Source organism: Rhodanobacteraceae bacterium (genome assembly GCA_016713135.1).
In the GTDB taxonomy this organism is placed as follows: Bacteria; Pseudomonadota; Gammaproteobacteria; order Xanthomonadales; family SZUA-5; genus JADKFD01.
This window is the reverse complement of sequence record JADJPR010000001.1, coordinates 115344-346029: the sequence shown is the minus strand read 5'-3', so window position 1 is coordinate 346029 and position 230686 is coordinate 115344. Positions and strand designations below refer to the sequence as shown.

The following is a 230686-nucleotide window of genomic DNA, read 5'->3' as shown; positions in this document are numbered from 1 at the left end:
CGGCTGCGAGCTGCGCGACCTCCGCCGGCAGCGCCTGTTGCAGCGCTTCGCGACCCTGGCCGAGCAGCGCGCCGCCGGCCTGCCAGGCGCCGCCGACCACCGCGAACAGCAGCCACAGCAGCAGCGCCGGGATCAGCAGGAGCGCGAAACCGGCTGCGATCCATACCTTGGCGGGCAGTCGACTGACCCGCTGCCACAGGAGTTCCTTCACGCCGATGCGGTTCATGCCAACTGCTCCTGTGCAGGACGACGCAATCGCAGGATCTCGCGTGCCTGCGGCCGCGGCGCAGCGGCCCCGGCCTTCGCCCGGTGCAATCGCCCGATCCGGCGCACGATCGCCGCCGCGGCGCGGTCCACCGCGCGGGTCATCGCGACGTACAGATCGCGCTGCACGTCGGCGACCACCACATCGCGGGTGTCCGCCAGTTGCACCTGCAGCTGGCAGCGCTTGTCGATGCCGCCGCGGCGACCGTTGGTGTCGGACAGGCGCACCCGGACGCTGCGCACCTGGCCACGCAAACGATCGAGGGCGAACTCGATGCGCCGCTGCACATGGCTCTGGATGGACTGGGTCAGGGCGAAACCCTGGGCGCGGATGTCGATACGCATGTCGCTGGCCTCCGTCGTTGGGATGGAACCAGATTGAGGCTGGATGGTTTTCCGGAAAAGCAGTAAGTTCCGATCTGGAACTGCGCTTTTTTCGAAGGATCAGCGGATGCAGCGCTCGCTCAACTACAAGCACCTGCACTACTTCTGGGCGGTGGTGCGCGCCGGCGGCATCACGCGCGCGGCGGAGAAGCTGCACCTGACGCCGCAGACCCTGAGCGGCCAGGTCAAGCAACTGGAGGACAGCGTCGGCGTGGCGCTGTTCACCCAGGTGGGCAAACGCCTGGAGCTGACCGAAGCCGGGCGCGTGGCCTATTCCTACGCGGACGAAATGTTCTCGCTGGCGGCGGAACTCGGCGAGGCGCTGAAGACGCTGCCCGCCGGGCGCGCGCAGAGCTTTCGTGTCGGCGTGGCCGATGCGGTGCCCAAGTCGCTGGCGCACCGGCTGCTCGCGCCTTCGCAGCATGCGGCCGAAGCGGTGCGCCTGGTCTGCCGCGAGGGCAAGCTGGAGAACCTGCTCGCGGAGCTGGCGCTGCACCGGCTGGACTGCGTGCTGTCGATCCGCCCGGCACCAGCGGGCCTGAGCCTGCGCACCTGGAACCACAAGCTCGGCGGCAGCGGCATCGGCCTGTACGCGCCGCGCGCGCTGAAGCTGTCGCCCAAGGCCTTCCCGCGCTGCCTGCACGGCCAGCCGCTGCTGCTGCCGACCGACGACTCGCCGGTACGCGCGCAGCTGATGGACTGGTTCGAGAAGCAGCGGGTGGTGCCGCGGGTAGTCGCCGAGTTCGACGACACCGCGCTGATGAAGACCTTCGGCCGTGCCGGCGCCGGGGTGTTCCCGGCGCCGCTGGTGATTGCCGACGAGATCGTCCACGCCTACGACGCCCGCCTGCTCGGCGCGGCCGGCGAGATCGACGAGACCTATTACGCGATCTCGACCGAGCGACGCGTCAGCCACCCCGGCGTGCGCGCCGTCATCGACGGTGCCTCGAGCGCGCTGGGAAATGCCTGATCCTTCGTCTTTTCCGAAGACAGGGTTCGACTAATTCCGATTTATCTGGCGTCTGGCGTACCTTTAGGCTGCGCCCCGCGACGGGCCCCTCTGGCAGCGTGGTGCTGCGATGTCGTCGCTCAATCGAGCCCTTGGAGGGGCCTTGCATGGACACGATCCTGAGTTTGCTGCTGCACGATTTTCTCGGCCAGGATGTCTGGCTGTGGTTGCTGTTCATCGCCATCGTCATCGCATTGCTGGTGTTCGACCTCGGCGTGCTGAACAAGCAGGACCATGAGATCGAGGTCAAGGAGAGCCTGTGGCTGTCGGCGGGCTACATCAGCGTGGCGCTGCTGTTCGGCGCGTGGGTGTGGTGGTACCTCGGCGCCACCAGCGGCATGCAGTTCTACACCGGCTTCTTGATCGAGAAGTCGCTGGCGATGGATAACGTCTTCGTCATCGCGCTGATCTTCAGCTACTTCGCGGTCCCGCGGATCTACCAGCACCGGGTGCTGTTCTGGGGCATCCTGGGCGTGATCGTGCTGCGCGCGATCATGATCGGCGTGGGCGCCGCGCTGGTCAGCGAGTTCAGCTGGGTGCTCTACCTGTTCGGCGCCTTCCTGATCGCCACCGGCATCAAGATGCTGTGGGTGATCGACAACATGCCGGACATCGGCAACAACCCGCTGCTCGGGTTCCTGCGCCGGCGCATGCGGGTGACCGACCAGGTGCATGGCAACCAGTTCTTCGTGCGCCTGCCGGCCAGCGATATGCCGGGTGCCAGGCCGGTGCTGTGGGCCACCCCGCTGTTCTTCGCGCTGGTGCTGGTTGAATTCGCCGATGTGATCTTCGCGGTCGACTCGGTCCCGGCGATCTTCGCGATCACCACCGACCCGTTCATCGTCTACACCTCGAACATCTTCGCCATCCTTGGCCTGCGTGCGCTGTACTTCGCGCTGGCCGCAGTGATCCACCGCTTCAAGTACCTCAAGTACGCGCTGGCGGTGATCCTGATCTTCATCGGTGCGAAGATCTTCTGGAACCAGATCTACAGCAAGCTGGACCCGTGGATCTCGCTGTCGGTGACCTTCAGCCTGCTCGCGATTGGTATCGTCTACTCGCTGTACAAGACCCGCGGCGAGGCGACGCCGGCAGCGCAGGCCTGAAGCCAGCCAGCCCGGAGCACCGCAATGCGGTGCTCCGGGCATGAGAAGCGGGGCAAGGGGCAGGGGGAAAGGGGTGCGGCCCGCGGCTCGGCCCGACAATGACGCGGTCCTGGTCCCCTGCCCCCTGACCCCCGACCCGCTCTTGTCGCATACAGGATTGATCCCCAGCCCATGATCGACGTCGTGATCCTGTTCTTCCTGCTCGGCCTCGCAGCCGGGCTCGCGCGATCCGACCTGAAGTTGCCATCCGCGCTGTACGACTCGCTGTCGCTGTTCCTGCTGCTGGCGATCGGCCTCAAGGGCGGCGAGGGCCTGGCCAGGCAGCCGCTCGGGCCGCTGCTGCCGCAACTGCTGGCGGTGATCGTGCTTGGGGTGGCGCTGGCGCTGATCGCCTACGCCATCCTCTACTGGGTGGGCCGGCTGAGCCGCGCGGATGCGGCCGCCACCGCGGCGCACTACGGTTCGGTCAGCGTGGCCACCTTCGCGGTCGGCGTGAACTGGCTCACGGCGCGCGGGATCCCCTTCGAGCCGCAGTCGACGGTCTTCCTTGCGGTGATGGAAGTGCCGGCGATCGTGGTCGGCATCCTGCTGGCGCGCGGGGTCGGGCGCGGCACCGACTGGGGCGTGGTGCTGCACGAGGCCTTCCTCGGCAAGGGCGTGGCGCTGCTGCTCGGCGGCATGGCGATCGGCTGGATCGCCGGGCCCGAGGGCCTGGCGCCGATCAAGAGCCTCTACTACGACTTGTTCAAGGGCGTGCTGACGCTGTTCCTGCTGGAGATGGGCCTGATCGTCAGCCGCCAACTCGGCGAGCTCAAGCGCAACGGGCTGTTCCTGCTGGCCTTCGGCATCCTGATGCCGCTGGGCTCGGCGGCGCTCGGGCTCGCCTGCGCCATGCTGCTCGGGCTCTCGGTGGGCGGGGCGACGCTGCTCGCGCTGCTGGCGGCGAGTGCCTCCTACATCGCCGTGCCGGCGGCGATGCGTGTAGCGGTACCCCAGGCGAATCCGGCACTCTCGCTCGGCGTGGTGCTCGGCGTGACCTTCCCCTTCAACATCCTGGTCGGCATCGCGATCTACCATCGCTGGGCCGCCCAACTCCTCGGAGCGGCCGCATGACCAGCCCCACCGAAAAGCGCACGCTGCTGACGCTGATCACCGAGGCGACCATCGAAGCCTCGCTGCTGCGCGATCTCGACCGCCTCGGCGTTCGCGGCTACACCGTGTCCGACGCCCGCGGGCGCGGCAGTCGCGGCGTGCGCGACGCCGCCTGGCGCGAATCCTCCAACATCCGCATCGAGGTCATCTGCCCGCGTGCGCTCGCCGACACCGTCCTGGCGCATGTGCAGGCACGCTACTACGCGGATTACGCGATGGTGGCCTTCCTCAGCGAGGTCGAGATCCTGCGGCCGGGGAAGTTCTGAGGCTTTACCCGATCCGTCGTCACCCCTGCTTGACCGGAGTCAAGGGTAGCCCTGCGGCGCCCACGCTACGTTGCGGGCTGCTGGTCGGCCCGGGGCAGGATGATGCGCAGGTGCGTGCTGTTGTCGCTGTTGTTGCTGTTGCCCGTACCCGCCCAGGCGGTGTTGCGGACCTGGCCCTCGCCGGCATGCTCCAGCACGCTGCAGGCGTGCATCGACGGTTCGGTCTCGGGCGACGAACTGCTCATCGATACGCTGGCGACGATCAACGAAGACCTGACGCTGACGAAGACCCTGGATCTGCACGCCGCAGGCTACTCGGCGACCCTCGGCAGCGGACGCAGCCTGACCATCAATGCGCTCAACAACGGCGTGGCGATCAAGGTCCGCCACCTGCGCCTCAGCGGGCCGGTGGTGGTCACGATCGGCAGTGCGAATGCGGCGCACACGCAGAGCGTCGAGCTGCGCGGCCTGCAGCTGCGACCGGTGGCCGGCACCGCCAACCCTTTGCGCTTCGTTGCCGCGGCCGGTACCCAGTCCAGTTACACCGTCACGCTGGCCCAGAGCCGGATCTTCGAGATGGCCGATCCGGGATCGCCCTCCTCCGTGGCCGTCCGTTTCGAACATGCGCTGGCCAGTGGGCAGCCGACGCTGAACCTGCTCGACAACCAGATCATGGCCTGGCACGACGGCGTGCACTTCAGCATCTACGCGCCGGATGGCAGCGCGCTGGCGCATGGCAACCGCATCGGCCGTTATCGCCGTCCGCACAGCGCGGCGCCGGACACCATCGGCCTGCAGATGCTGAGCGGCGTGGCCAGCGGTGCGCCCGCGCGGATGCGCGCCCAGCGCAACCAGATCTTCCACTTCGGCACGGGGCTGCGCCTGTGGGCCCAAGGCGGGCTCGATGCCAGCGCGGTCAACAACACCATCGCCTGGAACCGCAACGATGGGATTCGCGCCGAACGCGTCGCACCGGCCACCTTCGGCGGGCGCATCGCCAACAACATCCTCACCGGCATCGAGAGCTGCGCACTGTTCTTCAGCGGCGCGCCCGGCGCCACGGCCGACTACAACCTGTACCACGGCAATGCGCTGAACCATTGCGGCAGCGCATCCGCCGGCGCCAATGACCGCGCCGGCAACCCGCGCTTCGTCGGCGCATACGATTTCCGCCTGCAGGAGTCCTCGCCGGCGATCGACGTCGGCAGCAACAGCGACCAGCCGCAGGTGCCGGTCGTGCTGGTGCTGGTGCCGACACCCGACTACGACCAGCGCGCCGGGCGCGTCGGCGGCACGGTGGACATCGGCGCGCACGAGTTCTCCTACGACGGCAGCTTCGCCCACGACACCCGGCCGATCAATGTCAGCGGCAACCTGACGCAGCTGTTCCCGGCGCCGATCCCCTTGCTGTCCAGCGACTTGCTGCAGGTAACCGGGTTCAACAACGCCAACCTCAAGGGCATGCCGCCTGCGGCCGAGTCGCACCTTGGCACCTGGTGGGACGGTAGCGCCTGGACCATCTTCCACCAGGCCGGCGCGGCGGTGCCGATGCCGGTCGAGCGCCGCTTCCACGTGCTCCTGAACCTGGACGCCAATCCCAACCTGCTGCACATCGCGCAGGCGGGCAACACCAGCGGCCAGCTGAGCACGCTCGATCACCCGTCGTTGAACAACAGCCCATCCGCGCTGCCGATCGTGACCCAGCGCTTCAACCCCAACAGCGTCTACAACAACTCCAGCCTGGGCGTGTGGTACGACGGTTCGCGCTGGCGCATCTTCAACCAGTTCGACGGCGGATCGGCGCCCCCGATTCCGCTGGGAGCTGCATTCTCGGTGCTGATTCCCAACCCGCTGTTCGCCCTCGGCAACCATGCCTTCCGCGCCACCGCGGCGGCCAGCGACCGCGCGATCGTGCTCGACCATCCGTGGCTGATCGACACGCCCTGCGCGCTGCCGCAGGCCAGCGCCAGCTACAACCCGAACAGCGTGTATGTGGCCTCGAGCGTGCTGGTTGCGCTCGGCAACGGCGGAGTCAATGGCGACCAGTCGTCGTGGTCGCTGATGCGCGGGGACGGACTCGACTTTCCCGCGGGCGCCAGCTACCACGTGCTGGTGGATCCGCAGCAGAGCCGCCGCTGCACCGAGGACCTGCTGTTCGTCAGCGATCTGGAGTGACCCTGCGGGCCAGCCGCCGGGAGTCCTCGGCAAGGTCCGTGCCCGGCGGCGCTGCGCACATCTCCCGAGTCGCCGCGGCCAGCGGCGCCAGACCTGCATTCCGGGTGATGCAGGTCAAGGCGCGGGCGAAGTCGCGCGGGACAAGATTCACCGTCCCCACTGACCATGAGTCCTTCGCGATGAGCCAGGAAGTCCTCGAACGCGCCCGCCAGGCCATCCAGCAGCACGATCCGTCTGCCACCGTCGAATTGAGCAACGGCGCTCTGCAGGTCGATTCGGTGCTACCCGCCGGCACCCTGGTGAGCATCCTGCGCGCCAACCGGATCCAGACGGCGGAGTCCGAACGCAGCGACTGCTGCGGCGGCTGCTGCGGACGCTGACCCCGACGAATCAGGAATCGCCATGAAGGCTCTCGCAGTCGCGCTGTTGACCGCACTCGCCCTCGCTGCCTGCAAGCCGCAGGATCCGGCCCCCTTGCCACCGCAGGTGGGTACCCGGACCACGCCTGCCCCGCAGCCGGCAGCACCGGCTGACGCCACGACACCTGTTGCGAGCGGCGATGCGGCCACCGCGCCCGCCGATGCGACCGCCGCGTCTGCCGATGCTGCCGCCACGCCAGCACCCGCGGTCGCCGCTGTGGACGGCGAGGCGGTCTACCAGAAGGCCTGCATCGCTTGCCACGGCACCGGCGTGGCAGGCGCACCCAAACTCGGCGATGCCGCCGACTGGGGCCCGCGTGTAGCCCAGGGCGAGGCGCTGCTGTTCGAACATGCGACCAAGGGCTTCACCGGCAAGAAAGGCATGATGCCGCCGAAGGGTGGTTTCATGGCCCTGAGCGACGACGAGATCCACGCCGCGATCGCCTACATGACCGCGGCTCCGGCGCCATGAGCCCGGCTGCGCTGCCGCTGGTGTATGCCTGTTCTGGCTGCTCCAGCGCGGCGCAGATGGCCAATCACCTCGCGCTTCGGCTGGATCGCGAGGGTGCGGCCGAGATGAGCTGCATTTCCGGTGTCGGTGGCGGGGTACCGGCACTGGTGCGCACTGCACAGAGCGGCCGCCGGATCCTCGCGCTGGATGGCTGCGCGATGCACTGCGTCGCGCACTGCCTCAGGCGCGCCGGCGTGCAGGCGGACCAGCACCTGGTGCTCGGCGAACTGGGCGTGCGCAAGCGGAAGCATGCCGACTTCGATCCGGCCGAAGCCGCAGCGGTGTACGCGCAAGCCGTGCTGCCTGCAGCGCGCGAACTGAAGGATGCTGCGAACCGCTGAAGCGCGCGGCGGGCTTGCGGGAATCAGGCGCGCGGCAGCAGGCGGGCAGGGGCCCGGTGTGCGCTGCGCCAGGCCGCGCGCGCTTCTTCGCTTAAGCGCGCGCCGCGGTCGAGCAGGATCCGGGTCGCCAGCGGGAAGCGTTCCCACGGCAGCTGGTCCAACAGGTTGCGCACCCGCAGGCCGAGTTCCACATCGCCGATCAGCGTCAGTCGCCGCTGGAAGAACAGGGTGTCAGCGTCTTCGCGACGGCTGACCAGTTGCAGCAGATCGGTCAGCGTCCCGCGCACCAGCGCCTCGGGCGCTGCGACCGGGTCCAGCACCACGAGCTGGTGGGTGTGCACCTCGACGATCCAGCGCAGCCCCAGGTCGGACACCTCCACCCCGATGCGCCGGCCGCGGAGATCGGCCAATCCACCCGAGGCGAAGGTGTCCGCCAGCGTCGTCCGCGCGATGCTATCGAAAGCCTTGCCGTGCCAGCGCGGCGGAAGCAGCCGCAGCAAGGGCGCCCACCGTGACGGCGGCGGGAGCCAGCGCAACCAGGGCTTCGGAGTCGTGTGCGGATCGGTCACCATGACCGCGAGGATGGCGCCCGGCGCAGCGCCGGGCCTTGACCTCGGTCAGGTCGCCGCGACTCCGGCCGTGCCCGCTGGCGCCGGCCGGAGAGATCGGTCCCGGTGCCCGCCGCAGCGGGCGTGCCGGGTTGACCCGCGAGCGATCATTCGAAGCCGTTGGCGAACAGCGGGTCGCCGACGATGGTGTCGGTATCCGTCGCGCTGTCGTTGGCCGGGTTGTTGTCGTTCGCGTAACTCACGGTCGCGGTGTTCGCCAGCGATCCGGACGCTCCGGCGGACAGGGTGCAGGTAGCGCTGAAGGTCAGCGTGCCATTGTTCGCGGCGATGCTGTTCGCCGTGGTCGCGAAGCTGCCGCTGCCATTGGTGCTCTGGCAGGTGCCGCCGGCGCTCGCGGTGCAGGTCCAGGTGCACCCGGTCAACACGGCGACAAAGGTATCGCTTACCGACACACCACTGACGGTCGTGGTCGCCGGATTGGTCACGACGATGGTGTAAGCAACATTGCTGCCCGGCGAAATCGTATTGACACCATTGGTCTTGGTGATCGACAGATCGGCGCGCGGGACGATGGTGTCGGTGTCGGTGGCGGAGTTGTTCGCGGCGTTGTTGTCGTTTGCGTAGCTGACGGTCGCGGTGTTCGCCAGCGAACCAGTCGCCGTGGTCGACAGCGTGCAGGTTGCGCTGAAGGTCAGCGTGCCGCTGGCTGCAATCGAGTTCGTCGTGGTCGCGACATTGCCGCTGCCATTGGCGGTCTGGCAGGTCCCGCCGGCGCTCGCGGTGCAGGTCCAGGTGCAGGCCGACAGGCTCGCCGGGAAGGTGTCGGCCACGGCGACATTGCTGATCGCCGCAGCCACCGGGTTGGTGGCGACAATCGTGTAAGTCACGTTGGCACCCGCATTGACCGTCGTCGCGCCATCGGTCTTGGTGATCGACACATCGGCGCGCGGAACGATGGTGTCGATGTCGGTCGCCGAGTTGTTCGTCGCGTTGTTGTCGTTGGCGTAAGTCACCGTGGCGGTGTTGGCCAGTGAGCCGGTGGCCGTCGTCGACAGCGTGCAGGTGGCGCTGAAAGTCAGCGTGCCGTTGTTCGCGGCAATGCTGTTGGTGGTGGTCGCGAAATTCCCGCTGCCATTGGCGCTCTGGCAGGCCCCGCCGGCGCTCGCGGTGCACGTCCAGGTGCAGGCCGACAGGCTTGCCGGGAAGGTGTCGGCCACGGCGACGTTGCTCACGGCTGAGGTGGCAGGGTTGGTCGCGACGATGGTGTAGGTGACGTTGGCACCGGCGTTGATGCTGGTCGCACCGTCGGTCTTGGTGATCGCCACATCGGCGCGCGGGACGATGGTGTCGGTGTCGGTCGCCGAGTTGTTCGCCGCGTTGTTGTCGTTGGCGTAGCTGACCGTCGCCGTGTTCGCCAGCGAGCCGGTCGCGGTGTTGGAGAGCGTGCAGGTTGCGCTGAAGGTCAGCGTGCCGCTGGCTGCAATCGAGTTCGTCGTGGTCGCGACATTGCCGCTGCCATTGGCGGTCTGGCAGGTCCCGCCGGCGCTCGCAGTGCAGGTCCAGGTGCAGGCCGACAGGCTTGCCGGGAAGGTGTCGGCCACGGCGACACTGCTGATCGCGGCTGCGGCCGGGTTGGTTGCAACGATGGTGTAGGTCACATTGGCACCAGCGTTGACGGTGGTTGCACCATCGGTCTTGGTGATCGACACATCGGCGCGCGGGACGATGGTGTCGGTGTCGGTCGCCGAGTTGTTCGCCGCGTTGTTGTCGTTGGCGTAGCTGACGGTCGCGGTGTTGGCCAGCGAGCCGGTGGCCGTCGTCGACAGCGTGCAGGTGGCGCTGAAAGTGAGCGTGCCGTTGTTCGCGGCGATGCTGTTGGTGGTGGTCGCGAAATTCCCGCTGCCACTGGCGCTCTGGCAGCTGCCGCCGGCGCTCGCGGTGCAGGTCCAGGTGCAGCCCAATAGGCTCGCCGGGAAGTTGTCGGCGACGGCGACGTTGCTGATCGCGGCTGCGGCCGGGTTGGTGGCTACGATGGTGTAGGTCACGTTCGCGCCAGCATCGACGGTCGTCGCACCGTCGGTCTTGGTGATCGCCACATCCGCCCGCGGGACGATGGTGTCGGTGTCGGTGGCCGAGTTGTTCGCGGCGTTGTTGTCGTTGGCGTAGCTGACGGTCGCGGTGTTCGCCAGCGAACCAGTCGCCGTGGTCGACAGCGTGCAGGTGGCGCTGAAGGTCAGCGTGCCGCTGGCTGCAATCGAGTTCGTCGTGGTCGCGACATTGCCGCTGCCATTGGCGTTCTCGCAGGTCCCGCCGGCGCTCGCGGTGCAAGTCCAGGTGCAGGCCGACAGGCTCGCCGGGAATGTGTCGGCCACGGCAACATTGCTGATCGCCGCGGCGGCCGGGTTGGTGGCCACGATGGTGTAGGTGACATTCGCGCCGGCATTGATGCTGGTTGCGCCATCGGTCTTGGTGATCGACACATCGGCGCGCGGAACGATGGTGTCGGTGTCGGTCGCCGAGTTGTTCGCCGCGTTGTTGTCGTTTGCGTAACTCACCGTTGCGGTGTTGGCCAGCGAGCCGGTGGCCGTGGTCGACAACGTGCAGGTGGCGCTGAAGGTCAGCGTGCCGTTGTTCGCGGCAATGCTGTTGGTCGTGGTCGCGAAATTGCCGCTGCCATTGGCGCTCTGGCAGCTGCCGCCGGCGCTCGCCGTGCAGGTCCAGGTGCAGGCCGACAGGCTTGCCGGGAAGGTATCGGCCACGGCGACACTGCTGATCGCCGCGGCGGCCGGGTTGGTTGCAACGATGGTGTAGGTCACATTGGCACCAGCGTTGACGGTGGTTGCACCATCGGTCTTGGTGATCGACACATCCGCCCGCGGGACGATGGTGTCGGTGTCGGTCGCCGAGTTGTTCACCGCGTTGTTGTCGTTTGCGTAAGTCACCGTTGCGGTGTTGGCCAGTGAGCCGGTGGCCGTCGTCGACAGCGTGCAGGTGGCGCTGAAGGTCAGCGTGCCGCCGGCTGCAATCGAGTTCGTCGTGGTCGCGACATTGCCGCTGCCATTGGCGCTCTGGCAGGCCCCGCCGGCGCTCGCGGTGCAGGTCCAGGTGCAGGCCGACAGGCTCGCAGGGAAGGTGTCGGCCACGGCGACATTGCTGATCGCCGCAGCCGCCGGGTTGGTGGCGACAATCGTGTAAGTCACGTTGGCACCCGCATTGACCGTCGTCGCGCCATCGGTCTTTGAGATCGACACATCGGCGCGCGGAACGATGGTGTCGGTGTCGGTCGCCGAGTTGTTCGCCGCGTTGTTGTCGTTGGCGTAAGTCACCGTGGCGGTGTTGGCCAGCGAGCCGGTGGCCGTCGTCGACAGCGTGCAGGTGGCGATGAAAGTCAGCGTGCCGCCGGCTGCAATCGAGTTCGTCGTGGTCGCGAAATTCCCGCTGCCATTGGCGCTCTGGCAGGCCCCGCCGGCGCTCGCGGTGCAGGTCCAGGTGCAGGCCGACAGGCTTGCCGGGAAGGTGTCGGCGACAGAGACGTTGCTGATCGCCGCGGCCGCCGGGTTGGTGGCGACAATCGTGTACGTGACGTTGGCACCGGCGTTGACGCTGGTTGCACCGTCGGTCTTGGTGATCGCCACATCGGCGCGCGGGACGATGGTGTCGGTGTCGGTCGCCGAGTTGTTCGCCGCGTTGTTGTCGTTGGTGTAGCTGACGGTGGCGGTGTTCGCCAGCGAACCGGTCGCGGTGCTCGACAGCGTGCAGGTGGCGCTGAAAGTGAGCGTGCCGTTGTTCGCGGCGATGCTGTTGGTCGTCGTTGCGATGTTGCCGCTGCCGTTGGCGGTCTGGCAGGTCCCGCCGGCGCTCGCGGTGCACGTCCAGGTGCAGGCCGACAGGCTCGCAGGGAAGGTGTCGGCCACGGCGACATTGCTGATCGCCGCAGCCGCCGGGTTGGTGGCGACAATCGTGTAAGTCACGTTGGCACCCGCATTGACCGTCGTCGCGCCATCGGTCTTTGTGATCGACACATCGGCGCGCGGGACGATGGTGTCGGTGTCGGTGGCCGAGTTGTTCGCCGCGTTGTTGTCGTTGGCGTAAGTCACCGTGGCGGTGTTGGCCAGTGAGCCGGTGGCCGTCGTCGACAGCGTGCAGGTGGCGCTGAAAGTCAGCGTGCCGTTGTTCGCGGCAATGCTGTTGGTGGTGGTCGCGAAATTCCCGCTGCCATTGGCGCTCTGGCAGGCCCCGCCGGCGCTCGCGGTGCAGGTCCAGGTGCAGGCCGACAGGCTTGCCGGGAAGGTATCGGCCACGGCGACGTTGCTCACGGCTGAGGTGGCAGGGTTGGTCGCGACGATGGTGTAGGTGACGTTGGCACCGGCATTGATGCTGGTTGCGCCATCGGTCTTGGTGATCGACACATCCGCCCGCGGGACGATGGTGTCGGTGTCGGTGGCCGAGTTGTTCGCGGCGTTGTTGTCGTTGGCGTAGCTGACGGTCGCGGTGTTCGCCAGCGAACCAGTCGCCGTCGTCGACAGCGTGCAGGTGGCGCTGAAGGTCAGCGTGCCGCTGGCTGCAATCGAGTTCGTCGTGGTCGCGACATTGCCGCTGCCGTTGGCGCTCTGGCAGGTCCCGCCGGCGCTCGCGGTGCACGTCCAGGTGCAGGCCGACAGGCTCGCAGGGAAGGTGTCGGCCACGGCGACATTGCTGATCGCCGCAGCCGCCGGGTTGGTGGCGACAATCGTGTAAGTCACGTTGGCACCCGCATTGACCGTCGTCGCGCCATCGGTCTTTGTGATCGACACATCGGCGCGCGGGACGATGGTGTCGGTGTCGGTGGCCGAGTTGTTCGCCGCGTTGTTGTCGTTGGCGTAAGTCACCGTGGCGGTGTTGGCCAGTGAGCCGGTGGCCGTCGTCGACAGCGTGCAGGTGGCGCTGAAAGTGAGCGTGCCGTTGTTCGCGGCGATGCTGTTGGTGGTGGTCGCGAAATTCCCGCTGCCATTGGCGCTCTGGCAGGCCCCGCCGGCGCTCGCGGTGCACGTCCAGGTGCAGGCCGACAGGCTTGCCGGGAAGGTGTCGGCCACGGCGACGTTGCTCACGGCTGAGGTGGCAGGGTTGGTCGCGACGATGGTGTAGGTGACGTTGGCACCGGCGTTGATGCTGGTCGCACCGTCGGTCTTGGTGATCGACAGGTCGGCCGTCGGGCCCAGGCCGTCGGTGTCGGTCGCGCTGTTGTTGCCGCTGGCCGGATCGTTCGCGTAGCTGACGCTCGCGGTATTGACCACCGATCCGCTCGCGGTGCTGAACACGGTGCAGGTGGCGCTGAAGGTGACCGTGCCGCCAGCGGCGATGACCACGCTCTGGCTGATGTTGCCGCTGCCGAAGGCCACCGGGCAACTGCCGGTTCCCGAGGCCGCGCAGGTCCAGGTGCAGCCGGCAAGCGAGGCGGGGAAGGAGTCGCTGACGGTGACGTTGCTGACCGCATTCGCGCTCGGGTTGCTGACCGTGATGGTGTAGGTCGTCGCGGCGCCTGGAGAGAGCCCGTTCACGCCGTTGGTCTTGCTGATCGACAGGTCGGCGCTGGGTGCCGTGCAGCCCACCGTTGCATTGCCGGGACAGGCATCGCAGGCGTCGCCAAAGGCATCGCCATCCGCATTCTGCTGGCCGAAATTGGCGTTGTTGTCGCAGTTGTCGAGGTTGTCGCAGATGCCATCGAGGTCGGTGTCGGCCACCTCGTCGCCCTGGCAGACGCAGGCGCGCCCGACAGTGGTGGCCCAGCGACCATCCTCACCGCCGAAGACGGTGCCGCGAGTCATCGCATACTGGTTGTAGATCCAGAAACACTGATTGGCGGGATCGGTGGAGACGCCGCTGTAGTCTCCCCAGCGGTTGCTGCCGCCGCCAAAGGTGCGCAGGTAGAAATCGGTGCCCGCGCGCAGGGTCTGCGCCGCCGAGACCACGCCGCTGGCATCGGTGGCACGCCGGCTGACGGCATAGGCGCCAGGGAAAATCGATTCGTCGGCGGCGGAAAAGCCGATCACGGCTGCGCCACGGTCATTCACCGAGACCGCGGGGAAGAAGGCGAACGCGCCGGCAGCGACATCCTCGGCGCCGATATCGCCGGTTTCGGCGATTGCCGGGGTGGCGCCCGCGGCGGCGCTGAAGCGCACATAACGTGCCGAAGGCTGGCCGCTGTTGGTGCCGGAATTCGGCACATAGGTGAACACTGTCCAAAGGCTGTCGTTCTGCCACACCGCATCCAGCGCGCGCGAATCGTTGGTCTCGATGGTGTTGGCGGAGCCGGACTGCGGCCCATCGGGAAAGGCGCCATTGTTCGAGATGTTGCCCATCGACAACTGCGAGATCGTGAACGTGGGGGTTGCGAGCGGGTTGGTGATGCGCACCACTTGGACAAATTCGTTGCCGCCGCCGGACAAGCTGCTGTAGACGGCCATCCAGGTGCCGGCCGTCCCGCTCGGCGGTGCGCCGATGATCCGCGCGGGCTGGGTGGTGGTGGCGACACCGCCACCGGCGTAGGGATTGTGGCGGACTGCGGTGGCGGTGCCGCCGTCGTAGAACCCGCCGGTGCCCAGGCCCTTGGGCACGATGAACAGCCGGGTGGCGAGGAAACTGCCGGGAAAGGAGAACATGTTCCCGGTGATGTAGACCGCCTCTTCGTCGTAGGCGAACCCGGGATAATCCAGCCAGCCAGGCGTGCCGCCGATGGTTTCCAGCGAGGTGATCCGGGTGCGCGTCCAGCTCCCGGTCGGGTCGCTGGTGTTGGACACGGCGAGGAAGATGAAGGAGGCCTGCGGCGCTTCGGTGAACTCCAGCGTGACCAGCAACCAGCGCTGCGCCAGCGGATCGTAGAGCACCTTGGGGTCAAAGGTCCCGGTGGTCGGCGGCGTGGCGAAGCCGCCCGCAGAGAAGAAGTTCTGCAGCGAGATCGCGCTCCCCTGCAGCGCGCCGGCCTTGTTGTAGACCCGCAGGGTGGTATTGGTGACAACCACGATGTGATTGGGGCCCGCGGCGGCATGGCTGTCCGGGGGGATGTGGTAGAAACCACTCGCCGATGCATCGTTGTCGAAGGTGATCGTGTCGAACACCGGGGAAATGCTGCCGACGATTTCCGGCTGCGCGACCTGCTCTACCCGCAGCCCGGCCCCACCAGCTCCGGCCGGGTAGAGGTCGGGGTTGTAGGGCATGGGCGCGCGGACGCCGCGCTTTTTCGGGGCCGGCACCTCCCAGTGGGTGATGCGCGCCTGCGGCGTGTCGTTTTCGTAGACCGCGATGCCTTCGAGCACACGGGTCTCGACCCCGCGGCCCTGGAACATCGGCCGGCCCTGGTTGTCGTAGACCACCGGGCTGCTGTCAGGCGTGCGCCCGGTGGGCACCGAGACCGGGCCGCTGGGCGCTACCACGAGCGCTTCATCCCTGACCGCCACCGGCGCACAGGCCGCCAGGGCGAAAAGCCACAGACCTAGCCCGTACCGCGCCCTGACTCGCTGACGCATGGCGTAACTCCCGTTTCGACCGCGCGATCCGGGCCGGCGATCGCCGGCCGGGCGCCTACTGTCGCAGGAAGCCGGGAACCGCGCAATTGCCATCCAGCGCCCGCGTGGCTGATTCAGGTCATTGCGCGCGCCCCGGCAGGCCGCCACGATGCACCGACTCTTATCCGAGGAGCGTGCATGCGCCTGGTATGCCCTGCCGGCAGCCCGCCGGCCTTTCGCGCGGCGATCGACGCCGGCGCCGATGCGGTCTATGTGGGCTTCCGCGACGAGACCAATGCGCGCGCCTTTCCCGGGCTGAACTTCGGCGAGCAGGACCTGGTCGCCGCGGTGGACTACGCGCATGCCCGCGGCCGCGAGCTGTACATCGCGCTCAACACCTACCCGACACCCTCGCGAATCCCGCAGTGGCGCGGCGCAGTCGACCGCGCCGCGCGCCTGGGCGCCGACGCGATCATCGCCGCCGATCCGGACCTGCTGGACTACGCCGCGAGTGCGCACCCATCGCTGGCGCGGCATTTGTCGGTGCAGGGCTCGGCGACCACCCACGTGGCGCTGCGCTGGTACCGCGAGCGTTTCGGCATCGCGCGGGCGGTGCTGCCGCGGGTGCTGTCGGTGGAGCAGGTCGAACGCGTCTGCGCCGCCCAGGTGGTGCCGATCGAGGTGTTCGCCTTCGGCAGCCTGTGCATCATGGTCGAGGGCCGCTGCCAGCTGTCCAGCTTTGTCACCGGCGCCTCGCCGAACCGCCACGGCGTGTGCTCGCCGGCGCGCGCGGTGCGCTGGGAAGAGCACCCCGACGGCAGCCGCAGCGTGCGCCTCTCCGGCGTGCTGATCGACCAGTTCAGACCCGACGAGCCGGCCGGTTACCCGACCGTGTGCAAGGGCCGCTACGCGGTGGGCGACGCGCTGTTCCATGCACTCGAGGAACCCACCAGCCTGAACACCCTGGAGTTGCTGCCGCGCCTGGCCGCCGCCGGCGTGTGCGCGCTGAAGATCGAGGGTCGCCAGCGCGGCGCCGCCTACGTCGGCGCGGTGGCCAGGGTCTGGCGCCAGGCTATCGACCAGCTCGCGCGCGCACCGGACAGGTTCAGCGCCCGGCCCGAATGGCAGCAGGCGCTGGCGCAGCACGCCGAAGGCCGCCAGACCACGCTCGGGGCGTATCAGCGCGGCTGGCAGTGAGGGTCGAGCGGTTGTGGGTTGTGGGTTCTGGGTTGTGGGCGGCGACTGCGGGGAGGCCGCCACACCTGGCCATGAGACGCACGCTTGACCCACAACCCACAACCCACAACCCGCTTCTTGACTCGCGTCATCGCCGCGTAGCCGCAGGGCTGCGGACAATGGCCGCAACCCATCGCAGCCCGCCGCAATGCACATCGTCCTGCAACCACCGGCCCGGCCGCCGAGCCTGAGTCCCGCCGAGCTGGCGCGCATCGTCGCCGCGGCGCCGCACCGGCTGTTGTTCCTCGGCGGGGCCACTGCGGTGCTGCTGGCGATGACCTGGTGGGCGCTGTGGCTGGTCGCCGCGTCTTCCGGCGCCTTTGCGATGCCGCAGCCGGCGATTCCGGCGGGTTGGGCGCATTCGTTGGGGATGCAGTACCAGGCGCTGCCGATGTTCATGTTCGGCTTCCTGCTGACGGTGTTCCCGCGCTGGATGGGGCAGCCGGCCTACACCCGCTGGCATTACCTGCCGGTCGGCGGCAGCCTGTTTGCGGGCTACCTGGCCTTCCACTCCGGGTTGTTCGGCGCGCCGGCGATGGTGCACATCGGCTGGGTCATGACCATCGCAGGCTGGCTGACCGGCCTGGTCCTGCTATTCCGCCTGCTGTGGCTGGATGGCGGACGCACCTGGCACGCGATCGCCTGCTGGGTGGCGCTGGCGCTGGGCTTCGTCGGCATGGTCCTTACCGCGCGCTACCTGCACGGCGGCGATGCCCGCCTGCTGTTCGGCGCGATCAAGCTCGGCACGTTTGGCCTGCTGCTGCCGATCTACCTGACGGTGTGCCACCGCATGCTGCCGTTCTTCTCGCAGGGCGTGATTCCCGGCTACAAGGTGTGGCGGCCGGGCTGGATCCTGGCAGCGATGCTCGCGCTGGTGTTCGGTCATCTGCTGCTGGAACTGGCGCATGCCTATGCCTGGCTGTGGCTGGTCGATTTTCCGCTGGCGGCGCTGGCGGCGCTGCTGGTGGTGCGCTGGCGCTTCCTCGATGCGCGCCGCGTGCGCCTGCTGTTCGTGCTCCACTGGGGCTTCGCCTGGCTGCCGCTGGCGATGCTGATGTACGCGGCGCAGAGCGCGTGGTTCGCCTGGAGCGGCGAGTTCGTCTTCGGCCGCGCGCCGGTGCACGCCTTGACGGTGGGCTTCTTCGGCAGCCTGCTGGTGGCGATGGTCACCCGCGTCACCCAGGGCCATTCGGGGCGGCCACTGGAGATGGGCCGCATCCCCTGGCTGTGTTTCTGGCTGCTGCAAGGCGTGGTGCTGCTGCGCATCGCCAGCGAAATCCTGCCGGATGCGCCCCTGTGGCTGGCGCTGTCCGCCGCCGGCTGGGTGCTCGCTTTCCTGCCATGGGTGCTGCGCTCGGCGTGGATCTACCTGACGCCGCGGGTCGATGGAGCGCCGGGCTAATGGCCTACTCCGACCTCCGCCAGTTCCTGCGCAGCCTGGAGCACGACGGGCAGCTCAAGCGCATCGCCGAACCAGTCGCCCCCGAGCTCGAGTCGACCTCCTTCTGCCTGCGCACGCTCAAGGCGAACGGACCGGCGCTGCTGTTCGAGCAGCCGCGCGGCTCCCGGATCCCGCTGCTCGGCAATTTGTTCGGCAGCCGCGCGCGGATCGAGGCGGCGCTCGCCGGGCGGCCGCTGACCTCGCTCAACGAACTGGGCGAGCTGCTCGCGGCACTCAAGGAGCCGCGCTGGCCTGCGAGCCTGCGCCAGGCGCTCGAGAGCTGGCCGGAGCTGGCGCAACTGGCGCACGTGGCGCCGCGACGGGTGCACGAGGCGCCGTTCCAGCACCAGGTGCTGGAAGGCGAGGAACTGGACCTCGGACGGCTGCCGATCCAGCGCTGCTGGCCGGAAGACGCCGGGCGCCTGGTCACCTTCGGCCTGGTGGTCACCCGCGGGCCGCGGCAGAAACGCCAGAACGTGGCGGTGTATCGCCAGCAGCTGATCGGGCCGTCCTCGCTGATCATGCGCTGGCTGCCGCACCGCGGTGGCGCGCTGGACTACGCCGATCACTGCGCCGCGACGCCGGACCAGCCCTTCCCGGTGCTGGTGGCGATCGGCGCCGACCCGGCCACCCTGCTGGCCGCCGTGGCGCCGGTGCCGGACACGCTGTCCGAACACGAGTTCGCCGGCCTGCTGCGCGGCCAGCGCAGCCAGCTCTGGCACAGTGAGCTGACCGGCCTCGATGCGCCCGCGGGCGCCGAGATCCTGCTCGAAGGCTTCATCCACCCGAAGGACCGCGCCATCGAAGGCCCGTTCGGCGATCACACCGGCTACTACAACGCGCAGGCGCGCTTCCCGGTGCTCAGCGTCCAGCGCATGTCGCTGCGCCAGGGCGCGATCTACCACGGCAGCTACATGGGCCGCGCACCCTTCGACGAGCCCTCGGTGCTGGCGATGGCACTGAACGACCTCTACGTACCGATCCTGCGCCGGGTATTCCCCGAGATCGTCGATTTCCATCTGCCGCCGGAGGCTTGCTCCTACCGCGTCGCGGTGGTGTCGATCCGCAAACAGTATCCCGGCCACGCGCGCCGCGTGATGATGGGCGTGTGGTCCTACCTGCGGCAGTTCACCTACACCAAGTTCGTGGTGGTGGTCGACGCCGACATCGACGCGCGCGACTGGCGCCAGGTGCTGTGGGCGATCGCCACCCGCGTAGACCCCGCGCGCGATTCGCTGCTGATCGAGAACACCCCGATCGACTACCTCGACTTCGCCAGCCCGGTCGCTGGGCTTGGCTCCAAACTCGGATTGGATGCCACCAACAAGCTGCCCGGCGAGACCACCCGCGAGTGGGGCCGGCCCATCGTGCTCGATCCCGCCGTGGAGCGGCGGGTGGATGGGTTTGGATCTGGCTGAGTTGTGGGTTGTGGGTTCTGGGTTGTGGGCATCCAGAGCTTGCACGAAGCAGCACAGTCGCGGTCCGCGAGCTTCGCTGCCCACAACCCACAACCCAGAACCCACAACCCGAACCCCGCAAGGAACCCGATCCATGCGACTCAGCCTCGCCCCACCGCAGTACTTCTGGCCGCGCGAGCAGACGCTGGCGTGGTATCTCGCGGCGCTGGATTGGCCGCTGGACATCGTGCACCTCGGCGAGAGCGTGTGCTCCAAGCGGCGCGAGCTGCGCTTGGCGGACTGGCTGGCGCTCGGCGACGAGTTCGCGGCGCGCGGGGTCGAGGTGGTGTTGTCCTCGCTGGCGCTGCTGGAAGCCGAGTCCGAGCTGTCGCAGCTGCGCCGGCTGGTCGAGAACGGGCGCTTCAAGGTCGAGGCGAACGATGTCACCGCGGTGCAGCTATGCCGCGAGCGGGGCGTGGCCTTCGTCGGCGGACCGACGCTGAACGTCTACAATCTCGGCACGCTGAAGCTGCTTATGGACGATGGCCTGGTGCGGCTGGTCCTGCCAGTGGAACTCGGGCGCGACTGGCTGGGCGAGCTGCGCGAGGCGGCGCATGCCGACGGCCTGGCGCTGCCCGAGTTCGAGACCATCGCCTGGGGTCGCACGCCGCTGGCCTACTCGGCGCGCTGTTTCACCGCGCGCGCGCTCGGTCTGGGAAAGGACGACTGCGGCTTTCGCTGCATCGACTATCCAGACGGCCTGAAACTCGCCACCCGCGAGGGGAGCGAGTTCCTCAACATCAACGGCATCCAGGTGCAGAGCTACGAGTGCTGCGATTTGGCGTCCGTGCTCGGCGAGCTGCGCGAGGCCAGGATCGATGTGATCCGCCTGTATCCGCAGCTGGACGGCATGCGCGAGGTGGTGCAGCGTTTCCGCGATGCAATCGGCGGCGCTACCGTCGCGCAGCTGCCCGCGCATGGACTGGGTTACTGGCATGCGCGCGAACCGATGGCGCCGGCGGCCTGATGGTGGAGCGACTTCAGGCGCGATCTTTTCGGGCACTCCGTTGAAGAGTCAAGATCGCGGCTGAAGCCGCTCTCACCGAACCTGTCGTAAGGCATTGATTTAGCGATGATAAATTCGGAGGGCAAGAAGGCACGAGGGCACGCATTGGCGCGCCTTCGCACCGAACCGGCTTTTGCGTGCCCTCGGGCCCTCGTGGCCTCGCGCCCTCCGGTTCGATGCGCGAATAAGCGCACCGCCAGGGGCGACCGGAACTCCCACCGAACATTGTTCAAGTTTATGAAATAAAAGACATTTATCCGCAAAAGGACGCAAAGTAGATCCAAATCCATTGCCGGATCTGCGCGGGAGTTGGGAATGCTGCGCGAACCGAGGCTCCTGCTCTCTTTGCGTTCTTTGCGTCCTTTGCGGACAAAAAACAGGGTACGCAACAGTCCGATGCACGAATAGGCGCACCGGCAGGGGCGAACGGGGCTCCCACAATCAATCGAAACCCCAACGGATGGATGATCGACGATGAAACCAGACAAACCAATGTTGCTGGGCGCCCTGCTGTGCGGCCTGGGGGCCCACGGCGTCCCGGCGCAGGAGCACGCGCACGAACACGCGGGTGCCGCGCATGTCGCGGCCACCGCGGACGGCTTGCTGCACGCCACCGATGCGCCGCTGCGAGCGGGCATGCTGAAGATCCGCGACCTGCTGGCGGCTCCGCGCCCGGGCGATGGCGTCGCCGCCACGGCGCTGGCCGACAACATCGACGGCGAGGTGCAGCAGTTGTTCGCGCAATGCAAGCTGGAGCCCGATGCCGATGCCGCGCTGCACGGTGTGCTCGCGCTGCTCCTCGAAGGCGCCGCCGGGCTACGCGCCGACACCGGCGACGACGACGCCTGGGCCAAGCTGCAGCAGGCGCTGAAGCTGTACCCGCAGCGCTTCGACGACGCGACCTTCCGCGCCGGACAGTGAACATCCCGGACACCATCGTCGGCTGGCAGTGCGCCGGCTGTGCCCGGGCAGATGCTCCGCAACCGTGTGCCAGGGCCGCAAGCTGGTTCTGGTCGCCGCCGCGGACTGCCTGCAGCTCTGGGAGCGGCACGCGGCGGCGCTGGCACTGCTGCGCCTCGTCGCGCATGCGCAGCCGCGCGAGGGTCAGTTCCAAGCCGCCTGTAAGGCCGCGCAGGCCGACGCGCGCGTGCTCGTGGCAGAAAGCTGATCGGCCTCGCATGAACCCGCCCGAGGCTTCGCGGACCGAACAGCTTCAGCGCAGCGACTCCTCCACGCGCATCAACTCCGCGTCGATGCGCGCACGCAGATAGGCGCTGCGGGTCTCCGCCGCGCTGATCGCAGCCGCATCGACCGCCACCGCTGGCGCGAACGCGCGCAGGGCGGCGGCCAGCCGCTGTGCTGGCCGTCCCTGCGCTGCCAGCAGCGCCAGGCCGATGCGTGCGTAGTCGGCGGCGCGTTCGCCGTCGCCGCGCGCGTGCGCCCGCTGCGCCAGCCACAGGGCGCTCTGCGGCGCGGCGAGGTCCAGGCGCGCGCGCTGGCGCCCGAGGATCTGCGCCAGGCGCGGGTCGGCGTCGGCCGCCGGATCCGCCGCCGCATCCAGCGCGGCAGCCGCAAGCGCCGGAGGCGCGTCGTCGCCGCCATAGCCGGCGAACACCGTGTGCGCGTCGGCGGCCGCGCTGCGCGCCTGCGCCGGCTCACCCAGCGCGAGCGCCGCCAAGCCCTGCAGGTAGCGCGCCTCCGCCCAGTCGCGCGCGCTGCGATCCTCGCCGTCGCCGCCGGCGTAGTGCGCCGCAGCCTGAGCCGCATACGCGGCCGCGACGTCCAGGCGACCGGCGGCGTGCAGGGCGCGCGCCAGCGTCAGCAGCGACTGCGCGTGGTAGCCGCTGTCGTCGCCGAACAGCCGCGCGCGCTGGGCGCGGTTGCGATCGGCGCGTTCGAGGTCCGCCGCCTCCGGCCCCAGCGCCAGCAGCACCTGCAGGCAACGGTCGAGCACATGCGCGCGCCACTGCGGCGTGACGCCGGACAGCGCGTCCAGGCGCACGAGAGCCTCCAGCGCGTCGTCCGCGGCGGCGCCGATCTCACCGCTGCGCACCCGGGTCAGCACACGGTAGTAAGCGAGGCTGGCGCGCATCCGCGGCGGGTCGTCGACGCTGTCGACCACCGCGAGCGCGGCCGCGTTGTGGCGCTGGGACTCGGCGTAGTGACCGCGTTCGCGCGCCAGGTCCATGCGCAGCGTGTGCAGGTGGAAACCCTGGCCGATGGCGTCCAGCTCCGCCGCGGAATAGTCGCGCGCCAGCTGTTCCAGCCGCGCCTGGGCAGCATCGTAGTCGCCACTGTAGAACAGCACGCCGGCGTGCCGCAGGCGGGTGTCGATGCGCCGCACGCGGTCGATCTCGGGCAGGCGCTCGTGCAGTTCGACCGCGCGCGCAAAGGCGCGCACTGCATCGCGCCGGCTGCCGGCCACGGTGAACACGCGGCCGAGGCGCAGGTAGAGGTCGGCCTGCACGCGCGGCTGGTCGGCGAGTTCGGCGTCGATCCGCTCGAGCCCACGGCGCGCCAGGTCGAGCGCGGTCGGCACGCTGCCCGGCGGGTCGCTGCGCCAGGGATCGGCGGAGACGAACACGTCTTCGAGGAAGCGCTGCACCGCCTGCGCGGCGCGGTTCGCCGCGAGCGCGCGCTCGGCCTGCTGCCAGGCGAGCGCGCTGCCACCGAGCAGGCCGGCGACCGCAATCGCGCCAGCCGCCAGGCGCCCGCGGTAGCGCCATGCGAGGCGGCGCCAGCGATAGCCGCGCTGGCGCCCGCGCGCCGCCACCGGCAGCCCGGCGCGGTAGCGGCGCAGGTCCTCGGTCAGCGCCGCGACGCTGGCATAGCGCGCGCCGGGCTCCGGGCGCATCGCCAGCGCGAGGATCGCATCCAGGTCGCCGCGCAACTGCGCCGGCGCGAAGCCCGGCAGGCCGCCGCGGCGCGCCAGCGCGACGCTCGCCGGCTCGGCGCCCTGCTGGGCGATGCGCAGGGCCTGGCGCGCCCCGATCGCTTGCTCGCGCAGCGCCGGCAGGCCGCCGGTCAGCAATCGATAGCCGAGCAGCGCCAGCGCATGCACATCGGTGGCGGTGCTGATCTCGTCGCCCAGCAACTGCTCCGGCGCCGCGTAGGCCGGCGTCATCGGCGCGAGGCCGGTGTCGGTGGCACCATCGCCGGTGTCCTCCAGCAGTCGCGCGATGCCGAAGTCGAGCAGGCGCGGCGAACCGCTGTGGTCGACCAGCACATTCGCCGGCTTGAGGTCGCGGTGCACCACCAGCTGCCGGTGCGCGTGCGCTAGCGCCTCGCCGATCCCGATCAGCAGATCGACCCGCGCCGCGAGCGATGCCTGGGTGCGCTCGCACCAGTGGTCGATGGGCTCGCCGTCGACGTATTCCATGACCAGGTAGGGCGCGCCATGCTCGTCGACACCGGCATCCAGGAAGCGTGCGATGTGCGGATGCGCCAAGCGCGCCAGCGCGCGTCGTTCGCGCTGCATGCGCCGCACCAGCGTAGCGCCGCGTGCATGCACGCGCTTGATCGCCACCTGCTGCTCGACCTGGCCGTCGCAGCGCTCCGCCAGCCAGACCTCGCCCATGCCGCCGCGACCGAGCGGACGCAGCAAGCGCCAGGCGCCGAGGACTTCGCCAACCGCCGACCCCGCGGGCGCCGTCTCGCCCGCGGTCGCGCTCGCGACCGCCGCCAGCATGCGCGCGAGGCGTCCCACGCGGCGCGCGGCCGCCGAGCGCGTGTCGGTGTCGCCGACTGGCGGGCGGCCTTCCGTCAGGTCCGCGATCAGCGCGTCGAATTCGGCGTCATCGCTCATCGTCGTCGTCGAGCATCTGCGCCATGCGCCGGAGCGCGCGGTTGAGCTTCATACGCACGCCGTCCGCGCTCTCACCCAGCTCGCTGGCGATCTCGCCGAAAGACAGGCCGAACTCGAAGCGCATCAGCACCAGCTCGCGGTGCGCGGGCTCGAGGCCGGCGAGCGCCTGTTCGTAGGCGAGCAGGCCATCGCGCCCAAGCGCAGCCTCCAGCGCCGAACCTGGCGGCTGCGGCAGATCGGCGAGCGCAGCGACCGGCTCGCGCCCGGCCTGCGGATGCGCGCGCCAGGCATCGCGGATCACATTCAGCAGGGCGGTCCGCACATAGCCATACAGCGCGCCGCCATGAGTGGACTCGAACTGGTCGAGGCGCCCGATCACACGCAGCAGCGCGGTCTGCACCAGGTCGCCGGTGTCGGCCTGGTCGCGCAGGCCCGGCGGCATGCGCCCGTGCGCCCAGCGCCGCAGCAAGGGATCCAGACGCGCATACAGGTCCTCGCGCGCCCGGCGGTCGCCGTCGCGCCAGCGCCGCAGCAACAGCGCGGTGGTGTGCTCCTCGCCCATGCGCCCGCGTTCGCCACACTCCTGGACCGGTCCCGCACCATTCTGTCCGCTTCGGGCGCGCCGGGATAGCCAGCCTGACCAGCGGGGATGGGGATGCCTTGACCGGGATCAGCACGGGTGCGGGCAAACCTGGCGCGCGGCTCAATCGAAACCATCGGCGAACATGAAATCGACCTCGTAGGAACCCTGGTCCACGGCGGGCCCGATCTGCCGCGGGCGACCGTCCAGGTCGCGGCTGCCGACGCTGTTGTTGACCCCGGCATCGATCGCCGGCGAAGTCCTGCGCAGGCGCTGGTCGCTGGCGCTGACGAACTGCGGGTCTGCCGTGCTGTTGCCCTGGCTGCCCCCGTCAGCCATGCAGCAGAAGCTGCCCAGATTGTTTTGCGTCAGCAGCGCGAAGAAGGCTCCCAGGTCCATGCCGCCACCCAGGTTGCCGCTGAGGATGTTATTCCACGCAGAGACCGGGCTGACGTTGCTGAGGTCCACCGCATAGGTGCCGGCACCTGCACTGATGTTTGCGGTCACGGTGTTGTTGCTGAGGACAACCGCGCCACCAGCAGGCGCGTAGACCGCACTGCCGGTGACGGCCTGGTTGTCGACGAACAGGTTGTTGCGCAGCGTGCGCTCGCCACCGCCGAGGTACACCGCGCCGCCATTCACATTGGCGCGGTTGCTCCGGAACACCAGATTTTCCAGCCTGACCGGGCCGCTGCCGAAGATCGCCAGGCCGCCACCATTACCGTAGAACAGGGAGCTCATCATCTGGCGCCCGCCGCGGATGGTCAGCCAGCTCAAATTGGTCTCGCCGCTGCCGCTGCCGCTGCGATGGATCACCAGGCCCGCGCGCTGTCCTTCGCCATCGATGACGCTCGCGCTCGGGTCGTAACCCGGCAAGTCGCAGGGGCCGATCAAAGGCAGCCAGCCGCCGGAAATGGCGATGTTGTCGTCGGGGGCAAACACCGCGCGGCCGAACCCGTTCGGTGGCGACGGATAGATGCCCGGGCGCATCCGGATCTGGTCGTTGGTGTCCGAATTGCTGGCTGCGGTTTCGATGGCCTCCTGCAGTGCGGCCGAGTTGGAAACACAGAAATTCGCCGCCGCAAGCGGCAGCGCCAACGCAGCCAACGGCGGCAGCGCAAGGCAGACGATCCAACGCATGGTTGCTTCCCAGATCCGGGGCGGAATGCCCGGTTCGCGGGATCCAACGCAAGGCAGCGGGAAAAGCGAACGCAGCCGGCCGAATCCGCCGCCACGGCGCCACCAGCGCGCGCGCCCCAAGCCGCGAACCCGCACACACAGACCGCACCCTGGCCAGCCACGGCGGTTGCGCAATCGGGCCCCGCCCGGCATCGGCCTTTGCCATTCGTATGCGCAGACCATCGAGCGCTACCAGAGCGCCGGCGAGATCGGCGCGGCGAAGGCCGCAAGGCGGGCGCCGCCTACCGCATGCGCGATGGCAGCATGGTCTACGTGCCCGCGGGCGCCGACTGAGCGGCGCTCGCCGCGGGCGCGGCCGGTCAGTACAGCCAGCCGGTGCGGAATGACACGCCGATCACGACAAAACCCACCGAAAGCACGGTGACGAAGACGATATGCGCCGCCAGCCATGGCAGCGTGGCGACGCTCAGGCGCGGGATCAGGCGCAGACGCGCATGCACCGCCACCGGCAGCAGCAGGGCGAGCAGCAACAGCTTGAGGCCGATCGGCCTGGCCAGCGGCTGGGAGGGATCGAACCAGTGCCAGGGATCCGGCAGATGGGCGTGCGCCAGCGCGATGCCGGTCGCGACTTGCAGCAACAGCGCCGGCAGGCCGAGGCGCTCGTAGCGGCGTTCGAACTGCAGCAACTCATCGATGCGCCGCTCGCGCAGCGCCTGCGGCAGGATCGCCAACGCCAGCACCAGATGCCCGCCGGTCCACACCGTCGCACCGAGCAGGTGCAACAGCAGGACCAGGCTCATCGCGCCCGGTCCGGTTGCGCCGCGCTGGATTCGAAGCCGTCGGCATGCAGCGCATCGCCCAGCGCAAGCACCGTGCGTGCCATCTGGATCGGGGCGCCGCGGCCGGTCTGCTGCCACAGGCTGTGCAGGGTGTTGCCCCAGTGGTCGCTGGTGTTGCCGTCGCGCAAATGCTCGATGTACCCGCGCGGCAGGCTTTGGTAGTAGAGCGTGGCGACGATGCGATCGCTGCCGCCCGGCAGCGGCGTGCGCCGCTCGTGCCAATACTGGCCGTCGGCGTAGGCGATGCCGACCGCCGGCGCGCCGCCGGCCTCGAAGCTCGCGTTGGCGTAGCCGCGCGGCGGGATTCGGGTGTCCTTGACGATGCTGTCGGCGAGCGCCATGTGCGAGGTCTGGCCGGCGGGCAGTCCGGTCACACCGGCCGCACTGCTGCTCAGCCCGACCAGCATCTCGTAGACCACGGTGCTGGCTTCGTCCAGCGTCGCCGTGTCCAGGTCGTAGCCGCCGTGCTCGGCCAGCAGCGCGCCGGTGGCGTCGAGGAAGCGCAGGTTCAGCCACACCCGGCGGCCTTCGATGTGTCCGGTCGGCAGCTTGTGCCCGCTGTGGTTGACCACTCGCGCGACCAGCTCGCCCGCGTCCAACCCAAGTTCCACGTCGGCGGCGCGCTGCAGCATCGACAGCGCCCGCGCGCGGCCGGCGGCGATCGCGCCCTGGTCTACCGATGGGTCGCCGGCGGTGTGCGCCGCGATCAGGTCCAGCGAGGGCACCGCGGCGCCGGCGAATTCGTGGCTGGGCAGATCGCTGCGCAGCGCGCCCCAGCTGCAGGCGCTGCCGCTCCGGGTGGGCATGTGGCAATCCTGGCAGCTGGCCACCACCGGGCCACGCGCGCCGCCGAAACGACCGCCGAGGTCGACGCCGCCCGCGGCGAAGGCGGACAGCTTCCATTCGGTGTAGGTGCGTTCCAGCGGGAACTGGGTCCATGGGTCGCCGCTCGGCGCGGGCGTGTCGACCGCGTTGTAGCGGTAGCTGCCGTCGGGCTGGCGCGTGGTGGCGACATTGCCGACATCGTGGCAGGTGCCGCACATCCGGCTCTCGCGATGGAATGGCGAAACCAGCATCGCGTGCGGCGGCGCGGCGTCCGCGCGCGGCCCGCGCCGGCGGTCCTGCGGGTCGAGCACGAACATCGCATTGGCAAAGTGCTGCGGCACCGATGCCAGTCCGGCCAGGATCGCGGCGTCTTCCGCGGGACTGATCCCCGGCCGATAGACCGGGTCGACCATCTGGTGGCAGAAGTGGCAGCTCACGCCTTCCTGGTCGTGCGCGTCGAGCGTGCTGCCGGTGGGTTGCTGCACATGGCCGCTGGCGACTGATACTGGCACGTGGCAGCGCAGGCAGTAGCTGCCGACATTGGACACGTCCTGATTCGCAGTCGCCATCTGCGCATAGAACAGCGGATCGCGGCCACCCAGCGCCATCAGGCTGCCGGCCCAGGTCGCCCAGGGTTCGGTCTGCGCGTCGTATCCGCCATGGCAGACCTTGCAGACGTTCGCCGACTGCAGCAGCGTGGGCGCGATATCGCCCACCTGGGTGCCGGGCACGCGGAAATCCTGTTGTGTCAGCGGTAGCGGCAACTGCGCCAGTGCGGGGGCTGCGGACAGCAGCGCGAACAAAATCCAGGCTGCGAATCGCATCGACCGTCCTCGGACCCGTGGGATGCACCGACGGTAGGCGCTTGGGCCGGACGGGCGCACTGACTCCGGTCAAGTGCGATCCGGTCCGAGTCCCGCGCTTGGGCGTTCCGTCGCAGCTCTGGTCGGGTAGATGCCGCAACCGCACGCTGGCGAGATTGCTCCGTTTCCACGGGGCGCTGGCTGCCTACCTGCAGATCCTGCGCCGCTGGCCCGAGGACCGGCCGCGCGATCCACGCCGGCATCGGCGACAACGCCTACTGGGGCTTGCTGCGCCCGCACCTCGACCACGACCGCAGCGCGCGACTGGTCGCACGCCTGAGCGGCAGTTCAGGGAGCGCCGGGCTGACGCCAATCCCAGACCATCACTTCCCAGCGCTCGCCGCTGACCGGGTCCAGATACTGGTGCAGGGTCTCGAAACCGACGCGGCGGTGCGCGCGCAGCGAGCGCGGATTGCGCTGCGAGACTTCGGTCACGGTGAAGTCGAACTCGCCCGAGTAAGCGCGGCGCAGTTCACGGTAGAGGCCGTCGAAGACGCCCATGCCGCGGAAATCGCGGGCTACGCAGACCTGGCCCATGACGAACCAGCGCGGATTTCCCGCGAGCGCCTCGCCGCGCCAGCGCAGTCCGTCGAGCAACGCGAACATCGGCTGCAGCACCGGCACGCGGTCGCGAAACGCCTGCGCCATCATCAGGCAGTAGCCGGCCAGGCGATCGCCCGACCACGCCACCGCCGAGGGATGGGCCCGGTTCATCGATTGCAGCACCGACGGGTCGTGGCGCACGCTCGTGAAGCCCTCGCTCGCGGCGGTGGCGGCGTCGACGTGGTCGCGGTGGTTTTCGGCCTGAAGCGCGAGGATCTGTTCGACCTCCCGCGCTTCGGCGACCGTGGTGAACCGGAAGTCCATGTGGGTGCCTGGCGACGAGCGAGCCGGGAAGTGTGCCTTGCGGAGCGCGGGGAAGGAAGGTCATAGGCGGCGAGGCGGGCCTGCCGAGGGGACCGAGGCTCCGCGAGCGCCGCCGAGCAACTAGTGTGGTGTTCCGTAATTAAGTTGAAGAAATTTCCGATGAATTTTGCGGCGAGGCAAGGCGAGAGGAGGGTGAAAGCCGGCGGCTTGCGCGGCATGCCGCGCGCCGGCTTGAACGCCCGCAACTGGTTGCGGGCCGGAACCGGAGGTCATAGCAGGGCTATGGCGACGACGAGCAACGCCCCATCGGCGCAAAAGGCGCGGAAATAATTCAAGGTAATTACGGAACACCACACTAGACTGAGGAGTAGAGGGCCATGCGGAGTGCGTGCGGGACGCTTGACGGCATCCGGCCGCAGCCACACCGCGCCACACCATGCACAAGAGGTGGCTTTGGATTTCCTATCCTTTGGCGACGGTCGATCCCTCTTGCACACCGGAAACCCGACTTGAACATCCGCACCGCCCTGTTGCTCACCGTGTTCACCGCACCACTGGCCGCCGCCGAGCTGCGCCTCGCCGATCCTGCGTACCTCGCGACGATCCGCGACGACGAGGCGACGCTGCCGCGTGGATTCGCACCGGAAGAACGTGTGCGCTGGCGCCTGCCGGATCTCTCGCAGATGCCGCTGGCGCCGCCGGGCGGCAGTGTCGACACGCCCGCCGAATACGAACGCAACGCCGGCCTGCTGATCCGCTGGGGTTCGCAGAACGCGCTGCTGACGGAAATGGCGGTGGCGATGACCAACAACGAACCCGACATGATCCTGTACGTGGTCGTGTCCAGCGCGCTGCAGTCTTCGGCGACGACCACGCTCGCGAACGCCGGTGCCAATTTGTCGCGCGTGCAGTTCATCGTCGGCCCCAGCGACAGCGTGTGGATGCGCGACTACGGCCCGCGCTACATCGCCGAGAACGGCCGGCGCTCGATGGTCGATCACGTCTACAACCGCCCGCGCCCGCTCGATGACGCGGTGCCCGGGCTCGTGGCGCAGCAGACGGGCGAGACCAAGTTCGACATTCCATTGACGCACGGTGGCGGCAATTTCCACCTGTTCGCCGACGGCAGCGCCTACATGACGCGGCTGATCGTCAACGAGAATCCGGGCCTGAGCGAACAGCAGATCCGCGACTACTACATGGCCTACCAGGGCCTCGACGTCACCCTGACCGATCCGCTGCCGGCCAGCTTCGATTCCACCCAGCACATCGACATGTGGATGCTGCCGGCCGACGGCGACCGCGTGATCGTCAACGAGTACCCGAACACCGGCGGCGTCTACAGCGTGCCGCGCCAGGTGACCGAGGCCACCGCCACGTTGCTGGCCAATCGTAGCAAGACCGTGCTGCGCCTGCCCGGCTGGCGCGCCAGCAACAGCCACTACACCTATGCGAACGCGGTGATCCTCAACAACACCGTGCTGATGTGCAATTTCAACGGCTACACGGCGGAAAACGCCAACGCACTCGCGGTCTTCCAGCAGGCCTTCCCGGCGCGCACCATCGTGCCGGTCAACTGCTCGACCATCATCAGCCTGGCCGGCGCGATCCACTGCATCGTCATGCACATGCCGGAAGTGCTCACGGATGTGCTGCTGCGCACCGGTTTCGAGTGAAGTCTCACCGGGCCTCCCTACCCGCGAGGGATGAATCGTGCTCGCTCCGTCCGCGGGCGAAGAGTCCGGGAAGCGAAGGGTGAAGCGGCACGAGCGCCCTGGCGGCTTCCCGCGAGCGCGCGCGCACCGCGGACGCGCGACCGGAAGCCGCGCCGCTGACTCTGCTCAGGGGCAGCTGCTCGCCAGGAATCCCGAGGTGTGCGCATTGCCACGACAGGTACGGCTGCCGGCACCGGAGACGCTGCCGCCGATCAGGTCGTTCTGCAGCAGGAACAAGCTCGTGCCGCTGGCGACGCTGGCGAGCGCATCCGCGCCCGCGTGGACCGTGCTGGCGACGACTCTCACCGATGCGAGCGAACCACCCGGCGGCGTCAGCGTCTGCAGCGTGGTCGCCACCGCATACAGCTCGCTGTGGCGCAGTTGCACCGATCCCTTCGCGAGTTGCAGCCCGATGCAGTTGCTGCTGCTGCCATCGCAGGTGAGCGTGGCGTTACGGATATCGAGATTGTGGCGCGCGCCGGTCGCGGACGGATCGGCATTGACGATCAGCAGCGAATCGGCGCCCGGGGCATTGCTGTAGCGGCTGGCGATGCGGGTGCCATCGAGCTCGGCGGAACTGCTGCCGAGCAGCACCAGCATCACGCACGATGCGCAGCCGCCGCCGCCGATCAGCTCGCTGGCGCGGTCCTGCCAATGGGCCGTGCCGGACAGTTCCACCACGGTGAACGAGCCGCTGGCAATCTCGCGAGCCTCGACGCGCAGCCCGTCGCTGCGCAGCGAGCCGCCGAAAAGGCGCATCCCGTAAATGGCTTCCCCGTAGGCGCGCAGTTCGCTGCGCGATATCCGCGCCGGCAGCGCCGTCAGATCGAGCGCGCGGCTGCCCTTGCCATCGGCGAGCACGTCGGAATCGAACAGTGCGAGGCTGCCGCCATTGGCGAGCAGCCCGTAGTTGGCACTGCTGCCACCAGCGACCGCGACGTCGACCCGCCGCAAGTCCAGGTGCGCCGCGCTCGCGCTGATCGCGGTCGCGGTCGCGCCGCTGCCGGTCAGGCGCAGGCCGAGGTCGGCCACCACGCACGGCGCTGCGCTGGCGCAGGCGCTGCCGGCGCTCAGCAACGGCGAGTTGCTGGCGGCGCCGCTGCGTACCAGCACGGTGGCCGCAGCGCCGAAGCCGTGCAGTTCCACGTGGGAGCGCAGCACGATCGGACTGCTGACCGGGTACTCCCCGGGCATGATCCAGACCCGGCAGGGTTCCGCAGCGCTGGGATTTGTGCACCAACTGGCGAGCGCCGCCAGGGCGGCTTGCGGCGTCGGGTAGCTTCCGCCGGCGAGAGCCACGATGGCAACGTTGCGGAACTGTGGCACGCGCGCGCCGGGAAGCACCGACAGTCGGTTGCCGGCGTCGATGCCGATCGTACTGTTGTCGACGCGCGCAGCGATCTGGTTGCTGCCGACGACGATACCGGCGCCTTCGCCGATGTTGAGCACACCGCTGTCGAGCATCAGCCCGGCGCCCTCCGCTACCACCAGCGCGCCGCCCTGGAAGGCCAGCCCGGCGCCGGCATTGACCGCCACCGAGTCGGCGGAGACCGTGATGCCGTTGCCGCCACCGATGTCCAGTTGCACGCTGGCGCCATCGCCGAGCGCATTGTTGCTGGTCCCGCCGCCGAGGCCGGCTCCGGCGGTCACCGTCAAGGCCTGGTTTCCGGCCACCGCCTGTCCCGCCCCGACGCCGAAATCGACGGCGATACTGCGCGCGGTGCTGCCATCGTAGCTGCCGCCGGTCAGGCCGGCACCTGGCGCGAGCACGGCGTGAACATGGCTGGCGGCGGCAAAGTCGTCCGGCATGAAGCCGAGCATGGTCTGCGCCTGCAGCGCATACAGCGACTGCGGCGCGGGAGCGACCGCGATCAGCGGCAGGAGATCGGTGTAAGCCCCGCTGCTGGCACCCGGACGCACCGACACCTGCACCCAGCGACGTTCGCCGACGAACTCCACATCCGGCGGATCGACGCTCAAGTGGAACACGCCGGTCTCGACCGGCACGTCGGCGATGTCGAGCGCCGGCCCGGTGGGATTGCCGCTGCCGAGGTCCGGACCATCGTAGAAGCGCACGCGGAAGTCGTAGACACCCTGTGCCGGCGCGCCGGCGTCGCGCAAACTGCCCTGCAGGGAAATCGGATCGCCGAGCGGAATCTGCGCCGCGGTCGGACCGACCCACGCCGCGAAGAGCAGCAAAAGCGGGAACAGGCGGGTCGACATGGCAGGTGCTCCGGATTCGGTCGTTGTCGCCCCCTCTGCACGCGGCGTGCCAGCTCGACGGGGGCGCGCAAGCCCTGACTGTACGTGCCGCGCGCCTGTTGTCGTCTCAACAGCGCGACGCCGGCGTCGCAGACCTGCGACGGGCCGGGCGTGCTCGACCGCCGTGGTGCAGTTTGCGCGCCGTCGTCGAGCTGGCACGCCGCGTGCAGAGGAGGCGACAACGACCGGATGCGACCACCATGAGCCTTCTGACCTGTCCCGTGTTGCTGTTCGCACTGACTGCCGGCGATTCCGGCCCATACCGGATCGAGCGCCTGTCGGTCGACCCCGGTGGCCGTGCCTCGGCCGCTGCATTCGAACTCGAGCTGGCGACCGCCAGCAGTGGCCGCACAACTGGAGGCCCCTACGAGCTGGTGCTGGGACCGATCGGCGGAACCGAAGCGACAACGCCGGCGCCCTTGCTGTACGCGAACGGCTTCGAATAGGGTGCGCCGGCGAAACCGGCCAGACGCACCGGGCCCTCAGAGCGCCTGCTCGAAGCCGTCGGCGTGCACGCGATCGCAGCGCAGCTCCGCCTGGGCCGCAACCACCAGATCGGTTCCGTTCGACAACTCGAGCGTGAACACCAGCTGCGACTGGTCGTTGAACACGGCCACGCCGCCGTCGTCCAGGCTCGCGCGCTCGGCCGTGTTCCCGTCGTCGAGGAAGTGAACCGCGGACACGCTGTGCGGAGCGTGTCCGAACGCGGCCGCCGACTGCCCTTCGCGCACGATCAGTTCGCCGTTGCCGAGCGCGTCGTAGACCCAGATGCCGGCATCGTTCGCGCTGGTGATGCCACCGCCCGGGTTGAGCAAACCGAAAAAGGCCACCTGGCCGCAGGCGTTGACCAGCGCCTGCGTGCGGAACTGGCTGAACACGCCAGCCACATTGGGCGCGACATTGGGTGCAGCGTCGCCCTCGCGCACCAGGACGGAAAGCGCCTGGGTGTCGGTCTCGAGCAGGATCGCGTCGTGCGTGAAAGCCTGCAGTTCGGCCTTGAATGCGATGGCGTGTCCGGCCATCGCCGGGTGCTGCAACTGGCTGAAGCTGTCGCCGCCGGGCGCCGGGCCGAAGCGCCGCGCGAGCACCCGGAAGCCGATCGCCGCGCTGACGTACAGCCCGTTGTTGTCGCGGAATGCGACGGTTCCGTGGCGATCGATGCTCGGCGCCTGCAGGCCGCTCAACGTGCCCCCTCCCGGCACCGCATCGCCTTCCTTGGCCACCAGTTGCGGCGCTGCGCCAGGCACGCTCCGGTAGATGGCTTTGGTGCTGCCCAGGCCGACCGTGTCGAGCACGTCGGCGATGAACGCGACGCTGCTGCCCGCGACCGGAGCGAAATTGTTGCCGCTGTCGGAAAAGCGGTGCAGCACATGGTTGACGCCGAAGCCCGGGGCGGCGTCTCCGGCGCGTGCGCGCAGAAACAGGCTGCCTGCGTCGCCGTACCAGATGCCTTCGCAGTTGTAGCCCGGCGCCGCCGGATTGCACTGGGTGTTCCCGCCCGCCAGGCCGGCGAGCAGCGAGACATTCCCGAGCGACAGGCGCAGGCTGTTGAGGAAGGCGCCATTGAAGGTCACACCGGCCCCGGCGCCAGGTGCAGGCGTGACCGTCGACTGGCCGATCACCAGGTGCCCGCCAGCAGCGGCCAGCATGTCGAACTGGCGATTGCTCGTGGTGATACCCGGCCCACTGACGTTGGCCCGGTAAAGCAGACCGCCGTGGCGACCTGCCGCCGGCTGCAGGAAGGTGACGTTCAAGGCCGGATTCCAGGGGGCGGGCGATCCCACCCGCAGCAATTCGACCTGTTCGGTGTAGAGCGCCCAGACGCTGCCGGTGCGCATGTAGTGCACCGCTCCGTCCTCGGCGAGGCGTGGATCGCGCAGCACGTCGCCGGCCTGCGCCGCGACCACGCGGAAACTCGCGGCGTGGGCCGGGAGCAGGGTCGACAGGAGAAGGCATGGCACGACCCAGGCCATTCCGGCGCGCGCGCGACCCAAGCCCGTCACAACCGTCGGAGCCAGGCATGGCGCCGGTCGAGAACTGAAGGCGGATCCAGTCATGGTCGTCACCTCGACGACGATGATACCGCCGACGTCCTGGTCTTCGGCACCCTGTCCGGCGCAAGCAAAAGAATCACTCGAAGCCGTTCTGGAAGATCAGCGGTGTCTGCGCCGGTGGTGCGTCGATGGTCTGGCTGGCCGAGTTGTTCGCCGGGAGCGGGTCGCTGGCGGTGCCATCGGCGCTGACCTGCGCCTGCATGGCGCCGGGCGAGACGCTCTGCGCCCACTGCGCGCTGACCACGAAGGTCATCGGCGTGCGGTTCGGCAGCAGTCCGGCGTTGGTCAGCCGGACCACGTTGCCGGCCTCGATGGCGAGGAAGCCGCCGCAGGGCAATGGCGAGCGGTCGCAGGACGCTGCCTGCACGACGAGTCCATCCGGCAGGTCGAGCGCAAAGCTGAACCCGCTGGCCTGGCTCGGGCCGCTGTTGCCGACCACCGCGGTGACCGTGAGGGTCTGCCCGGACCAGGCGTGGCTCAGCGAGCTGACGGCGAGATCGGTGCTGCGCACGATCGGCGCCTGGTACTGCACCGTGTCGTTGAGCGGATTCGGGTCGCGCGTGCCGCCAACCGCCAGCGGCGTCCAGACGCGGCCGTTGACGGTCAGCAGGCCGTCGCCGGCGAGTTCGGTCAGCGTGCCCGTGGCGAAGAAGGTGGCGGTGCCGCCGAGCGGCAGGCTCAGCGCGGCGTCGATTTCGGAACCGATGCAGGCACCGAAGCAGGGGATCAACGGCGTGCAACTGCCGCCGGCGGAAGCGCTGCAACCCCAGGCCGGATTGTCCAGGCTGTCGGTCAGGCCAGTCGGCAGAGCCGCCTGGAAACGCCCGTTGCCGGTCGCCACCGGACCGAGGTTGGTGATCGTCCAGCTGAGGTTGACGGTACTGCCGGCCACCGGCATCGACGGGCCGCTGACGCTGGCCGACAGGTCCGACAGCGCCGGTGCGCTGGCGCCGCAGCCGAGGTCCAGCGACCAGTCGTGCAACTGGCCGGTGTCGCCGCCCGCCTGGTCCTGCACCAGGAGTTTCCATGCGCCGCTGCTGGAGGCGCCGTTGTTGCCGGTGGTGCGTCGGCCGATCAGTTGCGACAGCGCCTGTGCCGGGCGCAGGTCGCCCGACAGCGCCGGCTGGTTCAGCGGCTGGCCGCACGCGTTCTGGCCCTCGCGCAATGCGTCGTCGGCGTACACCGCGAGCACGTCGCGGCGGCCGCAGCTACCCGGGCTGCCGCCGGCACTGCCGGGCACGCGGTCGACCAGGTCGACGATGCCCTCGCTTCCACCGATGAATACGCGGCCATTCGGATCGGTGAGGGTGATGCGCAAATCGCCGACGAAAGCGTGTTCGAGGTCGATGCCGACGCGCACGCCGGTGATGAAGTTGCAACTGCCCGGATTGACCAGGTTCAGGGTGCTCTCGACACTGCCGTTGTCCGGGATCGCCGCATTACAGTTGCTGCCGCCGCCACTGCTGCAGCGCACGCCGGGCAGCGCCGGCTGGTCGGCGGTGACCACGAAGTTGGCCTGCACCTGGTTGCCGAGGCCCACCCAGCTGTTGTGCGCACGGATGCCGCCGACGTACAGGCGCGCGCTGCTGCTCTGGCCGGAGACAGCCGGCGCCAGCGTGCGTACGCGCAACTGGTCGCCGTTGCGCACCATCGTGGGCAGCCGGGTATAGCCGCCGCCATTGCGCGACAGTTCCCCGCCGAGGACATAGGCCGGCACATCGACGCCGTTGTCGAGGCCGCCGACCGTCACCACTTCGGAACGCACCTGCGTCGACGGCCGCGTCGAGACCCCGACGAAACTCATCGCACTGGGCGTCAGGTCCCATGCTGGCGCCGCGAAGGCCGAGCCGAACTGGCGGGTCAGCAGTGGGCGACGCACCACCGGCGTGGCGCTCGCAGCGTTGGGATAGCCGTGCACGATGGTGCTGGCGGAGAGGATGCGGCCGGCGCGGTCGAGCAGCACATCGCCTACCCTGTCCACGCCGTGCTGGCAATCGCTCGGGTGGAACACCGGCGTCAGCGGAAAGCGGCTGTGCTGGCCGTTGCTGCCGAAGCTGGTGTCGGGATCGCCGTTGGCCATTCGGCGCGCGAGGTGCAGGAACGCGTGCTGGCGACGGCAGTTGCCCGGTGCGATGTTGTGACGGCCGAGGATCACCATGCGTCCATCCGGCGCCGCCACCATGCCGTTGCTGAACAGTCCATCGCTTGCGCCGGGAGCTTGGAGGATGAAGGGGGCGATGGGTCCGGTACCGCCGTTGAACAGCCAGTGATGCACATTGGTCTCCAGTTGCGTGGCCTGCAGCCCGTCCGGCCACATCACGCGCATGCCGCGATCCGGCAGCAAAGCGAGCGCATTGCTGGAGAGCCAGGTCTCGCTGTACGAACGGAACAGCCCGGACTGGAGAATGAATGATTCGTCAAGGCTGCCGTCGGTGCGCAAACGGATCAGCCTCCACCGCAGGTTGAAGCGGTCGACCACAAAGGCGAGCAAGCCGATGCCGGGTTGCTCGACCAGCGCCTCGACCGCGCTGCGGTCGCTGTCGACGTTGAAACGTACGTAGCCACCGAAGGCAAGACTGCTGTCGAGTTCGCCAGTCGAAGTCAACCGCAACAAGGCAGGCTGAGTACGCTGTTGCGCTGCAACCAATGTCGCGCCAGCAACCGCCACTCGGCCGTCGCCCATCACCTCCAACCCAGCGCAACTGAAGTCGTCGAATCCAGCCGGCTCTGCGAAGTAGATCCCCGGGTTGCCCGAAGCACTTGCAAAGCTCGGATCGAGCTGGCCGTTGCTGAGGAAGCGCGCGACGAAAACCCAGGTGCGACTGGCGGTGGTACCAGCGTAGTTGCCGCAGACCAGCGCGCCCCCGTCCGGCAGCGCAACCAGGTCGGCCACGTCCATGTCGGTCCGTTGGTCAAGCACGCTGAAGCCGCTGCCGGCCCAGGCCGGATCGGCGCTGCCATTGGCCAGCAGGCGTCCGACGATGCCGCGGCGGCTGCCGATTGCGCCATCGGTGCCGGCGATCAGGATGCGCTCGTCGTGGTCCAGGCCGAGTCGGTCGAGGTACACGTCGTTGCTGCCGGGCGTGAGTCCGGGGAAGGGAATCAGGAGCTCACCATCGCCATCGAAGCTGGGGTCGAGGCCGGTCGGCTGCGCCTGCAATGGCGGCGACGACAGCCCGAACAGCAGCGCGAGCGTGGCAAGGAAGCGGGACATCGGGATCTCCGGACGAACGGGTCTGGGCCCCTGTTAGCAGGCTCCGTGCCACCTCGTCCGCAAGCGCTTCCGGGCACATCCGCGGTTGCCGGGGTGCGCAGACGCGAACCAGAGTGGCCGCACCGGCAGCCTGTCGTTCGCGAGCGCGAACGCGCTGCGGCACTAGTGTGGTGTTCCGTAATTACCTTGAATTATTTCCGCGCCTTTTGCGCCGATGCGGCGTTGCTCGTCGTCGCCATAGCCCTGCTATGACCTCCGGTTCCGGCCCGCAACCAGTTGCGGGCGTTCAAGCCGGCGCGCGGCATGCCGCGCAAGCCGCCGGCTTTCACCCTCCTCTCGCCTTGCCTCGCCGCAAAATTCATCGGAAATTTCTTCAACTTAATTACGGAACACCACACTAGCGGGGCTTCAACCCGGACATGCGTCCGCTGGCTCGTCGCCGGCCGGGGCGTCGCCCGGCGCCCGCGCTTCCGCGCATGCCCGCGCCGCCACCAGCGCGCGTTGCAGCAGTTCCTGCGCGCGGCGTGCTTCGCGGCTGTGGGCGCCGAAGGCGTCTGCCAGCGCCGGCGCGGTTTCGCGCAGGATCGCCAGGGCGGCGGCGGTATCGCCCCGCGCGAGGCGCCATTCGGCCTCGCTGGTGCGCCACACCTGCCAGCGCGGGTGTTCGCGGCCAAGCGCGGGCTCGAGGATCGCCGCGCTGCGGTCGAGCAGTTCGCGGGCGCGGACGAGGTCGCCGCTGGCGATGCGCGCGCGGGCGTGGTTGTGCAGGGTCACGCCGACGCGGAAGTGCTCGCCGCCGACCGCCGCGGTAAGCGCGGCCTCGGCGCGTTCAAACCAGGGCAGCGCCTCGTTGGCACGGCCCTGCGCCTCGATCGCCGCCGCCAGGTTGTTGTACTCGGTACCGGTGTGCACCGATTCGCGCCCGAGCCGCTGCTCGAAGATCGCCACCGCGCGGCGGTGCTCGGCCTCGGCGCCGGCGGCATCGCCGGCGCGCAATCGATTGACGCCAAGGTTGCCGTAGACGGTAGCGAGCCCGGCGCTGTCACTGCCCCAGGCCGCGGCGGTCAACGCCGCGACGCGCTCCAGTTGCGCGATCGCTTCGGCGTGCTCGCCGGCCTGGCCGGCGTAGATTGCGAGGTCGTTGTGCAGGTCGAGGGTGCGCAAGTCGTCCGCCGCCCACAGTCCGGCGGCCTGCGCCAGCGCCTCGCGCTGGTGACGCATCGCTGCCTGCACCTCGCCCTGCGCGCCGGCGATCCGCGCACGCAGCACCGCCAGCTGGCGCAAACGATCGTGGTCGCGCGGCGCAACCAGGGTCGCTGCCTCGTCGACGAAGCCGGCGGCGGTTGCAGCCTCGTCGCGCAGCAGCGCGTTGTCGGCGCGCAGCAGCAGGCTGTCGGCGGCGAGTGCGGGGTCGCGCGTGCGCTGGCGCTGCGCGATCCCTGCCGCTGCCGCATCGGCCGCGGCGTAGTCCTCGGCGTCGCTGTCGATGCGCGCCAGCAACAGCGCGATGCGGTCGCGGCCGGCGTCATCGTCCACAGCCAATGCCGCCTGCGCCAGTTGGTAGCTGCGGCGCGCATCGGGGTAGAGCTCCAGGTTGTGCTGGACCTCGCCGAGCGCCTGCAGCAGGCGCAGGCGCACCGCTGTCGGCAAGGCCTCGCGCTGCACCCGGCCGGCCGCTGCTGCCAGCAGATCGCGCGCGCTCGCGCTGCCGCCGGGGAACTGCACCGGGTCGGCGGCGGCGAAGGTGTCCACCAGCAGTTGCACCACCTGCTCGGCGGTATCGCGCTGCAACTGGGTCTGCCGGTACTGCTGCCACAACTGCAGGCTGAAGACCATCGCCAGCAGGCCGAAGGCGCCCGCCGCCAATGCCGGCCAGCGGTGACGCCGCAGCCAGCAAAGCCAGCGGTAGCCGCGGCGATCGGCGAGCGCGGCCAGTGGACGCTGTTGCAACCAGCGTTCGAGTTCATCGGCGAACGCATGCGCGTCTTCGTAGCGCAGCGCCGGATCCTCGGCGGTGGCGCGCGCCAGCAGCGCCGCCAGTTCCTCGCGCCGTACGCGCGACAGCCGCGCCGCCGGTATGGCGTCGCCGGCTGGCGCGCCCAGGCCCAGCGCGGCGCGCAGGCACACGCCGAGCGCATGCACGTCGGCGCGCGCGTCGAGGGCGCCGGCGCTGTTCTGCTCGGGGGCCATGTAGCCGGGCGTGCCACCATTGGGCTGCGCCTCATCACCGCCGATCGCGCGCGCGATGCCGAAATCGATCACCTTGGGCCGTGCCTGGCCGTGGTCGTCGACCACCAGCACATTGGCCGGTTTCAAGTCGCAGTGGACGATGCCGCGGCGATGCGCGTGCCCGACCGCGCGGCATACGGCGACCATCAGTTCGATGCGCGCCGGCAGCGACGAAGCCTCGCGCCACCAGTCGTCGAGACGGCGGCCGTCGACCCGCTCCATCGCGAACCAGGCGGTGCCATCCGGCTGGCTGCCGGCATCCAGGATCTGCGCGATGCCCGGATGCGCCAGCAGGGCCAGCGCCTGCCGCTCGAGCTCGAAACGCGCGCGCGCGCTGCGGTCCAGGCGCGCCTGCTGCACCAGCTTGAGCGCCACCTGGCGCCGGATCGGTTCGCTCTGTTCGGCCAGCCAGACCACGCCCATGCCGCCCTGCCCGAGCTTGCGCAGCAAACGGTAGCGACCGAAACGGGTACCTGGCGCGTAGTCGGCGGCGGCGGCCACGCTGGGTATCGGCTGGGTCGCGGGCTCGTCGCGGGTGCGCTCGTCGCTCATCGTCCGGCGCCCACGATCTCAGCTGTCCTCGCCGCCGCGGCCAAGGCCGTGCTCGCGCAGTTTCTTGTAGAAGCTGGTCTTGCCGATGCCAAGCAGGGTCCAGGCGCGCTCGTGCTCGCCGCCGGCCACCGCCAGCGCGGCGACCAGCGCGGCGCGCTCGGCGCGCAGCAATGCCGGCTCCAGCCGCAGCGCGTCGGCGTCGGGCGCCGGTTCCGCGCGCAACGCTGGCGGCAGGTGGTTGCGGTCCAGTGCTTCGCCGTCGTCGAGCAGGACCGCCGCGCGCTCGATCGCCTGGCGCAGCTCGCGCACATTGCCTGGCCAGTGCCAGCGCTGCAGCGCCAGCAGCGCCGCCGCGGTGATCCCGGCGCTGCGGCGGCCGGCGCGCGCGAGGGCCTGGCGGAAGAAGTGCAGCGCCAGCGGCGCGATGTCTTCGGCGCGGTCGCGCAGCGGCGGAACCTGCGCGGCGTGGCCGGCGAGGCGGTGGTAGAGGTCGAGGCGGAAGCGACCGGCGGCGATCTCGCCATCCAGGTCGCGATTGGTGGCGGCAATCACGCGCACGTCCACCTGCACCGGCCTGCGTCCGCCGACCCGCGTCAGGCGGCCGTCCTCGAGCGCGCGCAGCAGGCGCACCTGGGTCTCCGCCGCGGTGTCGCCGACTTCGTCGAGGAACAGGCTGCCGCCGTGTGCCTGCTCGAACAGGCCGGGGCGCGCCTCGACGCCGGTAGCGGCGCCGCGCTCGACCCCGAACAGCTCGGCTTCCAGCAGCTCGCGCGGCAGCGCGGCGCAGTTGAGCGCCAGGAAGGGCCCTGCGCGGCGCGGCGAGCGGCGATGGATCCAGTGCGCGATCAACTCCTTGCCGACGCCGGTTTCGCCCAGCAGCAGCACCGGCAGCGCGACCCCGGCGACCCGCTCCAGCGGCGCCAGCAGCGCGCGCATGGCTGGCGCCTGGCTGGGTAGCCCCGGCCAGTCGCGCGGCGCCGCGAGCGCGTGCGCCAGTGGCGGCGGTTCGGCCGGTGGCAGCGCCCAGCGCAGCAATTCCGCGCCGGCCTCGGCGAGCGCGCGCAGCGCGCCGGCCGGGGCATCGCCGGCGAGCTGCCAGCCGGCGTGTTCGGCCAGCACACCGGGTGCGCTGTCCGGCGTGCCGCCCGCCTGCGCCAGCACCGCGCCGCTGGCGATCGACTGCAGGCGCAGCAGGCTCGCCTCGCTGCGTTCGCACCAGGCCTCGAGCAATCCGCACAATGCTTCCGGCGGCCACGCGGCGGGTGCCGGCGGGCGCAGCGCGTCGCAGGCCTGGCGCAGCTCGCGCAGCAGACTGCGCGCAGCCGTCGGTGCCGCGGTGGCGGATTCGCCTGCCGCCGCAGGCGCGGGCGTCGACGGATCCGCAGCCAGCGCCAGTGCATCCAGCCCGATGCGTTCGCGCAAGCGCAGGCGCACGCTGCCCAGGCTGAGGTCGATGTCACCGCTCCGCGCACCCTCGGCGATGCGTTCCCCATCCACACGAGTGCCGTTGGTCGAGCCGAGATCGCGCACCAGCAGGCCGCGGTCGGCGCAGACGATCAGCTCGGCGTGTTCGCGCGAGACGCCGGGCACATCGAACTTCAGGTCGCTGCCGCCGCCACGGCCGAGCAGATAGCGGCCCGGCGCCAGTTCGCGGCGTGGTTGCCCGGAGTCCAGCCATTCGAGTTGGTAGCGCAGGCGCATGCGGGATGAACCCTGGCAGGACGATCTGACCTTGGCCCGAGGATATATCCATGCGCAATCGCCCGCCGCTGACCGGGGTCAGGCCGCAGGCGGCCCGTTCGCACTGGCGGAACACTGCCCGCGGCCGGGCGGGCTGCCAGTTCAGGTTCGCGAACGCTCACGCGGCAGGCGAGCGCGCGCCGGCCATTCCGCCTGCGCCAGGCGGCAGCTGGCAAGCTGCTTGCAGGCGGGACTTCCACAAGTCGGCCTGGTGAATTCCGAATGTCGCTGTCCCTGCCCCGCCCTGATTCGCCCGCGTCCGATGGCGGCTACCGGGTGCGTCACCCCGATCGCCCGGACCTGCAATGGACGCTCGCCGCCGGGCGATACCGGATCGGTCGTGCGCAGGACGCCGAGCTGCGCCTCAGCCATCCGACGGTGTCGCGCTGGCACGCGGAGATCGAGGTGCTCGAAAGCGGCGTGGTGGTCACTGACCTCGGCTCGACCAACGGCGTCTGGCTAGGCAACCGGCGCATCCGGCGAATCGCCAACGCGGGCGACTTCGACTTGCGCGTCGGCGCCTTGTCGCTGGAGTTCTTCGCCACTGGCCAGTCGCAGCGCAGCGGCGGCGGGATCTGATCGGGCGCGCCTGCCCCCTGCAAGGCGCTTGATGAACGATGCCGTCCGCCCGGCGCCCTTCTCCTTCCTCGCTGCCGATGACGTTTCAAGCAGCGCCAATACCTGGCCACGCTGCCGTATTCGCTACTTCCCACGCCCCTTCCCCAACGCCCGCACCGCCTGGTAGCGCTCGATGTAGCGCTGCGCCGGCAGGCGGCGGAAGGCCTCGCCGAGGACGTCGAGGGCAAGGTCGTCGACCTTCTTGAAGCGCAGGCAGGCCTTGCCGAGGTCGAGCTTCTTGCCGGTGGCGGCCCAGGCCTGCCGGAACCAGCGGGTCTCCGGGTTCTCGCCTTCCGCGTCGGTCTCGGGGCTGATGTAAAGGCCCATCAGGTGCAGGCTGAGGTGGTTCTTCTGCGAGGCCAGCGCGGCGTACGGGAGCGGCTGTCTCGGGTCGCAGTGATAGCCGGCCGGGAACACCCGGTGCGGCACGTAGTAGCCGATCATCCCGTACTGCAGGCCTTCCTCGAACCCGCTGTCGAGGTTGGCGAGAATCACCTTGCGTACCGCCTCGGCCACCTGCCGGCGGTCTTCCGGCAGGGAGGCGAGATACTCATCGACGCTGGCGGGCTTCGCGGCCATCGGCACTCTCCGGAGATGTCGGAGCCAGCATAGCGCCGCTCAGGCAGGCACGAAGCGCCGCGCCAGCCAGTGCATCGGCAATGCCACCGCCAGCGCCGCCGCGAAGGCCAGCGCGATGCCCTGCCCGGCCAGCAACTGCGCCAGCACCGCGCAGAAGCAGGCAAAGGCGTAGTAGCCGGCGACCATGCCACGCAGCAGTCTCACCGCGAAGGCACCGCCGGACTGGCGGTGGCTGAAGCCGACCAGCACGGTGCTCATCACCGGGAACATCGCCAGCAGGCCGGCCAGGCGCGGACCGACCGCCGCCGCAACCGCGCTGACCAGCAAGACGAGCGCCGCCGCCGCAGCCATGCGCCAGGGCAGGTCGTTGCGCTGGCTGCGCCCGGTCACCCAGCGCGGTACCGCCGGGAACGCCAGCGGCGCCAGCAGCAGCGCTGCGATCACCGCGCCAAAGGACACCGGCAGGCTGCTCGGCATCTCGCGCAACCCAAGCACCGCCAGGCCGTAGCAGGACAGCGCGATCAGCATGCAGTCCGGCCAGGGCCGGCGTTGCGCGGTCCATGCGTAGGCGAGGCTGAACACCAGGATCGCCAGCACCGCCAGCAAGGTGCCGTGCGCGGCATCGGCGGCAAAAGCCGGGCCCTGTTCCAGCGCCAGGATCAAGAGGATCGGTCCCGACAGGATCGGGAAGGCCGACAGCCAGCCGGCCACGCCCGGGCCCCAGCGACGCCCAGCGAGGGTCACCAGCGCGATCAGCGTCGGCACCAGCAGCAGTTTCAGCGCGAGCAGCATCATGCGCGCTGCTCCAGCAGGTCCCAGCGGTTGCCGCAGAGATCGCGGAACACCACCACCCAGCCGTAGTCCTCGTGGCGCGGCTCCTCGCAGAAGTCCACTCCGAAGGCGCGCATGCGCTGGTAGTCGCCATGGAAGTCGCGGGTCTGCGCAAAGAAGGCCACCCGCCCGCCGGTCTGGTCGCCGACACGCGCCCGCTGCGCATCGCCCACCGCGCGCGCCAGCAGCAAGCCGCCGCCACCGCCGTCAGGCCCCACCACCACCCAGCGCTTGCCCTCGCCGCGCGGCTCATCGGCGCGCAGCACGAAGCCCAGCGCGCCGCAGAACCAGGCGATCGCCGCGTCGTAGTCGGCCACCACCAGGGTGGTCAGGGCAAGTTGCATCGGCGGCGATCCAGGGGGTGCGGGGGGCGGAAGGCTGACATGAAGGTGTGGGCCGGGGCACGGGGCGGGGGCAGGAGGGGCTCGCAACCCAGCTTCGGGATGGCTGAGCCGCTGATCCCTCCGGCGTTCCTGCTGGGAGCAAGCTGTTGGCCCCAGGCGTTTGGCCATGCGGGCCTCTCCTGCCCCCTGCCCCACAGCCCCCCGTGCCCCGTGCCCCGTGCCGGCTCGCTCCGCGCGCCCATTCCTGCCAGCATCCACCCATGGCCGAATTCCCTTCGACCCAATGGAGCCTGATCCGCGGCAGCGCGCTGTCGCAGGTGGACCGGCGCGGGGCGTTTGCGGCGCTGGCGCGGGCCTACCAGCCGGCGATGCGCGCCTACCTGCGCGCGCGCCTGGGGGCGGATGAGGCCGAAGATGCGCTGCAGGCATTCCTCACCCAAAGCTGGGAGCACGCGTGGTTTTCGCGCGCGGATCCCGAGTTCGGCAGCTTCCGTGGCTTCCTGCTGGTGATGCTCAAGCGCCATGTCGGGCACTGGCGCGACAAGCGGCGGCTGGCCACGGATGAAATCGATGTGGATGCTCCGCTGGAAGACGCCGATCCGGCCAGCGATCCCCAGCGCGCCTTCGATTCGCGCTTCCTGGTCGCGCTGACGCAGCAGGGCCTGGACCGCCTGCGCGCCGCCTACGCTGCGCGCGGGCGCCGCGAGATCTGCGACGCACTGCTGCCACTGCTGGCCTCGCCACCGGCCAAGGGCGATTTGGCGGAGTTGTCGCAGCGGCTGGGGGTGCCGGCGAACACCCTGGCGGTGGAGCTCAAGCGCCTGCGCGAGCGCCTCGCGGGCGCGATGCGCGAGGCGCTCGCCGAGCTCTGCGTGGACGCCGCCACCGCCGAGCGCGAGTGGCAGCAGCTGCGGCGCTAGCCCGGTGGCGAGCGAGGCTAGTGTGGTGTTCCGTAATTAAGTTGAAGAAATTTCCGATGAATTTTGCGGCGAGGCAAGGCGAGAGGAGGGTGAAAGCCGGCGGCTTGCGCGGCATGCCGCGCGCCGCTGAACGCCCGCAACTGGTTGCGGGCCGGAACCGGAGGTCATAGCAGGGCTATGGCGACGACGAGCAACGCCGCATCGGCGCAAAAGGCGCGGAAATAATTCAAGGTAATTACGGAACACCACACCAGCCCGAGCTTGCCTGGCGCCGCCGTCCCGAACACCCTGGCCGCCCCGGGTCCGTTCGCCCGAGCCCACGCCGGACCATCACGTGCAACTCACGTCACCCCCCGCTTTGCGCTATCGTCCGCTCCGCTCTGAAGGTGTCCGTCGTCCGCAATCTGGGGACGGCGGGTGAAACGGGAAGCCGGTCGAACACCGGCGCTGCCCCCGCAACGGTAGGTCTGCCCGCGCGTCCGCGCGTGGGTCCGCAGCGAAAGCCACTGCATCGACATCGGATGTGGGAAGGCGCTGCGGTCGCGAAGCTCTCGCGACGACGAGCCCGGAGACCGGCCTTCACGAGGACCCGCAGCTTCCCGCCGCGGGTCGTCGATCGGCGTCGCGGAGGGCGGCGGTGGTTCGTCCGCCGCCGGTCCGCCGTCGTCGCCGCGAATCTCCTCATCTCTCCGCGCCGCCCTGCAGCAACCGCGGGTGTGCGTTTTCAACTGGAGAGTCCTGATGAGTGTGTCCCTGACGGTGGCCCTGCTGGCCGCCCTGCCTTTGTCCAACCCTGAAGCCGAAGCCCTCGACGCGGTCACCGTGACCGCCAGCCGCCGGCCGCAGGCCGCCGCCGATGTGCTCGCCGAGGTCAGCGTGATCGACCGCGCGCAGATCGACGCCAGCGGCGCGCCGGACCTGCTGGAACTGCTGCGCCGCCAGCCCGGCGTCGACCTCGCCCGCACCGGCGGTTCCGGCCAGCAGACCAGCCTGTTCCTGCGCGGCGGCAATTCCAACCATGTGCTGTTCCTGGTCGACGGCGTGCGCGTGGCCAGCGCCAACACCGGCGCGGCTGCCTTCGAACACCTGCCGCTGGACCAGATCGAGCGCATCGAGATCATCCGCGGTCCGCGCGCCACCTACTTCGGTTCCGATGCGATCAGCGGCGTGATCGCGATCACCACCCGCGAGCGCAGCGGCCCGGCCGGCCTGCTGCGCGTGGGCAGCCACGGCCGCACCGCAGCGGCCGCCGCATACGGTGCCGGCGACGAGCGCGGCGCTTTCAGCGTGCAACTCGGCGGCGAGGAGTACGCCGGTTTCTCTGCCTCGCTGCCCGGCGCCTTCGGCTACGATCCCGACGACGACGGCTACAGCCACCGCAACCTCGGCTTGCGCGGGCGCATCGAACTCGGCACCCAGCGCCTCGGTTTCAGCGGCCTCGTCACGCGCCAGGACGTGGAGTTCGACCAGGGCGAGACGGCGGTCGACCAGCACGCCATCGCCGCCACCCTGGAAGGCCCCCTGGCGAGCGGCTGGATGCACCGCCTGACCCTCGGCGGCGCGCGCGACGACCTCGACACGCCGGCCTACTTCGCGCGCTTCCTGACCCGCCGCGAGAACCTCGACTGGGTCCACGACGTGGCCGTCGGCGGCGCCGAGCACCTGGTGTTCGGCGTCAACCTGCAGCGCGAGCACGGCAGCAATGTCGACACCTTCGCCGGCCCGGTGGCGGTGTTCGACGAGTCGCTCGCCCACCACGCCGCATTCGTCGGCTGGCAGGGCAGCCGCGGCGCGTTCGAATACGAAGGCGCGCTGCGCTACGACGATCATGAAACCTTCGGCGGCGAAACCACCGCGCAGGCGGCGCTCGGCTGGCGTTTCGACGGCGGCCGCGTCTATGCCAACTGGGGCGAGGGCTTCCGCGCGCCGAACCTGAACGAGCTGTATTCGCCCGGTTTCGGTGAGCTGTTCGCCGGCAATCCGGAGCTCGACCCGGAGCGTTCGCGCGCGCTGGAACTGGGACTCGACCTGCGCTTCGGCGAGCGCCACCGTCGGCATCAACGCCTATCGCAACGACATCGACGACCTGATCGCCTACCAGGGCGGCGAGACCTTCCAGGCGATCAATGTCGCACGCGCCCGGGTCGACGGCGTCGAGCTGAGCTTCGAGCAGCGGATCGACGCATGGACGTTCGCAGCCAACACCACCTGGCAGGACGCGCGCAACGCCGACACCGGCAGCGATCTGTTGCGGCGGCCCGCGCGCAAGGCGAATGTCGACCTCGACTACGCGCTCAGCGAATCGCTGCGCCTGGGTGGGGGCGTGGTCTATGCCTCCGATCGCCTCGATTTCGATGGCGAGCTGCCCTCGTACACGCTGCTGGACCTGCGCGCCGACTGGGCCTTTGCCGACGCGTGGCACCTCACCGCAAGACTGGGCAACGCCTTCGACCGCGAGTACAGCCTGGCCAGCGGATTTGCGACGGCGGGACGCGAGTTGACTCTCACGTTGAGGTGGGAGCAGTAAGCAGCGGCGCAAGCTCGGCTCAAGGCGCCGGGCCGCGAAGCGGAGCTTGCTCGAGCTTGCTCCGCTTTCGACGCGCGCCCGGAGCCGAGCAAGCTCGGCTCTACGCGGGGCATCCGTAGAGCGGAGCTTGCTCCGCTAACGCCCCGCCACGTTCCAAGCCGAGCAAGCTCGGCTCTACGCGAAGCATCCAGCCGTAGAGCGGAGCTTGCTCCGCTCTTGCCGTGCACCCGAGCCGAGCAAGCTCGGCTACGTGCGGCGCCTCAAGGCTGGTACTCCACCCGCAGCGTGGCGCTGGCGCCGCTGGCGATCCACAGGTAGTTCGCCGCGGTCTGGTTCTGGCTGAAGCGCAGCCGCGCCTGGGTGCGGGCGGTCTTGCTGATCGCGGCCAGACCAGCCGCGCTGAAGGCCGCGGAGCTCTGTGTGCCGGCGGTGAAGCGCACGATGTTCGCCACCGCGCTGGCGCTGGCAGCAGACAACCAGTCGCCGGTCTCCAGGGTGCAGGCGCCGAAGCAGCCGGACTTCAGGTCGATCACCAGCGTGTTGCCGGCCGGGTTGGTCCAGGGGTCGCCGGAGGCGCTGTTGAAGCTCACGATCAGGGTGGCGCCGGTGATGGTGGCGGTGTCCGGGATGCTGCTGGTGTCGAAGGACAGCAGCGCGCGGTTGTACTTGGCATCGGTGCCGCGGCCGATGGCCAGGCCCAGCGAGGATTCCAGCGTGCCGAGCGCCGGGCTGCTGCCATTCGCATTGGCCTTGACGTAGCCGTCGTTGGCGGCCTCGGAAGCGAAGTTGACGATCACCGGCGCGCCGCCGCCGCCACCGTTCGACACGTTCACCGTGGTGTCCGCATCGCTGCCCACGTTGCCGGCCGCGTCGAAGGCCTTGGCCATCAGCGCGTAGCTGCCGTTGGCCACGTCCGCGGTGTTCCAGGTGAAGGCGTACGGCGCCGCAAGGTCCACGCCAATCAGACTGCCGTTGGCGTGGAACTCCACCTTGACCACGCCCACCGCGTCGCTGGCGCTGGCGGTCAGGTCGACGTTGCCGCTGACGCTGGCGCCATTCGCCGGCGCGGTGAGGTTCACCGTGGGCGCGATTGCGTCGGTGGGTTCGCTGGCATTGCCGACGCGCAGGTCGTCGATGCGCGCCTTGGCCCAGGCCTCGATGCACACGTTGGAGTTGGCCGCCGCTTCGAAGCGCAGCGTCACCGTCTGCCCGGCCCAGGCGGACAGGTCGAGGTTGTCGAAGCGCTGCCAGGCGCTGTCGCTGTAGTTGGCGTTGGTCACCGCCTTCTCGTGGAACACCGTGCCGTTGACCAGCACGCGGAAACGCGCGGCGGTGGTCGAGTTGATCGCGGACTTGAGGTCCAGCTTGCGCGCATACGAGAGCCGCGGCGCGCTGCCGAGCACCGCGCTGCGTTGCAGGAACTTGGTCTTCCACCCCGCTGCGCAGGACACCCCGGAAGAGGCGTAGCCATAGGCCGACTGGCTCGGGCCCGCGCCCGCGGTGGCGTTGTCGCCGTCGGCCGCAAAGTCCCCGCTCCAGCCGGTCTGGTCGTAGTAGTCGCCGTCGGCATTGCGGTTGGAGAAGGACTCGTCGACCGCCAGCACCACCTGGTTCACCGTCACGCTGGTGTCGTTGTCCAGCGTCTGGTTGCCGCGCGCGTCGCGCGCCACCACGCTCAGGGCATGCGCGCCGGCGCTCGTCGCGGTGGTGTTCCAGTCCAGCGTCCATGGCCCGGCCTGCGCGCTCTGGTTGCCGCTGCCGAGCGATGCGCCGTCGAGGAAGAACTCGACACTCGCCACGCCGGTGTCGTCGCTCGCGGTGGCGGTCAGTTGCACCGTGCCGGAAACGGTCGCGCCGTTGGCCGGGAAGGTCAGGTTGACGGATGGTGGCGTGGTGTCCTCGATACCGCCGGAAACGGTCACCGATACCGGCGCGGAGCTGCCCACATTGCCCGCGGCGTCCACCGCGCGCGCCACCAGCGTGCGCGTGCCGTTCGGCCCGCTCGCGCTGTCCCAGGTGTGCGCGTAGGGCGCACTCGCGTCGCTGGCGACCAGCGCGCCGTCGATCAGGAACTCCACCCGCGCCACGCCCACGTTGTCGCTGGCCGCTGCGCTGATCGTGACCTGGCCACTGACGCCGGCGCCGTTGGCCGGCGCGGTGATCGCCGCGGTCGGCGGCGTCGAGTCGCTGTTGTCGAGGCCGAAGTACTTGCCGATGTACCAGGATGAGCAGATGTTCACGTCGAGGATGTAGGCGCCGGCGGTGCCGCACTGGCGTTCGCCGGTGCCCGGGTCCACCGGCGTGCCGTGGCCCATGCCGGTGATCGACCAGCTCTCCACCACCGCGGTGCCGGCCGCGTTGAGGTAGACCTTGTGCGGGTAGCCGCCGATGGTGTCCTCGACATCGGCGGTCTGGTCGACGCCGTGGACGTTGGTCCATTGCTCCATCAGTTCATTGGCGTTCGCCGGGCGCACCGTGGTGTCGGCATCGCCATGCCAGATCGAGACCAGCGGCCACGGCCCGGTATGCGACGAGGCCGCGCGCACCTTGTTGCCCCACTGTGCCGGGCTCAGGTCGCTGCCCGGATTCATGCACGAGAAGGCGTTGGTCAGGCCGGTGCCGCAGTTGTAGGGCACGCCGGCGACGATCGCGCCGCCGGCGAAGACCTCCGGATAGGTGGCCAGCATCACCGCGGTCATCGCCGCGCCGGCCGACAGCCCGGTCACGTAGACCCGCGCCGGATCGATGGCATGGTCGCCGCGGACCTTGTCCACCGCCTGCTTGATCGACAGCGCCTCGCCCGCGCCACGCGCGATGTCGCCGGCCTCGAACCAGTTGAAGCAGCGCGAGGAGTTGTTGGACGTCGTCTGCTCCGGCAACAGCAGGGCGAACTTCCAGCGATCCGCCAGCAGCACCCAGCCGGTCTCGGCATCGTAGTTGGACGCGCTCTGCGCGCAGCCATGCAGCGCCACCACCAGCGGCGCATTCGCCGGCAGCCCCGCCGGCACGTACTTGTACATCGTCAGGGCGCCGGGGTTGCTGCCGAACCCGGTCACCGCCGTCAGCGACTGCGCCTGCGCCGCGCCCGCCACCATCGCCCACACCAGCAATCCGCCCCGCACTGCGTGCCGCATCGCCATCATTCCCTCCCCCAGGGCTTCGAGCAGGGTGAGGAGTGGACGCCTGCCACGGCGCGCGCGCCATCGTACGAAAGGGCGGGCTCAAGCCGGTGTTGGTGTGGGTGGTTGGTGTTGGTCTTGGGGACAGGTGCAGGCCGGGGCGGGCAGCGGCTCCCCGGCGGTCCGCGCGGCTCGGCTATCGCTGGCCTCAAGAGAAAGGTCGCGTACTCCGCCAGCGGCAATCGCTGGATATCCGGCACCGTGCAAGCCGCGTCCGGATAGCCGACCACCAGCAACAGGTAGGCCATCTCGTTGGCCGGCCGGCCGAGGATCTGGTTGAGGAAGCCCATCGGGCTCGGAGTGTGCGTCAGGGTGCACAGGCCCGCGTGATGCAGCGCGGCGATCAGCAAACCGGTGGCGATGCCGACCGACTCGTGCGGGTAGTAGCGCTTGGCCTTTTGGCCGTCCGCGTCATAACCGAAGCGCTCGTAGAAGATGCCGATCAACCACGGCGCCGTCTCCAGGAAGGGCTTGTGCGCATCGGTGCCCAGCGGGCGCAGCGCTTCCTTCCATTCCTCCGGCGCGCGGTGGGCGTAGAACGCCTGCTCCTCGGCTTCGGCGGCTTCACGGATGCGCCGCTTGATGTCTCCGTCGGCCACGGCGACGAAGCGCCACGGCTGCTGGTTGGCGCCGCTCGGCGCGCTGCCGGCCGCGCGCAGCGCATGCTCGATCAGTGCGCGCGGCACCGCGCGCTCGCTGAAATCGCGCACGGTGCGTCGGCGCGACATCTCGTCGGCGAACGCCCGGGCGCGCGCCAGCATCGCGTCTGGCGGGTACTCGGTCCAGCCGGGCAGCGGAATGCGGGAAGCGTCGTGGGACATGGTGGAGGCCGGAAAGGTGGGATCGACCGCAGCGGCGGATGCTGCCAGCAAGGCACCCGCACCGCCATGGTCTGGGCTGCACGCAAACCGTCGGCCGTCGTTGGCGACGCTTGCGCGCATCGATTACCCATGTAATCATCACTATCAATTACACATGTAAGCGACGACCAATGAGCGCCATGGTGGACATCAGCGAAGCGGAATCCGTGGTCATGGAGGTGCTCTGGCAGCGCCATCCGCTGGCGGCCGAGGAGGTGGTCGCGGCACTGGCCGGCCGCCAGGACTGGCAGGAGCCGACGATCAAGACCCTGCTCAACCGCCTGCTCGGCAAGGGCGCGCTGCGCGCGGAGCGTGAGGGCCGCCGGTACCTGTACTCGCCGGTGCTGGAGCGCGAGGCCTGGTTGTCGCGCCAGAGCGAAAGCCTGCTCACGCGGCTGTTCGACGGCCGCGTGGCACCGCTGGTGGCGCACTTCAGCCGCCAGCGCAAGCTCAGCGCGCAGGACATCGCCGAACTGAAACAACTGATCGAGGGACTCGACGATGGCCAGCCCTGAATGGTTGCTGCGGTGTGGTCTGGTGCTCTCGCTGGCGCTGTTGCTGGTGTGGTCGTTGCGGCATCCGCTGCGGCGCTGGTGCGGCGCGCGAGTCGCCTACGGGCTCTGGCTGCTGCCGCCAGCCGCGCTGGTGGCGGCGCTGCTGCCGGCGCCGGTGCGCGTGGTGAGCTGGGCGCCGCTGGCCTCCATCGGGGAATTCGCCGCGCCAGGTGCTGCCGCCGCGGAAGCAGGCTGGCGCTTTGCGGACCTTGCGCCTGCGCTGTGGGCGGCGGGCGTGCTGGTCGCGCTCGCCTGGCACTGGCTGGCGCAGCGGCGTTTCCTCGCCGCACTGCGCTTGCGCAACTGCGAAGGCGTGGCACGCAGCGCAGCAGTCGCGGCGCCGATGGCGATCGGCCTGTTACGCCCGCGGATCGTGCTGCCCGAGGACTTCGAGGCGCGCTACCCGCCCGAGGCCCAGGCCCTGATGTTGGCGCACGAACGCGCTCACCTGGCTGCGGGAGACCTGCCGGCCCAGGCCCTGGCCACGCTGGTCGCCTGCGCCTGCTGGCCCAATCCGCTGGCCTGGTGGGCGCTGCGCGCATTCCGCCATGACCAGGAACTGGCCTGCGACGCGCGCCTGCTGGAGTCCCGCCCGGCGCAGCGCCGTCCCTACGCCGATGCCCTGCTGCAAGCCCAACTGGCCGGAGAGCGCCTGCCGGCGCCGCTCGGCTGCCACTGGCCTACCGGCCACCCGCTGAAGGAGCGTATCGCCATGCTGAAACACCTGCCTCACACTCGCCTGCGTCGCCGCGGCCAGGCCGCCATGCTGGTCCTGGCGCTGGCCTTCGGGGGCGGCGTCTGGGCTACCCAGGCACCAGTCACGGTGAGCGCCGAGGCGCCCACCTACGCCGTGCGCCTGCTGCTCAGCCGCCCCGGCCACGCGCCGCTGATGCCCAGCCTGCTGGTGCGTGCCGGCGAGCGTGCCGGCATCCGCAGCGACGACGCGGAACTGGAATTGCAGGTCTCCGACGGCGGCGACGGAATGGTCTACCTGCAGACCGAGCTGCGCCTGGACGGACGCCTGGCCGGCACACCGGCCATCGCGATGAAGACCGGCGAGCCCGGAACCGTGCGCATCGGATCCGGCGTGTCCGATGGCATCGAGCTGACGTTCTGGGTCTCGCCGCAGAAACGCGCGCCGACCGCGAGTTCTCCCGCTGGCGCCCTGGCCGACGTGCGCCCGCCGCCACGCTATCCGGCGCAGGCGATGCGCGATGGCATCGAGGGCGAGGTGCGGGTCGAGTTCGACGTGGATGCCACCGGCGTGGTGCGCAACCCGCGCATCCTCAGCGCGCAGCCGGTCGGCGTGTTCGAGGAAGCGGTGCTGACCGCGGTGCGCGGTTGGTGGCTGAATCCGCAGAACCAGGCGCAGCCGCTGCCCGCCAGCATGCAGATGCCGATCCACTTCAGGCTCGATGAGGATGACCTCGCGCCGGCTGGTTGAGCCGGCGGCGGCCCCCGAAAGAGCTGAGGTCTACCCCGCCCGCAGCGCCAGCGCCGGATCCACCCGCGCGGCGCGGCGGGCGGGGAGCCAACTGGCGAGTGCCGCGGTGGCGGCGAGCAGCAGAGCGGCGCCGGCCAGCGTCAGCGGATCGTGGGCCGTGACCTCGAAAAGGAAGGCACGCAAAAGCGGCGCAGCCAGTGCGTGCAGCAACAATCCCGCCAGGATCCCGCCAGCCGCCAGCACCAACCCGTGGCCGAGCACCGCGCGGGCGATGCGCCGCGGGTCCGCGCCGAGCGCCAGGCGTACGCCGAATTCACGGGTGCGCAGCGCCACCAGGTAGGCCATCACGCCATACAGCCCGATCATGCCGAGCAACAGCGCGACGGCCGCCGCAGCGCTCATCATCGCGGCGGTTAGCCGCAGCCGGGCGGTGGAGGCGTGCATCACCTCGTCCATCGACTGCACCTGATAGAGCGGCACCGTGGGGTCCAGCTCGCGCAGCTGCTGGCGGATGGCCGGCAGCGCGTCGGATGGCGAGCGCACCACCAGCGCCATGCCGGGCCGTGGGCCGGGCAGCGTCTGCGGCAGGTAGACCAGCGGCGGCGGCACGCTGGCCAGGTCCGCCTGGCGCACATCGCCGGCCACGCCGACGACGGTGCAGGTCGGTCCGCCTGCGTCGGCCAGCGCCAGCGTCCGGCCCACCGCAGTCGCGACATGCGCGTCGCCAAACAGTTCGGCGGCTGCGCGCCGGCTGAGGATGATGTCGCCTGCCTGCGCTGTCCCCAGCGTGCGGAAGTCGCGCCCCGCCAGCAGGGGGATGCGCAGCGCCGCAAAATAGCCGTCACCGATCACATTGACCGGCAGCGCGCGCGGCTGCGCCTCGCCCGGCAGGCGGAAGCGTTGCTCCGGCGCCTGTTTCCAGGCGAGCGGCAATTGCAAGGCCAGGCCGGCGCCCTGCACCGACGGCAGCCGCCGCACGCGCTCGACCAGCTCGGCCTGGAAGGCCAGCCGGGCGGCGTCGCCGTAGCGGGCGTAGGGCAGCAGGATGCGCAGTGTGCTCACCTCGCGCGCGTCGAAGCCCGGATCGACCGCCTGCAGGCGCTGCGCGGTGCGCAGCAGCAGGGCCGAGCCGATCAGCACCACCAGCGCCAGTGCGATCTGCAGCGTGGCGATGGCCGCGCGCATGCGTTGCCGCGGCTTGCCGCTGGTCTGTCCGCGTGCGCCGTCGTGCAGCGCGCGGCCCAGGTCGACTCGCTGGGTACGCAGCACCGGCAGCGCCGCGCTCAAGCCCACGCCAGCCACGCTCAGCAGCGCGATGAAAGCCGCGGTCTCCCAACCGACTCCCAACTCCCCGAGGCGCGGGAACCCTTCCGGCCCGAAGGCCACCAGCGCGCGCACGGCCGCGCGCGCCGCGAGCAGCGCCAACAGGCCCGCAGCGATTCCAAGCAGAGCTGCCTCGGCGAGAAAGCCCGCAGCCGCGCGCCAGCGGCCGGCGCCGAGTGCCGTGCGCACCGCGATGCCGGCCTGGCCGGCGTCTGCGCGCACCCACGCCAGGTTCGCCACATTCGCCCAGGCCACCAGCAGCACCAGTCCCGCCGCCGCGGCCAGCATCCACAAGATCCGCGCGACATCGTCGGTCATCGCCTCGCGCAGCGGCGTCAGCAGCGGACGCGCGCAGCGTGGACAGCCAGTCCGCGGTCGATCCGCCGGTGGACAGCCGCGGGTACAGCTCGGCGATACGCGGCAGCACGCTGGCCAGCTCGCCCTGCGCCTGTTGCACGCCGATGCCCGGCGCCAGGCGCGCCACGCCGGTGTAGGAAAAGTCCTCCAGCAGGCCGCTGTCGGTGTGCTTGACCGGGAGCCAGAACCGGGTGGCCGCCGTCGGAAAGGCAAAACCCGCCGGCATCACGCCGACCACCGTGCGCGGCGCGTCGTTGACGATCAGCGTCCGCCCGATCACATCCGGCGCTGCGCCGAAGCGCGCGCGCCATTCGGCCTCGCTGAGGATCACCGCATTCGGCCCGCCGCGCAGTTCCTCCTCCGGCGTGAACCCGCGGCCGAGCAGCGGCGTCACCCGCAGCAGCGGCAGCATCGAGGCCGTGACCCAGGTCGCCGCCACGCTGTCGGCGTCCACGCCCGCATCGGGCAGGCGCACATTGCTGCTGCCGCTGCGGTACAGCGCCACCGATTGCAGCGAGCGGGCATGGCGCTCGTAGACCGCCTGGATTCCCAGCGGCTGGTTCACCCAAGACTGCTCCGGCGACTGCAGCCCCACACTGACCAGTTGCTCTGGCTGCGCATACGGCAGCGGCGCCAGCAGCACTCCGTGCACGATGGCGAACATCGCGCCCATCGCCGCCAGGCCCAGGGTCAGCGTCAGCACCACGGCCAGGGCATAGCCCGGCGCGCGCAGCAGCGATCGCAGCGCGAGACGCAACGTCATCGTCGGTCACCGCAGTTGAAGAGGGCGACCAGCTTCGCAGAATGCAGATAGCGAATCCGGGCAATCGGCTGACGCCGGGAACGTAGGCCGGGGTGCCGCGCAGCGGTTCCCCGGCGCTTTTGCCGGTGAAGCGCGGCGCGCTACACCGGCCTACGCCGGTTCATCGCCCGGCAGCTCCCAGGCACCCGCGAGCGCCTCGCGCGCGAGCAGCCACTCGTGGATCTGGGTGCTGCCCTCGATGATCTCGAGCACCTTCGCATCGCGGTAATGGCGCTCGACCGGATGGCCGCTGGCGCAGCCGCGCGCGCCGAAGGACCTGCACCGCATCCGCCGCCACCGCGCTGAGCGCGCGGGTCGCCTGGTACTTCGCCAGCAGGGTCTCGGCGCCGGCGCGCGGATCGCCGGCCTGGCGCAGCGCGCCGGCGCGGGCGCACTGCAGGCGCGCGCCCTGGGTGGCGGCGAGCATGCGCGCGAGCAGGCCCTGGACCGCGCCGTGCTCGCCGATGGGGCGACCGAACTGCTGGCGCTCGCGCGCATGCGCCAACGCCCGCGACAGGCAATCCGCGGCGGCGCCGGCCGCGCCGCAGGCCACGCTGTAGCGGCCGTAGTCGAGCGCCCCGGCCGCCACCGCGGCGTAGCCCAAGCCGCGCCCGCCCAGGCGCGCCTCGCTGCCGATGCGGCAATCGGCCAGGTGCAGGTCGGCGCCCATCACCGCGCGCAGGCCGAGTCCCGGCGGCAGCGCCTCCAGCGTCAGTCCGGGCGCATCGCGTTCGACCAGGAAGGCGATCAGGTCCGACTCGATCCGCGCGATCACCAGGAACACGTCGGCGATCTGCCCGAAGCTGGTCCAGGCCTTGCGCCCGGCCAGGCGCCAGCCGCTGTCGACGGCCCGCGCGGTGCACTGCAGCGCCAGCGCATCGCTGCCGGCCTCGGGCTCGCTCAGCGCGAAGCCAGCCACGCATTCGCCGCGCGCCAGCGGCGCCAGCCAGCGCGCCCGCTGCGCCGCGCTGCCCCAGCGCGCGATCGCGCCCGCGACCATGCCCTGCACGGTCATCAGGCTGCGCGTGGAGGCGCAGGCGGCGCCGATTTCCGCGTGCAGCAGGCCAAGCTCGACCGCATCCAGCCCGTCGCCGATCAGCAGCCCGGCCGCGCCGAGCCGCCGCGGCAGGTCCGCCGGCAGCCGGCCATCGGCATCGGCGCGCGCCGCGTCCGGGCGGATTTCGGCGTCCACCCAGGCGCGGAAGCGCGCCTGCGCGGCGCGCCGGGACGCTTCCGTGGCGGGATCGATGCTCACCCGGCCTCTCCATCGTCGATCGCAAACCACGCCGGCAGTGGCGGCGCGGCGCGCGCTGGCGCGTACACCACCAGCCCGTCCTCGTCGCGCACCGCTTTGAGCCCGCCGAAGCCGTAGGCGATCTGCATCGCGCGGTTGCGCCCGGTGTCGCGGAAATCGCATTCCAGGCGCACGCCGGCGGCCTGCGCCCGCTGCACCAGCCAGCCCAGCAGCACGCCGCCGACCCCGCGAGCGAGCACGCGGCAGGAGGTCAGCAGCAGGCGCAGCCGCCAGCCGTCTGCGCCGGTGTCCACCAGCAGCAGGCCGATGTCGCCGTGCTCGCCGAAGCGGTCGCGCAAATCCGCCAGCCACACGCGGTGCTCCTCGCGCTGGCAGCGCGCGGCGAGGTCCTCGGCCGCGTAGGGCTCGCCGGTGCTGTTGAGCTGGTGCGTGCGCAGGGTCAGTTCCTCGGCGCGCGCCAGGTCCGCGGGCTGCGCGCGGCGGATCCGCAGGCGCAGGTCCAGGCCGTGCAGGAAGTCCGCCCGCGAGGGCGCCGCGATCTCCGCCGCGTGCCTGCGCCGCTCGTCCTGGTACCAGCGCCGGCGCTGGCCGGGCACCGTGCCGAGGGGCACGCTGAACTCCGGCAAGGCCGGCAACTGTCCGCGCAGCGCGGCGTCGTAGCAACGCACCTGCGGCAGCGCATGCGCCACCTCGGCGCGCTCGTAGGGATCGTCGTCGACCAGCGCCAGGCTGTCGCTGCCGATCCCCAGCGCCTGTGCGATCGCCAGCAGGGCCTGCGACTTGGGTTGCGCGCCGAACTGCGGGAACAGGAAGTAGTCCGCCAGGCCCAACTCCGCCAGGCGCGCCAGCGCCAGATCGGGAGGTGCGCGGCTGGCGAGCGATTGCAGCACTCCGCGGCGGTCGAGTTCGATCACACTGGCGCGTGCCGCAGGACAGGGCCGCACCTGCGCGTCCTCGCCCAGCGTGCCCTCCCACAGCGTGCCGTCCAGGTCCCAGACCACGCATTTGGGCATCCCCGGCTGCGCAGGCGTGCTCCCCTTCCGGCATGTCAACGGCGCGGGCTGCGCTGGACCGTCGCCACCATCGCATCAATGCTGCGGAAGTTGTCCAGCTCGAGCGTGTCCCCCTCGATTTCGATGCCGAATTTCTGCTCGCAGAAGTTGACCAGTTTCAATGCGAACAGGGAATTGACGAAGCCCATCGAGAAGATGTCGTCGGAATCCGTGAATTTTTCCCGGACGTCGAGGTTTGATGCGACGAAATTGCGCAGGTCCGACCGGATGCTGGCTGCGTCTCCCGGCGCGGCCGGCGGCGCTGGGGCGCTGGCCACGGGCGGCGAAGCGGGCGCGGCAGGGGTGGTCGGCTGCGGCGCCGGGGCCGGCGGCGCAGTCGGCTGGGGTGCCGGGGTGGGTGGGTCCGCGGCCGGCGGTGCCTCGCTGTCGGCGTTGTCGGCAAACGACTCTGCGTCGTCCGACTCCGTGTCCTCGGACTCTTCCTCCTCCTCGCTGTCGCCCGCCGGCGCCTCGTCGGTCAGCGCGAATTCCGCATCGGCTTCCGGCGCCTCACCCTCGGCGCTTTCGTCCCAGGATGGCGCCTCGTCGTCGGCGAAGGCGGTGTCTTCGGATGCCTCCTCTTCTGCCGGCGCGGCGTCTTCCACGTCCCCGGACTCGTCGACCGGCTCAGTCTCGTCGGCCGGCGCGGATTCCGACGCTTCCTCGTCCTGCGCCCATTCGTCCTCGGCGGATGCACAGTCCGAATCGACGCAATCGGCCTCGTCCTGTGCCTGCGCCACCGCGGCGCGATCCACGAAAGGAGAGCCCACCAGCGCGAGCAAACCCGCCAGGCTGGATGCCAGCAATCGACGTTGGGGCATGGCAACCTCCGGCGGGGAATGACGCCGACAATGTACGGCGGTGCTGCCACCGGCGCAACGCGCTCAGCGAGCCGGCAGCGCCGCCAGCACCAGCGCCATGTCCTGCCACTCGCTCGCGTGCAGCTGCAGCACGGCGGCGCCTGTGGCCGACACCAGCGCAAGGTTCCCGCGGGCGGGCGAGTCCCAAGCCGCCACCAGCTCATGCAGCCGCGGCGCCGGGCCGAGCGCGCTGGCGCACTTCCACGCCGCCTCCTTGGCCGCCCAGGCCCGCGCCCAGACCCAGGGATCCGGCGAGGCCTGGCAGGCCTGCCACTCCCCCGGCGCAAACGCACGCCGCAGGGTCGGGACCACGTCGTCGGGCGGCGCCGGTTCCAGGTCCACCCCCAGCGCCCGCCAGTCCCGTGCCGATCCGGCCACCGCCACCGCCACCCCGTTCGCATGGCTGATCGACCCGCAGCAACCGTCCGGCCACACCGGCGCATGCCCCCGGCGCCCGACCAGCCCGCGCTCGGCGATCTGCGCCAGCGCCGCCTGCGCCGCCAGCCGCCCGGCCAGGAACTCCCGCCGGCGCGGCAGCGGATAAACCTCGTCCAACGGCACGATCCCCGCCGCGCCCGCGAGCGCCTGGAGGTCAGGCGCGTCGATTGCCTGCGCGGCGAAAAAGACGCCCGCTGGAAATCCGTCTGGAAAGATGGGAGCCCCCGGCATGGATGCGCGCAGTGCGGGCCAGTGTAGGGTGCGGGTGGGTCCGGTCAAGTCGGGCACACGCAGCCCGGATTCCGCCCACAAAAAAACCGCCTTGCGGCGGCTTCTTCGTTTCCAACTTGAAGCAGGCAGCCCTATGCCGCCTTCTTCTCCTCCGGCGGGGTACGCCGGGACTTCATGAAGCGGGCACCCAGCTCACGCTTCACCGATTCCAGGCCATCGCGGCCACCGATCGCTTTCAGCAGCGTGTAGCCGTGCATGGCCGTGGACATCGCATCGCTGCCCAGGGCAAAGTCGGTGTCGTCACCACGCTCCAGCAAACGACGCAGCCGCATCAGCCGCGGACGCAGCGCATCCCGCGCAGCCAGGTCAGCCACCGCACTCGCCAGGTCAAGCTTGGGCGGGATCAGCTGCGGGTTCTCACCGAGCATCCGCAGGGTCTGACGGCAGAAGTTCTCGGACTTGTCGCCGAGCTTCGTCGCCCGGCGCTTTTCCTCCGGAGACAAGGCAATCAGGCCCGACAGCTGGCGCTCCAGCTCGGCAATGGCGGAATCGATGGCGACCAGCTGGCCATCGGTGAGGTTCAACGTAGCAAGGTTCTTCATGTTGCATCACTCCTAGTCATCAACGGATACCCGCACCGACGCCCTCGCCGGTCAGGTGTGCCACTCGGCACGGGAGGCATTTGACCCCTCGTCCGTCTCAGATCCTGAGACGCAAACGACAACAATGTAACGATGTGTGCTGTCCAGGACATGCCACGCCGATCACCCCGCAGCAAGCCGCCATCCGCGACAAGCACTCGTGCAGAACCCGGACGCTCCCGACCTGCGAAACGCATGACCACCCATGCATCGGCATTGTCCCGACCATCACCGACACCCCACGCTTGAATGGCGCACACCCCATCGATGCCCGGTTCCAGTTCACCCGCGCAGCCGGCGCAATCAGGCCGCCCATCCCGCAGAACCACCGTGCACTCGGCGGTACTGACGCATGCGATGCAAACCATGGACGCGTGGCGTGTGATGAATGGACAGGACAGTGGGCACTCAGCACTGCCGATGAGAAGTGACTGGCCGCGCATGTTCCGGCGCCGAGAAGAGCATCGCCGGCAGCGATGACTGCGTCGCATTGATGAAAGCCCGCATCGCCGTCAACTGACCGGAGCCCGTCGGCGCTTCCCGTTTCCATTGGTTCGGCAGCGGGCCCTGACGCGCTGGCTCATTCGTCCGTGGACGCGCTGCCCGCGCCCAGGTCCGCTGCGATCAACCGGAACTGCTCCAGCGCCGCCTGCAGATCCTCGACAATCTCCTGCGCGATCACATCCGGCGGCGGCAGGTTGTCGCTGTCGGCCAGCGACTCGTCGCGCAGCCAGAAGATGTCCAGGCTGGCCTTGTCGCGCGCCCCTTGACGCCCTGCGCATAGAACAGGCCAGTCGGCAGGCGCAGCAGCGTGTGCACATCGCACTCGTGCAGCAGCTTGCGGCGGATGGTCTCGCCAGCGCCGCCTTCAAACAGCACGTTGTCGGGCACCACCACCGCGGCGCGGCCGTGGATCTTCAGCAGCGTCTTGATGTGCTGCACGAAGTTCAGCTGCTTGTTGCTGGTGGTGGCCCAGAAATCGTCGCGCTCGACGATGTCCTTCTCGCTGCCGGCGCGGCCGTCTTCGCCGACGATCACCGTGCTGCTCTTCTTGCCGAAAGGCGGATTGGCCAGCACCACGTCGAAGCGCTCGCCGGGATCCGCCGCCAGCGCGTCGGCCACGCGCACCGGCACGCTCTTCTCGGAGCCGATGCCATGCAGCATCAGGTTCATGGCGCAGACGCGCGCAGTGGCCTGTACCAGCTCCCAGCCGCGGAAGGCGCCTTCCTTGAGGTGGCGCTTCTCCTCGCGGGTGAGGTTGGGGTTGTGCTGCGTCAGGTACTGGTGCGCGGTGAACAGGAAGCCGCCGGTGCCGCAGGCCGGATCGCAGATCAGCTCGCCGGGCCTGGGCGCGATGCAGTCCACCATCGCCTGGATCAGCGCGCGCGGCGTGAAGTACTGGCCGGCGCCGGACTTGATGTCCTGCGCGTTGCGCTCCAGCAGGCCCTCGTAGGCATCGCCCTTCACGTCGGCGCCCATCGCCGACCAGTCCTCGGCGTCGATCAGGTCCACGATCACGCGCCGTAGCTTGGCCGGATCCTGGAACTTGTTCTGCGCCTTGCCGAAAATCAGCCCCAGCGTGCCCTTCTCGCCACCCAGCTGCTCCAGGGTGTGGCGGTAGTGGTCAAACAGCTCATCGCCATCGCGCACCCGCAAGGAGGGCCAGGCGTATACCTCCGGCACCGGGCTCGGCTGGTTGTACGGCGGCCGCGAGCGCTCGTCAGCCATCTTCAGGAACAACAGGTAAGTGAGCTGCTCGACGTAATCGCCGTAGCTCATCCCGTCATCGCGCAGGACGTTGCAGTAGTTCCAGAGTTTCTGGACGAGCGGACCAGTCGCTGACATAGATGTTCACCGCTTCCTGATGACCTGCATGGTCGATGCATCGACCTCGTACTTGTGGAGATGCTCCGAGACTCCGAGTTCAGCGCACTTCGAAGAAAGCCCTTTGGTCCATAGCGGCCGCGCCATCGTCTCGAAAGCACTCTGAGGAACTATCCAGAATCCTATAAACGCCACCACCACCGCTACCGCGACCCTGTAGATGGGGTCGCCCGGAGCCAACCAAGCTGCGACCCCAACCACAACCAGATACCCAACGACCAGAGCCACCTTGAGCGTCACGGTCTGGCGGCGCGCATGGTCTGCCGCCCGCTGCATGCGCGAATCGATGTCGGCGTCGATCGACGACGCCAGCGCATGAACGTGTTCTTTGAGTTGAGATATCTCTCCCTGATGTTCGCTGAGCTTCTCTTCTGACTCCTTCTTGTGATGGCGCAATTCTCTCCGGGCCGAAAGGAGATCGGCGTCGCGACGAAGCACCTCTTCCTGATGCTGTCTCGCAAGGTCTGCAACGGCGTTGTCGTGTTCCGCCTTAAGCACTGCCTCGCGACGCGCCGCTTCCTCGCGAACCTCCCCGGCGACACTGAGCCGGACCTCCTCAAGAAGCTGCTCGGCGTTGTGAGAGGTGACAGCGCTCGGAAAGCCGAGGGTGGCATGAACCAGACAACGCTGGGCACGTTGATCCCGCATCAGCGCGACGAACAAGTTGGCCTTCTCGCTGTCTAGCTCTGTCAGGTATTGCCGCACCTTGCTGACGACGTCGGTGCGAGGAGTCATGACGTTCGAACAGTTGGCGACGAGCTTCTTTCGTGAGAGTGTGCCCAAGTTACCGCCGACGGCGAACCACAGATACCCAGCCAGCTGTCTATCGGTGATCGCCGGTGGCACATGGTCACGGTCTATCAACTTGCGACCGAGGAGAAAGCTCTGTGATCGTTTGGCCACAGCCTCATTTCTGGTCACAAGTATCCAGTGCGTGTCAGCGACGGACTTCGCATTCCCGGCGTCCGCTCGTAAGCGAAGCACCGTGGCGATGGAGCGGGCGTCTCGGATTCGACGCTCAAGGTTCTCCATCAAAGGGCCGACGTTGTTCCGCAGTCCCTCCTCAGCCGCGTCGTCGCAGTATTTGAGCTGCTCGGGGGTTGCGAAGGCGTCTGCGTCAAGAATATCGAATCCCAGTTTTTCAACTCGACCTTGTAGATCTGCCAACGTCTCCCTCGCGTAAGCCGCATGACTTGTGTCGACGCGGATTCGATTTCCCAATGACCCGAATGGCTGGTCACCGCGTTGAAGCGCATCAAGAGGGCCGCGCAGTGTCCCTTCATCTCTTCTAACGTGTGCTTGAAGACCGCTTTGCGAACTCCCGCTTTGCCGAGAAGTTCGAACAGGTCATTGGCGAAGTCGCGCAACTCGGGCGTGCTGAGGTCAAGGTAGTCCAGAATGAGTGGGCCATCTGAGACCACAGTCAACTTCGAAAGGGCGTCTGACGAGCTCCGGGGCCTGAAGGGTTAAAACGACCTCCGCGATGATTGCCCCGCACATCAGGCGGGCGAGAATCTCGGCGGCGGCCCCGCCAAGTTCGAGATTCTTCCATGCGAACTCGGCGCTGAGAACGTCGAGCGCTTGAGCCAGCTGAAAGTTATCTTGCGAGTCGTCTTCAACCTTTTTGAGAGTGAGGGTTCTCCCTCGGTAGTAGTTCTTCTCGCGTCGGTCAGTAAAGCTTAGGAACTGCGCGCTTGTAAGGCGTTGCAAGAACGCCGTTGCGAGAGTATCCGGGTCTTGCTGCATGCCAGATCGGGCGAGTGACTCATTGGCGAACTGGGAGAATGCTTCCAGCAGTGCGTCGATTTCGGACTCATCAGACACCGTACTCGTCGAGTGGGTTGGTGCGATCCGGTAAGTGTGGGGCTCGCCTTCCGCTTGCGTCAGTAGCTTGGCCTCAGTGAGTTTCTCTACAAGCCCCGCTGCTACCAAAGGACTCATCGGAATGTCATAGGCCCGCTGCACATCGGCCGCGAAATCTGCCGGGTCGAACCGCCTGTTCGGCTTCTTGGCGAGTACCGGCGCGAACAGCGGGACTAGGCCTGAAACCAAGTCGCCGGTCTTCGAGTACGCTTCTTCGACAAACGCAAAGGCGATCAGCCCCCTTGCGCTGGAGCCCTCCTTTTTCTGAATTGACTTCGGCTCACTCATAAGGTCCTCGGCAGGCATGAGGTTCAGGTGCCCCTGATCAGGTCAAGCCGAGGCCGCAGAATGCTGGCCATCGCGCTCAGTTCATTACCGCCACCGCTGCTAGGAGCTCCTTATCGGACTCTTCGGCCGGGATGCGGCCCAAGATGCGGCGGTAGGGCGAAGTCTCGCCAGCCTTCAGGCGCAGTGGGACTTCTGGGGGTCTGCGTTCGATGGGTATTCACGGCGCCTCTCCCGCGGTGTGCTCCAACAGCCCGCAAGTCTAGCGCCTGCCCGCCACTGCCGAACGCCTTGGCCAGCACCGCCTGGCGCAGCGCCTGCGCGCGCTTCAGGTTGGCATCGACCTCTGACTCGACCTCCCGGACGATGGAGAGGCGGCGGTCGACTTCGGCGACGATGCGCTCTTGTTCGGCGCGCGGCGGGACCACAACAGGCATCGCTCGGAAGAGGGGAAGTGTCAAGCGTGTCCTCGTTGTGCCGAAAGCGGCACCCGTGGCAAATCGCTTCGCTACCTGGCTGTTGAAGTAATACATAAGGTAAGCGGGCACCACGATGCCCTCGTTCACTCGCATCTTGATTACGTCAGGAGTAACCATCGCTGGGCCAACATCCGCTGGGTAAATTGCACAGACGCCCGGCGGTTCGCCCAACTTTGTGATTAGCAATTCACCGCCAAAAACCGAGTAAGGCCGAAACAACTCTTCCCACTTTTCCGTGTCCATGAAGCCCGGCTTGTCCCGCAAGTACTTCATTGGTGCGACATGTCGAAGGAAGATGATCGGCACTCCTTCAGGCCTAAAGTCTTTCGCCTTGAAGATCGTTCCGAAAGGCCCCGCCCCGATGCTTCCCTGTTCAGTAGCAGCTAGCACTTCTGCAGGGAGCCAGCGCCAACCATCAGGCAAAGGATCATTGGCGTTTAGGGTCCGCGCCGATGTCGAAGTGGACTTTCCTGTTAGATGCCCAGTGACTGCGGGAGTTTAGAACGGCCGCTTGCTCTCGCTTCAGGTTGGCCCTTACGCGCTTGAGGTTGGCGACGGCTTGGTCGAGGCGGGAAAACTGCTTTTCGAGTTCGGCGACGATGCGGCGCTGCTCGTCCAGCGAGGGCAAGTGAATCTTGCAGTTCTCGAGAAACGCAGTCGGAACCCGCTTCTGACCGACCGCTCCAGTCATGTGGTGCGCGGCTTCGGCTCGAAAATGACTACTCGATACGAAATGGTAGACGTAGTGCGCATCGACGCCTGGCAGCGGCCGCAGCACATGAAACTCAGTGGACCCGACACCGACGCAATTTCGCAGCCCAAGAGCAACAGCCATCTTGCCGTTTTCCATGCACGGCGTGATCTTGGCAAACAGCACGTCTCCCTCGCGGAAGATCGTGTAGCCCTTTTTCACCTCAGCAAACCGCCGCACTGAGGTTGCGTCCATACGGCCCGTGGCAGCTTCAACGGACGACATTGGCACGAAGGACACTTCGAGGTCATCGGGTAGAGCATTTCGGTCTGGACGAGGATTCAGTTCGACCACCTCGCCGAGCCGAACGCTGCGAGCGGTCCACGGGAAGGACTCAGCAACCGCGCTCACGCTGCCAACTCCCGATTCAACTCATCCATCATTTTAGGCAGCTCCGCGCCAAACAATTGGTGCACCCGACCCAGCCCGCCGCGCTGCTCGAAGGGGGCGTAGCTGAAGTCCTCGGTCTCGATGCCGAGGTTGCTGGCGATGTGCTCCGCCATTTTCTCCAGCCACCAGCGCTGTTCGTCCGTGAAGCGGCCCCTCACCCCAACCCTCTCCCCGCCCGCGGGGGGAGGGGGCAGGTTTTCCTGCTGCGCCAGCCATGCGCGGAAGTTGGCCATGACCTTCTCGGGGTACGGCACCAGCTCGTTCTCCTGGTGCATGGCATAGCGCACCAGCGACACCAGGTCGGTGAGGATGCGCCGGCGGCTGGCGCCCTTGACCTTCGATTGGTCGAGCGCGGCGTAGGCCTGCCAGAGCTGGCTTTCGGTCCATAGCTGCGGCGGCGCCTGCAGCGTGTCGGCGAGCGCCTGCAGGTCTTCGAAGCGCAGCGGCGCGCGGGTGGGACGGTTGTAGAGGATCTGCAGTGCGGTCAGCTCGTCGCGGTGCTCGGCGATGAAGGCCTCGAAGCTCTGCACGATGCCCTGCGCGCGCTCGCGGGCGGCCTCGGAGAACCCGGCTTCGAGCACGCGGTCCCGGGTGACCGAGTCGATCACCAGTTCCTTCTGCCGCTTGAGTCCCAGGATCAGCTGGCGCAACTCCGGTTTGGACAGCGGCGCCACCGAATCGCGCATGGCCGCCTCGGCCTGCTGCGGCGTGCGGTCCTCGCGCGGATCCAGCGCGTCGATGATCCGGCGCGACAGATCCTTGAGCTCAAGTCCGCCGGCGGTGCGCAGGACCGTTTCGCGTTCCGGCCCGCTCAGTTGCGCGTCGAGGCGCGCGAGGCGCACGGCCACAGTCGACAGCACCTCGGGCTCGATGTTGCCCAGCGCCACGGCCTGCAGCAGCGCGTCCAGCGGAACGCTCTTCTTCTGGTCCAGCGGCCGGCTGTCGGTCTTGTCGCGCTCGCACACGCCCACGCAGTCGACGATGACGAAATGGTCCTTGTGCACATGCTCGCCGGGGTTCACCTGGCGCAGATCGTCATCCTTGATCACGCGCACGCCGCGGCCCTTCATCTGCTCGAAGAAGCTGCGGCTCTGCACGCTGCGCATGAAGACCACGATCTCCACCGGCTTGATGTCGGTCCCCGTCGCGATCATGTCCACGGTCACCGCGATGCGCGGGTAGTAGCTGGTGCGGAAGGCCTTGATCAGGTTCTCCGGCGATTCGCCGGTGGTGCGGTAGGTGATCTTCTGCGCGAACTCGTTGCCGCGGCCCCACTCCTCGCGCAGGATGGAGACGATGGCCTCGGCGTGGTTGTCGTCCTTGGCGAAGACCAGCGTCTTGGGCAGTTCCTCGCGCTGCGGGAAAAGATCGAGTTTCCACTGGTCACGCAAGGTGCGCGCAATGGTGCGGATCTGGTCCGGCGTCTGCACGCTGCGGTCCAGTTCCTCCGGCGCGTATTCGAAATCGTCGTCCAGTTGCCAGTCCCGCCGCGCGCGGGTGGGCTTGTCCAGCACCTGCAGCCAGTAGCCGGCTTTCACCTTGCTGCCCGCCTCGGTCACTTCGGTCTTGATGCTGTAGACGTCGTAGTTCACGTTCACGCCGTCCGCCACGGCCTGCGGGTGGCCGTATTCCATCACCAGGTTCTGGTTGAAAAAGCCCAGGGTCTGCTTGTTCGGCGTGGCGGTCAGGCCGATCAGGTAGGCATCGAAATACTCCAGCACCTGGCGCCAGAGGTTGTAGATGCTGCGGTGCGCCTCGTCGGTGACGATGATGTCGAAGGTGTCGATAGGGAAGGCGGGGTTGTAGTCGATCGGTTCCGGTTCCCGGAACAGGCTCTCCACCCGCGCGGTCGATTCGTCGTCCACCTCGCCCGGCAGCTCGCGCCCCTTGAGCATCGCGTAAATGCGCTGGATGGTGCAGATGCACACGCGCGCGGTGCGGTCGAGCTGGTTGCTGGCGAGGTGCTGGACGATGTACTCCTCGCCGAACTTGAAGTTGTTGACCGGTGAGACGTACTGGTCGAACTCCTTCTTCGCCTGCCGGCCGAGGTTGCCGCGGTCCACCAGGAACAGCACCCGCCGCGCGCCGGCGTATTTGAGCAATCGGTAGATGAAGCTGATCGCGGTGAACGTCTTGCCGCTGCCGGTGGCCATCTGGATCAGCGCGCGCGGCTTGTCCCGCGCCAGGCTGGCTTCCAAGTTGCGGATGGCGGTGATCTGCGCCGGCCAGAGCCGGCACTCGCCCCAGGCGGTGACCAGCTCGGGCATCTGCTGCAAGCGCTGGAGGAATCCCCGTGCGACGGTGTATGCGGGTACCGCGTCACGCATCGTGCCCATGTCGGGCGTAAGCCCGCGCAGCAGCAACGCCAGGTGCTCGGGCGTGTGGAAGGCAAACACATTGCGCGCCCGCGGCGACGGATCCAGCCCGTTGGTGAAGTGGGTTTCGATACCTGTCGATTCGTAGAGGAAAGGCAGCGGCCGGCGCCAGGCCGGCAGGCTGGCGGGCAGCCCCTGTGCATAGCGGCCGGACTGGATCTCGACGCCGGTCAGCGGCGCCCTGCTTCTTGGCCTCGATGACCCCAGCGGCGCTACCGTCGATGTACAACAGGTAGTCGGCATGACCGTGCCCCGGATCCAGCGGGAACTCGCGGATTGCCACGCCGCGCGCAGCATGGCGGTCAATGGCCCTGAGATCCTGCACCACCCAGCCCGCCGCGGTGAGCAGGCGGTCGATCTCCTGGCGGGCACGTTCCTCGGCTTTCATCGGGGCCGCCGTCGCGTCGAGGCCGGATTAGAGGACCTCACCATGCGCACGCTGGTGAACGGGCATCTCATGTCAGATCGAGAGTGCGGCAGGTCCAGGGCGAGAGGCCAGATACTGCAACAATGGGTACCGCTGCGGCGACCCCGGAAACTTGCCACCAGAGCGCGTGATCTCCAAGATCCCCTCAGCGCCCCACTCTAAAAACGTCCCCTGCGCCTTGGCGTCGTCGAGGGCGACGTGGGTGTGCGGCAGTGGGTCATGCCATTCGGGCGGCATGGTGCGCTTGCTGATGTGGCGGTAGGGCTGTTGCAGCAGGGCCATCGCGTAGCTCTTGATGTCGAGCGCGGAGTGGCTGAAAGGGGCACCCGCGGGAGCGGGAACATCGAGGCCTTGACCCAGGTCGCCGCAACGCTGCACGACGGCGAACATCGATCCCACCGCCGCCGGACCCAGGGTCAGCGCCACGACCAAGGCATACGCAGCGCGCGCACAAGTGAGCGCAACGAGAGGTGCATCTGCATCCGATCCATCGTCGGCTGGCGGGTGAGGCGAGCAGCTTGGCAGAAATCCCAAGGAGGAATCAGGCCGATCGGGTGGCGCTCGATGGTGGCGAGTCAAGGGCTCGGGCGACCACCAGCCCGGATCGCGCCGCTCCAGACAGGAAGCGGCGCGATCAGCTGAGCAACGCCCTCACACCGTCTCCGGATTCGCCCTTTCCGTATCGATGCCGTACTTTGCGATGGCCTGCGCGACGAGCTTGCGGTCCACGCTGCCCTCGTCGGCCAGCGCGGACAGCGCGGCGACCGCGATGTGGAAGCGGTCGACCTCGAAGAAGCGGCGCAGGTTGGCGCGGGTGTCGGAGCGGCCGAAGCCGTCGGTGCCGAGCACGTTGTAGCGCATGCCGTGCGGCAGGTAGGGCCGGATCTGCTCGGCGTAGGCGCGCACATAGTCGGTGGCGGCGACCGCCGGGCCGCCCTGGCCGGCCAGCAACTGGGCGACATAGGGCATGCGCTGCTCTCCGAGCGGATGCAGGCGGTTGTGGCGCTCGGCATCGACGCCATCGCGGCGCAGCTCGTTGAAGCTCGGGCAGGACCAGATCGTCGAGGCCACGCCGAAGTCGTTCGCCAGCAGCTCCGCCGCCGCCATCGCCTCGCGCAGGATCGTCCCCGACCCCAGCAAATTCACGTGCAACGCCGGCTTCTTGCTCTTCCCCTTGCCCCCTGACCCTTGCCCCGCTTCACTCAGCTTGTACATCCCGCGGATCACGCCCTCCGCCGCGCCCTCCGGCATCTCCGGGTGCGGGTAGTTCTCGTTCATCAGGGTGATGTAGTAGTACTCGTCGTGCTGCTCGGTGAGCATGCGCTGCATGCCGTGCTGCAGGATCACCGCAACCTCGAAGGCGAAGGTCGGGTCGTAGCTCTTGCAGTTCGGGATCGCGCCGGCGAGCAGGTGCGAGTGGCCGTCCTCATGCTGCAGGCCTTCGCCGTTCAGCGTGGTGCGGCCGGCGGTAGCGCCGAGCAGGAAGCCGCGCGCGCGCATGTCGCCGGCCAGCCAGGCGAGGTCGCCCACGCGCTGCATGCCGAACATCGAGTAGAAGATGAAGAACGGCAGCATCTGCAGGTTGTTGGTGCTGTAGCTGGTCGCCGCCGCCAGCCAGGAGCTGAACGCGCCGGCCTCGGTGATGCCTTCCTGCAGCACCTGGCCCGCGGTGTCCTCGCGGTAGTACATCAGCTGGTCGGCGTCCATCGGCTTGTACTTCTGGCCGAAGGGCGCGTAGATGCCGATCTGGCGGAACAGGCCTTCCATGCCGAAGGTGCGCGCCTCGTCGGCGACGATCGGCACCGTGCGCGGTCCCACCGCGGCATCGCGCAGGATCAGGTTGAGCGCCTGCACGAAGGCCATCGTGGTGCTGATCTCGCGCTCGCCGGAAGACTTCAGCAGGCGCTCGAAGACCTCCAGCTTGGGCGCGGGCAGGGCCTCGTCGGCCTTGCGCCGGCGCTGCGGCAGCGAGCCGCCGAGCGCCGCGCGGCGCTCCAGCATGTACTTCACTTCCACCGAGTCCGGGCCCGGGTGGTAGTACGGCACTTCCTCCAGCTTGTCGTCCGGGATCGGGATGTTGAAGCGGTCGCGGAAGGCCTTGACCGCGGCGCTGTCCATCTTCTTCTGCTGGTGCGTGATGTTCTGCGCCTCGCCGGCCTTGCCCATGCCGTAACCCTTGACCGTCTTGGCCAGGATCACGGTGGGCTCGCCCGCGTGGTTCACGGCCGAGTGATAGGCGGCGTAGACCTTGTGCGGATCGTGGCCGCCGCGGTTGAGGTGCCAGATGTCGTAGTCGGACATGTTGGCGACCATCGCCGCGGTCTCCGGCGTCTTGCCGAAGAACTGCTCGCGGGTGTACGCGCCGCCCTTGGCCTTGTAGTTCTGGTACTCGCCGTCGACGGTGTCCATCATGATCTTGCGCAGGGCGCCCTTGCTGTCGCGCGCGAACAGCGGATCCCAGTGGCCGCCCCAGAGCACCTTGAGCACGTTCCAGCCGGCACCGCGGAACACGCCTTCCAGTTCCTGCACGATCTTGGCGTTGCCGCGCACCGGGCCGTCCAGGCGCTGCAGATTGCAGTTGATGACGAAGACCAGGTTGTCCAGGCCCTCGCGACCGGCGAGCGCGATCGCGCCCAGCGATTCGGGTTCATCCGACTCGCCGTCGCCCATGAAGCACCAGACCTTGCGCTTGCTCGGCGCGATCAGCCCGCGGTGCTCCAGGTACTTGAAGAAGCGCGCCTGGTAGATGGCGGTGATCGGACCCAGGCCCATCGACACCGTTGGCGTCTGCCAGAAATCCGGCATCAGCCAGGGGTGCGGATAGGAGCTGATGCCCTTGCCGTCGACTTCCATGCGGAAGTGGTCGAGCTGGTCGGACGACAGGCGCCCTTCGAGGAAGGCGCGTGCGTAGACGCCGGGCGAGGAATGGCCCTGGATGTAGAGCAGGTCGCCCGGGTGGGTGGCCGTCGGCGCATGCCAGAAATGGTTGAAGCCGACGTCGTAGAGCGTCGCCGCGATGCGAAGCTCGCGATGTGGCCGCCGAGTTCGCCCGGCTTGCGGTTGGCGCGCACCACCATCGCCATCGCGTTCCAGCGCAGGATGGTGCGGATGCGCCATTCCAGCGCGTGGTCGCCCGGGCTCTTGGCCTCCAGGTGCGGCGGGATGGTGTTGATGTACTCGGTGGTCGGGTCGAAGGGCATCAGGGCCCCGGCGCGGCGGCTCAGCTCGACCAGGTGGTTGAGCAGGAAATGCGCGCGCTCCGGCCCGTCGCGTTCGAGCACCGCCTCCAGCGCGTCCAGCCACTCCTGGGTCTCGGCCGCGTCGATATCGGTCCTGGTCACGTCGATCTTCTGGTCCATGCGCCCTCCCGCGGCGAGTCGTCGATTGCGTAGTCGGGGGATTATGGACTGGAGAAGAGGGGCACGGGGCACGGGGCACGGGGCACGGGAAAACCTCGGGCCAGATTCAGTTTCGAGCGCTGAGTTGGGAATTCGAGGGAACAGTTACTTGCGGGGTCGCTGCCGCATGCGAGCCTCTCCCGTGCCCCGTGCCCCGTGCCCCGCTACAGATCGAACTTCTGCACCTCGAACCCGCGTTTGCGGTACTCCGCCCAGCGCTTGCGCGAGCCATCGCGTTCGGCGGGGTCGGCGGCGACGACTTCCTTGACCGTCTCGTAGCTGCCGGGTGCGCATTCCTCGCGCAAATTGATCACCAGCGGGCGGTCGGCCACCTGCGCGCCCGGCGGCGCGATCAGCACCGCGGTGTAGTCGTCTTCCTCATCCCCGGCGATCTGGTGCGGGATGAAGGCGTCGGGTTCGAAGGACCAGAGCAGATCGTCCAGTGCCTCGGCCTCGTCCAGCGTGCGCGCCAGGATCAGCGTCGGGATCTCCGCCGCGTACGCGCGCTTGGCCAGAACGCAGACCACCCGCAGCGGCTGCTCGCGGTACTTGGGCTTGTCGATCAGGTAGAAGTCGGCGCGAGGCACTGGGTAGAGCTGTGAGAAGTGAAAGGTGAAAAGTGAAAGAGAGGCGCGCGAGATTGGGAACGTGCGGCGGCGGAGTGGGGTGAAACGTGAAGAGGAGACGCGATCGCGCGCGTGCTCCCCCTTTCACTTTTCACCTTTCACTTTTTACTGCTGTCCCAACAACCACTCCACCAGCATCCCCACCGGGCGGCCGGTCGCGGTGCCCTTGCGCCCGGCGTCCCAGGCGGTGCCGGCGATGTCCAGGTGGGCCCAGCGCTGGCCTTCGGTGAAGCGCGACAGGAAGCAGCCGGCGGTGATCGCGCCGCCGTACTTGCCGCCGATGTTGGCGAAGTCGGCGAAACCGGTGTCGAGCTGGCTCTGGTAGTCCTCCCACAACGGCAGGCGCCAGGCGCGGTCCATGCTGGCCTCGCCGGCGGCGAGCAGCGAGTCGGCCAGTTCGTCGTCGCGGCTCATCAGGCCGGTGGCGTGGGTGCCGAGCGCGACCACGCAGGCGCCGGTCAGGGTGGCGATGTCGATCAGCGTATGCGGCTCATAGCGCTGCGCCCAGGTCAGCGCATCGCACAGGATCAGGCGGCCTTCGGCGTCGGTGTTGAGGATCTCCACCTGGTGCCCGGCCATGGTCTTGACCACGTCGGACGGGCGGTAGCTGCGGCCATCCGGCATGTTCTCCACCGCCGGGGTGATGCCGACGACGCGCAGCGGCAGCTTGAGCCGCGCGACCGCTTCCATCAGGCCGAACACCGCGGCGGCGCCGCACATGTCGAACTTCATTTCCTCCATGCCGGCGGCCGGCTTGATGTCGATGCCGCCGGTGTCGAAGGTGATGCCCTTGCCGACGAACACGAAGGGTTTGCCGCCGCCCTGGCCCTTGTAGTCCATCGCGATCAGCTTGGGCGCGTTCTCGCTGCCGGCGGACACCGCCAGCAGCGCGCCCATGCCGAGGGTCTCCATCTCCGCGCGCTCGAGCACCTGCACCGAGATCTCGGGGTGGCGGCGCGACAATTCGTGCGCCTGCTCGGCGAGATAGGCCGGGTTGCAGATGTTCGGCGGCAGGTTGCCGAGCTCCCGCGCCAGGCGCACGCCGGCGGCCACCCCGCTGGCGCGCTCCAGCGCGTCGCCGGTGTAGGCGCCGCTGCTGAACTGCACCTCGCGCAACTCGATGCGCTCCGGGCGCGCCTTGAGCGTCGCGGTGTACTTGTAGGCGGCGTAATCGGCGGCCAGCGCCGACTGGCTGAGCTTCCACGCCATGTCCTGCTTCGGCACCTCGACCTCGGTCAGGTAGGAGGCGACGGTGTCCACCGGCAGGCCCTTCAGCGCCTTGTGCGCCTCGCGCGTGGCGCGCAGGAAGCGCGCGGCGTCGAACTTGCGCTGCTCGCCCAGGCCGACCACCAGCACGCGCGGCGCCGACAGCCCGGTCAGCTGGTGCAGCAGCGCGGTGGTGCCGACGCGCCCGGTCACGTCGCCGCTTTCCATCAGGCGCTTGAGCGCACCACCGCCGGCGGCATCCAGCTCCGCCGCGGCGCTGGTCAGCATGCGCTCCTCGTAAACACCGACGATCACCAGCGAGGCGGCCACGTCCTTGGGACGCACAGTGAGGGGCTTGAACTCCAGCATGAACGGTCTCCGGAAGCGAATTGGCCAAGCCTGCCCGGCGGCGGGCAGAATGCGCGACCGATGGGCCGGGCAGACCCGAGAGTCTAGCCCGACCCGGCGGGTATGGCCCAGTTGTTGCCGGTTGTGGGTTGTGAGTTGTGGGTTGTGGGCAGCCAGAGCCCGTGACTCGCGACCTGATCGCGAACATGCCGGCCGTTTCTGCCCACAACCCAGAACCCACAACCCACAACCCGCAATGACCTCCCGCGCCGACCGCTACCTCGAACGCGAAGTCTGGTACGCCCTGGCCGGCGTGCTCGCGATCCTGTTGCTGGTGGTGCTCGGCGGCCTGCTGACGGACGTGCTGAACAAGATCGCGCGCGGCAAGGTGCCGCCGGTGCTGCTGCTCAGCCAGATCGGCCTGCGGATCCCGGAGGCGCTGACGCTGCTGCTGCCGCTCGGCAGCCTGCTCGCGGTGCTGCTGGCCTACGGGCGGCTGTATCGCGACAGCGAGATGGCGGTGCTCGCCGCCTCCGGCTACGGGCCGCTGCGCACGCTGCGGCCGCTGCTGCGCACCACGCTGCTATTGGTGCTGCTGCAGGCGGCGCTGGCCTTCTACATCGCGCCGCTGGGGCGCGAGATCGCGGCGAAGATGATCGTGGAGACGCAACGCTCGGTCGCGGTAGCCGGATTGTCCTCGGGGCGTTTCGTCGAGCTGCCCGGCGATGCCGGCGTGCTCTATGTGTCGAATGTCAGCGCCGACCAGCGCAGCGTCGACGAGATCATGCTGGTGCGCGAGCGCGACGGCCACCGCGTGGTGCTGACTGCGCGGCGCGGCTCGATCGAGATCGACGAGACGGCCGATGAGGTGGTGCTGCGGCTGGATGCCGGCGAGCGGGTCGACGGCAAGCCGGGCGAGCCCGGCTACCGGCGCATCCGCTTCGAACGCGCCGACATCACTTTCCCGCGCCAGACCAGCGAGACCGGAGAGGACCCGCGCCAGGCGCGCAGCACGCTCTCGCTGTGGCTGGCCGACGACCTCGAATCGGATGCCGAACTGACCCGTCGGCTGGCGCAGCCGCTGGTGCTGATGCTGCTGCTGATGCTGGCACCGGTGATGGCGCAGAGTGCGCCGCGCCAGCCGCGCTACGACAAGGTGGTGGTGGCGATCCTGCTGTACGTGACCTACTCGAACCTGGTCGAGCTGGCGCGCGTGTGGGCGCTGACCGGCACGCTGCCGGCCTGGCTCGGCACCTGGTGGGTGCACGTCGGCTTCCTCGCGGTGGTGGCGATCGCCTGGGGCCGCGAGCTCGCGGCCTGGAACCGCGGCCGGCGCGCACTGGCGGCGCTGGGGGTCAAATGAGCCGCCTCGACCTGCTGGTGCTGAAGGCGGTGATCCCGGCGGTGCTGCTGGCCTGGGTGGTGTTCGTCGGCTTCGACACCCTGCTCGCCTTGCTCAACGAACTCGACGAGATCGGCATCGGCAGTTATGACCTGACCCGGGTGCTCGAGTACATCGCGCTGACGGTGCCGCGCCGGCTGTACCAGATGTTTTCCACCGCCGCGGTGGTCGGCTGCATGCTTGGCCTGGGCGCGCTGGCCGCGCGCAGCGAGCTGATCGCGCTGCAGGCGGCCGGGGCCAGCCGCTTGCGCATCGGCGTGGCCGGCGTCTACGCAGTAGGACTGCTGCTGGTGGTCGCGCTGGTGCTGGGCGAATGGATCGGCCCACGTGCGGACCGCATGGCCGCCGACCTGTCGGCGCAGTCGAAATCGCAGGGCATCGCCTTCTCCGGCTCCGGCCTGTGGCTGCGCGATGGGCAGGCGGTGTGGAATGCCAAGCGCATCGTCGTCGGCGGGCCGGGCCAGGTGGATTTGTGGGAAGTCTGGCGCTACCAGTTCGGCGCCGATGCGCGGATGCAGGAGGTGCTCAAGGCCGAGCGCGCGCGCTACACCGGCGGCAGCTTCGAGCTTTCCGGCATCGTGCGCGACCAGCTGAGCGACGCCGAGGTGAAAAGCGGCAAGGAGGAGAGCGCAAGCGTGACCACGCTGCTGGATCCCGGCCTGATCGAATCGCACACGGTGCGCCCGCGCCAGCAGGGCACGGCCGACCTGTACGAAACGATCCGCTACGCGCGGGTCAACCAGCTCGACGCGCTCGCCTTCGAAAGCGCCTTCTGGTACCGCGTGTTCTACCCGCTGGTGGCGCTCGCGCTGGCCTTCGCCGCCACCCCCTTCGCCTTCGGCAATCTGCGCAGCGGCGGCCTCGGCCAGCGCCTGCTGCTCGGCATGGCGCTCGGCATCGGCTTCTACTTCGGCCAGCGCACCCTGATCAACCTGGCCGAGACCAACCGCGACGGCCTGATCCTGGTGAACCTCGGTCCGCCGCTGGCCTTGATCGCGCTGACTGTGTGGGCGCTGCGACGGCCGGCGAAGTAGCGAGCGAGCGGGGCAGGTGACACGGGGGGAGGTGAAGCGGGGCGAGGGGCAGGAGACCCCCTTCGGGCTTCGTGAATGCCGAAGTGCGGGTCGTGCATCTGGAGGCATTCCACCGGACGAGCCGGCAAGCACGAGCCGCGAGCATTTCCCCTGCCCCCTGCCCCGCTTCACCTCCCCCGCTTCACCTCCCCCCGCTGTCGAACAACAGCTCCCCGCTCTGGCCTTCGGTCAGGCGCAGGCGCAGGTCGCCGGCGCCGTCTGCACCGCGGCTGCTGCGCGCCTCGGTGCGCACACGCACGGCACGCGCATCGTCGGTGCACAGGCCGGCGAATCCGGTCTGCTCGGCCTGCAACCAGCCGCCGACGACCGCGCCGGCATCGAAGGCTGCCGGGCTGCCATCCGGCTGCGTGGTGCCGATGGCAGCAAGGAACAGGCGGCTGCCGGCCGTTGGCTGCAGCACCACGATGTGGAAGCCGTTGGCGAGCATGAGCGTGCGCCGCTGGGTTGCGCTGCCGAGCACGAGGGTCTCGCGCAGGACTTCGCGGCGGGCGGTCGCCGGCGGCAGCGTGCTTTCGACGGTCAACACGAACTCGCCGCCGTCTCCCGCCAGGTCCAGGGTGACACGCTGGCCGCTGCCGGAGGGGTTCTGGATCGAAAATGCCGCATAGCCCGGAACGCCAACGCCTGCTGCGCTGCCGAAACCGCCGAAGTTGAGCCCGCCATTGAGTTGGCGCCGACCGTCGGCCAGCAGCAGTTCCTGGCCCCAGGCGCCGGCCGATCCGGCACCCAGAGGATCGAGCAGGCTGACCGACGAGACCACGTACGCCGGGCAGGCGCGCGCCGGATCTCGCGCTACATCGACCACTGGCGCGGGCTCGAGCGCACCCGCACGGTACACCGGCGCATGCGCCCAGCTTGCGAGGGGCGGTGCATATGGCCGGCCGCGACCCCAACACCAGACTTGGCGTCCGATCACACCGCAGGCATAGTGATCGCCGGCGGTGAGCATGCCGGGACGGGCGGGCAGCCCGATCACGCCCAACCAGCCGCGCTCCGCCGGGGTCAGGGCCGCTTCCTGGGGCAGGCAGGAAAAAGGCCAGCCCGGTCGCGTCGAGAGTCCAGCGAGCACGTCGAAGGCGCAGACGGTGTTGGTGAGCGCGGAGCAGCGCAGGTTGGTGCCGGCTCCCTGGATGCAGGCGAGCGTGCCGCCGAGGGAGAAGCCGGTGGTCCCCGCCTCCAGCTGCAGCGGTTGCTGCGCCCGCAGCACACCGCGGTCCGGAGGCACGTTGCCAAGTCCGCTGCAGCGATCGCCGATGCATGTGGTGAATGCGCTGCTGCGCAACCTGGGATACGCGTCGCCCACCACCGTATTGCCGGCCGGGAACACCCGCGGCAAGGTATCGATGGGTGCGCCCGCCGCTTCCTCCTCGGTCAAAGGCAAACGACCCCAACAGCGGGTTTCGCGGGCATCCCCGGCCAGCGCGACGGTCGCGCAGCTGTGTCGCCAGCCGACCGCGAGTTCGAGTACGCGCGCATCACCGAGCGGCGTCGCGCCATCGGGCAGGCTGGCCCCGGGCAGGCCGCTGACCTGTCCCGACTCGTTGCGTCCCCAGCAGCGCAGGCCGGACGCGGCCGACCAGGCGCAGCCATGGCCGTCGCCTGCGGCGGCAAGCGTGGCCGCGAATCGGGCGCGCACCGGGCTCGGCCGGTCCTGGGTACCGCCGTCGCCGAGCTGGCCGTTCCAGTTCGCGCCCCAGCACCAGAGCCCGTCGCCGGTCACCGCGCAGGCATGCGCCCGGCCCACCGTCAGTCCGCTGGCGGCCGGCAGCGGCACCCGTCCCGGCGTCTCTGCGACACCGAGATGGCCCTGGCCGAGCTGGCCGCGATCATTCGCACCCCAGCACCAGACCGCGCCATCGACCAGCCGGGCGCAGCCAAAACCCGAGCCGAGCGCAAGCTCCGCGACGTCCTCGGAAAAAGGCGGCAGCGGGCGCGCATCGACCGATTGGTAGGGATGACGCCACATCTCGCCGGGGCAGCGCAGCTCGCTGGCCGCCTGGAAACACCCGCCGAGCCAGTCGGGCGGTGCGCCTTCCGGTCGCGCCGGGACGCTCGGCGTGGGACTGGCCGGGTAGACGTCGCCAGAACCCCAGCACCAGCGCCCCGCGTCGAGCCGCGCGCAGCTTTGCGACAACTCCGCGAGGATCGCGCTGGCGGGACCGGGCAGCCCGGCCACCCGCAGCGGCTGGCTCTGGACCGGAACATCGAGCGGCGCGCCAGTCTGGCCGGAGGAATTCCTCCCCCAACACCAGACCTCGCCGTTGGCCGCCAGGGCGCAGACATGCGCCTGCCCGGCCGAGATCGCACGGATTCCGGGTGGCAACTCGACGCGCCGGGGCGTGCTGCTGGACACGGTATCGCCGCTGCCGAGCTGGCCTTCGGCGTTGTCTCCCCAGCATCGGACCTCGCCCGCCGCGAGTGCGCAGCTCATGCGGATGCCGAGCGCCAGCGCCTCGGTGGCTCCCAGCGCGGGCACCTGCAGAGCGTTCGGTTGCGGCGGCGGCTGAGTGATGCCGAGCTGCGGATCGTAGACCGCAGGTCCGGGCGCCTGGCCGGTTTCGCCGGCGAGATTCGCGCCCCAACACCAGACGCCTGTCGCTGCACGCGCGCAGGTGTGGCCTGGTCCCTGCACCACCTCCAGGATGCCGGCAGGCAATCCCGGCACGCGCGTCGGCACCACACGCGCGACGCGATCGCCCGTCCCCAGCTGGCCGAAGTCGTTCTGGCCCCAGCACCAGACACCCGCCGCGTCGCTGGTGCAGGTGCGATCGCTCACCGCCAGGCTGGAAGGTGCCTGGAAATCGCCGGTCGGCGAGTCGGGCCTGCGCACCCACTCGGCAAGCGAGCTGACTCCAGGAGCGCCAACTCCCAGCTCGCCCCGCAGGTTCTTGCCCCAGCAGTACAGGCGCGCGCCGACAAAGGCGCAGCCCTGGCCGCTGTACACGCCGACTTCGGAAACACTGGCGAGACCGGTGTTGCGCAGCGGGACCACGGGCGAGGCGACCAGCGCCAGAGGAAGGCCGACCAGGCCGGCGAAGACGAGACGTTTCATGCGCATGCAGGATTCCCGGGCTGCTGATGCCGCCAGCATCGGCTGATCCGCCTTGGCCCGCATGCCGGCGGGCTCCGGATTTCCTCCGTTTTTCCTGAATGGGCCGGGGCGATCAGCCCCAACCCGGCTTCGCCTTGATCCCGTGCTCCTTGGCGACCAGGTCGATCTCCATGTGCAGGTTGGGGCGCAGGATCGAGAAGCGGTTCTCCAGGAAGCGTGTGATCGGGCCTGGTGACGGGCCGAACTGGCGCTCGTGGAAGGCGTGGCGGTGCAGCGCCTTGGTGGTCACGAAATCCGGCGAAACGCGATAGAAGTACTCGATCAGCTCTTTCGCCGAGAACTCCTTCCAGTGATGACCATAGGTGTGGTAGTCCATGATCTCGCGCACGCTGATGCCGCCGCCATTGCCGCTGCGGAAGCGCTTCCAGTCCCACAAGCGGCCACGCGCGGCGTAGTAGTTCGGCGTGGTGACGACGATCCGCCCCTTCGGCGCGAGCAGGCGGTAGAGCGTGCTCCACATCGCCACCGGGTTGAAGGTGATGTGCTCGATGATCTCGCTGAACAGGATCAGGTCGAAGCTGTTCTCCGGCAATTGCGAGAGCACCTGCGGATGCTCCAGGTTGGTCTCGATATGCAGTTCGATGCCGAGCGCACGCGCCTGATCCTGCACATGCGGCAACTCGAAGGTGGCGGCCAGGTCCACCGAGGTGACCTTGAATCCGTCCACCGCATACAGCGCCGCCTGGTGCAGCCAGTGACCGCCGACATCGAGCAATCGGTTGCCGCGCGCCTGCGGCCAGGTGGTCATCAGCTCCTTCTTGGTCTCGACGAAGCGCAGCCAGTGCGCGCGCAGATAGCTGCGATCGGTCAAGTCGCCGAGGAATCCTTCCAACTGCTCGATAGTCGGATGGGTTGGGAGGTTATGGCTCATGAATTTCTCGGGGTCTGACGATCGCCGCTGTCGCGGATCGCGGAGGATAGCGGGATCGGATCACGGCCTGCGAATGCCGGGCCCGGACTCAATCCGGATGGCGCACGCAGAATTCCGGCGTCAGCCCCTGCCACAGGTGGGGAGTGCCTGAATGCTCCCGGCGCAGCACGCCGATCATGTGGGTCGGTTTCCAGCGACCGTCGAGGATGCCCTGGTCGTCGCAGGTGTGGATCCTGTCGATGAAGGCGCAATCCGCGGGGTCATGGATGCTCTGGTGATGGCCGAAGGCGCGGTCGATGAAAATGTCGACGACGTTGCTCCACGGGATGAAAACTTCGAACTCGAAGCGCTCGATGAGCAGCGGCAGGATGTCCTGCGCGCGCACGCCCTCGAAACCTTCGGTCGAGCAATCCCAGTCCTGGAACTCGGTTTCCAGGCGCTTGAGCTGCATGTTGTAGCGCTTGTGCTCGGGCAGTTCCTTCCAGAACTCACGCACCTGCGCAAGCGCCTCGGGCCAGCGCAGATGCCCGTTGCGGCCGATGGTGTCGCTGATCAGGAACACGCCCTGCGCGCCGATGGCGCCGGAAACCGCGTCGAACAGCTTCTCGAGTTCGACGACATGGTGCAAGGACTGGCTGGCAAGCACGGCGTCGTAGCTGCCATCGGGCGCCCAGCGATTGAAATCGCCAACCACCGGGACGACGACGTCCTGCAGGCCCTGCGCGAGCGCCATCTCGCGACAGCGGGCAAGCATTGTCGGGTTGATGTCGAGGCATTCGATACGCACACCGTCGACCCCGCGTTCGCGCAACAGGCGGGCGATATCGATCTCGATGTCGCCATTGCCGGCACCTACGCTGATGGCGCGGATCGGGCGGCCGAGTGCCTCGCGCTGACGGGCCAGTTCCTTGGCGAAGAAGTCCTGCGGGTGCGAATAGCCGAAGTGCTCCAGGCGTGGTGCAAGGTACTTGCATGACCAGTAGTGGAAGATCTCCGGCAGGTCGTGCACGTTGACCATGTCGCTGAAAGTGGCCAGTTCGGCGGCGACACGCTCCTCGTAGGTGGGCGCTCCCTGGCTCGCAGCAGGAGACTCCGGCGCGCTCGTCGGACCCGGCGCTGGCGCCACAGCCACTGCGGCCGCGGCCGCTGGTGCCGCGGTTGCCGCAATTGCCGGCGACCCGACCTGGACCGGCGCATCGCTGCCGAACTCCTGCTGCCATCGTTCGGCCAGGCGGTGCGGCTGCAGCGCAGCGGCCACCCGGCGCAGGTAACGCACCGCCGGCTTGCGCCGGAAACGCGCGAGGGCATCGCGCGCATCATCCTGGAAGCGGTGCCAGCGCGTCTCCGGAGGGGCACCCTCGGGCGCCATCGACAGCGGCAATTCGCCCCGCTTGCGCGCGACGAAAAACGACTGGAAACTGTCGTAGTAGCCGAAGTTCGGCGCCCAGCAGGTGATCAGCTGGACATCGATGAACCCGGCTTCGCGCAGGGCATCGGCCAGGTCCCAGCCGAATTCCTGGTAGCAGAGCACGCCGCCGCCATTGATCGGATCGCCGTGGTAGATCGGCGGCATCAGGTGGCACACATTGCCGCTCTCGTCGACGCGTGCGCGGATCCGCGTACGCGCCTCGTTGAGCATGAAAGGCGCGGTCAGCAGGAGCATTCCGCCTCGCGCGAGCACTCGCGAGAACTCGCTGAGGGCGCGCAGGTAGTTCGGGATGTGTTCAAGCACATCGAAGCTGGCCACCGCTGCCAGCGAAGCGTCAGCGAATGACAGTGCAGTCGCGTCCTCGTGGCGCACCCGGCGACTGTGCCAGCTGACGACCGAACCCGGAGCGGCCGAGGGCGAGACGAATTCACTGCCGATCACATTGCGATAGCGCTCGCTGAACGCCCGGTAAAGCGGCGTCACCTCTTCGGTCAGGTAGATCGGGGCCTGCCGGTTGCCGCGAAAGCTCAGTTCGAACAGATGCAGGGATGCGCGCCAGCGATTGATCAGACCGCAACCCGGGCAACGCAGGGTCTCGCGCCAGTTCGGCTGCGCGCCGGGCGGCAGGCCGCCAACCGGACCGATCTCGAAGTGGGTATTGGACCCGCAAGCCACGCAGAACCCAGCCGGGCCACCGGACGCCGCAAGGCCCAGCAGCGAATCCTGGAACGCCTGCTGCCCGCGCCACTCGGCAGCCAGGGCATCTGCCGCAGCCTGGATCCCCGCAAGCGAAGACCAGCGTTTGAAACCGTGCGGCAACTCAGGTGGCATCGACGAAGTTCCGTGGCAAACCCGCGATGATCCGGTGTGGCGCTGAACCTAGGCAAGCCGCAAGGCCACCGTTCCAGGCACCCGGCGTCACCGTGCGACTTTCATTGCCATGCCTGCACGCCGGTCTGCAGCAGACCACTGCGGTGCCCGCGGCTCGGCCGGAGCGCAGTCCATGCGCTGGGGCGGCTTCCTCGCTGGAGGTCGATTCAGCCCCGTCCCGAAGGGTTGCGGGCAGGATCGTCCGCCGCGTCGTTGCGGTCCTCGGCTTCCCAGATCAGGCTACGACCTTCGGACTGCGCCTGGCGGCAGACGATTCTGACTCGCAACGCGGCTCGCGATACTGTTTCAGAGGTTCCCTAGGGATTCCAGCTCGCGCGGATGGTGTAGTTCTGCAGTCCGGTCGCGAAACCGTAAACCCGCACGTAGTAGGTGCCGGCGCTGGGCGTCGCCAAGGTGCAGGTCTCGTTGCCGCCGGTCAGGAACGGCCGGCAGTCGTAGCTGGACAGGCTCGGCGCCTGGCCAAAGCGCAGATACAGGTCGAGGTCGGCATTGGCATTGGTGGTGGCGATGCTCAGGTTGCTTGCCCCGGGGGGAATCACCACGGTGTACTCGTCGAAGTCGCTGTTCGGACTGGTCGAGTTGGTCGAAGCATTGACCGCCACGCCGTTCGTCAGCTGGCCCGGCACGCTGCCGCCGCCACCTGTCGGGTGGGTGATGATCACGTTCTGCTGCGCGTCGAGGATCTGCAGGCGCAGGTCGCGCGCGCCGGTCGCGCCATAGGTCGGGGCCGAGAATACGCGGACGCTAGCGCTGTGCTGGGTACCGAGGCAGAAGGCCGCGAAGCCGGAGACGCCGCCAAAAGGATGCGTGTTGTGGTAGCCGCCGACCACCGCACCGCCCTGGAAAGCACCGCCCGGGCGATCGACGAAGCTGGTTCCCAGACCGAAGTAGAACTGCCCTTCCGGTGGCCCGCCGATCTGCCCCGCCGTGGTGCCTTCGACCGCGACCGTGGCGACATAGAAGCCCGGAGACACGGTCACGTTGGCCACGGTGGCGACGGTCATGCTGAGGTTGCCGGTGCTATCGAACACCGTTTCGCTGGTGGTGGCCGAGGTCTGGCGGAGCACCTTGACGCGCACCGGCAAGGTGGCCGAGGCATTGCTGGCGGGACTGCCGAGCAGGCTCAGGGTGAAGCGCTGGTTCTCGTTCGCCGTGTTGGCAAAGTTGAACCCGGCGAAGCCGACCTGGCCGGCGTCGATGAGCCCGCCAAAGTTGAGGCCGCCTGCGAGCATCCGTGTACCCGGTTCATCCAGCAACAGCTCGACGCCGAAGATGCCCGGGGTGAGGCCGGCGACCGGGCCATCGGTGATGGTGGTGGTGAAGAATCCGGCCGGGCAGCTTGCATTGGCCAAGGCCGGCACCGGCAAGGGCACGCGGCTGACGCTGGGCTCGTCCGCGGTGCCCCCGACCGTGCCGCCGCCGCCGCTCGATGCGCGGTTGCCGGGCTGGCTGGTGACGCCGCTGCTGGTCGGATCCAGCCAGTCGCGCAGGCGCGTGGTGGATGTGCCACCCCCGTTCCATGACACCGACAGGCGCCCGTAGTAGTCCTGCAGGTTGTTGCCGCAGGCGGCGCTGCCGCCGTGCAACTGGCCGATCAGCAGCTTGTTCTGGTTCCACAGGCCGGAACCCGAGGAACCGCCTTCGGTGGTCCCGTTGTCCCAGTCGGGGATGCGCCAGTGCGTGCTGCCACTGCCGGGCGCGCCGGAGTAGGCGGAAACGGCCACCGGCTGCGCGGAATCGCTGATGCGTTTCTCGTCACCCGCCGGATGATGGATGGTCACGACATAGCTGGGCGTGTTGCCGCTGACGTCCCAGCCGGACCAATAGGGATCCGCCGCCACCGGCACGTTTGAATCCAGCCGCAGCAGGGTGAAGTCGCTTGCTGCACTGGTTGCCACCAGATTGGAGCCGGACTGGTTGTGGGTGGCGATGGTGTTCGGCAGCGGCGTACCGCTGGCCGCCGATCCCGGCGTGCGGCAGGTGGCCGACTGGAAATTCCAGTAGACCACCACGGTATCGGCGACCGCTTCACTGCTGAGGCAATGGTTGGCGGTCAGGAAGTACGGCGTGGTGTCGCCGCGTGTGTTGGCGATCAGTTGCCCGCTGCAGACGAAGGCCGACCCGCCCGACCGCGCCGTGTAGTGACCCACCGAGTCGATCTGGTCGCCCCACTGGCTGCCGAGCGAACAGACGACGTCGACATTGCAACTGCCGGACTTCTGGCCACTCGCGGCCGCGTGGATGCTGCGATAGGCGTGCGCGACGTTGGCCACGCGGATGTCGGTGCCGGCCAGCGCAGCCGGCGTCATGGCCACTTCGATGATGGCGCTGTCGCCCGGCACGAAGGCGGAATAGTAACGCCCGTCGGGCTGCACGTCGCCGGCGCGGACCGGGCCACGCGTGACCATGCCGTCCTTCGAGGTGATGAACAGTTCGGCACCGGCGGGCAGCCGGAGCCTGGCAAAAGCGACATCCAGCGACAGCGCGCCGGGCGAGACCAGTTCCACGCGCCAGACCTTGCGGCCGTCGGCGAGGGTTTCCAGCACACCGTGGCTGGCCTTGCCGTCGCGCAGCGACAGGCCCGGCGTGGCCACCTCGACGCCGTAGCGGGCCGGAGCGCCGGCCGCCTTGGCATCCTCGGCGATGAACTTCGTCAGGTCCGGCGGTGGCGCGAGGAAGGCGCGGTCGACTGGGAGCGCAGCGAGTTTGAAATCGCCACTGGGCAAGCGCCCGCTCAGGTAGTCGTCGGCGCGCTTGCAGCCGCCCTTGGTGCGGCTGGCAGCCACCGGCTTGAAGTCGGACTGCTCGATGGTCACGTCGGCACTGGCAACTGCGCCGCTGCAATCGGAAAGCGCGAGCGAATCCGGTCCCGCCGCCACGCGGCCGGCAAACTCGGCCCAGCCTGGCGAGGCGGCCAGCGACGGCATGGCACAACCCAGCAGCAGTGCGATCAGCGCGCCACGCGCGACATCAGGTGCATGCGGCTGCCGCGGCAGGAATGTCAGGCGCATGGTCGGCTTCGCACGTCGGGGGAGTTGCGACCAATCTACACCCGCGCCGCGGCACAGACGCTGTGGCTTCCTGAATAGCTTGCGACGGTTCGCAAATTCCACAGCCGAATCGACGCGGCGTAAACTGCAAGTGCGTCCATTCCCGGAGCCGCCCGATGAAGCCCTGCCGAATTCTCGTTGCCTGCATCCTCGCACTGTCGCTCGCGCTGCCGCTGCATGCGCAGGACCAGACGCCACCACCGGCGGACGCGCAGGCGCCCGCACCGCACCTGATCGACCGCTTCAAGGCGCTGGCCGGCGAATGGTCAGCCGAGGGCCTGGAGGGCAATAGCGACCCCAAGCTGACGATCCGCTATGAAGTCACCGGCGGTGGCAGCGCGGTGGTGGAAACCCTGTGGCCCGGCAGCCCGCACGAGATGCGGACGGTCTACTTCCGCGACGGCGAGGATCTGGTGCTCACCCATTACTGCGCCAGCGGCAACCACCCGACCATGCGTGCCAAGGCCAGCGACGGCAAGACCCTGGTATTCGCCTTCGACCGCGCCAACAACTTCGATCCGGCGAAGGATGGCCACATGCACGATGCCCGCTTCGTGTTCGAAGGCGCCGACGAGATCCGCTCCACGTGGAATTTCTGGAAGGACGGCAAGCCCGGCGATCACGTCGCGGACATGCACGTGAAACGCGTACGGTAACTGGCGCACGGCCGCAAGATTCTGGTTCTTGAGTAGCCCGTTGTGCCGCGCAGCGGCTCAGCGGGTACTTGTCGCAAGCATCCGAGGAAGGCGCTGCGCGCGTACGGCCGGGCTACGCCTGCGCGACCGGCCTGCCGCGATCAGAAACTCTTGCGGGTGCTGATCAGGAACTGCAGCTGGTCGATGTCGCCGCTGCCGTCCAGCGGGTGCGCGAGGTCGATGTGGATCACGTGCGCGCGGCCGGAGCGGGTGTTGGCCAGGCGCAGCCCGATGCCGATATCGCGCAGGGTGCCGAGGTGCTCCGGCCCTTCGGGCAGATCGCCCCAGCTGCGGCCGATATCGACGAACGCTGCCGCGCCAACCCGGAACAAGCGGCCGGGGTACCAGTCGGTGTAGACGCGCTGCTCCAGCGTCAGCACCGCACTGCGCTCGCCATTGGCGTAGCGGTAGGGATAACCGCGCAAGCCGTTGTCGCCGCCCAGCGAAACCAGCTGGTCCAGGTCCAGCGACTGGCCGAGCTGGGCGCCGAGCCGCGCGTGGGTGGTAGTGCGTTCGTTCCAGCGGTAGTCGTAGCGCGCGTCGACCTGCGCCAGCATCGCGGTGAACTCGCCACGCTCGCGGCGGCCGGAGAACTCGGCGGACACCAGCCAGGCATTCGCGTCGTCCGGCCGGTCACCATAGGACAGCGCGCCGCTGTAGACCCAGGCGCGGCGGTCGGAGCCGAAGGCCTCGGTGGCCAGACCCAGGCGCGCGTAGGCGTGCCAGCCGAGCAGCACATCCTCGGCGCGCCCGATCTGGTCGCGGTTGTGTTCGACGATGAAATGGTCCTGCACCAGCTCGTAGCCGATCCACGGGTACACCAGTGTGCGATCTTCCGGCAGCACCCTGGTGCCGACGCCGTCGATCGGCGCGACGCTGGAAAAGCGGTGCTCGTCGAAGCTGGTGCCGACGCTGAAGCGCTGGGTCCAGCCATTCACCAGCCCGCTGGACCAGCCGTACAGCAGGTTCAGGCCGCGCTGCTCATGCTGGTAGCGGTCGACGACCTCGCCGGCGCGATAGCGCTGCTCGCGCTGGATCTGGTCGAGGCCGTCGATACCCGCGCTCCAGCGCGTGTCGAGGGCGAAGAAGGGCCGCGTCAGGCCGAGCCGCCAGGCGTGCCCGTCGCTGTTGTCGGCGGCCAGCACATCGGCCTGCCAGCGCGAGGCGCCGACCTGCGGCTGGCGCAGCGCGAGGTAGCTGGATTCGCGTTCCACGTCGTTGGCATAGCCGAGGGTCAGCTCGGTCCCGAGACCCAGGAAGTTCAGCTCCTCGACGCCGAACTCGCTGCGGTTCTCGCCGCCGCTGCGGCCGAATTCCACGGTGGGCCGCAGGCTCCAGATGTCGCGGGTGCGCACCTCCACCACCACCCTGCCGTCGACCATCCGCCGCGGGCGGATGCGCGCATCGTAGAAGGCGTGGCGCTGGCGCAGCAGGCGCTCGGACTCGCGCAGCTTCTGATCGTCGTAGGGCTCGCCGACCTTGAACAGCAGCAGCCTCGCGACCGTGCCCTCGCGGGTCTCCGCGTGCAGCCGGTTGGCCAGGCGATAGACGAAGCGGTTCTCCTCGGGGCGTTCGAGGTCGAACACATCGTCGGCGTGGATGCGGATCTCGCCGATGATCACGCCATCGGCCTGCAGTTGGGCCCGATCGAGCTTCTCGGCGGCAGCGTTCCCGCCGATGGCCAGCAGCAGCAGCCAGCAGCAGCCTAGGAATTCAGTGCGCATGGTCGCTGCCCACGCTGCCCTGGCGCGGCCCATCCAGGCGCAGCGCGCCGCTGCCGAAGGACTCGCTGGCGATCTGGTAGAAGCTGATGGCCTCGCGCGTCATCGCCTCGCTGCGGGCGTCGGGTACGCGCTCCAGACCGGTGCGCGCGTCGACCACGCGGGTGCGCGCGTTGGGCTTGAGTTCCACGACCATTCCGTCCTGGTACCAGCCTACCGTCTGGTAGTTCGCCAGCAGCGCACGGGGGCGCGCGCCGGGGGCGAGAATGTCGTTGCCGAAGAAGCGCGACTGGTAGTGGAAATCGAGCAAGCCGAGCAAGGTCGGCGCGACATCGATCTGCGAGGCCAGTTGCTCCACCCGGCCCGGGGCGACCTTCCCCGGCGCCCAGACCACCATCGGAATCTGGTAGTTGCGCGGCGGCAGGTCCATCTTGCCGCGCCCGCGGTGGGTGTGGTCGGCCACGAACACGAACAGGGTGTCGTTGAACCAGGGCGCTCGCGCGCGCGGCGGATGAAGTCGCCGATCGCCCAGTCGGTGTACTTGACGCCGCCGTCGCGGCCATCGCCGCTGGGGATGTCGATGCGGCCTTCCGGATAGGTGTACGGGCGGTGGTTGGACACCGTCATCACATGCGCGAAGAAGCGCTCGCCGGCGGCGGCCTCGCGGTCGATCTCGCGCAGCGCCAGGGTGTAAAGGTCCTCGTCGCACACGCCCCAGATGTTCTGGAAGTGGATCTCGTCGTCCGCCAGCGCGGTGCGATCGGCCACGCGGTATCCATTGCCCTCGTAGAAGGCCTGCATGTTGTCGAAATAGGCGTAGCCGCCGTAGACATACAGCGGCTTGTAGCCCTTCTGCGCGAACACCGATCCGAGCGTGTACAGGTGGTCGTTGTGCGGGCGCTTGACGATCGAGTGGCCGGGCGTAGGCGGCACCGACAGCGTCAGCGCTTCCAGCCCGCGCACGGTGCGCGTACCGGTGGCGTAGAGCTGGGTGAACAGCAGGCCCTCGTCGGCCATGCGGTCCAGGTTGGGCGTGATGCCCAGGCGGTTGCCGAAGTGGCCGAGGTAGCTGGCGCTGAGGCTCTCGATCGACACCAGCACGACGTTCCAGCGCTGCTCCGGTTCCGCCGGGGCGACCTGGCGCCGGATGTCGAAGCTCTGCTGCGGACTGCCTCCAATGTGCAGGGACTGGCGCACCTGCGCCAGCGCTGTGCTGTCCGGCAGGGTACGGTAGTAGCGCTCGTAGTCGATCTCGTTGGTCTGGTAGGCGTGGAAGAAGTCGAACACGCCGTTGCCAGCCAGTTCATTGGCCTGCGCGTCCTGCGAAAACTCCTTGGTGCTGGCATCCAGCAGCGAGATCCCGGCCACCGGCAATGCCAGCCACAGCACGGTGCGCAGGGCGCGCCCGGCAAACGCCGGCGCCGGCGCCAGCAGCGCCGGGCGCAGCCAACGGCGCATCAGCCAGGCCAGCGCCAGCGAGGCCAGCGCGACCGCCGACAGCAGCAGCGGCATCGGGTAGCTCTCGCGGATGTTGCCGATCACCTCGTTGGTGTAGACCAGATAGTCCACCGCGATGAAGTTGAAGCGCGAGGCGAACTCGTTCCAGAACACGAACTCTGCCGCGGCGACGAACACCAGCAGTCCGGCGAAGGGCAGCAGCGCGGCCTGGATCAGGCGCCGGCCGAAGCCACCGCTGGGCGGCACAGGGCCCGCGCGCAGTGCGAGCAGCAGGAGCGCCAGTGGCACCAGGAAGCAGCCGGCGACCGCGAGGTCGAACAGCAGGCCGATCCCCAGCGCACCGAGGATCCGCCCGGACCAGAAGATCCCGACATCGCCGTTGAATGCGCCCAGCGCCAGGCGGATTGCGGCGCTGAAAACGAGGTAGGCCAGCAGCAACCGCGGCAGCGCGCGGTAGGGGCCGGCATGGAACCATGCAAGGAATCGGGGCATGCGGATGATTCGCGCTTCACAGCGCACATCTCACCACCCGCAGCTTGCGTCTTCCTTAGTGGCTTGTTCAGAAATCGTCAGGCCGCCCGCAGGAGCAACCGGCTGCGCAGCAAGCCGGTACGGCTGGCGGGTTCGCCTGCCGGGGAACGCCGCCGCTTGCGCTATTTCGATTCCTGCAGCAACTGCGTCCCGGAGAGACGGTCATGCGCGCTCTGGCCCTCGCGGTCGATCAGGCACCAGAGCAGGCCGAGGCCGGCCAGGCCGATCGACGGGACGGCGAGGGCCGCGCGCAGGCTGGCGCGCGCCAGGCTGGGGAAGCGGCCGCCCAGGTCGCGGATCTCCAGCTTCCACGCGCGCGCGCCGACGGTGCGGCCGCCGCGCCACCAGGACAGCGCGAAATAGGCCCACAGCACCGCCAGCAGCCAGGCCTGGTACCACCAAGTGTGCGCCGGCACCGCCTTGCCGCCGGTGAACGGCAGCACCGCGAAACTGGCCACCATCAGCAGGCCGACGACGATCAGGCAGTCGTATACGATCGCCATCAGGCGCTTCCACCACTTCGCAGATTCCAGGGTCCGCATCGAATTCATGACATCCACCGAACCCGGCAACGATAGCGCGCCCGAGCCGACGCCGGCCGACACGCGCCTGATCGCGCGTTTCCTCGAACAGGCCTGGGCCGAGCGCGGGCTGGCCAAGGCCTCGCTCGCCAGCTACGGCGCGGACCTGCGCGGCCTGGCCGGCTGGCTGGCCGGGCGCGGGCGCAGCCTGCCGGATGCCGACCGCGGCGTGCTGTTCGACTACCTTGCCGCGCGCCACGCCGCCGGCATGAAACCGCGCTCCGGCGCGCGGCTGGTGTCGACCCTGAAGCAGTTCGGTGCGTGGATGGTCGAGCAGGGCCTGCGCAGCGACGATCCGGCGCTCGATTTGTCCACCCCCAAGCTGCCGCGTGCGCTGCCCAAGGCACTCACCGAGAGCGAGGTCGAGGCGCTGCTCAAGTCGCCGGACCTCGACACCCCGCTCGGCCTGCGCGACAAGGCGATGCTGGAACTGCTGTACGCCACCGGCCTGCGCGTCAGCGAGCTGGTCTCGCTGCGCGGCGAGCAGATCAGCCTGGCGCAGGGCGTGCTGCGCGTGCGCGGCAAGGGCAGCAAGGAGCGCCTGGTGCCGCTCGGCGACGAGGCGCAGCACTGGATCGTGCGCTACCTGCAGGAGGCGCGCCCCGCCATCCACCCGCGCCCGCAGCCGGCGCTGTTCATCACCCAGCGCGGCGAGGCGATGACCCGCCAGGGCTTCTGGCTGCTGATCAAGCGCTACGCCGTGCTCGCCGGCGTGCGCGGCAGCCTGTCGCCGCACACCCTGCGCCACAGCTTCGCCACCCATCTGCTGAACCACGGCGCCGACCTGCGCGTGGTCCAGCTGCTGCTCGGCCACAGCGATCTGTCGACCACCCAGATCTACACCCACATCGCCCGCGAGGGGCTGAAGGCGATGCACCGCAAGCACCATCCGCGGGCTTGAGACGAGGGCACGAGGGCACGAGGGCACGAGGGCACGAGGGCACGAGGGCACGTAAAGGCTCGCATTCCGGCACGTTGTCGTGACATTGCCTGCTCTCTTCAACACGCCAAACCGTGTTTCCGCGCGCTCTACGTGCCCTCGTGCCCTGGGCATTCGTGCCCTCGTCGCCGCCTCCATCCCCAGCGCCGCGATCACCGGCACCATGCGCCCGGTCGCATCCGCCTGGGCGCTCGACGCGTTGCCCTGGACCGCGCGCTTGGCCACGCCCTGGGCGATCGCGGCGAGGCGGAAGAAGTTGAAGGCGAGGATGAAGGGCCAGTCGCTGAAGGCGTCGCGCGCGGTCAGCGCGACATAGCGCTCGACGATCTGGCGCTCGCTGGGCAGGCCTTCCGCGGCGCGGTCGATGCCTTTCAGCCCCGGGATCACCGGATTGCGCGGCAGCCGCAGCGCCATGCAGAAGTAGCCGAGGTCGCTCAGCGGGTGGCCGAGGGTGGACAGTTCCCAGTCGACGATCGCGCGCACGCGCGGCTCGTTGGCATCGAAGATCAGGTTGTCGATGCGCCAGTCGCCATGCACCAGCGCGGTTTGTCCGTCGTCCTCCGGCACGTGCGCGGCGAGCCACTCGATCAGTTGCTCCATCGGCTCGATGCGCGCCAGTTCGCTGGCGCGGTACTGCTCGCTCCAACGCTTGAGCTGGCGCGCGAAGTAGTTGCCGGGCTTGCCGTAGTCGGCCAGGCCCACCGCGCCGACGTCCACCGCGTGCAGCGCGGCCAGCGTGCGCAGGATCGCATCAAAGTGATCGCCGCGCGCCTCGCGCGCCAGTTCCGGCAGCGCCGGATCCCAGAAGATCCGGCCCGGCACATGGCTCATCAGGTAGAACATCGAGCCGATCACCGAGTCGTCGGTGCACAGGTGCAGCGGCGCGGCCACCGGCACCGCGGTGCGCGACAGCGCTTCGAGCACGCGGAACTCGCGGTCCACCGCGTGCGCCGAGGCCAGCAGCAGGCCCGGCGGCTTGCGCCTGAGCACATAGTTCCCCGAGGCCGCCTCGATCAGGTAGGTGGGGTTCGACTGCCCGCCCTTGAACTTGGTCGCGGTCAGCGGCCCGGCGAAACCGGCCACCTGGCGTTCGAGGTAGGCCGCGAGCGCGGCTTCGGGCAGGGCGAAGGGGTCGGTCATGGGGCGGCGCGGTCTGACGGGTTCGCCGAGCATAGGGCCGTGAATGGCAGGTTGTGAGCCGCAATGCGGTGAAGGTTGTGGGTTGTGGGTTCTGGGTTGCGGGCAGCGAAGCCCGGGGGCCGCGGGTCTGTGGGAGCCGACTCTGTCGGCGATCTTTCCTGCGGCCGCCAGAAGCAGATCGCGGCTGAAGCCGCTCCCACTGGCGGTCGGAATACAGGGCTTTGCTGCCCACAACCCACAACTCACAACCCACAACCCACAACCTTCAACGCCGTACGGCCCACAACCTTCATCGCATTTGTTAACCCGCCCGCACCGCCCATACGCCTGCGTTTGCGCGGCAATCGGGCGCGGGATAGAGTGCGCCCCCGCCACGGGCCCGTCGTCTTCACGACCACTCGTCCGCACAGCAGCGCACCCGGGCGCCTGCCGGCGCCCAGCCCGATATCGAATCCGAAGGAGTATCACCATGTCGTTCCGTCATTCGCTGATCGCCGTGGCCCTGGCCAGCGCGCTGCTCGTGGGCTGTGGCAAGGACGAGGCCACCCAGAACGCCGCGCCGGCCGAGAAGGCCGCGATGCAGGCAGTCGCACCGGCGGCGACCGCCTCTGCCGCGATGGATGCGCAAATCAAGGCCTTCCGTTCCAATGACCTGAAGGGCCTGCTCGAAGCCGCACTGCCGGCGGCAGAGATCGAGCGCATGCGCAGCGAGTGGGACAAGAACCGCGCCGAGCCGATCACCGACGAAGACCGCGCCGAGTTCGCCGACAGCTGGGGCAAGATCACCGCCGCCGACGGCGTCGACAAGATCATGGCCGAGATGGAGCCGCAGCTGGCGCAGCTGAAGCCGCAGCTGGCCGGCATGATCGCGATGGGCCAGGGCATGGCGACCATGACCATCGCCGAGAGCACCGACCTGACCGACGCGCAGAAGGCCCAGGCCACGGCGTTCATGAACGGCCTGTCGGGCTGGCTGGGCAAGACCGATTTCGCCGATCCGGCGCTGATGCGCAAGTCGCTGACGGCGCTGGCCGACGGCCTGCGCGCCACCGGCATCACCAAGCTGGACGACATCAAGGCGCTGAGCTTCGACGAGATGCTGGCCAAGGTCGGCCCGGCCGTCGGCGGCGTCAAGAACGCGCTGGCCGCCTACGGCTTCTCGCTGGATGCGATCGCCGACAGCGTCAAGACCGAGATCGTCAGCGAAGCCGGCGACACTGCCAAGCTCAAGGTCAGCTACGCGCTGTTCGATGCGCCGATGAGCTTCGAGAGCGAGATGCAGAAGGTCGACGGCAAGTGGTACGGCAAGGACATGCTGGCGCAGCTGGAGAAGGCCAAGGCCGAGGAAGCCGCGCAGGTGGCCGAAGGCGATGACGCCGCGGCCGACGAAGAGTCCGAAGAAGAAGCCGCGGGCGAATAAGTCCGTCGCTGCCGGCTGCCGCGGGCGCACTGCGCCCGCGGCGGCGGCATACCGCCATGACTGAAACCGCCCCGAGTACGACGCTCAAGGCGCCCTGGTTCCGGCGTGCACTGCTGGCCCTGGTCGATACCTTGCTGCACCCATTCCTGCGCCTGAAGCGGATCACCCCCGAATCCGATCGCGCGCCCTTCGATCCCGCCAGGCCGGTCTGCTACGTGCTGGACCGCCACGGGCTGTCGAACCTGGCCATCCTCGACCGCGCCTGCCGCGAAGCCGGCTGGCCGCGCCCGATCGATCCGCTGCCGCTGGTGACCTTGAGCCGCCCGCCGCGCGCTTTCATCGCGGTGGAAAAACGCAGTGGCTGGCTGCTCAACCATCGCCGGCTGCGCGACCGCACCGAGCGCCTGGAGCGCCTGCTGGCGGCGATCCGGCGCGACCCGGAAGCGCAGGTCCAGCTGATCCCGGTGTCGATCATCGTCGGCCGCGCGCCGGACCGCACCGATGGCTGGTTCAAGGTGCTGTTCAGCGAGAACTGGGTGGTGGTCGGCCGCTTCCGCCGCCTGCTCGCGATCCTGTTCAACGGCCGCAACACCCTGGTGCAGTTCAGCCCGCCGGTGCTGGTCGGCAAGAACGCCCCCGAGGCGGAAGACCTCCGGCGCGCGGCGCACAAGCTGTCCTTGCTGCTGCGCGTGCACTTCCGCCGGATCCGCGGCGCCGTCATCGGCCCGGATCTGTCGCACCGGCGTACCCTGGTGGACAATTTGCTGCGCACCGATGCCGTGCGCGCGGCGATTGCGGCGCAGGCGGCGAAAGAGAAGGGCGGCCAGCGCGCCGCGCAGAGAAAGGCCGAGGCCTACGCGCGCGAGATCGCCGCGGACTACTCGCACCCGGTGGTGCGCTCGCTGTCGTTCATCCTGCAGGGCTTCTGGAACCGCATCTACGACGGCATCCGGATGAACCACTTCGACGCCTTCCGCCAGCAGGCGCCGGGCTATGAAGTGGTCTACGTGCCCAGCCACCGCAGCCACATCGACTACCTGATCCTGTCGTACATGCTGTACCGCAACGGGCTGGTGCCGCCGCACATCGCGGCCGGCGTCAACCTCAACCTGCCGCTGGTGGGTTCGATCCTGCGCCGCGGCGGTGCCTTCTTCCTGCGCCGCAGCTTCAAGTCCAACGCGCTGTACTCGACCGTGTTCAGCGAGTACGTCACCCAGCTGGTGCGCCAGGGCGTGGCGCTCGAGTACTTCATCGAAGGCGGGCGCAGCCGCACCGGGCGCTTGCTGCCGCCGCGCGCCGGGATGCTGGCGATGACCGTGCGCGCCTACCTGCGCGAACGCGCCAAGCCGGTGCTGTTCCAGCCGGTGTTCTTTGGCTACGAAAAACTGATCGAGGGCAAGAGCTACCTCGGCGAGTTGTCCGGCCAGCCCAAGGCCAAGGAATCGATGGTCGGTCTGGTGCGTTCGTTGTCCGTGCTGCGCCACCGCTACGGGCGGGTCGCCGTCAATTTCGGCGAGCCGATCCTGCTCGACGACATCCTCTCCGCGAACGCACCTACTGGCGCGAGCAGACCACCGGGGAGAACGACCGTCCGGGCTGGTTCTCCGGCGCGGTGGACGACCTGGCGCACAAGATCCTCGAGAACATCAACGCCGCCGCCGACGTCAATCCGGTCGCGTTGCTGGCGCTGGTGATCCTGGGCACGCCCAAGCACGCCATCGGCGAGGCCGACCTCAAGGCGCACTTGCAGATCTACCTCGACCTGCTGGCCGAGCTGCCCTACAGCGCGCGGATCACGCGCACGCCGATGACGCCGGCCGAGATCGTGGCCTACGGCGAGCAGATGGGCTGGATCCGCCGCCTGAAGCACCCGCTAGGCGACGTGCTGAGCGCCGAGGGCGACCAGGGCGTGCTCCTCAGCTACTACCGCAACAACGTCATGCACGTGTTCGCCGCGGTCAGCTGGGTGGCCTGCTGCCTGCTCAACACGCGGCGGTTGTCGCGCGCCGGCCTGGCGCGGTTGGGAAGGATGGTCTACCCCTTCCTGCAGACCGAGCTGTTCCTGCCGTGGACCACCGACGAGTTCTCCGAGCGCATCGACGCCGCGACGGATTTCCTCGGCCGCCATGGCCTGATCAATGTCGATGCGGACGGCCGCTGGGTCAGCCGCCCCGCCGACGGCGGCGACGCCTTCTTCGGCCTGCGCGTGCTCGCGCACAGCCTGCTGCAGACCTTCCAGCGCTACTACGTGGTGATCGCGCTGCTCGGCAAGAATGGCCCGGGCACGCTGTCTTCCGGCGAGCTCGAGACCCTGTGCCACGTCACCGCCCAGCGCATGGCCCTGCTGCACGAACTCTCCGGCCCCGAATTCGGCGACCGCGCGCTGTTCAAGAGCTTCATCCAGATGCTCAAGTCGCAGGGCATCGTCAGCGTGGACGACAACGGCAAGCTGACCTTCGGCCAGGAGCTGAACCAGCTCGGCTCCGACGCCCGCATCATCCTCTCGCGCGAACTGCGCCAGGGCATCGTCGCGATCACCCCCGAGGCGCGCGCGGCGCTCAGCGGGCCGACGGAGAAGCCGGAGGCGACGAAGGGCGAGGCGTAGGCCGGGGAGCGCGCAGCGCTTCCCCGGCTCGATTGGCTGCCGGCGCGGCCGGAACCCGGTCATTCGAACCCGTTGGCGAACAGCACCGGCGGCAGCTCGGTGTTACTGGTGAAGCGGTAGATCTTCCCGTTGAAGGCGGCGACGTAGATCCGCCCGTCCTCATCCTCACCGAAACTGGCGACGCCACTCGGGGCTTGTCCCCAGCGGTTCGCCGTGGTCGGCTGCGGGCCAAAGGTTCCGGGCGCGGTCTCTTCCGCGAACCACACATTGCGTGATCCGTAATCGGCGTAGACGTACAGGCCATTGAGCAGCGGGATGGTTCCGCGGATGCGATAGCCGCCTGTCACCGCGAATCCGGCCGATCGGCCGTAGGCCAGGATCGGGCCAGTGAGGGTATCGCCGACGCGACAGGTGCCGCCAGCGGAGCCCGTGCCTTCGCGGCAGTCCCAGCCGAAGTTGATCGGCGCGCCGATCGGCCCGGCAGGCCGATAGCTGATCTCCTCCTGGGCGCTCTGCCCGACATCGCCGATGAACAACGCCCCGGTCTCCCGGTCGAAACTGAAGCGCCAGGGGTTGCGCAGTCCGTAGTCCAGGACCTCGTCGCAGGCGCCAGTGAGGCGCGCGGTACCGAGGAAGGGATTGTCCCCAGGGATGGCGTAATTTGCCGAGCCGTCGGCGTTGCTGGCGCACAGTTCGTTCGCGCCCGCAGCCGTCGTGGTATCGACATTGAGCCTGAGCATCTTGCCCAGCAGCGTGCGCGAATCGGCATTGCCGCCCGAATTCACGAAGGCGCTGTCCGCGGGACAACCCGAGGTTCCTTCGTTCGGGACCAGGTCGGCCGGCGTCAGGCTCTGCGCACGATTGCACGGGTCGTTGCCGCTGCCGCCATCGCCCATGCCGATGTAGAGGTAGCCATCGGGTCCGAACAGAATGTTGCCGCCGTTGTGGTTGCTGAAGTCCTGGTCGACGCGCAGGATCACCAATCGCGTGGCGGTATCCACGACATTCGGGTTGGACTGACTCACGGTGTAGCGGGCAACGACCGTGTCGCCGCTGCTGTCGTTGTAGTTGATGTAGAGATAGCCGTTCTGCGCGAAGTCCGGATGGAAGGCCAGCCCGAGCAGGCCGCGCTCGTCGCCGGTGCCGCCCACCGCGACGAAGCCGCCCGGTGGTGCATTGCCGGGCCCGACGAAGGTCAGGAATGGCGTGGTCAGGTAGGCGCCATTGACGAATATCCGGATGTTGCCGATCTGCTCGACCACGAACAGCCGACCGCTGCCGTCGCCGGCATGGCGCACGATCAGGGGGCGGTCGAAGGCCGTGCAGGCCGGACAGATGTCGGTCAGCGCGAGATCCGGCGGCAGGGTCTGGGCGAATGCAGGGGCGCTCGCGAGAACCAGGGCGGCGGTCAGGGATCGGCGGATCATCGGATATTCCCGAATGCTTGGAAGCGCGCAGCATAACGGCTGCTGTCGGTGGTGGATGTGATGCACGGCCGGCGGCGCAGCAAACGGGACCATGGACAGCCGCGCTACACTGTCGTGAATCACGACCACCGGTCGATGCCATGTCCAGCCCCGCACCCCATGCCAAACCCGTCACCTACGGCGACTACCTCGGCTGGCAGGATGACAAGCGCTGGGAGCTGATCGACGGCACTGCCTACCCGATGGCGCCCGCGCCGAACTGGCGGCACCAGGAGCTGGCGGGCGAGATTTTCCGCCAGGTTGCCAACCAGCTCACCGGCAAGCCCTGCCGCCCGGCGATCGCCCCGCTGGACGTACGCCTGCCCAAAGGCAATGAGGCGGATGAGCGGGTGGACACGGTGGTCCAGCCGGATGTGCTGATCGTCTGCGACACGAGCCGCATCGATCGCCGCGGCGTGCGCGGGGCGCCGACCTTCGTGCTGGAGGTCCTGAGCCCGTCCAGCGCCAGCCACGACCAGATTCGCAAGCGCGCCGTCTACGAGCGCGCCGGCGTGGCGGAATTCTGGATCCTGCATCCGGTGGATGGCGTGCTGACGATCTATCGCCGGAGCCCCGCCGGTGCCTTCGCGCCGCCGGAGATCGTCGAGGCCAGCGGGCGCATCGAACTTTCCTCGGTGCCCGGCGTGGGCATCGACTTCACCGGGCTGTATCCCGCGCTGGACGCGGATTGATCGAACTGGTTGAACGCGGAGACGCGCACACCAACCCGATCAAACGCAGAGACGCAGAGAACGCGGAGAAGAGCATCCCTGCCTTCCTCCGCTTCTCTCCGCGTTCCTCTGCGTCCTCCGCGTCTCCGCGTTGAACTGGCCCGGCAACGCGGTCGATCAGGCCTGCAGCAGCGCCCCCGCGCCGGCGTCGAGCAGGGCCTGGGCGACGGCGTTGCCGAGTGCCTCAGGCGTATCGACGGACCCCCACGCTTCGGCGCGCACCAGGCGGCCACTGGCGACGTGGCCGACCAGGCCTTCGAGGTGCAGCTCATTGCCTTGGCGCAGCGCCAGCGCCGCGATCGGCACCTGGCAGCTGCCGCCGAGGCGCTGGTTCATCGCGCGCTCGGCGCGGATGCGCGCGGCGGTGTCGGCATCGTGCAGCGCGCGCACGCGTTCGATCACCGCGTGGTCGCCGGCGCGGGTCTCGATGCAGATCGCGCCCTGCGCCGCGGCTGGCAGCCACTCGGGCGCGGTCAGGCGGGCGCGGATGCGCGCGTCGAAACCCAGGCGCTTGAGGCCAGCGACGGCGAGGATGATCGCGTCGTACTGGCCGGCGTCGAGCTTGGCCAGGCGCGTGTTGACGTTGCCGCGCAAATCGCGCACCTGCAGGTCCGGGCGGCGTGCCTTGAGCTGCGCGTGACGGCGCAGCGATGAGGTGCCGACCACCGCGCCCGGCGGCAGCGCGTCCAGGCCATCGTGGTGGTTGCTGACGAAGGCATCGGCCGGATCCTCGCGCGCCAGGATCGCCGCCAGCTCGAAACCAGGTTCCAGCTCCACCGGCACGTCCTTCAGCGAATGCACCGCGATGTCCGCCTCGCCGCGTTCCAGCGCGAGTTCCAGCTCCTTGAGGAACAGCCCCTTGCCGCCGATCGCCGCGAGCGAGCGGTCCAGCACCTCGTCGCCACGGGTGGACAGCGGCACCAGCTCCACCACCAGCGTCGGATCCAGCGCCTTGAGGCGCGCGGCGACGTGCTCCGTCTGCCAGAGGGCGAGCTGGGACTTGCGGGTGGCGATGCGGAGGAGCATGGGTTGCTTGCGACGTGGCGGCTTCGAGCAGTCCAGTAGAACAGGAAAAGGGAAAAAGGAAAAAGGGAAAGGGAAGAGCGACCAGCGATGCCGCAGGTTGGTGGACTTTGCACCCACGGAGACACCAGAACAGCCAAACGCAACCCGTCGGGTTCGCGCCCTACCTTTTTCCCTTTTCCTTTTCCCTTTTTCCAAAAGAGAAACCCGCGCCGGCGGGAGGTGCCGGCGCGGGTTGGTTCAACGCAAACCGCGATCAGTGGGAAACCGCGCCCTCGGCGTGGATGCCGGTGTTCTGGCGCACGTAGAGTTCTTCCCACATCTCCTCGGAGCGCTTCTCGCGGCCGAGCAACGAGCCGAGCAGCACGCACAGGAAGCCCAGCGGGATCGAGATGATGCCGGGGTTCTTCAGCGTGATCAGCGGTTCCTTCAGGCCGACGATGCTGGTGTCGCTGCCGGCGACCGAGGCGATCTTGGCCTGCGCGCCCGCGAGCGCGGCCTTGGCGCCGTCGACGGCCTTCTGCGCGGCAGCGCGGGAGGCATCGTCGGTCGCGGCGGCCAGGGTCGCCTCGGCCGCGGCGATCTTGGCCGGCGCGGCGTCGACGATCGGCTGGTTGGCGGCGCGCAGGGCGATCGGGTAGGTCATGTTCGGGCTGACCATCACCAGGCCGATGGCGGTGAGCGCGCCGACGGTCATGCCGAGCACCACGCCCTTGGTGTTGCAGCCCTTCCAGTACAGGGTCAGCAGCACGGCCGGCAGGTTGGACGAGGCCGCCACGGCGAAGGCCAGCGCCACCAGGTGCGCCACGTTCTGGCCCTTGGCGAGGATGCCGATGACGATCGCCACGATGCCGACGATGATCGAGGAGATGCGCGCGGCGCGGACTTCCTCTTCCTGCGTCGCATGCTCGCCCTTGACCACGCCCACCCAGATGTCATGGCTCATGGCCGAGGCGGAGGCCAACACCAGACCGGCGACCACCGCGACGATGGTGGCGAAGGCCACCGCGGCGACGAAGGCCAGGAACAGATTGCCGAGGATCGAGTTCTCGCCGCCGCCGATGTACTGCGCCAGCAGCGGGCCGGCCATGTTGCCGCCTGCGTCGATCGAACTGATCTTGGCCGCACCCACGTTCATCGCCGCGCCGAGGCCGAGGAACAGCGTCAGCACGTAGAAGCCGCCGATGATCGCCATCGCCCAGATCACCGAAGTGCGCGCATCCTTGGCGGTCGGCACGGTGAAGAAGCGCATCAGGATGTGCGGCATGCCGGCGGTGCCGAGCACCAGAGCCATGCCCAGCGAGATCTGGTCGATCGGGTTCTTCAGGTACAGGCCGGGTTCGAGGAAGCGCTGGCCGAGTTCGGTCGCGCTCATCGCGGTGGCCGGGTCGCCCAGCAGCTTGGCCACCTGCGCCTGGATCTTCGGATCGGACACGGCGGCTTCGAGGAAGCCCGGCAGACTGAAGCCGTAGGGCATCCAGGTGAAGAACACCAGGATCAGCGAGGCCGCCACCAGCAGTACCGCCTTGATGATCTGCACCCAGGTGGTGGCGACCATGCCGCCGAACACCACATAGGCCAGCATCAGCACGCCGACCGCGATCACCGACACTTCGTAGTCGATGCCGATCAGGGTCTTGACCAGCACGCCGCCGCCGACCATCTGCGCGGTGAGGTAGAAGATCGACACCACGATGGTGCTGATCGCGGCGACGGTCTTGGACTTCTTCGGGTCGTTGCGGAAAGCGAGGATGTCGCCGAGGGTGTACTTGCCGATGTTGCGGCAGGGCTCGGCAATCACCAGCAACACGGTGATGTAGGCCACCAGCCAGCCCACCGAGTACATGAAGCGGTCGTAGCCGTACAGCGAGATCAGGCCGGCGATGCCGAGGAAGGAGGCGGCCGACAGGTAGTCGCCGGCGATCGCCCAGCCGTTCTGGATACCGGAGACCGAGCGGCCCGCGGCGTAGAACTGCGACGCGCTCTTGACCCGGCGCGCGGCCAGGTAGGTCACGAACATGGTCAGCGCGATGATGCAGCCGAAGACCAGGAAGGTCAGCCACTTGTACTCGGGCGCCACGGCGCCTTGAGCCAGGGCCGGCAGCGGCAGCGAGAGCGCTGCGCCGGTGAGGAGTCGTTGGATGTTCATCAGTTGCCTCCGTTCTTCATCGCGTCGCGATTGATCTCGGCGGCCAGCGCATCGAATTCGGCGTTGGCGCGTCGGGCGTAGATCCAGGCCAGGCCCCAGGCCACGATGAATTCCGACCAGGCGAACACCAGGCCGAAATTGATCACACCCCAGACCTTGGTCTTGAACAGGTCCGTGAAGTACGCCGCGCCGATCGGCAGCAGGAAGTAATAGACAACCGAAAACGCCATCAGGCCCCACAGGAACCGGGTTTTCTTCCGGTGCAGTGCCTGGAACCGCGGGTCCGCGTTCACCGCGGCCCAATTCATCGTTGCAGCCATGTGGATCCCCTCCCTAGAACTCGGATCGGCCCCCGCACGGGTGTGCAGAAGCCGTGATGCCATCGTCGATTCGAGGGGCTCTGGCGACAATTAGCTATTGGTCGAGGGAAAGCTCTAAAAAAGGCGGGGGTGAAGAGCGGGGAAGGGGGCGCTGGGGGCAGCGGCGCGGGCGACCATCCCTGTCGCAAGAAGAGCGGGGCAGGGGGCAGGGGGCGGGGGACGTGACTTGCGGCAAGCCCATGACTTGTCCGGGGGCGAAACCGGGCGGACTCGCCCCCGCCCGCCCCCCGAAACCCCCCCCCCCCCGCCTTCTTGTCGACCGGCCCCCAGCCACTTGCCCCGGTTCAGGTCCCCTGCCCCCTGCCCCGCATTTCCACCCCGCTTCTCGCCCCCGCTTCGCCGTCCCGGATTCCCCCATGCTCCACGCCCTGACCCGAATGCTCGACCGCCGCCGGCTGCGCGATGTGCGCTTCGCGCCGCTGTTCGAGCGTTATCGCGGGGAAGAGGTGGTGTCGCTGGACCTGGAGACCACTTCGCTGGATCCGGTGACGGCGGAGGTGCTGTCGATTGCCGCGGTGCCGGTCGATGCGCATGGCGTGCGCCTGTCGCAGCGCTTCGTCCGCTTGCTGCGCAGCGCGCGCGACTTCGGGATCGAATCGATCCGGGTGCACCGGATCCTGCCCGGCGAATCGGCGGCCGGCGGAAGCCTGGACGAGGCGGTCGACGCGCTGCTGCTGTGGCTCGCCAACCGTCCGCTGCTCGGTTACAACCTGGCCTTCGACGCCGCGATCCTCGATCGCCTGGCGCGCGCGCGGCATGGATTCCGCCTGCCAAACCGGCGGATCGAACTGGCCGGGCGCTACATGCGCAGCCTGCCGGTGCGCGAAGGGAACGCCGAGCCGGACTTGCGCCTGGAGACGATCGCCGCCGCAGTCGGCGTGCCGCTGATGGGCCGCCACACCGCGCTCGGCGACGCGGTCAGCGTGGGGTTGGTGTATGCAGCGTTGCAGGCGCGGGCCTTCGGGCGGCGACCAGAGCAAGGAGCGGGGCAGGGGGCAGGGGGCAGTGGGCCAAGCCCCTCGCCCTGAACGGTCCTGGCGTCACCCTGGGGGCTTCCAGTCGTTTCAGGCGCCGAAAGTTCCGCCGAGCAGGTCCCCTGCCCCCCGCCCCCTGCCCCGCTTCTCCTCCAAGGCAGCGCCTCACCCACCCTCGCGATGCACGCACCCCACCACCTCACCGGCGCTGGCGATGGCCCAGGTGGCATCGTCGCGGCGCCCGCCGGCGAGGTGCAGTTGCGCGCGCCGGAGCGGGACCCGGGCGATGCGCCCCTGGCGCAGGAAATGGATGTTGCCCAGGCCGGACCACAATCGCCAGTCGAGTGCCTTGACCACCGCCTCGATGGCGCAGAAGCGTTCGCGCAGTTGCTGCGCCTGCTGCGCCGGGTCCAGCGCTTCCCACAGCGCAAGTTCGTGCGCGGGGTACAACCGCCGCGCGAGGCGGCGGACCGATGCGAAGGGACGCTCGCCGATCACGTCCACCCCGAGTTGCCCGACGGCGCCGGTGGCCAGCAGCGCGACCTCGTCGTCGTGCGCCAGGCTGAAGGCGTCGGCGAGATCCGGTGACTGCGGCTTGCCATTCGCGGAGCGGCTGATCCGCAACAAGGCTGGATCGATGTCCGCCAGCGATGCAAGTTGTGCGCGCACCCGGCCCCACACCCAGCGTGAGCGCGCGCCGGAATCTGCGGCGCGCAGTTCCGGCGGCAACGTCCACCACCACAAGTGGACCGTGGCAGGCGGAAGTGCTGCGGGACGGACGTCGGTCGGCATGGGCAAGGGGGCGGCATCGCGGTGACGGCCGCGCGGGTTCGGGCGCATGATCGCAGGCGTCCCGCTCGTGGAACACCCCATGAAGACTGCCGTGCTGGTGCTGCTCGCGCTGATTCTCGCCGTGGTGCTGCTGTTCGCCTGGCGCAGCTACGCTTCGCGCCAGTCGCCACCGACCCTGGACCTGGTCGAAGGCCGGCTGCGGCCCTGCGAGGCCCGGCCCAATTGCGTTGCCAGCGAGGGTTCCGACGGTGAGCACAGCATCTCCCCGTTTCCCTACCGCGGCGATCGCGCCGCCAGCGAGCGCGCCTTGAACGCGGCGCTGGCCACGCTGCCGCGCACCCAGATCCACCGGCGCCAGGGCGACTATTGGCACGCCACCCAGCAGAGCGGGCTGTTCCGCTTCATCGACGACATCGAGCTGCGCTTCGACGATGCCTCGGCGACCGTGCACCTGCGCTCCGGCTCGCGTGTCGGCTACTCGGACCTCGGGGTCAACCGCAAGCGCATGGAGTCGCTGCGCGCGGCTTACCTGGCCCAGCCCTGAGCTGCGATGGCGACCTCGCTGTGCAGCCGCCTGCAGCTGCCGCCCACTGCCGAGTGGCTGCCGCAGTTCTGCCAGCCTGCGACGGTGTATTCGGCGATGCTGCTGGCTGAGATCGTGGTCGTCATCGCCACGCTTTCGCCCGGTGTTGGCGAAGACAGCTGGCTGCGCGCGCTGACCATCGGCACGGTGCTGGCCCAGTGGATCGCACTGAGCTCGGTCACCGTGCTATGCCTGTTGCGTCCACGGCTGGTGGTGCTGTCGGGCGCTGGCGCGCTGGTCGCGGTGACCCTGGTGCTGGCATTGACCGCGTGGACGATGGCGTGGATCGGCTACACCGTCGACCGCGAGCTGGGCTGGGGGCTGACTGCGGAACTGCAGCAACGAGAGACGTTCGTCCACGGCATCGTCGCCATCGTGCTGTTGATGGCGGCTCTCGGATTGCGCTACGGCTATGTGCACGTGCAGTGGAAGCGTCAGGTGGAGGCGCAGGCGCGCGCCGAGGTCGAGGCGCTGACCGCGCGCATCCGTCCGCATTTCCTGTTCAACAGCATGAACACCGTGGCGGGGCTGATCCACGTGGATGCCGATCTCGCCGAGCGCGTGATCGAGGATCTGGCCGAATTGTTTCGCGCCGCGCTGGCCGCTGGCGAGCGCGCGCACCCGCTGGAGCGCGAACTGGAGCTGTGCCGGCGCTATCTGGACATCGAGCAGCTGCGCATCGGCGATCGCCTGCGGGTGGAATGGGACATCGACGCAGCGCCACTGCACCTGGCAGTGCCACCGCTGCTGCTGCAACCGCTGGTGGAGAATGCGGTCTATCACGGTGTGCAGCCGTTGCCCGAAGGTGGCGTGGTGCGGATCTCGGCCAGCGTGACCGGCAATGAACTTGCCATCGCCATCGACAACCCGATGCCGCTGGAGCGCGCACCGCGCGCCGGACACGGCGTGGCTCAGGGCAACGTGCGCCAGCGGCTGCGCCTGGCCTATGACGGACGCGCATCGCTGGAAGTGCGCGAGCGGCGTGGATACTATGGTGTCACGGTGCGTTTACCCCTGCCGGGTCACGCGAGAACCGATCATGAAAGTGCTGATCGTCGATGACGAACCCCTGGCACGCAGGCGACTGGCTTCGCTGTTGTCCGGCGTTGTGGGCGTCGAGGTGGTGGGCGAGGCTGCGGATGGCCAGCTGGCCTTGGCGGCCGTGGACCGCCACGACCCGGATCTTGTACTTCTCGACATCCGCATGCCCGGGATCGACGGCCTGGAAGTTGCGCGTCGGCTGACCTTGCGCAGCGATCCGCCGGCGGTGGTGTTCTGCACCGCCTACGATGACCATGCGCTGGCGGCATTCGATGCCGAAGCGGTCGATTACCTGTTGAAGCCGGTGCGCCGCGAGCGCCTGCTCGCCGCGCTGGAGCGCGTGCGCAGGTTCAACGGCGAGGCCGCCGCCGAGCCGCGCGGCGAGGGCGGCGAGGCGCGCAAGCAGCGCAGCCACATCTGCGCCCGCGTGCGCGGCGAGATGAAACTGGTGGCGATCAGCGCGATCAGCCACTTCCTCGCCGATGCCAAGTACGTCGAGGTGCATTACGACGGCGGCGAGGTGCTGATCGAGGACTCGCTGATCTCGCTGGAGGAGGAGTTCGGCGACCGCTTCGTGCGCGTGCACCGCAACTGCCTGGTCTCGCGCGAGCGCATCGAGGGCCTGGGCAAGAACGCCGCGGGCGAGACCGTGGTTCGCCTGCGCGGCGGCCATGAAACCCTTGAAGTCAGCCGGCGCAACCTGCCGCAGCTGCGCAAGCTGCTGCGCGAGCTGTAGCGGCGCGTCGACGGAAACGTTCAACGCAAAGACGCCAAGGACGCAAAGGGACGCAGAGAAAAGCCCCTGAAGCTTTCCTCCGCGTTCTCCGCGTCTGTGAGTTTAACTGGGTCGTTGGAGCGGCGTTCTCCGCGGGTCGCGGGTTGCTGGAGGACACCCGTCGGTGGCGCTGCGGTGGACTGCCGGGTGCCGTCGGGACAGGCGGCGCCGCGGGAGCGGCGCCCTCCACGAGCGCGGGCTGCGGGCTGTTGGAGGGCGCCGCTCTTCGCTGGCTTCCCGGTTGAAGCAGACGCTGAGACGGAGAGAAGAGCTTCACACGCTTTTCTCCGCGTCCTCTGCGTCTCCGCGTTGAATGGGGCCTGGTCACCCTGCGAGGCGGAAGCGCTCGGCGACGAGGTCCTTGAACTGGTTGACCACGCGCAGCGCGTCGCGCAGCAGTTCGCGGTCCAGCCGGCGCAGCGCGGCGACATCGATGTGGTTGTCGATCGCCTCGCCCTGCTTGAGCTTGCGCAGCTGGTCGGTCAGGCGCAGGCGCAGGAACACGCTGAGCGCCTGCTGCGCATCGCGCGCGTCGCGCTCGTGCAGCGCGCCCGCCTCGACCAGCAGGTCGGCACGGCGGAAGCTGTTGGTCTCCGTGATGCGATGTTTCAGCGCCAGCGCGCGCAGGCCCTGCACGATCGGGAAGATGCCGCCTTTCTTGATGTCCAGGCCGTGTTCGTCGGTGCGCACCTTGCCGAAAAAGGTCAGCGGCGTGTGGAAGGCCAGCGCCGGGGCTGCGAACTGGCGCATCAGGCCATCGTTGCCACCGAGCGCGGCGATCTGCCGCTGCAGCGGTTCGAACAGCGCGGCATTGCCGGCGATCGGGCGCGCATCGACCGCGATGGCGAGATCCAGCATCGCCGCCGGCTCGTAGTTGCCGCTCCATTGCAGCAGGCGCTCGCGCCACTCGGACTGGGTCAGGCGCCAGGCCGGGTTGTTGACCATCACCTTGCCGGGGCAGGGCGGGTATCCCAGCTGCGCCAGCGCCTCCGAGAACTGCGCGCAGACCTCGCCGGCCTGCGGCCAGTCGGGCCCGTCGGCGAGGATCAGCGCATTGTCCTGGTCGGTCTTCAGGATCTGCTCGCTGCGGCCCTCGCTGCCGAGCACCAGCAGGCACACGCGCTCGCGGATGTCCGGCGGCACCAGCGACTCGAAGAGCTTGCCCATCAGGCGCGAGTTGAGCGCGCTGACCAACTCCATCAGGTAGCTCATCTTGGCGCCCTGCGCGTGCAGGCTGGCGACCAGGTCAGTCAGCCCGCGCGCGGCGGCGGCGATCTCCTCGATGCTCTCGGCGCGTTCGAGGCGCAGGCCGATCAGGTGCGACTGGCTGGAGTAGTGGCTGAGCACCTCGGTCAGGCCCAGGGTGCCGAGGATCCGCGCGCCCTCGCGCACCACCACGCGCTCGACGCGATGTCGCGTCATCCGCACCAGCGCCTGGAACAGCACCGCATGCGCCTCCACCGCGATCAGCGGGCGCCTGGCGAGCGGCGCCACCGGTGCTTCCGGCGCGGTGCCGGACAGCGCCAGCGCGTAGAGAATGTCGGTGCGGGTGGCGATCGCCGGGTCGGCCGGGTCGCCCACCAGCAGGCAGGTCACATGGCGCGAACGCATCATGCGCACGCATTCGGCCAGGGTGGTGGCGCCATCGACGAACAGTGCCGGCGCGAGCTGCGCCTCGCCTGCACGCGTCAGCATCAGGCGGCCCATCTCGGCCGGCGCCTCGCTCTCGGCGAGCAGCTTGCGCTTGGCCGACAGCCCGGCGTGGAACCACGCGGCGAAGCGCGGGAACTCATTGACCAGCTGCTGGAAGCGCTCGGCCGGGATCACGTGGCAGAGCGTGTCTTCGAGCGCCCGGTAGCTGTAGCGCGCCTTGCCCATGATCACGGCGAAGGCACCGAGCACATCGCCCGGGCCGTAGTCGGCAAACTGCTGCTCGCCGCCCTCGCGCGCCTCGAAGGCCTGCACGTGGCCCTTGAGGATCACGTAGACACGAGTCGAAGGCTGGCCCGCTTCCAGCAGGCGTTCGCTCTTGCGCAGGTAGTGCAGGTCGACCGCGGCGCGCAGGGACGCGCGCACCGATTCGGGCAGCAGGTCGAACGGCGCCTGGCGGGTGTCGAGTTCGACCTGCACTGCGCTGTCTGTCATCGGGGGCGCCCGCTGGATGTCGGCACATATTGCGGCAAGCCAGTCGCATCGACATCGGCCGATGGTCGAAGGCCTTCACGCCGTCGTGACACAGCGCGCATGTTTCGTTTACATTTGCCCCGTCTGCGGGATTGGTCCGGCAGATTCCCTGCCTGACCCGGAGACGCCGCGATGCGCCTGTTGCCCCTGATGTTCGCCCTGTTCCTGCCGCTGTCGCTGCTGGCCCAGGAGGCCGCGCCGCCAGCGGATGCCGCCGCCGAGGCCCCCGCGGACCAGGGCGACAGCGTGCAGGCCTTCGTCGATTCGCTGAAGTTCCAGGACGGCCAGGTGACGCTGACGGCCGCGCGCGCCACCCTCAACCTGCCGCAGGGCCTGCGCTACCTCGACGGCGCCGACGCCGAGCGCGTGCTGACGGACCTGTGGGGCAACCCGCCGGGCAGCGAGGCGATCGGCATGCTGGTGCCGGCCGACATCAGCCTGGCCGACGGCGAGCGTTCCTGGGCCATCGTGCTGCAGTACGAGGAAGAGGGCTACGTCTCCGACGAGGACGCGCAGGAGATCGACTACACCGAGCTGCTCGGGGAGATGCAGTCCTCCGCGGCGGAAAGCAACGAGGCGCGCAAGGCGCAGGGCTACGGCGCGGTGGAGATCGTCGGCTGGGCCGAGCCGCCGCGCTACGACGCGGCCAGCCACAAGCTGCACTGGGCCAAGGAACTGGCCTTCGAAGGCCAGGGCGAGCACACCCTGAACTATGACGTCCGCGTGCTCGGCCGCCACGGTGTGCTGGTGATGCAGGCGGTCGCCGGCATGGGCCAGCTGGCGCAGATCAAGCCCGGCATGGGCGAGGCGCTGGCTGCGGTAGACTTCAACCAGGGCGCGCGCTACGCCGACTTCAACCCGGCCACTGACAAGGCGGCCGAATACGGCCTGGCGGCGCTGGTCGCCGGTGGCATCGCGGCAAAGACCGGGCTGTGGGCCAAGCTGCTGGCGCTCTTGATCGCCGGCAAGAAGCTGGTGATCGCCGCCGTGGTCCTGCTGTTCGCCGGTATCGGCAAGCTGTTCGGCAAGAAGAAGGAAGGCGCAGCCTGAGCGCCGGCCAAACGGATCGCGGCGCCCTCTTGTGCACTGCGGCGTGTTTGGCTATAAAGCACGGCTCTTTCGGCCCCAGCCGGGGCATAGCTCACAAGGACGAGGTGAACCATGGCGCGCGTATGTGCAGTAACCGGGAAGCGCCCCCTGGCTGGCAACAATGTGTCGCACGCGAACAACAAGACGCGTCGTCGCTACCTGCCGAATCTGAAGTGGCACCGTTTCTGGGTCGCTTCCGAGAAGCGCTTCGTGCGCCTGCGCCTGTCGATGGCGGCGCTGCGTACGATCGACAAGAACGGCATCGAGGCGGTCATCGCCGACATGCGCGCCCGCGGCGAAAAGGTCTGAGGGAGTAGATGAGCCATGCGTGACAAGATCAAGCTGGTGTCGACGGCCAACACGGGCCACTTCTACACCACCACCAAGAACAAGAAGACCACGCCCAACAAGCTGGAATTCAAGAAGTACGATCCGGTCGCCCGCAAGCACGTGGCGTACAAGGAATACAAGATCAAGTAAGTCGTCGCGCCCTGCAGAACGACAAGCACAGACCCGCCGCGAGGCGGGTTTTGTGTTTCCGGGGGTCGGGTCTTGCCGCGCCTTCGGACGGTGCGGCAAGTGGTGAACCGTGAAACGTGAAACGTCAATCGAAGCGCGCACTGATTGACGTTTTACGTTTTACGTTTGACCCATCGCCCCAGGGCCGGGCCGCCCAGCGCAGCCATTGACGTTTTACATTTCACGTTTGACCCATCGCCCCGAGGCCGGGCCGCCCCGCGCAGCCATCGACGCTCGCCGTCAATGGCTCCCCTTGTCCCGGTTCCAGCCGCGGTGCTTGATGTCGAGGTACAGGCTGTAGAGCGCGGTGAAGCTGGGGAACAGGTTCTGCAGCACGCCCACCGAGTCCTGCTTGGCGGAAAACAGGAAGTAGCTCAGCGTCATCAGGCTGCCGACCACGCTCATGTACCAGAACAGGCGCGGGATCACCGGTTTGCCGGCGCGCTTGCTGGCGATGAACTGGACCACCCAGCGGGCGCCGAACATCAGCGCGCCGGTGTAGCCGATGATCTTCCACCAGGTGACGTGCAGGCCGGTCCATTCCAGCCAGAGCAGTTCCTCGTTCACCGCCCTACTCCGCCAGTTCGTCGACGTCGGTCAGCTTGCTGCGCTGGATCAGCCAGGCCACGCCGCGCAAATCCTTCAGGCCCACCCAGGCGCGCTGCAGGTTGTTGTACTTGCTCTGCCCGGCGGTGCGCTCACGGTGGTTCACCGGCACGCTCAAGCTCTGCCAGCCAGCGCGCTTGACCAGTGCGGGCAGGTAGCGGTGCATGTGGTCGAAGTACGGCAGGTCCAGGTACACGGCGCGCTCGAACAACTTGATGCCGCAGCCGGTGTCCGGGGTTTCGTCCTGCAACAGGCGCGAGCGGATCGCGTTGGCGAGCTTGCTTGCCCAGCGCTTGCTGCCGCTGTCGCGCCGATGTACCCGCCAGCCGGCGTAGAGCCGCGTCCTCGGGTCGCCCGCATCGCGCGCGGCGAGCAGCTTCGGGATGTCGGCCGGGTCATTCTGGCCATCGCCGTCCAGGGTGGCGATCCAGCGCCCGCGCGCGGCCTTGATGCCGGTGCGCAGCGCCGTGCTCTGGCCACTCTGGGTCCGGTGGTGCAGCACGCGCAGCCGTGGGTGCGCCGCTTTCAGCGCACGCAACTGCGCCAGGGTGTCGTCGCGGCTGTGGTCGTCGACATAGACCATTTCCCAGGCCAGCGACAACGACCCCAGCGCAGCCTCGATCTCGCGCACCAGCGGCGCCACGTTGTCGCGCTCGTTGTGCACTGGCACCACCACGGACAGATCGATCGTGGGGTTCAGGTCCATCTGTATTCCCGGCACCATTCGACCAGCGGCGGCACACCGTCCTCGATCGACATCTGCGGCTGGTAGCCGAAGGCCGCGCGCGCGGCACCGATGTCGGCAAAGGTCTCGAGCATGTCGCCGCTCTGCATGCCTTTGTACTCGCGCTCGGCCTTGCGCCCGGCGGCGATCTCGATCAGCTCGATGAAGCGCAGCAAATCGACCGGCTCGCCGCGGCCGAGGTTGTAGACGCGGTAGGGCGCACCGCCATCGACCGCCACCGGCGGCAGGTCGAGCGCGCCGAGCACGCCGCGGACGATGTCGCTGACGTGGGTGAAGTCGCGCTTCATCTGGCCGTGGTTGAACACCTGAATCGGGCGGCCAGCGAGGATCGCACGGGTGAACAGCAGCGGCGCCATGTCCGGCCGGCCCCAGGGCCCGTAGACGGTGAAGAAGCGCAGTGCCGTGATGGGCATGCGGAACAGGTGCGCGTAGGAATGCGCCATCAGCTCGTTGGCGCCCTTGGTCGCCGCGTACAGCGACAGCGGGCGGTCGATGCGCGCGTCTTCGCGGAAGGGCTGGACTGGCGACTGGCCGTACAGGCTGGAGGTGCTGGCGCAGACCAGGTGCTCGACACCGCCGTGGCGGCAGGCTTCGAGGATTTCGGCGAAGCCCACCAAATTGCTGTGCACGTAGACCCGCGGCGCCTCGATCGAGTAGCGCACGCCGGCCTGCGCGGCCAGGTGCACCACGCGCCGCGGCGAGTGTTCGCGCCAGATGCGCGCGAGCACGTCGGGATCTGCGATGTCGCCCTCGACCAGCTCGAAATCGCGCCCGGCGCCGAGCGCACGCGCGCGGTCGCGCTTGAGCTGCGGCGAGTAATAGTCGTTGAGGTTGTCGAGTCCGAGGACGCGCTCGCCGCGGGCGACGAGCGCCTGGGCGACAAAGGCGCCGATGAAGCCGGCGGCGCCGGTGACCAGCACAGTCATGGGAGGATGCGCGGCGCGCGGCGGACGGGGGCGCGAAGCGTAACGGAAAGGCCGGGAGGCATCCACCGGGCGCGCCGGTCCCGGTCAGGCGCTGTTATCCTCTGCGGTTGCCTGATTGCGCCTGACGCCCCGTTCCGCGGCCGTGTGCACGCCGAAGGCGCCCTTTCCGAACATTCCTGGCCGCGCCAGCGGCCCCGCAAGGCATCCATGCAACGCATCCGTGAGCTGATCCAGAAAGGCCAGATCGACGAGGCCGAATACCGTCTGCGCGACCGCCTGAACGAGGCGCCGAATGATCCTGAAGCCCTCAACATGTACGGCGTGGTGCTCGCACGGAAAGGCGACGCGCTCGGTGCGCGCAGCCACTTCAAGCGCGCCATCGAGGCCGGCCCGGACGAACCCAGCTACCTGGTCAACTACGGATTGCTGCTGGCGCAGCAGGGCGATTCCCTGCGCGCGGCCGAGTTCCTTGAGCGCGCCGCCGCGCTCGATCCGAACTGGTCGCGCGGGCATGCGCAGCTGGGCGAACTGGCGCTCGCCTCGGGCCAGCTGGAATCCGCCGAGCAGCGCTTCCGCACCGCGCTGCGCGCCGACGAAAACGATGCCCAGGCCCAGGTCGGACTGGCCCAGATCCTGCTGCTGCGCGGCGACGCCGACCAGGCGCTGACCCTGGCCCAGAGCGCGATCGCGCAGACCCCGGAAGACCCGCGCGCGCAGGCAGTGCTCGGCGCCGTGCTGCTGGCCAAGGGCCACTACGCCTTTGCGCGCCAGGCGCTCGAGAATGCGCTCAAGCTGGATCCGGGGAGCATGCGCGTGCGCCGCATGACGGCGCGCGCGCAAGCGGCCGACAACGATGCCACGGCCGCACTCGCTACGCTGCAAAAGATCAAGGAATTCAACGAAGAAGACGTGCCGATGCTGGTCCAGGTCAGCGATCTCGGCATCCGTTCCGGCCATGCCGCGCGGGTCGCCGACCTGCTCGACCGGGTGCTCGGCCGGGTCGACAACGAACCGCGGCTGGTGCACGCCGCCGCCGAGGCGCGCGTGCGCGCCGGGCGCATCGACGATGCGATCTCGTTGTTGGGCGCGTACGCGAAGCCCGAATCGCACCCGTCGATCTGGGTCCACCAGCTCGGGTTGCTGGCGCGCCAGAATCGGGTCGATGAAGCCTTCCAGCTGGCGCAGGCCTGGGCCGAGGCGCAGCCGCACCAGGCCGAGGCGCACGCGGTTATGGCCACCGGCGCGGAACTGCGCGGCGAAGCTGCGCTGGCGCGGGCTGCGGCGGAAAAGGCGCTGACGCTGGACGCGCAGCATCCCAAGGCCTTGGCGATCGCCGCCGCCTACGAGCTCAAGACCGGCAAGCCGGGGTCGCATTGCTCCGCGCTGGCGGCGCTCGACCCGACGCCGCTCGCGCCGGCCTCGCGCGCGACGCGCGGCTTCCTGCTCGGCTACGCGGCCGACCGCGTAGGCGACTCCGACGTCGCAGTGGCGCATTGGCTGGAAGTGCATGCGTCGCTGCCAAAACAGAAGATGCCTGCGCTGTCCGATCCGCTCGGCGCGCCGCGCGAACTGCCGATGCCGCTGGCCAGCAGCGACGCGCGCCCGCTGGTGCTGGTGCCGTGCATCCCGGGCGGCGGCGCCGAAGCGCTGCTGCGCGCGCTGGCGCGCGGCGAAAGCGTTGCGGTGCTGACCGACCGCATGGGCCCGCAGGCGCGTCATGACGGGCTGTCCGCAGACCAGCGCCCGCAGATCGAGAATGGCCTTGCCGAAGCCACCCTGCAGGTGTTCCGCCGGCGCTACCAGCGAGCGCTGGAACGCCTCAGGCTGCCCGCCGGGCGGGTGGTGCTGGACGTGCTTCCCGCGCTCGAATGGGTGCAGTACGCCGCACTCTCCGGCGCGCTACCGCAGGCGCGCGTGCTCGCCTTCGTGCGCGATCCGCGCGACACCCTGCTGCACTGGCTGGCCTACGGCACCACCCCGGCGCGCGCCATCGGCAGACTGGAGCTGGCGGCCAACTACCTGCTGCGCCAGTATCAGCACCTGGACCGCATGCGTTCCTCTGCCGGCCTGCCGGTCAGCGTGATCCGCGCCGAGGAGTTTGACGCCGACCGCAACGCGCTGCGCGAACGCCTGGGCCAGGCGCTCGGCGTGCCCGCCGACTCCTTGGTACTGGACGCGCCGCAGCGCCAGGTGCTCGCCAACCTGCCCGAGCGCCTGGAAAGCGGCCGCTGGCGGCGCTACGCGGCACCGATGGGCAAGGCCTTCCGCCTGCTGGCGCCGGCGGCGAAGAGCTTCGGGTACGAGTGAGGCGGGGGCGAAGTGCGAAGGGCGGGGCGATGGGAAGGGGGCGAAGTACGAAAGGCGGGGCAGGGGTCAGGGGACAGGGGGACCTGCTCCGCGCCCTGAACATGCCGTGCAGCGGCCGACAGGCGCCCCTGCACCTCGACCCATGACACGAGGCCGGCGCGGAGTGCGAGAGGCGCGGGCGAAGTGCGAAGGGCGGGGCGATGGGAAGGGGGCGAAGTACGAAAGGCGGGGCAGGGGTCAGGGGGCAGGGGGACCTGCTCCGCGCCCTGAACATGCCGTGCAGCGGCCGACAGGCGCCCGTGCACCCCGACCCACGACACAGCCCATTCATGCGAGCAGGCGTGTCCCCCGCCCCCTGACCCCTGCCCCGCTTTTGTCCGCCCGATATTCCGCACGCGCCAGCGGCCGAAAAATCCCGACTAGCGGATATTAAAAACCGCTTGACTTTCGATTTTGCCTGTCGATAATGCGCAGCCATTGCACCGGGCAGCCCCGGTTGCGCTCACGCAAGGAACTCCGATGAATCAGTTCAACCGCCACGGACAGGATTCGATGCCCAGCATCGCCCTGCGTCCGTGCCTGACACTGGAAATCCGCATCCGCGCGTAGCCTCTCGATCAACCGGGGGCTGCGCATGCAGCCCCCGAGTCGCTTCAGACGAAGCCCTCGGTGGGTCTCCACCGGGGGCTTCGTGCATTCGCGGCATGCGATTTGCGTAAATCCGTCGCGCCGGATATCGGCGCAATCAATATCAGCCCGGGCGCGGGAAGGGATTATCACGCCCGGAATCAATATCGACCATCCGGATTATATGGATGGTCGGAAGGGTCCGCCCGTTCCGGGCGTGTCGACAACGATAGCGGGTTGGCCGGAAACGGCGCCCGCCTGGTCGGGCGGCCACTGGCTGGCCCGGTACCGACGGCACGCGCGGCAGGTGGAGCATGGGATTGTTCGCTCAGGGGTCGAGCGCCCGCGCAAGCGGGAGACGATGGTTCGAATCCATCACAGTCCGCCGTGGAACGTAGCTCAATTGGTAGAGCAACTGATTGGTAATCAGTGGGTAGCGGGTTCGAATCCCGCCGATCCGACCGCAAGGTCTCAGGCTGTACCCCGCCGGGAGGGCTTCCCGGCAAGCGTGGCCCCGCGAGGAGCCACCACCGGAGGCTCCAGCGCCTGCGGGATCGCCAGGGTGGCCGTGCCGGACAGGGCGGCCGCGCCGGGTGGACCGCCGGCGCAAGCGCAGGGCCGGCCCGCGTGGCCGGCAGCGCGTGACGGACGCCCACGGCCAGCGTGACGGTCCTCTCCCGCCGGATTGCCGGCGCCCCCGGACCGCGACGCCCGCCGCGGAACCGCCGCCACGCAGCCGGCTTCCCGCCGGCCCTGCGTGGGGCTGAAGGTGCCTATCTGCCGGATCGCGGCGCGTGCCGCGACCGGGTCAACGGCCATCGCCCGGGCCGCTGTCACGGGCGAACCAGGAACCAGGACGCGGCAGGACGCCGCAAGGAGTGTGTGCGATGTGGATCCAGCGAGTGGTGATTGGCGACAACCAGCGCGCCGTGGTGCTGCGCGACGGCCGTTTCGAGCGCGTGCTCGGCCCGGGCCGCTACTGGCTGACCGGGATCGGCGGCCGGCGCGAACTGCGCGTGGGCAACCTGGACCGTGCCGAGGTGCAGATGCCCGGCATCGAGGCACTGATGCGCACGCATGGCGCCGAGCTGGCCGGCGAGATCGCCGAGGTCGACCTGGGCAAGCGCGAGCTGGGCCTGGTCTACCAGCGCGGCAAGCTGGCGCGGGTGCTGGCGCCCGGCGCACGGCAGTTCTACTGGCGTGCGGCGGACCCGGTGACCGTCGAGCGCATCGACCTCGAGCGTGAGCTGGCGATCGATGCGGTCAAGCTGGCGGAGCTGCGCGCGCCGGCGGCGCCGGATCTGGTCCGTGAGATCCAGGCCGCGGCGCTGGTGGCCGAGGTCGGTGCCGAGCAGGTCGGCCTGTTGTGGGTGGACGGTGCGCTGCGCAACCCGCTGGCGCCGGGCGTCTACGGCTGGTGGCGCTATGGCCGCAACGTGCGCGTCGAGATCGTCGACACGCGGCTCGCGGAGATCGAAGTGGCGGGCCAGGAAATCCTGACCCGTGACAAGGTCAGCCTGCGCGTCAACCTGGTCGCGGTCTACCGCATCGCCGACGCGGTGCTGGCCAAGACCCGCGTGGCCGACGTGCGTGCCTACGCCTACCGCGAGCTGCAGTTCGGCTTGCGTCAGGCGATCGGTACCCGCCCGCTCGACGCCCTGCTGCAGGACAAGGGCGCGATCGACCAGAGCGTGGCCGAGTACGCCAAGGCGAAGCTGGCCGAGGTCGGCGTCAGCCTGAACACCGTGGGTGTGAAGGACCTGATCCTGCCGGGCGAGATGAAGGCGATCCTGAACCAGGTGGTCGAGGCGGAGAAGCAGGCGCAAGCCAACCTGATCCGCCGGCGCGAGGAGACTGCGGCCACTCGCAGCCTGCTCAACACCGCGAAGATCCTGGAGGAGAGCCCGGTGCTGATGCGCCTGAAGGAGCTGGAGGCGCTGGAGAAGATCACCGACAAGGTCGGCCAGCTGACCGTGATCGGTGGCCTCGAAGGCGTGATGAAGGGACTGTTGCCGGCGGCGCGGTGACAGTCGGATGAGGATGGCCCGCCTGCGAATGGGCGCAGGCGGGCTGCGACGGAGACAGACGACGCTCGGCGTGCATGATGACGAGCCGTTTTGTCCGCAAAGGACGCAAAGGAAAGCGAAAGCAACGGTCGGTCTGAAGCGTGCAATGACCTGCCAGGCTACGGTCATCTCTTGCGTCTGTTGCGTCCTTTGGGGACAAGAGTGCTGGGGCAGAACCGGCCGACAGTCCGATGCCGCGAACGAGCGCATCACCCCGCCGCGGATTCCTGTTCCACCCAGCGGTCCAGCAGCTCCTGGTCCTGCGGCGAGATCGAAATGAACTGGCAGCCGCTCCAGTGATTGTGCTCACCGGTCGCCGGTACGCTCCACAGACACTGGATGCCGACCTCGATGCGGTGCTCGCCGTGGCCCGGCAGAGGAAAGCGGACCTGCCAGACATGCTGCTCGGGCAGCGTGCGCTGGCCCACCAGCAGCATGCCGTCCCCGGAGAGGTCGCCGATGCGGCCCAGCGGCTGGCCGGTGATGCTGTCGACCACCTGCAGCGAATCCGCCACCTGTCGGCGGGCGGACCGTCGATGGTTCATGTTGCCTCCCGCGGGGTCAGGCCGACGCCACGCAGCATCGACACGATGCCCTTCCAGGCGCGGTCGATCAGGCCCTCCTTCGCCTCCTCGACCACCTTGGCGTTGCCGCGCACGAGATCGCGCGCGAGCTCTTCCAGGCTGCGCTCCTGGGCTTTCTGGCCGCGCACATTGACGAACAGGCAGCGCCCGGTGACGGTGCTGAACCAGCACAGCTTGCGGCGCGCGGTGTCCCCTTGCTGGTTCAGGGTGAACTCGAACCAGGTGCCGAACGGCAGGTGGCGGATGCGCTCGATCATCTCCAGTTCGCGCGGCCCCACGGGCAGCGGCGGCGCCGGGCGCGCCGCCGCGTCGCCGGCCGCATCGCCGGCGGGAGATGCTTCGCGGCGGTCACCACCCAGGCGCGGACGCTGTTCGACGAGTTCGCGCACGGTGGCCACCGCGGCCTCGGCCGCAGCTTCTTCCGGGTCGTCGACCAGCCGCGCGATATCGCGCCAGGCCCGCTCGATCGCGTTGTCGTGGTAGCCGATCGATGCCAACCCTTCCTCGAACTCCTCATGCAGTTTCTGCAGCTCGAAGCGACGCTCCGCCAGCGGCCGTCCGAAGCCGAACAGGTCGATCAGGCGCTCGATGAACTCCAGCCGGTCGCGCGTGCGCGGGTGCTCGTAGCCCAGGCGCAGGAAAGACAGTGCGAGCACGTCGACCCAGGCGCTTTCCAGCAGCGTGCGGACCGCCTCCGGGGGCGTTGCCGTGGCCAGGCGCTGCTGCACGTTCTCTGCCGCGGTAGCGCGCGCCATCTGCAGCCGCTCGCGCCCCTTGGCGGCTTCGACCTGGTGCCGCTCGGCCACCTCGGCCTTGCGCCGCAGGCCGCCGACATGTTTGTCCAGGTCCTCGTTGAGGCGTGCGAACACCGTCGCGTCGCCGTCGTAGTCGTGGGCAACGCGCTCGGTCAGCCAGCCCAGCTTCTCGAGCAGCGCGCGATCCTGGCTGTCGTCGTCGATCCAGGTCTCACTGGTTTGCAGCAGGGCTTCCAGCAAGCGCCGCGCTGGATGCGCGCGCTCGGAAAAGAACGCCTTGTCGCGCAACGCCACCTTCAGCAGCGGCACCTGCATCTGGGTGAGCAGGCCATGCGTCGGGCTGGTCGGACGCTGGTCGGCGCGCAGCGCGTCGAACAGATGACCGACCAGGTCGATCGCATCGGAGTCCTCCTGGCGCAGACGCGCCGGCGCGTTGTCGCCGCGTCCGCGCAAATGCGCGAGCAGGTCGCGCTTGACGTCGGCGACGCTGCGATGGACCAGGCGCCCGTCGCGCTGGGTGGCCGGCGCCGGGCGCGCGGCCAGCTGCGAAAGCACGGCATCCAGATCGGCGGTGCTTGGCGTGTGCGCGCCCTCGATGGCGAGATCCTGGGCCGGCCGCCGTGCGGCCATCAGTCGCCGCAGCGAGTCGAAGTCGACGCGCTCCAGCACCGGGTGCGCGGGCGCGATCTCTGGCGCGGACGGCTGCTCCTCGCCCGCTGCCGTTGCCGGAGCTTCCGGCGCAGCGGCGCCGACCAGACGGCGGAAGGCCTGCATCGCCGGGCCTTCGCCGCGCAGCGCCGGGCGTGCGGGTGCTGGCGCCAGGGCGGGCGCGGCCGCGACGGAGGCAGGTTGGGCGGTGGGGTGCGCCGGCTGGGCCGGCTGCGGCACGCTGGCCGGGGCGCCGCCGCTGGCGACAGGCCCTGCCGGAGCGATCGGCTGCGCCGGCGGCACCTCCACGGCTGCAGGTGCGGCTGCGGCCCCGGGCGAGGCCTCGGGCGCAGCCGTGCGCCGTGGGGTTCCACGCCGCGGCACCAGACGCAGATGCGGCAGCACGCCTGCGTTGGCGAGTTGCCGGTTGAGCGCTTCGTAGAGACCGACGCCCTGGGCGAACAGCTGCTTGTCGATACGGCGATACAGCGCGGTCCGATGTGCGGTCGAAATGTCGAAGCAGTGGCTGGCGACATGCAGTGCGCCGCACAGCGACTGCGGCCCGAGTGCGAGCGTCTCGCTCTCGGCGGGCGCGCCACCGGCAATCACCGCCTGGCGATAGGCCAGCGCGTGCAATTCCTCGGCCGCGCGCATTTCGGCGCGGGTGCCGATCTGGGTCAGGACCAGGATCTCCTCGAAGCGCACCGGATCGACCAGGCTCAGTTCCGACCGGCGTCCGTCGTTGCTCTCACCGGGATTGAGCTGGTCGAGCGCAACGCTCTTGTCGATCAGGTGCAGCAGCGAGCGCTGCATGCCGTCGCAGCTGCGCTCGATGAACTCCGCCTGCTTCTGGCGCACCTCTCGCAATGCGTCGAAGCAATGATTCTGCGCGTTGACATTGGGTGCCCGCTCGGCGTGACCAAACAGGTCAGATTGCAGCTCATCCAGGCCACGCTGCAGGGCCGCGCCGATCAGCGGCCAGGCCGCGCGCCAGGTGCCATCGAGCAGCTCCCGCACGCGCGGCGGCGCGGTCGACTGGCCGAGTTGGGCAAAGGACAGGGTTTCCTGTTCGGGACGGGGCACAGCATTCATCGGGGCGAGGAGCTCTGACCAAGCATAAAGCCGGAACACGATGCAAATTGTGTGCCGTATTTCTCAGTTCAGCAAATCCGCCAATGGTAGGGGCGCACCCAGATGGTAACCCTGGGCGAGGTCGAAGCCGGCCACGCGTACCGCGTCGAGGGTTGCCTCATCGGCGACCTGCTCGGCCACCGTGCGCTTGCCGAGCAGGTGGGCGATGGCATTCATCGATCGCACCAGGCGCAGGCCGGTGCGATCCCCGGCGGGGCCGCGCAGCAGCGCCGCCGGCACCTTGACCACATCGAAGGGCAGGTGCTCCAGCCCGCCGCGCCACGACCAGTTGGCGTCAAAGCCCTCCAGCGCCAGCGCCAGGCCGGCCGCCGCCAGCCGACGCATCCCGGGCAGCGCTTCGTCGAGCTGCTGCCGCAACGCCAGGGCCGACACCTCGACGCACAGCCGCTCCAGCGGAACCGGCTGCTGCCGCAGGGTCTGGACGATCTCGTCTACGAACTCCGGATCGACCAGGTTGCGTACCGATATGTTGAAGGCGATGCGCGCACGGTTGCCCGGTGCCAGTCGCCGCAGCGCCGGGATCAGCTCCTGCAGGATGTGGCGGTCCATCGCCGCGATCTGTCCGTAACGCTCGACCGCGACCGCAAACTCGCCGGGCGCCACCACCCCGTCGGCGGTGCGCATGCGCAGCAGGACCTCGATGTAGTCCGCCTCGCCGGCGCTGAGCGCACAAGCGCGCTGGCCGTAGAGGACCAGTCCGCCGGTGGGCAGGGCCTCGTCGATGCGGCGGACCCAGAGCGCCGCATCGCGCATGCGCGAGAGCACCGTGGTGTCGGCCTGGTGCTGCTGCCATTGGCCGCGACCGAGGGTCTGCGCCGCGGCGCAGGCCTGTTGCGCATCGCCAAGCAGGCGCTCGACCGACGCGGTCGCGACGTCGGCCCCCGCGAGGCCCATGTTCAGCGCCACGGGCAGCGGCCCATCGTCCAGTTCGAAGGGCAGTGCAAGCGCCTTCTCGAAACAAGCATGCGCGCGTCGCTCCGCCTGCGCCGGCGGCAGGCCCTGGAGCACCAGCACGAAGGCATCCGCAGCCGCCCGCGCAGCATAGCCACAGCCCTCGGCATGCTGGAGCAGCAGCGCCGAGAAGTCGCCGAGCAGTTCCGCCTCGACGCCGCTGCCGGGGGCCGGAAGGCCATCGACCTGGATCCACGCGAGCAGCAATGGCGTGCGCTGCGGCGCCACCAGCCAGGCAAGCAGGCGGCGCTGCAGCTCGCGGCGATCGACCAGCCCGGTGACTGGATCGAGGGTGGCCTGAGCGGCGAGGGCGGCGTGGCGCTCGGCGAGCACCCGCATCCAGGCGCGTGCGCAGGCATCGCTGTCCGCATCTGGCACGGCGCGCAAGCTGCCCTCGACCAGCGCCGCGCCAAAGGCAATCGCGTCCAGCTCGTCGATCTTCTGTCCGAGGCGATTGACGAACACGCAACGGCTGCCATCCGCCGCCCGCCAGGCCAGTTTCACCACGCGCGGCTCCTCCGCGGCAGCTTGCTGCAGCAACCAGTCGCCCACCCGCACCGCAGCTGCAAGTTCCGCGGCGCGCGGGTCCGACGCCGTCGCCGCGGCCTCTTGCGGGCCGCGCGCCATGGTGTCGTCGAATGCCACCCATGGCACCGGTGCGCCAGTCAGCGCGCTGTCGATGCGGGTCAGGCAACGCGCCAGGATCGGCTCGTCGGGCGGACCGGCGCAGGCCTCGCGCAGCCAACCGAGATGGCGCTCGGGGTCGCTGGCCGGGTGCCCGGCGGCGGCTTGGCGCAGCGCGTCGTGGAGCAGCTTCACGCGTCCGATCGCCACCCGCCACTCCGGGCCCTCCGGTCCGGCGCGCAGCAGGATCGGCAGCAAGGTCGTGGCCAGGCGCCGTTCGAGCACCAGCGCCAGTACCTGGGGCAACTGCTGCCCGGCAAACAGCCGCGCGAACGCCTGCTGCACCTGGTCACGCGCATCCGCCATCCGCTGCTGCCCGGCGCAAGCGTCCAGCACGCGCTTCTCGGCGGCCAGGCTGGCGGCACGCGCACGCTGCAGCAGGGGATCGATCCGTTCGCAGGCGGCGTCCAGCTCGGGCGCGCTCCAGGCGGCCGCGTGGGCCAGGGATTCGATCTCGGCATCGAGCGCGCTGCGGATGCGCTGGGTCGCCGGGTCGCCGCGGCTGGCACACAACTCGCTGGCGAATTCGACCAGCGCGAGCAAGCGCCGGAACGGCACCACGCAGGCATCGAAGGCCTCGCCCTGCAGCTCCATCGCCAGCAGCGGCTTGAGCAGCAGGCGGCAGCGCTCGCGAAAGCCGGCCGGCACCAGTGGATCGTCCTCGATGGCGCCATGCAGGCGCACGCAGAGGTCGATCGCCTCGTGCTGGCGCCATTCCAGCGCGGCGCGCCGATTGCCCGACAGCTGGCGCGCGCGCTGCTCCAGGCGCGTGCGGAAATCGGCGGCGCCGCCCGGGGCCGCGAGGACCTCGCCGGCTGCGCGCAACAGCATGCTGTCGGCAATCGCGCCGCCGCCGGCGAGCAGTTTCGGATCCACGCCGGCGACCGGGGTCGCGCCGAGGCCGCGCAAGGCCGCCCACGCCTGGGTCGGGTCGATCTGGCTGGGCACACACGGCGCGACCGCCACGACCGCGCCGGCGGCGGGCGCCGCTGCCTCGGCCGGCGAGCGGTCGTCGCGAATCCCGGCGCGCTGCATCGATTGCGCCAGGCGGTCGTAGCAACGCGACAACTCGAAGCCGCCAGCGCTGCCCGCCAGTTGCAACATGCGGTCCTGCAACGCGGGGTCCAGCTCCGCAGCGTTCAGCGACTGCGCCAGCGCATCGATCACCGCCACCACCGAGAGCGCGTCCGCCGCCGGCCCGGGGCGACCGTCCAGCAGCGAGCGCAACCACTGGCGCAACGGTTTCCAGGTCGGCTCGCAGCGGCGCTCGAGCGCGCGCGCAGCGACTCGCCCGGCGAGCCAGGCGCGCATCTCGCCATCGTTGGCCAGTGGCTGCGCTGGCGTCTCGCGGCCGGTCGCCGGCTGGCGCCATGGAAGCGTCAGCCGGCGGCGAAAGTCCTGCTCGACCGCCTCGCGGCATGCGCGCAGCTGCCGCGCAGATTCGGCGGCGCCGGCGGCGGAACTCAGCGCCGGTGCGTCGGCGCGTTCGAGTGCGTCCGCGGTGGCATCCACCAGCGCGCGGCAGGCGGTCACGAAATCGCTGCGGATCGCATCGACCACCAGCACCACCGCGCGCTCGGCCGGATCCGGGCCGGCGCCGTCGGCCAGGGTCTTGCGCGGGACCAACGCCAGCACCTGTTCGATCAGCGCAGGCGGCTGCCCGGCCTCGAACTGCACGCGCACGCCCACCCGGTCGCAGTGACGCACGCGCGCCGGCACCTGCAGCTGCATGCGTCCGGCGGGGTCGCTCCAGACCAGCCAGACCGCCTCGTTGTCGGCGTAATGGCTGGCCGAGCCCGGCAGCCGGCGCAGATAGACGCCGAGCGAACTGCCGCTGTCCAGCTCGAAGCCCACATCGGCGCCGTAGCGACCGTGCACCGTCAGCCTGGGCGCGGGCCCGGTCGGCGCCGGGTTTGCCACCTCCGTCATGCAACCGGCTCCACCGCAGGCGCCGCGCGCAAACGCCGCAGACGCATCCAGCCAGTCCCCGCAGTCAACGCCCTCCACGCCAGTTTCAGCCAGCCGACCAGCGCCCACGCCAGCCACAGCGCGAATGCCAGCATCAGCGCCTTGTACGCCCACAGCGGCAGGCTGAGGGCATGCGCCTGTGGCAGCGCGCCGCTGGTGCGGTCGGCGAGCCAGGCGAAGTCGCCATAGCCGTAGCCAGCGCCGCCGGCGATGTGCATCTCGGGCGACCCGAGCAAGCCGGCCGGAATCGCCAGCACCAGGGCAACGAAGCTGGCCAGGGTCAGCGCGGCGAGCGCCAGCTGGATCAGGTCGAAGCGCCATTTGCCGAGCCTGCCCGGCAGGTAGCGCTGGCGCGCATCCAGCGCGAGGAAACCGAGCGCGACGAGGATCAGCGGCCCATAGCTCAGGGTGGAGAAACCGAGCACCAGCAGCATCCAGGCGCGTGGCGGCAGCAGGGCACGGCCGCTGCGCCCCAGGCCCCAGCCGATCGCCAGCAAGACCAGCAGGCCGGACCAGTAAAGCACCGCCGGCCCGACCACCGGGCCCCACAGGCGCAGCACCCGCGGTCCTGCGGCAGCGCCAGCGAGGGTGACGTTGGCGGCATCCAGCCCGAGGGCGAGCGCCGGCGTCGCCACGTGCAGGCCCACCCCGGCATCGTCGCGCCAGCTGAGCTGCACCTGCTGGGTACCCGGCTTGACCGGCAGGGTCAGCACGCCCTGCTCCGGCTTCAGGTTCAGCGCGCGCCCGTCGATCGCCAGCGACAGCAACTCGGCGTCGGCCGGCAGCTTGAGCGCCTGGCTGCCGCCCTGGGTGGCGCGCAGGGCCAGTTCCAGCGTATGCGTGCGGCTGCGCGCACCGATTTCGCTGGCGAGCTGCACGCTGTCGGCGACCACCGTGGCACCCGGCACCGCGGCTGGCCGGCCGATGCTCAGGGTCAGGGTCTCGCCTGGCAGCGGGCGGAACTCATGGACCCAGACATCGTCCTCGTCGATGCCGTCCTGCGGCTCGCTGAGCGGCACGCCGGCGGTCTTCAGCGACAGGCTGGGACCGACGATCACGCGCCAGACCTCGGCGCGGTCGGCCAGGTCGGGTGCGGTGAGGGTCAGCGTCTCGCCGCGCGTCAGCCGCGAATGGATCCAGGCCGCGCCGTGCCCGGTTGCAGGGTGATCTCGGCCACGCCGTTCTCCACCCGCAGCGCGGGATCCTGCGGCTGCTCGCCCGCCAGCAACGGCACGCGCACGCTGAAGCCGCCGTCGGCCGGGGCGATCCGCGCGACTCGGTGACCACCCAGTCCAGGTCCAGCGACAGGGTGCGGGTCACGCGCACGAAAGGCTTGACCGGCACCCGCGCCGGCGCGTCGGCATCCGCCGCCGCGCTCGGCGCTTCGCGCACCAGTTCCAGGCGCTCGGCGAGCAGGCGGCCGTCGCGCAGCCCGGCGGTGGTCCAGCCCGGGGCCGAGACCGTCAGGCGTGTCGGGCGCATGCGGAAGTCCAGCGCGACGCGGTCGCCGCGCACCCGCGCCTCCAGCGACAGGCGGTGCACGCCGCGCTCGCTGGCCACCCACGGCGGGGCTGTCGCCATTGCCGCGGAGCGCGGCTGCGGCGCCGTCGATGCGCACCTGCACCTCGGCGAGGCTGCTGTCGTCCAGCGGCATTGGCAGCAACACGCGTTCGGCGGCGTGCACTTCCAGCGCCAGACTCAGGCGCTCACCGTCGATGCGCAATTCGGCCACCCCCAGGCCAGCGCACGCGGCGCGCAGGGCGGATCCTCGGTCAGGTGCGCGCGCAGGCTGCCAGCAGCGCCGGGATCCGGCGTGTCGGCGGCGCCGGCCGGACCCGTGCAGGCCAGCAGCACCAGCAGCGCGAGCGCCCCGGCCGGCCGCGCGGGGCCGCGGCGCACCTGCTGCACCAGCAGCCAGGCGATCAGCGCCAGCGCGGCCACCAGCAGCAGGCGCCAGAGCGCCGTCGCCAGCGGCGGCGAGAGCCACAGGTCGAGCTGCTGCTCGCGGTCCACCGGGCCGTCGAAGCCCAGCTCCACCTGGGTCCAGCGCCAGCTCGGGCGGCCGACGCCCGCCTGCACGATGGCGTCCTTGGCGTAGCGCTCCATCAGGTCGGCGCGCTTGATCCGGCTGCCGGTGACCTCCACCATTTCCATCGACTGGACCTGGTTGCGCGCCATGTCGGCCTTGCTCGGTGGCGGTGGCGGGGGTGGCGGTGCCATCGGCGCGGGCGGCGGGGGCGAACGTCCCCGGGGGCGGCGCGGGCGCCTGGATCGCGATGCCCTCGGGTGCATCGGTGATGACCTTGTCCATCTCCTGCGCCATGTAGGCGTTGCCGAGATCGGCTTCCAGGACGTTGCCCCAGCTGCTGGGCAATGCGCCCTCCGCCAGTTGCGGGTGCAGCGCGAAGCGCGCCTGGGCGATCGCAAACGGCAACGCGGCCCAGGCAAAGGCGAGCGCCGCGACCAGGCTGGCCAGCGCCAGCGCGCGCCGCAGCCGGCCGGCGCCGAGCGAGCGCCAGCCGAGCACCAGCAGCAGCAGCGCGATCAGGCTGTAGCGCGGGGCGTCGGACTCGTGCACGCCGAGCACCGCCAGCAGCGCCACCGCGCCAGCCAGCGGCAGTCCGCCGAGGCGCCAGCCGATCACCACCGCAAAGGCGGCGATGAATACCTCGAAGATGTCCCAGCGTTCGATCCACGCCTGCGCCGCGCGATCGACGCCGCCGGCGTACAGCAAGCGATAGCCGGGTGGCAGGTGCAGCGTGGCCGACAGCGAATCCAGGCGCTCGTCCCAGCCGTGCGCCGGCAGCGTCGAGGTCCACGGCAGGCGCGCGGTGGCTTCCACAGCGAGTGCCGGGTAGCGCACCTCGATTCCGCGCCCGCCGTCCGCGCCGCTGGTCACCAGCAGCGGCTCGCCGCGCTCGCTGGCCGACAACAGCGTGTATGGCGGGTCCAGGTCCAGGCGGAAACCCTGGCGCATGCGCCCGCTGATGCGGTCCTGCACGGTGTAGCCGCTGCCATCGAAGTCCAGCCACAGCTCGCGGCGCAGGTTCAGGCGGTTGGCATCGTCGCCGAGGCCGCGGCTGCGCTCGGCCAAGGTCAGCGCGCCGCCGGAGGCCATCGCGAACGCCGGGTACTCGCGCCATTCGCCGGGTACATCGGCCTGCGCCGGATCGATCGGCGCCTCGCCAGCGACATCCACCACCCGCAGCGGGTGATCGGCGGCGAAGCTCCAGATTTCCTGTTGCGGCCAGTCGCTCGCCGGGAATTCGAAGGACAGCCGGTCCGCCCGGGTCGTGGCGCGGGCGTGCAACTGCAGCTCGAAGCTGCCCGCCGTCACCTGTAGCCGCAGCATGCGGCCGGGCTCGATCACCGCCGGCAGGTCGCCCTCCACGTGGGTCAGTTCATAACCGTCCGGCCAGGCCGGACCGAGGCGGATCTCGCGCGCCTTGCCCGCCACGTCCAGCGCGAGCCGGGTCTCCAGCAGCTGCGGCAGCTGGTCCTGCCACAGCCGGTGCACCGTCAGCTCCAGCGCATCGCTCTCGGTGGTGGTCTCGGCGCGCTGCAGCCAGAGCTCGCTGCCATCGCGGTTGAGCGGGAACACCGGCTTGCCGTCCACGCTCAGGCTGAGCACCCGCAGCGATTCCGGCACCACCAGGGACTCCGGCTGCGCCGCCAGGTCCAGCGCATAGCGCAGCTTGCGTTCGCCCGGTTGCAGCCACACCTGCGGCTGGCCATCGCGCTGCTCGATCACCGCCTCCCGGCCGTCCACGTCCAGCCCCTCGGGCACGGCCTCCTGCGCGTGCACCAGCGGCACGTGGCCCTCGGCGTAGACCCGGTAGTCCACCGCGATCTCGGCGCGACCCGCCGGCGATGCGGATGCTCACCGGCCCGGCCAGCGCGCAGGCATGCGCGCCGCGCTCGCCCGGCGAGGCGGTCGCGAAGAACGGACACTCGCGCCACTCCTCGCCGTGCAGCACCCAGGCCTCCCAGCCCTTCAGCGCTTCCGGCACCACCGGCGCGGCGGCGCGGGCGACGGTGCCGGCCAGCAGCAGGAACAGCAGCGACAGCAGGCGCGCGAACATCGGCAGACTCCCCGGCGAGGTCCATCGACTATAGGACGATTCGCCGTCGCTGCCGGTGGCGGGAGCTGAACTGCCGCTGGGCTGAGCGACGCCCTGGACCAGGCGCGGTCATGCATGGCAGGCCGGAGAAAGGACGGCGCCGCCGTAGCGACGCCGTCCAGAAGACGGGGCGCCCATCCCGTGGGCGCCGCTGTCTGGCCGGTCAGGTGCCGATGATCCCGCCGTCCTCCTTGCGGATCACCACGGTGGCCGAGCGCGGGCGGGTGCCGAAGGGCCAGGACGAGATCGCGGTGGGGTTGGCCGGGTCGTTGCGCTCGCTCGCCGGCTCGCCCGGATGCTGCACGTTGACGAACAGGGTGCGCAGGTCCGGGGTGCTGATGACGCCGGTGATCTCGCAGCCGCGCGGGCCGGTCAGGAAGCGCTTGAACTCGCCATCCACCGGATCCCAGGCCAGCATCTGGTTGTTGCCGATGTTGCGGTAGTCGCCGCGCTCGGCCGCCGGGCGCGAGACGATCGAGGTCGAGATGTCGGTCTGCACCCACAGGATGCCGCGATCGTCGAACCACAGGCCATCCGGGCTGCCGAAGGCGTCTCCGGAGAGATTGCCCTGGCGCGCCGGGTTCTCCAGCGTGGGATCGCCGCACTGCGCGAACAGCTCCCAGCGGAAGCGCCGCGCACCGGCATCCTGGCGGTCCTCCACCCAGCGGATGATGTGGCCGAACACATTCTGCGCGCGCGGATTCGCGGCGTCGGTCGCCGGCTGGCCGCTGCTACCGCGGCGGTCGTTGTTGGTCAGGGTGCAGTAGACGTCGCGGGTCAGCGGGTTGACCGCGATCCACTCCGGGCGGTCCATCCGCGTGGCGCCGACGCGATCGGCCGCCTGGCGCGTCTTGACCAGCACCTCGCCCTGGTCGGCGAAGCCGTTCTCGGGGGTCAGGCCGTTCTCGCCCCAGACCAGCGGCAGCCACTCGCCGACCTGGTTGTCGTTGAAGCGCGCCACGTAGAGCACACCGTCGTCGAGCAGGTTCTGCTCGCTGCCGCGGACGCCGGGCTGATAGGGTCGGCGCGACACATACTTGTAGATGTACTCGAAGCGCTCGTCGTCGCCCATGTAGACCACCACGCGGTTGTCGGCGGCCAGCGTGACCCAGGCGCCCTCGTGTTTGAGGCGCCCGAGCGCGGTGCGCTTCACCGGCACCGACCGCGGGTCGAAGGGGTCGATCTCGACCACCCAGCCGAAGCGGTTGGGCTCGTTCGGGTGGCGTGCGGCGTCGAAGCGCTCGTCGTGTTCGTGCCAGCGGTAGCCGGCGCCAGGGCCGACGCCGTAGCGGCGCTGCTCGGCGCTGACGCTGCCGGCGTTGACGAAGTAGCCGTTGAAGTTTTCCTCGCAGGCCAGGTAGGTGCCCCAGGGCGTGTAGCCGTGGGCGCAGTTGTTGAACGTGCCGAGGATGCGCGCGCCGTCCGGATCTGCCGCCGTGCGCAGCAAGCGGTGGCCGGCCGCTGGGCCGGATACCGCCATCGGCGTGTAGGCAGTGATGCGGCGGGCATAGCGCGAGGCCCGCAGCACGCGCCAGGCGCTGCCGTCGAACGACACCTCGATCACCGACACGCCGTGCGCCGCCTGCGACTTGCGCACCTTCTCCGCGGTCCAGGTGCGCATGCCGTCCGGATGCAGCAGGCCATCGTCGGTGTACTCGTGGTTGGACACCAGCAGGCCGCGGCGCGAGGAGGGCGTGGTCCCGCCCGAAAGGCTGAAGCGCGGCTCGTCAAAGGGGAAGAAGTGCATGCCGTCGTTGTGCATGCCCCATTGCAGCGCCTGCTCGTCGGCGGTGTTGCCGGCGTCGTAGCGGAATTCCGGTGCTGCCGTGGTGATCGGATCACCCCAGGCGATCAGCACCTCGGCGCGGTAGCCGCGCGGCACGACCAGGGCGTCGGCTTCGCTGACAGGCACCGGTTCGAAGCCAACGCGAGGCGTCCGGGTGTAGGCCGGCGAGATGGTCTGCGCCAGCGAACGCGACGACAGCAGCGGGACGCCCGCGAGGGCGACGCCTGCAGCCAGGCTGCCGCGCAGGAACTCGCGACGGCGGGCGCGGGCCAGCACCTCGTCGAAGCTCGGGTTGTCGCCAGGATTGGAGATGCCGTCGTCGTGGAATGTGGACATGGTCGGACCCTCGTCGGAAATCGGAACGCCAGCGCGGCGCAGCGGGAAGCCGCACGCTAGTTCCATTGCGTGACAGTCCTGTGCGATCGCCATTGCGCGCTGGTGACGCCCTCATGAAGTCGCCGCAGGAAGCCCGCGAAGCCGCAACGCCGTCGCCATCTGGCGGTCACCGGCGCTGGTCAGACTGCCCGCAACTTTCGTTGGAGTTGCCTGTATGGCTCGCAAGATCAAGCACTTGTCCTCACTCGCCTGCCTGTTCCTCGGCAGCACGTTGAACCTGCACGCGGAGACCCTGAGCCTGCGCCTGCACGGCTCGAACACCCTCGGCGCGAAGCTCGCGCCGGCGCTGCTGGAGGCCTATGCGCGGCAGCAGGGCTATGCCGAGGTGCAGCGCAGCGAAACCGCGCCGATGGAGTTCCAGGTCAGCGCGACGCGTCCGGATGGCAGCCGTTTCGAGGGTACGGTCCGGGCGCACGGCACCGGCACCGGGCATGCCGCCCTGGTCTCGGGCGAGGCCGATGTCTGGATGGCCTCGCGCGCCGCCACCCCGGCCGACGTGCAGGTAGCGCGCAGCATCGGCGCCCTGCACTCCCCGGCGCAGGAGCATGTGGTCGCGCTCGACGGCCTTGCGATCATCGTGCACCCGGACAATCCACTTCGCGAACTGCGCATCGACCAGGTGCGCGATGCCTTCGCCGGCCGCTTGAGCGACTGGGCGCAGCTCGGTGGCAAGCCGGGTCCGATCCACCTGTATGGTCGCGACGACCGGTCGGGCACCTTCGACACCTTCAAGGCGATGGTGCTCGATGGCAGCACGCCGCTGGCCGCACAGACCCGCCGCTACGAATCGTCGAGCGAGCTGGAGCGCGGCGTCGCCGCGGACCGCGGTGCCTTGGGCTTCGTCGGTTTCTCCTACGTGGCGGCGACCCGCGCGCTGGCGGTGCATGCCGCCGGAACGCTGCCGCTCAAACCAGATGCGCTGAGCATCTCCACCGAGGACTACGCGCTGGCGCGCCGGCTGTACTTCTACACCGCGCGCGACGCCCGCCCCGGAGTGCGCGAGTTCGTCGAGTTCGTCCAGGGCACGGCAGGCCAGGCGGTGGTGGCCGATGCCGGCTTCGTCGCGCAGCAGATTTTCGCCGCCAACGCCGAACCGCTGCCAGGCAACCCGGATGGCTACTACGAGGTGGTCGGCGAGGCCGCGCGGGTCTCGCTGAACTTCCGCTTCAGTCCGGCCAGCTCGACCCTCGACAGCCGCGCGCTGCGCGATATCGAGCGTTTGCGCGAATTCATGCAGCGGCCGGAGAACCAGCACAAGGAGATCCGCCTGGCGGCGTTCTCGCCCGGCACCGCGCGCTCGCCGATGATGACCCTGCTGACGCTCAACGACCGCGTCGACCACATCTCGCAACTGCTCGCCGTGCGCGGCGTGCCGATCGGCGCCAGTCGCGGCTTCATCCACGGCGCCCTGCTGGCGCCCAGCGGTCGCAGCGACAGCCGGGTGCGCAACGAGCGTGTCGAAGTCTGGCTGGTCGACCCGCCCGCCCAGTACAGCGGCGATGGCGCGATGTAGCGCGCGTAGCCCGGAGTGCGCGCGCAGCGCGTTCTCCGGGTACTTGCGGCAAGCACCCGGGGAGCCGCTGCGCGACACCCCGGCTACGCGAACCTCAGGCCCCGATCCAGCTGAACCAGCGCCAGGCGCCGGCGTAGGCGCGCTGGCTGACGCTCTGCAACGGTGCCGCATCCACCGCCAGCCGCTGCGGCAGCGTCGAGTCGAAGCGCACATGGTTCAGCGCCATCCAGCGGGCAAAGGCCGGGATCGGCGTCGACAGGAAATCGACCACCCCCAACAACCCGCCGGGCGCCAGCTCGGCACGCGCGGCGGCGATGCAGCGGTCCTGCGCCTCGCCGGTCATGCTCAGCATGTAGGAGGCGACCACCAGGTCGAAGGGGCCGTCCAGGCGCACCTGGCCAAGCGCGCCGTGCACCAGCTCCGCGCGCTCTCCCAGGCGGCGCCGGGCCAGGTCCAGCATCGGCGCGGCCAGGTCCACGCCCACCAGCCGCGAGCGTGGGAATTCGCGCGCCAGCAGCGCCAGGTTGCTGCCGGTGCCGCAGCCGATCTCCAGGATCGACGGCGAGCGCAGACCGCGTTCGCGGGCGCAGCGCGCAAGGTCCGCCACCAGGCGCCGTCGGCCGAACAGAAAGGCCGGTCGGGTCAGGTCGTAGATCGGTGCGTGCAGCCGGTAGTAGCCGCCGAGGTCGCCACCGATCGGCGCGCTCACGCGGCCACCTCGGCCAGCAGCATCGAGCCATAGGTGCCGACGCGGTCGCGCTGGTGCCAGCGCTCGCTGTCCACCTGCGGATGCAAGGACTGGCGTGCAAAGGCCGGCAGGAAGTCGACCGCCAGCGCCGCCGAGCGCAGGAGCACGCGCGCGCCCGGCGCGCTCCGGGCCAGGATCATGCGCCACTCCTGCTCCAGCGCCGCCTGGTCGTGCGCCCACAGCCAGTCCTGGTGGTCCAGCAGCACGAAATGGGTCAATCGATCCTCGTGCGCGGCGAGGAAATCGGCGAATCCGCGGGTGTGCAGGCGCACCCGCCAGGCGCGCTCGCGCAGGGTGGCGAGGTGCTCCTGGCGCAGATAATTCGGGCAGCACTGGCGGGTGTAGCTGCCGTGCAAGTAAAGGCGCCAGAAATAGTTCTCGCTGGCCGGGACCTCGGTCATCAGCCAGCGCAGCTTGTCCTGCACGAAGGCGCTGACGCCGCCGGGATACTGCTGCGCGATCAGGTCGCGCTGCGCGCGCGGAACCCCGAGCAGGCTCAGCGTGGCCGGCTGGCGCACCACCAGGCGCAGCAGCGGCCCGAACAGGCGCGGCTCGATCCGCGCCCAGCGTTCGCGCTGGATCGCGAGATCGGGCGACTCGAACAGTTCCAGCAGTTCGCGGCGCAGGCGCGGCCGCAGCGCCTTGAGCCAGGCGCGCACCCACCAGGCGACGTCGCCCGCGGCACCGCGGAAATAGAAGGAACCGCGCCCGCGGCCGTCGAACCAGTGCTGGTGGCGGTCCCAGAAAGCCGCCGATTCAGGCGCCAGGCGCCGACGCAGGGCATGTCGGTAGATTTCGGCGAAATCGCTGTGCGCACCTTCGCCGAACAGGGCGAACAGATCGCCATGGTCCAGTGCCACGAGCGCCGCGAGCTTGAGGTCGAGCAGCGCGTTCTGGCGCGGATTGAGGTCCACGCAATGGATCTCGGCGGGATCGTCCAGCAGGTAGTCGAGCGCATTGCAGCCGGCGCTGGTGATCATCGCGATGCGCGCGCCGCGGCCCACGCCGAGCAGCGCGCGATCCGCGCGCGGATCTTCCCAGCAGGTGTTGTAGATCAGGCGCGAGCCATGCACATGGCGGAACCAGGCGTCGTAGGCGCGTTGCTTCAGGCTGGACATGGCGGGCCTCAGGGCAGCAGTCGGAACGAGGTTTCGGCGAAGCCCCAGCCCAGGCCGATCGCGGCCAGCACATCGCTGGGGTAGTGCAGGCCGAGCACCACCCGCGACAGCGCGATTGCCGCGCACAGCGGCCACAGCAGCAGCCCCGATTCCGGGTAGTGCTGCACCAGCACCAGGGTGAAGCCCACCGCATGCAGGGTGTGCCCGGAGGGGAAGCTGAACTCGTCGAGCGGTGCCACCGCGGTGGCCAGGGTGCGCTCGCGCGTAAGCGGCCGCGGGCGCCGGCTGAGCCGCTTGAGCCCCTTGTAGGCGAGCAGGCTGGCGATGCCGAGCAGCGCCATCTGCAGCACCACGCGCTGATCTGCTTCGCCACCGAACAGCAGCAGCGCGAGCATCAGCAGGTACCAGATCAGCCCGTCGCCCAGGCGCGAGACCGCGGCGAATCCGGCCAGCACCCACGGTGTGTCCGACAGCCGGCGCAGGCGCCGGGTCAGCGCCAGGTCGGTCGCGCTGACCTGGTCAGAGAAGCGGCGGATCGAAAGCAGCATGGCGGTTCTCCGTTGAACGGACAGCGGCATGGGGGCGCAGCGCGCCGAGCAGTTGCGCAAAATCCTCGGCGACCCGCTGCGGGCTGAGCTGCTCGACCGATGCGCGGCCGGCGCGGCCCAGGCGCACGCCGCGCAGCCAGTCGCGCGCGGCCTGTTCCACCCGGCGGATGAAGGCGCCGGACTGGTCGAAGGGCGCCAGCGCGCCGCTGACCCCATCGACGATGTGCTCGCGCGCCGCCGCGTAGTCGAACGCGCACACGGTCAGCCCGCTGGCGAGCGCCTCCAGGGTGACGTTGCCGAAGGTCTCGCTGACCGAGGGGAACAGGAACATGTCGGCGCTGGCGTAGTGGCGCGCCAGCTCGGCGCCGCGCAGCACGCCGGCGAACAGATGCTTGGGATGCTCGCGCTCCAGTTGCGCGCGCGCCGGCCCGTCGCCCACCCACAGCATGCGCGCCGCCGGGTTCAGCGCGCGGATGCGCTCGAAGCCGGCGACCACCAAGTCCAGGTTCTTCTCCGGCGCCAGCCGGCCCACGTGCAGCACCAGCGGCGTGCACTCGGACACGCCGAGGCGGCGGCGCAGCTCCGGGTCGCGGTGCTGCGGATGGAAGCGCTGGGTATCGACCGCGCGGCGCAGCAGTTGCACCCGCGCGAAGCCACGCGCCAGCAGCCAGTCGCGCAGTTCGGTGGTCGGCACCAGGGTGGTGTCGGCGCGGTTGTGGAAACGGCGCATCCAGGCGAAGGCCGCGCGCTCCAGGAAAGGCGCGCCGTAGTGGCGGAAGTAGTCGTCGAAGCGGGTGTGGAAGCCGCTCGCAACCGGCACGCAGCAGGCTTTCGCCGCGCGCACCGCCGACCAGCCGAGCGGCCCCTCGGTAGCCACGTACACCGCGTCCACTCGCTCGGTACGCAGCATCCGGCGCAACAAGCGCCCCGCCGGCAGGCCGAAGCGCAGCCCCGGGTAGCGCGGGATCGGCAAGCTGCGCACGTGCACCTCATCCGGCGCCGGCGCGTGGTCGCAGGCTTGGCGCGGGCGCACCAGCGAGACCCGGTGCCCGGCGGCGAGCAATTGCTGCCGCAGGCACTGCACGGTCAGGGCCACGCCGTTGACCTCGGGTGGGTAGGTCTCCGTCACCATCAACACATGCATGCGCGCGGCACCTTAGTGGTTCGGCGCAGCCTGCGCGCGCTGCGCTACGGTGCGGTAACGGGGCGATGACAATGCAATGAATGGCGACCAAGCCGCCGTCAGGCCTCCGCCGGCGCGGAACTCCATGGCATCCCCGGCGGCCACTGGAGCCGCGCCATGCCGAATCCGAGCAAGACCCCGGACAGCCCGCGCTCCACAGGACCCATTTTTCCTTCGACCTGGCTTCCTGCCTGGTCTTCGAGGCGAGCCATCAGTTCGTGGTGCTCGGCCAGCATCGAGAGCAAAGCGTCAGGGGCTTCTGCTGTGGCTTTGCTTCTGGCTGTGGCTTTGCTTCTGGCTGTGGCTTCCTTCCCTAACCCGCCCGCAAGCCGACAGGCCCGCCTCCCCCTCGAAATCCAGGCAGGAAGCCGGGTCGAAGGAACCCGGGGCCCCTCGGGAGCGCCGAGGAGCGGAGCTGGATCAAGGGGAAAGCGAGCATGTCCGAGCACATGGATGTGCGAGTTGCGCAGCGGCCTTGATCCGGCGAGCACCGCAGGGGACCCCGTGTGCACGACGCACACGGGGCGCGGACGCGGGGTGGCCTTTCTCTTGGTTACTTCTCTTTGGCCACTCAAAGAGAAGTGACTCGGCCGCCAGGCCGAAACGCTCTCGCTCTTGAAGTGAAGAGCGAAGAGTGAAAAGCGAAGAGCGAAAAGCGAAAAGCGAAAAGCGAAAAGCGAAAGGCGAAAAGCGAAAGGCGAAAAGCGACAGCAAAGATCGCGGGCAAAGCCCGCTCCCACAAATGCCAAAGCCAAGACGGCAAGCGACAGGGACAGCGAAAGCCAAAGATCGCGGGCGCGGCCGGTTCCCGCGGAAAACAAGACGGCAACCGCGAGACCACGGGCGAAGTCCGGTCACCCCAGGTCCAGCTCCCGCTGCAGGAACGCCTTCGCCGTCCGCGTGTCGCGCACGATCGTCGGCACCGACACCTGCAGCAGCGCCGCAAGCTCCTCCACTTCCATGCCCACGAAGAAGCGCATCTCGATCACCGTCGCGAGACGCGGATCGAGCGCCGCCAACCGAGCGAGGGCCGCGTCGATGGCAACCAGGCGCTCGGCCTGCTCGGCAACCGGCAGCGCGCCCGCGTCCAGGTCGTCGAGCGACACATGCTCGGCACCCGCGCCGCGGCAGTCGGCCAGGCGTGCGCGGGCGTAGTCGATCACCACCTGGCGCATTGCGCGCGCTGCGGTGGCGAAGAAGTGCTGGCGGTTCTGGTAGTCGGCCTCGCCGCCGGCGAACAGCTTGAGGTAGGCCTCGTTGACCAGCGCACGGGTGTTGAGCGTGCCGCCGTGCCGATGGCGCGCCAGCTCGGCGTGTGCCAGTCGCGCGAGGTCCGCGTAGACCTGCTCGAGCACGTGTGCACGCGCCGCCGGGTCGTCCGCGGCCTGCGCCATCTGCTGGGTCAGGTCGGATCCGCTCATACCACCAACCGCAGGCGTTCGGGCGCCAGACTGATCTCGCAGCGCTGGCCAGCCAGGAACTCGAGCCGGTCGCTCTCGATGCCATCGGCGAAGATCACGCCGCCGTCGTCCATCTCCGACTCCAGCTCCAGTACGCGCTCGGCGTCCACATAACCGAAGTTGACCGAAGTGCCGGTGGCGACGCTCGGAAACGGCTCGCGCACGAACCAGGCCAGACGCTGGTCGACCGCACTCGGCAATTGCTCGGGAAGTTGCCGCTGGCTGGCGATCGAGCGCGCCCAGCCGGTGGCGCCGGTGCCGGTGGCGGCGATCACGCCGGACGAGGAATGGCGCTCGCGCAGGGCGCCGAAGCGGATCCGGTAGCGCGCCGACTGGTGGCTCTGGTGGCCGATGAAGACCTCATTCAACGAGCGCAGCTCCTGCCCATCCTCGCGCAGCGCCCTCGCCATGCAGCGCTCCTCGATGCGAAAGCCGGCGTCCTCGCGCACGGCACCGGGCCGGCAGGCGAAATTCAGCAGCGGCAGCGCGAACAGCGTCGGGTGGCGGCAGAGCACGCCGTCGTATTCGGCCGGGTTGGGATTGAAGCCGACCACGGTCTGGCCACGCAGGTACTTGGCGACATTCGGCACCAGCCCGTCCTGGCCGACGATCACCACCACATCGTCAGGCGCGAACAGGAAGCGGTCGAGGTCGTCGCGGTCCACCCGCACGCTGCGCTGCCAGGACGGAATCGCGCCCTGCACCGCGCGCAGCGCCTGCTGCAGTTTGTCGTGCACGCCTTGCGCCCAACCGAGGTTCTGGCCCCGCGTGCGCAAGTAGAACTCGGCCTGCCCGCGCGTGCCGAAGCGCTCCAGCAGCGCCTCCAGCGGCGTGCGCCGGGTGACCAGCACGATGCGTGGGAGGGCGGGGGTCATGGGTGGGGAGAGGCGGGGTGGATGAAGCGGGGCAGGGGGCAGGGGACCCGATTGGCGGCGGTTGTCGGGCACCCTCGCGGGTTGCAGGCCAATCGGATGCGGCGCGGTTCGACCGGAGCACAAGGCAGGTCCTCTGCCCCCTCCCCCGCTTCACCCACCCCGCTTCCCTGCCTCACGGTGCCGCCTGGTCCCTGAGCAACTGGGTGAAGCTCTGGCCGAGCAGATCGGGAGTGATGTTGAGGTGGCCGATGCTCTGCAGCTTGGTCGCCAGCTGGCCCAAGGCCATCGCGGTGGCGGCGGCGGGCGGGGTGTCGCGCCAGATTCCGTGTTGCTCGCGCATCGCGGCGGCGGCCTGCGCGGCGAGCAGTTGCTGCGCCTCGGCCTGCGCCTGCGCGTTGATTTTCGTCTGCTGCGCGGCGGCCTCGGTCTGCAGGCGCTGGCGTTCGATGGCGGCCTCGACCTGGGTGCGTTGGCTGGCGGCTTCCTGCTGCGCCTGCAGCAAGGCGTTTTCGCCGCGCTTGCGGATCAGTTCCTGCTGGCGCCGCTCCAGTTCCAGCTCGGTGGCGAGTTCGTTTTCCTTGATCGCGCGCTCTTTTTCGACCGCCTGCGCGCGGCGCTGGAACTGCGCTTCGTCGGCGCGCGCCTGGACCGCCTCGCGCATCGGCGTGCCGAGCGCCTTCTCCAGTTCCGCACTGGGCACGATCTGGTCGATCACCAGATTGACCAGTTGCAGACCCATCGCGAGGATCTCCGGGTCGCTGCCGAGCGCCTGCACCAGCGCGGCGCGCACTTGCTCGGATCCCTGCCGCAGCACCGCCTCCAGCGGCTGCGCCGAGATCAGCTTGCGCACCACCGGCAGCGCGCGCTGCGCGAGCACGCTGGCGAGGCGGTCCAGCGGCTGTTCCAGCCACACGCCCTTGTCGATCGACAACGAGAAATTGAAACGGCCGGCCGCCTTTTCCGGATCAGCGATGCGGTAGGTGATGGTCGACTGCACCTTGATCGGCTGGAAATCCGCCGAGTGCTCGTTGAGCACGAAAGTGCTCTGGCAGTCCTCGATCGGCAGCATCGCGATCGCCGCCGACAGCGGCGAGAACCAGTAGGCGATGCCGGCGCCCTTGGTGACCAGGCGCCCGCCACGGTAGTGCAGGATCAGCTGGTTGGGCTCGGCGCGCAGGCGGCGCAACGGCAGCAAGGGCAGGCGCGTGATCGTCGGCATGGCGGGCAGCTCGGGAACCTAAGCGTGGAGCTGATGTTAACGCAGGGCCCCGGGATCGCGGGCCGCAAACCGCTCGCCTCAACCCACCGCGCGCGTGAGGCGGTCGACCAGCAAGTCTTCGATCCAGCTCTTCAGCCGCCAGTCCTCGATGAAGCCGCAATGGCCGCCGTGGTCGGTCAGGATCATCTCGGCGCAGGATGGCAGCGCCAGCCCGTGGTAGTCGCCGACCGGGATCACCGGATCGTCGTTGGAGGTGACGATGGTCGCAGGTACCGACAGCCCGCCGAGGCGGTCGCCGGCGATCGAGTAGCCGTTGAAGTAGTCCTCCAGCGATGGGTAGTCGGTGTAGCCGGCCACCATCCGCGCGGTCAGGTCGCGCAGGGTCGGCCGCTTCGGCCATTCGGCGAAGTCGTAGCGCTGCGGGAACAGCGCCTGCTTGCGCCGCAGCGACTCGGTCCATTTGGCGATGAAATAGCGCTCGTACATCCACGGCGCGATCTCGATCTGGCGCAGGCTGGCGGCTGGATCGAGCGGTGGGCAGACGGCAAAGGCGTGCGCCACCTCGATGCCGGCCGCCGGCGCGCGCAGCGCCACGCGCAGGGCGAAATTGCCGCCAAGCGAGAATCCGGCCACCACCAGGCGCCGCGGGGTGTAACGCTGCTGCACCGCGCGCACGGCACCGACCACCTCGTCGATGCGGCAGGAGTGGAACAGCCCTTCGTTGAGGTGGTGGGTGTCGCCGTGGTCGCGGAAATGCAGGCGGAAGACGTCGAAACCGGCCGCCAGCAGGCGCCCGGCGCTGACCAGCAGGTAGCTCGATTGCACGCAGCCTTCCCAGCCATGCAGCAGCACCGCCAGGCCGCGCGCCTGCGGCAGCGCGCTCTGCACCGAGTGGAAGCCTTGCAGGCGCACGCCATCGCCGCAATCGAGGATCGCCTCGCTGCTGGCAGCGTGCAGGTCCGGGAAGCGCATCCGCGCGGCGGCGCGGCGCAGGCCGCTGGACGCCAGCAAGGACTGCACATGCGCGTTGGCCAGCGGCCCGCGGCGGCGGAACACGCCGTGTCCCGGCAATGGCAGGGCCTCGCGTGGGTTCATTCGGCGTGACCCAAGGCCTGCACGATGCGGGCGCGTGCGCCCTCGGCGAGGCGGCGGCGGCCATCGCCCGCATGCTGCAAGGGTTCGAGGAAATGCACCTCGGCAGTCATCGACGGCTCGCCCAGCAGGCGCACGAAGTTGACGAAGAAACTCTCGCCGTCGGTGAACGGGACGGTGGGATTGGGCTGGCCGTTCAGCAGGTAGCGCAACGCCACTGGCTGCACCGGCACGCCGGCCTCCACCGCGGTCTGGAAGATGCGCGCGTGGAACACCCGCACCCGGCTGCCGTCGGTGGTGCCGCCTTCGGGGAACACGCCCACCTGGGCCCCCTGCTGCAGGCGTTCGACCATCATCTGGGCCACACTGGCGAGCGACTCGGTGCTGCCGCGGCGGTGGTAGATGGTGCCGGCGCGGCGCGCCAGCCAGCCGACCAGCGGCCAGCGGCTGATCTCGGCCTTGGCCACGAACTCGACCGCGCGCGCGCTGTGGATCAACTCGATGTCCAGCCACGACAGGTGGTTGGCGACCACCAGCGCGGCGCCGCTGTGCGGCTGGCCGTGGCGCACCAGGCGGAAACCGAAGATCCGCATCAGGCCCGCCGACCACCAGCGGATCGCGCGGTGGCGCAGGTGCTCGTCGCCCCAGCGCACGCGCTCGCCGAGCGGGGTGACCAGCACCAGGGTCAGCGGCAGGTGGATCACGATGTGCCACAGCAGCAGCGGCACGCGGACACCGTAACGCAGCCAGCGCCCGCGCGCCGCGCGGGCGTCGGGCAGGTCTTCCTTGTTGAGGCTGGTGACGCTCTCGCTCATCGACGGCTCCGGCAGGCTGGGACCACGGCGGACGCGGTTGGTTCGCGTTCCGTTCCGGGCCGAGCGTTGCCGATGGTAACAGCCTGCCGCTGAAGTGCCAGCTCAGGCTGTGGAGTCGACCGCGCGAGCCCGGCCGGGCGCTGCAGCGATCAACCAGGTAGTAACCGGTTGCACGGGTACGCAGGCCGTAGTGCCGCGCAGCGGCTGGGCGGCGCCCGGCTTTCTTCCTCGCGCGTCGGACGCCACGGTGGCTGAGTCATTCGAAGCCGTTGGCGAAGATGTTGTTGCCGGCTGCGATCGGCGCGAAGCAGCCGTTGGTCACGTTGTTGGCTACCCGCGGGCTCAGGAAGGTGCGATGTGCAGTCGCGAAGACCTCGCTGGAATCGCAGTTCTGCAAGCCGTTCAGGTGGCAATAGCTCATCAGCGTGCCGGTGACGTTGGCCACGCCGTTGACAGTCTGCGGCGCCGGACAGGCTTCGGTGCCGCCGAAGCAGCCGAATCCGGCCTCGCTGTTGTAGCACTGGTCGATGGTGTTGGTGTTGACGGTCCCGGCCCCGGTGGTGGCGCTGGAGCAGTGGGTGTGCTCGGCGCCGAGGTTGTGCCCGATCTCGTGCGCGACCACCAACACGTCGTCGGCCGCGGTCGCCTGGGGGAACTTGAACACCTGCGACACACTGTAGTGGCCGCCGTTCGCGTTGGTGCTGGTGCAGTAGTTGTTGCCGCCGAGCACCCATGCAATGCCGGCGGAGCTGAACTGACTGGATGCCTTGCCCGAGATGAACATCGCGAATGCACGCTGCACGGCGCCCTGGTTGTTCTGCCAGAAAGTGCCGAATTCGGTGAGCTGCGCCGAGGTGCTGGTCGCCGAGTAGGGGTCCGGATTGCTCGAGGGGCGCAGGATCGTGGTGCCCTGCAACAGCCGGAGGTCGAGGTCCCGCTCGTAGACCACATTCATGCCGACGAACAGCTGCGCCAGGTAATTGGTCGCGCTGGTGGTGTTGTCGCTGAACTTCTGCTGCAGCAGTTCGTTGTCGGTGTCCACCGCGACGGTCGCGCTGCGGGTGGCCACCTGCGGCGTGCGCCCGGGCGCAAGCACCGCCATCCCCGCGTACCGCGGCTGGCTCTGCAGCTGCCAGGACATGGTGTGGTTGTCGCAGGCAAAGCGGCCCGGGTTTCCCCTGGCGTCAGTCTGGGGCTCGCGCAAGTCCAGCACCAGCCCGCTGCCGTCGCTGCGTCCTTCGATGCCCATCGAACGGCCGTCGTCGGCCAACAACAGGCCTGCGGCGCGCTTGCCATCGGCCGAGATCGACAGCCCGATCCGCGGCGCACCCGGCACCGATGGGTCGGCGACGAAATGCAGCCAGTCGCTGCGCGGCAGCTGGCGCAGGCCATCCGCAGTGGCCTCGTAGATCCTGGCGTCTGCCGCGTAGATGTCGATGCGCTGCATGCGCACCGCGCCACTGCGCGCGGCGCCGAGCGGCAGGCTGGCGAAGGTGCTGGCAGCGCCGACCGGCAAGCCGCGCGCCGCGGCCCATTCATCTTCGCCGACGCGGGCATCCGCCACCGCCGCACCCGGCATGCCGAGCAGCCATCCCGCACACAGAATCACCGAAGCGCGCATTGCCGGTCCCCTGCCGTGACGCCGGCAGGGTATCCCTGGCACCGGTTCGCGGCAAGCCGCTGCGGGCGCGTTCAGGGCGCCAGCCGCGCCCCGCTGAGCATTTCGGCGACGATCCAGCCATACAGCCGGCGCCAGCCCTGGCGCGCCTCGGGCGACAGGCCGCCAGCGGTGCGCGCGTCGACCGTCCTGAGCAGCGCCTCGCCGACCGGCGCGTAGTGCTGCGGCTCCGTGCCATAGGCGAGATGGCGTGCGCCGAGTTGGCGCAGCGACCCCACCAGCGAGGCGGGATCCTCGATGAACCCGACAACGATCGCCAGGGTCTGCGCGAACTTCTCGCGCTGCGACTGCAGGTCCTCGGGAAACAGTCCACGGATGGCGGGCGCCAGCTCGAACAGCGCATCGTAGAAGTCGCTGGCGAAGGCGCGCGGATCCGCCGCCGCCGCCGCGAAGCTGTCGCGCAGGGGCTCGGCGTCCGCACGCAGGCGCGCGATCAGCCCGGAATCGGGGGACTGCAGCATGCTCGGATCCTCGATCATCGCTCGATTACACCAGAATCCGGCAAACGTACTGTGATCGATGAACCGGACAGCTCGCGAGACTTGTCCGCGGCTTGGATTCTTGGTCACACTCTGCCCTCTCACCGATTGCCCGCGCCCATCGCATGAACCGCCCCCAGGTCACCCATCTGCTCGATGCCGCCGGCAGCGGCGACGCGCAGGCGCAGCGCGAGCTTTACGACCTGGCCTACGCCGAGCTCAAGCGCATCGCGCGCGCGGCGCTGCGCCGCAGCGGCGGCGCGCTGACGGTCAACCCGACCACGCTGGTGCACGAGGCGTACATGAAGATCGCGCGCGGCGCGGTCGAATCGCTCAACGACAGCCAGCATTTCTACAGCCTGTTCGCCCGCGCGATGCGCCAGGTGCTGCTCGACATCAGCCGCCAGGGCGGCACCGTCAAGCACGGCGCCGGCCAGGTGCGCGCCGAGCTGACCGAGCGCATCGCCGACGAATCGCGCCCGCTCGACGAGCTGATCCAGATCGACGGCGCGCTGCGGCAGCTGGAAGCGGCGGACCCGGAACTGGCCGAGATCGTCGAATGGCATTTCTTCGCCGGGCTCTCCTTCGTCGACATCGCCGCCGCGCGCGGGGTGACCGAGCGCACCGTCAGGCGCCACTGGGAGATGGCGCGCGCCTTCCTGCTGGATGCGCTGCCGGGGCTGGCCAGCGGAGCCGGCGCCGGGGACTGAAGCCATGGCCGCCGCTGCCCTCGCCCCCGAGCGCTGGAAGCAGTTGCGGCCGCTGCTGGACCGCGCGCTCGACCTCGACGACGCCGCGCGCGCAGCCTTCCTGCGCGAGCTGTCCTCCGAGTCCGAGGAGCTGCGCCGGGACCTGGAACGACTGATCGCGCGGCATCTGGACAGCGCCGGATTGTCGCGTCCGGCGGCCGAGATGGCTCAGGTCGAAGTCACCCAACCGGATGCCTCGCCCGGCGGGCGCGCGGATCCGTGGATCGGCCGCCGCATCGGCCCCTACCAGCTGACGCGCATGCTCGGTGCCGGCGGCATGGGCGCGGTCTACGAGGGCCAGCGGGTGGATGGCGGCTTCCGCCAGACGGTGGCGCTGAAGCTGGTCGGCGGCATCCACCCCGGCCTCACCGCGCGTTTCGCCCGCGAGCGCCAGATCCTCGCCGAGTTGCGCCATCGGCACATCGCGCAGTTGCTGGATGGCGGCGAGACCCCCGAGGGGATGCCCTATTTCGCGCTGGAGTTCATCGACGGCCGCCCGATCACCGAATACGCCGACGCCACCGGCGCCGACAGCGAGGCCCGGCTGCGCCTGCTGATCGAGGTCGCCGAGGCGCTGGCCTACGCGCACCGGCGCAACGTGATCCATCGCGACATCAAGCCGAACAACATCCTGGTCAGCGCCGACGGCCACGTGAAGCTGCTCGATTTCGGCATCGCCAAGCTGCTCAAGGGCGAGTCGGGGCCGACGCTGACGCAGCAGCGCATGGGCCCGATGACGCCCGAGTACGCGGCGCCCGAGCAGTTCCGCGGCGGCGAGTTGTCCGCCGCCACCGACATCTACCAGTTCGGCGTGCTGCTGTTCCGCCTGCTCGCCGGGCGCCTGCCCTACCGCGCCAATGCGGACGACGCCCTGGCCTGGGCGCGCGCAGTGTCCGAGCAGGAACCGCAGACCCTGAGCGCCGCGCTGCGCGATGCGCAGAGGGAGAAACGCGTCGGCGCGGGCGCGTCGGGCGAGATCACGCTCAGGCGCTACGCTGCCCGCCGCGCCGGCGAGCTCGACACCATCGTACGCCGCTGCCTGGCGAAGTCGCCGGCGGCGCGCTACCCGAGCATGGACGCGATGATCGCCGATCTGCAGGCCTGGCTGGCGCCTGCCACGCAGCGGCCACTCGGCTGGAAGCGTCCGGCGGCGCTGGCGCTGCTGGCGATCGCCACCGGCGCCTCGCTGCCCTCGCTGCTGCCGCTGGTCAGCCGCGAGGACCCGCGGGTGGGTGCGGACGCCGCCGCGGACCTGGCGGATTGGGGCCAGGAACCAGCGCTGGTGGCGATGGGACTGCTTCCCGAGAACCTACATACCGAACACGCCGCAACCATCCCGATGATCCGCCGGGCGATCCTGGCCGAAGCGCGCGGCGATGCGCCGGCAGCACTGGCGTTGCTGGCCAGCGCGCATCGCGCCGACCGGCGCACGCCGGTGCCGGCGCTGCTCAGCGCCTACTGGACCTCGGCGCTGGCCGGGGGCGCAGAACACGCCCACTGGCGGGCCGAGATGCGCGCGCGGATCGCTGGCCTGGCCGATCCGTACATCGACCTGCTGGCGGATTTCGTCGAGCGCGATGCCGATGACGAGATCGAACCCAGCCTTCGCTACTCCGGCGCGATTCTCGAGATGCGCCCGGAAGCCTGGTTCCTGCATCTTGCGCGCGCCCACCAGCTCAGCCGGCGAGGCCTGCGCGAGGCGGCGGTGCGCGAGCTGCAGGCGATCCAGGTGGAGCGGCTGGGCCACCGCAAGCTGGTCGACGCGATCGCCGACCGCGCCTCGATGGGCGACCTGCCCGGCGCCTGGGCCCAGTTCCAGCACTTGGAACGCGCACCGGAAGATCCCGAGCGCGCCAGTTTGCGCGCCCGCCTGACCTACACCGCGGGCGATCTGCCCGGCGCGCGCGATGCCTACCTCGAAGCAGTCGGGCTGGCGCGCGGCGCGGCACGCTTCGACATCGAGTCGCGTGGCTTGCTGTGGGCCGGGGTGTTCAGCGGTGCCTTGGGCGACTACGCCCAGGCCGAGAGCCTGCTGCAGCAGGCGCGCGCACGGTTGACCGAGCGCTCGCAGTTCGCCTATGCCGCGGATGCCGCGCTGGCGCTGGCGCAGAGCCGCGCCCGCCCGGGCCCCCCCGCGCGGCGCCCCGGCCGGGCAGCGCCCCCGCGCTGCTCGCCAAGCTGCAGAATCCACTCGCGGCGCTGCCGGCGGAGCTGTACGCGGCGCGCCTGGTGGGCGTGCCGCTGGCGCTGCCGGAGGGCCTGGACGACCCCGACGATGCCTGCCTGATCCCGCTGATCCAGGCGCGCCAGGCGCTGCAGGCCGGCGATCGCGCAGCCGCGCGCGCGGCGCTGGAACGCGCACGCAGTGCCGGCATCGAGGACAACGTGTTCGTCGAAGAGGCCGCCCTGCTCGCACGCGAACTCGACGCCCCCGGCTTCGCGCTCAAACCCATCGACCCGCCCTTCGGCCCGTACAGCCGCTACGCCGCGCGCTGGGCACTCGGCGCGGGCGCGAGCATCGCGCCGGCGCGGGTGGAGCTGCCGCGCTGAGGGCGCGGCCGCGGAATCAGCGCAAGTTCCGCCCCACCGGGCACTGACCGCGCGCGCCGCAGCCGGCGCAGGCGCCGGTAGGTTTGGCGGCGGCGCGGGCCAGGCTGGGCGAGACGCGCGCCAGGCGGGTGCCGGCGCAGCGCCGGGCGAAGGCGGCCACACCGCGCTGGCGCAGGCTGGCCGGCGTCAGGTGCCAGGCGCTGTAGCCGACGGCCAGCGCGACGATCAGCAGCACCAGGAGCTGCTCGCCCATCAGCCGGCTCCCAGCGCCACCGCGAGCTGGTAGGTGACCAGCGACGCGAGATAGGCCAGGCCAAACAGGTAGCCCGCCATCAGCAGCGGATAGCGCCAGCCCTGGGTCTCGCGCTTGACCACCGCCAGGGTGGCCAGGCACTGCGGCGCGAACACATACCAGGCGAGCAGCGACAGCGCGGTGGCCAGCGACCACTGCGCGCCGATCAGGGTGCCGAGCTGGTTGGCGACTTCCTCCTCGCCACCCTGCAGCGCGTACACCGTGCCGAGCGCGCCGACCGCGACCTCGCGCGCGGCCATGCCGGGGATCAGCGCGATGCAGATCTCCCAGCCGAAGCCGATCGGCGCGAACAGCGGCTGGATCGCGTGGCCGAGCATGCCGGCGTAGCTGTAATCGATGGCCGGGCCGGTGGCGCCCTCGGGCGGCGCCGGGAAGGTCGCCAGCGCCCACAGCACGATGGTCAGCGCGAGGATGATGCCGCCGACGCGGCGCAGGAAGATCTTGACCCGCTCCAGCAACCCGAGCGCGAGGTTGCGCAGGTTGGGGATGCGCCAGGTGGGCAGTTCCATCATCAGCGGGTGGTGCATGCCGCGGCCGACGGTGTGCTTGAGCACCCAGGCGACCACCACCGCGCCGACGATGCCGGCGAGGTACAGGCCGAACAGCACCAACCCCTGCAGGTTGAACACGCCAGCGACCGCGCGGTCGGGAATGAAGGCGCCGATCAGCAGCGCGTAGACCGGCAGGCGCGCCGAGCAGGTCATCAGCGGCGCGATCAGGATGGTCGACAAACGATCGCGCCAGTTGCTGATCACGCGCGTGGCCATGATCCCGGGGATCGCGCAGGCGAAGCTCGACAGCAGCGGGATGAACGAGCGCCCGGACAGGCCGACCTTGCCCATGAAGCGGTCGAGCAGGAAGGCTGCGCGCGGCAGATAGCCGGAATCCTCCAGCGCGAGGATGAACGCAAACAGGATCACGATCTGCGGCAGGAACACCAGCACGCCGCCCACGCCGGCGATCACGCCGTCGACCAGCAGGCTCTTCAGCAGGCCGTCGCTCATCGCGCCGCCGACCGCCTCGCCCAGCCAGCCCACGCCGGCCTCGATCCAGCCCATCGGCGCCTCGGCCCAGGCGAACACCGCCTGGAACATCAGGAACAGCACCACCGCGAGGATCGCCAGCCCCGCCAGCGGGTGCATCACCACGCGGTCGATGTGCTCGTCCCAGCGGCGGTCCACCGCCGGCTCGGTGACGCACTGACTCAGGATCTCGCGCACCTGGCGGTGGGTCTCGGTGATCTCGGCCAGGGTCGGCGGATGCCACGATGCGACCGGCGCGCGCACGGCGGCAGGCATCGCGTCGAGCGCTGCAAGCAAGGGATCGGCGCCGCCGCGGTGCACGCCGATGGTGGGCACCACCGGCACACCGAGCAGTTGCGACAGCTTCGGGATGTCGATCTGGATGCCCCGGCGCTGCGCCAGATCGCTCATGTTGAGCGCCAGCAGCATCGGCAGGCCAAGCCGCCTGACCTCCAGCACCAGCCGCAGGTTCAGCCGCAAATTGGTCGCGTCGGTGACGCACACCAGCACCTCGGGCACCTGCTCGCCGTCGAGTTGGCCGAGCACCACGTCGCGCGTGACCGCCTCGTCTGCGCTGTCCGCATTCAGCGAGTAGGCGCCGGGCAGGTCGAGCACCCGGTAGCGCGTGCCGGCGGGCGAGGTCGCGACGCCTTCCTTGCGCTCGACGGTCACGCCGGCGTAGTTGGCGACCTTCTGCCGGCTGCCGGTCAGCAGGTTGAACAGCGCGGTCTTGCCGCAGTTGGGATTGCCCAGCAGGGCCACCCGGCGCGCGTCGGCGCCGTCCATTGCCAGTTGCGCCGCGCTCATCGCTGATGGTCCAGGCGCAGCACCAGGATATGCTCGGCCTCATGCCGGCGCAGCGCGAACAGCGTGCCGCCCACGCGCACCGCGATCGGCTCGCGGCCGCCGGGCCCAAGCGCCATCACCCGCACCCGCTCGCCCGGCACAAAGCCGATTTCCAGCAAGCGCAGCACCAGGTTGATGTCGTGCCCATGCGCACGGCCCGCCGGCAAGCGCACCTCCAGCACCCGCGCGGACTCGCCCCTGTTCAGGGTCGCCAGGCTGACGCCCGCCGGCGCCGCCGCGGCAGGCTCGGCGCTGGTCGGCGCGGAATCGGTTTCAGCGGACCACATGTCGGATGAGTGCAATGGATTGAGGTTCACGAGCTTAACGATAACCGCAGTCGCCGTAAATGCGAATGACTATCAAATGCCAGGTAGAGACGGCGTGTGTTGATGTGGATCAAGATGCAGATGCGGGGGAGGTGAAGCGGGGCGGGGGTCAGGGGGAATGCCCGGCGCTTCGCTCGTGGCTTGAAGTGGTCCGGGCCATTGGGCGTGCACCACCTCAAGATCGTCGCGAAGCCAGGTGCAGGGGGAATGCCCGGCGCTTCGCTCGTGGCTTGAAGTGGTACGGGCCATTGGGCGTACACCACCTCAAGATCGTCGCGAAGCCAAGTGCAGGGCCCCTGACCCCTGACCCGCCTCACCTCCCCCCGCTTCACCTCCCCCCGCTTCACCTTCCCCCGCTTCACCTCCCCCCGCTCCACCCGCCCCCCTGCTATCCTGCCGGCCCCCTTTTCCACCCCCTTCGCCGTGAAAGAACACCTCCACGAACTGGTGATGCAGGCGCTGCTGGACGTCCGTCGCAAGCAGCAGGTCGAACTGCCGGAGGCGCCGGATTTCGCCATCGAGCGCACGCGGCAGAAGGAGCACGGCGATTTCGCGACGAATGCGGCGCTGGTGCTGTGCAAGCAGCTGGGCATGAAGCCGCGCGACCTGGCGCAGGCGATCGTCGACCACCTGCCGCCGTCGCGCCATGTGGAAGCGGTCTCGATCGCCGGCCCCGGCTTCATCAACTTCACGCTGAGCAAGAGCTGCCTGCTGGGCACCCTCAGGCGCGTGCTCGAGCGCGGCGCCGAGTACGGCAGCGCCGAGGTGGACGAGAACGAGCACATCACGGTCGAATTCGTCTCGGCCAATCCGACCGGCCCGCTGCACGTCGGCCATGGCCGCGGCGCGGCCTTCGGCGCCAGCCTGACCAACATCCTCGAAGCCTCCGGCCTGAAGGTACAGCGCGAGTTCTACGTCAACGACTATGGCCGCCAGATGGACATCCTGGCCGCCAGTGTGTGGCTGCGCTACCTGGAGCTGACCGGCAACCCGGTGCGCTTCCCGGACAACGGCTACAAGGGCGATTACGTCGTCGATGTCGCCCGCGCGCTCAAGCACGCGCACGGCGACCGTTTCCGCCAGAGCCCGTTCGAGGTGACCAACGGGCTGCCGCCGGACGAGAGCCAGGGCGGCGACAAGGAAGCGCATGTCGACGGCCTGATCGCGCGCGCGCGACAGTTGCTCGGCGGCGATTTCGACGTGATCTACAAGCTCGCGCTGGACACCCTGCTCGGCACCATCCGCGACGAGCTGCTCGCCTTCAACGTGCGCTACGACAACTTCTTCTCCGAGCGCTCGCTGGCTGAATCCGGCGCGGTCGAGCGCGCGATCGCGCGCCTGACGCGCCTGGGCCACATGTACGAGAAGGACGGCGCCAAGTGGTTCCGCGCCACCACCTTCGGCGACGAGAAGGACCGCGTGGTCATCCGCGAAAACGGGGCCACCACCTACTTCGCCTCCGACATCGCCTACCTGCTGAACAAGTTCGAGCGCGGCTTCACCCGCGCGGTCTATGTGCTGGGCGCCGACCACCACGGCTACATCGCGCGCCTCAAGGCCGCGGCCAGCGGCCTCGGGCTGAACCCGGCGAATGTCGAGATCGTGCTGGTGCAGTTCGCCAAGCTGTTCAAGGACGGCAAGGAAGTGCCGATGGGCAAGCGCGAGGGCAACTTCGTCACGCTCAGGGACCTGCGCACCGAGGTGGGCACCGACGCCGCGCGTTTCTTCTACGTGATGCGCAGCCACGACCAGCACCTGGACTTCGACCTGGAACTCGCCAAGTCGCAGAGCAAGGACAACCCGGTCTATTACGTGCAGTACGCGCACGCCCGCATCGCCAGCGTGTTCCACAAGCTGGCCGAGCAGCGCCAGACGCACAACCGTTCGGCCGGCGACGCCGCGCGTAGCCAGCTCAGCAACGAGCACGAGCTGGAGCTGATGAACCTGATGCTGCGCTACCCGGAGACGGTCGAACGCGCCGCCGAACTGCGCGCGCCGCACCTGGTCGCCAACTACCTGCGCGAACTCGCCGCGGCGCTGCACGGTTATTACGACGGCTCCGGGGTCAAGGTGCTGGTCGACGAGGACGATCTGCGCAACGCGCGCCTGAACCTGCTGCTGGCGGTCAAGCAGGTGCTCGCCAACGGCCTTAAACTGCTCGGCGTGTCCGCGCCGGAGAAAATGTAGTGGCCAAGGGCAAGCAGGCAGTCCGCGGCGGCAGCAGCACACCGCTGCCCTTCTGGGTATGGCTGATCACCGGCTTCGCGCTCGGCGTGGGCCTGTCGATGTTCTTCATCCTCAAGGACGGCATGCCCGCCGCGGGCCCGCGCCCGAATCCCGATGCGCAGCCCGCCGGCGAGGGCAACAAGCCACTGGTCGAGCTGGCCGCCGGCGACACCCGCGCGCCCGCGGGCGAGCAGCGCAAGCCGCGCTACGACTTCTATTCGGTGCTGCCGGAGATCGAGGTGGTGATCCCCGACGCCGAGCTGAAGGCACAGTCCGAGAAGCCCCCGGTGACGCCGCCGGCCGGCAGCCCCGCGGTGCGCATGTTCCTGCAGGTGGGTAGCTTCGGCGAATCCGGCGACGCCGAATCGCTCAAGGCCCGCCTCGCACTGATGGGCGTGCAGGCCCAGGTCACCCCGGTCAAGATCAACGACCGCACCTGGCACCGCGTGCGCGTAGGCCCCTACGCCGATGCCCGCGCCCTGGAAACCGCCAAGCGCGAGCTGGCCGCGGCCAACGTCGGGGCGATCGCGCTGCGCGAGACGGGTGGCTGAGGGGCCGGTTGTGGGTTGTGGGTTGTGGGTTGTGGGCAATGCTCGCATCCCGGTCGCCCTGGCGGTGCGCGCGCGCATCGCGTTCCCGGGGGGCGCCGACCAAGCGAGCCCTGGCTGCGCGGGTCACGGCGGCACGGCTACGCCGGTCACATGTTTGCGGAGCATTCGGGCTCACCGGCTGTTGCTGCCCACAACCCAGAACCCACAACCCACAACCGGCGGCGACTTCGCGCTATCCCCTCGGCGGCAACAAAAACTGCATCGGCACATGCAACCTCGCGCCCCAGGCCTGTTCGCTGTGGTCGGTGCCGGGGAAGCTCAGCGAGAGCATGCGCGTGGCGTCGTAGCCGCGCGCGCGCAGGCGGCGGTCGACTTCCTGCTGCAGCTTGGCGTAGTGCTGGTCCAGGCTCTCGCTGCCGTGGTCGAAATAGATCCGATTCGGTCCGGGCGGCGGGAAGTGTGCGTCGACGTAGCCGAAGAAGACTTCTCCCACGCCGAAAATCTCCGGGCGCACAGTGCCCGGCCAATGGGTCGAAAGGCAGGCGGCGGCGCCGAAGACTTCTGGGTACTCGCTCAGCGCGTACATCGAGATCAGCCCGCCCATGCTCGAACCCATGATCACGGTGGATTCGCGCGAGCCGTCCACCGCGTAGCTGCGGTCGATCCGCGGCTTCAGTTCCTCGACCAGGAACTTGAGGTAATTGTCCGAATCCACCGGGCGCGAGAAGAAGGGCTCCTCGCCGCGCTTGAGCGCGAACAGCGCCCGTTGGTTCTCCGGCGACAGCGCCTCGAAGGCGCGTTGCGGGAAGTACTCGGAAATGCGCGCGGCGGGGTCGTTCCACACACCGACGATGATGAAGGGCCGCGTGCGACCCGTGCGGATGACCTCCGCGGCGACCTCGTCGGCGCGCCATTCCTGGTGGTTCCAGGTCTCGAAGGGGTCGAACAGCATCTGCCCGTCGTGCATGTAGATCACGGCATAGGGCGCCTGCTGCGGGTAGCCGGGTGGCAGCCAGACATCGACATTGCGCGCCGGCAGGAAGGCCGACAGCATCGCTTCGATGCGCTCGATGCGGCCAACCGATACCTGCGGCAATCCCGCCGCGCTGGCGCTGGCGCTGGCGGCGAAGCAGGCAAGGGCGGCGGCGAGGGTCAGTCTCATGGGTAGGTCCGGCAGCGACGGAAGCGGTACGCGCAAGCATACTTCGGGCATGTTCAATCCGAATCCGCATATCCGCAGCCTGCCCATCGGGGGCGACCAGCACTGCTGGATCATCGATGACGCACTGGCCGACCCGCGCGCCTGGGTGGCGCGCGCAGCAAGCGTGCGCGAGGCCTTCACGCTGGAGGATCACAACGCCTATCCAGGCATCGAACTGGCGCTGCCGGACGCGATCACCGAGGGCCTGGCGGAGTACTTCGCGCAGCATCTGCGCGGCCGTCTCGGCGCGCGCCGGATCCAGCGTGCGCATAGCCGCCTGTCGATCGTCACCCGCCAGCCGCAGGAGCTGCAGCCGCGCCAGTGGATCTGCCACCGCGACCGCATGGGCCTGGGTCCCGGGCACGTGGTCGGCGCCTCGGTGCTGTACCTGTTCGACGACCCGCGCCTGGGCGGCACCAGCTTCTGGCGACCACGGCGCCCGGCGCGCGAGATCGATTTGCTGGTGCACGAATCGGGTGAGCTGGCGCCTGCCGAGTTCAGCCGCAAGTACGCCATCGCGCCGGGCTACATCCGCGAATCGAACGCCTGGTTCGAGCACATGTTGACCGTGCCACCGGCCTTCAACCGCCTGATCTGCTACGACGGCACCCTGTTCCACTGCAGCGACATCCCCGCGCCCGAGCTGCTCAGCGACGACCCCGCCCGCGGCCGCCTGACCCTCAACGGCTTCTTCCACTGCACCCGGCGCGCCACGTAGCCCATTCAACGCGGAGACGCAGAGGACGCAAAGGAACGCAGAGAACAACATCGACCGGCCTTTCTCCGCGTCTTTGCGTCGGCACGCCGAACCGCGTTCAACGCGGAGACTCAGAGAACGCGGAAAGCGTTCTCTGCCCTTCTCGTCTTTCTCGTGCGTTCCTCGTTGGCGCCCTGCATGCGACGGTTCTCCGGGGCGAACCGGTTGGGCGGCGCGGCGCCTGCATTCGATTGCATCGCGACGGTGCGCGCGCATGGGCTGGACTAGCATCGGGCGACCGTCTGCCGGGAGGCTGCCGATGCACATCCGCACACTCGCTCTGTGCACCATCCTGGCCGCCGTGCTTGGCGCCTGCCAGACAGCCGCAGTGCGGCCGCAGGCCGCTCCAACACCAACACCAGCACCAACACCAGCACCTACACCCGCCTACACCGGCAAGCCGGTGATCTACCAGGCCTTCACCCGGCTGTACGGCAACCAGAACGGCCGGAACAAGCCGTGGGGCACGCTGGCCGAGAACGGTTCCGGCAAGTTCGGCGACTTCAGCGACAGCGCGCTCGCCAGCCTGAAGGACTTCGGCGTCACCCACATCTGGTACACCGGCGTGCCGCGGCATGCCTCGATCAGCGACCATGCGCGCTACGGCGTGCCGGCGGACGATCCGGACGTGGTCAAGGGCCGCGCCGGATCGCCGTATGCGGTGACCGACTACTACGACGTCGATCCGGACCTGGCCACGGATCCAGGCCAGCGCCTTGCCGAGTTCAAGGCGCTCGTCGCGCGCAGCCATGCGCAGGGGCTGCGGGTGATCGTCGACATCGTGCCCAACCATGTGGCGCGCGGCTACCGCTCGCTCCACAAGCCGGAAGGCGTGCGCGATTTCGGCGAGGGCGACGACACCACGGTCGAGTACGCCCGCGACAACAGTTTCTACTACATCCCCGGCCAGGCCTTCCGCGTGCCCGAGTGGCCGGAAGGCTATCGCCCGCTCGGTGGCGAGCCGCACCCGCTGGCGGATGGCCAGTTCGCCGAAAACCCGGCCAAGTGGACCGGCAATGGCTCGCGCGCGGCGCAACCGAAGTTCGACGACTGGTACGAAACGGTCAAGATCAACTTCGGCGTGCGTCCGGATGGCAGCCACGATTTCGACGCGCTGCCGCCGGAACTTGCCAGCCAGGATGCCGCCGCGCACGCGGCTTTCTGGGCCGGGCGCGACGTGCCGGCCAGCTGGGAGAAGTTCCACCGCATCGTCCACTGGTGGCTGGATCTCGGCGTCGACGGCTTCCGCTTCGATATCGCCGAACTGGTGCCGGTGGAGTTCTGGAGCTACCTGAACTCATCGATCAAGCAGCGGCGCCCGGACGCGCTGCTGGTGGCCGAGATCTACCAGCGCCCGCTGTTCCGCGACTACATCCGCCTCGGGCTGATGGACGCGATCTACGACAAGGTCGATTTCTACGACCAGATGAAACTGGTCATGCGCGGCGAATCGCCCACCACGCCGCTGGCCGAGATCCAGCAGCGCCATGCGGACATCGACCGCCATTTGCTGCGCTTCCTCGAGAACCACGACGAGCAGCGCATCGCCAACCCCGCCTTCGCCGGCGAGGCGGCGATCGGCCTGCCGGCGATGCTGGTTTCGGCGACCATCGGCACCGGCCCGGCGCTGTGGTACTTCGGCCAGGAAGTCGGCGAGCCGGCCACCGCCGACGCCGGCTTCGGCAAGGCCACCCGCACGACGATCTTCGACTACTTCGGCGTGCCGGCGCACCAGCGCTGGATGAACGGCGGCGCCTTCGACGGCGGCGCGTCGACGCCCGAAGAGCGCGCACTGCGCCAGTTCCACGCGGCGCTGGCCAGGGCGGTGTCGAGCGCCCCCGCGCTGCTGGGTGCCTGCGGCGATTTGCACGCCGCGAACCTCGGCCACACCCCCGGCTACGGCGAGCAGCAGTTCGCCTTCGCGCGCTGGAACCCGCAGCAGCGGCTGATCGTCGTCGCCAATTTCAGCAAGACCGAGAGCGCCAGCTTCGACCTCGCGATCCCGCTGGAGATCAGCGCCAACTGGCACCTGGATGCCGGCGGCTACACCTTGGTCGACCTGCTCGGCAGCGGCGTGTCCGCGCCGCTCAATGTGATGCCCGACGGCGCGCTGGCGCCGCTCAACCTGCCGCCGCGCGCGGCCTATCTGTTCGAGGTGCGGTGATGGAGATGGAGCGGGGCACGGGGCACGAGGCACGGGGCACGGGAGCTGCGGCGCGATTCGAGATCAGGCGCGCATCCCTGCACTTGTTGCCGGGTATCGCGAATAGGCCACGGTCACCGGCTCTCCCCGTGCCCCGTGCCCCGTGCCGCGTGCCCCGCTTCATCGCCGCCCTCGCCCTCCTCCTCTTCACCGCCGCGGCCGCGGCCGCCGACTACCGCAGCCACACGCTGACGCCCGACGGCCTGGTCATCACCAGCGACGAGGCGACGCTGACGCTGCGCTTCCACCAGCCGGGGGCGATCGAGGCCTTCTACGAGAAGCCGGGGGTGAAGCAGCTGCCGAGCTTCAGCATCGCTGATCCGGCGGCGCCAGCAGTGACCGCGGAGCTGGCCGAGGCGCCGGGCGAGCTGGTCTACCGCACGCCGCAGTTGACCGCGCGGGTGCAGAAATCGCCGCTGCGGGTGAGCTACTGGCGCGGCGATGAGTTGCTGCTGGCGGAGGAGCACGGCGGCTACGCGCACCAGACCGTGCGCGGTTTCCGCTTTGCCTTGAGCGAGGGCGAGAAGCTCATCGGCGGCGGCCAGCGGGTGCTCGGCATGGACCGCCGCGGGCACCGGCTGCCGCTCTACAACAAGCCGCACTACGGCTACACCACGCAGTCCGAGCAGATGTATTTCTCGATGCCGGCGGTGCTCTCCAGCCGCAAGTATCTGCTGCTGTTCGACAACTCGGCGAGCGGCTGGATGGATCTCGGCAAGACCGAGCCCGGCATCCTCGAATTCCAGGCGGTCGGCGGCCGAACCGGCTACCTGGTGTTCGCCGCGCCGAGCTATCCGGAGATCCTGGAGCAGTACGTGCGCGTCACCGGGACCCAGCCGCTGCCGCCGCGCTGGGCGCTCGGCAACTATGCCTCGCGCTTCGGCTACCGCTCGGAGGCCGAGGTGCGCTCGACGGTGCAGAAGTTCATCGACCTTCGCATCCCGCTGGACGCGGTGGTGATCGACCTCTACTGGTTCGGCAAGGACATCCAGGGGCACCTCGGCAAGCTCGACTGGGACCGCGCGAGCTTCCCGACGCCGGTCGAGATGATGGCGGACCTGAAGGCCCAGGGCGTCAACACCATCCTGGTCACCGAGCCCTTCATCCTGACCACCTCGACGCGTTGGCAGGAAGCGGTGGCGGCCGGCGTGCTGGCCAAGGACCTCGCCGGGCGGCCAAAGACTTTCGACTTCTACTTCGGCAACACCGGGCTGATCGATGTGTTCAAGCCGGAGGCCGCGAGCTGGTTCTGGGGCATCTACGCCGGGCTGATGCAGCAGGGCGTGGCTGGCTGGTGGGGCGATCTCGGCGAGCCCGAGGTGCACCCGGACGACACCGTGCACGTCAACGGCATCGCCGGCGAGGTGCACAACGCCTACGGCCATACCTGGGCGAAACTGCTCTACGAGAACCACCTCCGGACCTATCCCGAACGCCGCCCCTTCATCATGATGCGCGCCGGCGCGCCGGGCTCGCAGCGCTACGGGATGATCCCGTGGACCGGCGATGTCGACCGCAGCTGGGGTGGCCTCAAGCCGCAGGTGGAACTGGCGCTGCAGATGGGCCTGCTCGGCATGGGCTGGACCCATTCGGACCTCGGTGGCTTCGCCGGCGGCAGGCGTTTCGACCGCGAGTTGTACCTGCGCTGGTTGCAGTACGGCGTATTCCAGCCGGTGTTCCGCCCGCATGCGCAGGACCACATCCCGTCCGAGCCGGTGTTCCACGACCAGAAGACCATCGAGCTGGCGCGCCAGGCGATCCTGCTGCGCTACCGCCTGCTGCCCTACCTCTACACCCTGGCCTGGGAGAACAGCACGCGCGGGCTGCCGCTGATGCGCCCGCTGTTCTTCGCCGACGAATCCGACCCCAGCCTGATCGACCGCAGCGACGCCTATTTCTGGGGCGACGCCTTCCTGGTCCGGCCGATCACCGACAAGCGCACCCGCCGCATCGACCTCGCGCTGCCGGCCGGCGTGTGGTTCGATTTCCACGACGGCAGCCGCTTCGAAGGCGGCCAGACGCTGCGCCTGAAGACCCGCGCCGACGGCATCCCGGTGCTGGTCCGCGCCGGCGCCTTCGTGCCGATGGTCGCGGCGGTGCAGAACACCACGCAGTATTCCACCGCGAAGCTGGAACTGCACCACTGGACCGACCAGTCCGTGGCGCAATCGAGCGGCCGGATGTACGACGACGACGGCGCCACCCGCACCGCCCTCGCCAGCGGCGCGCACGAGCTGCTGTCGTTTGCGTCCACCCGCAGCGATGGCGGGCTGACCATCGACCTCAAGCGCGAGGGCGGCGAATACACCGGCAAGCCGGCCACGCGCGAGATCACCCTGGTGCTGCACGGCTGGGACCGGGCGCCCGCCGCGCTCACCATCGACGGCCAGGCCGTCGCTCCCGAATACGATGCCCGCGCGCACCAGCTGCGCGCCACTTTCCAGTGGTCCGGGCCCACCGCCCGGTTGCAGCTGAAGTAGCGGAGCTTGCTCCGCTGGCCGGCGGCGGGATCGTTGCCGAGCAAGCTCGGCACTACGGCCTGCCCGGACTCCTTCAACGCGGAGACGCGGAGGACGCAGAGAAAGCTTCAAGGCGCTCTTCTCCGCGTTCCTCTGCGCCCTCCGCGTCTCCGCGTTGAATGGGTGTTTCGAGCGTAGCCCGGCGGTACGCGCGCAGCGCGTTCCCGGGTGCTTGCGACAAGTGCCCGCTGAGCCGCTGCGCGGCACAACGGGCTACGTCAACTCGGGTTTGGACACAAAGACGCGGAGAACAGCTTCAAGGCGCTTCTCTCCGCGCTCCTCTGCGCCCTCCGCGTCTCCGCGTTGAACGGCTCCCGGTCGCCGTCTCAGACCTTCGCCGCGGCGCAGGTCTTCGCGATGTATTCCGCGTGCGTCGGCATCACCGCGGCCGAGTTTTCGAGCACGCGGCGGGTGCCTTCAACCATTTCCTTCAGCTCGTCGTCGCCGAGCAAATCCACCATCGGATGCCAGCGCCTGGGGATGATGTTCTGGCCGAGCATGACCTGCATCCAGCTGATCTCGCTGAAGAGTTCCTCGTCTTCGCGGCGGATCGCGGCGCTTTCGCGGAACAAATCGATCTTGTGCTGCAGGCTGTCCGGGATCGGCATGTGGCGGACGTGCTGCCACAGCGGACCGGTGCGCTCGGTGGCGCGGTAGTGCAGCATGATGAAATCGCGGCTGCGCTCGAATTCGAACTGGGTCTGGCGGTTGTACTGCGCGATCGCGACAGGGTCGAAGCCCTTGTCCGGGAACAGCGAGACCAGGCTGGCCAACGAGGACTGGATGAAATGGATGCTGGTCGATTCCAGCGGTTCCAGGAAGCCGCTGGCCAGGCCGATCGCGACCACGTTGCGGTTCCAGAACTTGCGGCGCATGCCGGTGACGAAGCGCAGCGGGCGCGGGTCGGCCAGCGGCTTGCCGTCGAGGTTGGCGAGCAGGGTGGCCGCCGCCTCGTCGTCGCTGATGAAGTCGCTGCAATACACGTGGCCGTTGCCCACCCGGTGCTGCAGCGGGATGCGCCACTGCCAGCCGGCCGCGCGCGCGGTAGAGCGGGTGTAGGGATGCAGGTCCGGCGAGGATTCGCAAGGCACCGCGAGCGCGCGGTTGACCGGCAGCCAGTGGCTCCAGTCGTCGTAGCCGGTCTTCAGCGCCTGCTCGATCAGCAGGCCGCGGAAGCCGGAGCAGTCGATGAACAGATCGCCATCGACGACCTCTCCCGACTGCAGCCGCACCGATTCGACGAAACCGCTCTCCGGGTGCAGCTGCACATCGACGATCTTGCCCTCGATACGCTGCACGCCGGCCGGCTCGGCCCGGCGCCGCAGGTAGCGCGCGTACAGGCCGGCGTCGAAATGGAAGGCGTAGGCGATCGACCCCAGCGGTGAGTTGGGCCGGTCGAGCGGGCGCATGAAGCGGTTCTGCGCCGAGGCAATCGTGTTGAAGGTGTAGTCGCCGAGCTCCGCGCCGTAGCCCATCGCGCGCAGCTTCAGCCAGTACTGGTAGAACTGCACCAGCCCGAGGTTGCGCCCGCCGACCACGCCGAAGGCATGCATGTAGCGGTGCCCGGGCCGCAGCCAGTCGACGAACTGGATGCCGAGCTTGAAGCTGCCCTGGGTCTCGCGGATGAACTCGTTCTCGTCCAGCCCCAGCGTCCCGTTGAAATTGCGGATCTGCGGGATCGTCGCCTCGCCCACCCCCACCGTGCCGATCTCGTCCGACTCGATCAGGCGGATGGTCAACGCCCGGCCGAACAGCTTGCTCAAGAGCGCGGCCGTCATCCAGCCGGCGGTGCCGCCACCGACGATGGTCACCTTCTGGACTGGGTTCATGCGGGTCTCCGGGGTACTTGGCCAGACGCCGGTTGTGGGTTGTGGGTTCTGGGTTGTGGGCCGCAGAGATCGCGCGCCGCGACACTGACGGGGCGGACTCTGTCCGCGATCTTACCCACAGCCGCCGGAAAAGATCTCGGGCAGGCCCGTCGCAGGGCCACCTGCCCGCCGCCCACCCCCCCAACCAAAGAAAAACCCCCACCAGTCTCGCAACTGGCGGGGGCGGAAGAGTGCAACAGGACTACTTCATCAGAACTTGTACGTGGCGCCCAGCAGGTAGGTGCGGCCGTACTCGTTGTAGGAACGCGGACGGTCGATGCGGCCGGCGTCGCGGTAGAACTCCTGGTAGGCCTCGTTGGTCACGTTGTTGACCTGGAGGATCACCGACAGCCCGTCCCATTCGCCGCCGAAGGCGTAGCCGACCTGGAAGTCGACCAGCTTCTCGCCCTCGATGTAGCGGGTCTCGCGGTCCGCACCGAAGCCCTGGATCTCGCCGATGAAGGCCGAGCGGCTGCGCTGGCTGATGCGGGTGGAGAAACCGCCGCGCTCGTAGTAGGCAGTCACGTTGGAGACGTAGCGCGACAGGCCGGGCAGCGGCTGGCTGGTTCCCGGACCCAGCGGGCGCACTGCGCTGCGGGTATCCGAGTAGCTGCCGAGGACGCCAAAGCCATCGAGCATCGGGGCGAACTCGCCAAAGGGCACCGAGAAGGCGAATTCCCAACCGTTGATCGAACCGCCCTCGCCATTGGTCGGACGCGTGAAGCGGCCGATGGTCGAGGTGGGCACGTTGGCGGTGAACCCGGACAGGTCGAACACGCTGAAATCGAACTCGACGGTCTGGTCGTAGATGTACGACTTCAGGTCCTTGTGGAAGGCCGCCGCGCTGATGTAGCCCTTGTTGCCGAACAGGTAGTACTCCCAGGAGAGGTCGTAGCTGGTCGCACGCCACGGCTCCAGCTCCGGGTTGCCGCCGCCGCCGGACCATTCCTGGCGCGTGGTGTCGATGCCGAAGCCGTTGTTCGCGCGCATCTGGTCCATGCGCGGACGCGATACCTGCTTGGCGGCGCCGAAGCGCAGGGTGTGCTCGTCGGTCAGCGAGAAGATCAGGTTCAGGCTGGGCAACACATCGCCGTAGTCGGTGCCGCCCTTGAACGGCTGGGCGCCGCTGGCATTGCCGCCGGGCACGGCGAAACCTTCGGATTCCTGGTCGGCCGACACATAGGACACGCCCAGGTTACCGCGCATCGGCACCTCACCCAGCATGCCGTCGATGTTCAGCTTGGCGAAGCTGGTGATGACCGTCTCTTCGACTTCCCAGTCCTTGTTGAGGATGTCCTGGTTGATGTTGGTGCGCGTGTTGTACAGCGTGCGGAAGGCCTCGCCGACGTTGTAGCTGATCACGCCGGGGACGCCGGCGAAGCCGGTATTGACCGATCCGACCAGCAGGTCGCTCGGGATCGTCGTCGGCGCGCGGCCGTTGCGCAGGTCGAGGAAGGCCTCGGCCACCGCGCGGCTCTTGGTGCGCCTGCTCCAGTTGGAACCGAAGTCGATGCCGCTGAAGGTGGCGCTGTCGAAGGCGCGCGACAGGGTGAAGCGCGCGCTGGTCAGCTTGTCCTCGAACTCGGGGTACTTGATGTAGCCGTCCTGGCCCCAGCCGCCCGGATCGCGCAGCTGGATGGTGGTCGGATCGGTGTAGTCGAGGCCGAAATCGAAGGTCGGGAAGCCGTCGCGGTTGACGAACACGTTGACGTTGTCGCGCCCGGCGGCACCGGCATAGGTTTCCAGGATCGACTCGTCGCGGTTCGCCTTGGACATGCTGAAGTCGGCCAGGCCGGTCCAGTAGTCGCTGAAGGTGAACTCGTTCTTGAAGCCGATCGCGAAGATATCGTCCTCGCGCTTGTTCTCGTCGTTGCGCAGCACCGGGCGGATGCTGTTGAAGGTGCCGGAGGCGAGCAGGCCGTTGTCGACGATCGGATTGGTCAACGTCGAGCCGGTCCACGCCGGGAACAGGCCCACTTCCAGGCCGCGCGTGGTTTCGACGCGCTCGAACTGCGAGTAATAGATGTCCAGCGCGCCGGAATAGGTGTCGCTCGGCGCCCACTCGATGACCGCCATCAGGCCGTCGCGGACATTGCTGGTGGAGGTGCCATAGATCTGCGAGCCGGTCAGGAACTCGGCGTCCTGGCCGCCGATGGTCTGGCGCTCATAGCCCCAGGCATTCCAGCGCTCGGTCTGGCCCGGCGAGTCCAGGCGCGCAAAACCCAGCGCGACGCCGATGGTGTTGTCGGCGAACTGGTCGATGTAGGAGGCGCTGATGCGGTAGCCGGTGTCGTCGTAGCCCGGGTTCACCTCGCCAGTGGAGTTCTTCTCGTAGCGCGCATTCAGCGACACCACGCGCTTGCCCAGGCTCAGCGGACGCACGGTCTGCAGGTCGACGGTACCGGAGATGCCCTGGGCCACCAGGTTGGCATCCGGCGTCTTGTAGACCACCACCGAGCTCAGCAGCTCGGACGGGTACTGGTCGAACTCGACGCCGCGGTTGTCGCCCGAGGAGACCTGCTCGCGACCATTCAGCAGGGTGGTGGAGAAATCGCCCGCGAGGCCGCGGATGCTGATCGTGGTGGCGCGGCCAGCGACGCGCTGGGCGGCCAGGCCCGGCAGGCGCGCGATCGACTCGGCGATCGAGCTGTCCGGCAGCTTGCCGATGTCTTCGGCGGAGACCGCCTCGATGATCGAGGTCGATTCCTGCTTCAGGTTGATCGCGCTCTCGATACCGCGCCGGATGCCGGTGACTTCCACCACGTCCAGCGATTTTGCCTTCTCCGCCGCCTCCGCCTTGCGCTTCGCCTCGCGCTCCTTGGCGGTCATCGACTGGTCTTGGCTGTCGGCCGCCGCGGCCGTCTGTGCATGCACGCCGCTGACCATCATCAACGAGGCCGACGCGAGTGCCATGAACAGCATGTTGCGCTTGAGTTTCATCTCCCCCTCCACTGCTGGGTGCTGATAGACGCCGGCGAAGCACAGCTGTCGGCGCGATTGCGGAAACATTTACCGCGCCTGAACTCCTCCTCCGGCGCGGTCGGAAAATGGTAGCGGCTGACGCGGTTCGTTAAGCTCCCGTTGTATACGTATTCATGGGCTTTGCATCCCGACGGCGCTACCGATCGTCGCGTCCATGCGGCAAAAAGCAGGGGTTTTCCGGCTTTCGGGGCTCCCATGTCGATCAGGCTCGCCACCCTCCCGCTGCTCTGCCTCGTGCTCGCCGGATGTGCCGCGCCACCCGCGGCGCGCGAGGGCACAGTGGCCGGGGCGCGACACCTCCCGTCGCCCGACTGGCGCGACCAGGTGATCTATTTCGCGATGATCGACCGCTTCGACGACGGCAATCCGCGCAACAACGACCAGGGCCAGGGCGAGTACGACCCGTCGCGCAACTCGCACTACAGCGGCGGCGACCTGGCCGGCATCACCCGCCGCCTCGATTACATCCAGGGCCTCGGCGCCACCACCCTGTGGATCACCCCGCCGGTAACCAACCAGTGGTGGAACCCCGAACGCAGCTACACCGGCTACCACGGCTACTGGGCGAGCCGACTTCAAGTCCGTCGACCCGCACTACGGCACGCTGGCCGACTACCAGCACCTGTCCCAGGCCCTGCACGCCCGCGGCATGTACCTGGTGCAGGACATCGTGGTGAACCATGTCGGCAACTGGTTCGGCTACGACGCCAGCTGGCAAGCGGGCGATCCGGTGCGGGGGTATGTGGGGTATGGGGATGGTTTTGCGTTGGAGGGCACGAGGGCACGAAGGCACGAGGGCACGCAAGCGCGGGCGACGAGCGAATGCGGGGCGCAGGAATCTGCGGCCACCAGTCCGGATTTGGCGGGGACCGCTTCTCACGTGCCCTCGTGCCCTCGTGCCCTCGTGCCCTCGTGCCCTCGACAAACGACGCCCGCCCCGCTCCACCTTTCCACCAGAACGACCCACGCGACCCCGCCCAGCGCGCCGCGGCGATCTACCACTGGACGCCGGACATCCGCGACTACCAGGACCCGGTGCAGGAAGCCGACTGGCAGATGGGCGGGCTGGATGACCTCAACACCGAGAACCCGGTGGTGCGCCGCGCGCTGCGCGATGCCTACGGACACTGGATCCGCGAGGTCGGGGTGGATGGTTTCCGCATCGACACCATCTTCTATGTGCCGCCGGCCTTCTTCGACGATTTCCTGCACGCCGAGGATCCGGCGGCGCCGGGGATCGATGCGGTGGCGCGGGCGACCGGGCGCGAGCGCTTCCTGAGTTTTGGCGAGGGTTTCGCGGTGGATCCGGCCTACCGCGACGACGCCGCACACAAGATCGACCGCTATTTGCGCCGCGAGGACGGCGGCGAGCGCGTGCCGGGGATGATCAACTTCCCGCTGTATGGCTCGCTCGGGGAGGTGTTCGCGCGCGGCCGCCCGACCGCCGAGCTGGCGCACCGGATCGAATCGATGATGCGCATCCACCCGCGCCCGCACCTCAACCCGAGTTTCCTCGACAACCACGATGTCGACCGCTTCCTCGCCGGCGGCAGCGAGGCGGGGCTGAAGCAGGCGCTGCTGGCGATGCTGACCTTGCCCGGCATCCCGGTGATCTACTACGGCACCGAACAGGGCTTCCGCGAACAGCGCGCGGCGATGTTCGCCAGCGGCTACGGTTCCGGCGGCCGCGATCAATTCGACACCCAGGCGCCGCTCTACCGCTTCCTCAAGGACGCCATCGCGCTGCGCCGCGCACACCCGGTGCTGTCGCGCGGCACCCCGGAGCTGCTCGCCAGCAGCCGCGCCAGCGCCGGTGCGCTGGCCTGGCGCATGCGCGACGGTGACGAGCAGCTGATCGTGGTGTTCAACACCGCCGAGGAGGCGATCCTGGTCGACCACCTCGCGACCGGGCTGGCACCGGGCACCTCGCTTGCGACGCTGTTCGCACAGGACGAGTCGCGTAGCCCGGTGTGCGCGCGCACCGCGTTCACCGGGTACTTGCCGCAAGCAACCGGTGAGCGGCTGCGCCGCACACCGGGCTACGCGCGCGAAACTTCGCCCGATCATGGGATGGACCCCCGCCCGCAAGCTGGGGCCACTGGCGTCAACTGCTCTCTACCGGCCCCAACAGTCTCCGCCGACGGCACCCTGAGCCTGGTCTTGCCGCCGCGCAGCGCCTACGTCTGGCAGCCGCAACCGGCCGCGCCAACGGGCTCCGCCACGGCAGCGGGGCAGATCACGATCGACCCACCTGCCGCCCGAAGTTTCGCCGGCGACTTCGAGCTCAGCGGTCGCGCCGACCATGCGGACGCGTTACAGCTGGTGATCGATGGCCAGCTGGGCAGCGCGCAGACGGTGGCCGTCGCTCCCGACGGCCGCTGGCGCACGACCGTCGACACCGGCTCGATGCTGGATCCGGCGCTCGAGCACCGTCTGGTGCTGCGCGATCCGGACAGCGACGCAGTTTCCGATGCCTTCCTCTTCCAGGTGCAGCGGCCGTGGCGCACGCTGGTCGACATCGCCGATCCCAAGGGCGATGACCACGGGCCGGACGGCCGCTACCGGTACCCGACCGATCCCGCCTGGCGCGAGGCGCGCCCGGCCGACATCGAGCATGTCCGCGTGGAAGCCAACGGCGGCGCCCTGCGGCTCACGCTGACGCTGCACCAGGTGATCGCCAGCTGGAATCCGCCGAACGGCTTCGACCACGTGGCGCTCACCGCCTACGTCCAGCTGCCGGGACGCGAGGGTGGTGCCAGCGTGATGCCGCTGCAACAGGGCGAGCTGCCGGACGGCATGCGCTGGCACTACCGCGTGCGCGCCGGCGGCTGGGCGATCGCCGGCCACCGCAGCGACGGCGCCAGCGCGACCAACGAAGGCACCCCGGTGACGCCCACCCCCGGCGTGGCCGTCGACCGCGCCGCGCGCACACTCACCCTGACCCTCCCCGCCGCCATCCTCGGCAATCCCGCCAGCCACGCCGGCACCCGGATCTACTTGAGCACCTGGGACTACGACGGCGGCTACCGCGCACTGACGCCGGAGCCGGGCGCGTTCCAGTTTGGCGGCGGGCCGGGGGCGTTGGTGATGGATTCGGTGGTGGTGGAGGTGCGGTGAGGCCGGTTGTGGGTTCTGGGTTCTGGGTTCTGGGTTCTGGGTTCTGGGTTCTGGGTTGTGGGTTGTGGGTTGTGGGTTGTGGGTTGTGGGTTGTGGGCAGCGAAGCTCGCGCGCAGAGGCTCCTGTGGGAGCCGACTCTGTCGGCGATCCCTTGATCGCGGACGCGGGAAAAGCCAGCGGCTGCACCCACTGGCTCATGGATCGCCGGCTGTTGCTGCTCACAACCCACAACCCAGAACCCACAACCCGCCGCCATGGGCCGCTGAATACGAATGCACCCACTGTCCCCGGCGGGCGTGCGAACCTACGATGCATGCCGCGCAGGGGCGAGGGGCTGTTGCGCATCGGTTTTGGCACTGGCGGCCGCAAGGTCGCCCTGGGAGGGGTGATGCGTAGCAAGCCTGAGCTGTCGTTCTGGCAGATCTGGAATATGTCTTTCGGGTTTCTCGGTATCCAGTTCGGCTTCGCGCTGCAGGGTGGCTTCATGTCGCGCATCTTCCAGACCCTGGGAGCGGACAAGGATGCGCTGCCGCTGTTGTGGATCGCCGCACCCCTGACCGGACTGCTGGTGCAGCCGATCATTGGCTATCTGTCCGACCGCACCTGGCACCCGATCCTGGGCCGCCGGCGGCCTTACTTCCTGGTTGGCGCGATCCTGAGTTCCTGCGCCCTGATCGCGATGCCGCATTCGTCGGTGCTGTGGATGGCCGTCGGCCTGTTGTGGGTGCTGGACGCGTCGATCAACATCTCGATGGAGCCGTTTCGCGCGCTGGTTGCCGACAAGCTCTCGGAACGGCAACGTTCCTATGGCTTCGTGATGCAGACGCTGATCATCGGCATCGGCACCTGGGTGGCCAGCAACTTGCCGTGGATGGTGACCCAGCTCGGAGCATCGAACGAAGCTGGCCCGGGCGTGGTGCCTCCGTCGGTGAAGATCGCGTTCGCGATCGGTGCCTTCGTTTTCCTCGCAAGCATCCTGGTCACGGTGTTCACGACCAAGGAATACCCGCCGGAAGATCCGGAACTGCTTGCCGAGGAGCAGGGACGAGGCAATCTGTTCGCAGAGATCCTCCACCTGATCGTCCACATGCCACGTCAGATGCTCAACATCGGCATCGTGCAGTTCTTCAGCTGGCTCGCCTTTTTCAGCATGTGGAGCATGGCCACCCCAGCGCTCACCGAACATGTCTTCAAGTCGCCCGCGCCTGACGCGAGTGCCTTCGACATGGCAATTCCGGCTCAGGCAGAAGCATTCTCCGCGGCGAACGCGGCCTTCCAGAACGCGGCCGACCTGGTCGGCTCGTACATGGGTTATTACGGACTCTCGTCGATGGCCGTCGCGCTGTTGCTGAGCTTCTACGCAGCGCGCTTCGTGCTCAATCGGCGGCTGGTGCACTTCCTGTCCCTGGTCCTCGGCGGGATCGGATTCCTGTCAATGGCGATGATCAGCGAACCGGTTTACCTGATCGGCTCGTTTGCACTGGTCGGCGTGGCCTGGGCAAGCATCCTCTCGATGCCTTACGCCCTGCTCGCAAGTTCGGTAGATCCGCGCAAGATGGGCGTCTACATGGGCATCTTCAACATGTTCATCGTGATCCCGCAGATCGTCGCCGCCACGCTGCTGGGATTGACACTGCGCATGCTGTTCGACAATCAGCCGATCTACGCGCTGATCATCAGCGGCGCCAGCCTGATCATCGGCGCGCTGTGCCTGATCCGCGTCCAGGAGCCCAAGTCAGCCCATCTGGGACCGATGGCGACAGCGCACTAAGGAGTCCGCCGCATGCGTGCAGTGCTTGTTGCCCTTTCCCTCGCATCACTCGCCAGTTGCGCCACCGCGCCGCCGCCCGCGCCCGTCGCGCCCGCGGAGCTCTACGGCACCACCGAACCCTTCGCCGCGGAGAACGTCTATTTCGTGTTGACGGACCGCTTCGTCAACGGCGATCCGGACAACGACCACCGCGAGCAGGGCGGCAAGCTGTACACCTTCGACCGTCCGACACCGAATGCGCCGGCGGGCACGAGCGACAACATCGGCTACATGGGCGGCGACTTCAAAGGCCTGCTCGACAACGCCGGCTACATCGCCGACATGGGCTTCACCGCGGTGTGGCTGACGCCGATCGTCGACAACCCGGACGAGGCCTTCACCGGCGGCGACCCGGCGGTCTGGGGCAGCAGCATGACCGACGGCGGCAAGACCGGTTACCACGGCTACTGGGGGGTCAATTTCTACCAGTTGGACGAGCACCTGCCGAGCCCGGGGCTGGGCTTCAAGGAGCTGACCGCGGGCCTGCGCGCCAAGGGCCTGAAGACGGTGCTGGACGTGGTCGCCAACCATGGATCGCCGTCGTGGACGATGCCGGTGGACCAGCCCAAGTACGGCGAGCTGTATGACGCCAAGGGCAACAAGGTCGCCGACCACCAGAACCTGCCGCCGGAGCAGCTGCAACCGGAGAGCAACCCGCTGCACCGGCTGTACCGCAACGAGAAGGACCTGGTGCAGTTGTCCAACCTGGACGACCGCCGTCCGGAGCTGATGGATTATCTGATCGGCGCGTACACCCAGTGGCTGGATCAGGGCGCGGACGCGCTGCGCATCGACACCATCGGCCACATGCCGCTGCCCTTCTGGAAGGGCTTCACCGACCGCATTCGCGCGCATCGTCCGGGCATCTTCATGTTCGGCGAGCGTTACGCCTTCGAGCCGCAGAAGATCGCCGAGCACACCTGGCCGGAGAACGGCGCGATGAGCGTGCTCGACTTCCCGCTGAAGGGCGCGATGGGCGAGGTGTTCGAGAAGCAGGACAGCGACTACGCGACCATCGAGAAGGCGCTGTTCCTCGAGGACGGCCCGTACGCCAACCCGTATGAGCTGACCACGTTCTACGACAACCACGACATGCCGCGGCTGAAGGCCACCCACGCCGGTTTCATCGACGCCAACAACCTGCTGTTCACCGTGCGCGGCATCCCGGTGCTGTACTACGGCTCGGAGATGGGCTTCATGCGCGGCACCGCCGAGCACAAGGGCAACCGCAACTACTTCGGGCTCGAAGGCATCGCCGCGGCGCGCCAGCACCCGATCCATCCGCGGCTGAAGAAGATCGCCACGCTGCGCCGCGACACCCCGGCGCTGCAGCGCGGACTGCAGATCAACATCGAGTTCGCCGGCCACCGCGCCGCCTTCTACCGCGTGCTGCAGCAGGGCGAGCTGCGCCAGACCGCGCTGGTGCTGCTGAACAAGGGCGACGCGCCGGCGAGCTTTGAGATCAGCGAGGCGATGCAGCCCGGGCAATGGCGCAATGCCTTCGACCAGGGCGTCATCGAGGTCCCGGCCGGCGGGAAGCTAGCCGCCACGGTGGCGCCGCACGATGTCGCGGTCTACCTCTTTGATGGCGCGCTCAGCGACTCGATGCTGCTCAAGCGGGTGCAGCAGGCGATGGAGCGCAGGCTGGGCAAGCGGCCCTGACCCCGTAGCCCGTGTGTACGCGCGCAGCGCGTTCACCGGGTCCTTGCCGCAAGCACCCGGTGAGCCGCTGGCGCGGCACACCGGGCTACGCCTGAGAGATCGGTTGCCTCACGCCGCTTCAGGTAGAACAATGCGCGCCTTGCTGCAGAAGGGTGCGCATGAAGGGCAAGCCGACTTCCTTTGACATCGCCTACCACGCCGGGGTCTCGCAGGCCACCGTGTCGCGCGCGCTGCGCGGCAGCCCGCTGGTCAGCGCGGAGACGCGCAAGAAGATCCAGGCGATCGCCAAGCAGTTGAATTACAAGGTCGACAAGAACGCGTCGAACCTGCGGCGGCAGCATTCGGTGACCCTCGCGCTGCTGCTGTTCGAGGACCCGACCTCGGACGATTCGCTGATCAACCCCTTCTTCGTGACCATGCTGGCGTCGATCACGCGCGCCTGCGCGCGCCAGGGCTACGACCTGCTGGTGTCCTTCCAGCAGCTCTCCGACGACTGGCACGCCGATTACCAGGACAGCCACAAGGCCGACGGCCTGATCCTGCTCGGCTATGGCGACTACCAGCAGGCGCACCCGCGGCTGATGAGCCTGGTGGAACAGGGCACGCACTTCGTCCGCTGGGGCGCGGTGGTCGAGGGACAGCCCGGCATCTCGATCGGCTGCGACAACCACCAGGGCGGGCGCGCGATCACCGAGCACCTGCTGCGCCTGGGCCGGCGCGACATCGCCTTCATCGGCGACATCTCACCCGCCTGCCCGGAGTTCTCGGACCGCTACCGCGGCTATTGCACCGCGCTGCGCGAGGCGGGCGTGGAGATCAACCCCGAGTTGCAGGTGGATGCCGCCGATTCGACCGAGCTGGTGGGCCAGCGCGCGATGCGCCAGCTGCTGGCGCGCGGACCGCGCATCGACGCGGTGTTCGCCGCCAGCGATCTGATGGCGATCGGCGCGATGCACGCGCTCGACGAAGCCGGCCTCAAGGTGCCGCGCGATGTCGCCGTGGTCGGCTTCGACGACATCCCGATGGCGCAGTTCGCCAAGCCGCCGCTGACCACCGTGGCGCAGGACACCAAGCGCGCCGGCGAGCTGCTGGTCGAAGCGCTGCTGTGCCAGATCCGCCACCAGCCGATCAGCAGCATGATGCTGCCCGCGCGCGCGGTCGTGCGACGGTCCTGCGGCTCTTAGAAGCGGTGTTGGTGTTGGTTGTTGGTGTTGGTAACAGCCCGCACGCCGCGGCGGAGCGCTCTTTCCAACGCCAACAACCCACACCAACACCAGTCTTTCACGATGCGGCGCGCGCCAGCGCCTCGATCTCGTCCCAGCGGCCGGCGTCGATCGCCGCCTTCGGCAGCATCCACGAACCGCCGACGGTGATCACATTGGGCAGCGCCTTGTAGGCCGGCGCCTTGGCGGCGTCGATGCCGCCGGTGGGGCAGAAGCGTGCCTGCGGGAACGGACCGGCGAAGGACTTCAGCGCGGCGACGCCGCCGGAGGATTCGGCGGGGAAGAACTTGAAGCTTGGTCAGGCCCTGTTCCAGACCGAGCATCAGCTCGCTGGCGGTGGCGATCGCAGGCAGCCACGGGATCGACGCATTGCGTACGGCCGCATACAGCGTGGGCGTCGCGCCGGGGGAGATCGCGAATTGCGCGCCAGCCGCGGCCACCGCGGCGAGGTCCGCCGGCGTCAGCACCGTCCCGGCGCCGACAATCGCCTCCGGCACCTCGGTCGCGATCGCACGCATCGCATCCAGCGCGCAGGCGGTGCGCAGCGTGATCTCCAGCACCGGCAGGCCACCGGCGACCAGCGCGCGCGCCAGCGGCACGGCGTCGGCCAGGCGCTCGATGGCGATGACGGGGACGACTGGGGCCTGGTGGAGGATGGCATCGAGCGGGGTGGTTTGCGACATGACAGAGATCTCCCGAGTGCGGTCAAACGTGAAACGTGAAACGTCAATCGGAGCCGTCCCGTTTTACGTTTCACGTTTGACGTTTCACGGATTCGCGCAACGCCATCGCCGCCCCGAGCAATCCCGGCTGCGGATGGGTCACCACCTGCACACTGACGCCGTCAAGATAGGCGGCGAAGCGGCCTTTGGCGAGGAAGCGTTCGCGGAAGGCGCTGGACTTCAGGAACGGGATGAAGCGCGGCACGATGCCGCCGGCGATCATCACCGTGCGCGCGCCGTGGATCAGCGCGGCGTCGCCGGCGACCGAACCGAGCACCGCGCAGAAGCGCGCCAGGGTGCGCCGGGCGTTGAGGTCGTGGCCGTCGAGCGCGGCGGCGACGATCTGCGCCGGGTCGCGCAGGCGCTGCTGCCAGTCGGGGTGCACCGACAGATCCTCGCCCGCAGCCAATGCGGCATCGATCTGCGCAATGCCGGCGCCGCACAGCAGGCGCTCGTTCGAGCAGCGCCCGTGGCGCGCCGCCATCCAGCGCGCGATGTGCAGCTCTTCGTCATTCTGTGGCGCGAAGCTGACATGCCCGCCCTCGGTCTCGACCACCCGCCAGCCGCTCGCCGCATCGCCCACCAGCAGCGCCACGCCAAGGCCGGTGCCGGGCCCGAGCAGCGTGATCGGCCCGCGCGGCGGCAGCGCGTCGCTGCCATGCAGCAGCACCCGGTCGCCAGCGGCAAGCGCCGGCACCGCGTGCGCCACCGCGCCAAAGTCGTTCAGCACGCGCAGTTGCTCCAGCCCCAGCGCACGCTTCAGTTCCGCCTGCGAGAAAGCCCAGGCGCGATTGGTCAGCCGCACCTCGTCGCCCGTCACCGGGCACGCCACCGCCATCGACGCCCGCAGCGGCCGCGCACCGACACTCGCGAGGTAAGCCTCCGCCGCATGCTGCAGCGAGGCGTAGTCCGCCGTCGGCAGCGTGCGCTGCTGCTGCAGCTCGATGCCGGGCGCATCCACATCCGCCAGCGCGAAGCGCGCATTGGTGCCGCCGATGTCGGCGAGGAGGACGGTCATGGGGCGGGCGCGCTCCGGTGCGGGTGAGAGCAGTTGGGAAAAAGCGGGGCAAGGGGCAGGGGGCAGGGGGACTGCATTGGGGCAATTTCGAGCCGCCCTGCGGAGCATGTTTTTCGGGCGTTACGACCATCGACCAGGCGTGCGAATGCGGCGCGCCACATCCCCTGCCCCCTGCCCCCTGCCCCGCTTCCCTGCTCCATCACAAGCCCCCCAACAGCGCCGACCCGCCCTGCTCCGCCGTGCTCGCGACTGCGCGCATGTGGGCGAAGAGTTCGCGGCCGAGGCCGTGCTGGTTGCCGCTGAGGTCGATGGCGGCAGGCACGCGCGCGGCCCATTCGGCGGCGTCGACGAGTGCTTCCATCCTGCCGGCATCGGCGTCGATCGCGATCACGTCGCCCTCGCGCACCTTGGCGATGGCGCCGCCGCAGAGCGCTTCGGGCGAGACGTGGATCGCGGCGAGCACCTTGCCGGAGGCGCCGGACATGCGCCCGTCGGTCAGCAGCGCGACCTTCTGCCCGCGGTCCTGCAGCAGGGCCAGCGTCGGGGTCAGTTTGTGCAGCTCGGGCATGCCGTTGGCGCGCGGGCCCTGGCCGCGGATCACGGCGACGAAATCGCCGCTGAGCGCGCCGGCCTTGAAGGCGGCCAGCAGCGCGTCCTGCGAGTCGAACACCTTGGCTGGCGCCTCGATGCGCCGGTGCTCCGGCTTGACCGCGGAGACCTTGACCACCGCGCGACCGAGATTTCCCTGCAAGCGATGCAACCCGCCGCTGGCGTCGAAGGGTTCGGCCACGCCGCGCAGCACGCCGGTGTCCAGGCTCGCTGCCGGCGGCGCGCGCCACTTGAGCGCCAGGCCGTCCAGGAACGGTTCCTGCGCCTGCGCGCGCAAGCTGCCGCCGTGCACGCAGCGGATGTCCTCGTGCAGCAGGCCGGCGTCGAGCAGTTCGCGGATCACGTAGCCAAGGCCGCCGGCGGCGTGGAAGTGGTTCACGTCGGCGCTGCCGTTCGGGTAGATCCGGGTCAGCAGCGGGGTGGCGCGCGAGAGTTCGTCGAGATCGTCCCAGTCGATCAGGATGCCGGCGGCGCGTGCGATGGCGACCAGGTGGATCGCGTGGTTGGTCGAGCCGCCGGTGGCCGCGAGGCCGACCATCGCGTTGACGATCGCCTTCTCGTCGATGACCCGACCGATCGGCGTGTATTCGCTGCCCTGCGCGGTGATCGCGCAGGCGCGCTCGGCCGCGGCGACCGTCAGCGCGTCGCGCAGCGGCGTGCCGGGATTGACGAAGGCGCTGCCCGGCAGGTGCAGGCCCATCATCTCCAGCAGCATCTGGTTGGAATTGGCGGTGCCGTAGAAGGTGCAGGTGCCCGGGCCGTGGTAGCTCGCGGACTCCGCTTCCAGCAGTTCGTCGCGGCTCGCCTTGCCTTCGGCGTAGGCCTGGCGCACGCGCGCCTTCTCGGCATTCGGCAGGCCCGAGGTCATCGGCCCGGCGGGCACCAGGATCACCGGCAGGTGACCGTAGGACAACGCGCCGATCAACAGCCCCGGCACGATCTTGTCGCACACGCCGAGCAGCACCGCGGCATCGAACATCTCGTGCGACAGCGCGACCGCCGTGCTCATCGCGATCACATCGCGCGATAACAGCGACAGCTCCATGCCGACGCGCCCCTGGGTCACGCCATCGCACATCGCCGGCACGCCGCCGGCGAACTGCGCCGCGCCGCCGGCATTGCGTGCCGCCATGCGGATCAACGCAGGGTAGTGCTCCATCGGCTGGTGCGCGCTGAGCATGTCGTTGTAGGCGCTGACGATGGCCAGGTTCGGCCCGCGCCCGCCGCGCAGCAAGGGCTTGTCGGCGCCGGCGGCGGCGAAGCCGTGGGCGAGGTTGCCGCAGCCCAGGCGCGTGCGCGCCGGCGCGTCCAGCCGCGCGGCGTCGATGCGTTCGAGGTAGTCGCCGCGCAGCGCGGCGCTGCGGCGGACGATGCGATCGGTGACGCGGGTGAGGGTGGGGTGGTGCGACATGGGTCAGGCCTTCGCGGAAGAAAAGCGGGGCAAGGGGCAGGGGGCGGGGGAAGAGGTCTTGCGGCCTGCATCGACGGCAGGGTGGTGCGAGGAGCCCGTTCCCCTGCCCCCTGCCCCCTGCCCCGCCTTCCGCTTCTCCATCACGCGCTCCAATGCACTTCAAACTGCGGATGCGCCGAGCGCAGCAGCGCCGCCACCGGCAGCGCGCGCCAGTCGCCTTCCGCCTGCGCGCGTTCGAGCACCGCGCGCTTGTCCTCGCCGGTGATCACCAGCAGCAGCAGGCGCGAGCGCAGCAACCGCGGCAGCGACAGGCTGACGCGCGGGTGCGGGCCGGCGGCGGGCATCGGATCAGGCAGGATCGCGACAGCGTCCGCTGCTGGCGCGGCGGCGTGTCCGAGCGCCAGGTCGAGCGTCGGAGCGCCCGGAAAGATCGATGCGAAGTGTCCGTCGGCGCCCATCCCCAGCATCGCCACGTCGAAGGGCTCGGCATGCGTGGCCAGCGCGGCATTGGCGAAGGCGGCATCGGCGTCGCCGGCTGGCGCTTCCGGCACCAGCGGCAGCCAGCGGATACCGTCCGCGCCGGCGAACGCGGATTGCATCTGCGCCAGGTTGCAGTCGGCGTGTGCGCGCGCCACCCAGCGCTCGTCGCTCGGCATCACCGTGACCCGCGACCAGTCGCGCGGCTGCGCGGCGAGCTGGCGGAACACCGGCGGCGAAGTCCGCCCGCCGGCCAGCGCGAGCAAGGCCGCACCGCGCGCTGCGAGCGCTTCGTCGGTGGCCACGGCGATGCGTGCGGCGACCGCAGAGGCGAGGGCGGTGGGGTTGGGGTGAATGGTGAGTTTCATGCTTGGAGCAGAGAGAGGGAAAGTGGGAAAAGGCGGGCCGAGGGGGGGCGGGGCCCTAGGCAGCTTCGATCCGAGTCGCGGGGTGTGGATTCCGCGCGTCACGACCATCGACCAGGCACGAGAGAGCGGCAGACCACGTCCCCCGCCCCTTTCCCCTCGCCCCGCCTTTCGCATCTCCGCTTCACTCGCGCCAGCTATGCCCATGGCGCTCGATCAGCGCCACTGCGCTGGCCGGGCCCCAGGTGCCGGCGGGGTAGTTCTTGGGCGTCATGCCGGCCTGCTTCCAGGCGTTGAAGATGCCGTCGACCCACTGCCACGCGGCCTCGGTCTCGTCGCGGCGCACGAACAGGGTGCCGTTGCCCTCGATCGCGTCGAGATAGAGGCGCTCGTAGGCGGTGCGCTTGCGCACTTCTTCGAAGGCGTCGTGCAGATCGAGGTCGAGCGCCACCTGCGAGAACTTGAGGCCGCTGCGGTCGAGTCCGGGGGTCTTGGTCATCAGCGTCAGCGAGATGCGTTCCTCCGGTTGCAGCTGGATCAGCAGCGCGTTCGGCGCGATGCGCGCCTCGTCGCCGAAGATCGAGTGCGGCACCGCGCGGAATTCGAGGTAGATCTCGGTGCAGCGGCTGGGCAGGCGCTTGCCGGTGCGCAGGTAGAAGGGCACGCCGGACCAGCGCCAGTTGTCGACATGCGCGCGCAGCGCGACGAAGGTCTCGGTGCCGCTGGTGCGGCCGAGTTCGTCGCGGTAGCCGGGGACCGCGACGCCTTCGATCGCTCCGGCGGTGTACTGGCCGGCCACGCTGTGGGTGGTGGCGTCGTTCGCATCGATCGGTCGCAACGAACGCAGCACCTTGAGCTTCTCGTTGCGCACCGCGCTCGGGTCGAACTGGCTCGGCGGCTCCATCGCGGTCAGGCACAGCAGCTGCAGCAGGTGGTTCTGCAGCATGTCGCGCATCGCGCCGGAATGGTCGTAGTAATCGCCGCGGCCTTCCACGCCGACGGTTTCGCCCACGGTGATCTGCACCTGGGCGATGTGCCGCGCATTCCACAGCGGCTCGAACAGCGCATTGCCGAAGCGCAGCGCCAGCAGGTTCTGCACGCCTTCCTTGCCGAGGTAGTGGTCGACGCGGAAGATGCGTTCCTCGGCGAAGATCCGGCCGACGCCGTCGTTGATCTCGACCGAGCTGGCAAGGTCATGGCCGATCGGCTTCTCGATCATCACTCGCGTGCCCGGGCCGGCCAGGCCCGCCTGGCCGAGCGCGGTGCAGATCGGCGCGTAGAAGCGCGGCGCGGTGGAGAGGTGGAACACCACGTCGCCGTCGCGCATGGCGCAGATGGTCTCGCACAGCGTCGCCAGCGAGGCCGGATCATCGACGCCGGCCGGCTGGTAGCGCACCCGCGCGAGCAAGGCGTCCACCTGCGCCGGATCGCGCTCGGCAGCGGCCACCCGGCGTTCGATCGATTCGCGCACGGTATGCGCGAAAGCCTCGTCCGACAACACGCTGCGCCCGGTGCACAGGATGCGCAGCTTCGGCGGCAACAGGCCGTCGCGATGCAATCCATACAGCGAGGGCAGCAGCATGCGCTGCGCCAGATCGCCCGTCGCACCGAATATCACCAACAGGGTTGCCGCGTGCGCGCTCATCGTGTCCATCCGCATTCGATGGCACGGAGTATTGCGCGAGCGAAGCGGCTCGCGGGCTGAAATCGATTGCAGGGGGGTGGAGCGGTGTTGGTGTGGGTTGTTGGTGTTGGCGGGAGCAAGAGCCATACGCTCGCCCCACGCCGCTCTTTCCAACACCAACACCAACAACCAACACCCGCCCCTACCTACCCCAACTCCCGGTCATGCCAGCGCGCGAGCAGGATCTGCGCGAGGAAAGCGCCGATCAGCGCCAGGAACATGTCCCACTGGGTGTCCCAGACATCGCCCTGGGTGGCGAGGAAGGCATCCGCCGCGCCGCCCCAGATCAGCGCGGCCCACCATTCGATCAGCTCGAAGAAGGCACTGAAGGACAGTGCGGCGGCGAGCACCAGGTAGAACAGCCAGCCGCCGCGCTGCAGCGGCGTCAGGCGCAGCAGCAGCTCGCGCGCCAGGATCGCCGGCACGAAGCCCTGGGTGAAATGGCCAAGGCGGTCGTAGTGGTTGCGCGAGAGATCCAGCCAGTCCTGCACCCAGAACCCGAGCGGCACCTGCGCGTAGGTGTAGTGCCCGCCAACGATCAGCAGCAGGCAGTGCAGCGCGATCAGCACATACAGCAGGCGCGTCAACGGAAAGCGCCGCCAGGTGAGCATCAGTAGCGGCAGGCCGATCACCACCCAGATCACCTCCATGATCCACGTGAGCCGGTCGGTGGGCCCGATCCCGGACCACACCAGCGCGGCGAGCACGGAGGCGGCGAGGGCGGTTCCTTGCGCCCTGGTGAGCGTTGTCGTCGGCGCCATGCTCTGGACCCCCTTTGATGCTGGTGTTGGTGTGGGTTGTTGGTGTTGGTGTTGATTGCTGGTATTGGTGTGGGGTGTTGGTGTTGGCAAGAGCAAGGCCCGCAAGTTCAGGCCAAACTGCCAAGTCCAGCACCTGCAACCTACACCAACCGCTTCCTCACTTCCCTGGATCCAGGCCGGAGTAGTGCGAGCTTGCGGCTTCAAACCAACACCAACAACCCACACCAACACCGACTTCTCACCTCTCCATCCCCCCGCTGGCCGGCTTCGACATGATCCGGTCGATCCACGCGATCGCCAGGGCGGAGACGACGAAGGCGAGGTGGATCACGGTCTGCCAGATCACCGCGTCGCGGGTGACGTTGGCGCCGGGCTGGCCGAGGGCGCCGGCTTCGATGAAGGTCTTCAGCAGGTGGATCGAGCTGATGCCGATGATCGCGGTGGCGAGCTTGACCTTGAGCACCGCGGCGTTGACGTGCGACAGCCACTCGGGCTGGTCCGGATGGCCCTCCAGGCGCAGGCGCGACACGAAGGTCTCGTAACCGCCGACGATCACCATCACCAGCAGGTTGGAGATCATCACCACGTCGATCAGCCCCAGCACCGTCAGCATGATCACGGTTTCCGCCGAATGCAGGGCATCGGCCGGCAACCCATGGCCGAAGCCGAAGGTGGCGCCGAGCAGATGCCACAGCTCGCGCAGGAAGTGCACCACATAGATGCCCTGGGCGACGATCAGGCCGAGGTACAGCGGCAGCTGCAGCCAGCGCGAGGAAAAGATCAGCGCGGACATCGCGCCGAGGCGGGGCTTCTGCGGTTCGGACATGGCTGCGTTCGCAAGTTGGTTGGCGCGGATACTACGGCGTGCGCATCGAAGGTCGATCAGGGTGACTTCCCACAGGGGTCGCCACCCTGCCCTGCCTGTACGATGGCGTTCCGTGCAACCGACAAAGGAGCCGCGCAATGGGTGTCTTCGAGATGGTGGTCGCTATCGTGCTGATCATCGACCGTCTGCCGGACTCGTCTCGCGCTGGCTCAAGTTCAACGAGCGCCGACAGGCGCAGCCGCCGGCAGACGATTTGCTGCGCCGCGAAGTCGCGTCCCTGCGCGAGCGCGTCGCCACGCTGGAGCAGATCGTCACCGACCCGGCCTTCGAGCTGAAGCGCCAGTTCGCCGCGCTGGAGACGCGCAAGGCGGCCTGAGCCCCTACCCGGTCTCCTCGGCAAGCCGTCGCAGGCGCGCTGCGGTGTCCGCGTCGGCCGGGTAGAAGCTCTCCAGCGCGAGTTCCGCCAGGGTGATGTCGACCGGGGTGCCGAACACCGTGATGGTGCTGAACAGCGCCAGCTCGCCGAGCGGGCTGCGCAAGCGGAACAGCGTGAGCACATCGGGTGCCGGCGAGGTGTAACCGCCCGGCTGGTCCTCGCCGGGCAGTACCGGCATGGCCGCCAGCTCCTGCAGCAGTTCTGCGAGCGTCGCATCCCCGCTGGCGGCGACCTGCGCGCGCAGCCGCGCGAGCAGATGGCGGCGCCATTCCCCGAGGTTGACGATCAGCGGCGCCAGGCCTTGCGGGTGCAGGGTGACGCGCAGCACGTTGCAGGGCGCGGCGCGCAATGGCGCCGCCACGCCCGCGAGGAACAGCCCGGCCATGCGGTTGCCGCGCACCAGGTTCCAGTGGCGGTCCACGACCAGCGCGGGATAGGGCTCGTGCGCCTGCAGCAGGCGTTCGAGCGCCTGCAGCGCCGGCGCCAGCGGCGTGGCGGTGAGCGCGCGCTCGTCGTAGTGCGGGGCGAATCCCGCCGCGAGCAGCAGGCGGTTGCGTTCGCGCAACGGCAGCTGCAGCAGCTCCGCCAGGTGCAGCAGCAGGCCGCGGCTGGGCCGCGAGCGGCCGGTCTCGATGAAGCTCAGGTGGCGCGTCGAGATCTCGGCGTCAAGCGCCAGGTCGAGCTGGCTCAGCCGGCGACGCTGGCGCCAGTCGCGCAGAAGGGTGCCCGGCGGTGGGGTGGTGTCCATGCGCCCATGCTACGGAAGCACGTGCGCCGCGGGCATTACCTCGGAGGTAATCGACGCACCTCGGCGGCTGCCCTGGAATGGCGTCACCATCGTTTGAGGAGAATCGCCATGACCCCCGCTCCCCTGCTCCGTTTCGCACTGCGCCTGGATGGCGTGGCCAGCGTCGCTGTCGGTCTGCTGGTCTGCCTGGGCCTGGGCGCCGCGGCCGGTGCTCTGGGAGCGCCACGCACGGCGCTGCTGGGCACCGGATTGTTTTGCATTGGCTATGGGGCGCTGGTGTTCTGGCTCGGCTCGCGGCCCTACCTGCGCCGCATGGCGATCTTCGCGATCGCACTGGGCAATGGCCTGTGGGCGGCCGGCAGCGTCGTGCTCGGCTACTCCAGCTGGCTCGCACCGACCTCGCTGGGCCTGGCCTTGCTGCTCGCCCAGGCGGCCGCGGTCGCGCTGTTCGCCGGGCTGCAGTACCTCGGGCTGCGCCAATCGCTGCCGGCGGCATGAGCGGGCGCATCCTCGCCATCGCGCTGGCGCTTTCCGCGCTGATCCACCTGCTGCCGCTACCGGGCCTGCTCGGCGGTGCGGAATTGCAATCGCTCTACGGGCTGGCGCCGCTGAATGCCACCGGCGAGTTGCTGCTGCGCCACCGGGCGTTGATGTTCGCGCTGGATGCGGGCCTGCTGCTGTGGGCCATCCGCGCTCCCGCGCTGCGCCGGCCGGCGATTGCGTTGACGCTCGCCAGCGACGCGGGTTTCCTGCTGCTCGGCCTTGGCGGATTGCCGCCCGGGCTGCTGCGGGTGGCCGCATTCGATGTCGCCTCGATCCTTCTGCTCCTGCTGGGCGCCGTCTGCGTCCACCGCGCCCAGGCCGGTTGATCGCCGCGGCATCGGCCGCACCCCGCGCTGCATTCGTATGCGCGCCCCATGGTGCAGTGCACCAGAAGCCTGGAACTCGCCTACACTGGGATGGAAGAAGGCAACCGGGGTACTCCCGCGTTCCGGCTTCCCCTTCCCTTTTTCCAGGCACCTCCCGCATGGCCCGTTCCGTCGTCTTCGAACCCCAGGACCAACCGCTGCGCGAGGACGTCAGCCTGCTCGGCCGGCTGGTCGGCGAGATGCTGTCGGACCAGTTGGGGTCGAGTTTCTTCCAGTTGCTGGAACAGGTGCGGCGCTGCGCCATCCTGCGGCGCGAGGGCGAGCCGGCGCGGCTGGCGGAGCTGTCTGCATTGCTCGGCGATCTGCCGGTGGAGCGCGCCACCGACCTGGTGCGCGCCTTCTCCAGCTATTTCCAGCTGGTCAACCTGGCCGAGCAGGTGCACCGCATCCGCCGCCGCCGCGAGCACCAGCTGGCCGATGCCGGCCCGCAGCCGGGCGGCGTGATGGACGGATTGCAGCGGCTGCGCGAGGCGGGCGTGCCCGCGGACGCAGTGCGCGAAGCGCTGGCGAAGCTGACGCTGGAGCCAGTGTTCACCGCGCACCCGACCGAGGCGACGCGGCGCACCATGCTGGAGAAGGAGCAGCGCATCGCACGCGCGCTGATCGAGCGCCTGGACACCAGCCGCACCCCGGATGAGGACCGCGCGCGGCTGGCACAGATGCGCATGCACATCACCGGCGCCTGGCAGACCGCCGAGTACTCCCCGGTTCGTCCGAGCGTCGAGGAGGAGCGCGAGCATGTGCTGTTCTACCTCTCCGACGTGCTGTTCCGCGCGGTGCCGGCCTGCTACGCCGAGTTCGAACGCTGTATCGCGGCGACCTACCCCGAACTGGCGAATGGCCTGCAGCGGCGCCCGCTGCTGCGCTTCGGTACCTGGGTCGGCGGCGACATGGACGGCAACCCGAATGTCGGCGCCGACACCATCCGCGAGGCGCTCGCGGCGCACCGGCGCGTGCTGTTCGCGCGCTACCTCGCCGAGCTGAAGGAGCTGGCGCTGATCCTCAGCCAGTCGGCCTCGCGGGTGGCGATCGACCCGGCGGTGGTGCAGCGGGTGGCCGAGTACAGCCGGCGCATGCGCCGCGCGTGGTCCGGAATTCCGCGCCGGCATCGCGACATGAGCTACCGCTGCCTGCTGACCCTGGTCGCGGCGCGCCTGGGCGCCACCCTGGAGGACCGCGACGGCGCCTACGCGGACCCGCAGGAATTCCTGTCGGACCTCGACCTGGTGCGCCTGTCGCTGCTGCGCAATGGCGGGCGGCATGCGGGCCTGTATCCCTTCGAGCGCTTCCTGGCGCGCGTGCGCACCTTTGGCTTCCACCTCGCCGCGCTGGACGTGCGCCAGCACGCCGAGGTGCACCGCGCGGCGCTCGGCGACTGCACCGGCGGCGCGCCGTGGGCGCAGCGCAGCGCGGAGGAACGCCGCGCGCTGCTGCACGCCGCCATCGGCGGCAGCGAAGTGCCCTTGCCCGGCGCCGGCGAGTCCACCCGCAGCGTGCTGGAGGTGTTCCGCGCGCTGGAACAGAGTCGCGCGCGCTACGGCGCGGCGGCCATCGGCGTGTTCATCGTCAGCATGAGCGAGAGCGCCGACGATGTGCTCGCGGTGCTTGCCCTGGCGCGCATCGCCGGCGCGCGCGGAGCGATTCCGCTGGATGTCGCGCCGCTGTTCGAGACCGTCGCCGACCTCGCCGCGGCGCCGCGCATCCTGACCGAACTGCTGGCCGACCCGGTCTACCGCGAGCACCTGCGCGCGCGTGGCGACCGCCAGGTGGTGATGCTCGGCTACTCCGACAGCAACAAGGATGGTGGCATCGCCGCCTCGCGCTATGCGCTGCAGGAGGCGCAGGCGGAGCTGTCGGCGATCGCCCACGCAGCAGGCATCGATCTGTCCTTCTTCCACGGCCGCGGCGGCACCGCCAGCCGCGGCGGCGGACGCACCGAGCGCGCGGTGATGGCCGCGCCGCATGGCAGCGTCAACGGGCACCTGCGACTGACCGAGCAGGGCGAGGTGATCCACCGCAAGTACGCGATTCGCGCGATCGCGCTGCGCAACATCGAGCAGGCCTTCAGCGGCTTGCTGCACGCCACCCTGAACCCGCTGCCGCCCGACCCGCGCGAGGGCGCCTGGCGCGCGTGCATGGCGCGCATCGCCGGCATCAGCCGCGACAGCTATCGCGACCTGGTCTATGGCGACCAGGCTTTCGCCGAGTATTTCCGCGCGGCCACGCCGATCGATGTGATCGAGCGCATGAAGATCGGTTCGCGCCCCTCGCTGCGCAAGGGCGATGTGTTCCGCATCGAGCAATTGCGCGCGATCCCGTGGGTGTTCGCCTGGTCGCAGAGCCGCCATGGCCTGCCTGGCTGGTATGGCCTGGGCAGCGGCCTGGAGGCCGCCTGCCGCGAGGAGGGCGACGCGCGCATCGCCGAAATGGCACGCGACTGGCCCTTCTTCCGCCTGCTGCTGGAAGATGTCGAGATGGTGCTGGCCAAGGGCGACGCCGGCATCGCCGCGCAGTACTCGGCGCTCGCCGGCCCGCTGCACGCGCGCTACTGGCCGCTGATCGAGGCCGAGTGGCAGCGCACCACCGAGTACATCCTCAAGCTCAAGGGCGCGAGCGAGTTGCTCGGCTACGATCGCCGGCTGCAGCGCACCATTCGCCTGCGCAACCCCTACGTGGATCCGATCAGCGTGCTCCAGGTGGACTTGCTGCGCCGCTGGCGCCGCGGCGAGCGCCAGGACGACTCGCTGTTCCAGGCCCTGGTGTCCACCGTCAACGGCATCGCCCGCGGCTTGCAGAACACCGGGTGACAGCCCTGATCAACCCGGAGACGCCAAGCGCAGGGACAAAAGCACCCGAGACGCCTTGTCAGCGTTCCTCCACGTCCTCCGTGCCTCCGCGTCGAACGCTCAGGGCTCTTCGAAGCCGTTGCGCGGCAGCGCCTGGCGGAAGAACAGCGTGCGGGTCATCGGCACTTCCGACTCGTAGATCGGCCAGCCGGGCTGCGGACCCATGCAGACGCTGTTCACCGCGTCATACAGTTTCAGCTGCGCGACACGCACTTCCGGATAGTCGCCCTGGTACCAGGGAGCCGGATCCAGCCAGCAGTATCGGTCGTGCAGGTAACCGATTTCCGCATTCCAGACGAAGGGACTGAGGTAGCAGTCGAGGATCGCGCGCGCCAGACCCGTGGGCGGCAGCGGGATCAGCGGATTGACCGTATTCGCGGTGAACCACTCGCCCTCACTCGGTGCCCAGCCCTCGGCGTTGCTGGTGGGATCGAACGGGAACTTGGAGCGCACGCAAGCCACGGCCTGCTGATTGACCGTATTGAATCCGTTGATGCTGTAGTTCCAGATCGGTGGCTCGACCACCACGAAACCGTCGATCAGGGTGGCAACGATGCCCCCGGGCACCTGGGTGGCGATGACGTCGCGGAAGCCCAGCATCGCGTCGGCGGCAATTTCCAGGCGCGCCGTCACGGTGGTCGAGTTGATCAGCTGGACATTGCTGACGGTGATTCCCGAGCCGAAATCGAAGGTGGTGGCCGGCAGGAAGCCGTATCCGGAAATGGTGACATCCACCGTCGTGCCGATCACGCCCTGCGCCGGACTGACGTCCGTGATGTTGAATTGGGTGATGTCGGGAACGTCGCCAAAGGAAGTCGCGGCGAGCACGGTGAAACTGCCCAGCGGCGTGACCTGCTTCGACCACTGCAATGCCGCACCATTGTCGATACAGGGGCTGCCGTCGATCTGGTTGTTGAGGGATCCGGCTCCGATCTGCGACCAAACGTTGGAGTAGAAGGCACCGGTGTAGCGCTGCGCCGGGGTCAACGGGATATGCAGGATGGTGTACTCCGGCGTCACACCGGCGCAGGTGCGTCCACCTGGACTGCGAGACGTCGGCTCCAGGAACGGCCGGCCCGAATCGCTGTTCGCCAGGTAGATGTCGCTGCCGAGGAAGATCGACACCTGCGCAGTGGCGCCGCCGACGTTGACCAGGCGGAAGCGTTCGGTGAAATAGCCATTGCCGTTGACGTAGGTGGTGGTCTTGGTGGCGCGGAAACCGCTGTCGCCCAGGTTGACGCTGACCGTCACGGCGAATGGTGACGCCGACGTGCCGGAACCGGTCACCGCCGTCATCGAGGTTTCGCCGAAAGGAATGTAGGCGCCCAGACCGCTGGTGGCGGTGGTGCCGTGCTCGCCGAAGTTCGGAGCGTACAGGGTGCCGTTGATGTCGACGAACCAGCCCATGTCGGCGGTGGTGGTCTGGCTGCTGGGATAGATCTGGCCGGCGCTGCCGACGTTGCTGTTGAAGATCTGGTAGGAGTTGTCGGAGGCGACGTTGATGGTCAATGGGGTGCCAGTGATGACCGACAGGCTCGGCGGCGCCAGGGGCGCGCGCGCGGATGCGTCCCCCTTGGCCAGCAAGGGCGTCGCGAGCAGCAAGGCAGCCAGGAAAGCGAGGAATCTGTTCATCTGCATCACCCTCGGTCCGTGCAATCGGACCACAGTGTAGGTGCCACACGGCCATTCGTGCACCGTGGACGGATCGATCACGAGCCGCGCAGCCCGACGGCACGCCCGGCGATGCCGGCCCAGCAACGTCCGGGTGCCGGTCCCCGGCATTCCCGGCTGACGCGTCCACCGCGCAGCCCTTTCAGAATACCACACAGCATATCCCTTGCAGAATCGCGGTTTGCGATGCATTCCTCAGCATGCCGTTAAGAAAGTCCGGCAACCGAGGGGGCGGGCTCGGCGTGCAAACCTCGGTCAGCTTGCGCCACTCAGGCTGAATCCCAGGGGCCCGGCGGATGCTAAGCTCCGTGGTTTGCCTTTCGCGGAGCGCGTTCGACGGACATGTGGCGGCCTGGCCTCGATCAGTTGCGCGCAAGCTTTGCCGAGGTCGACCTGCGGCGCGGACAGCGCTACGCCCGCGAGGGTCGCGTGCTGTGGTTCGACCAGCGCGAGATCGGCGCCGAACGGGTCCTCGTCGGTGAGGTCCGCGGCTCGCGGCGCACGCCTTACCGGGTGCATGTGCGGGCATGGCCGCGCGACGAGCAGTGGCGGATCGAATCGCACTGCAGCTGCCCGGTGCAGGTCGGGTGCAAGCACGCCGTAGCGTTGTTGCTGCACGACAGCGGACAGCCAGCGCGGCGGCGACACTTGCGCCAGGGCCGCGCGTCAATCCGGTGCAGCCGCAGGAGGGCCGCATCGGCTGGCTGGCGGCGAGCCTGGGTGCCCAGCGCGCCCTCGGGCTGCGCCTGGGCCGCTGGATCGCCGCGGCGAGCGGCGGCGGCTGGCGCTTCGAGTCGCTGGCGCCGGGGCAACTGAAGCCCGAGTGGCGGCTGGCATTGTCGCCCTCCTCGGGCACGCTGCTGGCCGGCGCCGAGCGCGCCAGACTGGCCTGGTTCGAAGGCGAGCATTGGTGGCTGCCCGGCGCCGGGGTGTTCGAGCAGGTGCTGGCGGTGGCCGCCGAGGGCAGCTGCGCCTGGCAGCGGCCGGGCCTGCTGGTGGCGCCCGGCGCGCCGCGCGTACCGCATTGGTCCTGGGTGATCGATGGGCGCGGCTGCCAGCGGCTGGCGATCGGCGCCGGCGGTGGCGAATGCGTGCGCCTCGGGTCGGGATGGATCTATGTCGATCCGCTGGCGCGCCAGATCGGCGTGCTCGAGGTGGACCTGGATCCGGCTCTGGTCGCCGAACTGATCGCGCTGCCGCCGCTGACCGCCGGCGCGGTCGGCGATTTCCTCGCGCGCTACCGCTCGCGGCTGCCCGAGGACTTTCCGCTGCCGCGCGAGTTTGCGGTGGAACACCCCCCGGTCGCGGCGCCGATCCCGATCCTCACCTTGCACCAGAGCGCCGGCGCACACGAATCGCGCGGGCGCCGCACCGCGCGCCTGATCGCCTTCGCCCGGCTGTCCTTCCGCTATGGGCCGGCGCGCGTGGGCGAGGGCGATCCGACCGAGGAACTCAGCCTCTACGATGGCGAGCAGGTGCGCGTGTATCCACGCGACCGTGGCCGCGAGCGCGAACTCGCCACGCGTCTGAAGCAGCTTGGCCTGATTTCCAACCGGCATGCGCTGATCGACCATCCGGGGCTGCAGCAGAGCGACTGGGTGATCAACCCCGACGGCGATCCGCAGGCGCTCAACGAGTTCTGCTATGTGATGTTGCCGAAGCTGCGCAGCGAGGGCTGGCGGCTGGAGTACGGCCCGCGCTTCCCGCTCAAGCTGATCGACGCCGAGTACCGTTTCTACGGCGAGGTCGAGGCCGACTCGCTGGCGGGCGCGCTGACGCTGGAACTGGGCATCGAGGTGGACGGCGAGCGCATCAACCTGCTGCCGGTGCTGCGCGAAGGCCTGCGCGAAGGGCGCTTCAACGATCTGCCGACGGCTTCCGATGCGATCGTCGCGCTGACCCTGCCGGGTGAGCGGCGCCTGCCGATCGCCGCCGGGCGCCTGCGCTTCATCCTCGATACCCTGAACGAGCTGAGCGAGAGCGGCGGCGCCGACCAGCGCCGGTTGCAGTTGCCGCGCGCACGCGCCGCGGCTCTGGTGGAACTGGAAAACGAGCTCGGCAGCGGACGCAAGCTCTGGCCCGGCGGCGGCGCGGTGCGCGAACTCGCAGAAAAGCTGGCGCGCTATGCCGGCATGCCGGCCACCCCGGTACCGGAGGGCGTCCGCGCTTCGCTGCGCCCCTACTAGGTGGAAGGCCTGTCCTGGCTGCGCTTCCTCGGCGAATCGGGGCTCTCCGGCATCCTCGCCGACGACATGGGCCTGGGCAAGACGCTGCAGGTGCTCGCTTGGCTGGTCGGCGAGAAGGAAGCGGGGCGCATGGACCGGCCCTCGCTGGTCGTGTGTCCCAAGAGCGTGCTGCCGAACTGGGCGGCCGAGGCGGCACGCTTTGCCCCGGGCCTGACCCAGCTGGTGCACGCAGGGCCGGAGCGCGGCAAGCGCCGCCGCGGCATCGCTGGCGCCGACCTCGTGCTGACCACCTACCCGGTGCTCGCGCGCGACCTGGACACGCTGGTGGCGCAGCCCTGGCATGTGGTGGTGCTGGACGAATCGCAGATGGTGAAGAACCCCGCGACGCTCGCTGCGCGCGCGGCGCGCAAGCTGGAGGCACGCCAGCGCGTGTGCCTGACCGGCACGCCGCTGGAGAATCATCTGGGCGAACTCTGGGCCCAGTTCGACTTCCTGCTGCCGGGCCTGCTCGGGTCGAAGGCCGACTTCACCCGGCATTTCCGCAAGCCGATCGAAAAGGGCCGCGACCGCGATGTGCGCGAGCGCCTGCGCCGGCGCATCCGGCCTTTCCTGCTGCGGCGCACCAAGGACCAGGTGGTCGCCGACCTGCCGCAGAAGACCGAGGTCACCCGCACCATCCCGCTGGAAGGCCGCCAGCGCGATCTCTACGACACCCTGCGCGCGAGCTATGCCGAGGAGATCCGCGGCTACATCGCCACGCAGAGTTTCGAGCGCAACCGCATGCGCGTGCTCGAAGGCCTGATGCGCCTGCGCCAGGTCTGCTGCGACCCGCGGCTGATCGCACCCGAGCGCGGCAAGGCGGTCAACTCGGCCAAGCTCGACGACCTGATGGACATGCTGCACGAACTGATCGCGGCGGGCCGGCGCATCCTGGTGTTCAGCCAGTTCACCAGCATGCTGGAGCTGATCGAGGCCGAACTCGCGCACGAGCGCATCCGCTACGTCAAGCTGACCGGCCAGACCGAGGACCGCGCCGCCCCGGTGCAGCGCTTCCAGCGCGGCGAAGTGCCGGTGTTCCTGATCAGCCTGCGCGCCGGCGGCTTCGGCCTCAACCTGACCCGCGCCGACACCGTGATCCACTACGACCCCTGGTGGAATCCCGCGGTCGAATCCCAGGCCACCGACCGCGCGCATCGCATTGGCCAGGACAAACCGGTGTTCGTCTACCGCCTGATCGCCGGCGACACCATCGAGGAGCGCATCCTCGCCCTGCAAGCCCGCAAGCGCGAGCTAGCCGATGCGCTGTTCGACGAGTCCGGCCAGTCGCTGGCGGCGATGCTGGCGCCGGAGGATTGGCTGGCGTTGCTGGATTGAAGGGGAGGGTTGTGGGTTGTGGGTTGTGGGTTGTGGGTTGTGGGTTGTGGGCGGCAACGGCGCGCAAGACCGTGCTCTACGCCGTTGACCCTGCTGCCCAAAACCCAGAACCCACAACTCACAACCCTCGCTTTTGCACATCGATTCAGCCTGTGCGAGGCTGGGGCGCCTACAATGCGGTGCATCACTGCGGTTTTCGCGGAGGGAGATTCATGCTCGTACGCATCTTGACGGTTGCCGTTCTCGCCATCCTGATAGCGCCGGTGGCAGCGCAGGGAAGCAAGCTTTACAAGTGGACCGACAAGGACGGCAACATCCATTACAGCGACTCGATCCCACCTGAGGCCAAGGAGTACGCGCGCGAGCGTCTGAGCGACCAGGGCGTGTCGGTCGAACGGGTGGACCGTGCCATGACGCCGGAGGAACTGGCGGCGATCAGGGCAGCCGAGAAGGCCGAAGCGGACAGGGCAGCGGAGGCCGAGCGTCAGCGCAAGGCCGACGAGGCGCTGCTGAATTCCTACGCCAGCGAGGAGGATCTGACGCGCGCCTACAACCAGCGTATGGACCTGTTGGCGCAGACCATCGACGCGCGCCGCATCGAAATCAATTCGCGCGAGCAGAGCCTCGGCAAACTGGTGGCGCAGGCCGCGGAGATGGAGCGCGCTGGTCGTCCAGTCAGCGATGCCCTCAAGCAGATGATCTCCAGCGAGCGCGTCGAGATCGACCGGCAGAAGGCCTTCCTGGTGAAGAAGGAAGCCGAGAAGATCACCGCCAAGGCCGATTACGACCGGGACTTCGCAAAGTACAAGGCCGCCCTCGCGCGCGCGGAAGCGGGCAAGGCGGGGGACAAGTGAGCGCATCTGGCGGGCTGCGCGTCTGTGTCTATTGCGCATCCAGCCAGGCGGCGGACCCGGTCTACCGCGCGGAGGCCGAGACCCTCGGTCGCGCCCTCGCCAGCGGCGGCTGCAGCGTGGTCTATGGCGGCGGCAGCATGGGATCGATGGGCGCAGTGGCCGATGGCGCGCTGGCCGCCGGCGGCGAAGTCATCGGCATCCTGCCGCGTTTCATGGCGGACCTCGAATGGGGCCATCCGGGACTGACCCGGCTGGAACTGGTCGAGGACATGCGCGAACGCAAGCACAAGCTGCTCACCGGCAGCGACGCGGTGGTCGCGCTGCCCGGCGGCTGCGGCACCCTGGAGGAGCTGTTCGAGGCGATCACCCTGAAGCGCCTGGGCCTGTACTTCGGCCCGATCATCCTGCTCAACACCCGTGGTTTCTACGACGACGTGGTACGCCTGCTGGACCGCAGCATCGACGAGCGCTTCATGAACCCCGAACATCGCGCCATGTGGACCCTCGTGGAACGCGCCGAGGATGTGCTGCCCACCATCCGCGCCACCCCGCGCTGGCGCGAGGATGCGCGGAGTCTGGCGACGGCGAGGTGAAGCGGTGAAAAGTGAAAAGTGAAAGGTGAAAAGTCAGGCCCCGGAACCTGGGGCGATTTCATGACTGACTGAGTTGCCGCAGAGTCGGTAGCCGCTCCTCCATTTCACTTTTCACTTTTCACTTTTCACTTTTCACGGCTCCCCGATGCCCGAACTACCCGAAGTCGAAACCACGCGCCGCGGGATCGAGCCGCATCTGGTGGGCCGCACGGTGCGGCGGCTGCTGGTGCGCGAGCGGCGGCTGCGCTGGCCGGTCGACGAGCGCCTGGGCGATGAACTGGCCCGGCTGCCGCTGGCACGCGTGCGCCGGCGCGCCAAGTACCTGCTGATCGACAATCCGCGCGGAAGCGCGATCGTGCACCTGGGCATGAGCGGCAGCCTGCGGGTGCTCGACGGCGAGGTGCCGCTGCGCACGCACGACCACTGGGACCTGGAGCTCGATGACGGCCGGCTGCTGCGCTACAACGACCCCAGGCGCTTCGGCTGCCTGCTGTGGCAACCGGCAGGCGAGGTGCATCCGCTGCTGGCTGGCCTCGGGCCCGAACCCTTCGATGGCGGATTCGACGGCGGCTACCTGCACGCCCGCGCGCATGGCCGCAGCGGGCCGGTCAAGCACTTCCTGATGGACCAGGCGATCGTCGTCGGCGTGGGTAACATCTACGCCGCCGAAGCGCTGTTCCGCGCCGGCATCGACCCGCGCCGCGCCGCCGGCCGCGTGTCTCTGGCGCGCTACGAAGCCCTCGCGCAGGCAATCAAGACGATCCTCGCCCACGCCATCGAACGCGGCGGCACCACCCTGCGCGACTTCCTGCGCCCGGACGGTGAGCCCGGCTACTTCGAACAGGAACTGCTGGTCTACGGCCGCGCTGGCGAGCCGTGCAAGACCTGCGGCGCGCCGGTGCGCGCCGCGGTCATCGGGCAGCGGTCGAGCTTCTGGTGTGGGCGCTGCCAGAGGTAGGGTTCTGGGTTGTGGGTTCTGGGTTGTGGGCAGCACAAGGAGTTGGCGGTACATCGCCCCGGGCGATTGCGTGGCACCAAATTGCGCAGACGACGGGCTTGCCATCCCTCGCTGCCCACAACCCAGAACCCACAACCCACAACCGGCCGTCAGAACCCACAACCGTCTTCAAAGATTCTGGTAATTCGGCCCCGACCCGCCCTCCGGCGTGACCCAGTTGATGATCTGGTAGGGGTCCTTGATGTCGCAGGTCTTGCAGTGCACGCAGTTGGCGCTGTTGATCTGCAGGCGCTTGCCGGCGTCGTCCTGGACCATCTCGTAGACGCCGGCGGGGCAGAAGCGGGTGCAGGGGTTCTGGTATTCCTGCGCGCACTGGTCGATGCAGATCGCGGTGTCGGCCACCTTGAGGTGCACCGGCTGGTCTTCCTCGTGCGCCGTGGAAGCGTAGTAGACGCCCTGCAGGCGGTCGCGCGGGGCAAGGGTGCGGTCGCCCCAGCCGCGGTCCGGCGCGGGATAGTCGTCCACCCGCTTGATCTGCGCGTAATCGGGCTTGTTGCGCAGGGTCCACGGGCTGGCGCCGCCGAGCACCGTCTCGATGCCGGCATTCGCCAGGCCCACCCACAATCCCTTCTTGAAGCCGGGCTTGACGTTGCGCACGCGGCGCAACTCGTCCATCACCGCCGATCCGCGCAGCTTGGAGTCCCAACCCTCGGCGCGCCCGTTCTGCGCGTAGTGTTCGGCGGCGAGCATGCCGCTGCGCAAGGCCTGGTGGGTGCCCTTGATTTTCGGCACATTGAGCAGGCCGGCAGTGTCGCCGACCAGCATCGCACCCGGCATCTCCACCTTCGGCAACGACTGGTAGCCGCCGGTGACGATCGCGCGCGCACCGGCCGACATGATCGATCCCCCCTCCAGCATCCGGCGGATGTACGGGTGGTGCTTCCACTGCTGGAATGCTTCGTAGGGCTGGAACAGCGGGTCCTTGTAATCGAGCCCGACCACGACGCCGAGGGCGATGCGGTCCTGGTCCAGGTGGTACAGGAAGCTGCCGCCATAGGTCGCGTTGTCCATCGGCCAGCCGATGGTGTGCATGATCAGTCCGGGCTCGGCGGCGCCGGGGCGAACCTGCCACAGTTCCTTGATGCCGATCGAATAGGTCTGCGGGTCCGAGTTCGCGTCCAGCTCGAAGCGCTTGATCAGCTGCTTGGTCAGGTGCCCGCGCGCGCCCTCGGCGAGGATGGTGACACCGGCATGGATGTCGATGCCCTGGGTGTAGCTGTCCTTGTGCGTGCCGTCCTTGGCGATGCCCATGTCGCCGATGCGCACCCCGATCACCTTGCCACCATCGTCGACCAGGGTCTCGGCGGCGGCGAAGCCGGGGAAGATCTCGACACCCAGCGCTTCGGCCTGCGGCGCCATCCACGCGCACATCGCCGACAGCGAGACGATGAAATTGCCGTGGTTGTGCATCTGCGGCGGGGTCGGCATCGACCACGCGCGGGTCTTCGTCAGGAAACGGAAATCGTCGCGCTTGGCCGGCACGCACACCGGCGGCGGATTGTCGCGCCAGCCCGGCAGCAATTCGTCCAGCGGCTGCGGCTCGATCACCGCCCCAGAGAGGATCTGCGCGCCGACCACCGAGGCCTTCTCGATCACGCACACCGACAACTCGGGCTTGAGCTGCTTCAGCCGGATCGCGCACGCCAGACCCGACGGGCCGGCGCCGACGATCACCACGTCGTACTGCATCACATCGCGTTCGCTCATGGCCCCTGGTCTCGCTATCGGGTGGTGTGCGGCGAGTATAGGCAGGGCGGGTTGGAGCGGCGGCTCGTTGAAGCGAGTTGTGGGTTCTGGGTTGTGGGTTGTGGGCAGCACAAGCGGTTCGCGGTACTCCTTCGCCCTCGCGCTGTTGCCAGAGGGCGCCGGGGCCGCCCCCCCCCCGCGCGCGGCGCCGACACCCCCGGGCCTCCGCCCCCCACCCCCCCCCCCCCCCCCCCCACCCCCACCCCCCCCCCCGCGCGCCCCGCACCCCCCGCCATCCCGCGCCCCCACCCCGGGACCAGCTCTCTCAGCTCAAGCAGCACACCATCGTGGTCGCCGACACCGGCAACTTCCGCCAACTGGCGCAGTTCGCGCCGAGGGATGCGACGACCAATCCCTCACTCATCCTGAAGGCGGTGCAGCAGCCGGAGTACGCGCCGCTGCTGGCGGAGACCGTGGCGGCGCACCGCGGGCTGGCGCCGCACCAGATCGTGGACCGGGTGCTGGTGCGCTTTGGCCTGGAGATCCTGAAGGTGGTGCCGGGGCGGGTGAGCACCGAGGTGGATGCGCGGCTGTCGTTCGCGCGCGAGGCCACGTTGGTGCGGGCGCGGCGCCTGATCGCGCTGTACGAGGCGGCCGGTATCGGCCGCGAGCGGGTGCTGATCAAGATCGCGTCCACCTGGGAAGGCATCCAGGCCGCGGCGGAGCTGGAGCGCGAGGGCATCCATTGCAACCTGACGCTGCTGTTCGCCTACTGCCAGGCGATCGCCTGCGGCGCGGCGGGCGTGAAACTGATCTCGCCCTTCGTCGGGCGCATCTACGACTGGCACCGCAAGGCCGCCGGCGCGGCCTGGGACGAGGCCGCGAATGCCGGCGTCAACGATCCCGGCGTGCGCTCGGTCAGCGCGATCTGGAACTACTACAAGCGCCATGGCATCGCTACCGAGGTGATGGGCGCGAGCTTCCGCAACGTCGGCCAGATCACCGCGCTCGCTGGCTGCGATTTGCTGACGATCAGCCCGGAGCTGCTCTCCGCATTGCAGCAGAGCGGCGAGCCGCTGCGGCGACAGCTCGACGTTGCGGCTGCGCAGTCCGCGGATATTCCGGCACTCAGCTTCGACGAGGCGCGCTTCCGCTATGCGTTGAACGAGGATGCGATGGCCACCGAGAAGCTGGCCGAGGGCATCCGCCTGTTCGCGGCCGATGCGGGCAAGCTCGACGCGATGATCGCGGCGCTGTGAGGCTGCGCCGGACCAGCAACTGGATCGACTGCTGACAATCTGCTGACAGGAAGATGGCGAGCGGCACTCGTGCCGCCAGCGACTTGCGCGTCTACTGGCAGGGTCGTCACTGTCGGGTCTTCGAGCATGCGCGTCAGCAATCGCCCAATCGGTGTCCCCGGCAAGCACGGCCGCATCGCGGAGCGCCTGGAAGATCTGCCGAACGTCGGCCTGGAGACCGCGGGCGACTTGCGCCTGCTCGGCATCCAGCACCCGCTGGACCTGTACGGACGCGACCCGTTGGTGATGTTCCGCCAGCTCGAGACCCTGACAGGAGCGCGGCAGGATCCTTGCGTGCTCGATGTGTTCATCGCGCTGACCCGATTGGCGGCTGGGGATCCCCCCGCGCCCTGGTGGCAGTACACCGCCGAGCGCAAACAGCGCTATGGGGAGCTGCACCCGGGCTCGCGGAGGCGTCGCTGATGCGTCGCGGCGATCGCCTGTTCCAGTTGCTGCTCGAACTCGGGCGCGGACGGGTGCGCACCGCGCGCCAGCTGGGCGAGCGCCTGGGCGTCTCCGAGCGCACGGTCTATCGCGACATCGCCGACCTCGCGGCGCAGGGCACGCCGATCGAGGGCGCCGCCGGAGTCGGCTACTCACTGCGCGCCGGCTACCAGGTGCCGCCGTTGATGTTCGAGCGCGACGAGCTGGAAGCGCTCGCGCTCGGCGCCGCCTGGGTCTCGGCCTATGCCGACGACGATTTGCGGCATGCCGCGGATCGCGTGCTGAGCAAGATCGACGCGGTGCTGCCGCAACGGCTGCGGCCGGGCCTCAAGGCCGACGGCATCGAGGTGCTGGCCTTCAGCCACCATCCGGGCACGCGGCGGGCGCTGGCCGCGGCGCGCCGCGGCATGAAGGAGCGGCGCAAGCTGAGCGCCGAGTATGTGGACTTGCAGGAGCGCAGCACCCGGCGTGTGCTCTGGCCGCTCGGGCTGTTTTACTGGGGCAGGGTGTGGACCCTTGGCGCCTGGTGCGAGCTGCGCGGGGACTACCGCAGTTTTCGCATCGACCGTTTCGCCGCGCTGGACACACTTCCAGTAGCGATCCCCGACGCGCCGGGGGTCAGCCTGCAGGGCTACCTGGCGCATGTGCGCGACGATTCGGGGTGCAGCTGAGAACCGACGGCCGGCAGTCGGCGACCCTGGCGAACGGCTATCCTTGCCGGTTCTGGCGCGCGGACGGGCGCGACTGCAGGAATTCGATCGGCATCATGCACAAGGCTTGGAAAAAGGCGCTCGACCGCCTCGGTGCGGAGTTGTCTCCTGAGGACGTGCAGACGTGGCTCAAGCCGCTGCAATCGCGTTCGCGCTCGGGCGAACTGGTGCTGCTGGCACCCAACCGTTTCGTCGCGGACAAGGTCGGCAAGCTCTACCTGGCGCGCATTCGCGAGCTGGTGGCGCTGCTCGATCCCGGCGTGCTGGAAGTTCGCCTGGAGCTGGGCACCGGCGAGAATGAGGCGCGCGCGCCGGAAGCCGCGCCCGAGCGTGTCGCGGCGGCGCCGGCCGCACGTTTCGACAGCAAGCTGGATCCGCGCTACACCTTCGACAACTTCGTCGAGGGCAAGTCGAACCAGTTGGCGCGTGCGACCGCGCTGCAAGTGGCGCTGAAGCCGGGTGTCGCCTACAACCCCTTCCTGCTGTACGGCGGCACGGGCCTGGGCAAGACCCATCTGCTGCATGCGGCAGGCAATCTGATCGTGCAGAACAACCCTGGCGCGCGGGTGCTGTACGTGCGCTCGGAAGAATTCATCCGCGCGATGATTCACGCGCTGCAGCATGGCAAGGGCGACGACTTCAAGCGCACCTACCGCTCGGTGGATGCGCTGCTGATCGACGACATCCAGTTCCTTGCCGGCAAGGATCGCACCCAGGAGGAGTTCTTCCACCTGTTCAACGCGCTCTACGATGCGAAACAGCAGATCGTCATGACCTGCGACCGCTATCCGAAGGAAGTGGACAAGCTGGAGCCGCGGCTGCAATCGCGTTTCGGCTGGGGCATCAGCGTGGCGGTCGATCCGCCGGATTTCGAGACCCGTGTGGCGATCCTGATGCAGAAGGCCGAGGCCGCGCGGATGGAGCTGGACGAGGAGGTGGCGCAGTACATCGCGCGGCGCATGCGCTCGAACGTGCGCGAACTGGAAGGCGCGTTGAACACGCTGCATGCGCACGCGAACCTGCTCGGCCGCTGCGAGGTGGACCTCGCCTTCGCGCAATCGACGCTGCGCGATGTGCTGCGGCCGCATGAGCAGCAGATCTCGCTGTCGAACATCCAGAAGACGGTGTCGGATTTCCACCGCATCCCGTTGAGCGAGCTGCTCGGGAAGAAGCGCACGCGGGTGGTGGTGCGGCCGCGACAGATGGCGATGGCGCTGGCCAAGGAACTGACCCCGCACAGCTTGCCGGAGATCGGGCAGGCCTTCGGCGGACGCGACCACACCACCGTGCTGCACGCGTGCAAGCAGATCCGGGATCTGGTGGAGACCGACGCGCGCATGCGCGATGACTGGGAAAAGCTGGTGCGGCTGTTGAGCGTATAAGGACGGCGGGACCTGCCTGTGGACAACTCCGGGACAGGCGCTGGACAAGCTGGGGAGTGAACGGGACAGAAAAGTTGTCCACAATCCGTCCCCAGCGCCAGCGGCTTTCGATACACAGGCAAGTTCTCGAAAAAGTATCATTGAATCAAACGGATAGGCGATATCCACAGGTTTTTGCGGTATTCATCATCAACATCAGTTTTCTTCAAAGAAAAAGACCAGAGCTAAAGGAGCGGAGGCACCATGCGTTTCAGCGTCCAACGAGAAGCCCTGCTGCGCCCCTTGCAGCAAGTGGTCGGCGTGGTCGAGCGCCGGCAGACCCTGCCGGTGCTGGCGAATGTGCTCATCCGGGTCGAGGGCGACGGTGCGAGCTTCACCACGACGGATCTGGAGGTCGAGCTGTCGGCCAGGATGGCGGTGGACAACGCCGAAGAGGGCGAGATCACGGTACCGGCGCGCAAGCTGTTCGACATCGTGCGTGCGCTGCCCGATGGTTCGAAGATCGACCTGAAGCAGGAGGGTGAACGCGTGCGACTCTCGTCCGGACGCTCCCGCTACACCCTGGCCACCCTGTCGGCGCGCGAGTTCCCGGCGACCGAGGCGGGCGATGTGCAGGAGCGGATCGAGATCGACCAGGGCAGTTTCAAGAAATTGCTCGAGCGCAGCGCTTTCGCGATGGCGGTGCAGGACGTGCGTTATTACCTCAATGGCCTGCTGGTCGAGGTGCGCAGCAACGGCTTGCGCACGGTTGCAACCGACGGCCACCGACTGGCGTTGGCAGAAACCGCCGGGATCGCCGATGGCGAAGTGCGACGCCAGGTGATCGTGCCGCGCAAGGGCGTGCTGGAACTGCAGCGTCTGCTCGAGGGCGGGGATGCGCCTCTGGAGCTGGCGTTCTCGAAGAACCATGTGCGCGCGCGGCTGTCGGACAGTGTGGTGGTGTCCAAACTCATCGACGGGCGCTTCCCGGACTACGAGGCGGTGATCCCGATCGCCGCGGACAAGGTGATCTTGGTGGACCGCGACGCGGTGCGTCAGGCTCTCTCGCGTGCCGCGATCCTGTCGAATGAGAAGTACCGCGGCGTGAAGATCGAGGTCTCGCCGGGCGTGGTGCGCGTGAGCGCGCACAATCCCGAGCAGGAAGAGGCGGTCGAAGAGATCGAGGCGGAAACCAGCGTCGACCAGTTGAATGTCGGCTTCAACGTCAATTACCTGCTGGATGCGCTGGCGGCGGTGGACGGCGCTCAGGTGCGGATTCGCCTGCGCGATGGGGCAAGCAGCGCTCTGGTGGAATCTCCGGTCGACGAAACCACTCGGCACGTGGTGATGCCGCTGCGCTTGTGATCTGCGTGGTTAGCCGCAGTGTCAGCACGGGGCCGCGCTTGCGGCCCTGTTGCTTTGTGCGGGGAGCGCGATGGAACTGACTCGTTTGAGGATCGATGGGGTTCGCTGCTTGCGCCAAGTGGAGCTGCTGCCGTGCAATGGCTTGAACCTCTTGCTGGGTCCGAACGGCGCTGGCAAGACCAGTGTGCTGGAGGCGTTGTACCTGTTGGGTTCGGGAAAGAGCTTCCGCTTCGGTGGTCATGATTCGGTGATCCGGCGTGGCGATCCGGCGATGCGGGTGTACGCGGAGCTGCGCTTCGAGGGGCGCGAGGAGAGGATCGGTTTCGAGCGCACGCGGCAGGGCTGGCAGGGTTTGCACAATGGCGTGCGCGTTTCGGATCTGGTCGAGCTCGCATCGTTGATGCCGGTGGTCTGTTTCAGCCCGGAGTCCCACGAGTTGGTGTCCGGTGGCGCCGAATCCCGCCGGCGCTTCTTCGACTGGATTGTGTTCCACGTGGAACCGGATTTTGCCGGGGCCTACAGGCGCTACACTCGCTTGCTGCGTCAGCGAAATGCGTTGTTGAAGCGCTCGACCACATCCGAAGAACTCGCGGTATGGACGTCGGAACTGGCAATGGCTGGCGAGGCGCTCGCGGAATATCGGATGCGGGTGTTTCCGGCGTTTGCGGCTGGGATGACGCGCTCGCTTTCGAGTCTCCTCGGGGAGATGGGTCAGGCCGAAATTTCCCACAAACGGGGCTGGCGCGACGGCATTGCCCTGTTCGATCGGTTGTCGGGGCTATTGCCTCGTGAGCTGGAGTTGGGTCATACGTTGGCGGGCCCGCACCGCGCCGATTGGTCGGTGGTCCTGGGTGGGCAGCCCATCCGCGAGCAGGGTTCGCGCGGGCAGCAGAAGCTGGTAGCGCTGGCGGCTGTGCTCGTCGCGGCCGGCTTGTATCGCGAGCGGCTCGCGCATCCGCCGGTAGTTGCGCTGGACGACCTGGTGTCCGAGCTGGACGTGGACCACCAGCATCGGGCGCTGCGCGAGTGCGAAGATCTGGGCGGTCAACTCTGGGTGACCGGAACTCAGCGCTCCTCCGCGGTGGACGCGTGGCAGCGGGAGTGCCGAGTGTTTCACGTGGAACACGGTCAGGTGACGGCGGCCTGAGGATCGCCAGTTCCACGTGGAACCTTCCGGCAAACCGCAAGCCCAACGCTGCCACCCCAAAAGCCAGCGTCCGGAACCGGCCTGTTATACTTCCCGGCTTGCGCTCCACGCCTCCAAGGGCGCGCGCCTCAGACAGCCAAGCCTGGATCCATGAGCGACGAAACCCAGCAAAACCCCGCCGGCAATCCCAGCGACAAGGCCTACGACGCTGATTCAATCAAGGTCCTGAAGGGCCTCGACGCGGTGCGCAAGCGCCCCGGTATGTACATCGGCGACACCGACGACGGCACCGGTTTGCACCACATGGTGTTCGAGGTAGTCGACAACTCGGTCGACGAATCCCTCGCCGGCTACTGCAACGCGATCCAGGTGGTGATCCACACGGACGGATCGGTATCGGTGGCCGACAATGGCCGCGGCATCCCGGTTGCGATGCATGCGGAAGAGGGCAGGTCAACCGCCGAAGTGGTGATGACCGTGCTGCACGCCGGCGGCAAGTTCGACGACAACAGCTACAAGGTCTCCGGCGGCCTGCACGGCGTGGGCGTCTCGGTCGTCAATGCGCTCAGCTCCAAGCTGGAACTGACCATCGAACGCGATGGTCATCTGTGGGAACAGGAATACGCCCTGGGCGATCCGGTCTATCCCCTGCGCCAGGTGCGCCCGTCGACCGGACGCGGCACCAAGGTGCGCTTCAAGCCCAGCACCGAGATCTTTTCGGATGTCGAATTCCATTACGACATCCTCGCCAAGCGTCTGCGCGAGCTTGCCTTCCTCAACTCGGGCCTGAAGATCGAGCTGAAGGACGAGCGCAGCGACCGCAATGACGTCTTCCAGTACGAGGGCGGCATCCGCTCTTTCGTCCAGCACCTGGCGCAGCTCAAGACCGCGCTGCACCCCAGCGTCATCAGCGTCGGCGGCGTGTCCAACGAGATCGCGGTCGACCTCGCGATGCAGTGGACCGATGCCTACCAGGAAAACGTCTACTGCTTCACCAACAACATCCCGCAGAAGGACGGCGGCACCCATCTCGCCGGTTTCCGCGCCGCCCTGACACGCACCATCAACCAGTACGTCGAGCAATCCGGCGTACTGAAGAAGGACAAGATCGAGCTCTCCGGCGACGACAGTCGCGAAGGCCTGATCGCGGTCCTGTCGGTCAAGGTGCCGGACCCGAAGTTCTCCTCGCAGACCAAGGACAAGCTGGTCTCGAGCGAGGTCAAGACTGCGGTCGAGAGCATCGTCGCGGCGAAGATCAGCGAATTCCTCGCCGAGAACCCGAACGAGGCCAAGGCGATCACCTCCAAGGTGGTCGAGGCCGCGCGTGCCCGCGACGCCGCGCGCCGCGCGCGCGAGCTGACCCGGCGCAAGGGCGCGCTGGACATCGCCGGCCTGCCGGGCAAGCTGGCCGACTGCCAGGAGAAGGATCCGGCGCTGTCCGAACTGTTCATCGTCGAGGGCGACTCCGCAGGCGGCTCGGCCAAGCAGGGCCGCAACCGCAAGTTCCAGGCGATCCTGCCGCTCAAGGGCAAGATCCTGAACGTGGAAAAGGCGCGCTTCGACAAGATGCTGGCGTCGGCCGAGATCGGCACCCTGATCACCGCGCTCGGCTGCGGCATCGGCCGCGACGAATACAACCCGGACAAGGTGCGCTACCACCGCATCATCCTGATGACCGACGCGGACGTCGACGGCTCGCACATCCGCACCCTGCTGCTGACCTTCCTCTACCGCCAGATGCCGGAGCTGATCGAGCGCGGCTACGTCTACATCGGCCTGCCGCCGCTGTACAAGGTCACCCAGGGCAAGCAGATCACCTATCTCAAGGACGACGCCGCGCTGGCCAATTTCCTGCTGTCGAGCGCCGTCGATGGTGCCAGCCTGATCCCGAGCGAAGGCGCCCCGCCGATCGGCGGCGTGATCCTGGAACAGCTGATGCAGCGCTACGCGAACGTCACCGCGCACCTCAAGCGTCTGAAGCACCGCTACGATCCGCGCCTGCTCGAAGCCCTGACCGAGCTGCCGCCGGTGCAGCAGGCCACGCTCGGTGACCGCGAAGCCCTCGCGGCCCTCGGCCGCGCGCTGGAGCAGCGCCTGTCCGGCACCGCGCTGGACAGCCCGCGCTACCAGGTCACGGTGGTGGAGGACGGCGTGACGGGCGAGGGCGAGACCCGCGCCTGGCGCTCAGCGTCGAGCGCCAGCACCATGGCCTCGGCAGCCTGAGCCTGTTGACCCGCAGCTTCTTCGAGGGTGCCGACTACGCCCCGCTGGCCGAACTCGCGGCCCAGCTCGGCGATTTGCTGGGCCCCGGCGCCACCGTCGCCCGTGGCGGAAGATCCAGGCAAATCAACAACTTCGGTGAAGCCCACGAGTGGTTGATGGAGCAGGCCAAGCGCAACCGCGAGATCGGCCGCTTCAAGGGCCTGGGCGAAATGAACCCGGACCAGCTGTGGGAAACCACGGTCAATCCCGAGACCCGCCGCATGCTCAAGGTCGGCATCGAAGACGCCATCGCCGCCGACCAGATGTTCACCATGCTGATGGGCGAGGCCGTCGAGCCACGGCGGGAATTCATCGAAGCCAATGCGCTTCGAGTCGCCAACCTGGACGTCTAGCCCTCAGACGTGAAGTCGCCGCCCGCCGTGGCGGGCGCGCCGCATGCGGCGCGAGGCCGAGCGCCCCGAGGCTATGCCGAGGGGCCGGAACGAAGCCGTTGAGCCGAGACGGGAGTTCATCGAGGCCAATGCGCTACGGGTCGCAAATCTGGATGTGTAGGCCTCGTTCGACGGGTTCCAGCCCGTCTCGGCGAACGCGCGGCACCGCCGCGCGAGGCTGAGCGCCCGGCAGCTGTGCTGCCGGGCTGGATGCACAGCGCGAACACCCGGCAAGCGGCGGCGAAGAGAAGCCAATGCGCTTCGAGTCGCCAACCTGGACGTCTAGCCCTCAGACGTGAAGTCGCCGCCCGTCGTGGCGGGCGCGCCGCATGCGGCGCGAGGCCGAACGCCCGGCAGCCGCGGCGGAGTGAAAGCCGATGCGGTGCGAGTCGCCACCCTGGACGTGGAGCCACCGCTCCCATGCGCGCCGCGAGGCAAGCAATCTGGTGCTTCGGCTGAACAAGCGTTAAGCTCGGGCGGCGCCCCAAGAGAACGAGAATAGACATGAAGACGCTGACTGCACTGAGCCTTGCGCTCGCGCTGGTCTCCGGCCACGCCTTGGCTGAAACCGCGAACAAACCCGGACCAGCCGGCGGTGGTGTCCGCGTCGGCACGCCGATCGAGAACCCGGCGGCCACCATTTCCTACACCGGCAATAGCGCCGGTGGCCCTACCTGGAATCGCCCGGCGGTCGTGTCTGCCAGCGATTGCGGCGCCCTCTCCGGCGTCGGCACCGCCACGCCGTACTCGGCCCAGCCCTTCTATGTCGACACCCCGGGCAACTACGACATCTTCAGCGACCAGGGCTATGGCGGCGGGAAGTCGCCGGATGGCGGTTTCGACGGCTACATCGTGCTCTACCGCGACAGCTTCAACCCCGCCAGTCCGCTGACCAACTGTGTCGGTGGAGATGATGACGCCGCGGTGATCGGACTTTCCGAGATGCTGGGCGTTCCGCTGGATGGCAACCGCACCTACGTGCTGGTGACCACCGGCTTTTCCAACGGCGACGCCGGCGAATTCGAGAACGAGATCACCGGTCCGGGCAACATCGTCCTCAGCCAGTTCGCGCAGCCCCAGATCGCCGTGGATTCGATCGGGCGTGAAGGTTTGCTGCTGCTGGGTCTGTTGCTGGGAGTGGCCGGCATCGCGGCCGTCCGCCGCTACGGCTGAGCTTGGCTCGGCGCCAGGCGCCGAGTTGCCGCCAACTGAAGCAAGCGTGCACGCTGCTGCCACGCAAGCAGTGGGCACAGCACAATACGGCGCATCCGACGCCCGGAGCGCCGCCGTGCGCAAATGCCCGCTGCTTGTCCTCTTCACCCTGCTGATAGCCCCAGCGAGTCTGGCCACCGAGATCCCGACCAACGCCCGCAGCACCCAGGCGCTCTCGCGCGTGCAGCCGGCGCTGACCGCCGAGCTGAAAGCGCTTGGCGCCGACTGGGGCGCGCCGCTGTACCTGCGCATCTTCAAGGCCAGCGATGAGCTGGAGGTCTGGGTGGACACGGGCGAGCGCTACCAGCGCCTGCGCACCTGGCCGATCTGCACCTGGTCCGGAGACCTTGGCCCCAAGCTGCGCCAGGGCGACGGCCAGGCACCGGAAGGCTTCTACGAGGTGGCCGCCGGGCAGCTCAATCCGGTCAGCCGCTTCCACCTCTCCTTCAACCTCGGTTACCCGAATGCCTATGACCGCGCCCACGGCCGCACCGGCGACTACCTGATGGTGCACGGCAACTGCGTCTCGGTGGGCTGCTATGCGATGGGCGACGTGGCGATCGAGGAGATCTACTCGCTGGTCGCGGCCGCGCTGGCGCATGGCCAGCGCGCGGTGCCGGTGCATGCGTTTCCGTTCCGCATGGACGGCGACTGGGAGGCGCAGCATGCGGATAGCGAATGGCTGTCGTTCTGGCGCCAGTTGGCTCCGGCCTGGCAGGCCTTCGAGCGCAGCGGCCAGCCGCCGCGGATGCGCGTGGTCGACCGCGAGTACCGCCTCCACGAAGGCTGACGCCGCGCGCGCCTTGGGGCATCCTCAGGCCCCCACTGCATGCCCGCGAGGTGATCCCATGTCCCTGCAACTGGCGCCGGAACGGCTGGGCGAGTTCGTCCGCGGCATCCCGAAGGCGGAGCTGCACATCCACATCGAAGGCTCGCTGGAGCCGGAGCTGATCTTCGCGCTGGCGCAGCGCAATGGCGTGTCCATTCCGTATCCCAGTGTCGAATCGCTGCGCGCCGCCTACGCCTTCACCAATCTGCAGAGCTTCCTCGACATCTATTACGCCGGTGCCAGCGTGCTGCTGAAGGAGCAGGATTTCAGCGACATGGCCTGGGCCTACTTCCAGCGCGCGCATGCCGACCGGGTGACGCGCGCAGAGCTGTTCTTCGATCCGCAAACCCACACCGATCGCGGCGTGCCTTTCGCCACGGTGATCGACGGCCTGCGCGCCGCCTGCGACCGTGCGCGGCGCGAGCTCGGCATCGAGGCGGAGCTGATCCTGTGCTTCCTGCGCCACCTCGACGAGGCAGCGGCCTTCGCCACGCTGGAAGAGGCGCGCCCGCACCTCGGCAAGTTCATCGGCGTGGGCCTGGATTCCAGCGAAGTCGGGCACCCGCCGGAGAAGTTCGCGCGGGTGTTCGCCGATGCGCGCAAGCTCGGCCTGCGCGCGGTCGCGCACGCCGGCGAGGAGGGCCCGCCGGCCTATGTCTGGAGCGCGCTCGAGGTGCTGAAGGTCGAGCGTATCGACCACGGCGTGCAGTCGCTGAAAGACCCCAACCTGGTCCAACGCCTGGTGCGCGAGCGCATCCCGCTGACCGTCTGCCCGCTGTCCAACGTCAAGCTCTGCGTGTTCAAGGACCTGGCGCAGCACAACCTCAAGCAGATGCTCGACCTCGGCCTCGTCGCCACCGTGAACTCGGACGATCCAGCCTATTTCGGCGGCTACATGAACCAGAATTTCGAAGACTGCTTCCGCGCGCTGCCGCTGACCGCGGACGATGCAGTCACACTGGCGCGCAACAGTTTCGACGGCAGCTTTGCCAGCGCGGCCGAGAAGGCGGCGCACCACGGGCGCATCGACGCCTGGATCGCGGGCTTCCGCTGACCCTCGCGAGCGCGCCGACCGGGTTCGCTCCAGTCGGCGCGCGGTGGCCTCGCTTCGGCGGAACGTCCGGCGTTCCGGCGCCCTCGCCGCGTTCCATCGCAGGCCTCCACAGCGGACACCCTGCGATGCCCACCTTCCACTTCAAGCTGGCAATCCTGCTGGCCGCCCTTGCGGCGCCATTCCTCGCCGATACCGGCAGCGCTGCCACTTGCCAGGCAGTGCCGGAGCAGATGCGCGCCGCACACATCGCCGCGCCGGGTGGCCCTGAATCCCTGCGGATCGAACGCCTGCCTGTGCCGCAGCCCGCCTCCGGCGAGGTTCTGGTCCGGGTGCATTTCGCGAGCATCAATCCGGTCGACTGGAAACTGCAGCAGGCCGGGCGCCTGCCGTTTCCGGCCACGCCCGGTGGCGACTTTTCCGGCGAGGTCGTCGCCCTCGGCCCGGCCGTGGACGGCTTCGCCTGCGGCGACCTGGTTGCCGGCATCGTCGACCAGGCCGAGCGCCAGGGCAGCTACGCCCAGTACCTCACGGTACCCGTGAGCGAGATCGTGCCCAAGCCGGCGAAGCTGTCGATGGCACAGGCCGCGGCCTATCCCACCGTCGCGGTCGCGGCCTGGCGCTTCCTGGTCGAAGGTGCCACGGTGAAGGCCGGCGAACGCGTGCTGGTGCATGGCGGTGCCGGCGGCGTGGGCTCGATGGTGGTGCAGATCGCCAAGGCCCGCGGTGCGACCGTGATCGCCACCGCGTCGGCGCGCAATCACGATTACCTGCGTGGAATCGGTGCGGACCAGGTGATCGACTACACGACGACGCGCTTCGAGGACGTCGTGTCCGAGGTCGACGTGGTGGTCGATACCGTCGGCGGCGACACCCTGGCGCGCTCACCGGCAGTGCTGCGCGACGGCGGCCGGCTGGTCACGCTGGCCGGCACTGTGCCCGCGGAACCGTGCGCTGCCAGCCGCATCCAGTGTCCGCCGCGCGCAGCGTGGAACGTGCGCCAGGGCCTGACGGGCGTCGCGCCGCTGATCGCCGCCGGGCAGTTGCGCGTGCATATCGAGCGCAGCTATCCGCTCGCCGAGATCGCCGCCGCGCAGCAGCACAACCGCAACGGCCACACGCGCGGCAAGGTCGTGGTCGACATGGGCGCGACCGAGCCCGGCGATGAGACCCTCGTGCCCAAGACCGCCACCCAGTGGCCACAGATTTCGGGGATCAACCGCATCCACTTCCGCGATCACCGGCACAACCAGGACTTCGCCGGGAACGGATTCCTGCTCGAGCACGAAGGGACGACCTACGCCATCACCGCCAAGCATGTGCTGCTGCTGGCGCGCACTCCCGAGATGCACGCGGTCGATCTCGCCGGAACCGGCGTGCACTGGACCATTCACCCCAACGGCTCGCCCGGTGCCGGCGTGGAGCTCGGGGAACTGCTGAACGCAGATCCGGACGAGAAGCTCGACCCCTCGGTCATCGAACGCGATTGGCTGATCTTCGCGGTGCAGGAGAATCGGTCGCCCTTGCGGGCACTTCGCCTGCGCGAACGGCCATTGCCGCATGGCAGCGACGTATACGTCCTCGGCTGTGCCTACTCGCGCGCGGCAGACTGCCGCCAGGACGTGCTGCGCGGAACCGTCATCCCGACTCCGGACGGCCGCTTGCTGGTCGACCTCGCCGACGCCGACATGGGCGCCCTCGGCGGCCTCAGCGGCGCGCCCGTGGTCGACTCCGAGGGCGCGCTGGTTGCCCTCGTCTCGAACCTGGCGCCGCATCCGACCGAGGCGCGCGACGTGTTGGCACCCGCCCGCCTCGACCAGTTGCGCGAACGCCTCGCGGAGATCCGGCGAGCGCGGGCGTCGGCTCAGAGGATGTAGCGGCTCAGGTCCTCGTTCTTCGCCAGTTCGCCGAGGTGGCGGTCGACGAAGGCGGCGTCGATCACCACCTCCTCGCCGGCGCGCTCGGAGGCGTCAAAGGAGAGCGGTTCCAGCAGCTTCTCCAGCACCGTGTGCAGACGCCGTGCGCCGATGTTCTCCATCCGCTCGTTGACGTGCGCGGCGATCTCGGCGAGGCGACGGATGCCCTCGCGCGTGAACTCCAGCTTCAGCCCTTCCGTGGCCATCAGCGCAGCGTACTGGCGCGTTAATGCATTGGAGGGTTCGGAAAGGATCTTCTCGAAGTCGTCCACCCCGAGCGCGCTCAGCTCCACGCGGATCGGGAAACGGCCCTGCAGTTCCGGGATCAGGTCCGAGGGCTTGGCCAGGTGGAAGGCGCCGGAGGCGATGAACAGGATGTGGTCGGTCTTCACCGGGCCGTACTTGGTCGACACCGTGGAGCCTTCGACCAGCGGCAGCAGATCGCGTTGCACGCCCTCGCGGCTGACGTCGGCGCCGGAGTACTCGCCACGGCGGCAGACCTTGTCGATCTCGTCGAGAAACACGATGCCGTTCTGCTCGACGTTGCTGATCGCCTGCGTCTTGATCTCTTCGTCGTTGACCAGCTTGGCGGCCTCCTCCTCGACCAGCAGCGCGCGCGCCTTGGCGATGCTGAGCTTGCGCTTGCTGCTCTTGCCGCTCTGCAGGCTCTGGAACAGGCCCTTGAGCTGGCTGGTCATCTCTTCCATGCCCGGTGGCGCGGCAATCTCCACGCCCAGGTTCTGCGCGATCTCGATCTCGATCTCGCGCTCGTCCAGGCGCCCGTCGCGCAGCCGTTCGCGCATCTTGTTGCGGGTCTCGGCATCGCGGTCCAGCGACTGGCCCGGATCGTGTTCGAAAGACAGCCCGGTGCGGCGCGGCACCAGCACGTCAAGGATGCGCTCCTCGGCCTTCTCCTCCGCCTGCGCGCGCACCTTGGACACCGCCTGCTCGCGCTGCAGCTTCACCGCCGCATCGGCGAGGTCGCGGATGATGGCCTCGACATCCTTGCCGACATAGCCCACCTCGGTGAACTTGGTCGCCTCGACCTTGACGAAGGGCGCATTCGCCAGCGCCGCCAGCCGCCGCGCGATCTCGGTCTTGCCCACGCCCGTGGGCCCGATCATCAGGATGTTCTTCGGCATCACCTCGTTGCGCATCACCGGTTCCAGCTGCATCCGCCGCCAGCGATTGCGCAGCGCGATCGCCACCGCGCGCTTGGCGGCCTGCTGGCCGATGATGTACTGGTCGAGGGCGAGGACGATGTCGGCAGGCGTCACGCTTGCGGCTCCGGGTATGGCTTTCGTTGTTGCGGGTGAAACGTCAAACGTAAAACGTCAATGGATTGGGGGCGAGGTCGGGGATCAGCGCTTTGGTCTGGTTGTTGCATTGCGGGACTTCATCAGGCCGTTGAGCAGTCCGAACACCCTGTGGATCCGATCCTGCAGGTCCGCAATGTCTCCTGCCAATCCAACTTCGCGCGCGAGCCACAACTGGGTGTCCAGCTCAGCCAGCGAACCGCGAGCAATCAGAAGAAAGCGAAGCAGCTCGGCGCGCGAGCCGCGTGCTGCGCCCTCCGCGATGTTCGACGGCACGCTCACGGCGCTGCGGCGCAACTGGCTGGACAGGCCAAAGCGCTCGTCAGGCGGGAATTCGGCGGTCAGCCAGCGTTGCGACCGCCAGCCGCATCGCTTCTTTCCAGAGCTCCAGATCGTAATGCGCTGGCCGGAATGCCCCGGCACCCGCATTGACGTTTTCCGTTTCACGTTTGACCGCCACCCTCACAGCTCTTCGATGGTGAGGTTGTGATTGGTATACACACAGATCTCCGCCGCGATATGCAGCGACTTCTCCACGATCTCGCGGGCGGACAGTTCGGTGTGGTCGATCAGGGCGCGGGCGGCGGCCTGGGCGTAGTTGCCGCCGGAGCCGATCGCGATCAGGCCGTGCTCGGGTTCGAGCACGTCGCCGTTGCCGGTGATCAGCAGGCTGGCTTCCTTGTCGGCCACCGACAGCAGCGCTTCCAGCCGCTGCAGGCGGCGTTCGGTGCGCCAGTCCTTGGCCAGTTCCACCGCGGCGCGGGTCAGGTTGCCGCCGTGCTTCTCCAGCTTGGCGTCGAACAACTCGAACAGGGTGAAGGCATCCGCGGTGGCACCGGCGAAACCGGCCAGCACATTGCCCTTGCCGAGCCGGCGCACCTTGCGCGCATTGCCCTTGACCACGGTATTGCCGAGCGAGACCTGGCCGTCGCCGCCCATGACCACCTGGGTGCCGCGACGGACGGTGACGATGGTGGTGCCGTGAAAGGCTTCGAGCATGGCAGTGGTCCGCAGCGTAGGGCGAACCGCAGGGATGGGGTCAGCCCGGCGAAACACAAGCCGCGCGACGCGGGCGCAGGATGCGATCGGTGGCGCGGATGCCCGGGCGCTCAATGGCGATGAAGCTCAGGGTGCACAGCGCGATCAGCGCCGGCGTCAGCGCCACCACCACCGCCGTATAGCTCAGCGGCGACCAAGCTGCGGCTGCATCGATCCCGACAATCCCATGGAACAAGGTGAACAGCACGATGCCGTGCAGCAGGTAGACGCTGTAGCTGATCTCCCCGAGCAGCACCGACGGCCGCCAGCGCAGCAGGCCGAACAGATCGTTGCCGCCGGCGATCAGGCAGAAAGCGATGCCCAGCAGCGCCAGCGCCCACCAGTCGTAGAGGGTCGGGAAGGCCAAAACCAGCAGCGTCAGGCAAGCGAGCGCCAGCAGCCCCGCCAGCGGCCGCTCGGCGACGGCCCGCCAGCGCGCGGACCGCGCCAGCCCGGCGGCGAGCATTCCGCAGGCGAAGGTCAGCAGGTAGAAGCGCAGCGGTTGGAACACCGTCAGGATCGAGGCCAGCAGGACGCCGCCGACGAGCACCGCCGCCGGGCTGACGCGCGCGCGCAGCACCAGCGCCTGCAGCGGCAGCGAGGCATAGAACAGCCATTCGTAGGGCAGGCTCCAGGTCACGCCGGCGGTGATTCGCCAGGTGTCGCCGAACTGGTTCAGGTCCGGCGCGCCGGCGACCGTGAACGAGGCCCAGCGCAGCACATCGCCCGCGAGCTGTCCTGCCGGTACCTTCAGCTCACCCGCGCTGAGCAGCCAGATCGCGATGCACAGCAAGGCCAGCACGCTGAAGTACAGCGGCGCCAGGCGCATCACGCGCGACAGCGCCAGCCGCCGCCAGTCGATCGGCCGCTCGCGCCCGGCGAGCACCCGACCGAAGAACAGGAAACCGGTGATCATGAAGAACAGCGCCACGCTGCTCTGGCCAAGGTGCGTGTACAAATTCGACGCCGGCGCTTCCCAGCGCCCCGAATGCAGGTAGTCGTACCAGATGCGGCCGTGGTGCACGAACACGAACAGCGCAAGGTAGCCGCGCAGACCGTCGATGCGCGCCAGCCGGTCGCTGCCCGCCGGGATGCCGATCCAGCGCCCGCACGCCGCCGCCGTCAGCAGCGCGGCGGCGACGATCAGCAGCAGCGGCAGCGCGCCGCTCATCGGGGGTGCGCCCGCGCCTGCCTCAGGCGAGCGCCGCGTCCAGCTCGGCGATCAGGTCGGCGACGTCCTCGATGCCCACGCTCAGGCGCACGAGGTTGTCGTGGATGCCGAGCGCGGCGCGGCGCTCGGGCGGGATCGAGGCATGGGTCATGATCGCCGGGTGGTTGACCAGGCTCTCGACGCCGCCCAGCGATTCCGCCAGCGCGAACAGATGGCAGCGCTCCATGAAGCTGCGCGCCGCCGGCAGCCCGCCGCGCACATAGACACTGACGATGCCGCCGAAGCCGTGCATCTGCTGCGCCGCGAGCGCGTGCTGCGGGTGGCTCGGCAGGCCGGGATAGATCACCTTTTCGATCTTCGGGTGCTTCTCCAGGTGCTGCGCGATCGCCATCGCGTTGGCGCAGGTGCGCTCCATCCGCAGGTGCAGGGTCTTGATCCCGCGCAGCGCGAGGAAGCTGTCGAAGGGGCCCTGGATGCCGCCGACCGCGTTCTGCAGGAAGGTCATCTTCTCCGCGAGTTCCGGCTCGTCGCCGACCACGATCACGCCGCCGACCATGTCCGAATGGCCGTTCAGATATTTGGTCGCCGAGTGCATGACCATGTGCGCGCCGTGCTCCAGCGGGCGCTGCACCATCGGCGAGCAGAAGGTGTTGTCGACCACCAGAACCAGCCCGCGCTCGCGCGCGAAGGCACCCAGGCGCTTCAGGTCCACGATCTTCAGCATCGGGTTGGTCGGCGTCTCCGCCCAGATCAGCCGGGTCTCCGGGCGCACAGCGGCCGCCAGCGCGTCGAAATCGTTGAGGTCGACGAAGCTGAAATCGAGTCCCGCCGAACGCCGGCGCACGCGCTCGAACAAGCGGTAGGTGCCGCCGTAGACATCGTCCATGCACACCACATGGCTGCCCGAGTCGAACATGTCGAGCACCGTGCTGGTGGCCGCCAGGCCCGAGGCGAAGGCGTAGCCGCGCGTGCCGCCTTCCAGGTCGGCGATGCAGCGCTCCCAGGCGAAGCGGGTGGGATTGTGCGAGCGCGAGTACTCGAAGCCCTGATGCACGCCCGGGCTCGATTGCACGTAGGTGCTGGTGGCGTAGATCGGCGTCATCACCGCGCCGGTGGACGGATCCGGCGACTGGCCGGCGTGGATCGCGCGGGTGCCGAGGGCGTGCTGGGACATGGGGCTGGGCCTGCAACGGGGGTGGCGGGAGGATAGGGAATTCGCGCACGCGCGGCTGAATTGACGTTTCACGTTTGACTGGGCGGCGGTGCCGGGTGAAACGTCAAACGTGAAACGTCAATTGTCGCGGCACGCCGCCCGCGCCATCATCGCCGCACCTCCGCTGGGCGCACCCTGCATGTCGACCGACCCCGCCGCCACGCCCGTTCCCGAGCCGGCTGCACCGTCTCCCGCGCCCGCAGCCGCAACGCCCGCGCCAGCCGCCGCGCGCCCGCATGTGGTCGAGTTCCGCGGCGTCACCAAGACCTATGGCGAGGGCCCGAAGGCCTACACCGCGATCAAGGACGTCAGCTTCACGGTCGACGACAAGCCCGACCACGGCGAGTTCGTCGCCATCCTCGGGCCGTCCGGCTGCGGCAAGAGCACCATCCTGCGCATGATCGCCGGGCTGACGCCGCAGCACCCGCCGACCAGCGGCACGGTGCGCGTGTTCGGCCAGCCGATCGACGGCGCCGGTGCCGACCGCGGCATGGTGTTCCAGGACTACACCAGCTTCGATCACCTGACGGTGGTCGACAACGTCGCCTTCGGCCTGGAATGCCGCGGCGTGCCGCTGGCCGAGCGGCGCGACGCGGCGATGCAATGGATCGCGAAGGTTGGACTCAATCCCGCCAGCGACGCCACCAAGTTCCCGCACCAGCTCTCCGGCGGCATGCGCCAGCGCGTCGCGATCGCGCGCACCCTGATCCTGAAGCCGCGGATCATCCTGATGGACGAGCCCTTCGGCGCGCTCGACCCCGGCACCCGCTACGCGATGCAAGACCTGCTGATCAGCCTGTGGCGCGAGCAGCAGGCCACGGTCTTCTTCATCACCCATTCGATCGAGGAAGCGGTCTACCTTGGCGACCGCGTCCTCATCATGTCGCGCGCCCCCGGAACCATCCTGCACCAGCTCCCGCTGCCGCACCCCGACCGCCCGGCCAAGGAAATGCAGCGTGAACCGGCCTTCGTCGAGGAAGTGTTCCGCATCCGCGACATCGTGGATGAGCTGGAGAGGCCGGGGTGAAGCCGGTGGTGGTGTGGGTTGTTGGTGTTGGTGAGAGCCGGTGTTGGTGTTAGTTGTTGGTGTTGGTCGAGGCCGCTGCTGGCGGACAAAGGGTGCTTGAACCCACACCAACACCAACAACCAACACCTGCTCTCAGGGTTTGCGCGCCAGCACCATCACTTCCACCCGTTGTACGCCAGCGGCCTTGAGCACGCGCGCGGCTTCGTTGACGGTGGCACCGCTGGTCATCACGTCGTCGACCAGCGCCACATGGGGCGGAAGGGCGGCGGCGGTGACGGCAAAGGCATCGCGCACATTGCGCCGGCGGGCGTCCCAGTCGAGGCCCGGCATCGGGGCGGTGGCGCGGGCGCGGGTCAGGGCGTGCTGCACCGGGATCGCGAGTTCGCGGCCGAGGTCGCGGGCCAGTTCCAGCGCCTGGTTGTAGCCGCGCTGGCGCAATCGGCTCGGGTGCAGCGGCACCGGAACCAGCGCGGCGGGCAGTGCCTCGCCACTCGCTGCGCGCGCTGCGCGCAAGGCCGCCAGCCAGTGCGGCAGCAGCGCACGGCCCACCGCGAGCGCATCACCGAACTTGAGCCGCTGTACCAACTGGTCCAGCGGCGCGAGGTACTGGAAGCCGGCCCAGGCGGCGTCGAAGGCGGGCGGATGCTGGCTGCACTTGCCGCAGAGCGGGGTCGGCCGCGGCAGCGGCTCCGCGCACCGCGCGCATGCGCTGCCGTTCGGAACCAGCAGCGCCAGGCAGTCCTCGCACAGGCGCGCACCGGCCGCCTCGCGCCGGCACAGCACGCAGGCCGGCGCGAGCAGGGCGGCGCCGAGGGTATCGGCAAGTTGGCCCAAGCGCGAGAGCATCGACATGCGCCCAGTGTAGCCAATAGCCCGCCGCGCACCGCACGCCGGCGTACAGTTGACGCCCGCGCGCCCATCCCGTCGAATGCGCGGCCTTCGTCCCGCGCCCTGGAACCATGACCGCCATCCGCCACGACTGGACCCGCGAGGAACTCGCGGCGCTGTTCGAGCTGCCGCTGCTCGACCTGATCCATCGCGCCGCCACGGTGCACCGCGAGCATTTCGACCCGCGCGAGGTGCAGGTCTCCACGCTGCTGTCGATCAAGACCGGCGCCTGCCCCGAGGATTGCGCCTACTGCCCGCAGAGCGCGCACTTCAAGACCGGCCTCGGCGTCGAGCGCCTGCTGCCGCTGGAGGTGGTGCGCGAGAGCGCGGCGCAGGCGAAGGCCGCCGGCGCGACCCGCTTCTGCATGGGCGCGGCCTGGCGCAGCCCGCGCGACAAGGACCTCGACCACGTCATCGCGATGGTGGAAACCGTGCGCGAGCTGGGCCTGGAGACCTGCGTCACCGCCGGCATGCTGCGCGCCGACCAGGCGCAGCGGCTGAAGGACGCGGGCCTGGACTACTACAACCACAACCTCGACACCTCGCCCGAGTTCTACGGCGAAATCATCAGCACGCGCACCTTTGAGGATCGCCTCGACACCCTGGCCGCAGTGCGCGATGCCGGCATGAAGGTCTGCTGCGGCGGCATCGTCGGCATGAACGAGGCGCGCAGCGACCGCGTGGGCCTGCTGCACTCGCTGGCGACCCTGCCGCGGCACCCGGAATCGGTGCCGATCAACCTGCTGGTGCGCGTGCCCGGCACGCCGCTGGCCGACGCCCCGGCGCTGGAACCCTTCGAATTCGTGCGCACCATCGCGGTGGCGCGCATCGCGATGCCGGCCTCGGTGGTGCGCCTGTCCGCCGGCCGCGAGGGCATGAGCGAGGAGCTGCAGGCGCTGTGCTTCCTCGCCGGCGCCAACTCGATCTTCTACGGCGAGAAACTGCTGACCACCGGCAACCCCGAAGCCGAGCGCGACCGCGCGCTGCTGGCCAAGCTGGGCCTGGTGGGGCTGGGCGCCTGACCAGGCCAGTTCAACGCGGAGACGCGGAGGACGCAGAGAAGAGCGAAAGACTGCCTCGGCATGTCGGTTCTGCTTCTCTCCGCGTCTCAGCGACATCGGGCCGGCTAAACGCGGAGACGCAGAGGACGCAGAGAAAAGCAGAAGAACATCCGCAATGTCTTCTCGTTCCGGATCACACCCGCAGAATGTGAGCTCTTGGCTTCTCTCCGGCTTTTCTCTGCGTCCTCCGCGTCTCCGCGTTTAACCACTCCCCAATAGCGATGCGCCCAGACTTCGCGGCCAGCCTCCAGCACGCACACGCCCGGCGCATCGAAGCCGGCCTGTTGCGTCGCCTGCGTGCCACGGGCGCGAGCAGGCCGGGACGGATCGTGCTGGATGGGCGTGAGCTGGTCGATTTCGGCAGCAACGACTACCTTGGCCTGGCGCAGCACCCGCGGCTGGTCGAGGCCTTCGCCGCTGCGGCGACCGAGGGCGTCGGCGCGCGTGCCTCGCACCTGCTCGGCGGCCACCGCGATGCGCATGAGGCGTCGGAGCGGGCGCTGGCGGCGTGGATCGGCTATCCGCGTGCGCTGCTGTTCTCGACCGGCTACATGGCGGCCACCGGCACCCTGTCGGCGCTGCTCGGGCGCCACGATCTGTGCGTGCAGGACCGGCTCAACCACGCCTGCCTGATCGACGGCGCGCGCCTCGCCGATGCATCGCTGCAGCGTTATCGCCACGGCGATGTGGCCTATGCAGCGCGCCTGCTCACGGCTGCACCGGAGCGCCGCGCGCTGCTGGTCAGCGACAGCGTGTTCAGCATGGATGGCGACATCGCCCCGCTGGCGGACCTGGCCACCCTGGCGCAGCGCGAGCGCGCCTGGCTGATGGTCGACGAGGCGCATGGCATCGGCGTGCTCGGGCCGCAAGGCCGCGGCGCCTGCGCTGCAGCGGGCCTCGGTTGCTCCGACGTGCAAGTCTGGATGGGTACGCTGGGCAAGGCGCTCGGCGGCTTCGGTGCCGTCATCTGCGGCGACGACACCCTGGTCGACGCACTGGTCAACGGCGCGCGGAGCTTTGTCTACACCACTGCGCTGCCGCCGGCGCTGGCTGCGGCCATGTGCGTCGCGGTGCAACTGGCACAAGACGCGGACGACCGCCGCGATCACCTGGCAGGCCTGGTCGCGCAGCTGCGCGATGGCGCGGCGGCGCGTGGGTGGACCCTGCTGCCGTCCGCCACGCCGATCCAGCCGCTGCTGGTGGGCGATGCGCGCGCGGCCGTCGCGCTGGCAGCGCGGCTGGAACAGGCCGGTTTTTACTGTCCCGCCGTCCGCCCGCCCACCGTGCCGCAAGGCAGCGCACGCCTGCGCATCAGCCTGTCGGCGGCGCACACGGAGGCGGATGTGGAGCGGTTGCTGGCGGCGCTGGGGAACGCGACTGAAGCGTAGGCCGGTGTATCGCGCAGCGATTCACCGGCTGCGTGGGCTTGTCGCAAGTACCCGGGGAACGCTCCGCGTACCCCGGGCTACGCGGCTGGCGACGCGAAAAGCGGGTCAGGGGGCAGGGGACGAGGCTTGCCGCGGGGATGACCCGTCTCGTGAGGATGCAGTTCGCACCGCAAAGCCCCGTTTGCGGCGCCGCCCGGACATTCGGTGGGCTGGGTCCCCTGCCCCCTGACCCTTGCCCCGCCCCTGCAGCTCTGCTCAGGACGCAATGCGGTTGCGCCCGCCTTCCTTGGCCGCCTTGAGCTTCTCTTCGGCGCGCTCGATGGTGATCGCGGCGCTCTTGAACTCGGGTTTCCACAGCAGCGCGCCGATGCTGACGCTGGCGCGCCGGCTCTGGCCGGCGATGAAGAATTCGACATTGGCGATCGCCGAGCGCACCGCGTTGAGCATCTTCTCGGCTTCTTCCATGCCGGTCTCGGGGAGCATCGCGGCGAACTCGCCGCCGCCGAAACGGCACAGCAGGTCTTCCTCGCGCAGCCCGGCCTTGAGTGCCTTGGCGACCTGCTTGAGCACATCGTCGCCGGCGGCCTTGCCCCATTCGCGGTTGATCCGCGACAGCTCGTCGATGTCGACGATGGCGAGCACGAACTCGCGGTTGCGCCGGGTGCTGCGCGCGATCTCCTGCTCCAGCGACTGTTCGAACACGCGCCGCTGCGACAGCCCGGTCAGCTGGTCGTGGCTGACCAGGTCGAAGAACTCGCTCTGTGCGGCGTGATCGACGTCCTGTTCCTGGGTGAACTGCACCACGGTACCGCCGACGGTGATGAAATCGCCGTCCTTGAGCCGCGCCTCGACCACCGGGCGGTCGTTGAGGTAGGTCTTGTTGGTCGAGTTCAAATCGCGCACCCAGAAGCCCGAGTTGTCGCGCCAGACGCGGCAATGCAGGCGCGAGATCGCGCGATTGAGCAAGCGGAAGTCGCAGTCGGCCGAACGCCCCAGCGTCACCGGCACATCGCCGAGCTTGAGCCGGCGGCCCTGGTTCTCGCCCTGGGTGACCGTCAGGTAGGCGCTGTGCTTGGTCGATATGGCTTCCGCCAGCTTGGCAAGACTGCCGCGCTGCGTGGTCAGCGTATCGGATTCGCGTTCCGCCATGAGTCGGGCGCCCTGGGTGCGACCTAAGTTGAACGGGATTGTAGTCCGGAAGGGGACATCGGCGGGAAGCGGCGACCATTCAGCCGGCATGCGGCAGCCCCGAGCAACGCCTCCTGCTCCAGTCCGCAGCCGTGGCGGGCCATCCATTCGCGCAGGCGGGCGACGGCCGGGTCCTGGAACTGCGCCTGCAGGCTCTCCAGCTCGGGACTGCTGACCTTGAGGCCGGGTTTGCCGTGCCGGGCGAGCAGCGCTTCCAGGTCGGGCGGCAGGTACAGGCGGACCCGGGCACCGGCGGCGCGCAGGCGCAGGTACTCGCACAGCCCGGTGGCATCGTAATCGCCCGCCTGCAGCAGCTCGATCGGCTCGCGCTCCTGCACCGTCTGCGCGGCAAGCCAGTCGCGCACGCGCTGGTCGAGGCGGCCAGCGGCGTAGACGAAGCTGCGCGCCGGCATCCCGCGCGCCGCCAGTTGTTCGGCGGCGAAGAAGGGCTCGCGGTTCTCGATCACCGCAACGGCGCCAAACAGGCGGTGGCCGGCGAGATCCTCGACGGCCAGCGCGAAGGCGCCGTGGCGCTCGGTTTCGCGGGCAAGGTCGACCTCGCGCGTCGGCGTGGCGACGCGCGTGCCGGGCAGGCCGCGCAGCAGCACCAGCGCCGGCGCGTCCGGGGAAGCGAGTCGCGAGTCGCGCCAGTTGAGCACAGCTTCGGCGCGAGATGCGGGTGCCGGCGCATCGAGACCGCCGGGAAAACGCTGCAGGATGTAGGCGCGCAACACCTCGGGCTGGCGCACTTCCAGGCGCTCGCCGACGCCGCTGCGCACGCGCCCGAGCACGCCGGTGGCGAGCAAAGGCGCCAGCCAGCGCAGCAGCGCCGCCGAGCAAGCCGACAGCGGCAGCCCGCCTTCAGCCGCCAGTTGCCGCAGGGCGTTCCCCGGCATCCTCATCGGCGCGCTCCAGAGTCAAGGCGTTGGCGGCGGACAGCAGGACGCGGCCGTTCGGCAATCGCGTCGGCACATAGACGCGCGCGGCCGCATCGCTGCCGTCGGGACTGGCCAGCACCGGCGCGAAGCCGAAGGACTCGGCCAGGCGCACGATCGCGCGCAGGTTGGCGCGGTCGAGCGCGTTCGCCTCGTCGAGGAAGAAGGGCAGCCGGTAGCCTTCGCGCTCGCGCATCAGGCCGCGCAGCAGGGTCAGCAGGGTCAGCACCTTGATCGTGATCGAGGTGCCGTTGCTCTCGATGCGGTCGAGGTGCGGGTAGCGCGTGGTCACCCCGTTGGCGCGCGTCACCTCGAATTCGAGCTGGAACAGCTCGACCAGCTCCAGCGCGCTGCGCTGCTCGAGGAACTCGCCGACGCGCTGCTCGGCGCGCGCGAAGGCGCTGCGGTCAGCGAACAGATCGGCGCCCACCTGGGCCTTGTGCTGCAGCACGAACTGGCGGATCACGCCGCAGGACTCGGGCAGCTCGCGCAGGCCCAGGCGCAGCTCCTTCAAGTCCGACACATGTGCCTGCTTCAACAGGCGGTTGAGCGCGTCGATGCGCGTGCGCAGCCGCTCCAGGTCCGCGAGCTGGGCGTCGAAGGCCGCCGACAGCCCGGCGATGAAGCCGCGCCAGGCTTCGGCGAGCGCCGCGCGCTTTTCGCCGAGGCCATCCAGCTCCTGCGCCAGTGCGGCGGCAAAACCGTCGTCGAGTGCCAGGCGCGGCAGCGCGCGGGCGAGGCGATCGCGCGCGTCATCGAGCAGGCTGGCCAATTGCGCCGTGGCTTGCTGCTGGCGCTGGTAGCGCTCCACGAGTGCACGCCAGTCGGCGTCATCGGTTTCGAGCGCCGCCGGCTCCCAGTCCGGATCGGGCGGGGTCAGCGCCTGCACCGCGCGTTCGATCGCCTTGCCCTCGCGCTCCAGCTCGGCCGCCTCGCGCTGGCTGGCGTCGATCCGCTGGCGCGTCGCCGCCGCCTCGGCCGCCAGCGTCTCGAGCGTGGTGTCGACCTCGACTTGCTGCTTCTCCAGCTCGCGCCGCTCGCGTTCGAGCGGACGCACCCGCGCCTCGGCCGCCTGCCAGTCGCGCTGGCCGGCGAGGCGCCGCCGACACTCGTCCACGCGGGATTCGAGCGCCGCCAGCTCGCGCTCGCCGCGCTCACGGTCGGCGGCGATGGCCTGCTCGCGCTGCAGTCGTTCGAGATCGCGTTCGAGACCGGTGATCGCCTCGGCCAGTGCTTCGGGATCGGCGTAACGCGCCAGCGCGGGCGGCGGCAGCGCGGCGATGTCGAGCGCAACCCCGATCGCACGCAACGAGCCCGTCTGCAGGCGCGCATCGATTTCGCGCAGGCGCGCCACGAAGGTCGCCGGGTCATGGATGGCGAGCGCGCCGCCGCTGCGTGGCAGCCCGAGCAGGCCGGGATCGAGCACGCGGAACAGACGTTCGAGCGCGGCCGTGTCGAATCCGGATTGCTGCAGCCAGCCGGCCAGGTTGTCGGCTGCCGCGGCCAGTTCGGTGCGCCGCAGCGCCAGCTCGCGGCTGCGCTCGGCGTGCTCGCTGGCGAGTGCGCGCAGGCTGCGCCCGCGCACGCTCGCGAGGCTCTGGCGCAGCGCGTCGCACTGCGCCTGCAGGTTGTCGCGCGAGGCGGTCTCCAGATCCACCAGCACGCCGCCGTAGGCCTCGCGCAGGGTGTCGCGTTGCTTGAGTTCACCGTCGATCGCACCGAGGCGCCGCAGGCATTGGTCGCGTTGGGCGCGTGCCTGCGCGAGGCGCGCTTCGATCGTCGCCAGCCTGGCGCCCTCCTGCTCGCGCCGTTGCTCGACGTCCGCCAATGCCCGCGTGCGCTGCGTGCGGCGCTCGGCGACCACTGCCAGCAGGCGTCGCCAGGTCGCCACCGCCTCGCCGCGCGTGCCCAGCCAGCGCTGGTGGCGTTCGAGGAACTGGCGCGCATCGGGCTCGATCTCGCCGAGCGCGTCCACCTCGCGCTTCTGCCTTTGCACCGTGCGCCAGCTCTGCGCGAACTCGGTCGCGAGCTGGATCTGCGGGCGCTGGAAGTCGGCCGCGTGGGCCTCGACGAACAGCCTCTTCAGATCCTCCTGGCGCAAATGCGCCAGGCGCAGCAGGTACAGGAACAGGGTGCGGAAGCGCTCGTAGTCGCCGCGATTGCGCAGCGGCAGCAGGCCGAGCGGTGGCACGCCCGCACTCTCTTCGCCGAGTGCCGCGCGCAGCTCGCGCGGCTCCACCGGCCGGTACTGGCGCAGCGCCAGGCGTGCGAGCACGTCTTCGGGCTCGCGGATGCGCCGGGTGTCGGATTCGACGTAATCCTCGGCCACGTACGGACCCTCGGTCACGTAGCGCTCCCAGGCATAGGCGCGTGCCGGGCCGAGGCCGCGCAGGCCGACGCAGCGGTAGCGCTTGTCGCGGCACAGGCACTCGAACACGATGTGGCTGTAGAGCCCCGGGAAGTAGTAGCGGCGGGTCTCCTCGAGCGACTTGTCGGCGAAGTGCATCGCGCGCGCATCGTCGATGTAGAGGAACTGCAGGGTGTTGACCAGGGTGGTCTTGCCGATGTTGTTGGCGCCGGCCAGGTGCAGCGAGCGGTCGAGCGCCACCTCGGCGTGCTCGTACTTGCCGGCATTCAGCAGGACCACGCGCACCGGGCCGGTGGCGAGCACGCTCATTGCGCTTCCTCCGCCGGCGCGTTCTCGCCCAGTGCCGTGCGCGCATCCAGGCACAAATCGACGAAGCGCATCGCCGGTGGCCGCAGGCGCAGTTCGCGCCCGCGCACCTCGGCGAAGCCATAGCGGCGCAACTGCTGCACCACGTTGTCCAGACCGGCCGCGTCGGTGATCCGCACCTGGCGCAGATAGCCCTGGTAGCGCGCCTGCGCGAGGTGCGGCAGTCGGTCGAGGTCGAAAGGCGCGTCGAACAGCCGCGCCTCGATGTCCGCACCCTGGTCGACCAGGTGGTCGATCAGCACCAGCATGAACACGCCGCACTGGACCAAGCCCTCGGGCGCGTGCTCGCGTTCGTCGTCGCGCAGGCAGAAGAACTGGTGCGGATGGTGCACCAGCTCGAAGCCGAGTGCGGCGAACAGCGCGGCGTACTCGGCCTCATGCGTGCGCAGCGCCTGGTAGCTCGCGCCGTCCTCGGCGCACAGGTGCAGCCCGCGCCGCAGCTCGGAAAACACGCGCTTGAGTTCGGGCAGCTCGGTGGGGTTCATGGCAACGCGTCAACGGCGAGCGGACGATAGCCGATGCGCCCGTCGACCCGCTCCAGCGTGTGCGCCGGCGCCTGCGCGACCGGATGTCCGTCGGCCGCCAGCGCGACATAGGCACGCACCAGTTCCGACAGCGGCGCATCCGGGATCCGCGGTGCCAGCCATCCCAGCAAGTCGGCGACCGGCAGCGCAGCCGCGAGCTCCGCCCGCAGGCGCTGCACGCCAACGATGCTGGCGCTTGCCGCCTCGCCGACACCGAGCGGTGGCGGCTGCAGCGGCTGGTGGCGGCCCATGTCGACCAGCCGCGCGGCGAGCGCCGCATCGCTGAACTGGCCCTGCCACTGCACCCGGGCGATGGGCAGCGCCCGGCCGAGGCCGCTCGCACCGCGCTGACTCAGCGCGTGCAGCCAGCGCCCGCAGCCCTCGGCGATCAGGTTCTGCCGACGCGCGCGCTCGTACAGCGGCAGCAGTTCGCGGAAGCCCTCCGAGTAGCAGCTGCCGGCCTGCGTGCGCAGCCGCAGCAGCCGCGCCTGGACGCGGTTGCAGGCCTCGGCGACCACGCCATGTGCGAGGAAGGCCTCGCGCGCGTCGGCGAGCGCCTGGCGTGCCGCGTCGAAGGCCGTGTGCGCCCACTCGCCGGGCTCCACCAGCGCGCGCAGCGGCCCGAGGAAGTCGTGCCAGAGTGCATTGATGCGCAGGTAGCGCTCGCGCACGGTGTAGCCGTCGGCGCCCGCCTTGGTCGCGACCACGCGTTCGAGGATCGCCGCATGGTTGGCGTTGGCGTAGGCGCGCACGCGCTCGATCGCCGCGGCCATGCGCTCCAGCGCCAGGGTGGCCGCTTGCGGGTCGACAGCAGGCGCGGCGGCGATCAGCGCCTGGCGCTGCGCGTCGATCTCGCCGACATAGCCGCGGATCGCCTCCGGCGTCACCAGTTCGTGCATCCGCAGCAACTGGCCGAGGAAGCCGCGCGCCGCCAGCGAGAGTTCCAGCGACAGGCTCTCGCCGGGGCGTTCTTCGACCACGCCGAGCTCGGTCAGGCGTTTGAGCGCGCCCGTCGAGACGCTCTCACCGGCGGGTAGCCGCGCCTGCAACTCGGTCTGCGTCAACCCGTCCGGCGCCTCCAGCAGGGCGCGCAGCAGCGCCTCCTGGTCGGCCAGCAGATTGAGCAGGGAGCGCAGGCTGGCCATCGGTCGCGCCGCGGTGAGAGGCGCCCGATTGTAGGAAACTTCGGGCGCGCGGGGGACTCAGGGCCAGTACCCGAGGAACGCGCGGGGCGCCTACCCCGGGCGACGCGGGCATTGCGTAGGCCGGTGTATCGCGCAGCAATTCACCGGCAAGAACTTGCGCGGGTCCGCGTCGAAACCCGCCTCAGGCAATCCGCCGCAAGCGTGGCGTGGCGCTCAGCGCGGGCGCCTGGGGCGACAGTTGCTCGGCCAGCGCGGCGATGTCGGCGAGCACCGCGACGGCGGTGATGCGTACGCCGGCACCGGCGCCGGCGATCACGATCGGGGTGTCGCCCTGGTAGTCGCTGCGCAGCACGATGCGGTTCTCGGTGCCGCGGGCGCCGGCCAGCGGATCGTCCGCGCGCACCAGCGCCAGGCCGATGCTGGCGCCGGCCTCCGCGGTCCAGCGCGCGCGGTAGACGAAGCGCGAGTCCGCGCGTCGCGCGTCGGCCACCAGGCCCAGCCAGTCGCGTTCGTGGACGCCGACGGCTTCCTCCCAGGGCTGCTCGGCCGGCAGCCGCAGCAGCGGCTCCAGCGGGATCGCGCCGGGTTCGACGTCGAGACCGGCCTCGCGCAGGATGATCGTGAGCTTGCGGCGCACGTCCTGGCCGGAGAGGTCGATGCGCGGATCGGGTTCGGCCAGGCCCTGGTCGACCGCCTCGCCGAGCGCCTGGCGCAGGGTGGCGCCGTCCTGCACGCGGGTCAGCAGGTAGCCGAGCGTGCCGGACAGCGTGGCTTCGATGGCGGTGAGGCGGTCGCCCGCCGCGCGCAGGCGGCGGATGGTCGACAGCACCGGCAGGCCCGCGCCCACGGTGGCCGACCACGCGGCCGGGGTCTGCGCCAGCGCCGCGCGCAGCCGCGCGTACTCGCGCTGGCTGGCGGCGAACGCGATCTTGTTCGGGGTCACCAGCGACACGCCGGCTTCGAGCAACCGCGCCGACTGCGCCGCCACTTGTGCACTCGCCGTGCAATCGACCAGCAGCGCCGGGCGCTCGTGCGCGATCAGCTGGTCCAGCAGCCACTCGGCATTGCCGCTGGCATGCGCGCGCAGGCGCTCGGCAGCGAGGCCCGGCGGCAGGCCATCGGGCTGCCACAGCGCGGCGCGCGAATTGGCCACGCCGACGACTTGCAACGGCAGGTCCACCGCCGGCTGCGCCAGCAGGTGCAAGAGGTCGCTGCCGACCCGCCCGGTGGCGCCGATCAGCACCGTCGGGATACGCGCGCGGCGCGTGGCTGGCCGCGGTGCCGGCGCCAGCCGGGTGACCACCGGTTCCGGCAGCGGCTCGTCGCGGAAGGCCGTCAGCAACGGGTCGATGCGCGCGGCGTCGACCAGGAATCCGTCGTGGCCGTAGAAGGTCTCGATGTCGATCACGCGTCCGCGCGGCAGCGCGCGCGCCAGGCGGTGTTGTTCGCCCGGGTAGTAGAGCTGGTCGCTGTCCAGCGCGATCACCAGCGCCGGCACGCCGATCGCCGCCAGCGCCTGTTCCGGCGTCTGGCCCGGGCCGGCGAAATCGTAATGGTTCATCGCCTCGGTCAGGCGCAGGTAGCTGTTGGCGTCGAAGCGCTGCACCAGCTTGCGGCCCTGGTGGTCGAGGTAGGACAGCACCTGGAAGTGCCCGTCCTCGCGCTGCGCGCGGCCGAAGCGCTGGTCCAGTTCATGCGCCGAGCGATAGGTCAGGTGGCCGAGCTGGCGCGCCAGGGCCAGGCCCTCGACCGGGCCGTCGTCGAGCGCGTAATTGCCGTCCAGGAACTTGGGATCGCGGCGGATGAACTCGCACTGCAGCCGCGCCTGGGCCAGCGCCTGCGGCGGCTGGCGCCAGCTGGTCGCGATCAGCGCGATGCGCCGCACGCGGTGGTCGCGGCGAGCCCATTCGAGCACCTGGAAGCCGCCCATCGACGCGCCGACCACCAGCTCGATGCCGGCGATGCCCAGGTGATCGGCCAGCAGCCGCTGGTGCTCGACCAGGTCGGCCACGGTCAGGTCGGGGAAGCTTGCGGCATACGGCTGGCCGGTCGCCGGATCGATCGAGGTCGGCCCCGCGCTGCCGTAACAGCCGCCGAGCACATTCGCGCAGACGATGTAGTGGCGCGCGGGATCCAGCAGCCGCCCGGGGCCGAAGGCGCCCGGCCACCAGGACTCGACATCGCTGGACGCGGTCAGCGCGTGGCACACCCACACCACGTTGTCGCGCGCCGCATTCAGCGTGCCCCAGGTCTGGAAGCCCACCGTCGCCCGCATCAGCTCGCCGCCGCGCGCCAGGCGCAGCGGGGTGCTGGGCGTGTGGAGCTGAAGAGTGGCGGGGAGGTGGGCGGTGGGTTGGGGGCGACTATGTGGGAGGTCTACGTGAAGTGGTCAAATGGAAAGGAAAATGGAAGAGGAAAGGGGTTCCCCTCCGTTTCCGCCCCGAACCCGCAACCGATTCGGGGCGAGGCGCCCCGGCGTCGTGGGGGGGGGGGGGGGCGGGCAAACGAGAAAGGTGAATCGTCAATCGGAATCTCCCGCCATTGACTTTTTCCGTTTCCCCTTTGACTCGCGAACCGCAAACAATTCAGGCGGAACTCCCGGCGTCAAGCCACTCCCAGCGCCACGCCCTCCAACGCCTGGGCGAAATCGGCCACGATGTCCTCGATGTGCTCGATGCCCACCGACACGCGGATCAGCCCCGGGGTCACGCCGGCGCTCTTCTGCTCGGCTTCGCTGAGCTGCTGGTGGGTGGTCGCCGACGGCTGGATCACCAGGGTCTTGGCGTCGCCGACATTCGCCAGGTGGCTGGCCAGCTTGAGGCCGTTGATGAAGCCTTCCGCCGCCTCCTTGCCGCCGAGCACCTCGAAGGTGAACACCGAGCCGAAGCCGTGCTTCAGGTACTTCTTGGCGCGCAAATGGCTGGGGTGCTCGGTGAAGCCGAGGTAGTTCACGTTCGCCACCTGCGGGTGCGCGCGCAGCCAGTGGGCCAGCGCGTTGGCGTTCTGGTTGTGGCGCTCCACCCGCAGCGACAGCGTCTCCAGCCCCTGCAGCAGCAGGAAGCTGTTGAACGGCGATTGCGAAGGGCCGAGGTCGCGCAGGCCTTCCACCCGCGCGCGGATGGCGAAGGCGATGTTGCCGAAGGGGCCGTCGCTGCCGAAGACCTCCCAGAACTTCAGGCCGTGGTAGCCCGGCGAAGGCTCGGTGAACAGCGGGAACTTGCCGTTGCCCCAGTTGAACTTGCCCGAATCGACGATCACGCCGCCGATGCTGGTGCCGTGCCCGCCGATCCACTTGGTCGCCGAGGCCACCACGATGTCCGCGCCGAAGTCGATCGGCCGCGCGAGGTAGCCGCCGGCGCCGAAGGTGTTGTCGACGATCAGCGGGATGCCGTGTTCATGCGCGATCTTCGCGATCCGCTCGAAATCCGGCACGTTGGAGCCCGGGTTGCCGATGGTCTCGACGTAGAGCGCCTTGGTCTTGTCGTCGATCAGCTTGCGGAAGGCCTCCGGGTCGTCGCCCTCGACGAACTTCACGCCGATGCCGAGGCGCGGCAGGGTGACCTTGAACTGGTTGTAGGTGCCGCCGTACAGCAGGCTGGTCGAGACGATGTTGTCGCCGGCCTGGGCGATGGTGCTGATCGCGAGGAACTGCGCTGCCTGGCCGGAGGCCGTCGCCACCGCGGCCACCCCGCCTTCCAGCGCCGCAATGCGCTGTTCGAACACATCGGTCGTCGGATTCATGATCCGGGTGTAGATGTTGCCGAACTGCTGCAGCGCAAACAGCTTCGCCCCGTGCTCGGCCGAGTCGAAGGTGTAGCTGGTGGTCTGGTAGATCGGTACCGCGCGCGCATTCGTCCCTGGCGCGGGCGTCTGGCCGGCGTGCAGTTGCAGCGTCTCGAAGCGGTAGGCAGGTCCCTGGCTCATGGCGTTCCCCGTACTATGGATGTCTGGAAGTGTAGAAGTTTAGACGTCTAGACGTCTGGTGGTGGAAGCGTAAGCGAGCCGGGACCGAGGCGTCAAGCGGCGCAGGCGGGTGATGGCGGACCTCGTCGGACAGCGCTGCGCCGGTTCCCCGGCGGATGCCGCTGCCGCGGCCGCCATGCGACACCCGCCACCCGAAACCGACGCTTCTGCTAGGCTTCCGCCGATCGGAGGGAAGTCATGGCCAAGAACAAGTTCGTCAATCCGTACATCGAGCGTGGCAAGCGTGCGGAAGCCACGAAGAAGATCACCGTGACCATCCCGGTGCATGTCCTCAAGCTGTTGACCGACGAGCGCACCCGCCGTCAGATCAAGAAGTTGCGTCATGGCACGATCTCCGAGCTGCTGACCGAGGCCTTCCTGCACGCCTACACCGGCCAGCCGCTGCCCACCGACGAGGAACTGGCGCGGCCGGAGTGAACGCTGAACGGGACCCGGGAAAACGGCTGCCGTCGATAGCCGCAGTGATCCCGGTCGGCCCCGGTGATCGCAGCTGGCGCGAACTGCTGCCGGTCTTCGAGCGGCTGGCGCCGGGGATCCCGCGCCAGCTGGTGTTCGCCCAGGGCGATTTGCAATCGCGGCCGAAGGACCCGGCGATCCGCTGGATCGACTGCCAGCGCGGGCGCGCGCGGCAGCAAAATGCCGGCGCCACGCTGACCAGCGCCGAGTGGCTCTGGTTCGTGCACGCCGACAGCCGCCCGGACGGGCGCACCTTCGCCGGGCTGGCGCATTTCCTGGCCAGCGGGGACGACGCGCTGGGCTATTTCGACCTTCGCTTCGCAGACGACGGCCCGGCGTTGATGCGCCTGACCGAATGGGGCACGCGGATGCGTTGCCGCTGGTTCGGTCTGCCTTTCGGCGACCAGGGTCTGGTGCTCCGCCGCGAGCGCTTCGCCGCGCTCGGC

At 69.1% G+C, this 230686-nt stretch carries 169 protein-coding genes, 2 tRNA genes, 10 pseudogenes and 1 riboswitch (2 of these 182 only partly in view); of the genes and pseudogenes, 79 read left to right on the top strand and 102 right to left on the bottom strand.

Annotation, left to right across the window (positions count from 1 at the left end):
• Together IPK27_01300 and IPK27_01295 are read right to left on the bottom strand one after the other, a co-directional pair.
• Positions 1 to 226: the beginning of a hypothetical protein gene (locus IPK27_01300; GenBank protein ID MBK8066292.1), read on the bottom strand. The gene continues 527 nt to the left of window position 1, outside the view; only the first 226 of its 753 coding nucleotides appear in the window; it begins with the start codon at positions 224 to 226; the stop codon falls past the left edge of the window.
• Entirely contained in the window at positions 223 to 609 is a 387-nt protein-coding gene (locus tag IPK27_01295; GenBank protein ID MBK8066291.1) for an HPF/RaiA family ribosome-associated protein, read from the bottom strand. Before IPK27_01295 ends, IPK27_01300 begins: the two co-directional genes overlap by 4 nt.
• 106 nt (positions 610 to 715) lie before the next feature.
• Between IPK27_01295 and nhaR the strand changes: the two genes are divergently transcribed.
• The 8 genes from nhaR to IPK27_01255 all read left to right on the top strand — a co-directional run bounded on the left by nhaR (position 716) and on the right by IPK27_01255 (position 7627).
• Positions 716 to 1618 carry a transcriptional activator NhaR gene (gene nhaR / locus IPK27_01290; GenBank protein MBK8066290.1) on the top strand — a complete coding sequence of 301 codons (903 nt, stop codon included), beginning with the start codon at positions 716 to 718 and terminating at the stop codon, positions 1616 to 1618.
• A 146-nt stretch (positions 1619 to 1764) separates the two neighbouring features.
• Positions 1765 to 2763 carry a TerC family protein gene (locus IPK27_01285; protein ID MBK8066289.1) on the top strand — a complete coding sequence of 333 codons (999 nt, stop codon included), beginning with the start codon at positions 1765 to 1767 and terminating at the stop codon, positions 2761 to 2763.
• A gap of 171 nt (positions 2764 to 2934) precedes the next feature.
• A complete protein-coding gene (locus IPK27_01280; GenBank protein ID MBK8066288.1) occupies positions 2935 to 3876 on the top strand; it encodes a sodium-dependent bicarbonate transport family permease in 942 nt (313 codons plus the stop codon).
• The gene (locus IPK27_01275) at positions 3873 to 4181 is read left to right on the top strand and encodes a transcriptional regulator (protein ID MBK8066287.1); all 309 of its coding nucleotides are present in this window, start codon (positions 3873 to 3875) and stop codon (positions 4179 to 4181) included. The genes IPK27_01280 and IPK27_01275 overlap by 4 nt, the downstream gene beginning before the upstream one ends.
• 102 nt (positions 4182 to 4283) lie before the next feature.
• The gene (locus IPK27_01270; GenBank protein ID MBK8066286.1) at positions 4284 to 6356 is read left to right on the top strand and encodes a hypothetical protein; all 2073 of its coding nucleotides are present in this window, start codon (positions 4284 to 4286) and stop codon (positions 6354 to 6356) included.
• A gap of 179 nt (positions 6357 to 6535) precedes the next feature.
• A complete protein-coding gene (locus IPK27_01265; protein ID MBK8066285.1) occupies positions 6536 to 6736 on the top strand; it encodes a hypothetical protein in 201 nt (66 codons plus the stop codon).
• Between the two features lie 22 nt (positions 6737 to 6758).
• The gene (locus tag IPK27_01260) at positions 6759 to 7247 is read left to right on the top strand and encodes a cytochrome c5 family protein (GenBank protein MBK8066284.1); all 489 of its coding nucleotides are present in this window, start codon (positions 6759 to 6761) and stop codon (positions 7245 to 7247) included.
• The gene (locus tag IPK27_01255; GenBank protein ID MBK8066283.1) at positions 7244 to 7627 is read left to right on the top strand and encodes a putative zinc-binding protein; all 384 of its coding nucleotides are present in this window, start codon (positions 7244 to 7246) and stop codon (positions 7625 to 7627) included. Before IPK27_01260 ends, IPK27_01255 begins: the two co-directional genes overlap by 4 nt.
• 23 nt (positions 7628 to 7650) lie before the next feature.
• On the opposite strand, the gene IPK27_01250 is transcribed toward IPK27_01255, so the two are convergent.
• Both IPK27_01250 and IPK27_01245 read right to left on the bottom strand, forming a co-directional pair.
• A complete protein-coding gene (locus tag IPK27_01250) occupies positions 7651 to 8199 on the bottom strand; it encodes an SCP2 sterol-binding domain-containing protein (protein MBK8066282.1) in 549 nt (182 codons plus the stop codon).
• 143 nt (positions 8200 to 8342) lie between these two features.
• The gene (locus IPK27_01245) at positions 8343 to 15605 is read right to left on the bottom strand and encodes a DUF11 domain-containing protein (GenBank protein ID MBK8066281.1); all 7263 of its coding nucleotides are present in this window, start codon (positions 15603 to 15605) and stop codon (positions 8343 to 8345) included.
• Positions 15606 to 15875: 270 nt separating this feature from the next.
• Here IPK27_01245 and IPK27_01240 point away from each other — a divergent pair, with 270 nt between their 5' ends.
• From IPK27_01240 to IPK27_01215, 6 genes are all read left to right on the top strand, one after another.
• On the top strand, positions 15876 to 16874 hold the full coding sequence (locus IPK27_01240; GenBank protein MBK8066280.1) for a U32 family peptidase: 999 nt from the start codon (positions 15876 to 15878) through the stop codon (positions 16872 to 16874).
• 187 nt (positions 16875 to 17061) lie between these two features.
• On the top strand, positions 17062 to 18315 hold the full coding sequence (locus tag IPK27_01235; GenBank protein ID MBK8066279.1) for an NnrS family protein: 1254 nt from the start codon (positions 17062 to 17064) through the stop codon (positions 18313 to 18315).
• Complete coding sequence (locus tag IPK27_01230; protein ID MBK8066278.1) at positions 18315 to 19772, top strand: UbiD family decarboxylase; 1458 nt, start codon at positions 18315 to 18317, stop codon at positions 19770 to 19772. Before IPK27_01235 ends, IPK27_01230 begins: the two co-directional genes overlap by 1 nt.
• Before the next feature lie 133 nt (positions 19773 to 19905).
• The gene (locus tag IPK27_01225; GenBank protein ID MBK8066277.1) at positions 19906 to 20778 is read left to right on the top strand and encodes a U32 family peptidase; all 873 of its coding nucleotides are present in this window, start codon (positions 19906 to 19908) and stop codon (positions 20776 to 20778) included.
• Between the two features lie 513 nt (positions 20779 to 21291).
• A complete protein-coding gene (locus IPK27_01220; GenBank protein ID MBK8066276.1) occupies positions 21292 to 21738 on the top strand; it encodes a hypothetical protein in 447 nt (148 codons plus the stop codon).
• A gap of 64 nt (positions 21739 to 21802) precedes the next feature.
• The gene (locus IPK27_01215) at positions 21803 to 21985 is read left to right on the top strand and encodes a hypothetical protein (GenBank protein ID MBK8066275.1); all 183 of its coding nucleotides are present in this window, start codon (positions 21803 to 21805) and stop codon (positions 21983 to 21985) included.
• Positions 21986 to 22030: 45 nt separating this feature from the next.
• Here IPK27_01215 and IPK27_01210 read toward each other — a convergent pair whose 3' ends face one another.
• The 6 genes from IPK27_01210 to IPK27_01185 form a co-directional block, all read right to left on the bottom strand.
• The gene (locus tag IPK27_01210) at positions 22031 to 24622 is read right to left on the bottom strand and encodes a serine/threonine protein kinase (protein ID MBK8066274.1); all 2592 of its coding nucleotides are present in this window, start codon (positions 24620 to 24622) and stop codon (positions 22031 to 22033) included.
• A complete protein-coding gene (locus tag IPK27_01205) occupies positions 24612 to 25184 on the bottom strand; it encodes a sigma-70 family RNA polymerase sigma factor (GenBank protein MBK8066273.1) in 573 nt (190 codons plus the stop codon). Before IPK27_01205 ends, IPK27_01210 begins: the two co-directional genes overlap by 11 nt.
• Before the next feature lie 141 nt (positions 25185 to 25325).
• Positions 25326 to 26342 (bottom strand): right-handed parallel beta-helix repeat-containing protein, encoded by a 1017-nt coding sequence (locus tag IPK27_01200; GenBank protein ID MBK8066272.1) that lies wholly within the window; start codon positions 26340 to 26342, stop codon positions 25326 to 25328.
• Between the two features lie 359 nt (positions 26343 to 26701).
• Positions 26702 to 27142 (bottom strand): CopD family protein, encoded by a 441-nt coding sequence (locus IPK27_01195; protein MBK8066271.1) that lies wholly within the window; start codon positions 27140 to 27142, stop codon positions 26702 to 26704.
• Positions 27139 to 28830 carry a hypothetical protein gene (locus IPK27_01190; protein MBK8066270.1) on the bottom strand — a complete coding sequence of 564 codons (1692 nt, stop codon included), beginning with the start codon at positions 28828 to 28830 and terminating at the stop codon, positions 27139 to 27141. Before IPK27_01190 ends, IPK27_01195 begins: the two co-directional genes overlap by 4 nt.
• Before the next feature lie 327 nt (positions 28831 to 29157).
• Positions 29158 to 29736 carry a GNAT family N-acetyltransferase gene (locus tag IPK27_01185; protein ID MBK8066269.1) on the bottom strand — a complete coding sequence of 193 codons (579 nt, stop codon included), beginning with the start codon at positions 29734 to 29736 and terminating at the stop codon, positions 29158 to 29160.
• 509 nt (positions 29737 to 30245) lie between these two features.
• Here IPK27_01185 and IPK27_01180 point away from each other — a divergent pair.
• Positions 30246 to 31412, top strand: a complete 1167-nt coding sequence (locus tag IPK27_01180) for an agmatine deiminase family protein (protein ID MBK8066268.1) — start codon at positions 30246 to 30248, stop codon at positions 31410 to 31412.
• 165 nt (positions 31413 to 31577) lie between these two features.
• Here the strand turns inward: IPK27_01180 and IPK27_01175 are convergent, their stop codons facing one another.
• On the bottom strand, positions 31578 to 33674 hold the full coding sequence (locus tag IPK27_01175) for a hypothetical protein (GenBank protein MBK8066267.1): 2097 nt from the start codon (positions 33672 to 33674) through the stop codon (positions 31578 to 31580).
• A 239-nt stretch (positions 33675 to 33913) separates the two neighbouring features.
• Here IPK27_01175 and IPK27_01170 point away from each other — a divergent pair, with 239 nt between their 5' ends.
• Positions 33914 to 34159, top strand: a complete 246-nt coding sequence (locus IPK27_01170; GenBank protein MBK8066266.1) for a hypothetical protein — start codon at positions 33914 to 33916, stop codon at positions 34157 to 34159.
• A gap of 36 nt (positions 34160 to 34195) precedes the next feature.
• Here IPK27_01170 and IPK27_01165 read toward each other — a convergent pair whose 3' ends face one another.
• The 4 genes from IPK27_01165 to IPK27_01150 all read right to left on the bottom strand — a co-directional run bounded on the left by IPK27_01165 (position 34196) and on the right by IPK27_01150 (position 43463).
• Positions 34196 to 35674 carry a hypothetical protein gene (locus IPK27_01165; GenBank protein ID MBK8066265.1) on the bottom strand — a complete coding sequence of 493 codons (1479 nt, stop codon included), beginning with the start codon at positions 35672 to 35674 and terminating at the stop codon, positions 34196 to 34198.
• 169 nt (positions 35675 to 35843) lie between these two features.
• On the bottom strand, positions 35844 to 38981 hold the full coding sequence (locus tag IPK27_01160; protein MBK8066264.1) for a proprotein convertase P-domain-containing protein: 3138 nt from the start codon (positions 38979 to 38981) through the stop codon (positions 35844 to 35846).
• Positions 38982 to 39389: 408 nt separating this feature from the next.
• Positions 39390 to 41762 carry a serine/threonine protein kinase gene (locus IPK27_01155; GenBank protein MBK8066263.1) on the bottom strand — a complete coding sequence of 791 codons (2373 nt, stop codon included), beginning with the start codon at positions 41760 to 41762 and terminating at the stop codon, positions 39390 to 39392.
• Between the two features lie 18 nt (positions 41763 to 41780).
• Entirely contained in the window at positions 41781 to 43463 is a 1683-nt protein-coding gene (locus IPK27_01150) for a sigma 54-interacting transcriptional regulator (protein MBK8066262.1), read from the bottom strand.
• 261 nt (positions 43464 to 43724) lie between these two features.
• Between IPK27_01150 and IPK27_01145 the strand changes: the two genes are divergently transcribed.
• The gene (locus tag IPK27_01145) at positions 43725 to 44081 is read left to right on the top strand and encodes an FHA domain-containing protein (GenBank protein MBK8066261.1); all 357 of its coding nucleotides are present in this window, start codon (positions 43725 to 43727) and stop codon (positions 44079 to 44081) included.
• A gap of 123 nt (positions 44082 to 44204) precedes the next feature.
• On the opposite strand, the gene IPK27_01140 is transcribed toward IPK27_01145, so the two are convergent.
• Genes IPK27_01140 through IPK27_01130 form a run of 3 tightly spaced genes read right to left on the bottom strand, consistent with a single transcriptional unit; the run spans position 44205 to position 45874 of the window.
• Complete coding sequence (locus tag IPK27_01140; GenBank protein ID MBK8066260.1) at positions 44205 to 44699, bottom strand: DUF1801 domain-containing protein; 495 nt, start codon at positions 44697 to 44699, stop codon at positions 44205 to 44207.
• Positions 44700 to 44738: 39 nt separating this feature from the next.
• Positions 44739 to 45494 carry a hypothetical protein gene (locus tag IPK27_01135; protein ID MBK8066259.1) on the bottom strand — a complete coding sequence of 252 codons (756 nt, stop codon included), beginning with the start codon at positions 45492 to 45494 and terminating at the stop codon, positions 44739 to 44741.
• Positions 45491 to 45874, bottom strand: coding sequence for a VOC family protein (locus tag IPK27_01130; protein MBK8066258.1), 384 nt, complete (start codon positions 45872 to 45874; stop codon positions 45491 to 45493). Before IPK27_01130 ends, IPK27_01135 begins: the two co-directional genes overlap by 4 nt.
• 260 nt (positions 45875 to 46134) lie before the next feature.
• Here IPK27_01130 and IPK27_01125 point away from each other — a divergent pair, with 260 nt between their 5' ends.
• Entirely contained in the window at positions 46135 to 46794 is a 660-nt protein-coding gene (locus IPK27_01125) for a sigma-70 family RNA polymerase sigma factor (protein ID MBK8066257.1), read from the top strand.
• A gap of 367 nt (positions 46795 to 47161) precedes the next feature.
• Positions 47162 to 47390: riboswitch (cobalamin riboswitch) on the top strand.
• A 145-nt stretch (positions 47391 to 47535) separates the two neighbouring features.
• Positions 47536 to 49440: a TonB-dependent receptor gene (locus tag IPK27_01120; GenBank protein ID MBK8066256.1), complete on the top strand. Its 1905-nt coding sequence runs from the start codon at positions 47536 to 47538 to the stop codon at positions 49438 to 49440.
• A 141-nt stretch (positions 49441 to 49581) separates the two neighbouring features.
• Here IPK27_01120 and IPK27_01115 read toward each other — a convergent pair whose 3' ends face one another.
• Both IPK27_01115 and IPK27_01110 read right to left on the bottom strand, forming a co-directional pair.
• A complete protein-coding gene (locus IPK27_01115; protein MBK8066255.1) occupies positions 49582 to 52461 on the bottom strand; it encodes a PHB depolymerase family esterase in 2880 nt (959 codons plus the stop codon).
• On the bottom strand, positions 52461 to 53321 hold the full coding sequence (locus IPK27_01110) for a nitroreductase family protein (GenBank protein ID MBK8066254.1): 861 nt from the start codon (positions 53319 to 53321) through the stop codon (positions 52461 to 52463). The genes IPK27_01115 and IPK27_01110 overlap by 1 nt, the downstream gene beginning before the upstream one ends.
• A gap of 179 nt (positions 53322 to 53500) precedes the next feature.
• Between IPK27_01110 and IPK27_01105 the strand changes: the two genes are divergently transcribed.
• A complete protein-coding gene (locus tag IPK27_01105; protein ID MBK8066253.1) occupies positions 53501 to 53875 on the top strand; it encodes a BlaI/MecI/CopY family transcriptional regulator in 375 nt (124 codons plus the stop codon).
• Positions 53862 to 55358 (top strand): TonB family protein, encoded by a 1497-nt coding sequence (locus tag IPK27_01100; protein MBK8066252.1) that lies wholly within the window; start codon positions 53862 to 53864, stop codon positions 55356 to 55358. Before IPK27_01105 ends, IPK27_01100 begins: the two co-directional genes overlap by 14 nt.
• 30 nt (positions 55359 to 55388) lie before the next feature.
• Here the strand turns inward: IPK27_01100 and IPK27_01095 are convergent, their stop codons facing one another.
• A complete protein-coding gene (locus IPK27_01095) occupies positions 55389 to 56999 on the bottom strand; it encodes an FtsX-like permease family protein (GenBank protein ID MBK8066251.1) in 1611 nt (536 codons plus the stop codon).
• Between the two features lie 38 nt (positions 57000 to 57037).
• Here IPK27_01095 and IPK27_01090 point away from each other — a divergent pair, with 38 nt between their 5' ends.
• On the top strand, positions 57038 to 57175 hold the full coding sequence (locus IPK27_01090) for a hypothetical protein (GenBank protein ID MBK8066250.1): 138 nt from the start codon (positions 57038 to 57040) through the stop codon (positions 57173 to 57175).
• Here IPK27_01090 and IPK27_01085 read toward each other — a convergent pair.
• From IPK27_01085 to IPK27_01010, 16 genes and pseudogenes are all read right to left on the bottom strand, one after another.
• Positions 57112 to 57801, bottom strand: a pseudogene (locus IPK27_01085) (ABC transporter permease). The gene IPK27_01090 and the pseudogene IPK27_01085 overlap by 64 nt on opposite strands.
• A 160-nt stretch (positions 57802 to 57961) precedes the next feature.
• Positions 57962 to 59095 (bottom strand): acyl-CoA dehydrogenase family protein, encoded by a 1134-nt coding sequence (locus IPK27_01080; GenBank protein MBK8066249.1) that lies wholly within the window; start codon positions 59093 to 59095, stop codon positions 57962 to 57964.
• A complete protein-coding gene (locus IPK27_01075; GenBank protein MBK8066248.1) occupies positions 59092 to 60108 on the bottom strand; it encodes a hypothetical protein in 1017 nt (338 codons plus the stop codon). The genes IPK27_01080 and IPK27_01075 overlap by 4 nt, the downstream gene beginning before the upstream one ends.
• Positions 60109 to 60143: 35 nt before the next feature.
• On the bottom strand, positions 60144 to 60968 hold the full coding sequence (locus tag IPK27_01070) for an acyl carrier protein (GenBank protein MBK8066247.1): 825 nt from the start codon (positions 60966 to 60968) through the stop codon (positions 60144 to 60146).
• A gap of 63 nt (positions 60969 to 61031) precedes the next feature.
• Positions 61032 to 61676 carry a 4'-phosphopantetheinyl transferase superfamily protein gene (locus tag IPK27_01065; protein MBK8066246.1) on the bottom strand — a complete coding sequence of 215 codons (645 nt, stop codon included), beginning with the start codon at positions 61674 to 61676 and terminating at the stop codon, positions 61032 to 61034.
• A 131-nt stretch (positions 61677 to 61807) separates the two neighbouring features.
• On the bottom strand, positions 61808 to 62278 hold the full coding sequence (locus IPK27_01060; GenBank protein MBK8066245.1) for a hypothetical protein: 471 nt from the start codon (positions 62276 to 62278) through the stop codon (positions 61808 to 61810).
• A gap of 619 nt (positions 62279 to 62897) precedes the next feature.
• Positions 62898 to 64162 (bottom strand): annotated as a pseudogene (locus tag IPK27_01055) (SAM-dependent DNA methyltransferase).
• Between the two features lie 6 nt (positions 64163 to 64168).
• The gene (locus IPK27_01050; protein MBK8066244.1) at positions 64169 to 65368 is read right to left on the bottom strand and encodes a hypothetical protein; all 1200 of its coding nucleotides are present in this window, start codon (positions 65366 to 65368) and stop codon (positions 64169 to 64171) included.
• A gap of 216 nt (positions 65369 to 65584) precedes the next feature.
• Positions 65585 to 66370: a hypothetical protein gene (locus IPK27_01045; GenBank protein ID MBK8066243.1), complete on the bottom strand. Its 786-nt coding sequence runs from the start codon at positions 66368 to 66370 to the stop codon at positions 65585 to 65587.
• Between the two features lie 92 nt (positions 66371 to 66462).
• Positions 66463 to 67134, bottom strand: a complete 672-nt coding sequence (locus tag IPK27_01040; protein ID MBK8066242.1) for a hypothetical protein — start codon at positions 67132 to 67134, stop codon at positions 66463 to 66465.
• A 121-nt stretch (positions 67135 to 67255) separates the two neighbouring features.
• Positions 67256 to 67930, bottom strand: a complete 675-nt coding sequence (locus tag IPK27_01035; protein MBK8066241.1) for a restriction endonuclease subunit S — start codon at positions 67928 to 67930, stop codon at positions 67256 to 67258.
• Positions 67927 to 70732: pseudogene (locus tag IPK27_01030) on the bottom strand (DEAD/DEAH box helicase family protein). Before IPK27_01030 ends, IPK27_01035 begins: the two are co-directional and overlap by 4 nt.
• A 72-nt stretch (positions 70733 to 70804) precedes the next feature.
• Positions 70805 to 71197, bottom strand: a complete 393-nt coding sequence (locus IPK27_01025; protein ID MBK8066240.1) for a hypothetical protein — start codon at positions 71195 to 71197, stop codon at positions 70805 to 70807.
• Positions 71198 to 71422: 225 nt separating this feature from the next.
• Positions 71423 to 74130 (bottom strand): annotated as a pseudogene (aceE, locus tag IPK27_01020) (pyruvate dehydrogenase (acetyl-transferring), homodimeric type).
• A 203-nt stretch (positions 74131 to 74333) separates the two neighbouring features.
• Entirely contained in the window at positions 74334 to 74756 is a 423-nt protein-coding gene (locus IPK27_01015) for a DNA polymerase III subunit chi (GenBank protein MBK8066239.1), read from the bottom strand.
• Between the two features lie 144 nt (positions 74757 to 74900).
• The gene (locus IPK27_01010) at positions 74901 to 76370 is read right to left on the bottom strand and encodes a leucyl aminopeptidase (protein MBK8066238.1); all 1470 of its coding nucleotides are present in this window, start codon (positions 76368 to 76370) and stop codon (positions 74901 to 74903) included.
• Positions 76371 to 76605: 235 nt separating this feature from the next.
• On the opposite strand from IPK27_01010, the gene lptF reads away from it, so the two are divergent.
• Positions 76606 to 77712, top strand: coding sequence for an LPS export ABC transporter permease LptF (gene lptF, locus IPK27_01005; protein MBK8066237.1), 1107 nt, complete (start codon positions 76606 to 76608; stop codon positions 77710 to 77712).
• On the top strand, positions 77709 to 78785 hold the full coding sequence (gene lptG, locus IPK27_01000) for an LPS export ABC transporter permease LptG (GenBank protein ID MBK8066236.1): 1077 nt from the start codon (positions 77709 to 77711) through the stop codon (positions 78783 to 78785). The genes lptF and lptG overlap by 4 nt, the downstream gene beginning before the upstream one ends.
• Positions 78786 to 78966: 181 nt before the next feature.
• Here lptG and IPK27_00995 read toward each other — a convergent pair whose 3' ends face one another.
• From IPK27_00995 to IPK27_00980, 4 genes are all read right to left on the bottom strand, one after another.
• Entirely contained in the window at positions 78967 to 81897 is a 2931-nt protein-coding gene (locus IPK27_00995; protein MBK8066235.1) for a hypothetical protein, read from the bottom strand.
• Between the two features lie 112 nt (positions 81898 to 82009).
• Complete coding sequence (locus IPK27_00990) at positions 82010 to 82828, bottom strand: class I SAM-dependent methyltransferase (protein MBK8066234.1); 819 nt, start codon at positions 82826 to 82828, stop codon at positions 82010 to 82012.
• Positions 82829 to 82916: 88 nt separating this feature from the next.
• On the bottom strand, positions 82917 to 85088 hold the full coding sequence (locus IPK27_00985) for a methyltransferase domain-containing protein (GenBank protein MBK8066233.1): 2172 nt from the start codon (positions 85086 to 85088) through the stop codon (positions 82917 to 82919).
• A gap of 356 nt (positions 85089 to 85444) precedes the next feature.
• The gene (locus IPK27_00980) at positions 85445 to 88159 is read right to left on the bottom strand and encodes a pre-peptidase C-terminal domain-containing protein (GenBank protein ID MBK8066232.1); all 2715 of its coding nucleotides are present in this window, start codon (positions 88157 to 88159) and stop codon (positions 85445 to 85447) included.
• A gap of 155 nt (positions 88160 to 88314) precedes the next feature.
• On the opposite strand from IPK27_00980, the gene IPK27_00975 reads away from it, so the two are divergent.
• Positions 88315 to 88854 carry a hypothetical protein gene (locus IPK27_00975; GenBank protein ID MBK8066231.1) on the top strand — a complete coding sequence of 180 codons (540 nt, stop codon included), beginning with the start codon at positions 88315 to 88317 and terminating at the stop codon, positions 88852 to 88854.
• 140 nt (positions 88855 to 88994) lie between these two features.
• On the opposite strand, the gene IPK27_00970 is transcribed toward IPK27_00975, so the two are convergent.
• From IPK27_00970 to IPK27_00955, 4 genes are all read right to left on the bottom strand, one after another.
• Complete coding sequence (locus tag IPK27_00970) at positions 88995 to 90617, bottom strand: hypothetical protein (protein ID MBK8066230.1); 1623 nt, start codon at positions 90615 to 90617, stop codon at positions 88995 to 88997.
• Positions 90607 to 90804, bottom strand: coding sequence for a hypothetical protein (locus tag IPK27_00965; protein ID MBK8066229.1), 198 nt, complete (start codon positions 90802 to 90804; stop codon positions 90607 to 90609). The genes IPK27_00970 and IPK27_00965 overlap by 11 nt, the downstream gene beginning before the upstream one ends.
• Before the next feature lie 23 nt (positions 90805 to 90827).
• Positions 90828 to 92564, bottom strand: coding sequence for an LTA synthase family protein (locus IPK27_00960; protein MBK8066228.1), 1737 nt, complete (start codon positions 92562 to 92564; stop codon positions 90828 to 90830).
• Positions 92565 to 92725: 161 nt separating this feature from the next.
• Positions 92726 to 93154: an RDD family protein gene (locus IPK27_00955; protein MBK8066227.1), complete on the bottom strand. Its 429-nt coding sequence runs from the start codon at positions 93152 to 93154 to the stop codon at positions 92726 to 92728.
• Here IPK27_00955 and xerD point away from each other — a divergent pair.
• A complete protein-coding gene (gene xerD, locus IPK27_00950) occupies positions 93153 to 94085 on the top strand; it encodes a site-specific tyrosine recombinase XerD (protein ID MBK8066226.1) in 933 nt (310 codons plus the stop codon). The genes IPK27_00955 and xerD overlap by 2 nt on opposite strands.
• 219 nt (positions 94086 to 94304) lie before the next feature.
• On the opposite strand, the pseudogene IPK27_00945 reads toward xerD, so the two are convergent.
• Positions 94305 to 95264, bottom strand: a pseudogene (locus IPK27_00945) (phosphotransferase family protein).
• Positions 95265 to 96634: 1370 nt separating this feature from the next.
• On the opposite strand from IPK27_00945, the pseudogene plsB reads away from it, so the two are divergent.
• Positions 96635 to 99289 (top strand): annotated as a pseudogene (plsB, locus tag IPK27_00940) (glycerol-3-phosphate 1-O-acyltransferase PlsB).
• A gap of 59 nt (positions 99290 to 99348) precedes the next feature.
• Here the strand turns inward: plsB and IPK27_00935 are convergent.
• Positions 99349 to 100716 (bottom strand): PQQ-dependent sugar dehydrogenase, encoded by a 1368-nt coding sequence (locus IPK27_00935; GenBank protein MBK8066225.1) that lies wholly within the window; start codon positions 100714 to 100716, stop codon positions 99349 to 99351.
• 140 nt (positions 100717 to 100856) lie between these two features.
• Here IPK27_00935 and IPK27_00930 point away from each other — a divergent pair, with 140 nt between their 5' ends.
• Positions 100857 to 101447, top strand: coding sequence for a Uma2 family endonuclease (locus tag IPK27_00930; GenBank protein MBK8066224.1), 591 nt, complete (start codon positions 100857 to 100859; stop codon positions 101445 to 101447).
• 156 nt (positions 101448 to 101603) lie between these two features.
• On the opposite strand, the gene hemC is transcribed toward IPK27_00930, so the two are convergent.
• From hemC to IPK27_00915, 3 genes are all read right to left on the bottom strand, one after another.
• A complete protein-coding gene (gene hemC / locus IPK27_00925; protein ID MBK8066223.1) occupies positions 101604 to 102512 on the bottom strand; it encodes a hydroxymethylbilane synthase in 909 nt (302 codons plus the stop codon).
• Positions 102513 to 102765: 253 nt separating this feature from the next.
• Positions 102766 to 104658, bottom strand: a complete 1893-nt coding sequence (locus IPK27_00920) for a cation acetate symporter (protein ID MBK8066222.1) — start codon at positions 104656 to 104658, stop codon at positions 102766 to 102768.
• Entirely contained in the window at positions 104658 to 104978 is a 321-nt protein-coding gene (locus IPK27_00915; GenBank protein ID MBK8066221.1) for a DUF485 domain-containing protein, read from the bottom strand. The genes IPK27_00920 and IPK27_00915 overlap by 1 nt, the downstream gene beginning before the upstream one ends.
• Positions 104979 to 105394: 416 nt before the next feature.
• On the opposite strand from IPK27_00915, the gene IPK27_00910 reads away from it, so the two are divergent.
• Positions 105395 to 106066 (top strand): 3'-5' exonuclease, encoded by a 672-nt coding sequence (locus IPK27_00910; GenBank protein ID MBK8066220.1) that lies wholly within the window; start codon positions 105395 to 105397, stop codon positions 106064 to 106066.
• Positions 106067 to 106177: 111 nt separating this feature from the next.
• Here IPK27_00910 and IPK27_00905 read toward each other — a convergent pair whose 3' ends face one another.
• Complete coding sequence (locus IPK27_00905) at positions 106178 to 106804, bottom strand: 4'-phosphopantetheinyl transferase superfamily protein (protein ID MBK8066219.1); 627 nt, start codon at positions 106802 to 106804, stop codon at positions 106178 to 106180.
• Positions 106805 to 106883: 79 nt separating this feature from the next.
• Here IPK27_00905 and IPK27_00900 point away from each other — a divergent pair, with 79 nt between their 5' ends.
• The 3 genes from IPK27_00900 to IPK27_00890 are packed head-to-tail and all read left to right on the top strand — an operon-like array spanning position 106884 to position 109164.
• Positions 106884 to 107348 carry a DUF1499 domain-containing protein gene (locus IPK27_00900; protein MBK8066218.1) on the top strand — a complete coding sequence of 155 codons (465 nt, stop codon included), beginning with the start codon at positions 106884 to 106886 and terminating at the stop codon, positions 107346 to 107348.
• Positions 107349 to 107354: 6 nt separating this feature from the next.
• Positions 107355 to 108449 (top strand): sensor histidine kinase, encoded by a 1095-nt coding sequence (locus IPK27_00895; GenBank protein MBK8066217.1) that lies wholly within the window; start codon positions 107355 to 107357, stop codon positions 108447 to 108449.
• Positions 108427 to 109164, top strand: coding sequence for a response regulator transcription factor (locus tag IPK27_00890; GenBank protein ID MBK8066216.1), 738 nt, complete (start codon positions 108427 to 108429; stop codon positions 109162 to 109164). Before IPK27_00895 ends, IPK27_00890 begins: the two co-directional genes overlap by 23 nt.
• 363 nt (positions 109165 to 109527) lie before the next feature.
• Here the strand turns inward: IPK27_00890 and IPK27_00885 are convergent, their stop codons facing one another.
• Entirely contained in the window at positions 109528 to 111348 is a 1821-nt protein-coding gene (locus IPK27_00885) for a cyclic nucleotide-binding domain-containing protein (GenBank protein MBK8066215.1), read from the bottom strand.
• Between the two features lie 189 nt (positions 111349 to 111537).
• On the opposite strand from IPK27_00885, the gene IPK27_00880 reads away from it, so the two are divergent.
• The 3 genes from IPK27_00880 (at position 111538) to rpmG (ending at position 112956) form a co-directional block, all read left to right on the top strand.
• Positions 111538 to 112437, top strand: a complete 900-nt coding sequence (locus IPK27_00880; protein ID MBK8066214.1) for a DUF2167 domain-containing protein — start codon at positions 111538 to 111540, stop codon at positions 112435 to 112437.
• Positions 112438 to 112548: 111 nt separating this feature from the next.
• Positions 112549 to 112785 carry a 50S ribosomal protein L28 gene (gene rpmB, locus IPK27_00875; GenBank protein MBK8066213.1) on the top strand — a complete coding sequence of 79 codons (237 nt, stop codon included), beginning with the start codon at positions 112549 to 112551 and terminating at the stop codon, positions 112783 to 112785.
• 15 nt (positions 112786 to 112800) lie between these two features.
• Positions 112801 to 112956: a 50S ribosomal protein L33 gene (gene rpmG / locus IPK27_00870; protein ID MBK8066212.1), complete on the top strand. Its 156-nt coding sequence runs from the start codon at positions 112801 to 112803 to the stop codon at positions 112954 to 112956.
• Between the two features lie 279 nt (positions 112957 to 113235).
• Here the strand turns inward: rpmG and IPK27_00865 are convergent, their stop codons facing one another.
• The 3 genes from IPK27_00865 to IPK27_00855 are packed head-to-tail and all read right to left on the bottom strand — an operon-like array spanning position 113236 to position 115272.
• The gene (locus IPK27_00865) at positions 113236 to 113562 is read right to left on the bottom strand and encodes a lipid-A-disaccharide synthase N-terminal domain-containing protein (protein MBK8066211.1); all 327 of its coding nucleotides are present in this window, start codon (positions 113560 to 113562) and stop codon (positions 113236 to 113238) included.
• Between the two features lie 4 nt (positions 113563 to 113566).
• A complete protein-coding gene (locus IPK27_00860; protein MBK8066210.1) occupies positions 113567 to 114307 on the bottom strand; it encodes a glycosyltransferase family 2 protein in 741 nt (246 codons plus the stop codon).
• Entirely contained in the window at positions 114298 to 115272 is a 975-nt protein-coding gene (locus IPK27_00855; protein MBK8066209.1) for an NAD-dependent epimerase/dehydratase family protein, read from the bottom strand. Before IPK27_00855 ends, IPK27_00860 begins: the two co-directional genes overlap by 10 nt.
• Positions 115273 to 115479: 207 nt before the next feature.
• On the opposite strand from IPK27_00855, the gene IPK27_00850 reads away from it, so the two are divergent.
• The 4 genes from IPK27_00850 to IPK27_00835 all read left to right on the top strand — a co-directional run bounded on the left by IPK27_00850 (position 115480) and on the right by IPK27_00835 (position 120233).
• Positions 115480 to 117579 (top strand): tetratricopeptide repeat protein, encoded by a 2100-nt coding sequence (locus IPK27_00850; protein ID MBK8066208.1) that lies wholly within the window; start codon positions 115480 to 115482, stop codon positions 117577 to 117579.
• A 944-nt stretch (positions 117580 to 118523) separates the two neighbouring features.
• Positions 118524 to 118591, top strand: a tRNA-OTHER gene (locus IPK27_00845).
• A 3-nt stretch (positions 118592 to 118594) separates the two neighbouring features.
• Positions 118595 to 118667: transfer RNA gene (locus IPK27_00840), tRNA-Thr, on the top strand.
• A gap of 426 nt (positions 118668 to 119093) precedes the next feature.
• The gene (locus IPK27_00835; GenBank protein ID MBK8066207.1) at positions 119094 to 120233 is read left to right on the top strand and encodes a slipin family protein; all 1140 of its coding nucleotides are present in this window, start codon (positions 119094 to 119096) and stop codon (positions 120231 to 120233) included.
• A 248-nt stretch (positions 120234 to 120481) separates the two neighbouring features.
• Here IPK27_00835 and IPK27_00830 read toward each other — a convergent pair whose 3' ends face one another.
• From IPK27_00830 to IPK27_00810, 5 genes are all read right to left on the bottom strand, one after another.
• Complete coding sequence (locus IPK27_00830; protein MBK8066206.1) at positions 120482 to 120817, bottom strand: PilZ domain-containing protein; 336 nt, start codon at positions 120815 to 120817, stop codon at positions 120482 to 120484.
• Positions 120814 to 123351, bottom strand: coding sequence for a DUF1631 domain-containing protein (locus IPK27_00825; GenBank protein MBK8066205.1), 2538 nt, complete (start codon positions 123349 to 123351; stop codon positions 120814 to 120816). The genes IPK27_00830 and IPK27_00825 overlap by 4 nt, the downstream gene beginning before the upstream one ends.
• 63 nt (positions 123352 to 123414) lie before the next feature.
• Positions 123415 to 126975, bottom strand: coding sequence for a DUF1631 family protein (locus tag IPK27_00820; GenBank protein MBK8066204.1), 3561 nt, complete (start codon positions 126973 to 126975; stop codon positions 123415 to 123417).
• Positions 126972 to 128072, bottom strand: a complete 1101-nt coding sequence (locus tag IPK27_00815; protein MBK8066203.1) for a hypothetical protein — start codon at positions 128070 to 128072, stop codon at positions 126972 to 126974. The genes IPK27_00820 and IPK27_00815 overlap by 4 nt, the downstream gene beginning before the upstream one ends.
• 62 nt (positions 128073 to 128134) lie before the next feature.
• A complete protein-coding gene (locus tag IPK27_00810) occupies positions 128135 to 130858 on the bottom strand; it encodes a hypothetical protein (GenBank protein ID MBK8066202.1) in 2724 nt (907 codons plus the stop codon).
• Between the two features lie 32 nt (positions 130859 to 130890).
• Here IPK27_00810 and IPK27_00805 point away from each other — a divergent pair, with 32 nt between their 5' ends.
• Positions 130891 to 131130 (top strand): hypothetical protein, encoded by a 240-nt coding sequence (locus IPK27_00805; protein ID MBK8066201.1) that lies wholly within the window; start codon positions 130891 to 130893, stop codon positions 131128 to 131130.
• Positions 131131 to 131298: 168 nt separating this feature from the next.
• Here IPK27_00805 and IPK27_00800 read toward each other — a convergent pair whose 3' ends face one another.
• Entirely contained in the window at positions 131299 to 133257 is a 1959-nt protein-coding gene (locus tag IPK27_00800) for a PhoX family phosphatase (protein ID MBK8066200.1), read from the bottom strand.
• A gap of 214 nt (positions 133258 to 133471) precedes the next feature.
• Here IPK27_00800 and IPK27_00795 point away from each other — a divergent pair, with 214 nt between their 5' ends.
• Positions 133472 to 134830, top strand: coding sequence for a PstS family phosphate ABC transporter substrate-binding protein (locus IPK27_00795; protein MBK8066199.1), 1359 nt, complete (start codon positions 133472 to 133474; stop codon positions 134828 to 134830).
• A 94-nt stretch (positions 134831 to 134924) separates the two neighbouring features.
• On the opposite strand, the gene IPK27_00790 is transcribed toward IPK27_00795, so the two are convergent.
• The 11 genes from IPK27_00790 to IPK27_00740 form a co-directional block, all read right to left on the bottom strand.
• The gene (locus tag IPK27_00790; GenBank protein ID MBK8066198.1) at positions 134925 to 135539 is read right to left on the bottom strand and encodes a class I SAM-dependent methyltransferase; all 615 of its coding nucleotides are present in this window, start codon (positions 135537 to 135539) and stop codon (positions 134925 to 134927) included.
• Positions 135536 to 136696: a BtaA family protein gene (locus IPK27_00785; GenBank protein MBK8066197.1), complete on the bottom strand. Its 1161-nt coding sequence runs from the start codon at positions 136694 to 136696 to the stop codon at positions 135536 to 135538. Before IPK27_00785 ends, IPK27_00790 begins: the two co-directional genes overlap by 4 nt.
• Positions 136697 to 136704: 8 nt before the next feature.
• Positions 136705 to 137244 (bottom strand): phosphatase PAP2 family protein, encoded by a 540-nt coding sequence (locus tag IPK27_00780; GenBank protein MBK8066196.1) that lies wholly within the window; start codon positions 137242 to 137244, stop codon positions 136705 to 136707.
• Entirely contained in the window at positions 137216 to 138388 is a 1173-nt protein-coding gene (locus IPK27_00775; protein MBK8066195.1) for a glycosyltransferase family 1 protein, read from the bottom strand. The genes IPK27_00780 and IPK27_00775 overlap by 29 nt, the downstream gene beginning before the upstream one ends.
• A gap of 893 nt (positions 138389 to 139281) precedes the next feature.
• Positions 139282 to 139848, bottom strand: a complete 567-nt coding sequence (locus IPK27_00770; GenBank protein ID MBK8066194.1) for a sigma-70 family RNA polymerase sigma factor — start codon at positions 139846 to 139848, stop codon at positions 139282 to 139284.
• The gene (locus IPK27_00765) at positions 139845 to 140762 is read right to left on the bottom strand and encodes a hypothetical protein (protein MBK8066193.1); all 918 of its coding nucleotides are present in this window, start codon (positions 140760 to 140762) and stop codon (positions 139845 to 139847) included. Before IPK27_00765 ends, IPK27_00770 begins: the two co-directional genes overlap by 4 nt.
• 172 nt (positions 140763 to 140934) lie before the next feature.
• On the bottom strand, positions 140935 to 141981 hold the full coding sequence (locus IPK27_00760) for a hypothetical protein (protein MBK8066192.1): 1047 nt from the start codon (positions 141979 to 141981) through the stop codon (positions 140935 to 140937).
• A 78-nt stretch (positions 141982 to 142059) separates the two neighbouring features.
• Positions 142060 to 143076, bottom strand: a complete 1017-nt coding sequence (locus IPK27_00755) for an alpha/beta fold hydrolase (GenBank protein ID MBK8066191.1) — start codon at positions 143074 to 143076, stop codon at positions 142060 to 142062.
• Positions 143073 to 143888, bottom strand: a complete 816-nt coding sequence (locus tag IPK27_00750) for a 1-acyl-sn-glycerol-3-phosphate acyltransferase (GenBank protein ID MBK8066190.1) — start codon at positions 143886 to 143888, stop codon at positions 143073 to 143075. The genes IPK27_00755 and IPK27_00750 overlap by 4 nt, the downstream gene beginning before the upstream one ends.
• Positions 143889 to 144144: 256 nt before the next feature.
• On the bottom strand, positions 144145 to 145509 hold the full coding sequence (locus IPK27_00745) for a hypothetical protein (GenBank protein MBK8066189.1): 1365 nt from the start codon (positions 145507 to 145509) through the stop codon (positions 144145 to 144147).
• Between the two features lie 71 nt (positions 145510 to 145580).
• Positions 145581 to 146045 carry a hypothetical protein gene (locus tag IPK27_00740; protein MBK8066188.1) on the bottom strand — a complete coding sequence of 155 codons (465 nt, stop codon included), beginning with the start codon at positions 146043 to 146045 and terminating at the stop codon, positions 145581 to 145583.
• A gap of 125 nt (positions 146046 to 146170) precedes the next feature.
• Between IPK27_00740 and IPK27_00735 the strand changes: the two genes are divergently transcribed.
• From IPK27_00735 to IPK27_00725, 3 genes are read left to right on the top strand one after another with little or no spacing between them, the layout of a single operon-like run.
• Positions 146171 to 146755 (top strand): sigma-70 family RNA polymerase sigma factor, encoded by a 585-nt coding sequence (locus IPK27_00735; protein MBK8066187.1) that lies wholly within the window; start codon positions 146171 to 146173, stop codon positions 146753 to 146755.
• A gap of 4 nt (positions 146756 to 146759) precedes the next feature.
• Positions 146760 to 149081 (top strand): serine/threonine protein kinase, encoded by a 2322-nt coding sequence (locus IPK27_00730; GenBank protein ID MBK8066186.1) that lies wholly within the window; start codon positions 146760 to 146762, stop codon positions 149079 to 149081.
• Complete coding sequence (locus IPK27_00725) at positions 149024 to 149344, top strand: hypothetical protein (protein ID MBK8066185.1); 321 nt, start codon at positions 149024 to 149026, stop codon at positions 149342 to 149344. The genes IPK27_00730 and IPK27_00725 overlap by 58 nt, the downstream gene beginning before the upstream one ends.
• A 16-nt stretch (positions 149345 to 149360) precedes the next feature.
• Here IPK27_00725 and IPK27_00720 read toward each other — a convergent pair whose 3' ends face one another.
• Genes IPK27_00720 through IPK27_00710 form a run of 3 tightly spaced genes read right to left on the bottom strand, consistent with a single transcriptional unit; the run spans position 149361 to position 151812 of the window.
• The gene (locus IPK27_00720; protein MBK8066184.1) at positions 149361 to 149597 is read right to left on the bottom strand and encodes a hypothetical protein; all 237 of its coding nucleotides are present in this window, start codon (positions 149595 to 149597) and stop codon (positions 149361 to 149363) included.
• The gene (locus tag IPK27_00715) at positions 149597 to 151465 is read right to left on the bottom strand and encodes a ferrous iron transporter B (protein MBK8066183.1); all 1869 of its coding nucleotides are present in this window, start codon (positions 151463 to 151465) and stop codon (positions 149597 to 149599) included. The genes IPK27_00720 and IPK27_00715 overlap by 1 nt, the downstream gene beginning before the upstream one ends.
• A gap of 17 nt (positions 151466 to 151482) precedes the next feature.
• Entirely contained in the window at positions 151483 to 151812 is a 330-nt protein-coding gene (locus IPK27_00710) for a ferrous iron transport protein A (GenBank protein MBK8066182.1), read from the bottom strand.
• A gap of 462 nt (positions 151813 to 152274) precedes the next feature.
• On the opposite strand from IPK27_00710, the gene IPK27_00705 reads away from it, so the two are divergent.
• Positions 152275 to 154038, top strand: a complete 1764-nt coding sequence (locus tag IPK27_00705) for an arginine--tRNA ligase (GenBank protein ID MBK8066181.1) — start codon at positions 152275 to 152277, stop codon at positions 154036 to 154038.
• Complete coding sequence (locus IPK27_00700; GenBank protein ID MBK8066180.1) at positions 154038 to 154628, top strand: SPOR domain-containing protein; 591 nt, start codon at positions 154038 to 154040, stop codon at positions 154626 to 154628. Before IPK27_00705 ends, IPK27_00700 begins: the two co-directional genes overlap by 1 nt.
• A 232-nt stretch (positions 154629 to 154860) precedes the next feature.
• Here the strand turns inward: IPK27_00700 and IPK27_00695 are convergent, their stop codons facing one another.
• Positions 154861 to 155790 carry an alpha/beta hydrolase gene (locus tag IPK27_00695; protein ID MBK8066179.1) on the bottom strand — a complete coding sequence of 310 codons (930 nt, stop codon included), beginning with the start codon at positions 155788 to 155790 and terminating at the stop codon, positions 154861 to 154863.
• A 49-nt stretch (positions 155791 to 155839) separates the two neighbouring features.
• Between IPK27_00695 and IPK27_00690 the strand changes: the two genes are divergently transcribed.
• From IPK27_00690 to IPK27_00680, 3 genes are all read left to right on the top strand, one after another.
• On the top strand, positions 155840 to 156547 hold the full coding sequence (locus IPK27_00690) for a hypothetical protein (GenBank protein ID MBK8066178.1): 708 nt from the start codon (positions 155840 to 155842) through the stop codon (positions 156545 to 156547).
• Between the two features lie 298 nt (positions 156548 to 156845).
• Positions 156846 to 158750, top strand: a complete 1905-nt coding sequence (locus IPK27_00685; protein ID MBK8066177.1) for an alpha-amylase — start codon at positions 156846 to 156848, stop codon at positions 158748 to 158750.
• A 149-nt stretch (positions 158751 to 158899) separates the two neighbouring features.
• Positions 158900 to 161269 carry a DUF5110 domain-containing protein gene (locus IPK27_00680; protein ID MBK8066176.1) on the top strand — a complete coding sequence of 790 codons (2370 nt, stop codon included), beginning with the start codon at positions 158900 to 158902 and terminating at the stop codon, positions 161267 to 161269.
• A 365-nt stretch (positions 161270 to 161634) separates the two neighbouring features.
• On the opposite strand, the gene IPK27_00675 is transcribed toward IPK27_00680, so the two are convergent.
• Positions 161635 to 163137, bottom strand: coding sequence for a tryptophan 7-halogenase (locus IPK27_00675; protein ID MBK8066175.1), 1503 nt, complete (start codon positions 163135 to 163137; stop codon positions 161635 to 161637).
• A gap of 249 nt (positions 163138 to 163386) precedes the next feature.
• Complete coding sequence (locus IPK27_00670) at positions 163387 to 166116, bottom strand: TonB-dependent receptor (GenBank protein MBK8066174.1); 2730 nt, start codon at positions 166114 to 166116, stop codon at positions 163387 to 163389.
• A 237-nt stretch (positions 166117 to 166353) separates the two neighbouring features.
• On the opposite strand from IPK27_00670, the pseudogene IPK27_00665 reads away from it, so the two are divergent.
• From IPK27_00665 to IPK27_00645, 5 genes and pseudogenes are all read left to right on the top strand, one after another.
• Positions 166354 to 166861, top strand: a pseudogene (locus IPK27_00665) (alpha-amylase).
• Positions 166862 to 167193: 332 nt separating this feature from the next.
• Entirely contained in the window at positions 167194 to 169275 is a 2082-nt protein-coding gene (locus IPK27_00660) for a DUF3459 domain-containing protein (protein MBK8066173.1), read from the top strand.
• A 388-nt stretch (positions 169276 to 169663) separates the two neighbouring features.
• Complete coding sequence (locus tag IPK27_00655; protein ID MBK8066172.1) at positions 169664 to 171046, top strand: MFS transporter; 1383 nt, start codon at positions 169664 to 169666, stop codon at positions 171044 to 171046.
• A gap of 12 nt (positions 171047 to 171058) precedes the next feature.
• Positions 171059 to 172747, top strand: a complete 1689-nt coding sequence (locus tag IPK27_00650; protein ID MBK8066171.1) for a cyclomaltodextrin glucanotransferase — start codon at positions 171059 to 171061, stop codon at positions 172745 to 172747.
• 158 nt (positions 172748 to 172905) lie between these two features.
• The gene (locus tag IPK27_00645) at positions 172906 to 173931 is read left to right on the top strand and encodes a LacI family DNA-binding transcriptional regulator (GenBank protein MBK8066170.1); all 1026 of its coding nucleotides are present in this window, start codon (positions 172906 to 172908) and stop codon (positions 173929 to 173931) included.
• A gap of 97 nt (positions 173932 to 174028) precedes the next feature.
• Here the strand turns inward: IPK27_00645 and eda are convergent.
• The 7 genes and pseudogenes from eda to IPK27_00610 form a co-directional block, all read right to left on the bottom strand.
• Positions 174029 to 174653: pseudogene (gene eda, locus IPK27_00640) on the bottom strand (bifunctional 4-hydroxy-2-oxoglutarate aldolase/2-dehydro-3-deoxy-phosphogluconate aldolase).
• A gap of 70 nt (positions 174654 to 174723) precedes the next feature.
• A complete protein-coding gene (glk, locus tag IPK27_00635) occupies positions 174724 to 175710 on the bottom strand; it encodes a glucokinase (GenBank protein MBK8066169.1) in 987 nt (328 codons plus the stop codon).
• Between the two features lie 199 nt (positions 175711 to 175909).
• On the bottom strand, positions 175910 to 177730 hold the full coding sequence (locus tag IPK27_00630; protein MBK8066168.1) for a phosphogluconate dehydratase: 1821 nt from the start codon (positions 177728 to 177730) through the stop codon (positions 175910 to 175912).
• Positions 177731 to 177870: 140 nt separating this feature from the next.
• Entirely contained in the window at positions 177871 to 178575 is a 705-nt protein-coding gene (pgl, locus tag IPK27_00625) for a 6-phosphogluconolactonase (GenBank protein MBK8066167.1), read from the bottom strand.
• Between the two features lie 181 nt (positions 178576 to 178756).
• A complete protein-coding gene (gene zwf / locus IPK27_00620) occupies positions 178757 to 180217 on the bottom strand; it encodes a glucose-6-phosphate dehydrogenase (GenBank protein MBK8066166.1) in 1461 nt (486 codons plus the stop codon).
• Positions 180218 to 180402: 185 nt separating this feature from the next.
• Entirely contained in the window at positions 180403 to 181017 is a 615-nt protein-coding gene (locus tag IPK27_00615) for a DUF2238 domain-containing protein (protein MBK8066165.1), read from the bottom strand.
• 238 nt (positions 181018 to 181255) lie between these two features.
• Positions 181256 to 181843: a TIGR00645 family protein gene (locus IPK27_00610; protein ID MBK8066164.1), complete on the bottom strand. Its 588-nt coding sequence runs from the start codon at positions 181841 to 181843 to the stop codon at positions 181256 to 181258.
• Between the two features lie 112 nt (positions 181844 to 181955).
• Between IPK27_00610 and IPK27_00605 the strand changes: the two genes are divergently transcribed.
• Positions 181956 to 182219 (top strand): hypothetical protein, encoded by a 264-nt coding sequence (locus IPK27_00605; GenBank protein ID MBK8066163.1) that lies wholly within the window; start codon positions 181956 to 181958, stop codon positions 182217 to 182219.
• A gap of 4 nt (positions 182220 to 182223) precedes the next feature.
• Here the strand turns inward: IPK27_00605 and IPK27_00600 are convergent, their stop codons facing one another.
• Positions 182224 to 183027, bottom strand: coding sequence for a helix-turn-helix transcriptional regulator (locus tag IPK27_00600; protein MBK8066162.1), 804 nt, complete (start codon positions 183025 to 183027; stop codon positions 182224 to 182226).
• Between the two features lie 108 nt (positions 183028 to 183135).
• Between IPK27_00600 and IPK27_00595 the strand changes: the two genes are divergently transcribed.
• From IPK27_00595 to ppc, 3 genes are all read left to right on the top strand, one after another.
• Positions 183136 to 183525 carry a hypothetical protein gene (locus IPK27_00595; GenBank protein MBK8066161.1) on the top strand — a complete coding sequence of 130 codons (390 nt, stop codon included), beginning with the start codon at positions 183136 to 183138 and terminating at the stop codon, positions 183523 to 183525.
• On the top strand, positions 183522 to 183896 hold the full coding sequence (locus IPK27_00590; GenBank protein MBK8066160.1) for a phosphopantetheine adenylyltransferase: 375 nt from the start codon (positions 183522 to 183524) through the stop codon (positions 183894 to 183896). Before IPK27_00595 ends, IPK27_00590 begins: the two co-directional genes overlap by 4 nt.
• A 158-nt stretch (positions 183897 to 184054) precedes the next feature.
• Positions 184055 to 186763 (top strand): phosphoenolpyruvate carboxylase, encoded by a 2709-nt coding sequence (ppc, locus tag IPK27_00585; protein MBK8066159.1) that lies wholly within the window; start codon positions 184055 to 184057, stop codon positions 186761 to 186763.
• A gap of 99 nt (positions 186764 to 186862) precedes the next feature.
• Here the strand turns inward: ppc and IPK27_00580 are convergent, their stop codons facing one another.
• Positions 186863 to 188434: a hypothetical protein gene (locus tag IPK27_00580; GenBank protein ID MBK8066158.1), complete on the bottom strand. Its 1572-nt coding sequence runs from the start codon at positions 188432 to 188434 to the stop codon at positions 186863 to 186865.
• Positions 188435 to 188728: 294 nt separating this feature from the next.
• Positions 188729 to 189121: a hypothetical protein gene (locus IPK27_00575; protein ID MBK8066157.1), complete on the bottom strand. Its 393-nt coding sequence runs from the start codon at positions 189119 to 189121 to the stop codon at positions 188729 to 188731.
• A gap of 26 nt (positions 189122 to 189147) precedes the next feature.
• Between IPK27_00575 and IPK27_00570 the strand changes: the two genes are divergently transcribed.
• The 5 genes from IPK27_00570 (at position 189148) to mutM (ending at position 194438) form a co-directional block, all read left to right on the top strand.
• Positions 189148 to 190659, top strand: a complete 1512-nt coding sequence (locus IPK27_00570; protein MBK8066156.1) for a hypothetical protein — start codon at positions 189148 to 189150, stop codon at positions 190657 to 190659.
• A complete protein-coding gene (locus IPK27_00565) occupies positions 190660 to 192033 on the top strand; it encodes a DEAD/DEAH box helicase (GenBank protein ID MBK8066155.1) in 1374 nt (457 codons plus the stop codon).
• A 212-nt stretch (positions 192034 to 192245) separates the two neighbouring features.
• Positions 192246 to 192887 carry a DUF4124 domain-containing protein gene (locus IPK27_00560; GenBank protein MBK8066154.1) on the top strand — a complete coding sequence of 214 codons (642 nt, stop codon included), beginning with the start codon at positions 192246 to 192248 and terminating at the stop codon, positions 192885 to 192887.
• 14 nt (positions 192888 to 192901) lie between these two features.
• Entirely contained in the window at positions 192902 to 193480 is a 579-nt protein-coding gene (locus IPK27_00555) for a TIGR00730 family Rossman fold protein (protein ID MBK8066153.1), read from the top strand.
• A 145-nt stretch (positions 193481 to 193625) separates the two neighbouring features.
• Positions 193626 to 194438 carry a bifunctional DNA-formamidopyrimidine glycosylase/DNA-(apurinic or apyrimidinic site) lyase gene (gene mutM, locus IPK27_00550; GenBank protein ID MBK8066152.1) on the top strand — a complete coding sequence of 271 codons (813 nt, stop codon included), beginning with the start codon at positions 193626 to 193628 and terminating at the stop codon, positions 194436 to 194438.
• 168 nt (positions 194439 to 194606) lie between these two features.
• Here mutM and IPK27_00545 read toward each other — a convergent pair whose 3' ends face one another.
• Positions 194607 to 196205 carry an electron transfer flavoprotein-ubiquinone oxidoreductase gene (locus IPK27_00545; GenBank protein ID MBK8066151.1) on the bottom strand — a complete coding sequence of 533 codons (1599 nt, stop codon included), beginning with the start codon at positions 196203 to 196205 and terminating at the stop codon, positions 194607 to 194609.
• 98 nt (positions 196206 to 196303) lie between these two features.
• On the opposite strand from IPK27_00545, the gene tal reads away from it, so the two are divergent.
• The 11 genes and pseudogenes from tal (at position 196304) to IPK27_00490 (ending at position 210132) form a co-directional block, all read left to right on the top strand.
• Entirely contained in the window at positions 196304 to 197443 is a 1140-nt protein-coding gene (gene tal, locus IPK27_00540; protein ID MBK8066150.1) for a transaldolase, read from the top strand.
• Between the two features lie 126 nt (positions 197444 to 197569).
• The gene (locus IPK27_00535; protein MBK8066149.1) at positions 197570 to 197905 is read left to right on the top strand and encodes a helix-hairpin-helix domain-containing protein; all 336 of its coding nucleotides are present in this window, start codon (positions 197570 to 197572) and stop codon (positions 197903 to 197905) included.
• Positions 197905 to 198597, top strand: a complete 693-nt coding sequence (locus IPK27_00530; GenBank protein ID MBK8066148.1) for a YafY family transcriptional regulator — start codon at positions 197905 to 197907, stop codon at positions 198595 to 198597. Before IPK27_00535 ends, IPK27_00530 begins: the two co-directional genes overlap by 1 nt.
• A gap of 95 nt (positions 198598 to 198692) precedes the next feature.
• A complete protein-coding gene (gene dnaA / locus IPK27_00525) occupies positions 198693 to 200018 on the top strand; it encodes a chromosomal replication initiator protein DnaA (protein MBK8066147.1) in 1326 nt (441 codons plus the stop codon).
• Positions 200019 to 200261: 243 nt separating this feature from the next.
• Positions 200262 to 201362, top strand: coding sequence for a DNA polymerase III subunit beta (gene dnaN, locus IPK27_00520; protein MBK8066146.1), 1101 nt, complete (start codon positions 200262 to 200264; stop codon positions 201360 to 201362).
• A gap of 70 nt (positions 201363 to 201432) precedes the next feature.
• Positions 201433 to 202509 (top strand): DNA replication/repair protein RecF, encoded by a 1077-nt coding sequence (recF, locus tag IPK27_00515; protein MBK8066145.1) that lies wholly within the window; start codon positions 201433 to 201435, stop codon positions 202507 to 202509.
• Between the two features lie 150 nt (positions 202510 to 202659).
• Positions 202660 to 205124, top strand: a pseudogene (gyrB, locus tag IPK27_00510) (DNA topoisomerase (ATP-hydrolyzing) subunit B).
• A gap of 543 nt (positions 205125 to 205667) precedes the next feature.
• Positions 205668 to 206336, top strand: coding sequence for a hypothetical protein (locus tag IPK27_00505; protein ID MBK8066144.1), 669 nt, complete (start codon positions 205668 to 205670; stop codon positions 206334 to 206336).
• Positions 206337 to 206451: 115 nt separating this feature from the next.
• Entirely contained in the window at positions 206452 to 207165 is a 714-nt protein-coding gene (locus IPK27_00500; protein ID MBK8066143.1) for a murein L,D-transpeptidase, read from the top strand.
• Positions 207166 to 207223: 58 nt separating this feature from the next.
• The gene (locus IPK27_00495) at positions 207224 to 208258 is read left to right on the top strand and encodes an adenosine deaminase (protein ID MBK8066142.1); all 1035 of its coding nucleotides are present in this window, start codon (positions 207224 to 207226) and stop codon (positions 208256 to 208258) included.
• Between the two features lie 125 nt (positions 208259 to 208383).
• Positions 208384 to 210132 (top strand): zinc-binding dehydrogenase, encoded by a 1749-nt coding sequence (locus IPK27_00490; protein ID MBK8066141.1) that lies wholly within the window; start codon positions 208384 to 208386, stop codon positions 210130 to 210132.
• On the opposite strand, the gene hslU is transcribed toward IPK27_00490, so the two are convergent.
• The 5 genes and pseudogenes from hslU to IPK27_00465 all read right to left on the bottom strand — a co-directional run bounded on the left by hslU (position 210120) and on the right by IPK27_00465 (position 214870).
• Complete coding sequence (gene hslU, locus IPK27_00485) at positions 210120 to 211466, bottom strand: ATP-dependent protease ATPase subunit HslU (GenBank protein MBK8066140.1); 1347 nt, start codon at positions 211464 to 211466, stop codon at positions 210120 to 210122. The two genes, IPK27_00490 and hslU, sit on opposite strands and share 13 nt — an antisense overlap.
• Before the next feature lie 66 nt (positions 211467 to 211532).
• A pseudogene (locus IPK27_00480) lies at positions 211533 to 211857 on the bottom strand (four helix bundle protein).
• 92 nt (positions 211858 to 211949) lie between these two features.
• Positions 211950 to 212486, bottom strand: a complete 537-nt coding sequence (hslV, locus tag IPK27_00475; protein ID MBK8066139.1) for an ATP-dependent protease subunit HslV — start codon at positions 212484 to 212486, stop codon at positions 211950 to 211952.
• Between the two features lie 40 nt (positions 212487 to 212526).
• Positions 212527 to 213696 (bottom strand): acyltransferase, encoded by a 1170-nt coding sequence (locus IPK27_00470; GenBank protein ID MBK8066138.1) that lies wholly within the window; start codon positions 213694 to 213696, stop codon positions 212527 to 212529.
• Positions 213697 to 213718: 22 nt separating this feature from the next.
• Complete coding sequence (locus IPK27_00465; GenBank protein MBK8066137.1) at positions 213719 to 214870, bottom strand: PLP-dependent transferase; 1152 nt, start codon at positions 214868 to 214870, stop codon at positions 213719 to 213721.
• A gap of 178 nt (positions 214871 to 215048) precedes the next feature.
• Between IPK27_00465 and IPK27_00460 the strand changes: the two genes are divergently transcribed.
• Complete coding sequence (locus IPK27_00460; GenBank protein MBK8066136.1) at positions 215049 to 215936, top strand: ABC transporter ATP-binding protein; 888 nt, start codon at positions 215049 to 215051, stop codon at positions 215934 to 215936.
• Positions 215937 to 216069: 133 nt separating this feature from the next.
• Here IPK27_00460 and IPK27_00455 read toward each other — a convergent pair whose 3' ends face one another.
• A complete protein-coding gene (locus tag IPK27_00455) occupies positions 216070 to 216783 on the bottom strand; it encodes a ComF family protein (protein MBK8066135.1) in 714 nt (237 codons plus the stop codon).
• Positions 216784 to 216896: 113 nt separating this feature from the next.
• Between IPK27_00455 and bioB the strand changes: the two genes are divergently transcribed.
• Entirely contained in the window at positions 216897 to 217847 is a 951-nt protein-coding gene (bioB, locus tag IPK27_00450) for a biotin synthase BioB (protein ID MBK8066134.1), read from the top strand.
• A gap of 260 nt (positions 217848 to 218107) precedes the next feature.
• Positions 218108 to 219274 (top strand): 8-amino-7-oxononanoate synthase, encoded by a 1167-nt coding sequence (bioF, locus tag IPK27_00445; protein MBK8066133.1) that lies wholly within the window; start codon positions 218108 to 218110, stop codon positions 219272 to 219274.
• 255 nt (positions 219275 to 219529) lie between these two features.
• Here bioF and IPK27_00440 read toward each other — a convergent pair whose 3' ends face one another.
• The 7 genes from IPK27_00440 to IPK27_00410 form a co-directional block, all read right to left on the bottom strand.
• The gene (locus IPK27_00440) at positions 219530 to 220423 is read right to left on the bottom strand and encodes a GGDEF domain-containing protein (GenBank protein ID MBK8066132.1); all 894 of its coding nucleotides are present in this window, start codon (positions 220421 to 220423) and stop codon (positions 219530 to 219532) included.
• 23 nt (positions 220424 to 220446) lie between these two features.
• Positions 220447 to 221364 (bottom strand): hypothetical protein, encoded by a 918-nt coding sequence (locus IPK27_00435; GenBank protein MBK8066131.1) that lies wholly within the window; start codon positions 221362 to 221364, stop codon positions 220447 to 220449.
• Positions 221324 to 224074: a hypothetical protein gene (locus IPK27_00430; GenBank protein ID MBK8066130.1), complete on the bottom strand. Its 2751-nt coding sequence runs from the start codon at positions 224072 to 224074 to the stop codon at positions 221324 to 221326. Before IPK27_00430 ends, IPK27_00435 begins: the two co-directional genes overlap by 41 nt.
• Positions 224071 to 224616: a hypothetical protein gene (locus IPK27_00425; GenBank protein MBK8066129.1), complete on the bottom strand. Its 546-nt coding sequence runs from the start codon at positions 224614 to 224616 to the stop codon at positions 224071 to 224073. Before IPK27_00425 ends, IPK27_00430 begins: the two co-directional genes overlap by 4 nt.
• Positions 224613 to 225800 (bottom strand): hypothetical protein, encoded by a 1188-nt coding sequence (locus IPK27_00420; protein MBK8066128.1) that lies wholly within the window; start codon positions 225798 to 225800, stop codon positions 224613 to 224615. Before IPK27_00420 ends, IPK27_00425 begins: the two co-directional genes overlap by 4 nt.
• A gap of 181 nt (positions 225801 to 225981) precedes the next feature.
• The gene (metX, locus tag IPK27_00415; protein ID MBK8066127.1) at positions 225982 to 228075 is read right to left on the bottom strand and encodes a homoserine O-acetyltransferase; all 2094 of its coding nucleotides are present in this window, start codon (positions 228073 to 228075) and stop codon (positions 225982 to 225984) included.
• 329 nt (positions 228076 to 228404) lie between these two features.
• Positions 228405 to 229724, bottom strand: a complete 1320-nt coding sequence (locus IPK27_00410; GenBank protein ID MBK8066126.1) for an O-acetylhomoserine aminocarboxypropyltransferase/cysteine synthase — start codon at positions 229722 to 229724, stop codon at positions 228405 to 228407.
• A 237-nt stretch (positions 229725 to 229961) separates the two neighbouring features.
• Here IPK27_00410 and metJ point away from each other — a divergent pair, with 237 nt between their 5' ends.
• A complete protein-coding gene (gene metJ, locus IPK27_00405; GenBank protein ID MBK8066125.1) occupies positions 229962 to 230201 on the top strand; it encodes a met regulon transcriptional regulator MetJ in 240 nt (79 codons plus the stop codon).
• 26 nt (positions 230202 to 230227) lie between these two features.
• Positions 230228 to 230686, top strand: partial view of a glycosyl transferase family 2 gene (locus tag IPK27_00400; protein ID MBK8066124.1) — the 5' portion only. The gene runs 201 nt beyond the window's last position; the window shows 459 of its 660 coding nt (coding positions 1–459); it begins with the start codon at positions 230228 to 230230; the stop codon falls past the right edge of the window.

Bases quoted from the DNA above. Each gene is read 5' to 3' on its own strand.
- IPK27_00785 (MBK8066197.1), bottom strand. From the start codon at position 136,696: ATGTCCAGCCTGAAGCAACGCGCCTACGACGCCTGGTTCCGCCATGTG.
- IPK27_00435 (MBK8066131.1), bottom strand. From the start codon at position 221,364: ATGAGGATGCCGGGGAACGCCCTGCGGCAACTGGCGGCTGAAGGCGGG.
- IPK27_00985 (MBK8066233.1), bottom strand. From the start codon at position 85,088: ATGCCACCTGAGTTGCCGCACGGTTTCAAACGCTGGTCTTCGCTTGCG.
- IPK27_01115 (MBK8066255.1), bottom strand. From the start codon at position 52,461: ATGGCGATGCGGCACGCAGTGCGGGGCGGATTGCTGGTGTGGGCGATG.
- IPK27_00730 (MBK8066186.1), top strand. From the start codon at position 146,760: ATGGCCGCCGCTGCCCTCGCCCCCGAGCGCTGGAAGCAGTTGCGGCCG.
- IPK27_01255 (MBK8066283.1), top strand. From the start codon at position 7,244: ATGAGCCCGGCTGCGCTGCCGCTGGTGTATGCCTGTTCTGGCTGCTCC.
- IPK27_00580 (MBK8066158.1), bottom strand. From the start codon at position 188,434: ATGAACAGATTCCTCGCTTTCCTGGCTGCCTTGCTGCTCGCGACGCCC.
- IPK27_01205 (MBK8066273.1), bottom strand. From the start codon at position 25,184: ATGGGCGAGGAGCACACCACCGCGCTGTTGCTGCGGCGCTGGCGCGAC.
- IPK27_01100 (MBK8066252.1), top strand. From the start codon at position 53,862: ATGGCCAGCCCTGAATGGTTGCTGCGGTGTGGTCTGGTGCTCTCGCTG.
- IPK27_00600 (MBK8066162.1), bottom strand. From the start codon at position 183,027: ATGGACACCACCCCACCGCCGGGCACCCTTCTGCGCGACTGGCGCCAG.
- IPK27_00960 (MBK8066228.1), bottom strand. From the start codon at position 92,564: ATGCCCCGATTCCTTGCATGGTTCCATGCCGGCCCCTACCGCGCGCTG.
- IPK27_00760 (MBK8066192.1), bottom strand. From the start codon at position 141,981: ATGCCGACGATCACGCGCCTGCCCTTGCTGCCGTTGCGCCGCCTGCGC.
- IPK27_01045 (MBK8066243.1), bottom strand. From the start codon at position 66,370: ATGCCTGCCGAGGACCTTATGAGTGAGCCGAAGTCAATTCAGAAAAAG.
- hslV (MBK8066139.1), bottom strand. From the start codon at position 212,486: ATGCTCGAAGCCTTTCACGGCACCACCATCGTCACCGTCCGTCGCGGC.
- IPK27_01250 (MBK8066282.1), bottom strand. From the start codon at position 8,199: ATGGTGACCGATCCGCACACGACTCCGAAGCCCTGGTTGCGCTGGCTC.
- IPK27_01195 (MBK8066271.1), bottom strand. From the start codon at position 27,142: ATGAGCCTGGTCCTGCTGTTGCACCTGCTCGGTGCGACGGTGTGGACC.
- IPK27_00615 (MBK8066165.1), bottom strand. From the start codon at position 181,017: ATGGCGCCGACGACAACGCTCACCAGGGCGCAAGGAACCGCCCTCGCC.
- IPK27_01110 (MBK8066254.1), bottom strand. From the start codon at position 53,321: ATGTCCCACGACGCTTCCCGCATTCCGCTGCCCGGCTGGACCGAGTAC.
- IPK27_01275 (MBK8066287.1), top strand. From the start codon at position 3,873: ATGACCAGCCCCACCGAAAAGCGCACGCTGCTGACGCTGATCACCGAG.
- IPK27_00495 (MBK8066142.1), top strand. From the start codon at position 207,224: ATGTCCCTGCAACTGGCGCCGGAACGGCTGGGCGAGTTCGTCCGCGGC.
- IPK27_00880 (MBK8066214.1), top strand. From the start codon at position 111,538: ATGTTCGCCCTGTTCCTGCCGCTGTCGCTGCTGGCCCAGGAGGCCGCG.
- IPK27_01125 (MBK8066257.1), top strand. From the start codon at position 46,135: ATGGCCGAATTCCCTTCGACCCAATGGAGCCTGATCCGCGGCAGCGCG.
- hemC (MBK8066223.1), bottom strand. From the start codon at position 102,512: ATGCTCCTCCGCATCGCCACCCGCAAGTCCCAGCTCGCCCTCTGGCAG.
- IPK27_00835 (MBK8066207.1), top strand. From the start codon at position 119,094: ATGTGGATCCAGCGAGTGGTGATTGGCGACAACCAGCGCGCCGTGGTG.
- IPK27_01060 (MBK8066245.1), bottom strand. From the start codon at position 62,278: ATGAAGAACCTTGCTACGTTGAACCTCACCGATGGCCAGCTGGTCGCC.
- IPK27_01295 (MBK8066291.1), bottom strand. From the start codon at position 609: ATGCGTATCGACATCCGCGCCCAGGGTTTCGCCCTGACCCAGTCCATC.
- IPK27_00770 (MBK8066194.1), bottom strand. From the start codon at position 139,848: ATGAGCGGATCCGACCTGACCCAGCAGATGGCGCAGGCCGCGGACGAC.
- IPK27_01075 (MBK8066248.1), bottom strand. From the start codon at position 60,108: ATGCCCAAATGCGTGGTCTGGGACCTGGACGGCACGCTGTGGGAGGGC.
- IPK27_00695 (MBK8066179.1), bottom strand. From the start codon at position 155,790: ATGAGACTGACCCTCGCCGCCGCCCTTGCCTGCTTCGCCGCCAGCGCC.
- IPK27_00860 (MBK8066210.1), bottom strand. From the start codon at position 114,307: ATGGACCTGAACCCCACGATCGATCTGTCCGTGGTGGTGCCAGTGCAC.
- IPK27_00535 (MBK8066149.1), top strand. From the start codon at position 197,570: ATGCGCGTCAGCAATCGCCCAATCGGTGTCCCCGGCAAGCACGGCCGC.
- nhaR (MBK8066290.1), top strand. From the start codon at position 716: ATGCAGCGCTCGCTCAACTACAAGCACCTGCACTACTTCTGGGCGGTG.
- xerD (MBK8066226.1), top strand. From the start codon at position 93,153: ATGACATCCACCGAACCCGGCAACGATAGCGCGCCCGAGCCGACGCCG.
- IPK27_01120 (MBK8066256.1), top strand. From the start codon at position 47,536: ATGAGTGTGTCCCTGACGGTGGCCCTGCTGGCCGCCCTGCCTTTGTCC.
- IPK27_00895 (MBK8066217.1), top strand. From the start codon at position 107,355: ATGGCGACCTCGCTGTGCAGCCGCCTGCAGCTGCCGCCCACTGCCGAG.
- IPK27_00750 (MBK8066190.1), bottom strand. From the start codon at position 143,888: ATGAGCGAGAGCGTCACCAGCCTCAACAAGGAAGACCTGCCCGACGCC.
- IPK27_01230 (MBK8066278.1), top strand. From the start codon at position 18,315: ATGGCCTACTCCGACCTCCGCCAGTTCCTGCGCAGCCTGGAGCACGAC.
- IPK27_00780 (MBK8066196.1), bottom strand. From the start codon at position 137,244: ATGCTGCTTTCGATCCGCCGCTTCTCTGACCAGGTCAGCGCGACCGAC.
- mutM (MBK8066152.1), top strand. From the start codon at position 193,626: ATGCCCGAACTACCCGAAGTCGAAACCACGCGCCGCGGGATCGAGCCG.
- IPK27_00670 (MBK8066174.1), bottom strand. From the start codon at position 166,116: ATGAAACTCAAGCGCAACATGCTGTTCATGGCACTCGCGTCGGCCTCG.
- IPK27_00855 (MBK8066209.1), bottom strand. From the start codon at position 115,272: ATGACTGTGCTGGTCACCGGCGCCGCCGGCTTCATCGGCGCCTTTGTC.
- IPK27_01175 (MBK8066267.1), bottom strand. From the start codon at position 33,674: ATGTCGACCCGCCTGTTCCCGCTTTTGCTGCTCTTCGCGGCGTGGGTC.
- IPK27_00990 (MBK8066234.1), bottom strand. From the start codon at position 82,828: ATGAGCCATAACCTCCCAACCCATCCGACTATCGAGCAGTTGGAAGGA.
- IPK27_00410 (MBK8066126.1), bottom strand. From the start codon at position 229,724: ATGAGCCAGGGACCTGCCTACCGCTTCGAGACGCTGCAACTGCACGCC.
- IPK27_00425 (MBK8066129.1), bottom strand. From the start codon at position 224,616: ATGAACCCCACCGAGCTGCCCGAACTCAAGCGCGTGTTTTCCGAGCTG.
- IPK27_00995 (MBK8066235.1), bottom strand. From the start codon at position 81,897: ATGAAACGTCTCGTCTTCGCCGGCCTGGTCGGCCTTCCTCTGGCGCTG.
- IPK27_00505 (MBK8066144.1), top strand. From the start codon at position 205,668: ATGAAGACGCTGACTGCACTGAGCCTTGCGCTCGCGCTGGTCTCCGGC.
- IPK27_01265 (MBK8066285.1), top strand. From the start codon at position 6,536: ATGAGCCAGGAAGTCCTCGAACGCGCCCGCCAGGCCATCCAGCAGCAC.
- IPK27_00455 (MBK8066135.1), bottom strand. From the start codon at position 216,783: ATGCTCTCGCGCTTGGGCCAACTTGCCGATACCCTCGGCGCCGCCCTG.
- IPK27_01010 (MBK8066238.1), bottom strand. From the start codon at position 76,370: ATGCTGGAGTTCAAGCCCCTCACTGTGCGTCCCAAGGACGTGGCCGCC.
- dnaN (MBK8066146.1), top strand. From the start codon at position 200,262: ATGCGTTTCAGCGTCCAACGAGAAGCCCTGCTGCGCCCCTTGCAGCAA.
- IPK27_00830 (MBK8066206.1), bottom strand. From the start codon at position 120,817: ATGAACCATCGACGGTCCGCCCGCCGACAGGTGGCGGATTCGCTGCAG.
- metJ (MBK8066125.1), top strand. From the start codon at position 229,962: ATGGCCAAGAACAAGTTCGTCAATCCGTACATCGAGCGTGGCAAGCGT.
- ppc (MBK8066159.1), top strand. From the start codon at position 184,055: ATGGCCCGTTCCGTCGTCTTCGAACCCCAGGACCAACCGCTGCGCGAG.
- IPK27_01065 (MBK8066246.1), bottom strand. From the start codon at position 61,676: ATGCCGGGGGCTCCCATCTTTCCAGACGGATTTCCAGCGGGCGTCTTT.
- IPK27_00610 (MBK8066164.1), bottom strand. From the start codon at position 181,843: ATGTCCGAACCGCAGAAGCCCCGCCTCGGCGCGATGTCCGCGCTGATC.
- IPK27_00930 (MBK8066224.1), top strand. From the start codon at position 100,857: ATGTCCAGCCCCGCACCCCATGCCAAACCCGTCACCTACGGCGACTAC.
- IPK27_00955 (MBK8066227.1), bottom strand. From the start codon at position 93,154: ATGAATTCGATGCGGACCCTGGAATCTGCGAAGTGGTGGAAGCGCCTG.
- IPK27_00650 (MBK8066171.1), top strand. From the start codon at position 171,059: ATGCGTGCAGTGCTTGTTGCCCTTTCCCTCGCATCACTCGCCAGTTGC.
- IPK27_01130 (MBK8066258.1), bottom strand. From the start codon at position 45,874: ATGCAACTTGCCCTGACCACCCTGGTGGTGGCCGACTACGACGCGGCG.
- IPK27_00715 (MBK8066183.1), bottom strand. From the start codon at position 151,465: ATGGACGGCGCCGACGCGCGCCGGGTGGCCCTGCTGGGCAATCCCAAC.
- IPK27_00935 (MBK8066225.1), bottom strand. From the start codon at position 100,716: ATGATCCGCCGATCCCTGACCGCCGCCCTGGTTCTCGCGAGCGCCCCT.
- IPK27_00825 (MBK8066205.1), bottom strand. From the start codon at position 123,351: ATGAATGCTGTGCCCCGTCCCGAACAGGAAACCCTGTCCTTTGCCCAA.
- rpmB (MBK8066213.1), top strand. From the start codon at position 112,549: ATGGCGCGCGTATGTGCAGTAACCGGGAAGCGCCCCCTGGCTGGCAAC.
- IPK27_00890 (MBK8066216.1), top strand. From the start codon at position 108,427: ATGAAAGTGCTGATCGTCGATGACGAACCCCTGGCACGCAGGCGACTG.
- IPK27_01070 (MBK8066247.1), bottom strand. From the start codon at position 60,968: ATGCCCCAACGTCGATTGCTGGCATCCAGCCTGGCGGGTTTGCTCGCG.
- IPK27_01240 (MBK8066280.1), top strand. From the start codon at position 15,876: ATGCGCCTGGTATGCCCTGCCGGCAGCCCGCCGGCCTTTCGCGCGGCG.
- pgl (MBK8066167.1), bottom strand. From the start codon at position 178,575: ATGAAACTCACCATTCACCCCAACCCCACCGCCCTCGCCTCTGCGGTC.
- IPK27_01170 (MBK8066266.1), top strand. From the start codon at position 33,914: ATGAGCCTTCTGACCTGTCCCGTGTTGCTGTTCGCACTGACTGCCGGC.
- IPK27_00655 (MBK8066172.1), top strand. From the start codon at position 169,664: ATGCGTAGCAAGCCTGAGCTGTCGTTCTGGCAGATCTGGAATATGTCT.
- IPK27_00545 (MBK8066151.1), bottom strand. From the start codon at position 196,205: ATGAGCGAACGCGATGTGATGCAGTACGACGTGGTGATCGTCGGCGCC.
- bioB (MBK8066134.1), top strand. From the start codon at position 216,897: ATGACCGCCATCCGCCACGACTGGACCCGCGAGGAACTCGCGGCGCTG.
- IPK27_00460 (MBK8066136.1), top strand. From the start codon at position 215,049: ATGTCGACCGACCCCGCCGCCACGCCCGTTCCCGAGCCGGCTGCACCG.
- IPK27_00735 (MBK8066187.1), top strand. From the start codon at position 146,171: ATGAACCGCCCCCAGGTCACCCATCTGCTCGATGCCGCCGGCAGCGGC.
- IPK27_00470 (MBK8066138.1), bottom strand. From the start codon at position 213,696: ATGAGCGGCGCGCTGCCGCTGCTGCTGATCGTCGCCGCCGCGCTGCTG.
- IPK27_00915 (MBK8066221.1), bottom strand. From the start codon at position 104,978: ATGGCTGCAACGATGAATTGGGCCGCGGTGAACGCGGACCCGCGGTTC.
- IPK27_00975 (MBK8066231.1), top strand. From the start codon at position 88,315: ATGAAGCCCTGCCGAATTCTCGTTGCCTGCATCCTCGCACTGTCGCTC.
- dnaA (MBK8066147.1), top strand. From the start codon at position 198,693: ATGCACAAGGCTTGGAAAAAGGCGCTCGACCGCCTCGGTGCGGAGTTG.
- IPK27_00530 (MBK8066148.1), top strand. From the start codon at position 197,905: ATGCGTCGCGGCGATCGCCTGTTCCAGTTGCTGCTCGAACTCGGGCGC.
- IPK27_00630 (MBK8066168.1), bottom strand. From the start codon at position 177,730: ATGTCGCACCACCCCACCCTCACCCGCGTCACCGATCGCATCGTCCGC.
- IPK27_00910 (MBK8066220.1), top strand. From the start codon at position 105,395: ATGCTCCACGCCCTGACCCGAATGCTCGACCGCCGCCGGCTGCGCGAT.
- bioF (MBK8066133.1), top strand. From the start codon at position 218,108: ATGCGCCCAGACTTCGCGGCCAGCCTCCAGCACGCACACGCCCGGCGC.
- IPK27_00820 (MBK8066204.1), bottom strand. From the start codon at position 126,975: ATGACGGAGGTGGCAAACCCGGCGCCGACCGGGCCCGCGCCCAGGCTG.
- IPK27_00805 (MBK8066201.1), top strand. From the start codon at position 130,891: ATGCTCACCGGCCCGGCCAGCGCGCAGGCATGCGCGCCGCGCTCGCCC.
- IPK27_00755 (MBK8066191.1), bottom strand. From the start codon at position 143,076: ATGAACCCACGCGAGGCCCTGCCATTGCCGGGACACGGCGTGTTCCGC.
- lptF (MBK8066237.1), top strand. From the start codon at position 76,606: ATGACCTCCCGCGCCGACCGCTACCTCGAACGCGAAGTCTGGTACGCC.
- IPK27_01155 (MBK8066263.1), bottom strand. From the start codon at position 41,762: ATGAGCGACGAGCGCACCCGCGACGAGCCCGCGACCCAGCCGATACCC.
- IPK27_00710 (MBK8066182.1), bottom strand. From the start codon at position 151,812: ATGTGGTCCGCTGAAACCGATTCCGCGCCGACCAGCGCCGAGCCTGCC.
- IPK27_01210 (MBK8066274.1), bottom strand. From the start codon at position 24,622: ATGAGCGATGACGCCGAATTCGACGCGCTGATCGCGGACCTGACGGAA.
- glk (MBK8066169.1), bottom strand. From the start codon at position 175,710: ATGACCGTCCTCCTCGCCGACATCGGCGGCACCAATGCGCGCTTCGCG.
- metX (MBK8066127.1), bottom strand. From the start codon at position 228,075: ATGCGGGCGACGGTGGGCTTCCAGACCTGGGGCACGCTGAATGCGGCG.
- IPK27_00905 (MBK8066219.1), bottom strand. From the start codon at position 106,804: ATGCCGACCGACGTCCGTCCCGCAGCACTTCCGCCTGCCACGGTCCAC.
- IPK27_01140 (MBK8066260.1), bottom strand. From the start codon at position 44,699: ATGGCCGCGAAGCCCGCCAGCGTCGATGAGTATCTCGCCTCCCTGCCG.
- IPK27_00745 (MBK8066189.1), bottom strand. From the start codon at position 145,509: ATGCGCGCTTCGGTGATTCTGTGTGCGGGATGGCTGCTCGGCATGCCG.
- IPK27_00850 (MBK8066208.1), top strand. From the start codon at position 115,480: ATGCAACGCATCCGTGAGCTGATCCAGAAAGGCCAGATCGACGAGGCC.
- lptG (MBK8066236.1), top strand. From the start codon at position 77,709: ATGAGCCGCCTCGACCTGCTGGTGCTGAAGGCGGTGATCCCGGCGGTG.
- IPK27_00465 (MBK8066137.1), bottom strand. From the start codon at position 214,870: ATGTCCCAGCACGCCCTCGGCACCCGCGCGATCCACGCCGGCCAGTCG.
- IPK27_00740 (MBK8066188.1), bottom strand. From the start codon at position 146,045: ATGATCGAGGATCCGAGCATGCTGCAGTCCCCCGATTCCGGGCTGATC.
- IPK27_00590 (MBK8066160.1), top strand. From the start codon at position 183,522: ATGAGCGGGCGCATCCTCGCCATCGCGCTGGCGCTTTCCGCGCTGATC.
- IPK27_01160 (MBK8066264.1), bottom strand. From the start codon at position 38,981: ATGTCCCGCTTCCTTGCCACGCTCGCGCTGCTGTTCGGGCTGTCGTCG.
- IPK27_01105 (MBK8066253.1), top strand. From the start codon at position 53,501: ATGGTGGACATCAGCGAAGCGGAATCCGTGGTCATGGAGGTGCTCTGG.
- IPK27_01200 (MBK8066272.1), bottom strand. From the start codon at position 26,342: ATGCGTTGGATCGTCTGCCTTGCGCTGCCGCCGTTGGCTGCGTTGGCG.
- IPK27_00720 (MBK8066184.1), bottom strand. From the start codon at position 149,597: ATGGGCGAGCAGCTCCTGGTGCTGCTGATCGTCGCGCTGGCCGTCGGC.
- IPK27_01270 (MBK8066286.1), top strand. From the start codon at position 4,284: ATGCGCAGGTGCGTGCTGTTGTCGCTGTTGTTGCTGTTGCCCGTACCC.
- IPK27_00645 (MBK8066170.1), top strand. From the start codon at position 172,906: ATGAAGGGCAAGCCGACTTCCTTTGACATCGCCTACCACGCCGGGGTC.
- IPK27_00685 (MBK8066177.1), top strand. From the start codon at position 156,846: ATGCACATCCGCACACTCGCTCTGTGCACCATCCTGGCCGCCGTGCTT.
- zwf (MBK8066166.1), bottom strand. From the start codon at position 180,217: ATGAGCGCGCACGCGGCAACCCTGTTGGTGATATTCGGTGCGACGGGC.
- IPK27_00675 (MBK8066175.1), bottom strand. From the start codon at position 163,137: ATGAACCCAGTCCAGAAGGTGACCATCGTCGGTGGCGGCACCGCCGGC.
- rpmG (MBK8066212.1), top strand. From the start codon at position 112,801: ATGCGTGACAAGATCAAGCTGGTGTCGACGGCCAACACGGGCCACTTC.
- IPK27_01185 (MBK8066269.1), bottom strand. From the start codon at position 29,736: ATGGACTTCCGGTTCACCACGGTCGCCGAAGCGCGGGAGGTCGAACAG.
- IPK27_00490 (MBK8066141.1), top strand. From the start codon at position 208,384: ATGCCCACCTTCCACTTCAAGCTGGCAATCCTGCTGGCCGCCCTTGCG.
- IPK27_01135 (MBK8066259.1), bottom strand. From the start codon at position 45,494: ATGATGCTGCTCGCGCTGAAACTGCTGCTGGTGCCGACGCTGATCGCG.
- IPK27_00440 (MBK8066132.1), bottom strand. From the start codon at position 220,423: ATGGCGGAACGCGAATCCGATACGCTGACCACGCAGCGCGGCAGTCTT.
- IPK27_01280 (MBK8066288.1), top strand. From the start codon at position 2,935: ATGATCGACGTCGTGATCCTGTTCTTCCTGCTCGGCCTCGCAGCCGGG.
- IPK27_00885 (MBK8066215.1), bottom strand. From the start codon at position 111,348: ATGACAGACAGCGCAGTGCAGGTCGAACTCGACACCCGCCAGGCGCCG.
- IPK27_01095 (MBK8066251.1), bottom strand. From the start codon at position 56,999: ATGACCGACGATGTCGCGCGGATCTTGTGGATGCTGGCCGCGGCGGCG.
- IPK27_01285 (MBK8066289.1), top strand. From the start codon at position 1,765: ATGGACACGATCCTGAGTTTGCTGCTGCACGATTTTCTCGGCCAGGAT.
- IPK27_00900 (MBK8066218.1), top strand. From the start codon at position 106,884: ATGAAGACTGCCGTGCTGGTGCTGCTCGCGCTGATTCTCGCCGTGGTG.
- IPK27_00980 (MBK8066232.1), bottom strand. From the start codon at position 88,159: ATGCGCCTGACATTCCTGCCGCGGCAGCCGCATGCACCTGATGTCGCG.
- IPK27_00560 (MBK8066154.1), top strand. From the start codon at position 192,246: ATGCTCGTACGCATCTTGACGGTTGCCGTTCTCGCCATCCTGATAGCG.
- IPK27_00795 (MBK8066199.1), top strand. From the start codon at position 133,472: ATGGCTCGCAAGATCAAGCACTTGTCCTCACTCGCCTGCCTGTTCCTC.
- IPK27_01145 (MBK8066261.1), top strand. From the start codon at position 43,725: ATGTCGCTGTCCCTGCCCCGCCCTGATTCGCCCGCGTCCGATGGCGGC.
- IPK27_00775 (MBK8066195.1), bottom strand. From the start codon at position 138,388: ATGCATGTGTTGATGGTGACGGAGACCTACCCACCCGAGGTCAACGGC.
- IPK27_00920 (MBK8066222.1), bottom strand. From the start codon at position 104,658: ATGAACATCCAACGACTCCTCACCGGCGCAGCGCTCTCGCTGCCGCTG.
- IPK27_00595 (MBK8066161.1), top strand. From the start codon at position 183,136: ATGACCCCCGCTCCCCTGCTCCGTTTCGCACTGCGCCTGGATGGCGTG.
- IPK27_00765 (MBK8066193.1), bottom strand. From the start codon at position 140,762: ATGACCCCCGCCCTCCCACGCATCGTGCTGGTCACCCGGCGCACGCCG.
- IPK27_00430 (MBK8066130.1), bottom strand. From the start codon at position 224,074: ATGAGCGTGCTCGCCACCGGCCCGGTGCGCGTGGTCCTGCTGAATGCC.
- IPK27_00800 (MBK8066200.1), bottom strand. From the start codon at position 133,257: ATGTCCACATTCCACGACGACGGCATCTCCAATCCTGGCGACAACCCG.
- IPK27_01260 (MBK8066284.1), top strand. From the start codon at position 6,759: ATGAAGGCTCTCGCAGTCGCGCTGTTGACCGCACTCGCCCTCGCTGCC.
- IPK27_01150 (MBK8066262.1), bottom strand. From the start codon at position 43,463: ATGCGCCTGCGCTACCAACTCGAATGGCTGGACTCCGGGCAACCACGC.
- IPK27_01190 (MBK8066270.1), bottom strand. From the start codon at position 28,830: ATGCGATTCGCAGCCTGGATTTTGTTCGCGCTGCTGTCCGCAGCCCCC.
- IPK27_00690 (MBK8066178.1), top strand. From the start codon at position 155,840: ATGTTCAATCCGAATCCGCATATCCGCAGCCTGCCCATCGGGGGCGAC.
- IPK27_00970 (MBK8066230.1), bottom strand. From the start codon at position 90,617: ATGCGCACTGAATTCCTAGGCTGCTGCTGGCTGCTGCTGCTGGCCATC.
- IPK27_00420 (MBK8066128.1), bottom strand. From the start codon at position 225,800: ATGGCCAGCCTGCGCTCCCTGCTCAATCTGCTGGCCGACCAGGAGGCG.
- recF (MBK8066145.1), top strand. From the start codon at position 201,433: ATGGAACTGACTCGTTTGAGGATCGATGGGGTTCGCTGCTTGCGCCAA.
- IPK27_01235 (MBK8066279.1), top strand. From the start codon at position 17,062: ATGCACATCGTCCTGCAACCACCGGCCCGGCCGCCGAGCCTGAGTCCC.
- IPK27_01220 (MBK8066276.1), top strand. From the start codon at position 21,292: ATGAAACCAGACAAACCAATGTTGCTGGGCGCCCTGCTGTGCGGCCTG.
- IPK27_01225 (MBK8066277.1), top strand. From the start codon at position 19,906: ATGCGACTCAGCCTCGCCCCACCGCAGTACTTCTGGCCGCGCGAGCAG.